The sequence below is a fragment of the Pseudomonas protegens genome, assembly GCF_013407925.2.
Classification (GTDB): domain Bacteria; phylum Pseudomonadota; class Gammaproteobacteria; order Pseudomonadales; family Pseudomonadaceae; genus Aquipseudomonas; species Aquipseudomonas fluorescens_AP.
In genome coordinates this window covers 2,931,799-3,161,835 of the sequence record NZ_CP060201.1, presented here as the reverse complement: position 1 = coordinate 3,161,835, position 230,037 = coordinate 2,931,799, and the positions used below count along the sequence as shown (strand labels likewise).

General features: G+C 63.4%; 197 protein-coding genes, 3 tRNA genes, 4 rRNA genes and 2 pseudogenes (2 of these 206 cut by a window edge). 121 read left to right on the top strand and 85 right to left on the bottom strand.

Annotation, left to right across the window (positions count from 1 at the left end; genetic code table 11):
• On the top strand, positions 1-1,048 hold the final stretch of the coding sequence (gene katE / locus GGI48_RS14535; protein WP_179598897.1) for a catalase HPII. It extends 1,091 nt beyond the left edge of the window; 1,048 of the gene's 2,139 nt are visible here — the last part of the coding sequence; its start codon lies off the left edge, out of view; its stop codon occupies positions 1,046-1,048.
• Between the two features lie 56 nt (positions 1,049-1,104).
• Here the strand turns inward: katE and GGI48_RS14530 are convergent, their stop codons facing one another.
• Genes GGI48_RS14530 through zur form a run of 4 tightly spaced genes read right to left on the bottom strand, consistent with a single transcriptional unit; the run spans position 1,105 to position 3,910 of the window.
• Positions 1,105-1,824, bottom strand: coding sequence for a PA5502 family lipoprotein (locus tag GGI48_RS14530; RefSeq protein WP_016963927.1), 720 nt, complete (start codon positions 1,822-1,824; stop codon positions 1,105-1,107).
• A gap of 37 nt (positions 1,825-1,861) precedes the next feature.
• Positions 1,862-2,650 (bottom strand): zinc ABC transporter permease subunit ZnuB, encoded by a 789-nt coding sequence (gene znuB / locus GGI48_RS14525; protein ID WP_179598895.1) that lies wholly within the window; start codon positions 2,648-2,650, stop codon positions 1,862-1,864.
• A complete protein-coding gene (gene znuC, locus GGI48_RS14520) occupies positions 2,643-3,428 on the bottom strand; it encodes a zinc ABC transporter ATP-binding protein ZnuC (protein ID WP_016963930.1) in 786 nt (261 codons plus the stop codon). The genes znuB and znuC overlap by 8 nt, the downstream gene beginning before the upstream one ends.
• Positions 3,428-3,910, bottom strand: coding sequence for a zinc uptake transcriptional repressor Zur (zur, locus tag GGI48_RS14515; RefSeq protein ID WP_016963931.1), 483 nt, complete (start codon positions 3,908-3,910; stop codon positions 3,428-3,430). The genes znuC and zur overlap by 1 nt, the downstream gene beginning before the upstream one ends.
• A gap of 66 nt (positions 3,911-3,976) precedes the next feature.
• Here zur and GGI48_RS14510 point away from each other — a divergent pair, with 66 nt between their 5' ends.
• Positions 3,977-4,897 carry a zinc ABC transporter substrate-binding protein gene (locus GGI48_RS14510; protein WP_179598893.1) on the top strand — a complete coding sequence of 307 codons (921 nt, stop codon included), beginning with the start codon at positions 3,977-3,979 and terminating at the stop codon, positions 4,895-4,897.
• Positions 4,898-4,982: 85 nt separating this feature from the next.
• On the opposite strand, the gene GGI48_RS14505 is transcribed toward GGI48_RS14510, so the two are convergent.
• Complete coding sequence (locus tag GGI48_RS14505) at positions 4,983-5,933, bottom strand: homoserine kinase (protein ID WP_179598891.1); 951 nt, start codon at positions 5,931-5,933, stop codon at positions 4,983-4,985.
• Between the two features lie 65 nt (positions 5,934-5,998).
• Complete coding sequence (locus GGI48_RS14500; RefSeq protein ID WP_047306771.1) at positions 5,999-6,286, bottom strand: DUF2782 domain-containing protein; 288 nt, start codon at positions 6,284-6,286, stop codon at positions 5,999-6,001.
• Positions 6,287-6,360: 74 nt separating this feature from the next.
• Between GGI48_RS14500 and polA the strand changes: the two genes are divergently transcribed.
• Positions 6,361-9,153 (top strand): DNA polymerase I, encoded by a 2,793-nt coding sequence (polA, locus tag GGI48_RS14495; RefSeq protein WP_179598889.1) that lies wholly within the window; start codon positions 6,361-6,363, stop codon positions 9,151-9,153.
• A 415-nt stretch (positions 9,154-9,568) separates the two neighbouring features.
• On the opposite strand, the gene yihA is transcribed toward polA, so the two are convergent.
• Complete coding sequence (gene yihA, locus GGI48_RS14490) at positions 9,569-10,210, bottom strand: ribosome biogenesis GTP-binding protein YihA/YsxC (protein ID WP_060836883.1); 642 nt, start codon at positions 10,208-10,210, stop codon at positions 9,569-9,571.
• A gap of 193 nt (positions 10,211-10,403) precedes the next feature.
• On the opposite strand from yihA, the gene GGI48_RS14485 reads away from it, so the two are divergent.
• The 7 genes from GGI48_RS14485 (at position 10,404) to GGI48_RS14455 (ending at position 17,842) form a co-directional block, all read left to right on the top strand.
• Positions 10,404-10,694 (top strand): c-type cytochrome, encoded by a 291-nt coding sequence (locus GGI48_RS14485; protein ID WP_016963939.1) that lies wholly within the window; start codon positions 10,404-10,406, stop codon positions 10,692-10,694.
• Between the two features lie 45 nt (positions 10,695-10,739).
• On the top strand, positions 10,740-11,345 hold the full coding sequence (locus tag GGI48_RS14480; RefSeq protein WP_016963940.1) for a c-type cytochrome: 606 nt from the start codon (positions 10,740-10,742) through the stop codon (positions 11,343-11,345).
• Positions 11,346-11,540: 195 nt separating this feature from the next.
• Positions 11,541-12,170 (top strand): thiol:disulfide interchange protein DsbA/DsbL, encoded by a 630-nt coding sequence (locus GGI48_RS14475; protein WP_016963942.1) that lies wholly within the window; start codon positions 11,541-11,543, stop codon positions 12,168-12,170.
• A gap of 11 nt (positions 12,171-12,181) precedes the next feature.
• Complete coding sequence (locus GGI48_RS14470) at positions 12,182-13,060, top strand: endonuclease/exonuclease/phosphatase family protein (protein WP_179598887.1); 879 nt, start codon at positions 12,182-12,184, stop codon at positions 13,058-13,060.
• Positions 13,057-15,264 (top strand): GGDEF domain-containing protein, encoded by a 2,208-nt coding sequence (locus GGI48_RS14465; RefSeq protein ID WP_179598885.1) that lies wholly within the window; start codon positions 13,057-13,059, stop codon positions 15,262-15,264. The genes GGI48_RS14470 and GGI48_RS14465 overlap by 4 nt, the downstream gene beginning before the upstream one ends.
• A gap of 103 nt (positions 15,265-15,367) precedes the next feature.
• Positions 15,368-16,147, top strand: coding sequence for an N-acetylmuramoyl-L-alanine amidase (locus GGI48_RS14460; RefSeq protein WP_016963947.1), 780 nt, complete (start codon positions 15,368-15,370; stop codon positions 16,145-16,147).
• Between the two features lie 75 nt (positions 16,148-16,222).
• Positions 16,223-17,842, top strand: a complete 1,620-nt coding sequence (locus tag GGI48_RS14455) for an EAL domain-containing protein (RefSeq protein WP_179598883.1) — start codon at positions 16,223-16,225, stop codon at positions 17,840-17,842.
• Between the two features lie 4 nt (positions 17,843-17,846).
• Here the strand turns inward: GGI48_RS14455 and GGI48_RS14450 are convergent, their stop codons facing one another.
• The gene (locus GGI48_RS14450; RefSeq protein ID WP_179598881.1) at positions 17,847-19,631 is read right to left on the bottom strand and encodes an ATP-binding protein; all 1,785 of its coding nucleotides are present in this window, start codon (positions 19,629-19,631) and stop codon (positions 17,847-17,849) included.
• A 10-nt stretch (positions 19,632-19,641) separates the two neighbouring features.
• Positions 19,642-20,988 carry a sigma-54-dependent response regulator transcription factor AlgB gene (gene algB / locus GGI48_RS14445; RefSeq protein WP_016963951.1) on the bottom strand — a complete coding sequence of 449 codons (1,347 nt, stop codon included), beginning with the start codon at positions 20,986-20,988 and terminating at the stop codon, positions 19,642-19,644.
• A 441-nt stretch (positions 20,989-21,429) separates the two neighbouring features.
• On the opposite strand from algB, the gene GGI48_RS14440 reads away from it, so the two are divergent.
• From GGI48_RS14440 to GGI48_RS14420, 5 genes are all read left to right on the top strand, one after another.
• Entirely contained in the window at positions 21,430-21,714 is a 285-nt protein-coding gene (locus tag GGI48_RS14440) for a hypothetical protein (RefSeq protein ID WP_016963952.1), read from the top strand.
• Positions 21,715-21,795: 81 nt separating this feature from the next.
• A complete protein-coding gene (locus GGI48_RS14435) occupies positions 21,796-21,960 on the top strand; it encodes a DUF1328 domain-containing protein (RefSeq protein ID WP_002555679.1) in 165 nt (54 codons plus the stop codon).
• Positions 21,961-21,962: 2 nt separating this feature from the next.
• On the top strand, positions 21,963-22,430 hold the full coding sequence (locus GGI48_RS14430) for an inhibitor of vertebrate lysozyme family protein (protein WP_179598880.1): 468 nt from the start codon (positions 21,963-21,965) through the stop codon (positions 22,428-22,430).
• 744 nt (positions 22,431-23,174) lie between these two features.
• Positions 23,175-24,506, top strand: a complete 1,332-nt coding sequence (gltP, locus tag GGI48_RS14425; protein ID WP_179598877.1) for a glutamate/aspartate:proton symporter GltP — start codon at positions 23,175-23,177, stop codon at positions 24,504-24,506.
• A gap of 176 nt (positions 24,507-24,682) precedes the next feature.
• On the top strand, positions 24,683-25,912 hold the full coding sequence (locus GGI48_RS14420) for a nucleoside recognition domain-containing protein (protein WP_016963731.1): 1,230 nt from the start codon (positions 24,683-24,685) through the stop codon (positions 25,910-25,912).
• Positions 25,913-25,984: 72 nt separating this feature from the next.
• Here the strand turns inward: GGI48_RS14420 and GGI48_RS14415 are convergent, their stop codons facing one another.
• From GGI48_RS14415 to GGI48_RS14375, 9 genes are all read right to left on the bottom strand, one after another.
• Entirely contained in the window at positions 25,985-26,614 is a 630-nt protein-coding gene (locus tag GGI48_RS14415) for an ABC-type transport auxiliary lipoprotein family protein (protein WP_179598875.1), read from the bottom strand.
• Complete coding sequence (locus GGI48_RS14410) at positions 26,611-27,549, bottom strand: MlaD family protein (RefSeq protein ID WP_179598873.1); 939 nt, start codon at positions 27,547-27,549, stop codon at positions 26,611-26,613. Before GGI48_RS14410 ends, GGI48_RS14415 begins: the two co-directional genes overlap by 4 nt.
• A 1-nt stretch (position 27,550) precedes the next feature.
• Entirely contained in the window at positions 27,551-28,354 is an 804-nt protein-coding gene (locus GGI48_RS14405) for an ABC transporter ATP-binding protein (protein ID WP_016963728.1), read from the bottom strand.
• On the bottom strand, positions 28,351-29,499 hold the full coding sequence (locus GGI48_RS14400) for an ABC transporter permease (protein ID WP_179598871.1): 1,149 nt from the start codon (positions 29,497-29,499) through the stop codon (positions 28,351-28,353). Before GGI48_RS14400 ends, GGI48_RS14405 begins: the two co-directional genes overlap by 4 nt.
• Before the next feature lie 54 nt (positions 29,500-29,553).
• The gene (locus GGI48_RS14395) at positions 29,554-30,597 is read right to left on the bottom strand and encodes a DUF5924 family protein (RefSeq protein ID WP_179598869.1); all 1,044 of its coding nucleotides are present in this window, start codon (positions 30,595-30,597) and stop codon (positions 29,554-29,556) included.
• A gap of 149 nt (positions 30,598-30,746) precedes the next feature.
• Positions 30,747-32,141: a M16 family metallopeptidase gene (locus GGI48_RS14390; RefSeq protein ID WP_103740812.1), complete on the bottom strand. Its 1,395-nt coding sequence runs from the start codon at positions 32,139-32,141 to the stop codon at positions 30,747-30,749.
• A 56-nt stretch (positions 32,142-32,197) separates the two neighbouring features.
• The gene (locus GGI48_RS14385) at positions 32,198-33,856 is read right to left on the bottom strand and encodes a Na/Pi cotransporter family protein (RefSeq protein ID WP_016963724.1); all 1,659 of its coding nucleotides are present in this window, start codon (positions 33,854-33,856) and stop codon (positions 32,198-32,200) included.
• Positions 33,857-34,072: 216 nt separating this feature from the next.
• Positions 34,073-34,840, bottom strand: coding sequence for a TerC family protein (locus GGI48_RS14380; RefSeq protein WP_016963723.1), 768 nt, complete (start codon positions 34,838-34,840; stop codon positions 34,073-34,075).
• A gap of 67 nt (positions 34,841-34,907) precedes the next feature.
• Positions 34,908-36,215, bottom strand: a complete 1,308-nt coding sequence (locus GGI48_RS14375; RefSeq protein WP_123723794.1) for a CitMHS family transporter — start codon at positions 36,213-36,215, stop codon at positions 34,908-34,910.
• Positions 36,216-36,534: 319 nt separating this feature from the next.
• Here GGI48_RS14375 and GGI48_RS14370 point away from each other — a divergent pair, with 319 nt between their 5' ends.
• Positions 36,535-36,936, top strand: a complete 402-nt coding sequence (locus GGI48_RS14370; RefSeq protein WP_179598866.1) for a GFA family protein — start codon at positions 36,535-36,537, stop codon at positions 36,934-36,936.
• Between the two features lie 104 nt (positions 36,937-37,040).
• On the opposite strand, the gene GGI48_RS14365 is transcribed toward GGI48_RS14370, so the two are convergent.
• From GGI48_RS14365 to GGI48_RS14315, 11 genes are all read right to left on the bottom strand, one after another.
• Entirely contained in the window at positions 37,041-39,002 is a 1,962-nt protein-coding gene (locus GGI48_RS14365; protein ID WP_179598864.1) for a DUF4105 domain-containing protein, read from the bottom strand.
• Positions 38,999-39,319, bottom strand: a complete 321-nt coding sequence (locus GGI48_RS14360) for a DUF2388 domain-containing protein (protein ID WP_016963715.1) — start codon at positions 39,317-39,319, stop codon at positions 38,999-39,001. The genes GGI48_RS14365 and GGI48_RS14360 overlap by 4 nt, the downstream gene beginning before the upstream one ends.
• Positions 39,320-39,346: 27 nt before the next feature.
• Entirely contained in the window at positions 39,347-39,640 is a 294-nt protein-coding gene (locus tag GGI48_RS14355) for a DUF2388 domain-containing protein (RefSeq protein ID WP_260620673.1), read from the bottom strand.
• A gap of 115 nt (positions 39,641-39,755) precedes the next feature.
• Positions 39,756-40,073 (bottom strand): DUF2388 domain-containing protein, encoded by a 318-nt coding sequence (locus GGI48_RS14350; protein ID WP_016963713.1) that lies wholly within the window; start codon positions 40,071-40,073, stop codon positions 39,756-39,758.
• Between the two features lie 167 nt (positions 40,074-40,240).
• The gene (locus tag GGI48_RS14345) at positions 40,241-40,450 is read right to left on the bottom strand and encodes a DUF1127 domain-containing protein (protein ID WP_179598862.1); all 210 of its coding nucleotides are present in this window, start codon (positions 40,448-40,450) and stop codon (positions 40,241-40,243) included.
• A gap of 280 nt (positions 40,451-40,730) precedes the next feature.
• Complete coding sequence (locus GGI48_RS14340) at positions 40,731-40,946, bottom strand: DUF1127 domain-containing protein (protein ID WP_003220409.1); 216 nt, start codon at positions 40,944-40,946, stop codon at positions 40,731-40,733.
• Positions 40,947-41,265: 319 nt separating this feature from the next.
• Complete coding sequence (locus GGI48_RS14335; protein WP_179598860.1) at positions 41,266-42,759, bottom strand: acetyl-CoA hydrolase/transferase family protein; 1,494 nt, start codon at positions 42,757-42,759, stop codon at positions 41,266-41,268.
• A 179-nt stretch (positions 42,760-42,938) separates the two neighbouring features.
• Complete coding sequence (locus GGI48_RS14330; RefSeq protein WP_092318332.1) at positions 42,939-44,375, bottom strand: NAD(P)(+) transhydrogenase (Re/Si-specific) subunit beta; 1,437 nt, start codon at positions 44,373-44,375, stop codon at positions 42,939-42,941.
• Entirely contained in the window at positions 44,375-44,698 is a 324-nt protein-coding gene (locus GGI48_RS14325) for an NAD(P) transhydrogenase subunit alpha (protein WP_005783507.1), read from the bottom strand. The genes GGI48_RS14330 and GGI48_RS14325 overlap by 1 nt, the downstream gene beginning before the upstream one ends.
• 15 nt (positions 44,699-44,713) lie before the next feature.
• On the bottom strand, positions 44,714-45,835 hold the full coding sequence (locus GGI48_RS14320) for a Re/Si-specific NAD(P)(+) transhydrogenase subunit alpha (RefSeq protein ID WP_016963709.1): 1,122 nt from the start codon (positions 45,833-45,835) through the stop codon (positions 44,714-44,716).
• A gap of 451 nt (positions 45,836-46,286) precedes the next feature.
• Positions 46,287-47,186: a LysR substrate-binding domain-containing protein gene (locus tag GGI48_RS14315; RefSeq protein ID WP_016963708.1), complete on the bottom strand. Its 900-nt coding sequence runs from the start codon at positions 47,184-47,186 to the stop codon at positions 46,287-46,289.
• A 158-nt stretch (positions 47,187-47,344) separates the two neighbouring features.
• Between GGI48_RS14315 and GGI48_RS14310 the strand changes: the two genes are divergently transcribed.
• From GGI48_RS14310 to GGI48_RS31520, 10 genes and pseudogenes are all read left to right on the top strand, one after another.
• On the top strand, positions 47,345-48,526 hold the full coding sequence (locus GGI48_RS14310) for an acyl-CoA dehydrogenase (protein ID WP_016963707.1): 1,182 nt from the start codon (positions 47,345-47,347) through the stop codon (positions 48,524-48,526).
• 13 nt (positions 48,527-48,539) lie between these two features.
• Complete coding sequence (locus GGI48_RS14305; protein ID WP_179598858.1) at positions 48,540-49,760, top strand: CaiB/BaiF CoA transferase family protein; 1,221 nt, start codon at positions 48,540-48,542, stop codon at positions 49,758-49,760.
• A 644-nt stretch (positions 49,761-50,404) separates the two neighbouring features.
• Positions 50,405-51,943: ribosomal RNA gene (locus tag GGI48_RS14300) — 16S ribosomal RNA — on the top strand.
• Positions 51,944-52,066: 123 nt separating this feature from the next.
• Positions 52,067-52,143, top strand: a tRNA-Ile gene (locus GGI48_RS14295).
• 10 nt (positions 52,144-52,153) lie between these two features.
• A tRNA-Ala gene (locus GGI48_RS14290) sits at positions 52,154-52,229 on the top strand.
• 230 nt (positions 52,230-52,459) lie between these two features.
• Positions 52,460-55,351, top strand: a 23S ribosomal RNA gene (locus GGI48_RS14285).
• Positions 55,352-55,506: 155 nt separating this feature from the next.
• A 5S ribosomal RNA gene (gene rrf, locus GGI48_RS14280) occupies positions 55,507-55,622 on the top strand.
• Positions 55,623-55,734: 112 nt separating this feature from the next.
• Positions 55,735-55,850, top strand: a 5S ribosomal RNA gene (gene rrf, locus GGI48_RS14275).
• The 16S, 23S and 5S rRNA genes sit together here with 2 tRNA genes alongside, the layout of an rRNA operon.
• Before the next feature lie 257 nt (positions 55,851-56,107).
• Positions 56,108-57,190, top strand: a pseudogene (locus tag GGI48_RS31525) (cache domain-containing protein); the annotation flags it as partial.
• A 117-nt stretch (positions 57,191-57,307) separates the two neighbouring features.
• The gene (locus GGI48_RS31520) at positions 57,308-58,093 is read left to right on the top strand and encodes a methyl-accepting chemotaxis protein (protein WP_372841324.1); all 786 of its coding nucleotides are present in this window, start codon (positions 57,308-57,310) and stop codon (positions 58,091-58,093) included.
• Positions 58,094-58,162: 69 nt separating this feature from the next.
• Here GGI48_RS31520 and GGI48_RS14265 read toward each other — a convergent pair whose 3' ends face one another.
• A complete protein-coding gene (locus GGI48_RS14265) occupies positions 58,163-58,927 on the bottom strand; it encodes a thioesterase II family protein (RefSeq protein WP_103742385.1) in 765 nt (254 codons plus the stop codon).
• Between the two features lie 301 nt (positions 58,928-59,228).
• Between GGI48_RS14265 and lapG the strand changes: the two genes are divergently transcribed.
• Both lapG and lapD read left to right on the top strand, forming a co-directional pair.
• Positions 59,229-59,921 (top strand): cysteine protease LapG, encoded by a 693-nt coding sequence (gene lapG / locus GGI48_RS14260; protein ID WP_016962586.1) that lies wholly within the window; start codon positions 59,229-59,231, stop codon positions 59,919-59,921.
• Positions 59,922-59,935: 14 nt separating this feature from the next.
• On the top strand, positions 59,936-61,882 hold the full coding sequence (gene lapD, locus GGI48_RS14255) for a cyclic di-GMP receptor LapD (protein ID WP_179598856.1): 1,947 nt from the start codon (positions 59,936-59,938) through the stop codon (positions 61,880-61,882).
• A gap of 59 nt (positions 61,883-61,941) precedes the next feature.
• Here the strand turns inward: lapD and GGI48_RS14250 are convergent, their stop codons facing one another.
• Entirely contained in the window at positions 61,942-62,280 is a 339-nt protein-coding gene (locus GGI48_RS14250) for a hypothetical protein (RefSeq protein ID WP_016962584.1), read from the bottom strand.
• A 161-nt stretch (positions 62,281-62,441) separates the two neighbouring features.
• Positions 62,442-78,398 carry a LapA family giant adhesin gene (locus GGI48_RS14245; protein WP_179598854.1) on the bottom strand — a complete coding sequence of 5,319 codons (15,957 nt, stop codon included), beginning with the start codon at positions 78,396-78,398 and terminating at the stop codon, positions 62,442-62,444.
• A 363-nt stretch (positions 78,399-78,761) separates the two neighbouring features.
• Between GGI48_RS14245 and GGI48_RS14240 the strand changes: the two genes are divergently transcribed.
• The 13 genes and pseudogenes from GGI48_RS14240 to GGI48_RS14180 all read left to right on the top strand — a co-directional run.
• The gene (locus GGI48_RS14240) at positions 78,762-80,114 is read left to right on the top strand and encodes a TolC family outer membrane protein (protein ID WP_016967921.1); all 1,353 of its coding nucleotides are present in this window, start codon (positions 78,762-78,764) and stop codon (positions 80,112-80,114) included.
• A 37-nt stretch (positions 80,115-80,151) separates the two neighbouring features.
• Positions 80,152-82,308, top strand: a complete 2,157-nt coding sequence (locus tag GGI48_RS14235; RefSeq protein ID WP_016967920.1) for a type I secretion system permease/ATPase — start codon at positions 80,152-80,154, stop codon at positions 82,306-82,308.
• Positions 82,298-83,665, top strand: coding sequence for an HlyD family type I secretion periplasmic adaptor subunit (locus GGI48_RS14230; RefSeq protein ID WP_103740968.1), 1,368 nt, complete (start codon positions 82,298-82,300; stop codon positions 83,663-83,665). Before GGI48_RS14235 ends, GGI48_RS14230 begins: the two co-directional genes overlap by 11 nt.
• Positions 83,666-83,991: 326 nt before the next feature.
• Positions 83,992-84,879 (top strand): TauD/TfdA dioxygenase family protein, encoded by an 888-nt coding sequence (locus tag GGI48_RS14225; protein ID WP_179598852.1) that lies wholly within the window; start codon positions 83,992-83,994, stop codon positions 84,877-84,879.
• A 26-nt stretch (positions 84,880-84,905) separates the two neighbouring features.
• On the top strand, positions 84,906-85,943 hold the full coding sequence (locus tag GGI48_RS14220; RefSeq protein ID WP_181956976.1) for an ABC transporter substrate-binding protein: 1,038 nt from the start codon (positions 84,906-84,908) through the stop codon (positions 85,941-85,943).
• Positions 85,944-85,948: 5 nt separating this feature from the next.
• The gene (locus GGI48_RS14215; RefSeq protein WP_179598850.1) at positions 85,949-86,809 is read left to right on the top strand and encodes an ABC transporter ATP-binding protein; all 861 of its coding nucleotides are present in this window, start codon (positions 85,949-85,951) and stop codon (positions 86,807-86,809) included.
• Positions 86,810-86,842: 33 nt separating this feature from the next.
• The gene (locus tag GGI48_RS14210) at positions 86,843-87,709 is read left to right on the top strand and encodes an ABC transporter permease (protein ID WP_179598848.1); all 867 of its coding nucleotides are present in this window, start codon (positions 86,843-86,845) and stop codon (positions 87,707-87,709) included.
• A 224-nt stretch (positions 87,710-87,933) separates the two neighbouring features.
• Entirely contained in the window at positions 87,934-88,860 is a 927-nt protein-coding gene (locus tag GGI48_RS14205; RefSeq protein ID WP_103740972.1) for a LysR family transcriptional regulator, read from the top strand.
• 175 nt (positions 88,861-89,035) lie between these two features.
• A complete protein-coding gene (locus GGI48_RS14200; protein ID WP_179598846.1) occupies positions 89,036-90,580 on the top strand; it encodes an MFS transporter in 1,545 nt (514 codons plus the stop codon).
• 14 nt (positions 90,581-90,594) lie between these two features.
• On the top strand, positions 90,595-91,665 hold the full coding sequence (locus GGI48_RS14195) for an HlyD family secretion protein (RefSeq protein WP_047300772.1): 1,071 nt from the start codon (positions 90,595-90,597) through the stop codon (positions 91,663-91,665).
• On the top strand, positions 91,662-93,272 hold the full coding sequence (locus GGI48_RS14190; protein WP_260620660.1) for an efflux transporter outer membrane subunit: 1,611 nt from the start codon (positions 91,662-91,664) through the stop codon (positions 93,270-93,272). Before GGI48_RS14195 ends, GGI48_RS14190 begins: the two co-directional genes overlap by 4 nt.
• A gap of 70 nt (positions 93,273-93,342) precedes the next feature.
• Complete coding sequence (locus GGI48_RS14185; RefSeq protein WP_179598844.1) at positions 93,343-93,675, top strand: sigma-70 family RNA polymerase sigma factor; 333 nt, start codon at positions 93,343-93,345, stop codon at positions 93,673-93,675.
• Between the two features lie 9 nt (positions 93,676-93,684).
• Positions 93,685-94,884 (top strand): annotated as a pseudogene (locus tag GGI48_RS14180) (TonB-dependent receptor domain-containing protein); the annotation flags it as partial.
• 18 nt (positions 94,885-94,902) lie between these two features.
• Here GGI48_RS14180 and GGI48_RS14175 read toward each other — a convergent pair.
• From GGI48_RS14175 to GGI48_RS14165, 3 genes are all read right to left on the bottom strand, one after another.
• Complete coding sequence (locus tag GGI48_RS14175) at positions 94,903-95,592, bottom strand: NYN domain-containing protein (RefSeq protein ID WP_179598842.1); 690 nt, start codon at positions 95,590-95,592, stop codon at positions 94,903-94,905.
• Between the two features lie 262 nt (positions 95,593-95,854).
• On the bottom strand, positions 95,855-96,610 hold the full coding sequence (locus GGI48_RS14170; protein WP_179598840.1) for a DUF3142 domain-containing protein: 756 nt from the start codon (positions 96,608-96,610) through the stop codon (positions 95,855-95,857).
• Positions 96,580-98,772 carry an outer membrane assembly lipoprotein YfiO gene (locus GGI48_RS14165; protein WP_179598838.1) on the bottom strand — a complete coding sequence of 731 codons (2,193 nt, stop codon included), beginning with the start codon at positions 98,770-98,772 and terminating at the stop codon, positions 96,580-96,582. Before GGI48_RS14165 ends, GGI48_RS14170 begins: the two co-directional genes overlap by 31 nt.
• Before the next feature lie 330 nt (positions 98,773-99,102).
• Here GGI48_RS14165 and GGI48_RS14160 point away from each other — a divergent pair, with 330 nt between their 5' ends.
• From GGI48_RS14160 to pgaD, 16 genes are all read left to right on the top strand, one after another.
• Positions 99,103-100,713, top strand: coding sequence for a glycosyltransferase family 39 protein (locus tag GGI48_RS14160; protein WP_179598836.1), 1,611 nt, complete (start codon positions 99,103-99,105; stop codon positions 100,711-100,713).
• A 108-nt stretch (positions 100,714-100,821) separates the two neighbouring features.
• Complete coding sequence (locus GGI48_RS14155) at positions 100,822-101,283, top strand: aminoacyl-tRNA deacylase (RefSeq protein WP_016967891.1); 462 nt, start codon at positions 100,822-100,824, stop codon at positions 101,281-101,283.
• 14 nt (positions 101,284-101,297) lie between these two features.
• A complete protein-coding gene (locus GGI48_RS14150) occupies positions 101,298-101,543 on the top strand; it encodes a DUF2789 domain-containing protein (RefSeq protein WP_016967889.1) in 246 nt (81 codons plus the stop codon).
• A gap of 64 nt (positions 101,544-101,607) precedes the next feature.
• A complete protein-coding gene (locus GGI48_RS14145) occupies positions 101,608-101,853 on the top strand; it encodes a type II toxin-antitoxin system prevent-host-death family antitoxin (protein ID WP_103740990.1) in 246 nt (81 codons plus the stop codon).
• Positions 101,843-102,124, top strand: a complete 282-nt coding sequence (locus tag GGI48_RS14140; protein WP_103740982.1) for a type II toxin-antitoxin system RelE family toxin — start codon at positions 101,843-101,845, stop codon at positions 102,122-102,124. Before GGI48_RS14145 ends, GGI48_RS14140 begins: the two co-directional genes overlap by 11 nt.
• A gap of 142 nt (positions 102,125-102,266) precedes the next feature.
• A complete protein-coding gene (locus tag GGI48_RS14135; protein WP_016967883.1) occupies positions 102,267-102,695 on the top strand; it encodes a MarR family winged helix-turn-helix transcriptional regulator in 429 nt (142 codons plus the stop codon).
• Positions 102,692-104,779, top strand: coding sequence for an FUSC family protein (locus GGI48_RS14130; protein WP_179598834.1), 2,088 nt, complete (start codon positions 102,692-102,694; stop codon positions 104,777-104,779). Before GGI48_RS14135 ends, GGI48_RS14130 begins: the two co-directional genes overlap by 4 nt.
• Entirely contained in the window at positions 104,776-104,985 is a 210-nt protein-coding gene (locus GGI48_RS14125) for a DUF1656 domain-containing protein (protein ID WP_011058538.1), read from the top strand. The genes GGI48_RS14130 and GGI48_RS14125 overlap by 4 nt, the downstream gene beginning before the upstream one ends.
• Positions 104,982-105,872 (top strand): HlyD family secretion protein, encoded by an 891-nt coding sequence (locus GGI48_RS14120; RefSeq protein WP_179598832.1) that lies wholly within the window; start codon positions 104,982-104,984, stop codon positions 105,870-105,872. Before GGI48_RS14125 ends, GGI48_RS14120 begins: the two co-directional genes overlap by 4 nt.
• Positions 105,869-107,317: an efflux transporter outer membrane subunit gene (locus GGI48_RS14115; RefSeq protein ID WP_179598830.1), complete on the top strand. Its 1,449-nt coding sequence runs from the start codon at positions 105,869-105,871 to the stop codon at positions 107,315-107,317. Before GGI48_RS14120 ends, GGI48_RS14115 begins: the two co-directional genes overlap by 4 nt.
• Positions 107,318-107,410: 93 nt before the next feature.
• Positions 107,411-108,046, top strand: coding sequence for a hypothetical protein (locus GGI48_RS14110; protein ID WP_016966109.1), 636 nt, complete (start codon positions 107,411-107,413; stop codon positions 108,044-108,046).
• 197 nt (positions 108,047-108,243) lie between these two features.
• Complete coding sequence (locus tag GGI48_RS14105) at positions 108,244-109,746, top strand: YdgA family protein (RefSeq protein WP_016966108.1); 1,503 nt, start codon at positions 108,244-108,246, stop codon at positions 109,744-109,746.
• Between the two features lie 305 nt (positions 109,747-110,051).
• Entirely contained in the window at positions 110,052-112,538 is a 2,487-nt protein-coding gene (gene pgaA, locus GGI48_RS14100) for a poly-beta-1,6 N-acetyl-D-glucosamine export porin PgaA (protein ID WP_179598828.1), read from the top strand.
• 14 nt (positions 112,539-112,552) lie between these two features.
• A complete protein-coding gene (gene pgaB, locus GGI48_RS14095) occupies positions 112,553-114,550 on the top strand; it encodes a poly-beta-1,6-N-acetyl-D-glucosamine N-deacetylase PgaB (protein ID WP_179598826.1) in 1,998 nt (665 codons plus the stop codon).
• A 3-nt stretch (positions 114,551-114,553) separates the two neighbouring features.
• A complete protein-coding gene (gene pgaC, locus GGI48_RS14090) occupies positions 114,554-115,903 on the top strand; it encodes a poly-beta-1,6-N-acetyl-D-glucosamine synthase (protein WP_047300800.1) in 1,350 nt (449 codons plus the stop codon).
• Positions 115,903-116,409 carry a poly-beta-1,6-N-acetyl-D-glucosamine biosynthesis protein PgaD gene (gene pgaD / locus GGI48_RS14085; RefSeq protein ID WP_179598824.1) on the top strand — a complete coding sequence of 169 codons (507 nt, stop codon included), beginning with the start codon at positions 115,903-115,905 and terminating at the stop codon, positions 116,407-116,409. The genes pgaC and pgaD overlap by 1 nt, the downstream gene beginning before the upstream one ends.
• Positions 116,410-116,496: 87 nt before the next feature.
• Here pgaD and GGI48_RS14080 read toward each other — a convergent pair whose 3' ends face one another.
• Together GGI48_RS14080 and GGI48_RS14075 are read right to left on the bottom strand one after the other, a co-directional pair.
• The gene (locus GGI48_RS14080; protein WP_179598822.1) at positions 116,497-117,090 is read right to left on the bottom strand and encodes a DUF4291 domain-containing protein; all 594 of its coding nucleotides are present in this window, start codon (positions 117,088-117,090) and stop codon (positions 116,497-116,499) included.
• A gap of 48 nt (positions 117,091-117,138) precedes the next feature.
• Positions 117,139-117,408 (bottom strand): hypothetical protein, encoded by a 270-nt coding sequence (locus GGI48_RS14075; protein WP_179598820.1) that lies wholly within the window; start codon positions 117,406-117,408, stop codon positions 117,139-117,141.
• 418 nt (positions 117,409-117,826) lie between these two features.
• On the opposite strand from GGI48_RS14075, the gene GGI48_RS14070 reads away from it, so the two are divergent.
• From GGI48_RS14070 to GGI48_RS14040, 7 genes are all read left to right on the top strand, one after another.
• Positions 117,827-118,105: a BrnT family toxin gene (locus tag GGI48_RS14070; RefSeq protein ID WP_016966294.1), complete on the top strand. Its 279-nt coding sequence runs from the start codon at positions 117,827-117,829 to the stop codon at positions 118,103-118,105.
• Positions 118,083-118,346, top strand: coding sequence for a BrnA antitoxin family protein (locus GGI48_RS14065; RefSeq protein WP_179598818.1), 264 nt, complete (start codon positions 118,083-118,085; stop codon positions 118,344-118,346). Before GGI48_RS14070 ends, GGI48_RS14065 begins: the two co-directional genes overlap by 23 nt.
• Positions 118,347-118,567: 221 nt before the next feature.
• Positions 118,568-119,128 carry a YbhB/YbcL family Raf kinase inhibitor-like protein gene (locus GGI48_RS14060; protein ID WP_016966296.1) on the top strand — a complete coding sequence of 187 codons (561 nt, stop codon included), beginning with the start codon at positions 118,568-118,570 and terminating at the stop codon, positions 119,126-119,128.
• 87 nt (positions 119,129-119,215) lie between these two features.
• Positions 119,216-120,892: a VWA domain-containing protein gene (locus GGI48_RS14055; protein ID WP_179598816.1), complete on the top strand. Its 1,677-nt coding sequence runs from the start codon at positions 119,216-119,218 to the stop codon at positions 120,890-120,892.
• A 37-nt stretch (positions 120,893-120,929) separates the two neighbouring features.
• On the top strand, positions 120,930-121,511 hold the full coding sequence (locus GGI48_RS14050; RefSeq protein ID WP_179598814.1) for an RNA polymerase sigma factor: 582 nt from the start codon (positions 120,930-120,932) through the stop codon (positions 121,509-121,511).
• Positions 121,508-122,191 (top strand): hypothetical protein, encoded by a 684-nt coding sequence (locus GGI48_RS14045; RefSeq protein ID WP_179598812.1) that lies wholly within the window; start codon positions 121,508-121,510, stop codon positions 122,189-122,191. The genes GGI48_RS14050 and GGI48_RS14045 overlap by 4 nt, the downstream gene beginning before the upstream one ends.
• 72 nt (positions 122,192-122,263) lie before the next feature.
• Positions 122,264-122,452 carry a hypothetical protein gene (locus tag GGI48_RS14040; RefSeq protein ID WP_179598810.1) on the top strand — a complete coding sequence of 63 codons (189 nt, stop codon included), beginning with the start codon at positions 122,264-122,266 and terminating at the stop codon, positions 122,450-122,452.
• 18 nt (positions 122,453-122,470) lie between these two features.
• Here GGI48_RS14040 and GGI48_RS14035 read toward each other — a convergent pair whose 3' ends face one another.
• The 3 genes from GGI48_RS14035 to GGI48_RS14025 form a co-directional block, all read right to left on the bottom strand.
• Positions 122,471-122,935 carry a hypothetical protein gene (locus GGI48_RS14035; protein ID WP_179598808.1) on the bottom strand — a complete coding sequence of 155 codons (465 nt, stop codon included), beginning with the start codon at positions 122,933-122,935 and terminating at the stop codon, positions 122,471-122,473.
• The gene (locus GGI48_RS14030; protein ID WP_179598806.1) at positions 122,919-123,770 is read right to left on the bottom strand and encodes a hypothetical protein; all 852 of its coding nucleotides are present in this window, start codon (positions 123,768-123,770) and stop codon (positions 122,919-122,921) included. Before GGI48_RS14030 ends, GGI48_RS14035 begins: the two co-directional genes overlap by 17 nt.
• Before the next feature lie 167 nt (positions 123,771-123,937).
• A tRNA-Arg gene (locus GGI48_RS14025) sits at positions 123,938-124,014 on the bottom strand.
• A 188-nt stretch (positions 124,015-124,202) separates the two neighbouring features.
• Here GGI48_RS14025 and GGI48_RS14020 point away from each other — a divergent pair.
• The 9 genes from GGI48_RS14020 (at position 124,203) to GGI48_RS13980 (ending at position 131,895) form a co-directional block, all read left to right on the top strand.
• Positions 124,203-124,745 (top strand): RNA polymerase sigma factor, encoded by a 543-nt coding sequence (locus tag GGI48_RS14020; RefSeq protein WP_080962978.1) that lies wholly within the window; start codon positions 124,203-124,205, stop codon positions 124,743-124,745.
• Positions 124,746-124,864: 119 nt separating this feature from the next.
• Entirely contained in the window at positions 124,865-125,092 is a 228-nt protein-coding gene (locus GGI48_RS14015; RefSeq protein WP_011058560.1) for a RebB family R body protein, read from the top strand.
• Positions 125,093-125,116: 24 nt separating this feature from the next.
• The gene (locus tag GGI48_RS14010; protein WP_179598804.1) at positions 125,117-125,767 is read left to right on the top strand and encodes a hypothetical protein; all 651 of its coding nucleotides are present in this window, start codon (positions 125,117-125,119) and stop codon (positions 125,765-125,767) included.
• A gap of 170 nt (positions 125,768-125,937) precedes the next feature.
• Complete coding sequence (locus GGI48_RS14005) at positions 125,938-126,465, top strand: hypothetical protein (protein WP_260620657.1); 528 nt, start codon at positions 125,938-125,940, stop codon at positions 126,463-126,465.
• A 113-nt stretch (positions 126,466-126,578) separates the two neighbouring features.
• Positions 126,579-126,893, top strand: coding sequence for a RebB family R body protein (locus GGI48_RS14000; RefSeq protein ID WP_025128569.1), 315 nt, complete (start codon positions 126,579-126,581; stop codon positions 126,891-126,893).
• 55 nt (positions 126,894-126,948) lie between these two features.
• Entirely contained in the window at positions 126,949-127,263 is a 315-nt protein-coding gene (locus GGI48_RS13995; RefSeq protein ID WP_047300842.1) for a RebB family R body protein, read from the top strand.
• A 377-nt stretch (positions 127,264-127,640) separates the two neighbouring features.
• Positions 127,641-129,083 (top strand): NADP-dependent succinate-semialdehyde dehydrogenase, encoded by a 1,443-nt coding sequence (gene gabD, locus GGI48_RS13990; RefSeq protein WP_011058565.1) that lies wholly within the window; start codon positions 127,641-127,643, stop codon positions 129,081-129,083.
• Positions 129,084-129,260: 177 nt separating this feature from the next.
• Positions 129,261-130,538 carry a 4-aminobutyrate--2-oxoglutarate transaminase gene (gene gabT, locus GGI48_RS13985; protein ID WP_016965981.1) on the top strand — a complete coding sequence of 426 codons (1,278 nt, stop codon included), beginning with the start codon at positions 129,261-129,263 and terminating at the stop codon, positions 130,536-130,538.
• Between the two features lie 142 nt (positions 130,539-130,680).
• On the top strand, positions 130,681-131,895 hold the full coding sequence (locus GGI48_RS13980; RefSeq protein ID WP_047300846.1) for a response regulator: 1,215 nt from the start codon (positions 130,681-130,683) through the stop codon (positions 131,893-131,895).
• Between the two features lie 89 nt (positions 131,896-131,984).
• Here the strand turns inward: GGI48_RS13980 and GGI48_RS13975 are convergent, their stop codons facing one another.
• Complete coding sequence (locus GGI48_RS13975) at positions 131,985-132,977, bottom strand: sensor domain-containing diguanylate cyclase (protein WP_179598800.1); 993 nt, start codon at positions 132,975-132,977, stop codon at positions 131,985-131,987.
• A gap of 187 nt (positions 132,978-133,164) precedes the next feature.
• Positions 133,165-134,349, bottom strand: a complete 1,185-nt coding sequence (desA, locus tag GGI48_RS13970; RefSeq protein ID WP_016965984.1) for a delta-9 fatty acid desaturase DesA — start codon at positions 134,347-134,349, stop codon at positions 133,165-133,167.
• 146 nt (positions 134,350-134,495) lie between these two features.
• Here desA and dibA point away from each other — a divergent pair, with 146 nt between their 5' ends.
• The 6 genes from dibA to GGI48_RS13940 all read left to right on the top strand — a co-directional run bounded on the left by dibA (position 134,496) and on the right by GGI48_RS13940 (position 140,903).
• Positions 134,496-136,415: a phosphodiesterase DibA gene (gene dibA / locus GGI48_RS13965; RefSeq protein WP_047300849.1), complete on the top strand. Its 1,920-nt coding sequence runs from the start codon at positions 134,496-134,498 to the stop codon at positions 136,413-136,415.
• 274 nt (positions 136,416-136,689) lie between these two features.
• Positions 136,690-136,872: a sulfur starvation response protein OscA gene (gene oscA / locus GGI48_RS13960; protein ID WP_016965985.1), complete on the top strand. Its 183-nt coding sequence runs from the start codon at positions 136,690-136,692 to the stop codon at positions 136,870-136,872.
• Between the two features lie 171 nt (positions 136,873-137,043).
• Entirely contained in the window at positions 137,044-138,054 is a 1,011-nt protein-coding gene (locus GGI48_RS13955) for a sulfate ABC transporter substrate-binding protein (protein WP_016965987.1), read from the top strand.
• Between the two features lie 154 nt (positions 138,055-138,208).
• Positions 138,209-139,027 carry a sulfate ABC transporter permease subunit CysT gene (gene cysT / locus GGI48_RS13950; RefSeq protein ID WP_179598798.1) on the top strand — a complete coding sequence of 273 codons (819 nt, stop codon included), beginning with the start codon at positions 138,209-138,211 and terminating at the stop codon, positions 139,025-139,027.
• Between the two features lie 13 nt (positions 139,028-139,040).
• Positions 139,041-139,910: a sulfate ABC transporter permease subunit CysW gene (cysW, locus tag GGI48_RS13945; RefSeq protein ID WP_179598795.1), complete on the top strand. Its 870-nt coding sequence runs from the start codon at positions 139,041-139,043 to the stop codon at positions 139,908-139,910.
• Positions 139,911-139,913: 3 nt separating this feature from the next.
• On the top strand, positions 139,914-140,903 hold the full coding sequence (locus GGI48_RS13940; RefSeq protein ID WP_016968485.1) for a sulfate/molybdate ABC transporter ATP-binding protein: 990 nt from the start codon (positions 139,914-139,916) through the stop codon (positions 140,901-140,903).
• 141 nt (positions 140,904-141,044) lie between these two features.
• On the opposite strand, the gene GGI48_RS13935 is transcribed toward GGI48_RS13940, so the two are convergent.
• Positions 141,045-141,569: a DUF962 domain-containing protein gene (locus tag GGI48_RS13935; protein WP_103740187.1), complete on the bottom strand. Its 525-nt coding sequence runs from the start codon at positions 141,567-141,569 to the stop codon at positions 141,045-141,047.
• 102 nt (positions 141,570-141,671) lie between these two features.
• Between GGI48_RS13935 and GGI48_RS13930 the strand changes: the two genes are divergently transcribed.
• Positions 141,672-142,358, top strand: a complete 687-nt coding sequence (locus GGI48_RS13930; protein ID WP_179598793.1) for a Crp/Fnr family transcriptional regulator — start codon at positions 141,672-141,674, stop codon at positions 142,356-142,358.
• Positions 142,359-142,413: 55 nt separating this feature from the next.
• On the opposite strand, the gene uraH is transcribed toward GGI48_RS13930, so the two are convergent.
• Together uraH and GGI48_RS13920 are read right to left on the bottom strand one after the other, a co-directional pair.
• Positions 142,414-142,824, bottom strand: a complete 411-nt coding sequence (gene uraH / locus GGI48_RS13925; RefSeq protein ID WP_016964923.1) for a hydroxyisourate hydrolase — start codon at positions 142,822-142,824, stop codon at positions 142,414-142,416.
• A gap of 47 nt (positions 142,825-142,871) precedes the next feature.
• Positions 142,872-143,363 carry a GlcG/HbpS family heme-binding protein gene (locus GGI48_RS13920; protein WP_047300863.1) on the bottom strand — a complete coding sequence of 164 codons (492 nt, stop codon included), beginning with the start codon at positions 143,361-143,363 and terminating at the stop codon, positions 142,872-142,874.
• Positions 143,364-143,498: 135 nt separating this feature from the next.
• Here GGI48_RS13920 and GGI48_RS13915 point away from each other — a divergent pair, with 135 nt between their 5' ends.
• Together GGI48_RS13915 and GGI48_RS13910 are read left to right on the top strand one after the other, a co-directional pair.
• A complete protein-coding gene (locus GGI48_RS13915; protein WP_041115126.1) occupies positions 143,499-144,179 on the top strand; it encodes a heavy metal response regulator transcription factor in 681 nt (226 codons plus the stop codon).
• A complete protein-coding gene (locus GGI48_RS13910) occupies positions 144,166-145,554 on the top strand; it encodes a heavy metal sensor histidine kinase (RefSeq protein ID WP_179598791.1) in 1,389 nt (462 codons plus the stop codon). Before GGI48_RS13915 ends, GGI48_RS13910 begins: the two co-directional genes overlap by 14 nt.
• Before the next feature lie 11 nt (positions 145,555-145,565).
• On the opposite strand, the gene GGI48_RS13905 is transcribed toward GGI48_RS13910, so the two are convergent.
• The 3 genes from GGI48_RS13905 to GGI48_RS13895 all read right to left on the bottom strand — a co-directional run bounded on the left by GGI48_RS13905 (position 145,566) and on the right by GGI48_RS13895 (position 148,176).
• Positions 145,566-146,786 (bottom strand): type II toxin-antitoxin system HipA family toxin, encoded by a 1,221-nt coding sequence (locus GGI48_RS13905; RefSeq protein WP_179598789.1) that lies wholly within the window; start codon positions 146,784-146,786, stop codon positions 145,566-145,568.
• Positions 146,779-147,027 (bottom strand): helix-turn-helix domain-containing protein, encoded by a 249-nt coding sequence (locus GGI48_RS13900; RefSeq protein WP_179598787.1) that lies wholly within the window; start codon positions 147,025-147,027, stop codon positions 146,779-146,781. Before GGI48_RS13900 ends, GGI48_RS13905 begins: the two co-directional genes overlap by 8 nt.
• A 144-nt stretch (positions 147,028-147,171) precedes the next feature.
• Positions 147,172-148,176, bottom strand: coding sequence for an AraC family transcriptional regulator (locus tag GGI48_RS13895; protein ID WP_047300869.1), 1,005 nt, complete (start codon positions 148,174-148,176; stop codon positions 147,172-147,174).
• A gap of 99 nt (positions 148,177-148,275) precedes the next feature.
• Between GGI48_RS13895 and GGI48_RS13890 the strand changes: the two genes are divergently transcribed.
• Entirely contained in the window at positions 148,276-149,349 is a 1,074-nt protein-coding gene (locus GGI48_RS13890) for a fatty acid desaturase (RefSeq protein WP_179598785.1), read from the top strand.
• Between the two features lie 113 nt (positions 149,350-149,462).
• Positions 149,463-149,909, top strand: coding sequence for a pesticin immunity protein (locus GGI48_RS13885; RefSeq protein ID WP_085057498.1), 447 nt, complete (start codon positions 149,463-149,465; stop codon positions 149,907-149,909).
• Positions 149,910-150,090: 181 nt separating this feature from the next.
• Here GGI48_RS13885 and GGI48_RS13880 read toward each other — a convergent pair whose 3' ends face one another.
• The 3 genes from GGI48_RS13880 to GGI48_RS13870 are packed head-to-tail and all read right to left on the bottom strand — an operon-like array spanning position 150,091 to position 154,123.
• Complete coding sequence (locus GGI48_RS13880; protein WP_179598783.1) at positions 150,091-151,701, bottom strand: arylsulfatase; 1,611 nt, start codon at positions 151,699-151,701, stop codon at positions 150,091-150,093.
• A 14-nt stretch (positions 151,702-151,715) separates the two neighbouring features.
• Positions 151,716-152,531 (bottom strand): ABC transporter ATP-binding protein, encoded by an 816-nt coding sequence (locus GGI48_RS13875; RefSeq protein ID WP_179598781.1) that lies wholly within the window; start codon positions 152,529-152,531, stop codon positions 151,716-151,718.
• Positions 152,528-154,123: an ABC transporter permease gene (locus GGI48_RS13870; protein WP_179598779.1), complete on the bottom strand. Its 1,596-nt coding sequence runs from the start codon at positions 154,121-154,123 to the stop codon at positions 152,528-152,530. Before GGI48_RS13870 ends, GGI48_RS13875 begins: the two co-directional genes overlap by 4 nt.
• 368 nt (positions 154,124-154,491) lie before the next feature.
• Between GGI48_RS13870 and GGI48_RS13865 the strand changes: the two genes are divergently transcribed.
• Entirely contained in the window at positions 154,492-155,514 is a 1,023-nt protein-coding gene (locus GGI48_RS13865; RefSeq protein WP_103740177.1) for an ABC transporter substrate-binding protein, read from the top strand.
• Positions 155,515-155,665: 151 nt separating this feature from the next.
• On the opposite strand, the gene GGI48_RS13860 is transcribed toward GGI48_RS13865, so the two are convergent.
• Positions 155,666-156,586 (bottom strand): LysR family transcriptional regulator, encoded by a 921-nt coding sequence (locus GGI48_RS13860; RefSeq protein ID WP_179598777.1) that lies wholly within the window; start codon positions 156,584-156,586, stop codon positions 155,666-155,668.
• Positions 156,587-156,769: 183 nt separating this feature from the next.
• Between GGI48_RS13860 and GGI48_RS13855 the strand changes: the two genes are divergently transcribed.
• Positions 156,770-157,675 (top strand): TauD/TfdA dioxygenase family protein, encoded by a 906-nt coding sequence (locus tag GGI48_RS13855; protein WP_110595285.1) that lies wholly within the window; start codon positions 156,770-156,772, stop codon positions 157,673-157,675.
• 237 nt (positions 157,676-157,912) lie between these two features.
• On the opposite strand, the gene GGI48_RS13850 is transcribed toward GGI48_RS13855, so the two are convergent.
• Positions 157,913-159,529 carry an alkaline phosphatase family protein gene (locus tag GGI48_RS13850; protein ID WP_179598775.1) on the bottom strand — a complete coding sequence of 539 codons (1,617 nt, stop codon included), beginning with the start codon at positions 159,527-159,529 and terminating at the stop codon, positions 157,913-157,915.
• Positions 159,530-159,858: 329 nt separating this feature from the next.
• Here GGI48_RS13850 and GGI48_RS13845 point away from each other — a divergent pair, with 329 nt between their 5' ends.
• Both GGI48_RS13845 and GGI48_RS13840 read left to right on the top strand, forming a co-directional pair.
• Positions 159,859-160,902, top strand: a complete 1,044-nt coding sequence (locus GGI48_RS13845) for an AAA family ATPase (protein ID WP_016964869.1) — start codon at positions 159,859-159,861, stop codon at positions 160,900-160,902.
• A 5-nt stretch (positions 160,903-160,907) separates the two neighbouring features.
• A complete protein-coding gene (locus GGI48_RS13840) occupies positions 160,908-161,411 on the top strand; it encodes a hypothetical protein (RefSeq protein WP_016964870.1) in 504 nt (167 codons plus the stop codon).
• A gap of 123 nt (positions 161,412-161,534) precedes the next feature.
• Here GGI48_RS13840 and GGI48_RS13835 read toward each other — a convergent pair whose 3' ends face one another.
• On the bottom strand, positions 161,535-162,479 hold the full coding sequence (locus GGI48_RS13835; protein WP_179598773.1) for a LysR family transcriptional regulator: 945 nt from the start codon (positions 162,477-162,479) through the stop codon (positions 161,535-161,537).
• Between the two features lie 154 nt (positions 162,480-162,633).
• Here GGI48_RS13835 and GGI48_RS13830 point away from each other — a divergent pair, with 154 nt between their 5' ends.
• Both GGI48_RS13830 and GGI48_RS13825 read left to right on the top strand, forming a co-directional pair.
• On the top strand, positions 162,634-165,006 hold the full coding sequence (locus GGI48_RS13830) for a TonB-dependent receptor (protein WP_179598771.1): 2,373 nt from the start codon (positions 162,634-162,636) through the stop codon (positions 165,004-165,006).
• 66 nt (positions 165,007-165,072) lie between these two features.
• Entirely contained in the window at positions 165,073-166,422 is a 1,350-nt protein-coding gene (locus GGI48_RS13825; protein WP_179598769.1) for an aryl-sulfate sulfotransferase, read from the top strand.
• A 103-nt stretch (positions 166,423-166,525) separates the two neighbouring features.
• Here the strand turns inward: GGI48_RS13825 and GGI48_RS13820 are convergent, their stop codons facing one another.
• From GGI48_RS13820 to GGI48_RS13800, 5 genes are all read right to left on the bottom strand, one after another.
• A complete protein-coding gene (locus tag GGI48_RS13820) occupies positions 166,526-166,867 on the bottom strand; it encodes a hypothetical protein (RefSeq protein ID WP_179598767.1) in 342 nt (113 codons plus the stop codon).
• The gene (locus GGI48_RS13815) at positions 166,864-167,292 is read right to left on the bottom strand and encodes an SMI1/KNR4 family protein (protein WP_179598765.1); all 429 of its coding nucleotides are present in this window, start codon (positions 167,290-167,292) and stop codon (positions 166,864-166,866) included. Before GGI48_RS13815 ends, GGI48_RS13820 begins: the two co-directional genes overlap by 4 nt.
• 104 nt (positions 167,293-167,396) lie before the next feature.
• Entirely contained in the window at positions 167,397-168,062 is a 666-nt protein-coding gene (locus GGI48_RS13810; RefSeq protein WP_179598763.1) for a hypothetical protein, read from the bottom strand.
• 75 nt (positions 168,063-168,137) lie between these two features.
• Positions 168,138-168,353, bottom strand: a complete 216-nt coding sequence (locus GGI48_RS13805; protein ID WP_016963103.1) for a helix-turn-helix domain-containing protein — start codon at positions 168,351-168,353, stop codon at positions 168,138-168,140.
• A 9-nt stretch (positions 168,354-168,362) separates the two neighbouring features.
• Complete coding sequence (locus GGI48_RS13800; RefSeq protein ID WP_016963102.1) at positions 168,363-168,941, bottom strand: hypothetical protein; 579 nt, start codon at positions 168,939-168,941, stop codon at positions 168,363-168,365.
• Positions 168,942-169,246: 305 nt separating this feature from the next.
• Here GGI48_RS13800 and GGI48_RS13795 point away from each other — a divergent pair, with 305 nt between their 5' ends.
• Together GGI48_RS13795 and GGI48_RS13790 are read left to right on the top strand one after the other, a co-directional pair.
• Positions 169,247-169,498 carry a helix-turn-helix transcriptional regulator gene (locus GGI48_RS13795; RefSeq protein ID WP_016963101.1) on the top strand — a complete coding sequence of 84 codons (252 nt, stop codon included), beginning with the start codon at positions 169,247-169,249 and terminating at the stop codon, positions 169,496-169,498.
• Positions 169,498-170,694, top strand: coding sequence for a type II toxin-antitoxin system HipA family toxin (locus GGI48_RS13790; RefSeq protein WP_179598762.1), 1,197 nt, complete (start codon positions 169,498-169,500; stop codon positions 170,692-170,694). Before GGI48_RS13795 ends, GGI48_RS13790 begins: the two co-directional genes overlap by 1 nt.
• A 179-nt stretch (positions 170,695-170,873) precedes the next feature.
• Here GGI48_RS13790 and GGI48_RS13785 read toward each other — a convergent pair whose 3' ends face one another.
• Positions 170,874-171,350: a DUF6392 family protein gene (locus tag GGI48_RS13785; RefSeq protein WP_179598760.1), complete on the bottom strand. Its 477-nt coding sequence runs from the start codon at positions 171,348-171,350 to the stop codon at positions 170,874-170,876.
• Positions 171,351-171,589: 239 nt separating this feature from the next.
• Here GGI48_RS13785 and GGI48_RS13780 point away from each other — a divergent pair, with 239 nt between their 5' ends.
• Positions 171,590-171,850: a hypothetical protein gene (locus GGI48_RS13780; RefSeq protein ID WP_060836990.1), complete on the top strand. Its 261-nt coding sequence runs from the start codon at positions 171,590-171,592 to the stop codon at positions 171,848-171,850.
• Between the two features lie 62 nt (positions 171,851-171,912).
• Here GGI48_RS13780 and GGI48_RS13775 read toward each other — a convergent pair whose 3' ends face one another.
• Together GGI48_RS13775 and GGI48_RS13770 are read right to left on the bottom strand one after the other, a co-directional pair.
• Positions 171,913-173,118, bottom strand: a complete 1,206-nt coding sequence (locus GGI48_RS13775) for a CynX/NimT family MFS transporter (protein ID WP_179598758.1) — start codon at positions 173,116-173,118, stop codon at positions 171,913-171,915.
• Positions 173,105-173,566: a nucleoside deaminase gene (locus tag GGI48_RS13770; protein WP_179598755.1), complete on the bottom strand. Its 462-nt coding sequence runs from the start codon at positions 173,564-173,566 to the stop codon at positions 173,105-173,107. The genes GGI48_RS13775 and GGI48_RS13770 overlap by 14 nt, the downstream gene beginning before the upstream one ends.
• Before the next feature lie 155 nt (positions 173,567-173,721).
• On the opposite strand from GGI48_RS13770, the gene GGI48_RS13765 reads away from it, so the two are divergent.
• The 12 genes from GGI48_RS13765 (at position 173,722) to GGI48_RS13710 (ending at position 184,038) form a co-directional block, all read left to right on the top strand.
• A complete protein-coding gene (locus tag GGI48_RS13765; RefSeq protein WP_179598753.1) occupies positions 173,722-174,594 on the top strand; it encodes a LysR substrate-binding domain-containing protein in 873 nt (290 codons plus the stop codon).
• 178 nt (positions 174,595-174,772) lie between these two features.
• On the top strand, positions 174,773-175,096 hold the full coding sequence (locus GGI48_RS13760) for a hypothetical protein (protein ID WP_179598751.1): 324 nt from the start codon (positions 174,773-174,775) through the stop codon (positions 175,094-175,096).
• A gap of 418 nt (positions 175,097-175,514) precedes the next feature.
• On the top strand, positions 175,515-176,330 hold the full coding sequence (locus tag GGI48_RS13755; RefSeq protein WP_179598749.1) for an energy transducer TonB: 816 nt from the start codon (positions 175,515-175,517) through the stop codon (positions 176,328-176,330).
• Positions 176,331-176,385: 55 nt separating this feature from the next.
• Positions 176,386-177,084 carry a MotA/TolQ/ExbB proton channel family protein gene (locus tag GGI48_RS13750; RefSeq protein ID WP_179598747.1) on the top strand — a complete coding sequence of 233 codons (699 nt, stop codon included), beginning with the start codon at positions 176,386-176,388 and terminating at the stop codon, positions 177,082-177,084.
• A gap of 1 nt (position 177,085) precedes the next feature.
• Entirely contained in the window at positions 177,086-177,487 is a 402-nt protein-coding gene (locus GGI48_RS13745) for an ExbD/TolR family protein (protein ID WP_016963808.1), read from the top strand.
• A gap of 358 nt (positions 177,488-177,845) precedes the next feature.
• Entirely contained in the window at positions 177,846-178,427 is a 582-nt protein-coding gene (locus tag GGI48_RS13740; RefSeq protein ID WP_047300912.1) for an alpha/beta hydrolase, read from the top strand.
• Between the two features lie 58 nt (positions 178,428-178,485).
• Entirely contained in the window at positions 178,486-179,406 is a 921-nt protein-coding gene (locus GGI48_RS13735) for a sigma 54-interacting transcriptional regulator (RefSeq protein WP_179598745.1), read from the top strand.
• 317 nt (positions 179,407-179,723) lie between these two features.
• Entirely contained in the window at positions 179,724-180,506 is a 783-nt protein-coding gene (locus GGI48_RS13730; RefSeq protein WP_016962818.1) for a MetQ/NlpA family ABC transporter substrate-binding protein, read from the top strand.
• A gap of 566 nt (positions 180,507-181,072) precedes the next feature.
• Positions 181,073-181,738 (top strand): amino acid ABC transporter permease, encoded by a 666-nt coding sequence (locus GGI48_RS13725; protein WP_016962816.1) that lies wholly within the window; start codon positions 181,073-181,075, stop codon positions 181,736-181,738.
• Positions 181,719-182,378: an amino acid ABC transporter permease gene (locus tag GGI48_RS13720; RefSeq protein WP_179598743.1), complete on the top strand. Its 660-nt coding sequence runs from the start codon at positions 181,719-181,721 to the stop codon at positions 182,376-182,378. The genes GGI48_RS13725 and GGI48_RS13720 overlap by 20 nt, the downstream gene beginning before the upstream one ends.
• Entirely contained in the window at positions 182,375-183,157 is a 783-nt protein-coding gene (locus GGI48_RS13715; protein WP_179598741.1) for an amino acid ABC transporter ATP-binding protein, read from the top strand. The genes GGI48_RS13720 and GGI48_RS13715 overlap by 4 nt, the downstream gene beginning before the upstream one ends.
• A complete protein-coding gene (locus GGI48_RS13710) occupies positions 183,154-184,038 on the top strand; it encodes a transporter substrate-binding domain-containing protein (RefSeq protein ID WP_179598739.1) in 885 nt (294 codons plus the stop codon). The genes GGI48_RS13715 and GGI48_RS13710 overlap by 4 nt, the downstream gene beginning before the upstream one ends.
• A 164-nt stretch (positions 184,039-184,202) precedes the next feature.
• Here GGI48_RS13710 and GGI48_RS13705 read toward each other — a convergent pair whose 3' ends face one another.
• Complete coding sequence (locus GGI48_RS13705) at positions 184,203-185,399, bottom strand: AAA family ATPase (RefSeq protein WP_016967329.1); 1,197 nt, start codon at positions 185,397-185,399, stop codon at positions 184,203-184,205.
• Positions 185,400-185,658: 259 nt separating this feature from the next.
• Between GGI48_RS13705 and GGI48_RS13700 the strand changes: the two genes are divergently transcribed.
• Genes GGI48_RS13700 through GGI48_RS13690 form a run of 3 tightly spaced genes read left to right on the top strand, consistent with a single transcriptional unit; the run spans position 185,659 to position 190,903 of the window.
• Complete coding sequence (locus tag GGI48_RS13700; RefSeq protein ID WP_179598737.1) at positions 185,659-186,753, top strand: efflux RND transporter periplasmic adaptor subunit; 1,095 nt, start codon at positions 185,659-185,661, stop codon at positions 186,751-186,753.
• The gene (locus tag GGI48_RS13695) at positions 186,750-187,820 is read left to right on the top strand and encodes an efflux RND transporter periplasmic adaptor subunit (protein ID WP_016967328.1); all 1,071 of its coding nucleotides are present in this window, start codon (positions 186,750-186,752) and stop codon (positions 187,818-187,820) included. Before GGI48_RS13700 ends, GGI48_RS13695 begins: the two co-directional genes overlap by 4 nt.
• Entirely contained in the window at positions 187,817-190,903 is a 3,087-nt protein-coding gene (locus GGI48_RS13690) for an efflux RND transporter permease subunit (RefSeq protein WP_179598735.1), read from the top strand. Before GGI48_RS13695 ends, GGI48_RS13690 begins: the two co-directional genes overlap by 4 nt.
• Positions 190,904-191,002: 99 nt before the next feature.
• On the opposite strand, the gene GGI48_RS13685 is transcribed toward GGI48_RS13690, so the two are convergent.
• From GGI48_RS13685 to GGI48_RS13635, 11 genes are all read right to left on the bottom strand, one after another.
• Positions 191,003-191,629, bottom strand: a complete 627-nt coding sequence (locus GGI48_RS13685) for a class I SAM-dependent methyltransferase (RefSeq protein WP_179598733.1) — start codon at positions 191,627-191,629, stop codon at positions 191,003-191,005.
• A gap of 164 nt (positions 191,630-191,793) precedes the next feature.
• The gene (locus GGI48_RS13680) at positions 191,794-192,438 is read right to left on the bottom strand and encodes a methionine ABC transporter permease (RefSeq protein ID WP_011058620.1); all 645 of its coding nucleotides are present in this window, start codon (positions 192,436-192,438) and stop codon (positions 191,794-191,796) included.
• Positions 192,428-193,552: a methionine ABC transporter ATP-binding protein gene (locus tag GGI48_RS13675; RefSeq protein WP_179598731.1), complete on the bottom strand. Its 1,125-nt coding sequence runs from the start codon at positions 193,550-193,552 to the stop codon at positions 192,428-192,430. Before GGI48_RS13675 ends, GGI48_RS13680 begins: the two co-directional genes overlap by 11 nt.
• A gap of 1 nt (position 193,553) precedes the next feature.
• Positions 193,554-194,363 (bottom strand): MetQ/NlpA family ABC transporter substrate-binding protein, encoded by an 810-nt coding sequence (locus tag GGI48_RS13670; RefSeq protein ID WP_179598729.1) that lies wholly within the window; start codon positions 194,361-194,363, stop codon positions 193,554-193,556.
• A 210-nt stretch (positions 194,364-194,573) separates the two neighbouring features.
• Positions 194,574-195,941, bottom strand: a complete 1,368-nt coding sequence (locus tag GGI48_RS13665) for an LLM class flavin-dependent oxidoreductase (RefSeq protein ID WP_179598727.1) — start codon at positions 195,939-195,941, stop codon at positions 194,574-194,576.
• Positions 195,941-197,140 (bottom strand): SfnB family sulfur acquisition oxidoreductase, encoded by a 1,200-nt coding sequence (locus GGI48_RS13660; RefSeq protein ID WP_179598725.1) that lies wholly within the window; start codon positions 197,138-197,140, stop codon positions 195,941-195,943. Before GGI48_RS13660 ends, GGI48_RS13665 begins: the two co-directional genes overlap by 1 nt.
• Before the next feature lie 39 nt (positions 197,141-197,179).
• Positions 197,180-198,421 (bottom strand): SfnB family sulfur acquisition oxidoreductase, encoded by a 1,242-nt coding sequence (locus GGI48_RS13655; RefSeq protein ID WP_113194311.1) that lies wholly within the window; start codon positions 198,419-198,421, stop codon positions 197,180-197,182.
• Between the two features lie 375 nt (positions 198,422-198,796).
• Positions 198,797-199,549, bottom strand: a complete 753-nt coding sequence (tcyN, locus tag GGI48_RS13650) for an L-cystine ABC transporter ATP-binding protein TcyN (RefSeq protein ID WP_103741603.1) — start codon at positions 199,547-199,549, stop codon at positions 198,797-198,799.
• Positions 199,550-199,553: 4 nt separating this feature from the next.
• Entirely contained in the window at positions 199,554-200,219 is a 666-nt protein-coding gene (tcyL, locus tag GGI48_RS13645; protein WP_016962755.1) for a cystine ABC transporter permease, read from the bottom strand.
• Positions 200,219-201,016, bottom strand: coding sequence for a cystine ABC transporter substrate-binding protein (tcyJ, locus tag GGI48_RS13640; protein ID WP_179598723.1), 798 nt, complete (start codon positions 201,014-201,016; stop codon positions 200,219-200,221). The genes tcyL and tcyJ overlap by 1 nt, the downstream gene beginning before the upstream one ends.
• A gap of 304 nt (positions 201,017-201,320) precedes the next feature.
• Entirely contained in the window at positions 201,321-202,316 is a 996-nt protein-coding gene (locus tag GGI48_RS13635) for a D-cysteine desulfhydrase (RefSeq protein ID WP_016962757.1), read from the bottom strand.
• 189 nt (positions 202,317-202,505) lie between these two features.
• Here GGI48_RS13635 and epsC point away from each other — a divergent pair, with 189 nt between their 5' ends.
• Both epsC and betT read left to right on the top strand, forming a co-directional pair.
• Complete coding sequence (gene epsC / locus GGI48_RS13630; protein WP_016962758.1) at positions 202,506-203,432, top strand: serine O-acetyltransferase EpsC; 927 nt, start codon at positions 202,506-202,508, stop codon at positions 203,430-203,432.
• Between the two features lie 481 nt (positions 203,433-203,913).
• Entirely contained in the window at positions 203,914-205,875 is a 1,962-nt protein-coding gene (gene betT, locus GGI48_RS13625; RefSeq protein ID WP_161799155.1) for a choline transporter BetT, read from the top strand.
• Positions 205,876-205,884: 9 nt separating this feature from the next.
• Here betT and GGI48_RS13620 read toward each other — a convergent pair whose 3' ends face one another.
• Positions 205,885-206,142, bottom strand: a complete 258-nt coding sequence (locus GGI48_RS13620; protein ID WP_016962760.1) for a hypothetical protein — start codon at positions 206,140-206,142, stop codon at positions 205,885-205,887.
• A 263-nt stretch (positions 206,143-206,405) separates the two neighbouring features.
• Here GGI48_RS13620 and GGI48_RS13615 point away from each other — a divergent pair, with 263 nt between their 5' ends.
• Together GGI48_RS13615 and GGI48_RS13610 are read left to right on the top strand one after the other, a co-directional pair.
• A complete protein-coding gene (locus GGI48_RS13615; RefSeq protein ID WP_016962761.1) occupies positions 206,406-206,588 on the top strand; it encodes a type II toxin-antitoxin system HicA family toxin in 183 nt (60 codons plus the stop codon).
• Between the two features lie 29 nt (positions 206,589-206,617).
• On the top strand, positions 206,618-207,019 hold the full coding sequence (locus GGI48_RS13610) for a type II toxin-antitoxin system HicB family antitoxin (protein ID WP_042940457.1): 402 nt from the start codon (positions 206,618-206,620) through the stop codon (positions 207,017-207,019).
• A 2-nt stretch (positions 207,020-207,021) separates the two neighbouring features.
• Here the strand turns inward: GGI48_RS13610 and GGI48_RS13605 are convergent, their stop codons facing one another.
• Entirely contained in the window at positions 207,022-208,068 is a 1,047-nt protein-coding gene (locus tag GGI48_RS13605) for a LacI family DNA-binding transcriptional regulator (protein ID WP_179598721.1), read from the bottom strand.
• A 205-nt stretch (positions 208,069-208,273) separates the two neighbouring features.
• On the opposite strand from GGI48_RS13605, the gene GGI48_RS13600 reads away from it, so the two are divergent.
• From GGI48_RS13600 to mgrA, 3 genes are all read left to right on the top strand, one after another.
• Positions 208,274-210,532 (top strand): TonB-dependent receptor, encoded by a 2,259-nt coding sequence (locus tag GGI48_RS13600; protein ID WP_179598719.1) that lies wholly within the window; start codon positions 208,274-208,276, stop codon positions 210,530-210,532.
• Positions 210,533-210,674: 142 nt separating this feature from the next.
• Positions 210,675-212,003: an LLM class flavin-dependent oxidoreductase gene (locus tag GGI48_RS13595; RefSeq protein ID WP_179598717.1), complete on the top strand. Its 1,329-nt coding sequence runs from the start codon at positions 210,675-210,677 to the stop codon at positions 212,001-212,003.
• A 73-nt stretch (positions 212,004-212,076) separates the two neighbouring features.
• Positions 212,077-213,114, top strand: a complete 1,038-nt coding sequence (gene mgrA, locus GGI48_RS13590) for an L-glyceraldehyde 3-phosphate reductase (RefSeq protein ID WP_179598715.1) — start codon at positions 212,077-212,079, stop codon at positions 213,112-213,114.
• 101 nt (positions 213,115-213,215) lie between these two features.
• On the opposite strand, the gene GGI48_RS13585 is transcribed toward mgrA, so the two are convergent.
• Entirely contained in the window at positions 213,216-214,415 is a 1,200-nt protein-coding gene (locus GGI48_RS13585) for an HlyD family secretion protein (RefSeq protein WP_179598713.1), read from the bottom strand.
• A 163-nt stretch (positions 214,416-214,578) separates the two neighbouring features.
• Here GGI48_RS13585 and GGI48_RS13580 point away from each other — a divergent pair, with 163 nt between their 5' ends.
• The 4 genes from GGI48_RS13580 to lpdA all read left to right on the top strand — a co-directional run bounded on the left by GGI48_RS13580 (position 214,579) and on the right by lpdA (position 218,342).
• The gene (locus GGI48_RS13580; protein ID WP_181956975.1) at positions 214,579-216,087 is read left to right on the top strand and encodes a DHA2 family efflux MFS transporter permease subunit; all 1,509 of its coding nucleotides are present in this window, start codon (positions 214,579-214,581) and stop codon (positions 216,085-216,087) included.
• 103 nt (positions 216,088-216,190) lie between these two features.
• On the top strand, positions 216,191-216,517 hold the full coding sequence (locus tag GGI48_RS13575) for a hypothetical protein (protein WP_179598709.1): 327 nt from the start codon (positions 216,191-216,193) through the stop codon (positions 216,515-216,517).
• Between the two features lie 149 nt (positions 216,518-216,666).
• On the top strand, positions 216,667-216,891 hold the full coding sequence (locus tag GGI48_RS13570) for a hypothetical protein (protein ID WP_179598707.1): 225 nt from the start codon (positions 216,667-216,669) through the stop codon (positions 216,889-216,891).
• Positions 216,888-218,342: a dihydrolipoyl dehydrogenase gene (lpdA, locus tag GGI48_RS13565; RefSeq protein ID WP_179598705.1), complete on the top strand. Its 1,455-nt coding sequence runs from the start codon at positions 216,888-216,890 to the stop codon at positions 218,340-218,342. The genes GGI48_RS13570 and lpdA overlap by 4 nt, the downstream gene beginning before the upstream one ends.
• Positions 218,343-218,399: 57 nt before the next feature.
• Here the strand turns inward: lpdA and tauD are convergent, their stop codons facing one another.
• From tauD to GGI48_RS13530, 7 genes are all read right to left on the bottom strand, one after another.
• Positions 218,400-219,239: a taurine dioxygenase gene (gene tauD, locus GGI48_RS13560; RefSeq protein WP_047300970.1), complete on the bottom strand. Its 840-nt coding sequence runs from the start codon at positions 219,237-219,239 to the stop codon at positions 218,400-218,402.
• A 138-nt stretch (positions 219,240-219,377) separates the two neighbouring features.
• Positions 219,378-220,217, bottom strand: coding sequence for a taurine ABC transporter permease TauC (gene tauC, locus GGI48_RS13555; RefSeq protein WP_047300972.1), 840 nt, complete (start codon positions 220,215-220,217; stop codon positions 219,378-219,380).
• Positions 220,214-221,008, bottom strand: coding sequence for a taurine ABC transporter ATP-binding subunit (gene tauB / locus GGI48_RS13550; RefSeq protein WP_102862652.1), 795 nt, complete (start codon positions 221,006-221,008; stop codon positions 220,214-220,216). Before tauB ends, tauC begins: the two co-directional genes overlap by 4 nt.
• A 27-nt stretch (positions 221,009-221,035) precedes the next feature.
• A complete protein-coding gene (gene tauA / locus GGI48_RS13545; protein WP_016966996.1) occupies positions 221,036-222,013 on the bottom strand; it encodes a taurine ABC transporter substrate-binding protein in 978 nt (325 codons plus the stop codon).
• Between the two features lie 175 nt (positions 222,014-222,188).
• Positions 222,189-223,772: a glutamate--cysteine ligase gene (gene gshA, locus GGI48_RS13540; RefSeq protein WP_047300977.1), complete on the bottom strand. Its 1,584-nt coding sequence runs from the start codon at positions 223,770-223,772 to the stop codon at positions 222,189-222,191.
• Between the two features lie 215 nt (positions 223,773-223,987).
• Positions 223,988-224,371 (bottom strand): PaaI family thioesterase, encoded by a 384-nt coding sequence (locus GGI48_RS13535; protein ID WP_016966994.1) that lies wholly within the window; start codon positions 224,369-224,371, stop codon positions 223,988-223,990.
• On the bottom strand, positions 224,371-226,695 hold the full coding sequence (locus tag GGI48_RS13530; protein ID WP_179598703.1) for a Tex family protein: 2,325 nt from the start codon (positions 226,693-226,695) through the stop codon (positions 224,371-224,373). Before GGI48_RS13530 ends, GGI48_RS13535 begins: the two co-directional genes overlap by 1 nt.
• 359 nt (positions 226,696-227,054) lie before the next feature.
• Between GGI48_RS13530 and ompR the strand changes: the two genes are divergently transcribed.
• Both ompR and GGI48_RS13520 read left to right on the top strand, forming a co-directional pair.
• Entirely contained in the window at positions 227,055-227,795 is a 741-nt protein-coding gene (gene ompR / locus GGI48_RS13525) for a two-component system response regulator OmpR (RefSeq protein WP_016966992.1), read from the top strand.
• Positions 227,796-227,900: 105 nt separating this feature from the next.
• Entirely contained in the window at positions 227,901-229,214 is a 1,314-nt protein-coding gene (locus GGI48_RS13520; RefSeq protein ID WP_016966991.1) for an ATP-binding protein, read from the top strand.
• Between the two features lie 86 nt (positions 229,215-229,300).
• Here GGI48_RS13520 and rimK read toward each other — a convergent pair whose 3' ends face one another.
• Positions 229,301-230,037, bottom strand: partial view of a 30S ribosomal protein S6--L-glutamate ligase gene (rimK, locus tag GGI48_RS13515; RefSeq protein WP_007931744.1) — the 3' portion only. It continues 169 nt past the right edge of the window; the window shows 737 of its 906 coding nt (coding positions 170-906); its start codon lies beyond the right edge, outside the window; the stop codon is at positions 229,301-229,303.

The following is a 230,037-nucleotide window of genomic DNA, read 5'->3' as shown; positions in this document are numbered from 1 at the left end:
TTTCTCCAATGACCCGCTGCTGCAAGGGCGGCTGTTTTCCTACACCGATACCCAGATCAGTCGCCTGGGTGGGCCGAACTTTCATGAGCTGCCGATCAATCGGCCGCTGACGCCTTTGCACAACGGGCAGCGCGACGCCATGCACCGCAGCACCATCGACAGGGGGCGGGCTGCCTACGAGCCGAACTCCATCGATGGTGGCTGGCCGAAAGAAACCCCGCCGGCGGCCCAGGATGGTGGTTTCGAGAGTTATAACGAGCGCATCGATGCCCACAAGATCCGCCAGCGCAGCGAGTCGTTCGGCGACCACTTCTCCCAGGCGCGGCTGTTCTTCAACAGCATGAGCAAGCACGAGCAGGAACACATCATCGCGGCCTACAGCTTCGAGCTGGGCAAGGTCGAGCGGCAGTGGATCCGTGAGCGGCAAGTGAACGAGATCCTCGCCAACATCGATCTGCACCTGGCCGCGCGCGTGGCCGAGAACCTGGGCTTGGCCGCGCCGAAGAAGGCCACTGTGGCAGAGCGCAAGACGTCGCTCACACGTTCGCCGGCCCTGAGCCAGGCGAACCTGCTGCCGGGGCATATCAAAACGCGGAAAGTGGCGATTCTTGCGGCCAACGGCGTTGATGGTGCAGCGATTGAGGCGTTGCAGAAGGCTCTCAAGGCCGAAGGGGCACACGCCAAGCTGCTGGGGCCGACCTCGGCGCCGGTGACCACTGCGGATGGCCAGCGCCTGGCGGTGGATGCCTCCATGGAGGGCTTGCCCTCAGTGGCCTTCGACGCGGTGTTCGTGCCGGGTGGTGCGCAGTCGATCAAGGCCCTGAGCGGCAATGGCGTGGCTTTGCATTACCTGTTGGAGGCCTACAAGCATCTCAAGGCGATTGCCTTGCACGGCGAAGCCCGGGAGCTGTTGGCGGTGCTCGGGCTGGAAGCGGACGAGGGCTTGATCGTTGGAGGGGATGCCAAGGCATTCAAGGCGTTCTTTGCCGCCATTGGCCAGCATCGGGTCTGGGATCGAGAGGAAAAGGCCAAGGCAATCCCGGCCTGAACACACTTTCGCCGACAAGCTCGCTCCGTGTAGGAGCCGGCTTGCCGGCGAAGGCTTTACTGCGCCTTGCGCGGGCTCAAGACCATCTGCGCCGGTACATGGCGCACGATCTGCCGGCTGATTTTCTGCTCGAAGTCCGGGTCGAGCTTCTTCACCCGCTTGCCGAGCAGGGTCGACAACCAAGGGTAATCCTCGGTGCGCGGCACCTGGATGCTCACGTCGCACTGGTAATTCACCACATCGGCGGCCAGCGCATCGAGTTGCTTACGCAGCTTGCGGATATCGGTGACGTTCAAGGCGATGGTGGTGCTCTGGGCCGCAGGGTCGATCAGCCGGGCCGCTGGACGCGCCTCGGCGGCCTTCAAGGCGGCTTCGGCCTGCTCCAGTTCGGCCTTGCGCGCGTGGGCAATGGCGTTGTTGACCCCACCGGTCAGCGCCGGCGCCTTGGGCATCAGCGCCCGGGCGCGACTCAGGGCGGTGGCGGCGGCATTCACGTCGCCCTTTTGCAGGACGATCTGACTGCGTTGCAGGTAGGCCTCGGCAATCTGCCGCTGGTATTGCACCAGCTGCGGGTCGTCAGGGGTTTGTGCCTGCAGGGCGCTCAGTTGATCTTCCGCTGTCGCCAGCTCGTTGCTGGCAATGTTTTGTTCCAGCTGCGCGATGGCCGTGGCCCGCGCATCGGGGACCTCGGTGGTCGCCGGTGGCGTGCTTTGGCAGGCCCCCAACAGCAGGGAGAATGCGACAAGGAGCAGATAACGGGAGGCGAACGGCTTCATTCCTGCGACTCTCTAATTGCGCAAAAAGCGAGCAAGTCTACACCCCTCGACGGGGCAGAACAAAACTCAGCAGAAACAGTGCGGCGGCCACCACCACGATCGACGGTCCGGCCGGGGTGTCCTTGAACCAGGACAGCGCCAGGCCGCCACAGACCGCGAGCATGCCCAGCAGGCTTGCGCCCAGGGCCATCTGCTCCGGCGAGCGGGCGTGACGCTGTGCCGCAGCGGCCGGGATGATCAGCAGCGAGGTAATCAGCAACACCCCGACAATTTTCATCGCCACCGCAATGACCACGGCGATCAGCAGCATCAGCGCCAGGCGCAGCGACGGCACGGGCAGGCCTTCGACCTTGGCCAATTCCTCGTGCACGGTGATCGCCAGCAAGGGCCGCCACAGAGCCACCAGCAACAACAGCACCGCTGCGCTGCCGCCGAGAATCCACGCCAGGTCACCCGGGCTGATCGCCAGCAGGTCACCGAACAGGTAGGCCATCAGGTCGATCCGCACTTCATGCATGAAGCTTAGTACCACCAGGCCCAGGGACAGGGTGCTGGGAGCAAGAATCCCCAGCAGCGTGTCGGATGCCAGGGGCTGGCGTTGTTGCAGGGTCACCAGTAGAACCGCCAGCAACAGGCAGCCCACGGTGACCGCCACCGCCGGGCTGACATCCAGCAGGAAACCCAGGGCCACCCCCAGGAGCGCGGCATGGGACAGGGTGTCGCCAAAGTAGGCCATGCGCCGCCAGACCACGAACGAACCCAAGGGGCCGGCGACCACCGCCAGGGCCAGACCTGCGAGCAGGGCGTAGAGCAGAAAATCAGCCATGCTTGCAGTTTTCTCCGTGGACATGGACGTGGCCCGCGGCGGGCTGGGTGACCACCGAGCCATGCAGGTCATGGGCGTGATCGTGGTGATGGTGGTAGATCGCCAGGCTTGGCGCGTTCTTGCCGAACAGCTCGACGAAGGCTGGGTCGCCACTGACCTGCTCGGGGTGCCCGGAGCAGCAGACGTGACGGTTGAGGCAGACCACCTGGTCGGTGGTGCTCATCACCAGGTGCAAGTCATGGGAGACCATCAACACGCCGCAGCCGTGACGATCCCGCAGGCGGGTGATCAGGCTGTAGAGCTCGGCCTGGCCGGCCACGTCGACGCCTTGCACCGGTTCGTCGAGCACCAGCAGCTCAGGCTCGCGCAGCAGGGCCCGGGCCAGCAGCACGCGCTGCATCTCGCCGCCGGAAATGCTTTGCACCGGGCTGTCGATCACCTGTTCGGCGCCGACTTCCTTGAGGGCTGCCAGCGCTCGGCTGCGATCGACCCCGGGCACCAGGCGCAGAAAGCGCAGCACCGACAGCGGCAGGGTCGGGTCGACATGGAGCTTTTGCGGCATGTAGCCGACCCGTAGCCTGGGCTTGCGCCAGACGCTGCCGCTGTCGGGCTTGAGCAAACCGAGTACGGCGCGTACCAGGGTGGTCTTGCCGGCGCCGTTGGGGCCGATCAGGGTGACGATCTGCCCGGGCTCGACGCTGAGCTGGATATTGTCCAGCACGCTCTGCCCGGCAAAGGTCACCCCGACCTGCTCGAGGCGGATCAACGCTGTGCTCATCAAGCCCCCTGGCAGCCCGAGCAGAGCCCGACCACTTCGACAGTCTGGCCCTCGACCACGAAACCGACGTCGCGGGCGCTGGTGACGATGGCGTCGCTGATGGACTTCTGCTCCAGCTCGATGGCCGCGTGGCACTCGCGGCAGATCAGGAACTGGCCCTGATGCGCATGCTCCGGGTGGTTGCAGCCAACAAAGGCGTTGAGCGATGCGATGCGGTGCACCAGGCCGTTTTCCAGGAGGAAATCCAGCGCCCGGTACACCGTTGGCGGCGCGGCGCGGCGGCCGTCCTGCTCGCTGAGCACGGCCAGGATGTCGTAGGCGCCCAGGGGCTTGTGGCTTTGCCACACCAACTCCAGCACCCGCCGGCGCAGGGCGGTCAGGCGCAGGCCTTGCCGTGCGCACAGAGCGTCGGCCTCAGACAGTGCGCTGTGCACGCAGTGAGAGTGGTCGTGTGGACGGCTGGCAAGGGGTGTTTTAGGCATGAGCGGCGACGAGGTTTGTGAGAGACGTTATTATGTTACCCGTTCTCGCCTCTTCGAGTGTCCATCGTGTCCCGACTTTTTCGCCTTTTTGTCGCTTTTACCTTCAGCCTGTTCGCGATCGGCTCGGCCCAGGCCGAAGTCCGGGTACTCACCAGCATCAAACCTTTGCAACTGATTGCCGCCGCGGTGCAGGACGGCGTGGCGGTGCCGGAGGTATTGCTTCCGCCGGGGGCGTCGCCGCACAACTATGCGCTGCGTCCTTCGGACGTGCGCAAGGTGCAGAGCGTCGACCTGCTGTACTGGATCGGTCCGGACATGGAAGGTTTCCTGCCGCGGGTGCTCAAGGGCCGCAGCCTGCCGTCGGTGGCGGTGCAGGACCTGCCGGGCATGAAACTACGTCATTTCGCCGAAGATAGTCACTCTAATGGCGAAGATGCCGATGAACATGACCATGATCATCGCCCCGGCACCCTGGATGCGCACCTGTGGCTGTCGCCGGTCAACGCTCGGGTGATCGCCGCCCGCATGACCGCCGACCTGAGCGCCGCCGACCCGGGCAATGCCGCTCGCTACCAGAGCAACCTGAAAGCCTTCAATGAGCGTCTGGACGCCCTGGACGCCCGCTTGAAAACCCGTCTGGCGGGCATCGCCGGCAAGCCTTACTTCGTCTTCCACGAAGCCTTCGACTACTTCGAAGACGCCTATGGCCTCAAGCACACCGGAGTCTTCAGCGTTGCGGCGGAAGTCCAGCCGGGGGCCCAGCATGTCGCCGCCATGCGCGCACGCTTGCAGCAGGTGGGCAAGACTTGCGTGTTCAGCGAGCCGCCCTTGCGTCCGCGGTTGGCGGAAACCCTGGTCGCCGGCCTACCGGTGAAGCTGGCGGAGCTGGATGCGTTGGGTGGGTACACACCGGCTACTGCCCAAGGTTATGAGCAGGTGCTGGAGAAGTTGGGCAATGATCTGGCGGGCTGTCTGGAGCAGCTTTAAGCAGGGATTGTTGCGGGGTGTCTTTCGCGGGCCAGCCCGCTCCTACAGGTGCGCTCTGTAGGAGCGGGCTGGCCCGCGAAGCGTTTTACAGGGCGAACGGCAGCGCGATGCTGATCTGCTGCCGCTGTGCCAGGCGCTGCTGGAATTCCATCGGATCGTGAATCAGCACGTCCTGCCCGGCGAAGCTCTCGGCGGCAATCAGCCGTGACAGCCAGAAGCGCACGCAGGCCACTCGCAGCATGGTCGGCCAGAGCTCGGCCTCGGCGGCAGTGAAGGGCCGCAGGGTGGCGTAGGCGCCGAGCAGGGCCCGGGCCCGCTGGCCGTCGATCACGCCTTCGGCGTCGGAGCACCAGTCGTTCAGGGCAATGGCCACGTCGTAGAGCATCGGTCCCGAACAGGCGTTGTAGAAGTCGATCAGGCCGGTCAGGTGGGTGCCTTCGAACATGGCGTTGTCGCGAAACAGATCGGCGTGGATGTTGGCCCTGGGCAGGGCCAGGATCCGCGCCTTCTGTGCGACGATTTCATCCAGCGCCCGCTGCAGCAGGTCTTGAGCGGCAGCATCCAGGTGCGACAGCAGTTGCGCGCCCTCTTCCTGCATCCAGTCCAGGCCACGATCGGTCTTGCGCTTGATCATGTTGTCCTTGGTGGCCACGTGCAGGTGCCCGAGCAACTCACCGACCTGGGCGCAATGCTGGGCGTTGGCTTGCTTGATGTGCTTGCCCGCCAGGCGCGGTTGCAGCAGCGCCGGCTTGCCCGCCAGCTCGCGCAGGGCGACGCCGTCGCGGGTGCGCAGGGCATACGGCACCGGCAGGTTGGCCTGGTGCAGCACGTCCAGCAGTTCGATGAAGAACGGCATTTCCTGGACCGGGCCGCGTTCCACCAGGGTCAGGACGAACTCGCCCTGTTCCAGGCTGATGAAGAAGTTGGTGTTTTCGCTACCAGCGGCGATCCCCTGGAAGTCAAGCAGGCGGCCGAGCCCATACGGGGCGAGAAAGGTTTCCAGCTCGGGCCGAGCCAGGGGGGTGAACACAGACATGGTTAAAAACTGCCAGTACGGGCGCCGCTATTGAGCCAGCGCCATTGAGTTGAAGTCGGAGTGGCTTACCACTCAAAGATTTTCCACGCAGGGATCAGCATATCGGGCTGATCCGAACGGATGAAGTTACCGTCGGAGCCATCAGCGCGCACCAGGAAGTAGGGCTTGCCGCCCTTGGGCGTGACCTTGATGGCATACAGAAAGCCATTTTGCCGGTATTCCTGGATGGTCTTGTCGCCTTCCGTGCGAATGGTGACTTGCGGGTCCGCTGACGGCGCATCTTCTGCGGCGATCACGGCCATTGGAGCGATTGCAATCAAGCCGGCCAGCAGCAAGCGATTTAGTGTGCGCATGATAACCTTGTCCCTTTGTCGTCAACGGTCCCGCTATTCTAGCGCCGGACCCGCCGAAAAGGTTGATCCCGCTCATGAGCCAAGCCCCCCTCGTCCTGGTGGACGGTTCTTCTTATCTGTACCGCGCGTTTCATGCGTTGCCACCTTTGACCACTTCCAAAGGCCTGCCCACGGGCGCGGTCAAGGGCGTGCTGAACATGCTCAAGAGTCTGCGCAAGCAGTACCCGGACAGCCCGTTCGCGGTGGTCTTCGACGCCAAGGGCGGGACCTTCCGCGATGACATGTATGCCGAGTACAAGGCCAACCGTCCGAGCATGCCCGACGATATGCGGGTGCAGATCGAGCCCTTGCACGCCAGTGTGATCGCCCTGGGTTTCCCGTTGCTGTGTGTGGAAGGGGTCGAGGCCGACGACGTGATCGGCACCCTGGCCCGCAGCAGCGCGGCGGCGGATCGTCCGGTGGTGATCTCTACCGGCGACAAGGACATGGCCCAGTTGGTGGATGGGCACATTACCCTGGTCAACACCATGTCCGGTAGCAGCATGGATGTGGAGGGCGTGAAGGAGAAATTCGGTGTCGCTCCCGAGCAGATCATCGATTACCTGGCGTTGATGGGCGACTCTTCCGACAACATCCCTGGGGTGCCTGGCATTGGTCCGAAGACCGCTTCCGGGCTGCTGGTGGGGGTCAATGGCGGGCTCAAGGAACTGTATGAGCAGCTCGATATCGTGCCGACCCTGCCGATTCGCGGGGCCAAGACCCTGCCGGCCAAGCTCGAAGAACACAAGGAAATGGCCTTCCTCTCCTATCAGCTGGCAACCATCAAGGTGGACGTGCCGCTGGATATCGGGCTCGACGACCTGCACCTGGGCGAGCCGGATCGCGAGAAGCTGATGGAGCTCTACAGCCTGCTGGAATTCAAGAGCTGGCTCGATGAGTTGCAGCGCGACGCCAAACGCGTCGAGCTCAGTGGTGCCGAGACGGCGCCGGCCGCTGCGCCGCAACCGCCAGCCGCCGAACAGGCACCGCTTGAGCTGCAGTACGAAACCATCCTCGATCAGGAGCGTTTTGCCGTCTGGCTGGAGAAGCTGAAGAACGCCAAGCTGATTGCCTTCGATACCGAGACCACCGGCATCGATGCTCAGCAGGCGCAGCTGGTGGGGCTGTCGTTTGCGGTCAAGGCCGGGGAAGCGGCTTACATCCCGTTGACCCATTCCTACCTGGGCGCGCCGGAGCAGTTGGACCGCGATACCGTGCTGCTGGCCCTGAAGCCGTTGCTGGAAGATCCCAAGCTGCTCAAGGTCGGTCAGCACGCCAAGTTCGACATGAACATCCTGGCCAATTGCGCGATTGGCGGTGACCAGGCCAATGGCATCACCGTGCGCGGCATCGCATTCGACACCATGCTCGAATCCTATGTGCTCAACTCCACCGCCACCCGCCATGACATGGACAGCCTGGCGCAGAAGTACCTGGACCACACCACCGTGAGCTTCCAGGACATCGCCGGCAAGGGTGCCAAGCAGCTGACCTTCGACCAGATTCCGCTGGAACAGGCCGGTCCCTACGCCGCGGAAGATGCCGATATCACCCTGCGCCTGCATCAGGCGCTCTTCGAAAAACTGACTGCCATCCCGAGTCTGGCCAGCGTGCTCACCGATATCGAGATGCCGCTGGTGCCGGTCCTGGCACGCATCGAGCGCCAGGGCGCGCTGGTGGATGACAAGCTTCTAGGCGTGCAGAGCATCGAGCTGGGGGACAAGATGGTGGCCCTGGAGCGCGAAGCCTTCGAGATCGCCGGTGAGGAGTTCAACCTGGGGTCGCCCAAGCAACTGGGGTCCATTCTCTACGACAAGCTTGGCCTGCCGGTGCTGAAAAAGACTGCCAAGGGCCAGCCTTCCACGGCTGAAGAGGTGTTGGCCAAGCTCGCCGAAGACGACTATCCGCTGCCGCGGGTGCTGATGCAGTACCGCTCCATGAGCAAGCTGAAAAGCACCTACACCGATCGTCTGCCGGAGCAGATCAATCCGCGTACCGGGCGCATCCACACCTCCTATCATCAGGCGGTGGCCTCTACCGGCCGGTTGTCCTCCAGCGATCCGAACCTGCAGAACATTCCCGTGCGTACCGCCGAGGGCCGGCGCATTCGCCAGGCCTTTATCGCACCGCCCGGCTACAAGCTGCTGGCGGCGGACTATTCGCAGATCGAGCTGCGGATCATGGCGCACCTGTCCCGGGACGAAGGCCTGCTCAATGCCTTCCGCAACAACCTGGATGTGCACACCGCCACCGCGGCCGAAGTGTTCAAGGTGGAGCTCAAGGATGTGACGTCCGATCAGCGTCGCAGCGCCAAGGCCATCAACTTCGGGCTGATCTACGGCATGGGCGCGCAGAAGCTGGGCAAGGACATTGGTGTCGATACCAAACAGGCCAAGGCCTATATCGATACCTATTTCGCCCGCTATCCGGGGGTTCGCGAATACATGGATCGGACCCGCGCCCAGGCGGCGGACCAGGGCTATGTCGAGACTATCTTCGGGCGTCGGCTGTACTTGCCGGAGATCAACTCCAACAAGCCGCAGGAGCGTGCCGGTGCCGAGCGCACGGCGATCAACGCGCCGATGCAGGGCACGGCAGCGGACATCATCAAGAAAGCCATGGTGGCGGTGGACAACTGGCTGGAGTCTTCGCAGCTGGATGCTCGGGTCATTCTTCAGGTGCACGACGAACTGGTGCTGGAAGTGCGGGAAGACCTGGTGGACCAGGTGCGTGACGAGATTCGTGGCTACATGAGCGGTGCCGCGACCCTGGATGTGCCGTTATTGGTGGAAGTCGGGGTAGGAAATAACTGGGATGAGGCCCATTAAGGGCACTTTTCAGTGGTTTTTGCCGCGGCATAGTGTCGCGGTAAAAACTGGCGAATGGCTATTAGCGCGGAAAATTTCATCGATTATTGCCAATAGTTTTTGCAACCCGCTGGAACTAATACAGTGAAAGCCCACTCAGAGTTACTGAATGGCTGGTGAAGCCCTTCGATGCTCCTATGTTGTGTTAAGTGTTGGCAGATATCTGGACCCCGCCCTAGCGGTCTAGAACTTGAACCCCGAACTTCCCCCTCCCCATACGAAGTCCGGGGTTTTTTTTGCCTGAAAATTGCCTGGGAAATGACCATGCTGCGTTAAAAGCGCAGCGCGAAATGCTCATTTACAGCCAGTAAACTCCGCTTCCGCACCGCGCTTTTGCCTTGCCTGATCATCCCCCAGGCAATTTTCCCTACGTCTCTCAGGCCTCGGTTTCGGCGCCTTTGTCGGCCAGTTCCATCCAGCCGGCCAATACGGTGTAGGCCTCTTCCAGGCCCATGCGCTTGGGGGCCGAGAACAGTTGGATGGTGACCGCTTCGCCCCAGCCCTTGCGGATTTGCGACTGGACCTTGAGCAAGGTGTTCTTGGCCGCGCCATAGGTCAGCTTGTCGGCCTTGGTCAGCAGGATGTGCATCGGCATGCCGCTGGCCACGGCCCAGTCCAGCATCAGCAGGTCGAAATCGGTCATGGGATGCCGGATGTCCATCATCAGGATCAGGCCTTTTAGGCTCTCGCGGCTGCCCAGATAGGCTTCCAGGTGGCGCTGCCAGTGCTGCTTCAGGGGGATCGGCACCTTGGCGTAGCCGTAGCCCGGCAGGTCGACCAGACGGCGATCGTCGTCTAGCTTGAAGAAGTTCAACAACTGCGTGCGCCCCGGGGTTTTCGAGGTGCGTGCCAGGCTGGCATGGGTCAGGGTGTTCAGGGCGCTGGATTTACCGGCGTTGGAGCGCCCGGCGAAGGCCACTTCAAAGCCGTCATCGTCTGGGCATTGGTCGACTTTGGCGGCGCTGAGCATGAACGTAGCCTGTTGGCACAGACCGAGGATGGGGTTCTTGAGTTGCATGGGATTTCCGAGATAAGTGCGATGCCGAGAGTGGACGCGGCGAGCGGTGTCGTTTCCGTTTCAGTAGCGCCAGTATATAATGCCGCAGATTTTGTGTGCGCTTTGTCCCAGCGTAGGATGAAGTACACGAGAGCGATAAACCTTGACTGCGCACCAGAACGCAGCACGCTCTCAACCCTGAAAAGGTCGTTTTATGACGAAATGGCTGCTAGCTGCCGGTGTCTTGATGCCGCTTTACAGCGCTCAGGCTACACAGGATCCGGAAGCTGTGTACAACCGTGTTTGTGGGGCTTGTCATTCCGGCCAACTACCCACGGCGCCCCGCAAGGGCGACCAGGAAGCTTGGGCGCCGAGGTTGGCGCAAGGTATGGAGACGCTGGTGCAACACGTGACCCAGGGTTTCAAGGCGATGCCGCCGCGTGGTTTGTGCATGGACTGCAGTGCCGAGGATTACCGAGCCATCATCCACTGGATGAGCGAGTGATCCCGGTCCATAACTCTTAACCCTTAGCCGTAGTTGGATTAGCTGATGAACAAATTACTCGTGAGTCTGCTGTTGACCTTGGGCATCACAGGTGTAGCCCATGCCGCAGGCGACGCTGCTGCCGGTCAGGCGAAAGCCGCAGTCTGTGGTGCATGCCACGGCCCTGATGGGAACAGCATGGCGCCAAACTTTCCCAAGCTGGCCGGTCAGGGGGAAAAGTACCTGGACAAGCAGTTGCACGATATCAAGTCTGGCAAGCGGCAAGTGCTGGAAATGACCGGTCTGCTGACCAACCTGAGCGATCAGGACCTGGCGGACATCGCCGCTTACTTCGCCAGCCAGAAAGGCAGCGTCGGTGCCGCCGATCCCAAGGTCGTGGCCCGCGGCGAAGAACTGTTCCGCGGCGGCAAGCTCGATCAGGGCATGCCAGCGTGCACCGGCTGCCACTCGCCTAATGGCGCAGGTAACGCAGCGGCCGGCTTCCCTCATCTGGGTGGCCAGCACGCGCAGTATGTCGCCAAGCAGTTGACCGACTTCCGCGAAGGCAACCGTACCAACGACGGCGACACCATGGTCATGCGCAGCATCGCCGCCAAGTTGAGCAACAAAGACATCGAAGCGGTGTCCAGCTATATTCAGGGCCTGCACTAAGCCGGCTCGATCAAGTTGCCGAGGCTGTTGAACCGCGGCAACGTTAATGATCGATTAATCTGACGGTGCAAGCATAAAGGGTGGCTCAGGCCGCCCTTTTTTATGGCGTCTGCCGCTACACTAGCGAACTCAAGCCCGCCATGATCTGTCTGAATTCAGGTCGCGCGAGGCGCCAAAATTGTCCAGGAGTAAAGCATGCGTAATCTGATTCTCAGCGCCGCTCTCGTCACCGCCAGCCTGTTTGGCGTGACCGCTCAAGCTGCCGAGCCGCTTGAAGCCGGTAAAACCTACGTCGAGCTGAGCAGCGCCGTTCCGGTTGCCGTGCCTGGCAAGATCGAGGTCGTAGAGCTGTTCTGGTATGGCTGCCCACACTGCTACGCCTTCGAGCCGACCATCAATCCCTGGGTTGAAAAACTCCCTGCCGACGTCAACTTCGTGCGCATCCCCGCCATGTTTGGCGGTATCTGGAACGTTCATGGCCAGCTGTTCATCACCCTGGAAGCCATGGGCGTCGAACACAAGGTTCACAAAGCCGTATTCGAAGCCATCCACAACGGCAAGAAACTCGCCACTCCAGAGGAAATGGCCGAGTTCCTGGCAGCCGAAGGCGTCGACAAGGACAAGTTCCTGAGCACCTACAACTCCTTCGCCGTCAAAGGCAAGGTCGAGGACGCCAAGAAGAAGGCCCAGGCCTATCAGATCACCGGCGTACCGACCATGGTGGTCAACGGCAAGTACCGTTTCGACCTGGGCACCGCTGGTGGTCCTGAAGGCGCGCTGAGCGTGGCCGACCAGCTGATCGCCAAAGAGCGCGCAGCCAAGTAAGCGCCGCCGCCATGCCGCGCTGGGGCTCGGAACGCATCGTTGGCCTGCATGATCCGCAGGTCAACGAACACCATTTGGCGTCGAGCGGCCTGCCAGCGGACAGTCGCCTGCGCTTGCTCAGTTTCAATATCCAGGTCGGTATCAGCACCGAGCGCTATCGCCATTACCTGACGCGTGGCTGGCAGCACCTGCTGCCTCACCACGGGCGTGCCGAAAACCTGCAGAAGATCGGCAACCTGCTGGGGGACTTCGACCTGGTAGCCCTGCAGGAAGCCGATGGCGGCAGCCTGCGTTCGGGCTACGTCAATCAAGTGGAGCACCTGGCTCAGCTGGGCGCCTTCCCCTACTGGTATCAACAGCTCAATCGCAACCTTGGACGCCTGGCACAGCACAGCAATGGCGTGCTCAGCCGCTTGCGTCCCTGGGCCATTGAAGACCACCCGCTGCCCGGCCCCAAGGGGCGCGGTGCGATCCTCCTGCGTTTTGGGGAAGGCCCCGAAGCGCTGGTGGTGGTGATGATGCACCTGGCACTGGGTGCCCGGGTCCGAACCCGGCAACTGGCGTATATCCGCGAGTTGATCGGCGGCTACAAACATCAGGTGCTGATGGGGGACATGAACACCCACGCCAGCGATCTGTTGGAGCACTCCCCTCTACGCGACCTCAGCCTGTTGGCGCCGCAATTGCAGGCGACCTTCCCCAGCTGGCGTCCGCAACGTTGCCTGGACCATATCCTGCTCAGCCCCAGCCTGACCCTGGAGCGAGTCGAAGTCCTGGCCCAACCCATATCCGATCACCTGCCGGTCGCGGTAGAGATTCGTCTGCCGGGTTCGCTCACGGCCGATGCATTGCCCGCGTTGAGTCCTGCCCCTCGCGGAACCGATGAATGAGCGACGACGCCCAGCGCTGGAAAGAGAAGTACCTCAAAAGTATCGAACAGCAGGAAAAGCTCGAGCGCCGTTGGGCCGCTCGCCTGGACTTGCTGCGTCGCGGCCTGGTGCGCAGCACCCTGGCGGCGGAAGGCACCGACCGTGCGGTCGACCAGTGCATGAAGGAAATGCGCGAGGTGGTGCGCACCGACGACATGGACGCCGCGCTGGCAGCGCTGCTGCCGCGCCTGGAAAAGGCCGTGCTGGATTCCGAGCAACGGCGTGAAACCCGGGTCGAGCAGATGAGCAGCGCCTTGACGGCGCTGGTGACCCAATTGCAGTCCCTGCCCCTGCCCCGGGAAGTCCGTCGCCCATTGAAGGTCTTCGCCAAGCAGCTGGATGGGCGGGTCACTCAGGCGCGGGAGATTCCCTTGTTACTAGGGGAACTGAGCAGCCTCCAGGGCAAGGCCCTGAGCCAGCTGGAAACCCCGGCCGAGCCAGATCGTCCGAGCCTGCTGCAGCGTCTGTTCGGGGGACGAGACACCGGTGAAGCTCCCCAGGCCGAAGCGGCCCCGCCCGCGGCGCCTGTTCCCGCTGCCAGCGTGCAATCCCCGCCTTTGGCCGAGGCAGCCGCAGAACCGGTGGCAGCGGCTCGCGAGCATTACCAGACCCCGAGCACGGACGTGCCGGAAGTCGCCGCCCCTCCTTCGGCACCCTTGGCAGCGGCCCCGGCCGAGCCCGAGGCGAGCGTGCTGGCGGAGCCTGCGTCCGCCGCGCCGGCCAAGATCGAGGCCGAGGCGGTTGTCGCCTCGGCCCCTCCTTCAGTGGTGGCGTTCGTGCCCCCTGTCCTGGCGCAGGAACAACCGCAGGAGCCCGCGTCCCAGGTCGAGAAGCAAGCGCCCGTTGCAGTCGAGCTGGCGGTCCAGGTTCAGGCGCCGGCATCCGTTGAAGCCGCTCCGGTCGCCCTCGCCGCGTCGCCGGCAGAGGCGCCTATCGAACCTCAGAGCGAGCCGGCTGCGCCCAACCCCGATGAGCTGCTGCCCCAGCCTGCGGTTTCCCCGGCCGTGCTGCTCGACAGCCTGCCCCTGCCGCCGGTCATGGCCGAGGCCCTGGCCGCCATCGATCCGGAGCAATCCGAGCACGATGTGCTCTACGCCCTGCCGGACTCCCCCGAGCCTTCCTATAGCTCGGTGGCCAAGCATATCGAGCACACCCTGCTGGGGCTGCTCGATGACCTGAGCCTGCCGGAGCGCCATCGGCCCCAGGCCGAAGCCATGCGCGATCGTCTGCAGCATGGGTTGAACTGGTATGAATTGCTGCCGATCCTCGATGATCTGGCGGTATTGATGCTGGCGATCACCGATTCGGGTCAGCATGAGTTCGAGGCCTACCTCAAGCAGCTCAATGAGCGTCTGGAAGCCTTCCAGAGCAATCTGCAGGCGGCCAGCGACGGCCATGCCGACAGCAGCTCGGCGGCGCGGGCCATGGACACGCAGATTCGCCAACAGGTCGATGGCCTGCAAAGCAGCGTGCAGGAAGCGGCGGATCTGGATGACCTCAAGCAGGTGCTGGAAAGTCATCTGGAAGGCCTGCTGGGCACCATGGACCAGCACCAGAAGCAGCGCGACGAGCGCGAGAAGGAAGTGGCCGCCCGCCTGCAAAGCCTGGCAGAACGTGTCTCGAGCATGGAGCAGGAAGCCCAGGGCTACCGTGAACACCTGGAAGAACAGCGGCAGAAGGCGCTGATCGACCCGTTGACCGGCTTGCCCAACCGCGCCGCCTGGAGCGAGCGCCTGGAGCATGAGATCGGCCAATGGCAGCAACATGGCAACAGCCTGCTGCTGGCCATGCTCGATCTCGATCACTTCAAGCGGATCAACGACAACTACGGCCATCTGGCCGGGGACAAGGTGTTGAAGATCATTGCCAACGTGCTGCGCAAGCGCCTGCGGGGCAGCGATTTCATCGCCCGTTTCGGTGGCGAGGAGTTCGTCCTGCTGTTGCCCAACACTCCCTGGCCGGTCGGCACGCGAATAGTGGAAGCGCTGCGGGCCGCCGTTGAGGCTTGCCCGTTTCATTTCAAGGGGGAGCCGGTGACCATCACCGTGTCCGTCGGCCTGAGTGCGTTCAAGCCCGGTGATCGCAGCGAACTGGTGATCAAACGGGCCGATCAGGCGCTGTATCGGGCCAAGGACGCTGGTCGCAACCGGGTGGAGGCAGGCTGAGGCGCAGGCCGATTCCTGTCTCAAACCACGGTTTTTGCCCATGGCGGCGCAGGCAGTACGTTACACTGTTGCATTCTTTGTCTGCAGCGTATTGCCCTCTGCCATGAAACGCCTTGCTCTTGCCTTCTTGCTCCTGGTCCTGGCCGGCTGTGCCAGCGGTCCGCGTATCGACACCAGCCACCCCTCGGTGAATTACGATCAGCGCGCCCAGTTCATCATCGTTCACTACACCTCGGCGTCCCTGGAGCGTTCCCTGGCGCTGCTGACGCGGGGCCAGGTCAGCAGCCACTACCTGATCGGCGACGACAAGTCGGCCACCATCTACAAGCTGGTGGACGAGCAGTACCGTGCCTGGCACGCCGGTGAAAGCCAGTGGCAGGGGCGTACCTGGCTCAACTCCAGCTCGATCGGCATCGAGATCGTCAACCCGGGCTTTCGCGACGGACCCAATGGACGGCTCTGGTATCCCTACAGCGAAGCGCAGATCGAGAATCTGATCGTGCTGCTCAAAGACATCAGCAAGCGCAACAACATCTCCCCGCGCCACATCATCGGCCACAGCGACATCGCGCCATCGCGCAAGCTCGATCCGGGTCCGCTGTTTCCCTGGAAGCGCCTGGCCGACGCCGGCCTGGGGCTATGGCCCAATGCCCAGGCGGTGGCCCGTCAGCAGGCGTACTTCGCGGTGAACCTGCCGAGCATCAGTTGGTTCCAGCAGCAACTGGCGCAATTGGGCTACGCCACCCCGCAGACCGGCGAGCTGGATCAAGCCACCCGGCACGTGCTGGCGGCCTTCCAGATGCACTATCGTCCGGGTCGTTTCGACGGCATCCCGGATGCCGAAAGTGCAGCGATGCTGCAGGTCCTCAATCAGACAAAATAATGACGCCGCCGGACGGTCCGGGCCGAATACCCAATCAGTTGCTATAACTCATTGGTATCCCTCGGATCCTCCACGATGCCTGTTCCTCGTGAGCCCACCCGTACCTGGTTCTATCGCCCCTGGTTGCTGGCGACGCTGACGGCTGTGCTGAGCGCGGCGCTGTTGCTGCTCGGCAGTGCCGGGGTGGCCATGCATGAGGTCCAGCAACGGGAGAGCGAGCAGATGAATGCCCAGGGCAAGCGCTTTCTGGAGCGCCTGGAGCAACTGTTCGGGCAACTGCGTGAAGGTCTGGACGTGCTCGAAGCCCAGCCGCTGCGCGAGTGCAGCGCCGAGCTGATCAGCGCCCTGCAGCAGGTCAGCTTCAGCTACCGCTTCATCTATGAAGCGGCCTACATGGATGCCACCCAGACGTGCTCCAACTCGCCGCGGCAGAACCTCGTGCCCTCGCCCAGGGCCCCGGATATCCGCGGGCCGACCTACAGCTACTGGCTCAACACCTCTGCCCAGCCCAATGAAAACCTGGCCGCGCTGATGCTGGGCCGAGGCAATTTTCGCGTGGCCACCTCCCGCGGGCACCTGACCGATGTGGTGGACCTGCCGGCCGGTGGCAGCCTGATGGTGGTGGTCGAGCATGGCGCCCGGGCCATTCCGGTATTGGGTCCGGCCCGTGCCTGGCCGCCGGTGGAGCCTTGGCGCGCCGCTCGCGACGGGCCGCTGCAGGTCACTCCGGACCTGCTGATCTATCGCATGCCGACCCAGAATCCCGAGTACCAGCTGGTGCTGATCACGCCCCGGGCCAGCATGCAGGCGGAGATGCTCGACGGCTGGTGGTGGCTGTTGCCGATCAGCCTGGTGCTGGCGCTGTGTATCGGTGGCCTGGTGTATCAGCTGGCGCGCCAGCGCCAATCCCTGGGGGCGGAGCTGCAAGGCGCTCTGCGCCGTGGCGAGTTGCAGGTGCTGTACCAGCCGATCTTCGACCTCAGCAGCCGGGAGTGTGTCGGGGCCGAAGCCTTGCTGCGCTGGCGCCGTCCGGATGGCACCCTGACCAGCCCCGACCTGTTCATTCCGCTGGCGGAAAACACCGGGCAGATCCGCCAGATCACCGACTTCGTCCTGCAGCGCCTGCTGGAACAACTGGGGCACGTATTGCGGGCCAACCCGCAGCTGTACATCTCGGTCAACCTGGCGGCCTGCGATGTCATGGTGCCGCGCATCGGCCAGGTCATGGCGCGGCTCCTGGCCTTGCACAAGGTGGCCGCGCGGCAGATCGCCTTCGAGGTCACCGAGCGTGGCCTGATCGATGTGGTGGTGGCGCGGGACAACCTGCAGGCGCTGCGGGACGTGGGGCATCAAGTGCTGATCGATGATTTCGGCACCGGCTACTGCAGCCTGGCCTACCTGCAAAGCCTGCCGGTGGATTGCCTGAAGATCGACAAGGCGTTTATCGACGCCCTGGGTCATGACGCTGCCAGCAGTGGCGTGGCGCCCCACATCATCCGCATGGCCCATGCCCTGAAGCTCAAGGTGATCGCCGAGGGCATCGAGTTCGAAGACCAGGCATCGCTGCTCAACAGCGAAGGCGTGAGCTACGGCCAGGGCTGGCTGTTCGCCCATGCCTTGAGCGCGTTGCAGTTCATCGAGCTGATTACCCGGGGGCGGCGCCTGGTGCCCCGGCGCCTGGATGACGAAGCCTGACGCCCTACAGGGGCAAGGCCAGGTAGAACTGGGTGCCTTGTCCCGGCCTTGAGTAGACCCCCATGCGGCCGCCGTGGAGCTGGACGATTTCCTTGCACAGCGCCAGCCCGAGCCCGGCGCCGCCTTTCTTGCGCCCGACCTGGACGAAGGGCTCGAAGATCCGGCCCTGCTGACCGTAGGCAATGCCCTCGCCGTTGTCCTCGACGCTGATGATCACCCGCTCGCCGTGCCGCCGGGCCTGCAGGCGGATCTGGCCGCCGCTGGCGGTATGGCGCAAGGCATTGTCGATCAGGTTGTCCAGCACCCGTTCCAGCTGTGGCCGGTCGGCGTGCAGGCGCGGCAGCGGCGCCTGCAGGTCCAGCAGCAGGCTGATGGCCTGGCGCTGTGCCTGTTCGCGGAAGCGTTCCAGAGTCTGCTCCAGCAGTTCTTCAAGGGGACAGGGAGCAAGGGTGAGCTTCTGCAGGCCGTTCTGATAGCGCGAGAAGTTCAGCAGGTCATTGATCAATTGCATCAGGCGCTGCATTTCTTCGTTGACCGTATTGAGCAGGTCGGTTTCCCGGGACTCTTCGGCGAAGTGCAGGCGCTCCTGGAGCAGGCCGAACGCCATGTGCATGCCGGTCACCGGAGTGCGCAGCTCATGAGAGGCGCGCAGCACGAATTCACTGCGCACCCGCTCGAAGGCGCGTTGTTCGGTGACGTCGTGGAGCACCATCACCGCCCCGAGAATATGGCCCTGGGTGTGACTCACCGGGGTCAGGCTGTAGGTCAGCAGGCGGGATTCGCCGTCGACCTCCACATCCAGGTCGTCCGGGGCCCGCTCCAGGGTGCCGCCGCGCAGGACCAGCTGCAGTTGCTCATCCAGCTCCGGGCGTTGCAGGGCGCTGCCCAGGCCCTGGCCGAGGCGCTCCTGATCCCAGCCCAACTGGCGCTGGGCCACTGGATTGAGGTGCTCCAGGCGGCCTTGGCGGTCGATCATCAACAAGCCGTCGTCGATGCTGTCGAGCACCGCCTGCAGGCGCTGCTGACCGGCCAGCAGTTCATCGACATTGGTTGCCTGATGCTGGCGCAAGGCCTCGGCCATGATGCCGAAACGCCGGGTCAGCAGGTTCATCTCCGCCGCCGCCGAGATGGGCAGGGTGACGTCGAAGTTGCCTTGGCCGATCTTGTCCGCGGCCTTGGCCAGGGCCTCGATCGGCCCGCCAAAGCGCTGGGCGATGGCGTGAGCGGTGACGAAGCCGATGATCAGCACCGCCAGGGCCACCAGACCCAGCAGGCCGGCCACCAGCAGGGCGCGCTCACGGGCCTGGCGCTCCACCTGGCTGATGTTGTCCAGGGCGCTCTTGTGTTCGTTGATCAGGCCGCTGCGCAACGCATTGAAGCGCTCGGTCAGCGCATGGTTGTCGCTGATCCCGGGGGAACCGCTGATGCGCTCGAAGGCCTGGAAGAAACTCAGGTAGTCATCGCGGGCCTGCTGAAAGTGGCTGGGGCCCGGGTTCTGCTGTTCCTGGGCAATGCCCTGGTCGAGCAATGCCAGGTAGTGTTCCCTGGAGGCTTCCAGGGCCGCGCGATCGGGCTCCTTGCTGAGCATGATGATCAGCTGGTCGCCCAGGGTCTGGCGCAGCTTGAGCCCCAGGTCCAGGGTGATGAAGTTGTTGCGGATCAGCGACTCCTGGGTGCTGGCCATCTGCATCACGCTGACCAGCCCGAGCACCAGCCCCAGCAGGGCGACGGTGATCAGGGCCGAGATGCTCAGAAACAGCCGGGTTCGCAGTTTCATCGCTAACTTCATGGGGGAGCGCTCACAGGTTGTACTGTTTGCGTTTGCGGTACAGGGTCGAGGCGTCGATGCCCAGGGTCTTGGCCGCTTGGTCCAGGGTGTCGCTGGTGGCCAGGACCGCGCCGATATGGGCCTTTTCCAGCTCGTCCAGGCTCAGCGCGGCACCGATCCGCGGGGCATTGTTGGTGGGTTGCTCGGCCATGCCCAGGTGGATGATCTCCACCCGTTCCTGGGGACAGATGATGCTTGCCCGTTCCACCACGTTGCGCAGCTCGCGGATGTTGCCCGGCCAGCGATAGTTGAGCAGGGCTTCCCGGGCTTCGTCGCAAAAGCCTCGGGCCGGTCGCGAATACTCTTTGACGAAGCGTGCGAGGAAGCGATCGGCCAGGGTCAGGATGTCTTCGCTGCGTTCGCGCAGGGGTGGCAGGTGCAAGGTGATCACGTTCAGGCGGTACAGCAGGTCTTCGCGAAAGCGCCCGTCGCGCACCATGTCCTCGAGGTTGAGGTTGGTGGCGGCAAGAATCCGCACATCGGCCCGGCGAGTCACCGGGTCGCCGACGCGTTCGTATTCCTTGTCCTGGATGAAGCGCAGCAGCTTGGGTTGCAGGGTCAGGGGGAAGTCGCCGATCTCATCGAGGAACAGGGTGCCGCCGTCGGCCTGATTGACCCGGCCCAGGGTGCTTTCGCTGGCTCCGGTGAAGGCCCCGCGGCTGTGGCCGAACAGCTCGCTTTCCATCAGCTCGGCGGTCAGGGACGGGCAGTTGATGGTCACGCAGGACTTCTTCGCCCGCTTGCTCCAGCCGTGGATGGCCCGCGCCAGTTCGCCCTTGCCGGTGCCCGACTCACCGAGAATCAGAATGTTGGCGTCGGTGCCGGCCACCTGGCGCGCGGTTTCCAGCACCACTTTCATCGCCGGGCTGTGGGAGTCCAGGCCGTCCTTGGGCTTGCGCACCTCACCTTCCAGGGCTTCCAGGCGCGCCGAGAGCTGGCGCACTTCCAGTTGCTTGGCGGTGGCCAGGCGCAGTTGATCGGGGCTGCAGGGCTTGACCAGGTAATCGGCGGCACCGGCCTGGATGGCGTCCACCGCGGTATCCACGGCGGAGTGGGCGGTGACGATCACCACCCGCATCCAGGGCGCCTGGGTGCGCATCTGGGCCAGCACGTCCAGGCCGTTGTCTTCGCCCAGGCGCAGGTCGAGGAAGCACAGGTCGAACACCTGGCGTTGCAGCAGCGCATCCGCCTGGGCTGCGCTGTTGGCGGTGGCCACGGTGTAGCCTTCGTCTTCCAGGCAGTAACGGAAGGTGCGAAGGATGGCGGATTCGTCATCCACCAGCAGGATGCGGCCTTGATTCTCCGGCGCTGACTCCATTTCCCAGGCTCCTTTAATGAATGGTCTTATTTAGTCCCAGATAAATCGGGCAAGTTGCAAGGTTGATTCTGATCGATTCCACGGCATGCAGGTTAGATATCTCCGGCCGAAATCGCTAACCGACTGAAACTCAATGGGTTTTACAGATGCTTGGCATGCACCGGGTCTGTATCAGGCTGTCCGCCGCTCGGCAAAGTTCCCCCTCAGATCAAAAAGCCCTCCAGGCGGTCCGCGTTGATCGTGCATTTCGCACGGTCGGCCAGGGTGCATCGTGCAGGATGCGTGTGAGGCGGCTCTTTTGATCGTGTTTAAGTTGTTGATTTTATTGATATTTATTCCTTTGGAAAAGCTGGCATGCAGACTGCAATAACCCTCTTATCAGCGAAGCACGAGCCATGGCTTCCATAACAACATCGCCACCAGTGTGGGAGGAGTTTCAGGATGAATCGCCAACGTCTTGCCCAATTGCGTATTGCGCCACTGCACCTTCAGCAAGGTCTGTTCGCCAGTCTGGCGTTGCTGGTCACTCTAATCGCCGGGCAACAGTACCAGCGCTGGCAGGACAGTCAGGCGCCTGCCCCGCGGGTGCCGGTCCATCACTTCACCCAGACCCATTTCAGCTCGGTGAGCAGCAAGCTCAACGACGCCACGCCCGTGCAACTGATGGCCGTCGATCAGGCGCAGCCGGCGCTTGAGGCGCCACGTCAGCAACGCTGGGTGTTCTAGGCACCAAGGGCCGGCCCGCATTAGGCGGCGTCCGGCGGCTCCACCGGCACTATCACTAATAGAAGAGTAAGGAGAATCATCATGCTGAGCTGGGCAATCACATTCCTGATCATTGCCATTGTCGCTGCGGTACTGGGCTTCGGTGGTATCGCGGGCACCGCCACGGGTATCGCCAAGATTCTCTTTGTGGTGTTCCTGGTGATGTTCGTCGTTTCGTTCTTCTTTGGCCGTCGTGGCCGAGGCTGAACATGAGTCCCTCGTTGAAGACCCTGGCCGCCGTGCTGTTGCTGGGCGTCAGCGCCCTGGCGTCGGCGGACAATGATGGCCAGGCCCGCGCCAACCAGCTGCTGGGTTCCGATCCGCAGTTTCGTGAAACCTGGCAGAAGGTCGTGCATCAGGAGGAGCGACTGCCCGAATGGGTGATGAACCTGTCGGGTGATGCTCCACAACAGATGAACGCCGTGACCGAGGGGGGCGATCAGTACCTGGTCGGACCGCTGTGCGAAACCGCGCAGAGCTGTCAGAACCAGCGGCTGATCGTTGCCTTCAGCTTCGACAAGAAGCATGCCTATGCCTTGTGGGTCGAAGTACCGGCCGGCCTGCCCGCGGACAAGTCGCCGACGCGGCATGCCAGTTACCGTTTCCTCGGTAAGCCGGACGAAGGCATGCAGGCTTTGCTGCAAGAGCAATTGCGCAAGGATCCGAACTGGTACTGAGTCCGGTATTGCCGATATTGCATAACAGATAGGCGAAAGGGCCGCCCAGGCGCTTTCGACTTTGCACCGCCCGAGGAAGGCGCGTGCATGACCAAGGGGCCGGGATGTTCTGATGCTTGCATGATCGGAGTGACCTAGGGGTACAGGGAGTACCTCCGCAAGGGCCGGGTCAGGAAAGAGCGGCGGCGCAAGCTCTCAAGTCGTCATCGACTTGAAGGGCTTGCGGCGTGCTTGAATGGGCAAAGACCTGTTCTAGAGCTGTTGCTGCATCTACACCGAAGCGAATCCTGAAAAAAATCTTCCTTTGACCCCGATCAAACGTTTCCGGGTGTTTCTCTGCGACCGTATATCGAGAAACTTTGCGGAATAATCCCAGGGTTTCCTGGCGACCGAATCAGAACATTCCCATGTTTTTTACGATCTTTTCCTGACCTCTCAGACATGCCTGCACGCCGCCTGAAATGGCTGTTTCACGGCATTTATGCCTGCCGAAATGTCGTATTCGAACCGGTTGGGACGCTCGTTTTATTTGGAAAAACTCATGCCGATTCGGCATAGGGTAGGCGTTTACGGCATTAGACGTTCCCCCCTTGCATCGGAATAGTTGCGCCTTTTTTCGCCCGCACAGAGCTGTAAATGCTCGCTCGGGATGACCTTATACGGGGGCCGATGCACAAACTTTTCCGCCATTGAGCGTTCCAGTTCGCGCATCAGCCCGAGTCCAACTGAAGTAAGGGTAATGATATGAAGAAGGCAAAATTAAGCCTCGCCTGGCAGATCCTCATTGGTCTGGTCCTGGGGATTGCGATTGGCGCGCTGCTCAATCATTTCAGTGCTGAAAAAGCCTGGTGGGTCAGCAACGTCCTGCAACCTGCGGGCGATATCTTTATCCGCTTGATCAAGATGATCGTGATCCCGATCGTCATCTCCTCGCTGATCGTCGGCATTGCCGGTGTCGGCGACGCCAAGAAACTTGGCCGCATCGGTCTGAAGACCATCATCTACTTCGAAATCGTCACCACCATCGCCATCGTCGTCGGCCTGCTGCTGGCCAACCTGTTCCATCCGGGCGCGGGCATCGACATGAGCACCCTGGGTACCGTGGACATTTCCAAGTACCAGGCCACCGCCGCCGAAGTGCAGCATGAACACGCGTTCATCGAGACCATTCTCAACCTGATTCCATCGAACATCTTCGCGGCCATGGCCCGTGGCGAGATGCTGCCGATCATTTTCTTCTCGGTGCTGTTCGGCCTGGGCCTGTCGAGCCTGCAGTCCGATCTGCGCGAGCCGCTGGTGAAGATGTTCCAGGGCGTCTCCGAGAGCATGTTCAAAGTCACCCACATGATCATGAACTACGCGCCGATTGGTGTGTTTGCCTTGATCTCGGTGACCGTCGCCAACTTCGGTTTTGCCTCTTTGCTGCCGTTGGCCAAGCTGGTGATCCTGGTCTACGTGGCCATCGCTTTCTTCGCTTTCGTGATCCTCGGCCTGATCGCTCGCCTGTTCGGCTTCTCGGTGCTCAAGCTGATGCGCATCTTCAAGGATGAGCTGGTGCTCGCCTACTCCACCGCCAGCTCGGAAACCGTGCTGCCGCGGGTGATCGAGAAGATGGAAGCCTACGGCGCGCCGAAAGCCATCTGCAGCTTCGTGGTGCCAACCGGCTACTCCTTCAACCTCGACGGTTCGACCCTGTACCAGTCCATCGCGGCGATCTTCATCGCCCAGCTGTACGGCATCGACCTGTCCATCAGCCAGCAACTGCTGCTGGTGCTGACCCTGATGGTCACCTCCAAAGGCATCGCCGGGGTTCCGGGCGTGTCCTTCGTGGTGCTGCTGGCGACCCTGGGCAGCGTGGGCATTCCGCTGGAAGGCCTGGCCTTCATCGCCGGTGTCGACCGGGTGATGGACATGGCGCGTACCGCCCTGAACGTGATCGGCAACGCCCTGGCGGTACTGGTCATCGCGCGTTGGGAAGGCATGTACGACGACGCCAAGGGCCAGCGCTACTGGAACTCCCTGCCGCACTGGCGCAGCAAAGAGCCGCTGCCAGTCGGCGAAACCACCAAGGGCTAAGCGCCTGCTGCGTAGGAGCTGGCTTGCCAGCGAAGAGGCCCCAAGCCCTGCACATGCCTGACGCTCGCCTTCGCCGGCAAGCCGGCTCCTACAGATGACAGGCCCCGGTTGATCCGGGGTTTGTCGTTTCTGCCCGCCCCGCTATCATTCGCCGCATCTTTCGAGGGGTATGACCGATGCTCAATGGCCTGTGGCTTGGCTTCTTTATCGTCGCGACCGTGTCCGCCCTGGCGCAGTGGCTGGTGGGCGGCAACGCCGGAATCTTCGCCGCCATGGTGGAAAGCATCTTCGCCATGGCCAAGCTGTCGGTCGAGGTGATGGTGCTGCTGTTCGGCACCCTGACCCTGTGGCTGGGCTTTCTGCGGATCGCCGAGAAGGCCGGCATCGTCGAATGGTTGGCCAAGGTCCTGGGCCCGCTGTTCAAGCGCCTGATGCCGGAGGTGCCGCCCGGTCACCCGGCCCTGGGCCTGATCACCCTGAATTTTGCCGCCAACGGCCTGGGCCTGGACAACGCCGCCACGCCGATCGGCCTCAAGGCCATGCGCGCGCTGCAGGAACTCAATCCCAGCGCCACCACCGCCAGCAATGCGCAGATCCTGTTCCTGGTGCTCAATGCCTCGTCCCTGACCCTGCTGCCGGTGACCATCTTCATGTACCGCGCCCAGCAAGGCGCGGCCGACCCGACCCTGGTGTTCCTGCCGATTCTCCTGGCCACCAGTGCCTCGACCCTGGTGGGCCTGCTGTCGGTGGCGGTGATGCAGCGCCTGCGCTTGTGGGACCCGGTGGTGCTGGCCTACCTGATCCCCGGGGCCCTGGCCCTGGGCGCCTTCATGGCCTTGCTGGCGACCCTGTCGGCCAGCGCCCTGGCGTCGCTGTCGTCGATCCTCGGCAACCTCACGCTGTTTGGCCTGATCATGCTGTTTTTGGTGATCGGCGCGCTGCGCAAGGTCAAGGTCTACGAGGCCTTTGTCGAAGGCGCCAAGGAAGGCTTCGAGGTTGCCAAGAACCTCTTGCCGTACCTGGTGGCCATGCTTTGCGCCATCGGCGTGCTGCGCGCTTCCGGGGCGCTGGACTTCGGTCTTGACGGTATTCGCCACCTGGTGGCCTGGGCCGGTTGGGACACGCGCTTCGTCGATGCCCTGCCCACCGCCATGGTCAAGCCGTTCTCCGGCAGTGCGGCGCGAGCGATGCTGATCGAAACCATGAAGACCCAGGGCGTGGACAGCTTCCCGGCGCTGGTGGCGGCAACCATCCAGGGCAGCACCGAAACCACCTTCTATGTGCTGGCGGTGTATTTCGGCGCGGTGGGCATCCAGCGGGTGCGGCACGCCGTGGGCTGTGCCTTGCTGGCGGAGTTCGCCGGCGTGGTGGCGGCGATTGCGGTTTGCTACTGGTTCTTTGGCTGAGTTGACCGAGCCTTGGCCGGCAAGCCGGCTCCTACACCATCCGTAGGAGCCGGCTTGCCGGCGAATGGGCGCTCAATGCTTGAGCGCCCGATTGCCCTGCCCCACCGCCCAATCCACCACCTGCCGGGTCAGCGCATCGCTGGCCTGGCCAAATCCCGTCACCACCGCCGGCACTCCGGTTTCAGCCAGCGGCTGGCGCACTTCAAAGCGTCGACTGGCGAGGATCTTCTGGTCATTGCCACGAATCAGCCGCGCATCCAGGCGGATCACCACCTGAGCGTTGTTGCCCTGGTATTCGGTCTGGAAGGCTTGCAGGTCGCCGCCCAGGGCCAGGTCGGTCTGCAGGTTGCTGTCGTCGGTGCTCAACAGCTGCACCCGGCCATCGCGCTGGAAACCATCCAGCAGGCGGTTGCGCAGCAGGATCGGCGCCGGGTCGCTCCAGCGCGAAGCCTTGTAGCTGCTGATCAGGTTGCCCTGGGGCAGCACCGCGATCCGCGCGCTGTTCAGCGCGTCGCTGGCCTGGGGCTTGAGCAGCTGCAAGGACCACGGCAGGGACTGGCTCGGGGCCGTGGCGCCAGCCTGGTTCACCGGCAGCCGATAGACGTCCAGTGGCTCGCCCTTGGGCAGGATCGAGCAGGCGCCGGTCAGGGCCAGGGCGGCACTCAAGGCCAGGGGGGCAAACAGGCGACAGGCACGCTTCATGGCGTGAACTCCTTGTTTTTCTCGTTACCCAGCAGATAACCGCCGGGGTTGGCTTCCAGGCGGCGGGTGATGGCCCGCAGCGAGCTCAGGGTTTCACGCAGTTCGCGCACCGCCGGGGCCAGGCCATTGAGGCCCTGCATGCCGTTGTTCAGCGAGTCTTGGTTGTCGCTCAGCAGCTTGTTCAGGGTGGCGCTGCTGTGCTCCAGGTTGCGCATGGCCTGTGCCGCGCTGCCGACCATCTGCTGCCCCTGGTCGCTGAGCAGGCCGTTGGCGTTGCGCATCAGCGCGGTGGTCTGTTCCAGCATGGCGCTGGTCTGCTTGCTGATGGTGCCCAGTTGCTGCATCAGCTGGCGCAGGTCATCACGTTGCCCGGCGATGCTGGCCGAGGTTTTCTGCAGGTTGTCCAGGGTGTTGCTGACCCGTTCCACGTTGTCCGGGGAGAACATGCGGTTGGCGTTGTGCAGCAGCAGGTTGACCCCGGTCATCAGGTCGTTGCTGTTGTTCAGCAGGCGGGCGATGGGCGACGGCGAGGCGATGATGGTCGGCAGGTGGCCATCCTTGCCCTTGAGCGGCGGGCTTTGCGGCGTGCCGCCGCTGAGCTGGATGATCGAGGTGCCGGTGATGCCGGTCAGAGCCAGCTTGGCCTGGGTGTCTTCCTTGATCGGCGTTTCACTGCCCAGGCGGATCTGCGCCAGCACCCGGCGCGGGTCCTTGGGATCCAGGCGCAGGTTGACCACATCGCCGACCTTGATCCCGCTGTATTGCACGGCACTGCCCTTGGACAGGCCGCTGACCGCCTCGATGAAGACGATCTGGTAGTCCTGGAAGGCGCTGTCGACACTGGACTTGGCCAGCCACAGGCCGAACAACAAGGCGCCGGCCACCACGATCACGGTGAACAGGCCGATCAGTACATGATGGGCTCGGGTTTCCATGTCATCCCTCGTTGGTCTGTGTAGCGGCCTGGTAGGCCGCGCGGCCGCGTGGGCCATGGAAGTACTGGTGAATCCATTCGTCCGGGGTGTCGGCGACCACATCGATGGCGTCCGCCACCAGCACCTTTTTCTGCGCCAGCACCGCCACCCGGTCGGTGATGGTGTAGAGGGTGTCCAGGTCGTGGGTGACCAGGAACACGCTCAGGCCCAGGGCATCGCGCAGGGTCAGGATCAACTGGTCGAAGGCGGCGGCGCCCACCGGGTCGAGGCCGGCGGTGGGTTCGTCGAGAAACAGGATGTCCGGGTCCAGGGCCAGGGCGCGGGCCAGGGCCGCACGCTTGATCATGCCGCCGGACAGCGAGGCCGGGTATTTGTCCGCCGCCGACAGTGGCAACCCGGCCAGGGCCAGTTTCACCGCCGCCAGGTGTTCGGCGTCGGCGCGAGACAGCCCGGCATGTTCGATCAGTGGCAGGGCGACGTTCTCGGTGACCGTCAGCGAGGTGAACAGCGCGCCCTTCTGGAACAGCACGCCGAAGCGCCGCTCGATCAGCGAGCGCTGTTGTTCCGGCAGGCTCGGCAGGTCCTGGCCGAAGACCCGCACCGAGCCTTCGCTGGGCTGGCGCAGGCCGACGATGCTGCGCAGCAGCACCGACTTGCCGCTGCCGGAGCCGCCGACCACGCCGAGGATCTCGCCCTGGTACACGTCCAGATCAAGGTTCTCGTGCACGCTCTGTTTGCCGAAGCGGTTGCACAGGCCGCGCACTTCGATCACCGCCTTGGCAGGCGCGCGTGGCGGGCGGCTCACCAGCCCATCTCCATGAAGAACAGCGCGGCCACGGCGTCGATGACGATCACCACGAAGATCGACTGCACCACGCTGGAGGTGGTGTGGGCGCCCACCGACTCGGCGCTGCCGCTGACCTTGAAGCCTTCCAGGCAGCCGATGGCGGCGATCAGGAAGGCAAAGATCGGCGCTTTGACCAGTCCCAGCAGGAAGTGCTTAACGCCGATGTCCGAATGCAGCAGCGACAGGAACATCGCCGGCGAGATATCCAGGGACAGGGCACAGACCACGGCGCCGCCAATGATCCCCGAGAGCATCGCCAGGAAGGTCAGCATCGGCAGCGCCACCAGCAACGCCAGGACCCGGGGCAACACCAGCAGCTCCATCGGATCCAGGCCCAGGGTACGGATCGCATCGATCTCTTCGTTGGCCTTCATCGAGCCGATCTGCGCGGTGAAGGCACTGGCGGTGCGCCCGGCCATGAGGATTGCGGTCAGCAGCACGCCGAATTCCCGCAGGAAGGAAAACGCCACCAGGTCCACGGTGAAGATGCTGGCGCCGAAGTTGGCCAGCACCGTGGCCCCGAGAAAGGCCACCACCGCCCCCACCAGGAAGGTCAGCAAGGCGACTATGGGGGCGGCGTCGAGGCCGGTCTGTTCGATATGCGCCACCACCGGGGTGATGCGCCAGCGCTTGGGGCGCAGCAGGCCGCGGGCCAGGGTTTCGAGGATCAGGCCGATAAAGCCCAGGACCTTCAGGGTGTCCTGCCAGACGGTGTAGACCGCGCTGCCAATGCGCGAAAGCAGTTGCACGCTGACCGAGATTTCCGGTTCCTTGACTGGCACACAGAAGTCGTTGAGCGAGCTGTAGACCGTGTGCAGCAGTGCGCGATCGGCGCTGGACAGGGTGCAGCCCGGGTGTTCAGCGGACTGGCCCAGGCGTTCGGCGCCCAGCAGTTCCACCAGCAGCGAGGCACCGGCGGTGTCCAGGGCTCCCAGGCCATTGAGGTCGATGTGGGTACTGCTGTCGTAGTGGCCGTCGAGGCTCTGGCAGAGGCGCTTGAGGTCGCTGTAGTGGGCCAGCGTCCAGTCGCCGCCGATGCGCAGTTGCGCCGGAGAGTGGGCGTTGTCCAGTTGAGCGGTGCCGGGCGTCATGCGGGTATTCATAAGCTCCGAGCTTGTGGGGCGATTGCGCAGTGCTACGTAATAGCACGATCCCCGTTACTTTGCCTCGCCGCTCTTGGCCGTATCTTGATCTGGATCGGTGATCTCGAAGCGCAGCACGCCAATCACCTGCCCGTCCTCGGTGATGACCCGGACCTGCCAGTTGCCCGCCGGGTTGGCCGGGAAGTTCTGCTTGTGGGACCAGGCGCGGTAGCCCTCCTTGCGCCCGCCGTGGATGTCCAGGGCGATGCGGTCCACTTCGCTGCCGTTGAACTGCCAGACGTGATAGATGCGTTCGTCCAGGCCCCGGGGCGCGTTGATCGCGGTGTAGGCGTACAAGCCGTCGCTGCGCACCTGGCGGCTGCTGACCTGTTCCAGGCTGTCCCCCGGCGTGCGGTCCTGAAGCTGGGTGCTGATGGCGTCCTCGGTCAGCCACAGGGTGGCCGGCGGCACCCAGGAGCGCAGCAGCCAGCCGGTGCCGCCGATGGCCAGGGTGATGCCCAGCACCGCCAGGGCACTGCGCAGGCTGCGGATCGGCAGGATCGACGCCAGGCTCGGGAAGGACAGGAGCATGGCGATGCCCAGGGCCAGCTTGAAACTCTGGGCCGTGGTCAGGTGCAGGATCAGCGGCAGCGCGGTGAGCAAGGCGGCGAACAGGGTCAGGGTGTGCAGGGCGAGGAACAGCCAGCGCCGCGGGGCCAGCCATTTGTAGTACAGCGGGTCGGTGATGGAAATCAGCGCCGCCGCTCCCAGCAAGCCGGTGAACACCAGCTGGCCGCTGTTCCAGCTGGTGGTGATGAAGAAGAACGGCAGGACGAAGAACAGGCTTTCCTGGTGGATCATCTGCGTGGCGTAACGCAGCAGCGGCTGCGGGATCTCGCGCTTGAAGACCTTGGTGAACAGCTGGGTCAGGCTGTTTTCCAGCATCAGCCAGACCCAGCTCACCAGCAGGATCACGGCGATCCACGAGGCCAGGCTCTGCTGTCGGTCCACCAGGATGAAACTGCCGACTCCGGAGATGAAACCGCCGAGCGCAATGACCCCCGGGTAGCGCTTGATCAGTTCCAGAACGCGCTGAATATAGAGGGTCAGGTTAGGCATCGGGCGGGGTCACAGTCTGGGCAGGAAAAAACCGCGACAGGATACCGTTGGCCGCTGCCCGTGGCGAGGGAGCTGGCTTGGGCTGGAGCGTGCAACACAGCCGGCCGCGCCGTCGGCCGCAAGCTGCGCGGCCAATGCCTGGGTTGCTGCTACGGCGCAGGTGCGGGACGCCGGCGGTGCCACAGGTAGGCGCCGAGGCTGGCGCAGACGATCAGGCCCAGCAGGCCCGCGCCCAGCCACAGCAGTTGTTCGTCGCCCAGCAGCGGCTTTTCGATGCGCAGGTAGCCCGGCTGTTGCAGCAGTTGCCTCAGGGCCTGATTGGCCTGTTCCAGGCTGACGGCGCGCAGGCGCTTGGCCGGGTCGCTGAAACGGCCGTTGTCGAAATCTCCCAGGGCGCTCCAGTAGTAGTCCGCCAGGGCGCTGTTGCCTTGCACCGCCCAGGCCTGGCGGTCGATGGCGGCCTGTTTCAGGCGCTCGAAGGTGGCCGGGTCGAGGCCGTCCTTGAGCAGGCTCGCCTTGAGCTGTTCGACCACCTGCCGGGCCTGGGGCAGCGCATCACGCTCCAGGTCGGCGTTGAGGCTGAGAAACCCAACCCCACCGAAGACCTCCCGATCGCTCCAGGGGCCGTAGGACAGTTCGTGCTCCAGGCGTAGCTGGCGGTACAGCGCCCAGTCCAGGTAGTCCTTGAGCAGGTCGAATGTCTCGTCGTGTTGCTGCTCCAGCAGGGGCTCGGGAAACAGCCAGTGCAACTGTGCGCTCTGCCCTACCCAGCCATGGATCAGGTTGCGCTCGGCGGCGGCCGTGCCCTGGATCTGCGGCAAGTCGGGGTGCTCGCTGGGCTCCACCGGAACCAGGGCGCCGTAGGTGCGCTCCAGATAGGCCGGCAACAGGCGATCCAGTTCGCCAACCACGATCAGGGTCATGTTGTTGGGCGCGTACCAGTCCTTACGTACCTGCTCCAGCTGAGCCAGGGTCAGGTGCCCGACCTCGGCGCGCTCGGCGCATTTGAGCCCCAGTTCCACCGCCAGCTGGTTGCTGGCCTTGTGACCCAGGTCCTGGCGGTCGAGCCAGCGTTGCAGGTGCGAGTAATGGCCGCCGTCTTCACGCTCCACCACCTGCTTGGCGGCGGCCACGGCTTGGTCGTCAAGGCGGGTGCGGGTCAGCAGCGACAGCAGCAGGTCGAGGACCTTGCGCTGGTTTCTCGCCGGGGCCTCGATGACGAAAGTGGTATCGGCGTTGCTGGTGTAGGCATTCCACTCGCCGCCCAGGGCTTGCATGCGCTCTTCCAGGCCGCCTTCGCCGCTGGCGTCGATGCCACTGAACAGCAGGTGTTCCAACAGGTGCGGCAGCTCCTTGTCGGCACAGGGGAAATCGTCCAGGCCGACCCCCACCACCAGGCGGATCGCTACGTGGCCGCGTTCGCTACCGGGCTTGAGCAGCAGCTGCAGGCCGTTGGGCAGGGTATAGCCTTCGACCTGGAAACGATCCAGGGCCCACCCTTGTGCGCTGCCCAGCAACAGGCAGGCGAATAACAGACAACGCATAACAAGCTTCCTTACGGCGTGCGTAAGTTTTAGAGACTTCAGATAACTCTGGACGTTCAGGGTGAATGGGTGATGTCAGTCATGTCCTCGACTTCCAGCGCCCCGGTGTCCGAGGTTTCCAGGACCACGTAGGCGCTGCTGCAGAACAGTGAGTTGAGACGCTTCATGTCGGCGATCAGCTCCAGGTGCAGGGAGCTGGTCTCGATGCTCTGCACGATCTTGCGCTGCAGGCGGCTGACGTGGGCGTGGGCCAGGCGTCGTTCCTGGGCGCGGAAGCGGCGTTTCTCCCGCAGCAGTTGCCGGGCGCTTTCCGGGTCGGCGCTGAGAAACACCGAGAGTCCCAGGCGCAGGTTGGCGATCAGTTGCGCGTGCAGCCCGGTCAGCTCTTCCAGGCCCACTTCGGAGAAGGAGCGGCGTTGCGAGGTCTTTTGCTGCTGGACCTTGCGCAGCATGCGCTCGATCAGGTCGCTGGCCAGCTTGAGGTTGATCGCCAGTTCGATGATTTCCGCCCAGCGCCGGCTGTCCTGCTCGCTGAGGTCTTCCCGGGGCATTTGCGCCAGGTACAGCTTGATGGCGCTGTACAGCGCTTCGACGTCGTCGCTCAGGGCACGCAGCTCCTGGGTGATGGCGGTCTGTTTGCCCCGCAGCACATCGCGCATGGCTTCCAGCATGTTGTCGATCAGATCGCCGATGCGCAGGGTTTCCCGGGCGGCGTTGGCCAGGGCCAGGCTCGGGGTGGCCAGGGCGGCCGGGTCCAGGTGCCGTGGGCGTGCGCGGCCGTTGTCCTGGGGCCGCTCCGGCAGCAGCCAGCTGCAGAGCCGGGCCATGGGGCCGACACTGGGCAGCAGCAACAGGCAGCGCGCGGTGTTGTACAGCAGGTGGAAACCGATCACCACTTCCTGGGGGCTGAAGTCCAGGCTGTCCATCCAGTGGGCCAGGGGGTCGAGCACCGGAATGATCAGCAGCAGGCCGATCAGCTTGTACAGCAGGCTGCCCAGGGCCACCTGGCGACCGGCGGCGTTTTGCATGCTGGTGCCGAGGAAGGCCAGCACCCCGCTGCCGATGTTGGCGCCGATCACCAGGCCGATGGCCACCGGCAGGCTGATGACGCCGGCCCCGGCCAGGGTGGCGGTGAGCAGCACCGCCGCCAGGCTGGAGTAGGACACCATGGCAAATACCGCGCCCATCAGGGCATCCAGAAGGATGTCGCCGGTCAGCGAGGCGAACAGCACCTTCACCCCTTGGGCGTGGGTGATCGGCGCGGCGGCTTCGACGATCAGTTGCAGGGCCAGGATGATCAGCCCCAGGCCGATGCCGACCCGACCCAGCTGGCCGGCGCGGGTCTGCTTGCGCGAGAGGAAGAAGATCACCCCGAGGAAGATCAGCAGCGGCGACAGCCAGGACAGGTCGAAGGTCAGCACCCGGGCCATCAGCGCGGTGCCGACATCGGCGCCGAGCATGGTCGCCAGCGCCGGAGTCAGGGCCATCAGGCCCTGTCCGACAAAGGAGGTCACCAGCATCGCCGTGGCGTTGCTGCTCTGGACCATGGCCGTCACCAGGATGCCGGCAACGAAGGCCAGCGGTCGCCGGGCCATGTTCTGGCCGATCACATGGCGCAGGTTGGAGCCGTAGACCCGCAGGATGCCGGTACGGACGATGTGCGTGCCCCAGATCAGCAAGGCCACGGCGGAAAGCAGATTGAGCAGGGTCAGCATGAGACGGCCCCCCTGGGGTGAAGAGCCCCAAGCGGGGCCAGTGGACGTTGTCGCGCGCGGTTCTAGGTTATGTATCTAAGCTGTAGTTGGCTAACGCACGGGGCGCCAGCATCGCATAGCTCAACCGGCGTTTGAAACAAAACCGTCATGAAAACAACCGGCTGCAGACGTGAAAAAGGGGCTCGAAAGCCCCTTTTTCCTTACGCAGATTCGCGGTTACTGACCGGGAACGTCCTTGCGCAGTTTCACCGGATCCTGCTGTTTTTTCTTCTTCGCGATGGCGGTGCGCATCTTGATGTTGATGGCTTCCACCGCCAGGGAGAAGGCCATGGCGAAGTAGACGTAGCCTTTTGGCACGTGTACGTCGAAGGCTTCGGCGATCAGCACCGTACCCACCACCAGCAGGAACGACAGCGCGAGCATCTTCAGCGACGGGTGCTTGTCGATGAATTCGCTGATGGTCCCGGCCGCCAGCATCATCACCAGCACGGCGACGATGATGGCCGCCACCATCACCGGCACGTGGGAAACCATGCCCACCGCGGTGATCACCGAATCCAGGGAGAAGACGATGTCGATGATCGCGATCTGGATGATGGTGTAGAGGAACTTGCCGCCAGCGCCCTTGGGCTCGTCCAGGGTTTCGTCCTCGCCTTCCAGGGCGTGGTACATCTCCTGGGAGCTTTTCCACAGCAGGAACAGGCCGCCGAAGAACAGGATCAGGTCACGCCCGGAAATGCCCTGGCCAAAGACCACGAACAGGTCGGCCGTGAGGCGCATGACCCAGGTGATCGACAGCAGCAACAGAATCCGCGTGACCATGGCCAGCGCCAGACCGAAGATCCGGGTGCGTGCCTGCATGTGCTTGGGCATGCGGCTGACCAGGATCGAGATCATGATGATGTTGTCGATGCCCAGGACGATCTCCAGGGCAGTCAGGGTAAAGAAGGCAACCCAGATTTCCGGGTTGGTCAGCCATTCCATGTGTAGTCCTTTGCGCGAGTGTTATGGCCCGGGCCGTGGAGCCGGCCCGGGCGGGGAATCATTGCCTTTACAACGTGCTGAACAGCGGAAAGATCCCCATCAGCAAAGCGGCGAACATTATGCACAGGCAGACCAGCACTGCCCACTTGAGGGTGAAGCGCTGATGGTCGCCGAACTCGATGCCGGCCAGGGCCACCAACAGATAGGTCGAGGGTACCAGCGGGCTGAGCAGGTGCACCGGTTGGCCGACGATCGACGCCCGGGCCATTTCCACCGCGGTGATGCCGTAGTGGCTGGCGGCTTCGGCCAGCACCGGCAGCACGCCGTAGTAGAAGGCATCGTTGGACATGAAGAAGGTGAACGGCATGCTCACCAGCGCGGTGATCACCGCAAGGTACGGCCCCAGGGCGTCCGGAATGACCGCCAGCAGGCTCTTGGACATGGCATCGACCATGCCGGTGCCCGACAGGATGCCGGTGAAGATACCCGCGGCGAAGATCAGCCCGACCACCGCCAGCACGCTGCCGGCGTGGGCCGCGACCCGGTCCTTCTGCTGCTGCAGGCAGGGGTAGTTGACGATCATGGCAATACTGAAGGCCACCATGAACAGCACCGGCAGCGGCAGCAGTCCGGCGATCAGCGCGCACATCAGGGCGAAGGTCAGGGCTCCGTTGAACCAGATCAGCTTCGGTCGACGGGCGTCGGGGTATTGCGAGACACTGATTTCGCTGTGATCGATCTCGTCGCCCGCCAGGTGCAGTTCACCCAGGCGTGCACGCTCACGTTTGCCGTACAGGTAGGCGATCGCCAGGATCGCCACCACGCCAGCGAGCATCGCTGGGATCATCGGCACGAAGATGTCCGAGGGGTCCACGTGCAGGGCGCTGGCGGCCCGGGCGGTGGGGCCGCCCCAGGGGGTCATGTTCATCACCCCGCCGGCGAGAATGATCAGTCCGGCCATGATCCGCGGGCTCATGCCGATGCGGCTGTACAGCGGCAGCATGGCGGCCACGCAGATCATGTAGGTGGTGGCGCCGTCACCGTCCAGGGACACCACCAGGGCCAGCACCGCGGTGCCCACCGAAACCTTCAGCGGGTCGCCCTTGACCAGCTTGAGGATCTTGCGCACCGCCGGGTCGAACAGCCCGGAGTCGATCATCAGGGCGAAATACAGAATGGCGAACATCAGCATCACGCCGGTGGGCGCCAGCTTGGTGATGCCTTCGAGCATCATCGGGCCGATCTTCGGCGCGAAACCGCCGAACAGGGCGAACAGGATGGGTACGATGATCAGCGCGATCAGCGCCGACAGGCGCTTGGTCATGATCAGGAACATGAAGGTGATGACCATGGCAAAGCCAAGGAAAGTCAGCATGGGAATACTCCAGGCGTAGCGCGGCTAGGGAATGGCGAACCGGGTGGGATCAGCGCAGAACGGCAAGCACGAGGCGTACGGGAGGAGTCGAAGCGAACAGGCGGGTACGAGCGGACATCAGAATCACCATTGTTGTTGTTAATAGGGCCGGGAGCGCGAGAAACGCCCGCTGTGGCCAACCGGTCTGTTGCCGGTAGTGGAGGCGATCCTAATCGGGGAAGCTTTCAGCCAGCTTTCGCCATTGAAAGGAACCGGCGGATGTTGCCGCAGGCGACCAGCGGCATAAAGTGACGGGCATGGGCCCACAGGAGGCATGCACATGAGTGAGTTGCACTGCGGAGGCTGCCACTGCGGGCGGCTGCGCTACCAGTTCAGCGGGCCGCTGCGAGATATCGCCCACTGCCATTGTTCGATCTGCCGCCGGGTCAGTGGCGGCCTGGTGACCACCTGGATCACCCTGCCCGCCTCGGCCTTCAAGTGGCTGCAAGGGGTTCCCGCCTGCTACGACTCTGCTGCAAGTTGTGCGCGCTATTTCTGCGACAACTGTGGTGCTCACCTGGCGCTGGTCACCCACCTGAGCCCGGACAGCATCGATGTCACCATCGCCACCCTGGACCACCCGGAGCTGGCCCCGGCGGACCGGCACATCTGGACCGACAGCCGCCTGCCCTGGCTGCATCTGGACGAGCACCTGCCGCAAGAACCGCAGGAAACCCTGTAGCCGCTGCCGCAGGCTGCGCACGAGCGCGCAGCGGTCGCGAGGCTCCCAAGGCCGCCCAGCAAGGCCCTTCGGTCCTTTTCTCAGCCTCGCGGGCTCGGCAGCGGCTACGGCAGCTCCAGCCCGCCCGCCGCCTTGTGCAACGTCCTCAAATGCTCGCCCACCAGCTTCAAGTTGGCCTCGTTGGCGGCAATCTCAGCGGCCCGCTCCGGCTCCAGCAGGGCTCGCACTTCCTTGTCCAGTTCACCGGTCAGGGATTGCAGCTGCTTTTGCCGCTCGCTGCTTTCGGACTCCAGGCGCTGCCATTCACCGGGTTGCGGCAAGCCGTAGCCGCTGCTGCCCAGCAGTTCCGCCGGGCGACTGAGGAAGCCGCTGTTGGCGAGAATTTCCTGCAAGGTCTTGTTGGCCTTTTCCATGCCGCCGTTCTTCAGCTCGCGCGCGCCCAGGTAACGCTGCTTGACCTCGTCCTGGGCCAGCAGCAGTTGCCGGCGATAGCTGGCCTGCTCCAGTAGCAGCAAGGCGGCGCTGGTGCGCAGATCGGCTCGGTCGAACCACTGGCGGCGCTCGCCTGCGCTCAGCGAGAGCCAGTCTTCGACGCTGGCCTGCTTGATCGGCAAGTGCTTTTTGATCACCTCGAACATGGCCTGGTAGCGGTCGCGGAAGGAGTCGAAGCGATAGCCCAGGCGCAGTGCCTCGCGTGGGTCGTCGAGCACGCTGGTATCCGCCAGTCCCCTGCCCTTGAGCACTTCCAGCAGGCCGTTGGGCATGATGCTGTCGAGGCCGATCAGTTGCTTGTTGTTGCTGCCGCTGCGCAGCAGCTTGAGGCTTTCCACCGCGCAGTTGTTGGACAGGAAGTAATAGTTGCCGTCGTAGCTCCAGTGCATCTCGGCGGCGTGCTCCACCACTTCCTCGATCTCGCTGCGCGACAGTTTCAAGGGCACCGAGGCCAGGCTGCGCAGTTCGGTCTTGGTGTATTCGTCGATCACTTGGGACAGCGGCAGGACAAACAGCCGCGACGGGTACTTGCCCACCAGGCCGTCCCAGCTGGACAGCTGCACGTCGCCGACAAAGGCGCGGTAGGACAGCACCAGGTGCTGGTCCAGGTCCAGGCGGCAATCCGGCCCGCGGGGACGGCCCGGGGCGCAGATCACCAGGCGCAGCATGCTGTGGCCCCAGCGGCTGACCCAGTTCTGGTTGGCTTCGGCCAGCAGGTAATCCACCGCGTAGACCCGTTCCGGATCCACCTTGCCCAGCGGCGTCTTGGCGAAGTCGTTGCCGGCATTGAGGAAGGCGAAGGACTGGGCGCAGTGGTCCTTGGCGGCCGGGGCCCAGCCGAAATGCGCCTGGTAATAGCGGTACAGCGCCGGGCGGCGACAGGCGTAGCTCGGGTCGAGGAGGAAGTACTCCATGTTCACCGCGACGAATTCCTTCGGGTTGGTGATCTCGTAGAGGTCCGGGCTGCGGGCGATCTGGCGGTTGTGCTGCTCCCGTTCTCCGCGGCGCCCGACATATTGCGGCCAGCCGGCCAGGTCCAGCAGGCGCGGGTCATCGCTGAGGGTGAAGCGTCGGTCGTTCTGGCCGCGGCACTCATCCGGCAGGCCGATCAGCCCGGTGGTGCTGTTACTGCGGGTGCAGCGTTGGATCAGGCTGCGTTCGGCGCTGGGCCACAGGCGCGCGCGGTCATAGATGTGGGTCAGTTCGTGGAGCACCGTGGCGAGCATTTCCCGGCGTACGGTGCCGTGGGGACGGCTGGTCTTCTGGGTGGCGGCGGAACCGTCGGTCAGGCTCGGCAGCAGGGCGCGATTGAGGTCCAGCTCCGACACCAGGGATGCCTCGCCGTAGGCGTTGTCGGGCATCTGGTCGGTCCAGCCGACATCGATGGTGCGATCCAGTTGCTGGATGAAGCGCGGCGGCAGTGCCTGCATCGCTTCATCCAGCAGCGCCTGGCTGGCGTGTTGTTGCGCCGGGCTCAAGCCATCGGTCTTGAGGCGCAATTGCAGGTCGGCCTGGGCGGTGCCGCAGAGCAGCGCCAGGGTCCCGGCCAGCAGCCAGGCGAGGAATGGTTTCACAGAGCGAGGATGGCTTCGGCGAGAACCTGATCGCTGGCGTCACGGGCTTCCGGCAGCTGGGTACGCAGGGCCGTGAACGCGGCTTCCAGTTGCGCGCCACGGATATCACCGTTGCTGGCGACGAAGCTGGCGGCATCGTCGTGGGCTTCGCGCACGACTTTGGAGTCACGGATCGAGGTGGTGGTGTCCGAGGTGAAATCGATCGTGCGGCCGGAGGCACGGACGATGATGTTACTGGTGGCCACCAGGGTGTGTGCCTGGGCCACGTCGGCCAACAACAGCAGGCCAAGGGTGGCGGCAATCAGCGGGCTACGCATGGAACGACTCCGGAATAACAGGGGTGACTATTGGACGAGAATTGCCTGCGCCAGTTCAAGGTCGCTGGCATGAAGTTTTGCCCGGTGCTGCCGCAGATAGTTCAGGGCGGACTCCAGGCGCGCGCCACGCAGTTGGCCGTCGGTTGCCACGAAGGCGGCGGCGTCATCCTGGGCGGCGAGCAGCAGTTTATGGTCGAAGGGCGCCGAGGTCACCTGGCTTGTGGCGTAAACGGTGACGACCGAGCTTTGGGTGGTCAGGTCGAATGCCTGTACCGAGCCGGCCCAACAGACGGCGATGAATACTGGAGCAAAAAGCGAAATTCGGAACAAACCCTTGAGTCTCGACAGCTGAAAATCAGCGCCAAGGCTAGCGCAATGGTCCGGACAGGGCCAGCGCAGAGGGTTTCAGGTGCGTGGGCGCACCTGAAATCTTCGTTCAGATCGCCAGGATTGCCTGGGCCAGCTGCGCGTCAGTGGCCTGCAGTTGCGGAGCCTGTTGACGAATGTGGTCGAAGGCGCTTTCCAGTTTCACCCCACGAATGGCGCCGTCGGTGGCGACGAAGCTGGCGGCGTCATCCCGAGCGGCGCGTACGATCTTGTTGTCGCGCAGCGAGGAGGTGGCGTCGGAGGTAGCGTCGGTGGTGGCCTTGAGCGCGCCGACGATGGCATCGGTGGTCACGATCAGGCTGGTGGCGTTGGCATTGGCGGCCAGGGCCAGCAGTGCGGCAGCGCCGAGCAGGCGAAGACGGGACATAGGGAACTCCTGTGAATGGACAGACAAAGGAAGGGCGCTGAGTGAGACGCCGGGCAGCCACTGCGAGGTGCTGTGTCTGATTGTTCTGACGCAGCCAGGGCGAAAATCGCTACGTCGTTGCAGATATTAGGCTGAGCGGTTGCATTCGCACAGGGTTGTATCAGGCCCTAGCGCCAAAAGGGCCTGTGCAGTTCTGCTGCCCGTTCGCCATGGCTGATGCCGCTGTCCGAGAGCTGTCGTTCATCCATTTGGGCCAGCAACTGACGGGTGCGGGCGCGCTCCATCATGTTGGCGAGGGCCTTGATCCAGCGCTTGAGGGCCGTGCGGCGTGAGGTTGACTGAAGGTCAGTGCCGGGTTTGCCAGAGCATGAGTCCATGGTGCTTTCCTCCTTGAGCCGCCGAGCGATGGGCGTGCTGCAGCCTCATGGTGCGACGGTTGGAGGCAGCCATACAGATACACCAGGGCAAAATTGTACTGGTTGATTGTTGTGTTTTATAAAACTGTACCTGTCGCAATCAACTGAGCTGTATTTGCGTTGCGAAGGTTTTTTCCAGGCCATAACGACAAGACCCGTCGCGGTTTCCCGCGACGGGTCTTGTGTGTGCAATTCGGGGTGCTGGCGGTGGACCCGGTGGGTCAGAGCCAGCGACGCTGAGTTAGCGCCAGAACGGCTTGCTCAGCTCTTCGTAGCGTTGTGCTTCGCTGATCCCGGCATCGGCCAGCAGACGCGAATCCAGGCGAGCCAGTTGGTGGCGGCTGGAGATGCGGCGCTGCCACAGCATCAGGTTGGCGATAACGCGCAGAGGCAGGGAAGCCTGGGTTTTTGCAGCTTTGTCTTCGAAGAACAGTTCGGAACTGAGTGTACGTTCCATGGTTGACATCCTTCCGCTTGTGGCGGGATCAGGTAGTGGTTTAACTGATGCCAATGATCCTCTTCCCGCGCAAGACTCTGTAGATACAGTTCACCTGTATTGTGAGGGACCAGTTAACTGTTTATAGGGGCTGTACTGTTCGGAAATGGCGCAACTGTACCTGTCAGCACCTTTATGGTGCATTGCGGCGCTTTTCAGTGGGAGGTAAGCGGTTTTAGGCGGGGAAAATACCGGTACAGAAGTACAGTTTTTGACGCTTATTGGCGAGCGGTCGGCAAGCTGACGAAACTGTGTTTGCGTCAGCTGCCAACTGTATCAATCACTCGGCGAGCATTTTCCCGGTTTCTTCCAGGTTGATGTGCCAGCTCAGGGCATCACGCAGGATGTGCGGTGTGTGACCACCCAGGGCGCAGGCCTTGGTGAAGTAGTCGTTCAGCGCATCGCGGTAGGACGGGTGCACGCAGTTGTCGATGATCACCCGCGCCCGCTCCCGCGGTGCCAGGCCACGCAGGTCGGCCAGGCCGATCTCGGTGACCAGGATGTCGACGTCATGCTCGGTGTGGTCCACGTGGCTGACCATCGGCACTACGCTGGAAATCGCTCCGCCCTTGGCAATCGACTTGGTGACGAAGATCGCCAGGTGCGCGTTGCGGGCGAAGTCGCCGGAGCCGCCGATGCCGTTCATCATCCGCGTGCCGCAGACGTGGGTGGAGTTGACGTTGCCGTAGATGTCGAACTCCAGCGCGGTATTGATGCCGATGATGCCCAGGCGGCGCACCACTTCCGGGTGGTTGGAGATCTCCTGCGGGCGCAGCACCAGCTTGTCCTTGTAGCGCTCCAGGTTGCCGAACACATCGGCGTTGCGCCGGCTCGACAGAGTGATGGAGCTGCCCGAGGCGAAGCTCAGCTTGCCAGCATCAATCAGGTCGAAGGTCGAGTCCTGCAGCACTTCGGAGTACATGGTCAGGTTCTCGAAGGGCGACTCGATCAGGCCGCACATCACCGCGTTGGCAATGTTGCCGATACCGGCCTGCAGCGGGCCGAGCTTGTTGCTCATGCGTCCGGCATCCACTTCCTGCTTGAGGAAGTCGATCAGGTGGTTGGCAATGCCCTGGGTTTCGCTGTCCGGGGTGGAGACGGTGGATGGCGAATCGGACTGGTTGGTGATGACGATGGCGACGATCTTTTCCGCCGGGATCGGAATCGCCGTGCTGCCGATGCGATCGTCGACTTTCACCAGGGGAATTGGCGTGCGGGTCGGGCGATAGGTCGGGATATAGATGTCGTGCAGGCCTTCCAGGTTCGGGTTGTGCGCCAGGTTGATCTCGACGATCACCTTTTTGGCGAAGATCGCGAAGCTGGCGGAGTTGCCCACCGAGGTGGTCGGCACGATATGGCCCTGTTCGGTGATGGCGACCGCCTCGATCACTGCGATGTCCGGCAGCTTGAGCTGCTGGTTGCGCAGTTGCTCGACGGTTTCCGACAAGTGCTGGTCGATGAACATCACTTCGCCGGCGTTGATCGCCTTGCGCAGGGTGCTGTCCACCTGGAACGGCATGCGCCGGGCCAGCACCCCGGCCTCGGTGAGTTGCTTGTCCAGGTCGTTGCCCAGGCTGGCGCCGGTCATCAGGCTGATTTTCAGCGGGGTTACCTTGGCCCGTTCGGCCAGGGCATGGGGCACGGCCTTGGCTTCACCGGCGCGGGTGAAGCCGCTCATGCCGACGGTCATGCCGTCCTCAATCAGAGCGGCAGCGTCGGCGGCGCTCATCACCTTATCCAACAACGAAGGCAAGCGGATACGATCACGGTACATGGATTGTTATCTCGGGCAACGGAAGCAAGAAGCGCAGTCTAGTGATTTCAAAAAAAAACACCGCGCGACAAAGGTCGAATGAAAGGCCCTGATTTAGAGCCTTCTGTCGGCTTTATGGGGTCAATAAAAAACCCCAGCCTACTAAAGGCTGAGGTTTTGGGTATTGCGCTACAGCAGCTTTACTCGACGGCTTTGACCATGTCTTCGATGACCTTCTTCGCGTCGCCGAACACCATCATGGTCTTGTCCAGGTAAAACAGTTCGTTGTCCAGACCGGCATAGCCGCTGGCCATGGAGCGCTTGTTGACGATGATGGTCTTGGCCTTGAAGGCTTCGAGGATCGGCATGCCAGCGATGGGCGACTTGGGATCGTTCTTCGCCGCCGGGTTGACCACGTCGTTGGCGCCCAGCACCAGCACCACGTCGGCCTGACCGAACTCGGAGTTGATGTCTTCCATCTCGAACACCTGGTCGTAAGGTACTTCGGCCTCGGCCAGCAGCACGTTCATGTGGCCAGGCATGCGCCCTGCCACCGGGTGGATCGCGTACTTCACGGTCACGCCGCGGTGCACCAGCTTCTCGGTCAGCTCTTTCAGCGCGTGCTGGGCCCGGGCCACGGCCAGGCCGTAACCGGGAACGATGATCACGGTGTCGGCGTTGGTCAGCAGGAAGGTTGCATCGTCCGCCGAGCCGGATTTCACCGGGCGGGCTTCTTGAGCCCCGGCTGGGCCGCCAGCGTCGGCACTGTTGCCGAAACCGCCGAGCAGCACGTTGAAGAACGAACGGTTCATCGCCTTGCACATGATGTACGAGAGGATGGCGCCGCTGGAGCCCACCAGGGAGCCGGCAATGATCAGCATCGAGTTGTTCAGGGAGAAACCGATCCCCGCTGCTGCCCAGCCCGAGTAGCTGTTGAGCATCGACACCACCACCGGCATGTCGGCGCCGCCGATGGGGATGATGATCAGCACGCCCATGACGAAGGCCAGGGCCAGCATCAGGGCAAAGGCGCCGAGGTTGCCGGTGGCCATGAAGGTCACGCCCAGGCCAAGGGTGGCCAAGCCCAGCACCAGGTTGAGCTTGTGCTGGCCGGCGAACTGTACCGGTGCGCCTTGGAACAGGCGGAACTTGTACTTGCCCGACAGCTTGCCGAAGGCGATTACCGAACCGGAGAAGGTGATGGCACCGATGGCGGCGCCGAGGAACAGCTCCAGGCGGTTGCCGGCAGGGATCGCGTCGCCCAGGTGCTTGACGATGCCCAGGGACTGCGGCTCGACCACGGCGGCAATGGCAATGAACACCGCGGCCAGGCCGATCATGCTGTGCATGAAGGCCACCAGCTCCGGCATCTTGGTCATCTCGACGCGCTTGGCCATGATCGAACCGGCGGTGCCGCCGATCAGCAGGCCGACGATGACGTAGCCGATACCGGCGGTCGCCAGCTCCGCGCCGAGCTTATAGATGAGGCCGATGGTGGTCAGTACCGCCAGGGCCATGCCCAGCATGCCGAACAGGTTGCCGCGTCGGGACGTGGTCGGGTGCGAAAGCCCCTTGAGCGCCTGGATAAAGCACACCGAGGCGATCAGATAGAGGGTTGTTACCAGGTTCATGCTCATTATTTCTGCACCTCTTCTTTCACGGCTTTGGGCGCTTTCTTCTTGAACATTTCCAGCATGCGACGGGTCACCAGGAAGCCACCGAACACGTTGACCGCGGCCAGGGCCACGGCCAGGGTGCCCATGGTCTTGCCCAGCGGGGTCACGGTCAGGGCGGCTGCCAGCATGGCGCCGACGATGACGATCGCGGAAATGGCGTTGGTCACCGCCATCAACGGCGTGTGCAATGCGGGTGTAACGTTCCAGACCACGTGGTAACCGACATAGATCGCCAGCACGAAGATGATCAGGTTGTAGATACCGGGGGAGATAAGCTCTTCCATCGTCTGAATCCCTGCTTAGGCGTTTTTGCGGATGACTTGGCCGTCGCGGCACATCAGGCACGCAGCGACGATGTCGTCTTCTAGGTTGACTTCGAACTGCCCTTCTTTGGTGAAGACAAGCTTCAGGAAGTCCAGCAGGTTGCGGGCGTACAGCGCCGAGGCGTCGGCGGCGACGGCGCCGGCCAGGTTGGTCGGACCGACGATGGTCACGCCGTTTTCCACCACCACCTGGTCCGCTACGGTCAGCGGGCAGTTGCCGCCCTGGGCGGCTGCCAGGTCGATGACCACCGAACCGGGCTTCATCTGCGCCACCGTCTCGGCGCTGAGCAAGGTTGGCGCCTTGCGGCCCGGAATCAGTGCGGTGGTGATGACGATATCCGCCTGCTTGGCGCGCTCGTGCACCGCCAGTGCCTGGCGCTGCATCCAGCTGGCCGGCATGGGACGGGCGTAACCGCCGACACCGACCGCGCATTCGCGCTCTTCATCGGTTTCGTAAGGCACGTCGACGAACTTGGCGCCCAAGGATTCGATCTGCTCTTTCACCGCCGGACGCACGTCCGAAGCCTCGATCACCGCACCCAGGCGCTTGGCCGTGGCGATGGCCTGCAGCCCTGCCACACCGGCGCCGAGAATCAGTACGCGGGCCGCTTTGACGGTGCCGGCGGCGGTCATCAGCATCGGCATGAAGCGCGGGTAGTAGTGGGCCGCCAGCAGCACGGCCTTGTACCCGGCAATGTTGGCCTGGGACGACAGCACATCCAGGCTCTGGGCCCGGGAGGTGCGTGGCGCCGCTTCCAGGGCGAAGGCGGTAATGCCGCGCTCGGCCAGCTTGGCGATGGTTTCATTGCTGAACGGATTGAGCATGCCCACCAGAACGGTGCCGCTCTTGATCAGCGTCAGCTCGCTATCGCTGGGTGCCACGACCTTGAGAATCAGTTCGGCGCCAAAGGCATCGTTGGCGCTGCCAATGGTGGCTCCTGCCGCTTCATAGGCACTGTCGACCACGCTGGCGTTAATGCCGGCGCCGCTTTGCACAGTGACTTTATGACCCTGGCCGATCAGCTTCTTGATGGTTTCCGGGGTTGCAGCAACCCGTGTTTCACCCGTCTGGGTTTCGAGAGGAACACCAATGTGCACGTCAAATCTCCTGCTTGATCTTATTGCTTTCGATCTTTCTTAGAAGGCCAGCGCACTGCGGAGGGTGCGACTGGGGCGGCCGATCAGCACGATCCCGCTGAAATCGCAGCGGGGCGCGGCATTCTGCAGGCGAACTTTGAGGCCTTCAAGGGATTCTGACTAGTGACGGAAAATTAACTACAAGTCACCCCGTGACCGAATGTCGCAACGGGCAGGGGTAAACCCTTGTAAGCCGTGCCTTCCAAGGCTTTTCGGGTCTAAATAAGATTTTTCTCATGCGCTGTGTGAATAGTCTTACATTACTGTCAAATAAACCCTACAGGCCGCGTGGTTAGGCGCTTGTAGGACGATTGTCCGAGGTGTCGGTACAGTCTGTCGAAATGCGACAAATACTTATATCTGTAGGGCTTTTACTTTCCTGACTACGGGGTCAGCTAATCGCTGAAAGCCTTTACCTTTCTAGGTTGTAGCTGTGTGCCTGATTCACCAGCCAGTCGCGAAAGGCCCGTAAAGAGGCAGATTCCACCTTGCGTTCGGGAATCATCAGGTAATACGCCTTGATGCTGGTCAGGGCCTGGGGGTTGGCAATGACCAGGCGTTTTTCCGCCAGCTCGCGCTGGATCAGGAAGGCTGGAATCAGTGCGATGCCCATGTCGTGCATGGCTGCCTGGGCGAGCATGGAGAATAGCTCGTAGCGCGGGCCTGTCATGTCGCGGGGGACGTTCAACTGCTGTGAGTTGAACCATTGGCGCCAGGCATAGGGTCGAGTGGTCTGCTGCAGCAGGGGCAGTTCGGCAATGGACTCGGCACTCAGTTGCTGTTGGTTGCCCAGCATGGCCGGGCTGCACACCGGTACCGGGTGCTCACCCATCAGGCGGTGGGATTGGGTGCCTGACCAGTCGGCATCACCAAAGTAGATGGCCGCGTCAAAAGGCGTGTCGGCAAACAGAAAGGGGCGCGTGCGGTTGGTCAGGTTGACGGTGACTTCGGGGTGTTGCTGCTGGAAATCCTTGAGGCGCGGCAGCAGCCACTGGGTGCCGAAGGTCGGTACCACCGCCAGCTCGATGACATTGGCGCCCTGCTGGCCCATCACGGAGAGCGTGTCGCGTTCCACCGCATCCAGTTGCGTTGCAACCCGACGGCTGTAGGAAAGTCCGGCTTCGGTGAGTTTGACGCCCCGCCGCGAGCGTCGGAATAGTTCCACGCCGAGAAACTCTTCCAGGCTGGCGATCTGCCGGCAGACGGCGCCCTGGGTCAGGGAAAGCTCCTGCGCCGCCTTGGTGAAGCTTTCGTGACGGGCGGCGGCCTCGAAGCTGATCAGGGCGGCGGTGCTGGGGATCTTCCTGCGCATGTACGGCTATCTCACTAATGGAGGCTGTAAAGGGTGCTTATGGCCATCTCGGAGTGAGAAATTAGCACAACAACATGCGAAATCCTCGTTTGCCCGCGAGCTCCCGTCGGGCCTAGGATCGGCCCACGATAGTTGACCTACTTCACGAGGATTCACTCATGGGCGGCAAAGCAAGCTTCAACTGGATCGATCCCCTTCTGCTGGACCAGCAACTCACCGAAGAAGAGCGCATGGTCCGCGACAGCGCCGAGCAGTTCGCCCAGGACAAGCTGGCGCCACGGGTTTTGGAAGCTTTCCGCCATGAGCAGACCGACCCGGCGATCTTCCGCGAAATGGGTGAAGTCGGCTTGTTGGGGGCGACCATTCCCGAGCAGTACGGCGGCAGTGGCCTGAACTATGTGTGTTACGGCCTGATCGCACGGGAAGTGGAACGTGTCGATTCCGGCTATCGCTCGATGATGAGCGTGCAGTCGTCCCTGGTGATGGTGCCAATCAACGAGTTCGGGACCGAGGCACAAAAACAGAAGTACCTGCCGAAGCTGGCGTCCGGCGAGTGGATTGGCTGCTTTGGCCTGACCGAGCCGAACCATGGTTCTGACCCGGGCGCGATGATTTCCCGTGCGCGCAAAGTGGATGGGGGCTACAGCCTGACCGGTAGCAAGATGTGGATCACCAACAGTCCGATCGCGGATGTGTTTGTGGTCTGGGCCAAGGATGACGCCGGCGATATCCGCGGTTTCGTTCTGGAGAAAGGCTGGAAAGGCCTGAGCGCCCCGGCCATTCATGGCAAGGTGGGTCTGCGTGCGTCGATCACCGGCGAGATCGTCATGGATAACGTGTTCGTGCCGGAAGAGAACATCTTCCCGGATGTGCGTGGGCTGAAAGGTCCATTCACTTGCTTGAACTCGGCCCGTTACGGCATCTCCTGGGGGGCATTGGGTGCTGCGGAGTTCTGCTGGCACACGGCGCGTCAATACACCCTTGATCGTCAGCAGTTTGGTCGCCCTCTGGCCGCCACTCAGTTGATCCAGAAGAAGCTGGCGGACATGCAGACCGAAATCACCCTCGCCCTCCAAGGGTGCCTGCGTCTGGGGCGGATGAAGGATGAAGGGACGGCGGCTGTGGAAATCACTTCGATCATGAAGCGCAACTCTTGCGGCAAGTCCCTGGATATCGCCCGTATGGCTCGTGACATGTTGGGTGGCAATGGCATCTCCGATGAGTTCGGTATTGCCCGGCACCTGGTGAACCTGGAAGTGGTCAACACTTATGAGGGTACTCATGACGTTCATGCGCTGATTCTGGGGCGCGCGCAAACCGGCATCCAGGCGTTCTATTAATAGGAGAGCGGCCATGGGCGCGTTATCGCATCTGCGGGTACTGGATTTATCGCGGGTATTGGCCGGGCCCTGGTCCGGGCAGATCCTGGCGGACCTGGGGGCCGAAGTCGTCAAGGTCGAACGTCCGGGCAATGGTGACGATACGCGTGCCTGGGGACCGCCCTTCCTGAAGGACGCCTATGGCGAGAACACCACGGAGGCTGCTTATTACCTGTCGGCCAACCGTAACAAGCAGTCGGTGACCATAGATTTCACCCGCCCTGAGGGGCAGCAGTTGGTGCGTGAGCTGGCGGCCAAGTCGGATATCGTCATCGAGAACTTCAAGGTGGGTGGGCTGGCGGCTTATGGGTTGGACTATGAGTCGCTCAGGGCGATCAACCCGCGCTTGATCTATTGCTCGATCACCGGGTTTGGGCAGACGGGTCCGTATGCCAAGCGTGCCGGTTATGACTTCATGATCCAGGGGTTGGGCGGGCTGATGAGCCTGACCGGTCGGCCTGAGGGTGATGACGGAGCCGGGCCGGTGAAGGTGGGGGTGGCCTTGACCGACATTCTGACGGGGCTTTATTCGACGGTGGCGATTCTGGCTGCCTTGGCTCATCGGGATCAGGGTGGCGCCGGGCAGCACATTGATATGGCGCTATTGGATGTGCAGGTTGCGTGTCTGGCCAATCAGGCGATGAACTACCTGACGACGGGGGTTGCTCCGAAGCGTTTGGGGAATGCTCATCCGAACATAGTTCCTTATCAGGATTTTCCGACAGCGGATGGTGACTTCATCCTCACCGTGGGTAATGACGGGCAGTTCCGCAAATTTGCCGAGGTGGCAGGTCAGCCGCAGTGGGCGGACGATCCTCGTTTTGCCACTAATAAGCTGCGGGTGGCCAATCGGGCTGTATTGATTCCGTTGATTCGCCAGGCGACGGTGTTCAAGACCACTGCCGAGTGGGTGAGTCAGTTGGAGCAGGCTGGTGTCCCCTGTGGCCCGATCAATGATCTGGCTCAGGTGTTTGCTGATCCGCAAGTGGTGTCTCGAGGCCTGGCTGTGGAATTGCCTCATGCCTTGGCGGGGATGGTGCCTCAGGTGGCGAGCCCGATTCGCCTATCCGAGACGCCTGTTGAGTATCGCAATGCCCCTCCTCTATTGGGTGAGCATACGGCGCAGGTTCTGCAGCAGGTCCTGGGAATGAGCGGCGAGGCCGTAGAGGCGTTGAAGCAGTCGGGGGTGTTGTAGGCCTTCTCTTCTATATAGAGGGGTGCGCGGAGCTATCTATGCGTAGCCAGCCGGAGCGCTACTTTTGGGTTCGTTTGAACTTATTCATAGAAAATTCAAATTAAAGGTTGACGGCAGATTCTACAGGCCTATAATTCGCCCCACTTCCGGCGCAGTCGAAACGGAAAACTCCTTGAGATTCAACGAGTTACCAAGTTTTCGGCAGCGGTTACGCTTCAGTTCATCGAAGCCAGAAGCAGTTGATAAGGCAGTGTGTGGTCGCCTTGTTAACGATTCGATCGTCTCGGTCGAAAGCGGTTGAAAAGAGGTGTTGACAGCAGCGTGTAACGCTGTAGAATTCGCCTCCCGCTAACGAGAGATCGGAAGCGCAAGTGGTTGAAGTTGTTGAGAAAATCTTCGAAAACTTCTTAAAAAATCGCTTGACAGTAAATGAGGCTGCTGTAGAATGCGCGCCTCGGTTGAGACGAAAGATCTTAACCAACCGCTCTTTAACAACTGAATCAAGCAATTCGTGTGGGTGCTTGTGGAGTCAGACTGATAGTCAAAAAGATTATCAGCATCGCAAGTTACTCCGCGAGAAATCAAAGATGTAACCAACGATTGCTGAGCCAAGTTTAGGGTTTTCTCAAAACCCAAAGATGTTTGAACTGAAGAGTTTGATCATGGCTCAGATTGAACGCTGGCGGCAGGCCTAACACATGCAAGTCGAGCGGCAGCACGGGTACTTGTACCTGGTGGCGAGCGGCGGACGGGTGAGTAATGCCTAGGAATCTGCCTGGTAGTGGGGGATAACGTCCGGAAACGGGCGCTAATACCGCATACGTCCTACGGGAGAAAGTGGGGGATCTTCGGACCTCACGCTATCAGATGAGCCTAGGTCGGATTAGCTAGTTGGTGAGGTAATGGCTCACCAAGGCGACGATCCGTAACTGGTCTGAGAGGATGATCAGTCACACTGGAACTGAGACACGGTCCAGACTCCTACGGGAGGCAGCAGTGGGGAATATTGGACAATGGGCGAAAGCCTGATCCAGCCATGCCGCGTGTGTGAAGAAGGTCTTCGGATTGTAAAGCACTTTAAGTTGGGAGGAAGGGCAGTTACCTAATACGTGATTGTTTTGACGTTACCGACAGAATAAGCACCGGCTAACTCTGTGCCAGCAGCCGCGGTAATACAGAGGGTGCAAGCGTTAATCGGAATTACTGGGCGTAAAGCGCGCGTAGGTGGTTTGTTAAGTTGGATGTGAAAGCCCCGGGCTCAACCTGGGAACTGCATCCAAAACTGGCAAGCTAGAGTATGGTAGAGGGTGGTGGAATTTCCTGTGTAGCGGTGAAATGCGTAGATATAGGAAGGAACACCAGTGGCGAAGGCGACCACCTGGACTGATACTGACACTGAGGTGCGAAAGCGTGGGGAGCAAACAGGATTAGATACCCTGGTAGTCCACGCCGTAAACGATGTCAACTAGCCGTTGGGAGCCTTGAGCTCTTAGTGGCGCAGCTAACGCATTAAGTTGACCGCCTGGGGAGTACGGCCGCAAGGTTAAAACTCAAATGAATTGACGGGGGCCCGCACAAGCGGTGGAGCATGTGGTTTAATTCGAAGCAACGCGAAGAACCTTACCAGGCCTTGACATCCAATGAACTTTCCAGAGATGGATTGGTGCCTTCGGGAACATTGAGACAGGTGCTGCATGGCTGTCGTCAGCTCGTGTCGTGAGATGTTGGGTTAAGTCCCGTAACGAGCGCAACCCTTGTCCTTAGTTACCAGCACGTTATGGTGGGCACTCTAAGGAGACTGCCGGTGACAAACCGGAGGAAGGTGGGGATGACGTCAAGTCATCATGGCCCTTACGGCCTGGGCTACACACGTGCTACAATGGTCGGTACAAAGGGTTGCCAAGCCGCGAGGTGGAGCTAATCCCATAAAACCGATCGTAGTCCGGATCGCAGTCTGCAACTCGACTGCGTGAAGTCGGAATCGCTAGTAATCGCGAATCAGAATGTCGCGGTGAATACGTTCCCGGGCCTTGTACACACCGCCCGTCACACCATGGGAGTGGGTTGCACCAGAAGTAGCTAGTCTAACCTTCGGGGGGACGGTTACCACGGTGTGATTCATGACTGGGGTGAAGTCGTAACAAGGTAGCCGTAGGGGAACCTGCGGCTGGATCACCTCCTTAATCGACGACATCAGCTGCTTCATAAGCTCCCACACGAATTGCTTGATTCATTGAAGAAGACGATAGAAGCAGCTTTAAGCTCCAAGCTGATAGCTCCAAGCTAACAGTTACAAGCTCGAAATTGGGTCTGTAGCTCAGTTGGTTAGAGCGCACCCCTGATAAGGGTGAGGTCGGCAGTTCGAATCTGCCCAGACCCACCAATTTTGTTATGGGGCCATAGCTCAGCTGGGAGAGCGCCTGCCTTGCACGCAGGAGGTCAGCGGTTCGATCCCGCTTGGCTCCACCATAAACTGCTTCTGAAAGCTTAGAAATGAGCATTCACATTGAATGTTGATTTCTAGTCTTTTGATTAGATCGTTCTTTAAAAATTTGGGTATGTGATAGAAAGATAGACTGAACGTTACTTTCACTGGTAACGGATCAGGCTAAGGTAAAATTTGTGAGTACTCTTAAGAGTTTTGCGAATTTTCGGCGAATGTCGTCTTCATAGTATAACCAGATTGCTTGGGGTTATATGGTCAAGTGAAGAAGCGCATACGGTGGATGCCTTGGCAGTCAGAGGCGATGAAAGACGTGGTAGCCTGCGATAAGCTTCGGGGAGTCGGCAAACAGACTTTGATCCGGAGATCTCTGAATGGGGGAACCCAGCCATCATAAGATGGTTATCTTGTACTGAATACATAGGTGCAAGAGGCGAACCAGGGGAACTGAAACATCTAAGTACCCTGAGGAAAAGAAATCAACCGAGATTCCCTTAGTAGTGGCGAGCGAACGGGGACTAGCCCTTAAGTGGCTTTGAGATTAGCGGAACGCTCTGGAAAGTGCGGCCATAGTGGGTGATAGCCCTGTACGCGAAAATCTCTTAGTCATGAAATCGAGTAGGACGGGGCACGAGAAACCTTGTCTGAATATGGGGGGACCATCCTCCAAGGCTAAATACTACTGACTGACCGATAGTGAACTAGTACCGTGAGGGAAAGGCGAAAAGAACCCCGGAGAGGGGAGTGAAATAGATCCTGAAACCGTATGCGTACAAGCAGTGGGAGCAGACTTTGTTCTGTGACTGCGTACCTTTTGTATAATGGGTCAGCGACTTATTTTCAGTGGCGAGCTTAACCGAATAGGGGAGGCGTAGCGAAAGCGAGTCTTAATAGGGCGTCTAGTCGCTGGGAATAGACCCGAAACCGGGCGATCTATCCATGGGCAGGTTGAAGGTTAGGTAACACTGACTGGAGGACCGAACCGACTACCGTTGAAAAGTTAGCGGATGACCTGTGGATCGGAGTGAAAGGCTAATCAAGCTCGGAGATAGCTGGTTCTCCTCGAAAGCTATTTAGGTAGCGCCTCATGTATCACTGTAGGGGGTAGAGCACTGTTTCGGCTAGGGGGTCATCCCGACTTACCAAACCGATGCAAACTCCGAATACCTACAAGTGCCGAGCATGGGAGACACACGGCGGGTGCTAACGTCCGTCGTGAAAAGGGAAACAACCCAGACCGTCAGCTAAGGTCCCAAAGTTATGGTTAAGTGGGAAACGATGTGGGAAGGCTTAGACAGCTAGGAGGTTGGCTTAGAAGCAGCCACCCTTTAAAGAAAGCGTAATAGCTCACTAGTCGAGTCGGCCTGCGCGGAAGATGTAACGGGGCTCAAACCATACACCGAAGCTACGGGTATCACGTAAGTGATGCGGTAGAGGAGCGTTCTGTAAGCCTGTGAAGGTGAGTTGAGAAGCTTGCTGGAGGTATCAGAAGTGCGAATGCTGACATGAGTAACGACAATGGGTGTGAAAAACACCCACGCCGAAAGACCAAGGTTTCCTGCGCAACGTTAATCGACGCAGGGTTAGTCGGTCCCTAAGGCGAGGCTGAAAAGCGTAGTCGATGGAAAACAGGTTAATATTCCTGTACTTCTAGTTATTGCGATGGAGGGACGGAGAAGGCTAGGCCAGCTTGGCGTTGGTTGTCCAAGTTTAAGGTGGTAGGCTGGAATCTTAGGTAAATCCGGGGTTCTAAGGCCGAGAGCTGATGACGAGTTACCTTTTAGGTGACGAAGTGGTTGATGCCATGCTTCCAAGAAAAGCTTCTAAGCTTCAGATAACTAGGAACCGTACCCCAAACCGACACAGGTGGTTGGGTAGAGAATACCAAGGCGCTTGAGAGAACTCGGGTGAAGGAACTAGGCAAAATGGCACCGTAACTTCGGGAGAAGGTGCGCCGGTGAGGGTGAAGGACTTGCTCCGTAAGCTCATGCCGGTCGAAGATACCAGGCCGCTGCGACTGTTTATTAAAAACACAGCACTCTGCAAACACGAAAGTGGACGTATAGGGTGTGACGCCTGCCCGGTGCCGGAAGGTTAATTGATGGGGTTAGCTAACGCGAAGCTCTTGATCGAAGCCCCGGTAAACGGCGGCCGTAACTATAACGGTCCTAAGGTAGCGAAATTCCTTGTCGGGTAAGTTCCGACCTGCACGAATGGCGTAACGATGGCGGCGCTGTCTCCACCCGAGACTCAGTGAAATTGAAATCGCTGTGAAGATGCAGTGTATCCGCGGCTAGACGGAAAGACCCCGTGAACCTTTACTATAGCTTTGCACTGGACTTTGAATTTGCTTGTGTAGGATAGGTGGGAGGCTTTGAAGCGTGAACGCCAGTTTGCGTGGAGCCATCCTTGAAATACCACCCTGGCAACTTTGAGGTTCTAACTCAGGTCCGTTATCCGGATCGAGGACAGTGTATGGTGGGTAGTTTGACTGGGGCGGTCTCCTCCTAAAGAGTAACGGAGGAGTACGAAGGTGCGCTCAGACCGGTCGGAAATCGGTCGTAGAGTATAAAGGCAAAAGCGCGCTTGACTGCGAGACAGACACGTCGAGCAGGTACGAAAGTAGGTCTTAGTGATCCGGTGGTTCTGTATGGAAGGGCCATCGCTCAACGGATAAAAGGTACTCCGGGGATAACAGGCTGATACCGCCCAAGAGTTCATATCGACGGCGGTGTTTGGCACCTCGATGTCGGCTCATCACATCCTGGGGCTGAAGCCGGTCCCAAGGGTATGGCTGTTCGCCATTTAAAGTGGTACGCGAGCTGGGTTTAGAACGTCGTGAGACAGTTCGGTCCCTATCTGCCGTGGACGTTTGAGATTTGAGAGGGGCTGCTCCTAGTACGAGAGGACCGGAGTGGACGAACCTCTGGTGTTCCGGTTGTCACGCCAGTGGCATTGCCGGGTAGCTATGTTCGGAAAAGATAACCGCTGAAAGCATCTAAGCGGGAAACTTGCCTCAAGATGAGATCTCACTGGAACCTTGAGTTCCCTAAAGGGCCGTCGAAGACTACGACGTTGATAGGTTGGGTGTGTAAGCGCTGTGAGGCGTTGAGCTAACCAATACTAATTGCCCGTGAGGCTTGACCATATAACACCCAAGCAATTTGCGAACTCGAAAGAGACCAGATTGCGGTGTGTGAAGACGAAACGAACCGAAAGTTTGCATGGCTCACAAAACACCAAAATCTATTACATACCCATTCGCTGGCACGTTGCACATGCAACGGACTGGCTACCGAATTTCTTGACGACCATAGAGCGTTGGAACCACCTGATCCCATCCCGAACTCAGAAGTGAAACGATGCATCGCCGATGGTAGTGTGGGGTTTCCCCATGTGAGAGTAGGTCATCGTCAAGATTAAATTCCGAAACCCCAATTGCGAAAGCAGTTGGGGTTTTGTCTATTTGTAGAAGTGACTGATTTTGCTGATACGTTCGATGTTGAGTCCAACGGATCGGCCACAGAATTTCTTGACGACCATAGAGCGTTGGAACCACCTGATCCCATCCCGAACTCAGAAGTGAAACGATGCATCGCCGATGGTAGTGTGGGGTTTCCCCATGTGAGAGTAGGTCATCGTCAAGATCAAATTCCGAAACCCCAATTGCGAAAGCAATTGGGGTTTTGTTTTTGCGCTCGATAAAGTGCTGATCAACCGTCCGCTATGCCCGAGCACCGTCGCTGCTCTATCTATGGCCCAAGCTATCAATCGTTTTGCTCGCTGACGCACCGCTGAAAAGGGTTGGCGAAGGCTCTGGAACACCGTTCGGCGGGATTCGGCAAATTTAGGCGAGTAATTCAGATAAATCTCTAAGGGTTCGGGTGTTCTTGCCGAAAGCCTGATGAGACATGCGTGCACCAAAGTAGAGCGACTCGTCGCCTGCACTGTTACATGGAATGTTGCTTTACGGACGCATCCCCATTTTCGGCATAAGAAGTCCCATGAAATGAATCTCAAGTTCAGCCATAAAATCCTTTTGGCCGCCTCCGGCGTAGTGGTTCTGGCTTTTGCGTTGTTCACTTTGTACAACGACTACCTGCAACGAAACACTATCCGACAGAACCTCGAATCATCCATTCAGCAGGCCGGTGAGCTCACCTCCAGCAGCGTGCAGAACTGGATGAGCGGGCGGATCCTGGTGCTCGAGAACCTGGCACAGAACGTTGCTCACCAGGGCCATAACGCAGACTTCCCGGGCCTGGTGGACCAGCCGGCCTTTACCTCGAACTTCCAGTTCACCTACGTTGGCCAGGCCAACGGCACCTTCACCCAGCGTCCCGACGCGAAAATGCCCGATGGCTACGATCCGCGCCAACGGCCCTGGTACAAACAGGCCGTCACCGCCGACAAGACCATGCTGACTCCGCCCTACATGGCGGCTGTTGGTGGCCTGGTGGTGACCATCGCCATGCCGGTGAAAAAGCAGGGTGAACTGCTGGGCGTAGTCGGTGGCGACCTGAGCCTGGAAACCCTGGTGAAGATCATCAACTCGGTGGACTTCGGTGGCCTGGGCCACGCCTTTCTGGTCAGCGCCGATGGTCAGGTGATCGTCAGCCCGGACAAGGACCAGGTGATGAAGAACCTCAAGGACATCTACCCCGGTGCCAACGTGCGTATCGCCAGTGGCAACCAGGAAGTGGTCCTGAACAAACAGGAACGCATCCTGTCCTTCACCCCGGTGACCGGTCTGCCGAATGCCGAATGGTACATCGGTCTGTCCATCGACAAGGCCAAGGCCTACGCGCCGCTGAGCCAGTTCCGCACATCCGCTTTGATCGCCATGTTTATCGCCGTGGCGGTGATTGCGGTGCTGCTGACCCTGTTGATCCAGGTACTGATGCGCCCGCTGATCACCATGGGCCGGGCGATGCAGGACATTGCCCAGGGCGAGGGTGACCTGACCCGTCGCCTGGTGGTGGAAAGCAAGGACGAATTCGGTGAGCTGGGCAGCTCTTTCAACCAGTTCGTCGAGCGGATTCACGCCTCGATTTCCGAAGTGTCCTCCGCCACTCGTCAGGTTCATGACCTGTCGCAACGGGTGATGGCTTCGTCCAACGCGTCGATCATCGGTTCCGACGAGCAGAGTGCCCGCACCAACAGCGTGGCAGCGGCGATCAACGAACTGGGGGCCGCCACCCAGGAAATCGCCCGCAACGCCGCTGATGCCTCGCAGCACGCCAGCGGCGCCAGCGAGCAGGCCGACGACGGTCGCCAAGTCGTGGAGCAGACCATCCAGGCCATGACCGAGCTGTCGCAGAAGATCAGCCTGTCCTGCACCCAGATCGAAACCCTCAACGCCAGCACCGACAACATCGGGCACATTCTCGATGTGATCAAGGGCATCTCCCAGCAGACCAACCTGCTGGCCCTTAACGCTGCCATCGAAGCGGCTCGTGCCGGTGAAGCCGGTCGTGGCTTCGCCGTGGTCGCCGATGAGGTGCGCAACCTGGCCCACAGGACCCAGGAGTCGGCGGAAGAGATTCACAAGATGATCACTTCCCTGCAGATCGGTTCGCGCGAAGCGGTATCGACCATGAACGCCAGCCAGCTTTCCAGTGAAGAGAGCGTCGAGGTGGCCAACCAGGCCGGTGCACGGCTGATCAGCGTGACCCAGCGGATCGGCGAGATCGACGGCATGAACCAGTCGGTGGCGGCAGCCACCGAGGAGCAGACGGCGGTGGTGGAGACCCTCAACGTCGACATCAACCAGATCAACCTGCTCAACCAGCAGGGCGTCGCCAACCTCAATGAAACCCTGAAGGACTGCGATGCGCTGTCGCAACAGGCCAGCCGCCTGAAGCAACTGGTGGACAGCTTCAAGATCTGAGTTCTCCCGGGGCCTTCCCTCAAGCCCGCTTCTGCATCACTGCAGGGCGGGCTTTTTCATGGGCGCGGTTCAGATCCGGTGTTCACCCAGCAGGCCCAGGTGAGTATTGATCACCTGCAGCAGGCGCTGGCGTTGGGACTTGATGAAGAAGTGGTTGCCGGCCACTTCGATCAGTTCGAATTCACGCCCGGTGAACTCACGCCAGTTGAGCATATGCTTGGCCGTCGCCAGCGGGTCTTCGCTGCCGTAGAAGGCCGTCAGCGGGATATCGAGGCTGCCGCTGGAGGTGTCGTACCAGGTTTCGAAGAGCTTCAGGCCATTGCGCAGCAAGCGCTCGTAGGACTGCAGGTCGCTCTGCCCCCGGGGCATCTCCAGCGGGCTGGCACCCAGGGTCAGGATGGCCTCGCGAAACGCCTCGATGGGCAGTGAGTGCAACAAGGGGCGGCGCGGCAGGCTGTCGGGGCTGCGGCAGCCGGAGACGAACAGGTGGCGCGTCTGCCGGGGGAAGCGCTCTTGAGCGTACTTGCAGGTTTCGTATGCCAGCAACGCGCCCAGGCCGTGGCCGAACAGCGCATGGGGTTCGCCGAGCCAGGGATCGAGGGCCGCGAAGGTGTTTTGCAGCAGGCTCGGCCAGTTGTCGTAGGGCGCCTCGTCACGACGCGGCCCGTGCCCGGGCAGGTTGATCACCACCAGCTCGATATGATCGGCCAGGCTGTTGGACCAAACCCGCAACTGCTCCGCAGCCGCCCCGGCCTGTGGAAAGCAGATCAGGCGGATTCGCGTAGCTTGCCCTGAGTTGATCACCAGCGTCCATTGTCGGGTGTCGGTGTACACAGCTTTTCCTTAAGCAAGGTGGCCCGCGGGCGGCTTCTTGGTGCAGACAAGAGGCTGTTCGACGGGGGACGTCCCAGTCCGTGAATGGCGTCTAACATAGTGGCTGACGCTGCTGAATGCACGTGGCGACAGGGGAAATTCGTCGGCTGCCGCTCAAGGTAAAAACGCGGCTTGACGCTATTGTGTGAATGACCCGTGCAGGGCCTTCCCCGGTGGCCAGTGATTGTAAGGTGCCATTGTCTTTTGCCGGAACAGCCTTCACCATCAGCCGATTTACGACAGCTCCCATGGACTCATCGCATTGGCGGCACGTTTAGCTCTCTCTCGGACCCTGCGCTGGTTCTGCTCGGCACTGCTGCTGGCCGGGGCGCTTTTGGGCAGTTTGCACGCCGACTGGGATTTTTCCCTGATCAGTCGCCGTGCCACGGCGCTCTACGGTCCCCTGGGCGAGGGCCAGCAACGTATCGATGCCTGGCAGCACCTGCTGGCGACGCAGAAGCAGATTCCCGAGCGCGAGCAGCTGAAAGTGGTCAACCTGTTCTTCAACAAGAACATGCGCTACGTGGAAGATATCGATCTGTGGGGCCAGGTGGACTACTGGGAAACCCCGATCCAAGCCCTGTGGAAGGGCGCCGGCGATTGTGAGGACTACGCGATTGCCAAGTACTTCAGCCTCCGCCACCTCGGGGTGTCCAGTGACAAACTGCGCATCACCTACGTCAAGGCATTGCGCCAGAATCGCGCGCACATGGTCCTGACCTACTATTCCACTGCGGATGCCATGCCGCTGGTGCTCGACAGCCTGGAGGACACGATCCGCCCGGCCAGCGAGCGGACCGACCTGTTGCCGGTGTACTCCTTCAATGCCGAAGGCTTGTGGCTGCCGGGTGCCAAGGGCAACAAGCGGGTCGGCGACACCAAGCGCCTGTCCCGTTGGCAGGACGTGTTGAAAAAAATGCAGGCCGAAGGTTTTCCGGTCGAGACGACTAACTAGGAGCACGAGCTCAGATGTCTTTGTTCAAACAGCTGTTGATCGCAATCTGTGTGTTCCTGGTGGTCGCCTTCAGCGGCAGCTTCATGGTCAGCCTGGAAAGTTCGCGCACCCAGTATGTCAATCAACTGCGCTCCCATGCCCAGGATGCGGCCACGGCCCTGGCCTTGTCGCTGACGCCGAACATCGATGACCCGGCGATGGTCGAGCTGATGGTCAGCTCGATCTTCGACAGCGGCTACTACGCCAGCATCCGGGTAGTGGACCTGGCCACCGACAAGACCATCGTCGAGCGCAGTGGCATTCCCGAGGTCGGCAATGTGCCCCAGTGGTTCGTCAAGCTGATCGGCCTGGAGCCGGCCGGCGGCGACGCCATCGTCAGCCGTGGCTGGGAGCAGGCGGCGCGGGTCGAAGTGCTCAGCCACCCGATGTTCGCTGTGGCCAAGCTCTGGCAGAGCGCCCTGGGCAGCCTGGGCTGGCTGCTGATCTGCGGCGCGGTGAGCGCGGTGCTCGGCGCCCTGTTGCTGCGGCGTCAGCTCAGACCCCTGGACTACATGGTCCAGCAGTCCCACGCCATTGCCCGGCGCGAATTTCTCAGCCTGCCGCAGTTGCCGCGTACCCCGGAACTGCGACGGGTGGTGCAGGCCATGAACCAGATGGTGGAGAAGCTCAAGGCCCTGTTCCAGGAGCAGGCCGAACGCAGTGAAAAACTGCGCATCGAGTCGTATCAGGACAGCCTGACCGGGTTGGCCAACCGACGTTATTTCGAGATGCAGCTGCATGCCCGCGTCAGCAACCCGGAGCAGGCGAGTTCCGGTTACCTGCTGCTGTTGCGGGTCAAGGACCTGGCTGGCCTGAACCAGCGCCTGGGGGGCCAGCGCACCGACCAATTGCTTAAGGCGGTGGGGGAGCAACTGCTGCGCGAATGCAACAAGTACCCCGAGACCCACAACCTGGTGACCCGGGTTCGCGGTGGCGAGTTCGCCGTCCTGGCGCCGGGGCTGGTGCGTGATGAAGCCATCCAGCTGGCCCAGAACCTGGAAAGCGCGCTGGGCAACCTGTATGCCACGGGTGCTACCGATGTTGCCGGCGTGGCTTCCATCGGCCTGGCGGCCTTTGCCCACGGTGACTCGCCCCAGGCGGTGCTCAGCCTCGGCGATCAGGCCCTGGCCCAGGCCGAAGGCCAGGGCGACACCCACTGGGCCTGCCTGGATCAGGGCGTCGGTGCCCAGGTCGGTGACGATCACCATGCCTGGCATACATGGTTGGACCGGGCGCTGTCGGAGCAACGCTTCCAGCTGTACTTCCAGCCGGTGGTAGCGGTCGAAGACACCACGCGGGTGCTGCATTACAAGGTGCTTTCACGGCTGCTGGACGAGCAGGGCCAGGCCATTCCCGCCGGCCGCTTCCTGCCGTGGCTGGAGCGCTTTGGCTGGACCTCGCGCCTGGACGTGCTGATGCTCGAGCAGGTCCTCAAGCAGATGAGCGGACATGAAGACAGCCTGGCCCTGAACCTCTCGGCGGCGACCCTGGAGAATCCCCAGGCCCTGAACCGGGTCATGGATATCCTGCGCCAGTACTCCGACCTCGGGCCGCGCCTGACCCTGGAGATCGGCGAGGAACAGCTGCCCGAGCAGGTCCAGCTGGAACAGTTGACCCGGCGCCTGCGGGAACTGGGCTTCTCCCTCAGCCTGCAACGCTTTGGCGGGCGCTTCAGCATGATCGGCAACCTGGCCCGCCTGGGCCTGGCCTATCTGAAGATCGACGGCAGCTACATCCGCAACATCGACCAGGAAAGCGACAAGCGCCTGTTTATCGAGGCTATCCAGCGCGCGGCCCACAGCATCGACCTGCCGTTGATTGCCGAGCGAGTCGAGACTGAGGGCGAGCTGCGAGTGATTCGCGAGATGGGCTTGTACGGCGTGCAAGGGCAACTGTTCGGCGAACCGGCGCCCTGGAGTTGAAAGCGCTGTCGCCGGCAAGCCGTCTCCTGGCGTAGGAGCCGGCTTGCCGGCGAAGAGTCTCAGATCAATCCGGTTTCATCATCGTTGATCAACCGGCTCAAGCCCCCCAGTGCCACCCGGGCCTGGGTACGATCCATCAGCTTGGCCTGGGCCGCCGCCGGCAGGTCGGTGACGCGAATCACGCCCTTGCTGGTCAGCACCTGAATCAGGTCGTCCAGAACCCGGATCATCTCCAGGTCGCTCTGCTTGAGTTGCTTGAGGCTGACCTCCACCGCTTCATTGGCGAACCAGGTCTGGATCTCGAGATGATCGGCAGGCAGCGTCTCGGTCGCCTCGGCGTAAGCGGCGGCTTCCACGCGAATCAGCTGACCTTGCGCATCGCGTTGCACGTAGAACATGGCAAATCCCTCAGGCTTTTTATTCGGCGTCCGGCGCTCAGTGACCTGGGCCAACGCCACATCCAGCGCGTGAGTATGCGGTGCTCCGCGACAATCGTCACGGCGCAGGTTGTCGGCCAATAGCCGGCAACCACCCGCAAGGGGTGGCTGCCGGTCACTCATCAGCTGTTGTTGTGATCGATCTTGATGGTCGGGTCGCTACCGGCGATCAACGAGTGGATGTTGGCATTGGACCAGTTGTTGCCTTCCAGCTTGATCGTCACGTCGGCGTTGGCCAGGCCGCCGGCGGCGTTGAGCTTGCCTTCGGAGCTGACCTGCAGGGTCGAGACCCCGTCCACGGTGGTGATCTTGAGGAAGTTGTCGATGGTGCTGGCGCTCTCGCCCTGCAGCAGATCCCGCAGGTCGATACGGTCACCTTCGCTGGCCTTGAAGTCCTTGATCACATCGTTGCCGGTATCGCCCGCCTTCCAGACGAAGGTATCGGCACCCGAACCGCCAATCAGGATGTCGTTGCCCTGGCCACCGATCAGGGTGTCGTTGCCGGTGCCACCCAGCAGGATGTCATTGCCCCGGCCACCGTCCAGCAAATCGTTGCCGCCCTGGCCGAAGAGAATGTCATTGCCGTCGCCGCCCAGCAGGGTGTCGTTGCCGTCATGGCTGCCGGACACATCGAACTCGGTGTAGTGCTCGGTGATGTACTGGTGCACGTTGCTGGTGCTGACCTGACTGACATCGACCCCGCTCTGCTTGGCCACGTAGGCCTGCATGGCCTGGTAGCCCTCGCCGGCGATGCCGTTGAAGCTCACCAGGTCGCCGAACAGGATGTCGTTGCCATTGCCGCCGCTGACGGTGTCCGCGCCGGGCATGGTGGCTTCGGTGTGGCCGATGATCGAGTTGGCCAGGTCGTTGGGGTCGATGTTGGTCTGCGGCTTGCCGTCGCTGTCGTAAGGCTTCAGGTCGTTGAGGCTGACATCGCTGTTCAGGCCGATGGCTTCCACCTGGGACAGTTTGCTCAGCAGTACGAAGCCGTCATTGGAGTTGCTGGTGGTGGCCGAGTTGGTGCTGTTGCCGCTACCCGCCAGGCTCGACAGCTCATAGGTGCCATCACCCTGGGCGTGCAGCGTGCCCAGGGTCTTGCTGCTCCAAGAGTTCCAGCCACTGTTGTAGGTCTGCAGGATCGTCGTGCCGTCGCTGTTGACGCTGAGGTAGTGGGTGTTGTCGATGTACTTGCCAAAAGTGTCCCCCAGCTTGTAGTTGCTGGTGGTCACCACATCGTCGAGGCGCACGTTGCTGTACAGCGTCGGGTTGGTCTGCTCGCCGCTCTGGTAGTAGGTCGGCTTACCATCGGTGATGAAGTACGTCAGGTTGGTGGCGTTGCTATTGCCGGTGGCCTGGCTGCTCTGGAAGAAGTTGGCCGTGGCCTTGAACACGTCTTCATAGTTGGTGCCGCCGCCGGAGACCATCGAATCCAGCACCGCCTTGAGCTGAGCCAGGGCGTTCGGATCGTTGAGGTTCACCGATACCGACTTGTTGACCTGGGTATCGAAGTCGGCCAGGAAGATGTTCACGGTGCCCGAGCCGGCGCTGCCGATGCTGTTCTTCAGGGTATTGAACACCGAGGTCAGGGAGTTCTTGGCCGCGGTGATCGAGGCGCTGCTCATACTGCCCGAGCTGTCCACCATGAAGGCGATGTTGTAGTTGGTGCCCGGGACCACGGTCAGGCCGCCGATGTCCGCGACCACGATGTCGTTGCCGTCGGTGCCGGTGACGGTATCGTCGCCGGAGGTGGCAACCACCGCATTGTAGGTGGCCGGGTAGACCTTGACCGGGATCTGCGCCGAGGTGCTGGCCGAACCGCCCAGGGACTCGGTGGAGGTCGAGGTCACGTTGAGGTTGAACGAACCGTTGTAGTAAGGCGGCGGGGTGACCGTCAGGTTGCCCAGGTTCCAGCCGGTGACGTTGGCTTCGCCGGAGGTCGCAGTGGCGGTGAAGGTATGCCCGGCACCGTCGCTGAGCACGGAGCCTGCGGGAATGCCGCTGATCTTCACGCTCAGGGTTTCCGAACCGTCGGTATCGGTCAGCCCGGTGCTGATCTTCGACAGATGCACGCTGCCGCCTTCGCCGCCTTCGTTGAGCTTGTAGCCGTCGTAGTAACCCTCGCCGTTGGTGCCGTGCAGGTCGGACACCGAAACCCCGGCGTTGGTCAGGTCGGTGACCCCGGTGTACAGCGGCACGCCGGCGTTGCTCAGGTCTACCGGGGCCCCGCCGTTGACCGACAGGTTGACGTCGTAGTTGCCCGGGCCGCTCTGGTTGTGGTGGTAGATATCGATGGTGTAGTAGCCACTGGTGGTCGGGGTGAAGGTCCCGTTGAGGTTACCGCCCGCGCCCCAGGTGGTGCTGGCCACGTTCTTGCCGCCGATGGTCACCAGCAGGCTGTCGTCGCCGGTGCCGGAGAAGGTGTAGGCCTTGCCGGCTTCCAGGTAGATCAGGCCGGAGGTCTTCGACGCGGTGCCCGGGGTGATGTTGCCGTCGGACTGGACGTTGGTGGCCAGGCTGCTGCTGTTTGGCGTGCCGGCGGCGTCGATCACCGATTTCAGGGTGCTGGCGGACGCGCCGCTGCCGTCGGTGCCCAGGCCGCTGAGGCCGGTCCAGACTTCCTTGAGCAGGCCCACCGAGTTCACGTTGTTGCCGGCCACGCTCAGGGTCGGGGCATCGGCCACTGGGGTGATGTCGACGGTGACCGTACCGGTGCTGCCCAGGGCCTGGCCATCGGTTGGCTGGAACTTGATCTGGGCGTAATCGGCCTGCTGGTTGCCCACGCCGCTGCCGCCGTAGCCGTTGGTGCCGGATTCGTTGGCGTCCGGGGTGAAGCGCAGCTTGCCGGCATCGATATCGGCCTTGCTGATGGTCTGGTTGTTGGCCACGTCCTTCCAGGTCGAACCGTCCAGGTATTGCAGTTTGCCGTCACTGGGCAGCTGGGTGATCTTCACCCCGAGGCTGGACGCCGGGCTGTCGACGTCGCTGACGCCGAAGTTCGACCAGGTCAGGGCCAGCGGGGTGTCTTCGCTGCCGGTCACGGCGCCGCCGGTGGCGGTTGGGGCGTCGTTGACCGCCACCACATTGACCGTGGTGGTGGCGACGTTGGAGTAGTTGCCGCCGTCGGTCACGGTCACGGTGATGGTTCGTGGCGTGGTGCTCGGGTCTTCACTGTTGTTGGTGAAGGTGATGTTCTTGATCTGCTGCATGTAGTCGGCCAGCGTCGCGTTGCCCGACAGAGTCAGCGTGATCGAACCGTCCTTGCTGTTGGCATTGATGTTGATGCCGTTGACGCTGTTGCCCAGGTTCAGCGAGTCCCCCGGCTGACGGTTGGTCAGCACGATGGTGGCGCCGGTGAGCATGGTGCTGTCCGGATCGGTGATGCTCAGGTCGGTGTCGGCGATCGACACGCCAGGGCCCGCGGTGCCTTCGGTGAAGGTGACCTTGTAGTCGGCCCCGGTGGCGCCGCTGGAGTTGTTGGCGTCCAGGTCGATGACCGGCGGAGCATCGTTGTCGATGATCGAGGTGGTGACGCTGTTGTTGCTGCCCACCACCAGGTTCTCGAAGTTGCCACCGGTGGCCGAGTCGATCTTGACCACGAAGTTTTCCGTGCCTTCGGTGATCTTGTCGTCAATGGTGGCGACGTTGAAGGTGGCGCTGCTGGCACCGGCCGGGATCTTCACGGTGTACACGCCGCTGAAGTCCGAGCCGTCGGTGGCGGTGCCGCTGTAGCTGATCTTCAGGGTGACTTCGGTCTGTGCCGGGTGGGTCAGGCTCACGGTGTAGCTGGCGGTCTGGCCTTCAGTGACCGAGGTGCTGCCGGTGATGCCCACCGAAGTGGTATCCACGGTGTCGGTCACGTTGGTCACCGCTGGCGTGGTGTCCGGCACCAGCTTCTCGAAGTTGCCTCCGGTGGCGCTGGTAATCGAGGCATTGACCTTGCCGGCGTCGATATAGACGTCGTCAGCCGGCGCCGCAACGGTGACGGTACCGGTGGTCTTGCCGGCGGCGATGTTGATCACCGCGCCGTTGCTCAGAGTGACGGTCACCGGAGTACCGGCGGCGTTGGTCAGGGTCGCGGTGTAGATGATGGAACCGCCTTCAGCCACGGTGCCGGTGGCGCTGAGGCTGACGCTGGTGGTGTCGATGGTGTCGGTCACGGTGGTGCTGACCGGGGTCTTGTCGGCAACCAGGTTCTCGTAGTTGCCGCCGCTGACGTTGGTGATGGAGTTGGTCAGTGGGGTGTGGCCAACCAGCACGTCGTTAGGCGCGCTGATGCTCACCGAACCAGTGGTTTCACCGACCGGGATGGTGATTTTTTCGCCATTGGCCAGGGTCACGACTAACGGCGAGCCGGTCACCGGAGCGGTAACTGTCGCGGTGTAAGTGACGTTGCCACCTTCGGCCGCGGAAGGCGTGGCCTTCAGCGATACGGTGGAGTTGTCGATGGTGTCGGTGACGTCAGTCACGGCCGGCGTGGTGCTTGGCACCAGTTTTTCGAAGTTGCCGCCTTCGGCCTTGGTGATGGTGGCTTCGACTTTACCGGCGTCTTTGTACACATCATCGCTTGGCGCGGCCACGGTGGCGGTGCCACTGGTTGCCCCGGCGGCAATGGTGATTACGGCACCGTTGGACAGGGTCACAGTGACCGGAGTACCGGCGGCGTTGCTCAGGGTCGCGGTGTAGACGATGGAACCGCCTTCCGCTACCGAAGGTGTAGCCGACAGGGACAGATTGGTGGTGTCGACGGTATCGGTCACGGTGGTGCTGACCGGGGTTTTATCCGCCACCAGGTTCTCGTAGTTGCCGCCGCTGACATTGGAGATGGAGTTGGTCAGTGGGGTGTGGCCGACCAGCACGTCGTTAGGCGCGCTGATGCTGACCGAACCAGTGGTTTCACCGACCGGGATGGTGATTTTTTCGCCATTGGCAAGGGTAACCACCACTGGCGAACCGGTGACTGGAGCAGTGACGGTGGCGGTGTAAGTGACGTTGCCACCTTCAGCTGCGGAAGGCGTGGCCTTCAGCGACACGGTGGAGTTGTCGATGGTATCGGTCACATCGGTGACGGCCGGCGTGGTGCTTGGTACCAGTTTCTCGAAGTTGCCGCCTTCAGCCTTGGTGATGGTCGCTTCGACTTTGCCGGCGTCTTTATAGACGTCATCAGCCGGCGCCGCGACGGTAGCGGTACCGGAAGTGGCGCCTGCGGCAATGGTGATTACCGCACCGTTGCTCAGAGTGACGGTCACCGGAGTACCGGCGGCGTTGCTCAGGGTCGCGGTGTAGACGATGGAACCGCCCTCGGCCACCGACGGTGTAGCGCTGAGGCTGAGGTTGGTGGTGTCCACGGTATCGGTCACGGTAGTGCTGACCGGGGTCTTGTCGGCGACCAGGTTCTCGTAGTTACCGCCGCTGACATTGGTGATGGAGTTGGTCAATGGGGTGTGGCCAACCAGCACGTCGTTAGGTGCGCTGATGCTGACCGAACCAGTGGTTTCGCCGACCGGGATGGTGATCTTCTCGCCATTGGCGAGGGTCACGACTACCGGCGAGCCGGTAACCGGAGCAGTGACGGTGGCGGTGTAAGTGACGTTGCCACCTTCGGCAGCCGAAGGCGTGGCCTTCAGCGACACGGTGGAGTTGTCGATGGTATCGGTCACATCGGTGACGGCCGGCGTGGTGCTTGGTACCAGCTTCTCGAAGTTGCCGCCTTCAGCCTTGGTGATGGTCGCTTCGACCTTGCCGGCGTCCTTGTAGACGTCATCGGCTGGTGCCGCGACGGTAGCGGTGCCGGAAGTGGCGCCAGCGGCAATGGTGATCACGGCGCCATTGCTCAGGGTCACGGTGACCGGAGTACCTGCGGCGTTGCTCAGGGTCGCGGTGTAAACAATCGAACCGCCTTCCGCTACCGAAGGTGTAGCCGACAGGGACAGATTGGTGGTGTCGACGGTATCGGTCACGGTGGTGCTGACCGGAGTCTTGTCGGCGACCAGGTTCTCGTAGTTACCGCCGCTGACGTTGGTGATGGAGTTGGTCAGTGGGGTGTGGCCAACCAGCACGTCATTAGGCGCGCTGATGCTGACCGAACCAGTGGTTTCGCCGACCGGGATGGTGATCTTCTCGCCATTGGCGAGGGTCACGACTACCGGCGAGCCGGTAACCGGAGCAGTGACGGTGGCGGTGTAAGTGACGTTGCCACCTTCGGCCGCGGAAGGCGTGGCCTTCAGCGATACGGTGGAGTTGTCGATGGTATCGGTCACATCGGTGACGGCTGGCGTGGTGCTTGGTACCAGCTTCTCGAAGTTGCCGCCTTCGGCCTTGGTGATGGTGGCTTCGACTTTACCGGCGTCTTTGTACACGTCATCGCCTGGCGCGGCGACAGTCACTGTGCCGGTGGTTTTGCCAGCGGCGATGTTGATCACGGCACCGTTGGACAGGGTCACAGTGACCGGAGTACCGGCGGCGTTGCTCAGGGTCGCTGTGTAGACGATGGAACCGCCCTCGGCCACCGATGGTGTAGCGCTGAGGCTGAGGTTGGTGGTGTCGACGGTATCGGTCACGGTGGTGCTGACCGGGGTTTTATCCGCCACCAGGTTCTCGTAGTTACCGCCGCTGACGTTGGTGATGGAGTTGGTCAGCGGAGTATGGCCAACCAGTACATCGTTAGGCGCAGTGATGCTCACCGAGCCGGTAGTTTCACCCACTGGGATGGTGATCTTCTCGCCATTGGCGAGGGTCACCACAACAGGCGAACCGGTGACCGGAGCGGTGACAGTCGCGGTGTAGGTGACGTTGCCGCCTTCGGCCGTCGAAGGCGTGGCCTTCAGCGATACGGTGGAGTTGTCGATGGTATCGGTCACATCGGTGACGGCCGGCGTGGTGCTTGGTACCAGCTTCTCGAAGTTGCCGCCTTCAGCCTTGGTGATGGTCGCTTCGACTTTGCCGGCGTCTTTATAGACGTCATCAGCCGGAGCCGCGACGGTAGCGGTACCGGAAGTGGCGCCTGCGGCAATGGTAATTACCGCACCGTTGCTCAGGGTCACGGTGACCGGAGTACCGGCGGCATTGCTCAGGGTCGCTGTGTAGACGATGGAACCGCCCTCGGCCACCGACGGTGTAGCGCTGAGGCTGAGGTTGGTGGTGTCCACGGTATCGGTCACGGTAGTGCTGACCGGCGATTTGTCGGCAATCAGGTTCTCGTAGTTCCCGCCGCTGACCGTGCTGATGGCATTGGTCAGCGGAGTGTGGCCAACCAGCACATCGTTCGGCGCGCTGATGCTCACCGAACCGCTGCTCTCGCCGACCGGGATGGTGATTTTTTCACCATTGGCCAGAGTCACCACCACCGGCGAGCCGGTAACTGGCGCGCTGACAGTGGCGGTATAAGTGACGGTGCCGCCTTCGGCTGCCGTCGGCGTGGCCTTGAGCGTAATGGTGGAGTTGTCGATGGTGTCGGTGACGTCGGTGACCACGGGCTTGGTATCAGGCACCAGCTTCTCGAAGTTGCCACCGTCGGCCTTGGTGATGGAAACCTCGACCTTGCCAGCGTCCTTGTACACGTCATCGGCAGGTGCAGCCACAGTCACGGTGCCACTGGTTGCCCCGGCGGCGATGGTGATCACTGCGCCGTTGCTCAGGGTCACGTTGACCGGCGTGCCGGCCGCATTGGTCAGGGTCGCGGTGTAGACGATCGAACCACCCTCGGCCACCGACGGCGTGGCACTGAGGCTGAGATTGGTGGTGTCCACGGTGTCGGTCACGGTGGTGCTGACCGGGGTCTTGTCGGCCACCAGATTCTCGTAGTTCCCGCCACTGACATCGCTAATGGCATTGGTCAGCGGAGTGTGGCCGACCAGCGCATCGTTCGGCGCGCTGATGCTCACCGAGCCGGTGGTTTCACCCACTGGGATGGTGATCTTCTCGCCATTGGCGAGGGTCACCACAACAGGCGAACCGGTGACCGGAGCGGTGACAGTCGCGGTGTAGGTGACGTTGCCGCCTTCGGCCGTCGAAGGCGTGGCCTTCAGCGACACGGTGGAGTTGTCGATGGTATCGGTCACATCGGTGACGGCCGGCGTGGTGCTTGGCACCAGTTTTTCGAAGTTGCCGCCTTCGGCCTTGGTGATGGTGGCTTCGACTTTACCGGCGTCCTTGTAGACGTCATCGGCTGGCGCGGCGACCGTTACGGTGCCGGTGGTTTTGCCTGCTTCGATGGTGATTACGGCACCATTGGACAGCGTTACAGTCACCGGCGTACCGGCGGCGTTGGTCAGGGTCGCGGTATAGGTGATCTGGCCACCTTCGGCGACAGTGCCAGTAGCGCTGAGGGACAGATTGGTGGTGTCGACGGTATCGGTCACGGTGGTGCTGACCGGGGTTTTATCCGCCACCAGGTTTTCGTAGTTGCCGCCGCTGACGTTGGTGATGGAGTTGGTCAGCGGAGTGTGGCCGACCAGCACATCGTTCGGCGCAGTGATGCTCACCGAGCCAGTAGTCTCACCGACCGGGATGGTGATTTTTTCGCCATTGGCCAGTGTCACGACTACTGGAGAACCGGTGACTGGCGCAGTGACAGTCGCGGTGTAGGTGACGTTGCCACCTTCAGCCGCGGAAGGCGTGGCCTTCAGCGACACGGTGGAGTTGTCGATGGTGTCGGTCACATCGGTGACGGCCGGCGTGGTGCTTGGCACCAGCTTTTCAAAGTTGCCGCCTTCAGCCTTGGTGATGGTTGCTTCAACCTTGCCCGCGTCTTTGTACACATCGTCGGCCGGTGCTGCCACGGTGGTGGTGCCACTAGTTGCCCCGGCGGCGATGGTGATTACCGCGCCATTGCTCAGGGTCACGGTGACCGGAGTACCGGCGGCATTGCTCAGGGTTGCGGTGTAAACAATCGAACCGCCTTCCGCTACCGAAGGTGTAGCCGACAGGGACAGATTGGTGGTGTCGACGGTATCGGTCACGGTAGTGCTGACCGGAGTCTTGTCGGCGACCAGGTTTTCGTAGTTGCCACCGCTGACGTTGGTGATGGAGTTGGTCAGCGGAGTATGGCCAACCAGCACATCGTTCGGCGCAGTGATGCTCACCGAGCCGGTAGTCTCACCGACCGGGATGGTGATTTTTTCGCCATTGGCCAGGGTCACGACTACTGGAGAACCGGTGACCGGAGCGGTGACAGTCGCGGTGTAGGTGACATTGCCGCCTTCGGCCGTCGAAGGCGTGGCCTTCAGCGACACGGTGGAATTGTCGATGGTATCGGTCACGTCGGTGACGGCCGGTGTGGTGCTTGGCACCAGTTTTTCGAAGTTGCCGCCTTCAGCCTTGGTGATGGTGGCTTCGACTTTGCCGGCGTCCTTGTAGACGTCATCGGCTGGTGCCGCGACCGTCACGGTGCCAGTGGTTTTGCCTGCTTCGATGGTGATTACGGCACCATTGGACAGCGTTACAGTCACCGGCGTACCGGCGGCGTTGGTCAGGGTCGCGGTATAGGTGATCTGGCCACCTTCGGCGACAGTGCCGGTGGCGCTGAGGGACAGATTGGTGGTGTCGACGGTATCGGTCACGGTGGTGCTGACCGGAGTTTTATCCGCCACCAGGTTTTCGTAGTTGCCGCCGCTGACGTTGGTGATGGAGTTGGTCAGCGGAGTGTGGCCAACCAGCACATCGTTCGGCGCAGTGATGCTCACCGAGCCGGTAGTTTCACCGACCGGAATGGTGATCTTCTCGCCATTGGCGAGGGTCACCACAACAGGCGAACCGGTGACTGGCGCGGTGACGGTTGCGGTGTAAGTGACGTTGCCACCTTCGGCAGCCGAAGGCGTGGCCTTCAGCGACACGGTGGAGTTGTCGATGGTGTCGGTGACGTCAGTCACGGCCGGAGTCGGATTGGTCTCCAGGTGTTCGAAGTTGCCACCCTCGGCCTTGGTGATGGTGGCTTCGACTTTGCCGGCGTCTTTATAGACGTCATCAGCCGGAGCCGCGACGGTAGCAGTGCCCGAAGTGGCACCAGCAGCGATGGTGATCACTGCGCCATTGCTCAATGTCACGGTGACCGGAGTACCAGCAGCATTGCTCAGGGTCGCGGTGTAAGTGATCTGGCCGCCTTCGGCCACCGAGTCAGTAGCGCTCAGGCTCAGCGTGGTGGTGTCCGGAGTGTCGGTAACCGAGGTTTCAGCCGGCTTGTCGTTGATCTCCAGCTTCTCGTAGTTGCCACCGTCCGCTTTGGTGATGGTGGTGCTCAAGGAGCTGCCGCCAGCCAGAGCATCATTGGGTGCAGTGAAGTTCACCGAACCATGGCTTTCGCCAACCGGGATAGTGATGGTCTGTCCATTGGACAAGGTCACTACCACTGGCGAACCGGTTACTGGCGCGGACACCGAAGCGGTGTACACCACGATTCCGCCTTCCGCCACGCTCGGCGTGGCTGTCAACGAAACGGTGCTGGTATCGATAGTGTCGGTGACGTCAGTCACAGCTGGAGCTGGATTGGTGACCAGGTTTTCGAAGTTGCCGCCGTCCGCTTTGGTGATGGTGGCTTCGACTTTACCTGCGTCCTTGTAAACGTCGTCGGCTGGTGCCGCGACGGTGGCGGTGCCCGAGGTTGCGCCTGCGGCGATAGTGATTACGGCACCGTTGCTCAGAGTCACAGTAACCGGGGTACCGGCAGCGTTGGTCAGCGTTGCGGTGTAAACGATGGACCCGCCTTCTGCCACGGAATCTGTCGCCGAAAGGCTCAGAGTGGTGGTGTCTGGGGTGTCGGTAACCGAGGTTTCTGCTGGCTTGTCATTGATCTCCAGCTTCTCGTAGTTACCGCCATCAGCCTTGGTGATGGTGGTGCTCAGAGAGCTGCCGCCGGCCAGGGCGTCGTTTGGCGCGGTGAAGTTCACCGAACCATGGCTTTCGCCAACCGGGATGGTGATGGTTTGACCGTTGGAGAGAGTCACTACAACCGGCGAACCGGTCACTGGTGCCGAAACCGAAGCGGTGTACACCACGATGCCGCCTTCGGCGACGCTCGGAGTCGCCGTCAGGGAGACAGTGCTGGTGTCGATGGTGTCAGTGACGTCCGTCACTGCTGGAGCAGGGTTGGTGACCAGGTTCTCGAAGTTGCCACCGTCCGCTTTGGTGATGGTGACTTCAACCTTGCCAGCGTCCTTGTAAACGTCGTCGGCTGGTGCCGCGACGGTGGCGGTGCCGGAGGTGGCGCCCGCTGCGATGGTGATTACGGCACCGTTACTCAAGGTCACGGTGACCGGAGTACCGGCCGCGTTGGTCAGGGTCGCGGTGTAAACGATGGACCCACCCTCTGCTACCGAGTCAGTAGCACTCAGGCTCAGCGTGGTGGTGTCTGGTGTATCAGTCACCGAGGTTTCGGCCGGCTTGTCGTTAATCTCCAGCTTCTCGTAGTTACCGCCATCAGCCTTGGTGATGGTGGTGCTCAGAGAGCTGCCGCCGGCCAGGGCGTCGTTTGGCGCGGTGAAGTTCACCGAACCGTGGCTTTCGCCAACCGGGATAGTGATGGTCTGGCCATTGGACAAGGTCACCACAACCGGCGAACCGGTCACTGGCGCGGACACCGAAGCGGTGTACACCACGATTCCGCCTTCGGCGACGCTTGGCGTAGCGGTCAGGCTGATAGTCGAAGTATCGATAGTGTCAGTGACATCAGTCACGGCTGGAGCTGGGTTGGTAACCAGGTTCTCGAAGTTGCCGCCTTCAGCTTTGGTGATGGTGGCTTCGACTTTACCTGCGTCCTTGTAAACGTCGTCGGCTGGTGCCGCGACGGTGGCGGTGCCCGAGGTTGCGCCTGCGGCGATAGTGATTACGGCACCGTTGCTCAGAGTCACAGTAACCGGGGTACCGGCAGCGTTGGTCAGCGTTGCGGTGTAAACAATCGAGCCGCCTTCTGCCACGGAGTCTGTCGCCGAAAGGCTCAGAGTGGTGGTGTCTGGTGTATCAGTCACCGAGGTTTCGGCCGGCTTGTCATTGATCTCCAGCTTCTCGTAGTTACCGCCATCAGCCTTGGTGATGGTGGTGCTCAAGGAGCTGCCGCCAGCCAGGGCATCGTTGGGTGCGGTGAAGTTCACGCTGCCGGAGGACTCGCCAACCGGAATAGTAATGGTCTGGCCGTTAGACAGAGTCACTACGACCGGGGAACCGGTCACTGGTGCCGAAACCGAAGCGGTGTACACCACGATGCCGCCTTCGGCGACGCTCGGAGTCGCCGTCAGGCTGACAGTCGAAGTATCGATAGTGTCAGTGACATCCGTCACGGCTGGAGTTGGGTTGGTCTCCAGGTGTTCGAAGTTGCCGCCTTCAGCCTTGGTGATGGTCGCTTCAACTTTGCCAGCGTCCTTGTATACGTCGTCGGCAGGCGCAGCAACAGTGACGGAGCCTGTGGTCTTACCGGCCTCAATGGTGATGACTGCACCGTTGGACAGGGTCACGGTCACTGGAGTACCGGCAGCATTGGTCAGTGTCGCGGTATAGACAATGGAGCCGCCTTCAGCCACGGAGTCGGTGGCCGAGAGGCTCAGAGTGGTTGTATCCGGAGTATCGGTAACGCTGGTTTCAGCGGGCTTATCGCTGATCTCCAGCTTCTCGTAGTTGCCGCCGTCCGCTTTGGTGATGGTGGTGCTCAATGAGCTGCCGCCAGCCAGAGCATCGTTGGGCGCGGTGAAGTTCACAGTGCCGGAGGATTCACCGACTGGGATGGTGATGGTCTGGCCGTTGGACAGAGTTACTACGACCGGGGAGCCGGTGACTGGTGCAGACACCGAAGCGGTGTACACCACGATGCCGCCTTCGGCGACGCTCGGAGTCGCCGTCAGGGAGACAGTGCTGGTGTCGATGGTGTCAGTGACATCAGTCACAGCAGGAGCTGGATTGGTAACCAGGTTCTCGAAGTTACCGCCGTCCGCTTTGGTGATAGTGACTTCAACCTTGCCGGCGTCCTTATAAACGTCATCGGCAGGCGCGGCCACGGTGGCGGTACCGGTGGTGGCACCAGCAGCGATAGTGATTACGGCACCGTTGCTCAGAGTCACAGTAACCGGGGTACCGGCAGCATTGGTCAGCGTCGCGGTATAGACAATGGAGCCGCCTTCAGCCACGGAGTCTGTCGCCGAAAGGCTCAGAGTGGTGGTGTCTGGGGTGTCGGTCACCGAGGTTTCGGCTGGCTTGTCATTGATCTCCAGCTTCTCGTAGTTACCACCGTCAGCCTTGGTGATGGTGGTGCTCAAGGAGCTGCCGCCGGCCAGAGCATCGTTTGGCGCGGTGAAGTTCACCGAACCATGGCTTTCGTCAACCGGGATGGTGATGGTTTGACCATTGGAAAGGGTCACCACCACTGGCGAACCGGTTACTGGTGCAGACACCGAAGCGGTGTAGACCACGATGCCGCCTTCGGCGACGCTTGGCGTAGCGGTCAGGCTGACAGTCGACGTATCGATAGTGTCAGTGACATCGGTGACGGCTGGTGCTGGGTTGGTAACCAGGTTTTCGAAGTTGCCACCGTCTGCCTTGGTGATAGTGACTTCGACCTTACCGGCATCCTTGTAAACATCATCCGCAGGAGCGGCAATGGTTGCAGTCCCCGAAGTAGCGCCAGCGGCGATGGTGATGACGGCACCGTTGGAGAGTGTGACCGTGACCGGAGTGCCAGCGGCGTTGGTCAGTGTTGCGGTGTAAACGATCGAGCCACCTTCGGCCACCGAGTCAGTAGCGCTCAGGCTCAGAGTGGTGGTATCCGGAGTATCGGTAACCGAGGTTTCAGCAGGTTTGTCGCTGATCTCCAGCTTCTCGTAGTTACCGCCGTCAGCCTTGGTGATGGTGGTGCTCAGAGAGCTGCCGCCAGCCAGAGCATCATTTGGGGCGGTGAAGTTCACGGTGCCGGAGGACTCGCCAACCGGAATTGTGATGGTCTGGCCGTTGGACAGGGTCACTACCACTGGAGAGCCGGTGACTGGTGCAGACACCGAAGCGGTGTAAACGACAATGCCGCCTTCGGCCACGCTCGGCGTGGCGGTCAACGAAACGGTGCTGGTATCGATAGTGTCGGTGACGTCGGTGACCGCTGGAGCTGGATTGGTAACCAGGTTTTCGAAGTTGCCGCCATCGGCTTTGGTGATAGTGACTTCAACCTTGCCGGCGTCCTTGTACACATCGTCGGCCGGGGCCGCGACGGTGGCGGTGCCGGAAGTGGCGCCCGCTGCGATGGTGATTACCGCACCGTTGGAGAGGGTCACGGTCACTGGTGTGCCGGCAGCATTGGTCAGCGTCGCGGTGTAAACAATCGAGCCGCCCTCAGCGACGGTATCGGTGGCCGTTACGCTAAGGGTGGTGGTGTCCGGCGTATCGGTAACCGAGGTTTCGGCTGGCTTGTCGTTGATCTCCAGCTTCTCGAAGTTACCGCCGTCAGCCTTGGTGATGGTGGTGCTCAAGGAACTGCCGCCAGCCAGTGCGTCGTTGGGCGCGGTGAAGTTCACAGTGCCGGAGGATTCACCGACTGGAATGGTGATGGTTTGACCGTTGGACAAGGTCACCACAACTGGCGAACCGGTCACTGGCGCGGACACCGAAGCGGTGTAGACCACGATGCCGCCTTCGGCCACGCTCGGCGTGGCGGTCAACGAAACGGTGCTGGTATCGATAGTGTCGGTGACGTCGGTGACCGCTGGAGCTGGGTTGGTAACCAGGTTCTCGAAGTTGCCACCCTCTGTCTTGGTGATGGTGACTTCAACCTTGCCCGCATCCTTGTAGACGTCATCCGCCGGGGCCGCGACGGTGGCGGTGCCGGAGGTGGCGCCTGCGGCGATGGTGATCACCGCGCCATTGGACAGCGTCACAGTCAGCGGTGTACCGGCCGGATTGGTCAGGGTCGCGGTATAGACGATGGAGCCGCCCTCGGCCACGGTGCTGGTGGCCGACAGGCTGAGGCCGGTGTCGTCGATCGTGTCGGTGACGGTGGTGACCGCTTTGTCGGTGCTCGGCTGCAGGTTCTCGAAGTTGCCGCCTTCGGCTTTGGTTATGCCGACTTCGATGGTGCTGCCGTTCTTGTAGACGTCGTTGGCCGGGGCCGCTACGTCGACCGAGCCGCTGGATTTGCCTGCTTCAATGGTGATCACCGCGCCGTTGGACAGGGTGATGGTCACAGGCGTCTGCGCCGGATTGGTCAGGTTGGCGGTGTAGGTGATCTGCCCGCCTTCGGAGACGCTGGCATCGGCGGTCAAGGTGACGGTGGTGGTGTCGATGGTATCGGTGATCTGAGTCACCGCCGGAGTGGGGTCTACCGTGACCAGCAGGCCGCTGCCGCCGGTGGTGCCGGTGACGCTGACACTGATCTGGCCGGGGTCGATGTAGACGTTGTCCTGGGGCGCCAGAGGGACTTGCACGCTGCCAGTGGTCTGGCCTGCGCTGATCACGATGACCGCGCCATTGGACAGGGTGACGGTCAGGTCGGTCAGTGGTGCCTGGGTCAGGGTGGCGGTGTACACCAGCACACCGCCGGCTTCGGTGATGGTCGGCGTGGCGCCCAGGGTCAGGGTGGCCGGACGCAGCGAATCACTGCCGCTGCCGTTGGTGGTGGCCAGACCGTTGTTGGTCAGTCCACCAAGGTTGTTGTCCACGGCCGAAGTGGCTTGACCCAGGCCGGCCGTCGGGAAGCCGATGGTCGGGTCTACCCGGCCAGCGGTTTCTTGCAACTGGACGAAGCTGTGGCCACCCCCCGCGGCGCCCCCGGTGCCCGCAGCAGTCGGACCCGCGGCCGTGGCTTCCAGATCGGTGGTCGGGTCGGCACCGGCGGCGATCGCCTGCTGCAGCTCTGCCACCGAGGGGGCGGCTTGCGCGCTGGCCTGGGCCAGGTCGGTGGTGGAATCCGGCGCGGCACCGCTCCACTGGGTGTCACGGCCAAGATCGAGTGTGCGCCCGTCGGTCAATTCCAGGGTGACGGCGCCAGCGGGACCGGTATCGACCTGGTCACCCACGAACAGGCGGTCGCCTTCGATGAGTACGCGCCGGATTCCTTCCGGGGAAACTACGAAAACCTGACCGACAATGCTTTTGACGATGGCAACAACACTGCTCATTGGGGACTCTCCGATGTACCGCTTAGTCGACTTCCATGTACCGGCTTGGGCGCGGGCCGCAACTCAGTCAGGAGGTACATTGCTGTGTAATTGAATACGGGTATTTGACAGTATAGACGTCAATATTTTGGCTAGTTTTTTTCGAGATTAACTTTATGCCAAACTATTGACCTTATGGGTGCCATCCTAAACAATCGCTGAATTAATGTCACATTGATATTCATGCAGTAACCTGACTTGAAGTATGTGAACCAGTTCTTAGTTTGAACTTTCCGACGGACGGTCTTTAATGGTTGAAATCATTCGATGTGGCGCCACGTTTTGACGTGTTTCTGGACATGCTGTCCGAGGGAAATTTCTATCATGCGTTTTCACCTGTTAAAGGCCCTGCCGTTCGCCTTGGCCGCGAGTTTCGTGCAGGCACAAACACTCCCCGAAGCCATGCAGAAAGCACTGGATGTGCACCCGGAAATTCAAGCCGGGGTCAACAGCCGTCTAGCCGCTGACTATCAGCTCAAAGCCGCCAAAGGTGGCTATCTGCCACGTGTCGACATGCTCGCCGGCTATGGCCGTGAGGGCACCGATAACCCTAGTACCCGTGCGGGTACTGGCAGCAATCACTGGGAGACACTGAATCGCGGAGAGTCAAGTTTACGTCTCCAGCAGATGGTTTTTGACGGTTTTGCCACGTCCAGTGAAGTTGGGCGTCAACAAGCCACCGTCAATTCCCGGGCCTATTCCCTGCTCGGCACCTCCGAGCGCACGGCGTTGACCGTCGCCCAGGTGTACCTGGACGTGCTGACCCGCCGTCAATTCGTACAGTTGGCAGAAGACAATCTGCGCAATCACGAACGCATCTACGACCAGATCAAGCTGCGCACCCAGCGTGGCGTGGGCAGCGGCGCCGACCTCGATCAGGCCGAAGCGCGCATGGCCCAGGCCCGCAACAACCTGATCACCGAGCAGACCAACCTGGCCGACGCCCAGACCAACTACCTGAGTGCGGTAGGGCAGATGCCGGATCAGCTGGAGCGTCCTGCCAGCTTTATGGCGCTGATGCCGGCCAACCTCGATGAGGCCCGCCGCCAGATGCTGGAAAACAGCCCGATCCTGCGCTCCGCCGAATCCGACATCGTGGCTGCCGAGAAGCAGTACGACGCCGCCAAGTCGGCGTTCTACCCACGTTTCGACGCGGAGCTGGGCCGTACCGCAGACAACGACCTGGACGGCCAGAACGGCCACAACAATGAATGGCAGGCCATGCTGCGCATGCGCTTCAACCTGTTCGCCGGTGGCAGCAACAAGGCCGACCTGGAGTCCAAGGCCTACCAGTCGAACCAGGCCCTGGATATCCGCAACAACGCCTTGCGGGTCTTGAACGAGGAGCTGGGCCTGGCCTGGAACGCCTTGAACAACGCCAATGCCCAGGTGCCGATTGCCCAGGAATATGTTGACCGCAGCACGGCAGTGCGCACCGCCTACCAGAAACAGTTCAGCCTGGGCGAACGTACCCTGCTGGACTTGCTCGACAGCGAAAACGAGTTGTTCACCGCATCCCGGCGTCTGGCCGAGATCAAGAACATTCAGTTATTTACTCAGTACCGAATCAAGGCGACCATGGGCGAGTTGCTCAAGAGCCAGGGAGTGGTCGCACCTATGGCTTCCGTCGTGCAGAACGATGCGAAGCCCAAGGTCCAGCTGCCTGGGATGAATTGAGCTACTTTCATCCAACAGCCAGCCAAGAGTGTCCAGCGTGGAATCAGAAGCCAGTCGAGCGCAATTTAGTCATGATCCACGCGGTATGCATGACGACCCCTTGCTGGATGGATTGCTGACCCTCTGCTTCCTGCATCAGAAGCCCGCCAGTGCGGCCATGCTGACCACCGGTCTGCCATTGCCGTCACAGCGCCTGAGCGCCGAGTTGCTGCCCCGCGCAGCGGCTCGGGCCGGGCTGCAGGGGCGCGTGTTGCGCCGCAAGCTCGAGCAGATTCCGACCATCGCCATGCCCGCCCTGCTGTTGCTCAAGAACGGTCGCAGCGCCGTGCTCCTGGGCTGGCAAGGTGAAGATCAGGCGCGCCTGCTGCTCAGCGAAAGCGATGGCGGCGAGGTGTGCGTCGATCGCCAACTGGTGGCCGACGACTACAGCGGGCAGGTGTTCTTCGCCCAGCCCCAGCACAAGTTCGACGTCAATCACGGTTCGCTGATTCCCCGGGCCCGCTCCTGGTTTCGCGACACCCTCAAGCGCTCGCGCTGGCTGTATGCCGACGCCATCGCCGCCAGCCTGTTGATCAACATCATCGCCATGGCCGCGCCGCTGTTCGTGATGAACGTCTACGACCGGGTGGTGCCCAACCAGGCCACCTCGACCCTGTGGGTGCTGTCCATCGGCATCATGGGCGCCTACATCTTCGACCTGATCCTCAAGAGCCTGCGCAGCCTCTGTTTGGACCTGGCGGGTAAAAAGACCGACCTGATCATTTCCGCCACGCTGTTCGAACGCATCGTCGGCATGGCCATGAAGTACCGCCCGGCCCGGGTCGGCAGCTTCGCTCAGAACATCCATGAGTTTCAGAGCCTGCGCGACTTCCTCGCGTCCCTGACCCTCACCAGCCTCATCGACCTGCCCTTCACCCTGCTGATCTTCCTGGTGATCGCCATCCTTGGCGGCCACCTGGTGTGGATCCCGGTGCTGGCCTTCCCCCTCGCCCTAGGCATCGGCTACGCCTTGCAGAAGCCCCTGGTGGCGACCATGGAGAAAACCATGGCCCTGGGCGCCGAGCGCCAGTCGAGCCTGATCGAAACCCTGGCCGGGCTGGACGCCGTGAAGGTCAACAACGCCGAGAGCGAGCGTCAGTACCAGTGGGAACAGACCATCGGCACCCTCAGCCGTCTGGAGCTGCGGGTGAAGATGCTCTCCAGCCTGGCGATGAACATCACCTTGCTGATCCAGCAACTGGCCGGGGTGACCATGATCGTCTTCGGCGTCTACCAGATCATCGACGGCAACCTCAGCATGGGCGGTCTGATCGCCTGCTACATGCTCAGCGGCCGGGCCCTGAGCCCGCTGGCCTCGCTGTCCGGTTTGCTGACCCGTTACCAGCAGGCGCGCGTCACCATGACCTCGGTGGACCAGATGATGGAGCTGCCCCAGGAGCGCAATTTCGACGAGCGTCCCCTGAGCCGCAACGTGCTGCAGGGCGCCATCGAATGCCGGCTGCTGAATTTCACTTACCCGGGGCAGCAGAACCCGGCACTGAAGAACATCAACCTGACGATCAAGCCGGGCGAGAAGGTCGGCATCATCGGCCGCAGCGGCTCCGGCAAAAGCTCCCTGGCCAAGCTGCTGGTGGGGCTCTACCAGCCGGACTCCGGGGCCTTGCTGGTGGACGGTGTGGACATCCGCCAGATCGACGTCAGCGAATTGCGCCACAACATCGGCTACGTGCCCCAGGACATCCAGCTGCTGGCCGGCACCCTGCGCGACAACCTGACCTCCGGTGCCCGCTACGTCGACGACGAACTGGTGCTGCAGGCCTCCGAACTGGCAGGGGTGCATGAATTCGCCCGGCTGCATCCGCAAGGCTATGAGTTGCAGGTAGGCGAACGTGGGCAAAACCTCTCCGGCGGTCAGCGACAGAACGTCGCCCTGGCCCGTGCCCTGTTGCTCAATCCACAGATCCTGCTGCTCGACGAGCCCACCAGCGCCATGGACAACACCGGTGAAGAGCGCCTGAAGCAGCGCCTGGAATCGGTGGTGCAGAACAAGACCGTGGTCCTGGTGACGCACCGGGCGTCGCTGCTGTCCCTGGTGGACCGGCTGTTGGTGGTGGACCGAGGGCAGATCCTGGCCGACGGCCCGAAAGCGGTAGTGATGGAAGCGTTGAAGAAGGGGCAGATCAGTGTTGCTTAAGTCGGGATTCAAGGACTCGATCCGCCGCTATTTCAAAGGCAGCGATTCCCTCAAGGGGCAGCCACTGCCCGAAGTCAACAAGGCCCTGATCGAGGATGCGCCGCGGGTCATTCGCCTGACCATCTGGGGCATCATCGCCTTCTTCCTGTTCCTGGTGCTGTGGGCCAACTTCGCGGTGATCGACGAAGTGACCAAGGGCGAGGGCAAGGCCATTCCGTCGTCCAAGGTGCAGAAGATCCAGAACCTGGAAGGCGGGATCGTCTCCGAGTTGTACGTCAAGGAAGGCCAGGTGGTGGAAGCCGGTGCGCCGCTGATTCGCCTGGACGACACGCGCTTTCAGTCCAACGTCGGCGAGACCGAGACCGTGCGCCTGTCCATGCTGCTGCGGGTCGAGCGCCTGAGCGCCGAAGTGGATGAGCGCGAACTGAACTTCCCCGCCGACGCGGTCAAGGACGCGCCCGGCCAGGCGGCCAGCGAAAAATCCCTGTACCAGAGCCGTCGCCAGCAACTGCATGACGAGATCGGCGGCCTTCAGGAACAGCTGATCCAGAAGCAGCAGGAACTGCGCGAATTCACCTCCAAGCAGGCCCAATACCGCCAGCAACTGGGCCTGCAGCGCCAGGAAATCGCCATGTCCGAGCCCCTGGTGGCCCAGGGCGCGGTGTCGCCGGTGGAAGTGCTGCGGCTCAAGCGCGCCGAAGTGGAAACCCGCGGCCAGCTGGACGCCACCACCCTGGCCATTCCCCGTGCCGAATCGGCGATCAAGGAAGTGCAGCGCAAGATCGATGAAACCCGCGGCAAGTTCCGCAGCGAAGCCCTGACCCAGCTCAACGAGGCGCGCACCGAACTGAACAAGGCCAGCGCCACCGGCAAGGCCCTGGAAGACCGGGTCAGCCGGACCCTGGTCACCTCGCCGGTGCGCGGTATCGTCAAGCAGCTGATGGTCAACACCATTGGCGGGGTGATCCAGCCGGGCAGCGACATGGTGGAAATCGTGCCGCTGAACGACACCCTGCTGGTGGAAGCCAAGATCCGTCCCCAGGACATCGCCTTCCTGCACCCGGGGCAGGAAGCGGTGGTCAAGTTCAGCGCCTATGACTACACCATCTATGGCGGCCTCAAGGCCCGCCTGGAGCAGATCGGCGCCGACACCATCACCGACGAAGACAAGAAAACCACCTACTACATGATCAAGCTGCGCACCGACCGCAGCCACCTGGGCACCGATGAAAAACCGCTGCTGATCATCCCCGGGATGGTGGCCTCGGTGGACATCATCACCGGCAAGAAGAGCATCCTCAGCTACCTGCTCAAGCCGATCATCCGCGCCCGCGCCGAAGCCCTGCACGAACGCTGATCCGCGTAAAAGGCGACCTTGCCAGCCTTGTAGGCGCTGGCTTGCCAGCGAAGGGGCCCGTGAGAGCGCCTTCGCCGGCAAGCCGGCTCCTGCAGTTCGTCTCATCGAGCCGTCGACAGCGCGGCGTCCCCAGGTATCGCGCCGCTCGAATCAACATATCGTTATTCGCTAACGGTATTTAAATTCGCTTTCTTATATCTATAAAGTCGACTCCCTGCGTACCTGCCGACCAATCGGCGCGCCGCACGAAATGAACCCACACGGGATCTCCGTGAGTTTCTGATCGACGCGCGCGCCCTGGGCGCGCCTGCGCGGGAGTTTCAGTCATGTCTGCATCAGCCAGTGCCGCCGCCGTTGCCGCACAAGCCTTCGAAATCCGTCCTTTCAACGGCGCCGTCGGCGCCGAGATCATCGGCCTGGACCTGTCCCGGCCGCTCAACGACCAGGACTTCGCCCGCATCCACCGCGCCCACCTGGATCATCACGTGGTGGTGTTCCGCGACCAGCGCATCAGCCCCGAACAACAGATCGCCTTCAGCCGCCGTTTCGGCGAGCTGCAGATCCATGTGCTCAAGCAGTTCCTGCTGGCCGGGCACCCGGAAATCCTCATCGTTTCCAACATCATCGAGAACGGCCAGTCCATCGGCCTGGGGGATGCCGGCAAGTTCTGGCACTCGGATCTGTCCTACAAGGAACTGCCGAGCCTGGGCTCGATGCTGCACGCCCAGGAACTGCCGGCCGAAGGCGGCGACACCCTGTTCGCCGACATGCACAAAGCCTGGGACAAGCTGCCCGAGGCGCTGCGCAAGGCGGTCGAGGGCCGCAGTGCCGCGCATTCCTACACGGCGCGCTACAGCGAAACCAAGTTCGAGGGCAACTGGCGCCCGACCCTGACCCCGGAGCAACTGGCCCAGGTCGCCGAAGTGGTGCACCCGATTGTCCGCACCCACCCGGAAAACGGCCGCAAGGCACTGTTCGTCAGTGAAGGCTTCACCACCCGCATCATCGGCCTGCCGGAGGACGAAAGCGCCCAGGTGCTGGCCGAGCTGTACGCCCACAGCGTGCTGCCGGACAACGTCTACCGCCACCAATGGCAGCCCCATGACCTGGTGTTCTGGGACAACCGCTCGCTGATCCACCTGGCCGCCGGTTGCCCGAGCCATCTGCGCCGCAAGCTGTATCGCACCACCATCCAGGGCGACGCCCCTTACTGATCGGCCGGCTCGGCAGGAGAATCACCATGTCCTTATCCATTCCCTTCATTCCCCGCCTCGGCAAGCTGGCCACGGCCATCGGCCTGGGTTTCAGTCTGCTGGCCGGTAGCCTGGTGGCGCCTGCGGCGGCCCATGCCGAAGGCGAAATTCGCATCGCTGAACAGTTCGGCATCGTCTACCTGTTGCTCAACGTGGTGCGCGATCAGCACCTGATCGAAAAACACGGCAAACAAGAGGGCATCGATATCAAGGTCGACTGGACCCAGCTGTCCGGCGGCGCGGCGGTCAACGACGCCTTGCTGTCAGGCTCCATCGACATTGCCGGGGCCGGCGTCGGCCCGCTGCTGACCATCTGGGATCGCACCCACGGCCGGCAGAACGTCAAGGCCGTGGCCTCCCTCGGTAACTTTCCCTACTACCTGGTGAGCAACAATCCCCAGGTCAAGACCATCGCCGACTTCACCGAGAAGGACCGCATCGCGGTGCCGGCGGTGGGCGTCTCGGTGCAGTCGCGCTTCCTGCAGTACGCTGCGGCCAAGCAATGGGGCGACCAGGAATTCAATCGCCTGGACAAATACACCATCGCCGTGCCGCACCCGGATGCCACCGCCGCGCTGATTGCCGGCGGCACCGAGCTGACCGGGCACTTCTCCAACCCGCCGTTCCAGGACCAGGCCCTGGAGAACCCCAACGTGCATGTGGTGCTCAATACCTACGACCTGCTGGGCCCGAACTCGCCGACGGTGCTGTTTGCCACCGAAAAATTCCGCAACGACAACCCCAAGACCTACACGGCCTTCGTCGAAGCCCTGGCTGAAGCTGCCGAGTTCGCCCAGAACGACAAGGGCGCGGCCGCCGATACCTACATCCGCGTGACCAAGGCCAAGATCGACCGCGCCGCGCTGCTGAAGATCATCGACAACCCGCAGTTCGAATTCAGCGTGACGCCGAAAAACACCTACCCGCTGGCGGAGTTCCTGTACCGGGTTGGCGCCATCAAGAACAAGCCGGAATCGTGGAAGGACTACTTCTTCCAGGACGCCAAACCGCTGCAAGGGAGCTGATGGCCATGAACGCCCCCTTGCCAGGCCACACGGCCAGCAACCCCACCGCCACCGCCGAAGCGCTGTTGGCGGTGGATCAAGTCAGCCTGGAATACCGCACCCCGCAGCGCGTGGTGCGGGCCACCCACCAGGTCAGTTTCGCAATCGATCCGGCCGATCGTTTTGTCCTGCTGGGGCCTTCGGGCTGCGGCAAGTCGACCCTGCTCAAGGCGGTGGCCGGGTTTATCCAGCCTTGCGAGGGCGAAATTCGCCTGCAAGGCCAGCGCGTCAGCCAGCCCGGGCCGGACCGCATCGTGGTGTTTCAGGAGTTCGATCAACTGCCGCCCTGGAAAACCGTGAAGCAGAACGTGATGTTTCCGCTGCTGGCGTCGAAAACCCTCGGCCGTCGCGAAGCCGAGGAGCGCGCCCTGCATTACCTGGAAAAAGTTGGACTGGCAGCCTTTGCCGATGCCTACCCGCACACGCTGTCCGGCGGCATGAAGGCCCGGGTGGCAATCGCCCGGGCCCTGGCCATGCAGCCGAAGATCCTGCTGATGGACGAACCCTTCGCCGCCCTCGACGCCCTGACCCGGCGCAAGATGCAGGAGGAGTTGCTGCTGCTCTGGGAGGAGGTGCGCTTCACCTTGCTGTTCGTCACCCACTCCATCGAGGAGGCGCTGGTGGTGGGTAACCGCATCCTTTTGCTGTCGCCGCATCCGGGGCGGGTGCGGGCGGAGGTCCACAGCCACCAGTACGACTTGCACAGCCTGGGTGGCGTGGCCTTCCAGCAGACCGCGCGCCGCATTCACCGCTTGCTGTTCGATGAAGGCCAGGGGCCAGAAACCGACAGCGCAGTGGATTTCGCCGATATCCGCATCGCCTATTGAGCCGTCAGGCCACCGTTGAACGAGGAACGCCCGATGAGCCAGTCATCCCCCGTGCGCGAAGAATACGAAGTTGTCCTGCAACCCCTGCTGCAAGTCCCGCTGGAACGAGAGCTGCCCCTGGGCCAGCGCCTCTGGCAACAGGGCTGGCTGCGCAAGGGCCTGATCCTGATCCTTTTGGCGCTGCTGTGGGAAGCCGTGGCCCGCTACCAGAACAACGACCTGCTGCTGCCCAGTTTTCTGCAGACCGCCAGCGCTCTTTACCAGGGCCTGATCAGCGGCGAATTGCTGGGCAAGGTGGGCATTTCCCTGGTGGTGCTGCTCAAGGGCTACCTGATCGGCATTGTCCTGGCCTTTGCCCTGACCACCCTGGCGGTGTCGACCCAGTTCGGCCGCGACCTGCTGAGCACCCTGACCTCGATGTTCAACCCGCTGCCGGCCATTGCCCTGCTGCCCCTGGCGCTGCTGTGGTTCGGCCTGGGGCAGAACAGCCTGATCTTCGTGCTGGTGCATTCGGTGCTCTGGGCCCTGGCCCTGAACACTTACGCCGGGTTTCTCGGGGTTTCCGAAACCCTGCGCATGGCCGGGCGCAACTACGGCCTCAAGGGCCTGCGCCTGGTGCTGTTCATCCTGATCCCGGCGGCGCTGCCGTCGATCCTGGCCGGACTGAAGATCGGCTGGGCCTTCGCCTGGCGCACCCTGATCGCCGCCGAACTGTTGTTCGGCGCCACCAGCGGCAAGGGCGGCCTGGGCTGGTACATCTTCCAGAACCGCAACGAGCTGTACACCGACAAGGTGTTTGCCGGGCTGGCGGTGGTGATCCTCATCGGCCTGCTGGTGGAGAACCTGATCTTCGACACCCTGGAGCGGATCACGGTGAAACGCTGGGGCATGCAACGCTGAGCTGCCTCGTCCGCCAGCCCCCCCCCACCCCCGACCGTAGGAGCTGGCTTGCCAGCGAAAGCGTCCTCAAGCGCAATGCAAGGTTCGAGGGCCCCTTCGCCGGCAAGCCGGCTCCTGCGCGGCTAGTGGGTTCACGGGTCAGGATTGATCTCCCTCATTTTCCTCGGCGCCAAGCCTGCTAGCATTGCGTCCGGATCATCCCTGATCAGTCATGAGTGCTCAGCATGCAACTCCCTGATATGAACCTTCTGGTGGCCCTCGATGCCCTGCTGGATGAGGGCAGCGTGGTCGGCGCCGCGCGGCGCATGAACCTCAGCCCGGCGGCCATGAGCCGGACCCTGACGCGAATCCGCGACGCCCTCGGCGACCCGGTGCTGGTGCGCGCCGGGCGTGGCCTGGTGCCCACCCCCAAGGCGCTGGAACTGCGCAGCCAGGTGCGTGATCTGGTGGAGCAGGCGGCGCTGCTGTTCCGTTCGGCGGATCAGGTCGACCTGTTGTCGTTGCGCCGGCGCTTCAATGTGCGCGCCAACGATTTTTTTGTCGGGGTCTACGGCGGACGGCTGATCGACACCCTGGAGCGCCAGGCGCCGTTGTGCGAACTGCGTTTCGTGCCCGAAGGCGACGGCGACGACGAGGCCCTGCGGGAAGGGCGGATCGACCTGCGGATCAGCAACACCCGGCCCCTGACCCCGGAAGTGAAGGTGCAGAACCTGTTCACTACCGCTTTTGTCGGCCTGGTACGGGAAGACCATCCGTTGTTCGACGAAGAGATCACCGCCGAGCGCTTTGCCGCGTTCCCCCATATCAGCATGTCGCGCCGCGGCATTGCCCGCGGACCGATCGACGCGGCCCTGGCGGAGCAGGGCCTGGAGCGGCGGGTGTCGCTGATTGCTCCGAGCTTTCATGCGGCAATGTTCATGCTGCCGGATTCGGACCTGATCCTGCCGGTGCCCCAGGAAACCCTGCTCAGCGTCTCGCGCCTGGGCTTGCGGCTGCGCTCGTTCGTGCTGCCGATTGCCCTGCCGACCCTGGTCCTGACCCAGGCCTGGCACCCGCGCTACGACAAGGACCCGGCGCACAAATGGTTCCGCGAAACCCTGCGCAGTTCCTGCCAGGCCACCTGGCAAGAAGCCCAGCCGACCTCTTCGTAGGAGCCGGCTTGCCGGCGAAAGCGGTCTTGAGGGCCCCTTCGCTGGCAAGCCAGCTCCTACGTCAACAGGGTGAATTGTTGCGTCTGGTGCACTTATAAGCTGTCGATAAGTCAGTTTTCGTCAGCACTGGCTGTTCATAAACTGCTCTGGTTTTCTTGTCTGGAGCAGTATTTCCATGAGTTCCCTCGCTGTCGCTGCGCCTGCTTCGGTTGAAGCCGCCAGCAGGCCGGCAGCCATTGCACCGCCGATCTTCGGGCCGCGAATCATCATCGGTCTGGTCGGTGTGTTGTTGGCGGTGCTGGTTTCCGGTCTCAACGAGATGGTGACCAAGATCGCCCTGGCGGATATCCGCGGTGCGTTGTCCATCGGTTTCGACGAAGGCACCTGGCTGGTGGCGTGCTACACCGCTACCTCGGTGGCGGCCATGGCCTTTGCGCCCTGGTGCTCGGTGACCTTTTCCCTGCGGCGTTTCACCCTCTGTGCGATTGCGCTGTTCACCCTGCTGGGGGTGTTGTGCCCCTTCGCCCCCAACTACCAGAGCCTGTTGCTGCTGCGCACTTTGCAGGGCCTGGCCGGCGGGGCGCTGCCGCCGATGCTGATGACCGTGGCCCTGCGTTTCCTGCCGGCCAACGTCAAGCTCTACGGCCTGGCCGGCTACGCCCTGACCGCCACCTTCGGCCCCAGCCTGGGCACACCCCTGGCAGCCCTGTGGACCGAATACGTGGGCTGGCAGTGGGCCTTCTGGCAGGTGGTGGCGCCCTGTGTGCTGGCCATGGCTGCGGTGGCTTACGGCCTGCCTCAGGACCCGCTGCGCCTGGAGCGTTGCCAGCAGTTCAACTGGCGCGGTTTGCTGCTGGGCTTTCCGGCGATCTGCATGCTGGTGATCGGCATTCTTCAGGGCAACCGGCTGAACTGGTTCGAGTCGCCGCTCATTGGCCTGCTGCTGGTCGGCGGGTTGGTGTTGCTGGTGCTGTTTCTGATCAACGAATGGTCGCAGCCGATTCCCTTCTTCAAGTTGCAGATGCTCGGCATCCGCAACCTGTCCTTCGCCCTGCTGACCCTGGCCGGGGTGCTGGTGGTGTTGACCGCAGTGATCATCATCCCGTCGGCGTACCTGGCTCAGGTCCAGGGCTATCGCCCCTTGCAAACCGCTCCGGTGATGCTGGTGATGGCCTTGCCGCAACTGATTGCCCTGCCCCTGGTGGCGGCCCTGTGCAACCTGCGCTGGGTCGATTGCCGCTGGGTGCTGGGGATCGGCCTGGGCCTGCTGGTGCTGTCCTGCCTGGGCGGCACACACCTGACCTCGGCCTGGATCCGTGACGATTTCTATGGGCTGCAATTGCTGCAGATCTTCGGCCAGCCGATGGCGGTGCTGCCGTTGCTGATGCTTTCCACCGGCAGCATCACCCCGCTGGAAGGGCCTTTTGCCTCGGCCTGGTTCAACACCGTGAAGGGCCTGGCGGCGGTGATCGCCACCGGGGTGCTGGATGTGCTGACCACCCACCGCCTGCATTTCCACTCGACGATGCTGGTGGACAACCTGGGCAACTCGCCCCTGGTGGATGACCGGGTGGCCGGGCTGGCCCAGCGCCTGCACCAGCAGGCCATGGTGCTGACCAGCGCCGATCTGTATTTCTGCATGGCAGGGGTGGCTGCCGCGCTGATCCTGCTGGTTTTCTGGCTGCCGACGCGGATCTATCCACCGCGGGCGCCGACCTGAACGAGAAGGTTTTTATGACGATCCAGAGCAAAGATAAAATCGCCGTCGCCGTGGCGACGGTGGCCGCCCTTGGTGTGCTGGTGTACCTGCTGGTGCCCGGGCTGTTTGGCCGCGCTGGCGCGCAGAGCACCAACGATGCCTTCATCGCCGCCGACTACACCCTGGTGGCGCCACGGGTGGCCGGGTTCATCAAGGAAGTGCTGGTGGAGGACAACCAGCAAGTCAAGGCCGGGCAACTGCTGGCGCTGATCGACGACCGCGACCTGCGGGCCGCGGCCCAGGCGGCGGATGCCGAAACCCTGGTGGCCAAGGCCCAGCTGCAGAACGCCCGGGCGACCCTGGACCGGCAGAGCTCGGTGATTGCCCAGGCCCAGGCGGCCTTGAGCGCGGCCCAGGCCGAGCGGGCTTTTGCCGAGCATGAGCTGAACCGCTACAACCACCTGGCCGGGGTCGGCGCCGGTACGGTGCAGAACGCCCAGCAAGCCAGGACCCGCATCGACCAGGCCAGTGCCCGCGTGGCCACCGCCACCGCGGCCCTGGCGGCGGAACGCAAGCAGGTGGAAATCCTCACCGCCCAGCGCGACGCCGCCGAAGGCAGCCTGAAGCGGGCCCAGGCGGCCCTGGAAATGGCCAGCTACGAGCTGTCCTACACCCGCATCGTGGCGCCGGTGGACGGCATGGTCGGCGAGCGCGCGGTACGGGTCGGCGCCTATGTCACCCCGGGCAGCAAGCTCCTCGCCGTGGTGCCCTTGCAGCAGGCCTATGTACTGGCCAACTTCCAGGAAACCCAGCTCACCGCCATGCATGCCGGGCAAACCGTCGAGGTGCGGGTCGACAGCCTGGGTGGCGAAACCCTGCAGGGCCGCGTCGAGAGTCTGGCCCCGGCCACCGGCGTGACCTTCGCCGCGGTGAAACCGGACAACGCCACCGGCAACTTCACCAAGGTGGTGCAACGCATTCCGGTGAAGATTGTCCTGGAGCCCGACCAGCCGATGGCCGAGCGCCTGCGGGTCGGCATGTCGGTGGAAGCCAGCGTCGACACCCACAGCTCGGCCACCAGCGCCCGCGAGGTGACCCAGCGATGAGCAGCGTACCCCGCAAGCACACAGGCGCCTGGTGGCGAGGGCGCTTGCTCCCGCTGGGTAGCGCAGCGACCCCGGAACCGCGCGCCGCGGTGGCCCAGGCCGCCGATCAGGGCTGCCTGGCGAGTGCTACGCACTCGAACGCAAGCAAGCTCCCTGGCCACGGGCTCCGCACTCTGCTGGCGCTGAGCCTGCTGTCCCTGGCCGCGTGCAACGTCGGTCCGGATTTTCAGCGGCCGCGGGCGACCCAGGTCCAGGCCTGGTCGCTGCCTGCGCCAGGCGCCGCCAGCCGGGCAGTGGACAGCCCCATGCAGGAGCGCTGGTGGGAGGTGTTCAACGACCCGCAACTGTCGGCCCTGAGTCGTCGGGCGCTGAGCGACAACCTCGACCTGCAACTGGCCACCAGCCGCTTGCAGCAGAGCCGGGCGGCGCGCCAGGTGATCAGCGCCGAGCGCTACCCGAGCACCTCGGCCAATGGCGGCTACGCACGCAAACGCAACAGCGCCGAAGGCCTGAACGACCCTTCGGGGAACAGCGGCAAGTCGGCCTTCAGTCTCTGGGAAGCGGGCTTCTCCGCGGCCTGGGAGCTGGATCTGTGGGGCCGGGTCCGGCGCGAAACCGAGGCCGCCGACGCGACCCTGGAAGTGGCGGAAAACGATCGACGCGGGGTGCTGCTGTCGGTGCTGGCGCAAACCGCCCAGGACTACATCCAGCTGCGCGGCGTACAGAACATCCTGGCAGTCACCGAGCAGAACCTGGAGGTGGCCCGACACAGCCTGAAGCTCTCGCAATTGCGCCTGGCCGACGGCGTGGCCACCGACCTCGACGTGGCCGAAGCCGCTGCCCAGGTCGCCACCATCGAGGCGCAACGGCCTGCGCTGCAACAGCGTCAGGCGCAGTTGATCAATGCCCTGAGCCTGCTGCTGGGGGAGCCGCCCCAGGCCCTGCACCAGCAACTGGCCAGTGCCGCCCCCGTGCCGCAAGCGCCGTCCCGGGTGGCTATCGGCCTGCCTTCGCAGCTGGCCGAGCGGCGCCCGGACATCCGTCAGGCCGAGGCCCGGCTGCACGCGGCCACGGCCAGCATCGGCGTGGCCAAGGGCGATTTCTATCCGCGCATTACCCTGTCCGGCAACGTTGGCTCCCAGGCCCTGCAACTGGCGGATTTCGGCAGCTGGGGCTCGCGCCAGTTCGGCATCGGCCCGCAGTTCAGCCTGCCGCTGTTCGACGGCGGACGCCTGCGGGGCATGCTCCAGCTGCGCGAGGCCCAGCAGCAGGAAGCGGCCCTGGCTTACCAGCAGACCGTGCTGCGGGCCTGGCATGAAATCGACGATCAACTGACCCGCTACAACGCCAGTCAGTTGCGGCGCGACAGCCTGGCCGAGGCGGTGCGGCAGAACCAGATCGCCCTGCGTACCGCGCAGCAGCAGTACGTCGAGGGCGTGGTGGATTTCGTCAACGTCCTGACCGTGCAGGGCGCCTTGCTGGCCACCCAGGAGCAGTGGGTGGAAAGCTCCGCCGGGGTGTCGTTGGCCATGGTCGGGCTGTACAAGGCCCTGGGCGGCGGCTGGGAGTCGGTGTACCCGTTGCAGGCCGCCAGCCCGTCGCCCTGAAAAGCGTTTTGCCTGGATTGAGAAAAAATCGTAATGACAATTGCTCTCAATCATGTGCGCAGTTTCATTCATGCCAGCCACCACTGACGGCAACGCCCAGCTCCATCGTCTGTATCGGGATCACCACGGCTGGTTGCGCAAGCGCCTGGACAGCATCGCCCACCTGCCGGAGCCGCAGACCCCTTCCCTGGAAAGCCGCGCGCTGATCCTGGAAACCCTGATGCAGATCGACACCATGCTCGATCGCATGCCGGACAAGGTGCGCCAGGCCTTTGTCATGTCGCAGTTCGAAGGCTTGGGTAATGCGCAGATCGCCGAGCGCCTGGAGGTGTCGGTCAGTTCGGTGCAGAAGTACATGACCCGCGCGATCCAGGCCTGCTACCAGATGCTCTACGCAGAATGAAAGCCCCTGGGGCAGTTCCTCTATCGCCTGACCGAGTTGGCCAGCGACAGCCAGGACGCCGTCGATTACGTCCAGCGTCAGCGCCAGTTCATCGCCCCGAGCCTGACCTGGCGGCCCGATGACGACACCCAGTTGACGCTGTTCGCCCAGTTCTAGAAGGACAACGACGTGCCCGAGGCCCAGGGCCTGCCCAGCGTCGGCACGGTGTTCGCCAACCCCAATGGCAAGATCGACCGCGACCTGTTTTTCGGCGAGCCTGGGGTCAATGCCTACGATCGTGACCAGTTTGTCCTCGGCTACGAGTTCTCCCATCGCCTGAACGATGTCTGGACCCTGAAGCAGAACGCCCGTTATGCCGACGTCGATGACCGCTACCGCGCGCCGCTGCACGGCTACAAGTTCGTCAGCAACCCCAAGACCGGACTCAACGACCAGCGCTACATGACCCGCTACGGCGTCGACTGGAAGCAGCACAACAAGGTCTATGGCGTGGATAACATCGCCCAGGCCCAGTTCGACACCGGGCCGTTCAGCCATACCCTGCTGGTGGGTCTGGACTACTACCACTTCAATTCCAAGTTCGACGGCAAGTACGACTTCAACCCGCCGATCCTCGACATGTTCACTCCCACTTACGGTCAGTCGCTGAATTTCGCCAACCCTTACCAGTGGGACAACACCATCACTCAGACCGGCCTGTATGTGCAGGACCAGATCAAGTACGAAAAATGGGTGCTGGTGCTGGGCGGTCGCAACGATTGGGCGGAAACCGATAACAAGACGCCGCTCAACGGGGGGCATACCAACGCCAAGAGCCAGTCCTTCACCGGGCGCGGCGGGTTGGTGTACCTGTTCGACAACGGGCTGGCGCCCTTTGTCAGCTACTCGGAGTCGTTCCTGCCGTTGAGTGGCACCAGCATCGGGGGCAGCGCTTTCGAGCCGTCCACGGGCAAACAGTACGAAGTGGGGGGGAAGTTCCAGCCACCGGGCCAGGAGAGCTTCGTCCAGGTGTCGGCCTAACAGCTGGACCAGGAGAATATCCTGACCTCCGACCTGGAAAAATCGCCGCTGCAATGGAAGGGCGTGAAGCTGGCGTTGAAGGTGAAGAACCTCACCGACAAGACCTACGTCGCCAAGTGCACCAGCATCTGGGACTGCTACTACGGTGAGGGGCGGACCATGGTGTCGAGTTTGACCTATGACTGGTAAGCCCGCTGCCGTCGGGGCTCACCAATAGTCCGGTTTGATCGCGGGCGCCTTGCGGGTCGCGACTCGCTCGGGGAACTGGTGTTTTTGCAGTTCCTCGGCGGTGACGACCCGGCGCATCCAGTGGGCCTGCGCTTTCAGGGAGCCGGGTTGCGGACGCGGGTACTGTGGCCGGTGAGGCAGGATCACGCCAAGGGTCACGTCCGGGAAGTCCTCGCGAATGGCCCGCAGCGCCGGTGTCATGTCGGTATCCCCCGAGACCAGCACCAGTTGTTCGATGCGCTCGCCTGGAGGATGCAGCAGCTGTCTGGCCGCGAGGCGATACATGCTGATCGCCAGGTGCACATCGGTTTCCTTTTCCTCGAGTTTCCAGATGTCCACCGTGTCTTGGCGCGAAGCTCCCACGGTTTTATCGATGAAGCGCGGGGCTTTGGCCGGTTCAAGCTGGTGGCGACCCAGGTGCACATTGACCTGGCGCGCTTTCAAGGCCCGCAAGTAGGTGTCTTGTGCTTCCTTGGAGGCCCGGCCGCGGGTGGCCAGCCGGGGTTTGACCGAAGAGGTGAAGTAGTCGACCGAGACCAGTCGGCTGGCGGGGTTCTCGATCTGCACGATATGGGTCAGCAACCCGGGCAGGTCGAGCCACTTGAATGGGGTGTCCGCCAGCAACCCGTAGAACAGGTTGTAGCCGTCGACAAAAAAGGCCGTGCGCACTATTCCATTCCCTGGAAACGAAAAAACCGGCCTGGGCCGGTTTTTTCACCCCAACGGCCAGCGAACTTAATCTCTGCGTACGGGGTTGAGTTGTGAGGTCGAGCCTAGTGCCTGTACTCGTGGGGGTCAATCCTTGTCCGACGAGTGAGGAATGGCAAATGGCTGTCTGGTACATCAACTCCGCAGGGACCGTTTTGCCCCAGCAGGCTTCGAGGATCAAGGGCATCCATGGGTATTACTGTGAGCACTTATTGCGCCGGATTCAGGACTCAGGCTGAGGATTCTGCAAAAACACCACATAGCCCCTGAACCAGGGGCTGTCGCGCAGGGCCTGGGGTTCCTGCCAGTCACCGCCCTGGATCAGGCCGACCTTGTAGGGCAGGCCCATGCGGTCCAGGCGCGGCAGGTAGGCTGCGTAGTTGGGAATGCTATGGCGGCCCTGGTAGGTCTGCACCACCACTTCGTCCACCACGCCCTTAAGCTGGCCGATGGCTTGCGGGTCGGCGTTGCTGCCCCAGTCCATCAGGCCGGTGATGCTCAGGCGGTACTGCGCGGGCAGGCGCTGGCGCAGGTCGCGGAGGAAATGGCCATAGCGCTCCAGGTCGTGGGTGCTGCTGTCGAAATCGATCTGGATGCCCACTACCTGGGTGCCCGTGGCCTGCCAACGCTGGACCTGGCCCAGCAACTGGTCATACAGCGGTGCGGGCCAGGCCAGGGTGTGGGCGCGGTACACCACCCACACCTGTTCCTGGGGTAGGCGCGACACCGGCAGGCCCTGGGCGATGAGCTGGACGCCGCTGGCTGGGTGGCGTCGCGAACGGCTGATCTGGCCCTGGAGGAGGTACAGGGTCCTGGCCTGGCCCAGCACCGGCTGGGTCTTGACCCCGCTCCACAGCCAGAAGGCGTCGTAGTCGGCGGCGTCCACTGCCGCGCTGGCCGGCGTTGCCCAGCACAGCCACAGCAGCAGGCCATAGCCCAGGCGCTTGCCTACCAGTAGTAACGCAGCGACTGAGCCCACTGGGTATCCCCCAACTTGGTCTTCAACTGGCGGAACCAGGCCTTGCGCACGGCGGGCTCGACACCGGCACCGCCACAGTTGTTATGGCCCGAGGAGGCGTAGCAGTTGATGGCTCGGTACAGCGCGTAGGCGCGATCGTCACGGCTGGCCTTGGGGTTGTTGATCACCACCTGATAGCCGTCGAGCCGCGAGAACGGCTTGCCCGGGAACGTGTCCTGGGTGCCGCCCAGGTTCTGGGCCGGTGGCGGGGTGTCCAGGGGCATGCGGTCGAAGCCGCTGAAACGCATGAACTCGCCGAGGCAGAGCAGCCCGGTCGGCGCTTTCGGGTCACGCTCAAGGAGCGCGGCAGTCTCCACCAGGCTCGGGCAACGGTAGTCCGGCTGTTCCCCTTCAGGTTGGGCGCCATTCCAGCGGAAGTCGCGCAGTGGCGGCGTAAATAGGTAGATATAGCCCAGGCTGGCGCCAAGGCTATCGTCGGGGAGGCTGGGCGGCAGTTGCTCGTAGTCTTGGCCGAAGGCCGCGTACTGGCCGCGAGTCAGGTCCTTGTACAGCAGGATAAAGCGTGCGGCGTTGCGCTCCGCTGGCGAGTCGGCCTGTTGGGCCTGCTGGCGCAGCAGTTTGGGCGAGGCCACCTGGCGCAGGAGAATGTTGCGCACCTGGGCGGTCTTGATCGGCGAGTCGGCGGCGAACACCTTGGCCAGTTGCCCGCTGCGCTCGTAGGTGAAGGCCAGGGCCAGTTCCAGCTGTTCGCGTTGCAGCGGTTGCTGGGCCAGGGGCAGCAGTTGCAGCCACAGCGCCTCGGCGCCTTTCCAGTCCTGTTGGGCCAGCAGGGCCAGGCCGCGCAGGGTCTGCTGACTGAAGCTCAGGTAGTCCAGTTGCGTCGGCAGTTGGCTGGGCAGTTGCTTGAGTGCCGCCGCCGGTTGCTGTTCGACATACAGGCTGAAAGCGGCCTGGAGGTAGTCGAACAGCGCCGGCTGGCTGGCGAACAGGGCCTTCTGCTGTTGCAGGGCGTCCCGGGTCAGAGGTGCCGAAGGAGCGCCGCGCATGCGCATCAGGTCCTTGACCGCCAGCAGCAGCGGAGCCTTGAAGTGGTCTTCGGGCAGGCTCAGCAGTTTGTAGTCGACTTCTTCCACCAGGTCGTCCAGAGGCATGTTGCGCGGGGTGCCGGGCGCCTGGGTCAGTTGCTGGGCGTAGTCATCGGCCAGGGCCTGGGTGTCGCCCGCCAGCCAGTGCACACGGCGGATCAGGCCTCTGGCGGATACGGCGTAACGGCCCTGTGGATAAGTCTTCAGGTAGGCCTCGAAACCGGCGCCGGCCTGTTGCAGGACGGCTTTGTCCACATGCTCCAGATTGACCATGCTCCATTCATCGAAGGCGTTCTGCTGGGCCAGGTTGAGCAGGGTGCGCGGGCTCATGTAGGCCGCGGTTTCGGCCAGCCAGGGCTGGGGATTGTCCTTGAGCGCGGCAAAACCGTTGCCGGCTTCGTTGAAGCGGCCGCTGTAGAAGTCGGCGGCGGCCTGCAGGTAGCCGGCGAACGCCTTGGCCGCTGGCGAGTTCAGGTTGCCCGGCAGCAGCTTGCTCATTTCGCTGGCGTTCCAGTCGCAGCTGGCCAGCAGTTGCACCCGGGCCTCGGCCAGGGCCTGGCGTTCTTCCGGGCTCAGTGGCGCCTGGTCGAGCTGCTCGACAAACGCCAGGGCACTGGCGTCCGAGTTGCTGCGGCAGCGGCTGCCTTCTCCGGAGAGAAAGCCGTCGCCGGCGGTTTCCTGATTGGCGCGACGCAGGCCCACGGCCTGCAGCAGGCTGTCGAGCTGCGCGGTGGCGGGCGAGGGGCCGGGCTTGGGTGGGTTGCCAGTGTCGGGGTCGAGCTCGGGCGGCGCCGGGTGCAGGCGATAGTGCATGAAGGGCACGGGACCGTAGCCCAGGCCTACTTCACCCTGAATCAGGGGCCGGGGCGTCAGGGGCAGGCTGCCCTGGTCGGCCAGCAGCAGCCGCAGGTTGACCCGGCTGTCGTTGCCCGGGCTGAGAAAGGGCAGGTTGCTGCAATTGTCCAACTGGTTGGCGTAGAGCTTCCAGGTCGGTGAGCAGATGTCGTCCGAGCTGGCCTGGGCCTGGCCGGAGCATAGGGCGGTGAGGGTCAAGGCCGAGAGCAGAAGCTTGCGCATGAATTGTCCTTAATTCAGAAAAGCCATGAGGGCCGGTTCCGAGTGTGGCGAAAATCATACAGAAGGCGCCGACCGGCACCTACGACCGGATAGAAAATCTGCCGTGTTGTGACGCGACTTTGCTGTGTTCCGGTCTATGTTCATCCATTGCCGGTGATGGCCGGGCCTGATCCTGGGTCATGCGGGTCAGTGGGCAATTGGCAGGGGCCGCACATGACATTCGATGAGCGGCTTTTTACCCCTGTGTCTGTGCTTTGCGGTTTTTTCGGCAAAGGACGATGCTGTCGGGGTTTGAGCGACCAGATCATGCGAATTTATGGGGAGCAAGGAATGGATTTTCGCAGAGCGCCAGAGTTGATCGGGCGTTTGCAAGAGCAGGCCGTCGTGCCTCCGCAGCAGGGCGTGCAGCGCCTGATGCGCCGGGTGCTTGAGTACTGGTTGCTGCCGGTGTTGCTGCTGGCGGCGGCCGTGCGCTTTTACGACCTGACCGCGGCGGCCATCTGGGGCGACGAAGGCTCCAGCCTGGTGCTCAGTCAGTATTCGCTGGGCGATATCTGGTTTCATGCGGCCCGCGATGTGCACCCCCCGCTGTATTTCATGCTGTTGCGCGGCTGGATCGAACTGTTTGGCGACGGGATCTTTTCCATTCGCACCTTCAGCGCGCTGCCGGGGATCGTCACCGTAGGGCTGGGGGTCTGGCTGGTGGCGCTCCTGGCGACCCGCCGCGCGGCGATTCTCGCCGGTGTGCTGTTGGCCCTGCTGCCCACGGCCGTGCGCTACAGCCAGGAAGTGCGCATGTATGCGTTGCTCGGCCTGTTGCTGCTGGGGGCGACCCTGGCCCTGGTGTACTGGCTGCGCCAGCCCTCGCGCCTGGGCTATCTGGTGAGCTACGCGCTGCTGATGACCCTGGCCTTCTACACCCATTACTTCACGGCCTTCTGCGTGCTGGCGCACTGGCTGTACCTGGCCGTGTCGGGCGTGCGCGCCGAGGGTGGCGGGCGCCTGATAGGCCGGCCGGCCTGGTGGCTGACGAATGCGGCGATCGTGCTGCTGTACCTGCCCTGGGTCCCGGAGTTGCTCGACCTGCTCCGGCACATGGACGAGTTGAAGGCCAATGGCGATGTCGGCTGGGAGCCTCCGGTGACCTGGTCGTCGCTGCCGGCGATGGTCTGGCAGTTGTTGATCCAGGACGAGGGCGACAACCTGCCCGGGGTGCTGTTCGTGGGCATGCCGCTGCTGTTGCTGGCGGTCTGCGGGGGGCTGGCCTGGCGCGACGGTGCGCCTGCCCGGTTTGGCGGGCTGCTGGCGAGTTTCACCCTGGTGCCGTTGTTGCTGGTGTTTGCGGTGTCGTTCGCCTCGCCGGTGTTTATCGAGCGTTACCTGACCGCCTATGCCCTGGGATTGCCGATGATCATCGCGGTGCTCGTCGATCGCTGGCTCAAATCGGCCCGGCTGGTGGCGCTGGGGTTGCTGCTGGGGTTTGTCGGGCTGGAGGCGGTGGGGCTGAAAAACAACGTCGATGTCGACGCCAACGATCAGATCAGCGTGATGGTCGACTACGTCAACCGGCACTACGTCGCCGGCGACCGCATTGTGATCAGCGACATGCTCTGGTACCTGAGCTACCTCTACTACAACCGCACCGATGCCCAGCCGATGCTCTATACGCCGCCGCTGCCGGGCGGTGCCTCCAGCAGGCCGAACGCCTACGGCTTCGGCACCCTGATCGACCACCCGGAGCAGGTCTACCTGGATCAGTTGAGCGCCTTGCCAGTGGGCAACGGGCGCTACTGGCTGGTGGGTTCGGACGATCAGTCCGAGGAGTTCGCGCCGTTGCCACAGGGCTGGCACAAGGTCGGTCAGTTCGCCGCGGGCGGTACTCGGGCCCGTCTGTTTGTCCTCTGTGGTTCGGCGACAGGCGTGTCCTGCGCCGGGCAATGAGCGTGCAGAGTGCCGTTCGGAAGTTCGGGGCCTTGAGTCTTGCAGCTCGACCTAGACTTGCTTCAGGAGTCACAGTCCTGTCCCCTTCGCGGGGCGCTGAGGTGCATCATGCGTATGGCAAGAACCGTACAACGCAGCCTGGAACAAGCCGCCTGCGAGTTTGATCTGGTGAGCCATCCCCATTCCGCCAGCAGCCTGGAAACGGCGCGGGTGGCGGGGGTGCCGGCGGAGCGGGTGGCCAAGTCGGTGGTCCTTGACGATCACCACGGCCACTACCTGATGGCGGTGTTGCCGGCCAGCCGTCACCTGGACCTCAGCAAGGTGCGCGGCAGCGGTGAATGGCAGATCACCCGGGAAAGCACCCTGGCCCACCTGTTCAATGATTGCGAGCGCGGCGCGGTGCCGGCCCTGGGCGAGTCCTATGGGCTGGACGTGGTGATCGACCCGCTGCTGACCCGGCAGAAAGACATCTACCTGGAAGCCGGCAACCACCACAATCTGGTGCACATGAGCGTGGCCCAGTACCTGAAGCTGGTGCCCCACGCCGAGGTTTGCGAAGTCTCGCACTGATCAGGAGCCTGACCATGGAAGCACCGACCCACAATCTGCCGGCGCTGTTCAAGCAGTTGGGGCTGGCCGATGACCCGGAGAGTATTGATCGTTTCATCGCCACCCATTCGCCGCTGAAACCGGAGTTGCACCTGGCGGATGCGTTCTTCTGGAGCCAGAGCCAGGCGGATTTCCTGCGCACGGAAGTGCTCGATGATGCGGACTGGGCCGAGGTGGTGGATCAGTTGGATGTGTTGTTGAGGAAGGGGCGCGGGGGCTGATGAGCTGTGGTTGTTGATGTGGACGATTTAGACCAGAATCACGACCTGAATTGAGGTCATGATTATGCAGAGTATTCTGGCTGACAAAGCCGTCAGCGTATCTGAGTTGAAGAAAAACCCTTCTGCCGTCTTGAGCGCTGCCCAGGGCGGGCCAGTGGCGGTGCTGAATCACAACCGTGTCATGGGCTACATGGTTCCGGCCGAGGTTTTCGAAGCGTTGATGGAACGCCTGGATGATCTGGAGTTGGCCGAAATCGTTCGCGCGCGCAGCCATGAAACGCCCGTTCCGGTCAGTCTGGATGACTTATAGCCTTGAGTTCCTGCCTTCGGCACACAAGGAATGGAGCAAGTTGGGGCATACGCTTCGAGAGCAATTCAAGAAAAAGCTCGCCGAACGGCTTGAGGTGCCGCGAATCCCCGCTGATGCCCTGCACGGGCTTCCCGATTGCTACAAAATCAAACTCAAGGCTTCGGGCTACCGATTGGTTTATCAAGTGATCGAAGAGCGCGTCGTGGTTTGCGTGGTTGCGGTAGGCAAGCGCGAGCGTGGAACCGTGTACGAGCAGGCCAGGAAACGCTGAGGTTCGCCGGCAAGCCGTGCATCTCCATCATCAGGCAATTGTTACAAAACTTGACTGGATTTATTCGTCGATGCCATATTGATAGTTAGCAAACTAACAGTGTGCGAACAGTCTTGTGCCCAACTCCCTTGAATCACTCCACATGAACATCAGCAGCGGCATGGTGGTCGCGTCGCGGCATTGGCGGCGGATCTGCCAGACCACCCTGGTCAATTTCGGCATTTCCGAAGCCTGCGCGGTGCCTCTGCTGATGATCGGGCGCCTGGGCGAGGGCGTGCGCCAGGTCACGGTGGCCCAGGCCGCGGGGATGGAAAGCCCGTCGCTGGTACGCCTGCTGGATCAACTGTGCAGCGCCGGCTACGTGTGCCGCAGTGAAGACCCCCACGATCGTCGGGCCAAGTGCCTGAGCCTGACCGACAGCGGCCGTGAGCTGGTGCAGGCGGTGGAAAGCGAGTTGGTGCGCCTGCGCCATGAAGTCCTGGAAGGCATCAGCAGCAGCGACCTGGAAGCGGCGCTGCGGGTGATCCGCGCCTTCGAGTCCGCCAGCCATGTGCCGGTGCTGCCATCTTGAAAGGCTTCTTTACCGGCATGCCCCCGGCGCGGGACTGGTTCTACGGCGTGCGCACCTTCGCCGCGTCGATGATCGCCCTGTACATCGCCATGCTGATGCAGATGCCCCGGCCCTATTGGGCCATGGCCACGGTGTACATCGTCTCCAGCCCCTTTGTCGGCCCCACCAGTTCCAAGGCGCTGTACCGGGCGATCGGCACCTTCCTCGGCGCGGCGGCGGCGGTGCTGCTGGTGCCGATGTTCGTGCAGAGCCCCTATGTGCTGGTGCTGATCATCGCCCTGTGGACCGGGATCCTGCTGTTTTTGTCCATGCACCTGCGCACCGCCAACAACTACGCGCTGATGCTGGCCGGCTACACCCTGCCGCTGATTGCCCTGCCAGTGGTGGACAACCCCCTGGCGGTGTGGGACGTGGCCGAGGCGCGCACCGAGGAAATCTTCCTCGGCATCATTTGCGCGGCGGTCATCGGCAGCCTGTTCTGGCCCCGGCGGCTGGCCCCGGTGTTCGTCGATTCCGCCGGCAAGTGGTTCGCCGATGCCGCGCTCTACAGCCAGCGCTTCCTGGCCCGCAACGTCCAGCCCGAAGAAGTCAGCGCCTTGCGCACATCGATGGTGGCCACCTTCAACAGCCTGGAGTTGATGATCGGCCAGTTGCCCCACGAAGGCGCCCGGCCACAGACGGTGCGCAACACCAAGGAGTTGCGCGGGCGGATGATCCACCTGCTGCCAGTGGTGGATGCCCTGGATGACGCCCTGTATGCCCTGGAGCGGCGCACCCCCGAATTGGTGGCGCAATTTGCCCCCTTGCTGACCAAGGCCGAGGCCTGGTTGCAAGGCACCGCCCGGGACGCCTCGGTGGAGCACTGGCAAGCCCTGCGCAGCGAGCTTGAAGCCCTGCAGCCCAGCGCCGAAGCCCTGGATGACCGGCGCCAGTTGCTGTTCTCCAATGCCCTGTATCGCCTCGGCGAGTGGATCGATCTCTGGCAGGACTGCCGCAGCCTGCAGCACGCCATCCAGTGCGAAAGCCAGGACACCTGGCGCGCGGTCTACCGGCATTGGCGCCTGGGCCGGCTGACGCCGTTTCTCGACCGCGGGCTGATGCTGTATTCGGCGGGCTCGACGGTGCTGGCGATCATCGTCGCCTCGGTGCTGTGGATCCTGTTGGGCTGGACCGACGGCGGCAGCGCGGTGATCCTCGCGGCGGTGGCCTGCAGCTTCTTCGCCTCGATGGACGACCCGGCGCCGCAGATCTATCGGTTCTTCTTCTGGACCGCGATGTCGGTACTGTTCGCCAGCCTCTACCTGTTTTTGATCCTGCCCAACCTGCACGACTTTCCGATGCTGGTGCTGGCCTTCGCCGTACCTTTTATCTGCGTCGGCACCCTGACGGTGCAGCCGCGGTTCTACCTGGGCATGCTCCTGACCATCGTCAACACCTCGTCTTTCATCAGCATCCAGGGTGCCTACGACGCGGACTTCCTGAGCTTTGCCAACTCCAACCTGGCCGGGCCCATGGGCCTGCTGTTCGCCTTTGTCTGGACCCTGATCGCCCGGCCGTTCGGCTCGGAGCTGGCGGCCAAGCGCCTGACCCGCTTCAGCTGGCGCGACATTGTCAGCCTTTCCGAGCCGGCGACCCTGGCCGAGCACCGGCACATGGCCGCGCAGATGCTCGACCGGCTGATGCAGCACCTGCCGCGCCTGGCCATCACCGGCCAGGACACCGGCGCCGCCCTGCGCGAGTTGCGCGTGGCGCTCAACGTGCTGGACCTGCTGGCCTACGCGCCGCGGGTGCAGGGCGTGGCCCAGAGCCTGCTGCGCCAGGTGGTGGCCGAGGTTGGCGACTACTTCAAGGCTTGTCTCAAGGCCGGTGAACGCCTGCCGGCGCCCGGCGCCCTGTTGATGACCCTCGATCGCACCCGCCGCGCCTTGGGCAGCCAGGGCCTGCAAGGCGACGACGAAACCCGCCTGCACCTGTTGCACGCCCTCAGCGGCCTGCGCCTGGCGCTGTTGCCGGGGGTGGAATTCGTCGCCACCGGCGAGCTTGAACAACCCCTTCCCCATGGCATCGATGGAGCGCCTTTATGATCGGTGATCTGGATATCAGCGGGGTGTTCCTGCCCACGCTGCTGGTGCTGATGGGCATCACTTATGGCTTGTACCTGCTGGTGCACGGGGTGCTGACGCGCTTGCACTTTTATCGTCTGGTCTGGCACCGGGCGCTGTTCAACGTCGGTCTTTACGCGCTGCTGCTGGGCGCGGTGGACTCTCTCAGTCGATACCTGATGACATGAAAAAACCCTTATTGACCATTGGCCGTGTGGTCCTGACGTTACTGGTGGTGACCTTCGCGGTCGTGGTGGTCTGGCGCATGGTGATGTACTACATGTTCGCGCCCTGGACCCGGGACGGGCATATCCGTGCCGACATCGTGCAGATCGCCCCGGATGTGTCCGGGCTGATCCAGCAGGTGCCGGTGCGCGACAACCAGCTGGTCAAGCGCGGCCAGGTGCTGTTCAGCATCGACCAGGACCGCTTCAAGCTGGCCCTGCGCCAGGCCAAGGCGGCCCTGGCCGACCGTCAGGAAACCCTGGCCCAGGCCCAGCGCGAGGCCAAGCGCAACCGTGGCCTGGGCAATCTGGTGCCGCGCGAGCAACTGGAAGAAAGCCAGTCCCGCGAAGCCCGCGCCCAGTCGGCGCTGGCCGAGGCCCAGGTGGCGGTGGACAGCGCCCAGCTCAACCTCGACCGCTCGGTGGTGCGCAGTCCGGTGGATGGCTACGTCAACGACCGTGCGCCACGTACCCAGGAATTCGTCACCGCCGGCCGGCCGGTGCTGTCGGTGGTGGACAGCAATTCCTTCCATATCGATGGTTACTTCGAGGAAACCAAGCTCGATGGCATCCATGTCGGCCAGGCCGTGGATATCCGCGTGATCGGCGACCGCGCGCGGCTGCGCGGGCATGTGGAAAGCATCGTCGCCGGGATCGAGGACCGTGATCGCAGCAGCGGCTCCAACCTGCTGCCCAACGTCAACCCGGCCTTCAGCTGGGTGCGCCTGGCCCAGCGGATTCCGGTGCGCATTGCCTTCGATGACGTGCCGGCGGACTTTCGCATGATCGCCGGGCGCACCGCCACGGTGTCGATCCTCGACGATCAGGCCAAGCGGGAGCCCGGGCAATGAAGCACGGCGCACGTTTGGCCCTGGCCGGGCTCGGCCTGCTGCTCTCGGCCTGCCAGATGGTCGGGCCGGACTACCGGCTGCCCAAGGACGCGGCGCTGCAACGCCAGGACTTGCAGGGCGAGTTGAGCGCCAAGGGCGCCAATGTGGTGTCGGCGCCGGTGCCCGCCGACTGGTGGCGGCTGTACCAGGACCCGCGCCTGGACCAGCTGGTGCAACAGGCCCTGGCCTCCAACACCGACCTGCGAGTGGCGGCAGCCAACCTGGCCCGTGCCCGGGCCCAGGTGGATGAAGCCCAGGCCGCTGGCGGCTGGAGCGGTGGGGTCAAGGCCGGGGTCGAGCGTTTGCAGGAATCCGGCGAGGCCTTCCTGCTGCCGGAAAAAGTGCCGGTGGCCAACGTCGGCAACCTGTCCATCAGCACCTCCTACCAGTTCGACCTGTTCGGCACCCTGCAACGCGGCATCGAAGCGGCCCAGGCCAATGCCGACGCGACCCAGGCCGCGGCCGATATCGCGCGCATCACCCTGGTGGCGGATGTGGTGCGGGCCTACACCCAGGTCTGCGGGGCCAACGAAGAGCGGGAAATCGCCGAGCACTCCCTGCGCCTGCAAGCCCAGAGCACCGAACTGACCCAGCGCCTGCGCGATGCCGGGCGCGGCGACGAAACCCAGGTCACCCGCTCCCAGACCCAGTTCAAATCCCTGCGCGCCGAGCTGCCGCGCTATGAAGCCGCGCGCCAGTCGGGGCTGTTTCGCCTGTCGATGCTGCTGGCCAAACCGCTGGATCAACTGCCCGCTGGCACCGGCACCTGCGCCGAGTTACCGCACATCGCCCAACTGTTGCCGGTGGGCGATGGCGCGGCGCTGCTCAAGCGTCGTCCCGATGTACGGCAGGCCGAGCGCCAACTGGCCGCCGCCACCGCGCGCATCGGCGTGGCCACCGGGGCCCTGTACCCGGACATCAGCATTGGCGCGACGGTCGGCACCGTGGGCATCCTCGACAACCTCGGCAAGCCCTCCACCAACCGCTGGGGCTTTGGTCCGCTGATCAGCTGGAGCGTGCCGGCCAACGGCGCCCGCGAGCGCATTCATGAGGCCGAGGCCGCGAGCCAGGGCGCCCTGGCGCATTTCGATGGGGTGGTGCTCAACGCCATCCGCGAAACCCAGACCGGTCTGGCCCAGTACAGCGCGCAGCTGCAACGCCGCGAGGCACTGGCGGATGCCGAGCAGTCGGCGCAACAGGCGGCGGATCAGACCCACCGCTTCTTCCAGGCCGGCCGCGCGTCCTTCCTCGCCGATCTGCAAGCCACCCGTACCTACACCGACATGCGCGCGCAACTGGCGGCGGCCAACACCCAGGTGGCGATGAGCCAGATCGATCTGTTCCTGGCCCTGGGCGGTGGCTGGGAAAGCGGACGAACGCAAGGCCCGGAACACGCGCAACCCTGAGGCCGTTGCTATGCTTTGATCAGTTGGAAAAGTGCCATGTGCCATGTGCTTTCCAACCGGTCAAAGCATGTGATGGTCATGGGGATTCCAATAATGAAAAACCCTTATGCTCCGGGCTTCTGGTGTGCGCTCTGCGCCCTGGTGCTGCTCTCTGCCACCTACTTCTACGGCATCATGCTGGCCCACCAGATCGACAAGGCCCTGGTGTTCCTCGACAGCGCCAGCGCGCTGATCGCCGTGATGGCCATCGGCGTGGTGGCCTGGGCCTCCTTCCAGGGCCAGAAAATCAAGAAAAGACAGCTCGAACAGAGCAAGACCCTGGTGGTGATCTGGGACACCAAGGTGGCCCTGCGCCGGGTCGAAACCGTATTCGACCGCTACTTCTGGGGCAGTTACTGGCAACCGGGGCGGACCTTCGCCGAAGTCATGGGCGAGCTGACCGGCACCCCGCTGGAAAAGAGCCTGGAGGCCCTGAAGAAACAGTGCATGTTGCTCGACAAGCAAGCCGACGACGGCCACCACTGGTTGAGCAATGCCCGGGAGCTGTCGGACGTCGCCACCGCCATGGCCCGCGAGCGCTACCAACTGGACTTCTGCGACCCCCGGGGCGAGTCCCGGGGCAACAGTGCGGTGATCGATCGCGACTTCGAAGTGCTGGTCTACACCTGGAGCGCCCGCCTCAAGAGCTTCGATCATCAACTCGATGCCTTGGAACTCGAATACTCCTGAGCCTCAAGCCTCAAGCCGCACGCTGCCTCCAGTGTGCGGCTTGGCGCTTGAGGCTTGCCGCTGTTTCTCTTTTGTTGGGCTCGCGCGGGCCGCCAGTGGTAATCTGCGCCGGTTTTACGCGGAGTCGAGCCGCGACCCTTCATGGGTTCAGGGAAGACCAGCACACCTTCAAACAACGGATATTGATCGGGTCAGACATGAATAAATCAGCAGGCGTACTGTTAGGAATCGTCGTCGCAGTAGGTGCCATCAGTGCCGGCGGCGCCTGGTACACCGGCACCAAGCTGGAAGGGGTCCTGCAGCAGCAGGTGATCGAAAGCAACAAGGAACTGCAAGCGGCGCTGATCGGCTATGACGCCACCGCCACTCTGGAGCTGGTGTCCCTGGAGCGTGGCGTGTTCAGCAGCAATGCCCGCTACCGCCTCAAGGGCCAGGGTGAAGTGTTCCGCGGCGATCTGGAGCTGCTGATTGCCGATCACATCGAGCACGGTCCGCTGCCTTTCTCGCGCCTGATCCGCCTCAAGTGGCTGCCAGTCATGGCTGCCAGCCATTACGAACTGGAAAAGAGCCCGCAGACCGACAAATGGTTTGCCGCCACCAAGGGCGCGGCCCCCTTCAAGGGCGTGGTCAACGTTGGCTACGACCTGTCCGCCGAAGGCACCCTGGATTTCGCACCGGTGGAGCTGGCCCTGGATGAGCAGAGCAGTCTCAAGTTCTCCGGCCTGAACTCCACTTTCAGCGTCAGCGACAACCGCCAGAAGGCCAAGGTTGATGGCTACATGGACAGCCTGAGCCTTTCGCTCAACTCGCCGGACAAAGCCCCGGGCAAGCTGGAAATCAACGGCCTGACCCTGGCCAGCAACCTGCAAAAGAGCAGCTTTGGCTACTACCTGGGGCAGAACACCCTGGAACTGACCGGCACCAAGGCCACCTTTGGTGACAAGCAGTCGGTGCTGACCCTGAAGAACTTCGAACAGAAGACCTTCAGCGAAGAAACCGGCAGCACCGTGGCCGGGCGTGCGGACTACCGGGTCGGCGAGATCACCTTCGACGGCAAGGCCGTGGGTTCGGCGGAAATGCTCTGGAGCATGAAGAACCTCGACAGCCAGGGCATGCTCGATCTGCTCCAGATCTACCAGACCGTACTGCAGCCGTATCAGCAGGCGGCCACCGCGGCCACTGCCGAGGGCGAGCCGGCGCCGGAGCTGCAAATGAGCGAAGCTCAAGAGGTCAAGGTGCGTGCCGCGGTGAACAAGGTCCTGGAGGCCAAGCCGCAGATCGCCCTGGAAAGCCTGGCATTCAAGACCGCCGGTGGCGAAAGCCGCTTCAGCCTGAGCCTGGACCTGGCCAAGCCGCAGAGCCTGGAACTGCCGCCGGCCGAGCTGGGCAAGCAACTGATCAGCCAGCTGGACGCCAAGCTGTCGCTGTCCAAGCCGATGCTGGCGGATGTCGCCGCCTTGCAGGCCCAGGCCGAAGGCCAGACCGATGCCAAGCAGATTGCCGAGCAGAGCGCCGCCACCGCGGAAATGCTCAGCGCCATGGCCCTGGCCACTCAACTGGCCAAGCTGGAAGGTAATAACGTGGTGTCGGCGTTGCACTACGCCAACAACGAAGTGAATTTCAACGGCCAGAAGATGAGCGTTGAACAGTTCGTGGGCTTTGTCATGAGCAAAATGGGCGGCGCTGGCGCCCTGCAATAAGTCCATCAAGGGGCGCTTTGCCCGCCCCTGACCCCTTCAACGCCCGGTGCTGTGTGACACAGCCCGGGCGTTGTGCTGTCTGCCGCCCATGGCTGCGCCGGACCAACGCCGACTGCGTCTGACGCGGTGTCTGCGCAGCTCTTGAAAACCGATTCTGAATAAAGATGGCGTTTCAAATTCTCGACTACCCTTCGTGGAAGAATGTCCCGGAAAGCTTTGCCGGGTCATGTGTTGCCGCTACCTGACGTCCGCAAGGGCGAGGGGTCGGGCAGAGCTCCGGCTTGCTATGTAAGGATGCTGACGAAATGCCACGTACTGCTCATCCCGCCCGCCATTGTGGTCTGCGCCCGCTTTTGGGGCTGGCGCTGTGCAGCCAACTGCTCTGGTCCGGGGGGGCCTGGGCCGATGCCGCCTATGATCAGTTGATCATCCAGGCCCGGGCCGGCAGTTATGCCCCGGCACTCAACCACCTGCGGCAGGTGCCGGACAGTGCCTTGAACAATGGGCTGGTCAGTGATCATTTGCAGATCGCCAGCTGGGCCGGGCTCGACGCCGAGGTGGTGCAGGTCTATGAAACCCAGGGGCGCAACCGCGCGCTGGCGCTGCAGGCGCTGACGGCCACGGCCCGGGCCTATCGCAACCTCAAGCAGTTTGATAACGCCACCCGGCTCTATCGCCAGGCCCTGGAGCGCGAGCCGCAGAATGCCGACTTGCAACTGGGCCTGGCCCTGACCCAGGCCGATGCCGGCCAACCGGCGGAGGCGGTGGCCCGGGCCCGGGCTCTGGTGGCGGCCAAGCCCGATGATTCCTCGCGGCGTCTGGCGCTGGGCTACGCACTGACCCGGGCCAATCAGCCCTACGATGCCCTGGCCGAGTACGACCAGGCCTTTGTGCGCGCCGGCGACAAGCCCGAGGTCCAGCGTGAATACATCTACGCCCTGCAACGGGCGCGCCTGCCGGAGCCGGCCCTGCGCCTGGCCCAACAGCATCCGGGGCTGATCGATCCGCTCATTCAGCGGCGGATCCAGGCCGACCTGGCGGCCGAACGGGTGCGCCTGTCGGAGTTGGCCAGCCGTGGTGAAAAGGAGCGGTTCGTGGTGGCCGACCGCGCCCTGGCCGACTACGACGCGCTGTTTGCCGCCTGGGGCAAGGACCCCCAGGCCCAAGACGAGCTGAACCGTTGGCGCATCGACCGGCTGGGGGCGCTCAAGTCCCGGGCGCGCACCGCGGAGGTGATCAGCGAATATGAGCAGCTCAGCGCGGCCGGTGTGGCCATTCCCCCGTATGCCCTGCGCTGGGTGGCGGCTTCCTACCTCGACCAGCGCCAGCCGGAAATGGCCGCTGACCTGTACCGACGCGTCCTGTCGGCCCCGGATGGCGATGCCGCGTACCGTCTGGAAGACACCACCGCCCTGTATTACGCGCTGCTGGAAAGCGAACAGCCGGAGCAAGCGCTGAAACTCGCCAATGACCTGGCCGACAGCACGCCACGGCGGATTCAACTCACCGGCCAAACCGTGGGCGACCCCAACGACGACTGGGTCGATGCGCAACTGCTGGCGGCCCAAGCCGGTGTGGCCGGCGCTTCAGGGGCGGACCTGCCGGGCACCGAGCAACGGCTGGAGGCCCTGGCCGAGCAGGCTCCGGGCAATATCAGCGTGCGCCTGGCCCAGGCCGACCTGTATCGGGTGCGCGACTGGCCGCGGCGGTCGGAAAACCTGCTCAAGGAAACCGAAAGCGTGGCCCCCCGGGATGTCAGCCTGGAAGTGTCCCAGGCACACACCGCCCTGGATCTGCAGGAATGGCGGCAACTGGATGCCCTGACCGACGATGTGCTCGAGCGCTTTCCGGAAAGCCGCCAGGTGCAGCGCCTGGCCCGTGAGCGCGAAGTGCATGACATGGCCGAGTTGCGCGTCTCGACCTACGGCGGCAAGAGCTACGGCGGCGGTAGCAGCGGTGCCGGCGCAGTGGCCGGGAGCCGGGATTTCGGCATCGAAAGCCGGCTTTATACGCCGCCGATTGCTGAGGACTGGCGCCTGTTCGGCGGGGTCGGCTACGCCATGGGCGACTTCCCCGAAGGCATCGGCCACCACCGCTGGCAGGTCCTGGGGGTGGAGCGGCGCACCCGCGACATGACCCTGGAAGCCGAAGTTTCCAACCATTCCTACGGCTACGGCGACAAGACCGGTGCCCGGGTGTCCCTGGCCCGCGACATCGACGATCACTGGCAATACGGCGGCAGCCTCGATTACCTCTCGGCCAACACCCCGCTGCGGGCGCTGAACAGTGACATCAGCGCCAATGGCGGCAGCGCCTTCCTGCGCTGGCGGGCCAATGAAAGCCGGGAATGGAAACTGTCCCTCAGCCCGTCGCATTTCAGCGACGGCAACAACCGTTTCGAGGCGCTGCTCACCGGTCGTGAAGGGGTCTACCGCTCACCCAAGGTGCAGGTCGACCTCGGCCTGGAAGTGGGCGCCAGCCACAACACCCTGCAAGACACGCCCTACTTCAACCCCGAGGCGGATCTCAGCGTGCTGCCCACGGTTACCGTCAACCACGTGCTCTATCACCGTTATCAAACCTCCTGGAGCCAGCAGTTCCAGGCCGGTGCCGGGACTTACAGCGAGCGCGGCTATTCCACCGGCGCGGTGGGGTTGCTCAGCTACGGCCAGCGCTACAGCTGGAATGACGTGTTCGATATCGCCGGGGTCTTGAGCGTGATCAACCGACCCTACGACGGCAATCGGGAAACCGATCTGCGTCTGGCGGTCGACCTTACCTATCGTTTCTAGAGACGAGCGTGATGATGCGCCTGATCAACCGTTGCATCCTCCTGCTGGGCGTCCTGGTGCTCAGCGCCTGCTCCCAGCCCGCGGCGGAATTTGTCGCCCCGGGGCAGCGACCGCTGCCTCATAGCGAGGCGCCGTGGCCGAAAAACCACGTGCTGGGCATTGCCTACCACGACATCGAGGATCGCGACCCGGACCAGCGGGTGGTGGCGGTACGCACCGAGCGGATGATCGAGCAACTGGCCTGGCTGCGGGAGAACGGCTACCGGCCGGTGACCGTGGACCAGATCCTGGCGGCGCGCAAAGGCGGGCCGGAGCTGCCGGCCAAGGCCATCCTGCTGACCTTCGACGACGGTTATTCGAGCTTCTACACCCGCGTGCTCCCGGTGCTGCGCAGCTATCGCTGGCCCGCGGTACTGGCGCCGGTGGGCGTGTGGATCGATACCCCGGCCAATCAGCCGGTGGATTTCGCCGGCGAGCTGCGGCCCCGTTCGCAGTTCCTGACCTGGGCCCAGGTGCGCGAGATCTCGCGCTCCGGGCTGGTGGAAATTGCCGCCCATACCGACCACAGCCACCTGGGCATTCTCGCCAACCCCCAGGGCAACCTGCAGCCGGCGGCGGCCACCCGACGCTATGACGCCGCCGCCGGTCGCTATGAAAGCGAGGCGGATTTCCAGGCGCGGATGCGCCAGGACGTGACCAACATCTCGGACAAGATCCTGGCCGTGGCCGGTTATCGCCCGCGGATCTGGGTCTGGCCCTATGGCACCGCCGACGGCTCGACCCTGCAAGTGGTCGACAGCCAGGGCTTCAAGATGGCCCTGACCCTGGACGACGGCCTGGACACCCTCGACAACCTGATGAGCAGCCCGCGCTTCCTGGTGGTTTCCGACCCGGACGGCATGCACTTCTCCAACAGCATCGTCGGCACCGAGGCCAGCGCCCCGATGCGCGTGGCGCACGTGGACCTGGACAATGTCTACGACCCGGACCCCAAGCAGCAGGAGATCAACCTCGGCAAGCTGGTGCAGCGCATGGCCGACCTGGGGGTCAATACCGTGTTCCTCCAGGCGTTCGCCGACCCCAAGGGCGACGGCCTGGTGCAGTCGCTGTACTTCCCCAACCGGCATCTGCCGATGCGCGCCGACCTGTTCGATCGGGTCGCCTGGCAATTGCGGACCCGGGCCCACGTCAAGGTCTACGCCTGGATGCCGGTGCTCAGCTTTGCCCTGGATGCCCGCCTGCCCCGCGTCACGCGCTGGGACCCGGCCACCGGCCAGAGCGCAATCGATCCGAAACAGTATCAGCGCCTTTCGCCCTTCGACCCGCAGGTACGGCGCCTGATCGGTGATCTGTACGAGGACGTGGCGCGCATGACCTCGGTGGACGGCATTCTGTTCCACGACGACGCCGTGCTTTCGGACTTCGAAGACGCCAGCCCCGAGGCCTTGCGCGCCTATGCCGCCCAGGGGCTGCCGGATTCCATTGCCGGCCTGCGCAACGATCCGGCGACCCTGCAGCGCTGGACTCGTTTCAAGAGCCGCTACCTGATCGACTTCACCCATGAGCTGAGCGCCAAGGTCCGGGCGATCCGCGGGCCCCAGGTGCAGACCGCGCGCAATCTGTTTGCCGAACCGATCATCAACCCGCAGAGCGAAGCCTGGTTCGCCCAGAACCTCGACGACTTCCTGGTCAACTACGACTGGACCGCGCCCATGGCCATGCCGTTGATGGAAGGGCAGAGCCTGAAGCATTCCGGGCCCTGGCTGGAGGCCCTGGTGGATCAGGTGCGGGCCCGTCCCGGCGCCCTGCAGCGCACGGTATTCGAGCTCCAGGCCCGGGACTGGAAGCACAAGCCCGCCCAAGACCTGTCCGCACAGCAACTGGCCGACTGGATGGGCCGGCTCAAGCGCCAAGGGGCGACCCACTTCGGTTATTACCCGGACAATTTCCTTGAGAACTCACCGGACCTGAAAACCCTGCGGCCCGCGCTCTCCAACAAATGGAGCCCCTGAATCATGATGGATCGTATGCTCGCCCTGGTGGTGCTGGCGCTGGTGCTCGGGGTGCCCCTGGGGCTGATCTTCCTGGTGACCGGCGAATTCCTCATGGACTTCGTCTTCTATTACCCGCTGTTCATGTCGGCGCTGTGGATCGCCGGCGGCCTGTATTTCTGGCTGCACTGGGAGCGCCACTGGCCCTGGTCCGATGACACGTTGCCGCCGCCCTTGGCCGGTGAGCCGCTGATCAGCATCCTCATCCCCTGCTACAACGAAGGGGACAACGTCGCCGACACCCTGCACGCGGCGCTGGCTCAGCAGTATCCGAACATCGAAGTGATCGCCATCAACGATGGTTCCAAGGACAACACTGCCCAGGTGCTCGACGCGATCGCGGCCCAGGACCCGCGCCTGCGGGTGCTGCACCTGGCGCAGAACCAGGGCAAGGCCGTGGCCCTGCGCATGGGCGCGGTGGCGGCGCGCAGCGAGTACCTGGTGTGCATCGATGGCGACGCGTTGCTGGCGCCCAACACCGCGGCCTACCTGGTGGCGCCGATGCTGGACAACCCGCGCCTGGGCGCGGTCACCGGCAACCCGCGGATCCGCACCCGCTCGACCCTGGTGGGCCGGGTCCAGGTCGGCGAATTCTCCTCGATCATCGGCCTGATCAAGCGCACCCAGCGGGTGTTCGGCAAAGTCTTCACCGTCTCCGGAGTGATCGTCGCCTTTCGCCGCACGGCCTTGCACCGGGTGGGCTACTGGAGCCCGGACATGATCACCGAAGACATCGACATCAGCTGGAAGCTGCAACTGGACCACTGGTACGTGTTCTACGAGCCCCGGGCATTGTGCTGGATCCTCATGCCGGAAACCGTGCGCGGTTTGTGGAAGCAACGGCTGCGCTGGGCCCAGGGCGGCGCCGAGGTGCTGTTCAAGAACATCCGTGGCATCTGGGAATGGCGCCACCGCTACCTGTGGACCCTGCTGTTCGACTACTGCCTGTCCACCGGCTGGGCCTTCACGTTCCTGCTGTCGGTGATCTTCTGGGGGCTGGGCAAGTTCATCGTCATGCCCGAGGCCATCGCGGTGCACTCCATTGTGCCGCCGGCCTTTACCGGCCTGGTGCTGGCGATGGTGTGCCTGGCCCAGTTCGCGGTCAGCATCCTGATCGACCGGCGTTACGAGAAAGACCTGTGGAAGACCATGTTCTGGGTGGTCTGGTACCCGTTGGTGTTCTGGTTCATCAGCCTGCTCACCACCCTGGTGAGTTTCCCCAAGGTGCTGTTTGGCGAGCATCAGAAACGGGCGCGTTGGGTGAGTCCGGACCGTGGAATCAAGCCCATCGATGACGAAAAGGAGGCGCGCTGATGAAGATCATTCGAACCCGCCAGCGACCGTTCATGGTGGTCGTCGACATTGTCCTCACCGTACTGGCCTGGGTCGGCCTGCTGTACCTGCTGATCCGCGGGCTCATACCCCTGCTGGACAGCCATGAGGGGCCGCGTTTTGAATCCGGCCTGCTCGGCGCCCTGACCACCTTGCAGTTCTACGCCTGGGTGGCAGTGCTCAATGCCCTGCTGCTGATTTCCTGGGCCCGTTATCGCCAGCGTCGCAACCGCAACTACCCGCCACGGCTGCCGGCGCCGGTGGTGGACGACAAGCGCTTGAGTGACAGCTTCAAGCTCAGCGACGAAACCTTCGCCCAGATGCGCCAGCCCGGGATCATGACCGTGCACAACGATGAAGAGGGCGGCATCACTCATGTCACCACGCAGTTCTACCGTATCCGCCCCGAGGATCAGCAGCACCCACCGTTGGTGGTGGAACCGCCGCCGCGGGTGATTCATCTGCATTCGGAGGAGAGGGAGAAGTAGCCAGAACCTTGTTCTGAATTCGATCTGGCAAACGTTGTGAAGGTGCGGCACGGGAGCCCGGCGCATAACCCAATGGTTGCTGGAGGGTTAGAGTCGCTCGACTGTGATGGGGTACTCCCGCTCCTGAGGAAGCCGGCTGTAAGCCTTCTCCAGGTCCCCATCCTCAATCAGTCGATGAATCTCGTGGGCCAGGGGCGTGACATCGGTGATGCGCTTGATCCACTGGTTCACGTACAACTGCACGGCCTCCTTGCTCAGGCCGATCTGGATCGCGCGGTGTTCCTGGGGCCGCAGGTACAGGTCGCGCTCCGGGTCCCACTGGACCCGCACCGGTGACTGGTCTTTCAACTTCAACCACTCTTCCTTGCTCATGGACTCGTCGGCATGGCTCAGGCAGCCGTTGGCCAGGGCCCATTCGAAGCCTTCGCGGCTGATGTCGATGGCCAGGATGCGGGTCTGTCCGGCGTCTTTGTAGCCCCAGCCGGCGCGGTACATCATCCACAGGAAAGACGGCTTTATCCAGGTCATGCGCTCCATCTTGAAGGGTGGGGAGACGAAGGTGCCGTGGGCCAGGGCGGCGTCGGCGATGCTGTCGGAGTAGGCCTGGTAGACGCGGATGGTGTCGGCGTCGTAGAGCGCGCGGATCTGGCGCTGGGGGAGTTCTGTTGCGGGTTTATGCATGGCATTTCCTTATGAAAAGCGGGCGGCCGGGAAGCCGCCCTGGGGTGTTTAGAGTTCGGCCTGCGGTTGCAAACATCGTGATGTCACATCCAGCAGATCACAGCCATCGCGCAGCAGGATGCTGCACACCAGGGTCAGTTCCTGCACAACCACCGGCTCGCTGCGCAGGGTCTCGGCGGCGAAGTGCTCCAGCAGTTGGGTCGCGGCGCGGATGCGAAAGGCTGCGGCGTCGTGCAGCACATCGATGGGCGCCTGGGTGTCGATCAGCAGGGAAGGAATCAGGCAGTCGTGGCCGGTTATCGGCATGTAGCGGTTCATTGGCACACCTCGTTTGATTGGTAGAAAGCTACCGTTCAATCATCGCCAAACGAATGGGTGGCAGCTGTACGCAGGTTGGCGAGCCGGAAACGAGAAACCGGCAGACCCGAAGGTCTCCCGCGCACAGCTGCCATGAAGCAGCGTTGCGGGTGCAAAAGAGCCTGCAAACAAGCAAACAGCTTTCGCATTCGTTATTCCGGTCGCCAAACCAGGTCGCCATCTGGGCGACGGCCGGACTATAAGCCGCGGGCTTGCGGCGGTGCAAGGCAAGTGTGGTGGCGTCTTTTCCGAGAACGTTGTAGGGCTTTTTCCGTACACATCCATCCCGCTTGCGACTGTATTTCCAGGTATTTACCCAGGGCGCTTTTGGCGAACGCTCGGCTAGTCTGTATGTACATTTGTAAATACGGAAATGCTCATGTACTTTGAATGGGACGAGGCCAAGAACCACGCCAACCTGCTCAAGCACGGCATCGATTTCAACGATGCCGTGCTGATGTTCCAGCGTCCGGTGCTGTCCTTGCGCGATGAGCGTCTGGACTACGGCGAAGAACGCTGGGTCAGCCTCGGTTGGATCAGGACCCTGGTGGGCGTGGTGGTCCATACCGAGCGGCGGGGTCAAGCGGTGCGCATTATCTCGGCGCGAAAAGCCACTAAACGGGAGGCTAAATACTATGTCCAACGGATTGAAAACTGACGGATCGAAAACGGATTGGGAGCGCCTGGCGAAAACCGATGACCAGGGCATCGATACTTCTGATATCCCCGAGCTGGATGACGATTTCTTTCGCCGCGCCGAGGTGCACCTGCCGGGCAAGAAGGCCGTGACCATTCGCCTGGACGCCGATGTGCTGGAGTGGTTCAAGGGCCAGGGCGCGGGTTACCAGACGCGGATCAACCAATTGCTGCGCCAGTACATGCAGGCCCACCGGGACTGAGGCCTGCGCATCATTTCAGGAGGCGGACGGGTGGCCCGCCGCTCTTTCCGGCCGGCCGTGGGGGGAGTCGCCATTGCGATGATTGTCTGAAATATTCATTTACAACTGCCCCTGTCCTCAAGCTCAATCTGCCCCGCGCCGTGCACGAAGCGGCGCGTCCTGTCGTGCAGGCTATAGTCTTCTGGCTCACCCCGATCTCATCCGCAAAAAGGTGCTTTCGTATGTCTCGCTTTGCCTCCCGCAATACTTGGCTGGCCGCTGGTGCCGTGCTGCTGTGCCTGCAGTTTCCCGTGCAGGCCCAGGAGCGTTTTACCCTGAACATTCCCGGGGTCTCGGATGACCGGCTGTTCACCACCGGCAATGCCAGCGATGCCAAGGGCTGTGGCGGGCACAACAATTCTCCGGCCTTGAGCTGGACCGCCGGGCCCGAGGGCACCTTGAGCTACGCCATCGTCATGCACGATCCGGACGGCGCCAAGGGCCAGGGCGTGGATCACTGGGTGCATTACGGGATCAAGCCGACCACCCGCCAGTTGCCGGCCGGCGCCGGCACCAAGCCGACCCTGGAAGGGCTGGCCGGGCTCAACAGCCGCAACGGCACGTTGTACATGGGGCCGTGCCCGCCGGTGGGCGATAGCGCCCATCACTACATCATCCAGATCTTTGCCCTGGACCTGGCGCCCGACGTGCTGCCCGCCGGGCTGACCCGCGCCCAGTTGCTGGAGAAGATCAACGGCCACGTGTTGCGCAACAGCAGCGTGGTGCGCCGCTATTCCCGCTAAGTAAAAATTTTCGCGGGCTTAACCCGAATCGCCCAGGGGCTTCGTCTGAAGGGGGGAATGGATCATTTCTTCCCGAGGTCAGCCCCCATGTCCCTTCCTCTGCATTTTCTTCGTCCGGCCGCCCAGGGTTTCGCCGCCGGCCTGCTGCTGGCGGTGGCCGGCTGCGGTGTGTCGTCCAAGCCTGAATCCGCCGCCGGGGCTTCGACTCAAGGCGCGTTGCAAGCCGCGCCCGAAGTACGGTACGAGGTGCAGCGTGCCAATGTCGCCATGGCCAAGCGCGTTGCCTATCCCGTGGGGTTGTCGGCGCCGAGGCCGGCACCCATCGCCGCCCGTGATTCGATCAGCGCCGACGTCGACACCGGCGCCTATGCCAATGTCCGCCGTCTGCTCAACCAGGGCAGCCTGCCGCCGCAAGGCGCGGTGCGCCTGGAAGAGCTGGTCAACTACTTCCCCTACGATTACGCCCTGCCCACGGACGGCTCGCCCTTCGGCGTGACCACCGAGCTGGCGCCCTCGCCGTGGAATCCCCATACCCGCTTGTTGCGCATCGGCATCAAGGCTTCGGACCGCGCGGTAGCAGAGTTGGCCCCGGCCAACCTGGTGTTCCTGGTGGACGTCTCCGGCTCCATGGACCGCCGCGAAGGCCTGCCCCTGGTGAAAAGCACCCTCAAGCTGCTGGTGGATCAACTGCGGGATCAGGATCGGGTGTCGCTGGTGGTCTACGCCGGTGAATCGCGAGTGGTGCTGGAGCCCACATCCGGACGCGAAAAGGCGAAGATTCGCACGGCCATCGACCAGCTCACCGCCGGCGGTTCCACGGCCGGCGCCTCGGGTATCCAGCTGGCCTATCAGATGGCCCAGCAGGGTTTTATCCACAAGGGCATCAACCGCATCCTGCTGGCCACCGACGGCGACTTCAACGTCGGCATCAGCGACTTCGACAGCCTCAAGGCCATGGCCGCCGAGAAGCGCAAGAGCGGTGTCTCCCTGACCACCCTGGGTTTTGGTGTGGATAACTACAACGAGCACCTGATGGAGCAACTGGCCGATGCCGGTGACGGCAACTACGCCTACATCGACAACCTGCGCGAAGCGCGCAAGGTGCTGGTGGACCAGCTCAGCTCGACCCTGGCGGTGGTGGCCAAGGACGTGAAGCTGCAAGTGGAGTTCAACCCGGCCCAGGTCAGCGAATACCGCCTGCTGGGTTATGAGAACCGCGCACTCAAGCGTGAAGACTTCAGCAACGACAAGGTCGACGCGGGGGAAATCGGTGCCGGGCATACGGTGACGGCCTTGTATGAAATCGTCCCGGCGGGCGAGAAGGGCTGGTTGGAGCCGCTGCGTTATACCCAGGCCAAGGCGCCGCAACAGACTGGCAAGCAGGGCGAGCTGGCGATGCTGCGGGTGCGCTACAAGGCGCCGGAGGGTGGCAGCAGTCGCCTGATCGAACGGCCGATCAGCGCGCAGCAGCCGGCTAAACTGGCCGAGGCCAGCCCGGACCTGCGCTTCGCCGCCGCGGTGGCGGCGTTTTCCCAGCAACTCAAGGACGGCCGCTACACCGGCAACTTCAGCCTGAGCGACACCGCCAAGCTGGCCCGCGGCGCCAAGGGCGAGGATCCTTACGGGCTGCGGGGCGAGTTCGTACAACTGGTGGAACTGGCGCAAAGCCTGCAAACTCAGGCGCCGAAAGCCCAGGTCGGGAATGCGCCCCAGACCGAGGCTCAGCCCGTGGACATGAGCCAGTTGCAGAGCCGCCTTGAATAGCCCCCTCACGAGCAGTGAACAGGAGTTCATCCGCCCCATGTCTGCTCCCCAAGTGTCCACCGATGCCAGCAGCGATGAAGCGCTGCTGGCGCGTTATCGCGCTGGAGATCCAGCGGCTTTCGAGGTGCTGTACCAGCGCCATCGCCAGGGTTTGTATGGTTTTGTGCTGGGCTTGTGCGGCAAGGCCGAGCTGGCGGAAGAGGTCTATCAGGACACCTGGCTCAGCCTGATCCGCAGCGCCAGCCAGCCCCAGGGCCGGGCCAGCTTTCGCACCTGGCTGTATCAGATTGCTCGCAACCGGCTGATCGACCACTGGCGCAAGCACGGCCAGCGCAACCCGTTGCACGATAGCTACGACGAACAACTGCACGGCGAAACCGACCAGGCTCCCGGTCCCGAACAGCAACTGTGCCTGTGCCGCGACCAGCAGCGTATCGAAGCCGCCTTGCAAGATTTGCCCGAAGACCAGCGCGAAGTGTTCCTGCTGCGGGCCCACGGCGACCTGGAACTGCCAGAAATCGCCAGCCTGACCCAGGCGCCGCTGGAAACGGTGAAAAGCCGTTTCCGTTATGCGCTGAAAAAATTGCGTCGGCTCCTGGCCGAGGAGGTACTCACATGACTGACGCCCGACAGACCCCGTCCCCTGAAGAGCAGATGCTGGCGCACATCCGCCAACACAGCGCCCAGCAACCACCGGCCCATCTGGATGCCCTGATCCTGGCCACTGCGCGCCGCGAAGCCCCTGCGCCGAAGCCGAACCTCTGGCAGCGCTGGATGCGCGCCTGCCAGCGGCCGCGCTATCAACTGGCCTTTGCCAGCCTGTTTGGCGTGGCTCTGGTCATCGGCTTGCTGCGGCCTTCCCCGGAGCACTATCCACAAGAGCAGGCCTTTGTCCCCGCGCCCGCTCCAGCCCCAGCTGCGCCCATGGCACGCCAGGCGGCGCCACATTCTGCGGAACTGGCCGGGGCCTTGAGTGCTGCCGAGCCCGCGGCCCCTTCGCCCATTGCTCCGGCGGCCCCTGTCGGCAGTTTTGCCGCGGTGCCGGAGATGCAAGCGTCCGCCGATGCCGCGCCACCGGCGATAGCCAAGCCCAGGGCCGAGTCGAGCAAGCTGGCCAAGCGCATGTCGGCCCCGGTCGAGCTGCGGACGATCAAACGGCTGGATGAGCAACTTCAGGCGGTCTTGCGCCTGTGGGAAGGCGGCCAGAGCCGCGAGGCGGCCGAGCTGCTGCTACAGCTGCATGAACAGTATCCAAAGGAGGATCTGGACGCGCGCCTGCAAGCCTTGCGTCGTCAATAAAGCGCGGGGGTTGGCTGTCGTCGGGGAAAGCGCGCACTATCTGCGCAGTTTCCAGAAAGTGAGAGGCCGGTCATGGCACCCCGCATCGACCGTATAGCGGCAATGTTGAACTGCCCGATCAAGGGCGAGGATATCCGTCAGGCCATCAAGGAAAGTCGCAAGGACTTTGGCCAGGAAGAGGCTGAAGAGTGCGCCGACCCCGAGGCGCAGGACGAAGCCGAGCCAGCGCAGCCGGACGCCGAAGCCGCCGAGGATGAATAACTCAGGCGGCCGCCGGGTTCAGCTGTAGGGCAAGGCCGGCAGGTCGATGAACTCGGTGCAGGCTCCGTCCGCGGTCATGCGCCGGGCCCGTTCCGGCAGCAGCCGGGCGTGATTTTCCACCTGCCAGCGATACCAGCTCAAACGCTGGACGATGCGCCGCCGGCAAGGCTCCGGCAATTGCGCAAGCAGATCGATGCTCTCGGGCGCCCAGTGGGTCCGGGTCGAGTAGTAACAGAACAGGTTTTCCCGCAGGCCGAAGCAATCCTCGATGGTTTCCACAACGCTGTAGACATAGAGCTCGAAGGCGCTGCTCAGTTGCTCTGCGCCATCGGCGTGGTCCCGCAGGTAAGCGAAGATCCCCGGCCAGTTGATGCAGTACAGGTGCTCGTCCCAATCGCCGTCCCGGGTCAGGTACTGGCCCTGGCCACGAAAGAACTGGGGCATTTCCTGACGCTCCAGGGCCACTTCAAAGTTGCTTTTCATCGTTTATTCCTTCGACGTCGGCGATGCTCACGGACAGCGCCACGCATTCGATCACGCAGTCGAAGCCGATTTCCAGACGCAGGTGATAACCGGGGTTGAGGCGGGTGAGTTGGGTACGCATGCGCCCGTCGAAGCGCGTACCGCTGACCGCCAGTTCGCTGATGCCCTGCACCTTGAGCAGCAGGCGGCAGTGGGTCGGGGCCTGGCTCGCCGGCCAGGTGCAAGGCACCGACAGCCGTCCCAGATTGCCGGCCAGCTGCAGGCTCAGTTGCTCGCCTTGAAACACCGGGCCCGGGGTATTGAAGTCGTAGGGCGTGGCCGCTTCATTGAAGACCGCTCTCCAGGCTTGGCTGTTGTCGATGTTGAACAGCCAGTCGCGGGTGCCCCGATCCCGCTCCGGGATCGCCCGGCACTCTGCCAGTGAGGGTAACTGCGCGCGGGTCAGATCTTCGTGCCATAGCTCCCGGGCCGCGATCAGCAGGCGCTGGAAGAAGTCCCGGCTGTCGTCGATCACCGCTGGCCAGCCGCTGGGCCATTGATCGTATTCGTCGTCCTCCTCGACCGGCTCCCAGACACTGTCGAAAGCGTAGTCCGGGTCGTCCAGGGCCGCTTGCAGGACCTGCACCAGCCGTTGCCGATGACGGAAATTCTGCTGGGGGTAATCGCGCCTCAGAGCGTAGTGGCGGATCAGGTATTCGCGGTCTTCGGGGTGGTTGGGGTTGAAGCGGCTCAGTTCCGCATCCCGCTCAGGGGGCATGTCATAGCCGGTGAAACAGCTGATCCAATCACGGAGTTCTGGCTCGAAGGGCTGGTTGCACAACGGATGGCACAGCATGGGGACCTCCTGTCCGGGGGCATGGAATGTAGCAAGTTGCGCCTTGTCGGGACAGCCACCCGGCGTCGTTCGGGTTCCGGTTGTCGATGATGGCTGCCGCCGGAAACCTTGAAGCCCGCAAACAAAAAAGCCCCAGGCCATCAGACCTGGGGCTTTTTCGCTAAAGATGGCGCACTCGGCGGGATTCGAACCCACGACCCCTGCCTTCGGAGGGCAGTACTCTATCCAGCTGAGCTACGAGTGCAGTGCGGGCGACATCATACCTATGTCGACTCGGGGCGTCCACGCCGGTTTTCATTGGCGTGCGGTTGCACGTCTCCACCCGAGGCAACCCGGGCCGTAGCGGCAGTTTTTCCCGCTGCATCGGCCGTTCGGCCCAGCGCAACCTGCAGCCATATCCGTGCGGTCACGGGGCACAGGGAGGTGCGGGAGATGAACTGTTCGATGCAAGAGGGCCTGCCGACAGCGCTGGCGGATCATCTGTTCGAGGCCAGCTGGAAGGCGGTGCTGCCCGGGTTGCAGCGTCGCGCCCGGCAGTTGGCGAGGGGTAACGCCGATGGCGCTCAGGAGTGGCTGGCGGCCACGGCGATCAAGGCGCTGCTGTTCTTTCGTCGTTCGCCGCAGCGCATTCGCGATCCCCAGGGCTTTCTGTTTCTGGTGCTGGATCATGTGTTTGTCGACAGCTGTCGGCGGCGGGCGCGGGAGCAGCGTCTGTTCGTGGATTTCGCCGATTTCGAGGACGATCCGCTGCAGCAGCTGGAGGCGCCGCAGATGTCGGTGCTGGAGCAGGTGGAGCTGCTGGAAACCCTGGCCCTGCTCAGTCGGCGGGTGGCGCAATTGCCGCTTAAAAAACGCCGCTTGTTTGAACTAAAGTTTGTCGACGACCTGCCCTACCCGAACATTGCCGCCGAGCTGGGGATGAACCAGCCCCTGGCGCGCAAGCACGTGCAGTTGTTGCGCGAGGCCCTGCGTTGAGGGCGTGGCAGGATTCACAGCGGGTGCGCCGCAACGTTCTTGTTCAGTGAGCCTGTTTTCGACGCTGTAGCCGGTGCCACCGCCTCCTGCGGTGGGCCATTCCATCTAAGGAGAGATGTATGCCCGATCCAATGGTCAATTCGCAGATCACCGATGCCGTGACCCAGACCAACGTCAAGGTGGTGGCCGAGGCTCCAGCCCAGGCCATCGCCTCGTTGTATCAGGTGGCCAGCCACTCGGCCGGCTTGTCGTTGCAGAATGCGGTCAACAGCCAGCAGGCGCTGAATCAGATCTCCAACGCGGTGGTGTCCAAGGCCGTGGCGTTGATCATGGCGATCGGCGAGTAGGGCTGACAGCCCGGGAGAATCGTCATGGCATGGTTCAAGAAGAAAACCCCACCCGCGGCTGCGGCCGATGACACCGCGAGCGCGGCGGCCGGCCCCGGTCCGGAGACGGAAGCGGCCAAGCCTCGCGAGGCCGGGTCGACCGGCACCAATGGAGCGGCCGACCCTGCGCCTTCAGCGCCGCCCGCCGCCGTGCAACCTTCGGTGATGGAGACGATGAACGCGCAGTTGCTCAAGCAGGCCGGCACCCCCAGCACCGACAGCACCGATGCGCTCAACAGCCAGATCGTCCAGGCGGTGCAGTTCACCAATGCCCAGACCTTCAGCTATGCCCCGGCGCAGATCGCCGCGGCGCCGGACATGATGATCAGCCAGGCCGCCGGCCTGGTGGCGCAGTCGGCGGCGGGGTATTTCGACGGGGTCAGCAAGCTGGCCCTGGCGGCGCAGTCGGTGCTGCTCAAGCAGATGACCGAGAACATCGTCAAAGAGAACGTGAAAGGCGCCGCCGAGGATGCCCTGGGCGCCCTGGTCACGGATCTGCTGGTGGGTGCCGCCGCGGCCGTTGCGGCGGCGGCCGGTGCCATGGAAGCCGATGCGGCGGGCATGGCCATCGACAAGATCGACGCCAGCATCGCCAAGTACAGCGACGTTCTGGCCAATCGATCCTCGTCTTCCTGAACCTGACCCTCGGGCGCGCGAGGCGCCCGGGGCCGTCGTGCAAGAGGCGCCGGCGTTCGTCGGCCGCTCTGTCCACCCCAGGCGTTGAAGTTCGACGGACCCGGCGCCCAGCCCTTCGACGCCATTGATCAATAAAGGAGCAAGCAATGGCGAATGAAGAGCAAACCCCGATGGCGACGATACTTCTCTTTGCCGAGAAGTATCTGAATCGCCCATTGACCCAGCATGAGCGCCAGTTACTGCAGGCGTTTGCCCAGGACAAGCCGCTGGACATGTCCAAGTCCGCGCAACAGAGCGTTGATCTGGCGCGGCGGCGGGCCACCGAGTTGATAGAGGCCGATCAACAGCACGCTCGCAAGATCATCGAGCAGTTGTCGGGGGCCAGTGCTGGCAAGGCTGATTCCCAGGCGCACGAGCTGGTGCTGCGTCAGCTGCTGGCGGCGGCCGAGGGCCAGGCCGCTGCCGCTACTGCCGCGCCGACGGGCGCAGCGGAACCGGCCGCGACGCCGAGTGCGGACAACGCCGCGGCCGCGACAGCCACTTCCGCCCCAGCCCCTGCCGACGATCCCGCCCTCAAGGCGATGATCAGCGCCCTGGTGCAGCAGGAGGTAAAAGCCGCCGTCGAGGCGCGCATGGCCGAGCTGTCGCAGAAAGTCGAGGACACCCTCAAGCAGGTGCTCGCCGCTGCCGGGCAATGAACCCCTCCTGAAATAAGCCTGCGGTTCCAGGCCTCGCGGTTCACAGCAAAACGGCTGCCACGTTCACTCAAAGACACGGAATGCTCCGTGTGCCTAACAAAGGAAGTTGAGCCATGCCACTTGTAAACGAACAAATCACCGATGCCGTCACCCAGACCAACGTCAAAGTCGTCGCCGAAGCGCCGGCCATGGCGATGGGCACCATCTACCAATCCATGGCCCAGGCCACCGCGATCCTGTTCCAGAACTCGGTGTCGGCGCAGCAGCAGCAAAACACCCTGGCCCAGGCCGCGACCAACCAGGGCGTGATGCAGATCTACAGCGTCGACACCACCGCCGGCGCCGCGGCCACCGAGAAGGTTGCCCAGGGCGGCGTATCCGACAACCTCACCAGCCTGCTGACGGTGCTCAAGTCCTTCCAGGGCTGAGTGGTTGAGCGTCTGGTTTCCCGTTGAACTTTCCTGCTGAAAAAATGGAGTTTTTATGAGCACAGTCAGTCCGCAAATCACCGATGCCGTGACCCAGACCAACGTCAAGGTGGTGGCCGAAGCACCGGCCATGGCGATGGGCACCGTCTACCAGTCCATGGGCCAGTCCGTGGCCATCCTGTTCCAGAACTCGGTGTCGGCGCAGCAACAGCAAAACACCCTGGCCCAGGCCGCGACCAACCAGGGCGTGATGCAGATCTACAGCGTCGACACCACCGCCGGTGCGTCGGCCACCGAGAAAGTCGCCCAGGGTGGTGTGGCCGACAACCTCACCAGCCTGCTGACGGTGCTCAAGTCGTTCAGCGGCTGACCCTTCTCCAGGCATCATGCCAACACCCCCGCGGTCTGCAGGCCCCGGGGGCGTTGTCTTTTGCCCGGCGGCATGGGAGGTTGGGGCGGATTTTTTACCGCTAGGCGCCTTTACGTTCTTTTTTTCGAACAGCCTATTGTCCTTTACCCCTGTTGACCCTAGGATTCGTTTGAGATTTCAAACGCTCTTGCCTGGGTGCCCAAGCGCACGTCTATCCTTGTGTGCGACATTTTCGTGCTTTTACCCAGTGAACGATTTTCCTGACGGCAGCTTTGTCCCGGCTTTCGGACGCGCCAGCGCGGTCCGTGTCTGACAGGGCGCCTTTTTTACAATCACAATTCGCCCCGCGTATGCGCGGTGCTGTTAAGGAAGCCGACATGCAGCTCAAAGACGCCCAGTTGTTCCGCCAGCAAGCCTTCATCGATGGAGCTTGGGTCGACGCGGACAACGGCCAGACGATCAAGGTCAACAACCCCGCGACCGGTGAAATCCTCGGCACCGTACCCAAGATGGGCGCCGCCGAAACCCGCCGCGCCATCGAAGCCGCCGACAAGGCCCTGCCGGCCTGGCGTGCCCTGACCGCCAAGGAGCGCGCCACCAAGCTGCGCCGCTGGTATGAACTGCTGATCGAAAACCAGGACGACCTGGGCCGCCTGATGACCCTGGAGCAGGGCAAGCCGCTGGCCGAAGCCAAGGGCGAAATCGCCTACGCCGCCTCCTTCATCGAATGGTTCGCCGAAGAAGCCAAGCGCATCTACGGTGACGTGATCCCCGGCCACCAGCCGGACAAGCGCCTGATCGTGATCAAGCAGCCGATCGGCGTGACCGCGGCCATCACCCCGTGGAACTTCCCGGCGGCGATGATCACCCGTAAAGCCGGCCCGGCCCTGGCCGCCGGTTGCACCATGGTCATCAAGCCGGCGTCGCAAACCCCGTTCTCGGCCCTGGCCCTGGTGGAACTGGCGCACCGTGCCGGCATCCCGAAAGGCGTGCTGAGCGTGGTCACCGGCAGCGCCGGCGACATCGGCGGCGAGCTGACCAGCAACCCGATCGTGCGCAAGCTGTCGTTCACCGGCTCCACCGAAATCGGTCGCCAGCTGATGGCCGAATGCGCCAAGGACATCAAGAAAGTCTCCCTGGAACTGGGCGGCAACGCGCCGTTCATCGTGTTCGACGACGCCGACCTGGATAAGGCCGTCGAAGGCGCGATCATTTCCAAGTACCGCAACAACGGCCAGACCTGCGTCTGCGCCAACCGCCTGTACATTCAGGATTCGGTGTACGACGCCTTCGCCGAGAAATTGAAGGCGGCGGTAGCCAAGCTGAAGATCGGCAACGGTCTGGAAGAAGGCACCACCACTGGCCCGCTGATCGACGAAAAGGCCGTGGCCAAGGTCCAGGAGCACATCGCCGACGCCCTGAAAAAAGGCGCGACCCTGCTGGCCGGCGGCAAGTCCATGGAAGGCAACTTCTTCGAGCCGACCATCCTGGTCAACGTGCCCAAAGACGCGGCCGTGGCCAAGGAAGAAACCTTTGGCCCGCTGGCGCCGTTGTTCCGCTTCAAAGACGAAGCCGAAGTCATCGCCATGTCCAACGACACCGAGTTCGGCCTGGCCTCGTACTTCTATGCCCGTGACCTGGGCCGTGTGTTCCGTGTGGCCGAGGCCCTGGAATACGGCATGGTCGGGGTCAACACCGGCCTGATCTCCAACGAAGTGGCGCCGTTCGGCGGCATCAAGGCCTCGGGCCTGGGCCGTGAAGGTTCCAAGTACGGGATCGAGGATTACCTGGAAATCAAATACCTCTGCCTGGGTATCTGATCCGGTTTCAAGCGCCGGGGGCACGAGAGCGCTGTCCCCCTGCGCCGCTTTAAAAAACGCACTTTTCAAGGTGGCCCGGGAAGGCTCCGACAGTCGATCAACGCATGCTGTCGCAGCCGCTTCCCCGCCCCGCAACCCTTGAATCACACCGCTGTCGCAGCGGTGAATGAGGACACTATGAGCAAGACCAACGCATCCTTGATGAAACGCCGTGAAGCCGCTGTACCGCGCGGTGTGGGCCAGATTCACCCGATCTTCGCCGACAGCGCGAAGAACGCCACCGTCACCGACGTTGAAGGCCGCGAGTTCATCGACTTCGCCGGCGGTATCGCGGTACTGAACACCGGTCACGTGCACCCGAAAATCATCGCCGCAGTGACCGAGCAGCTGAACAAGCTGACCCACACTTGCTTCCAGGTTCTGGCCTACGAGCCTTACGTGGAACTGTGCGAGAAGATCAACGCCAAGGTTCCGGGCGACTTCGCCAAGAAAACCCTGCTGGTGACCACCGGTTCCGAAGCCGTGGAAAACGCCGTGAAGATCGCCCGTGCCGCCACTGGCCGCGCCGGCGTGATCGCCTTCACCGGCGCCTACCACGGGCGCACCATGATGACCCTGGGCCTGACCGGCAAAGTCGTGCCTTACTCGGCCGGCATGGGCCTGATGCCAGGCGGCATCTTCCGCGCGCTGTACCCCAACGAACTGCATGGCGTGAGCATCGACGACTCCATCGCCAGCATCGAGCGCATCTTCAAGAACGACGCCGAGCCTCGTGATATCGCTGCCATCATCATCGAGCCAGTGCAGGGCGAAGGCGGCTTCTACGTCGCGCCCAAAGAGTTCATGAAGCGCCTGCGCGCCCTGTGCGACCAGCACGGCATCCTGCTGATCGCCGACGAAGTGCAGACCGGCGCTGGCCGTACCGGCACCTTCTTCGCCATGGAACAGATGGGCGTTGCCGCCGACCTGACCACCTTCGCCAAATCCATCGCTGGCGGCTTCCCGCTGGCCGGTGTCTGCGGCAAGGCCGAATACATGGACGCCATCGCTCCAGGCGGCCTGGGCGGCACCTATGCCGGTAGCCCGATCGCCTGTGCCGCCGCTCTGGCGGTGATGGAAGTGTTCGAGGAAGAGCACCTGCTGGATCGCTGCAAGGCAGTGGGCGAGCGTCTGGTGACCGGCCTCAAGGCCATCCAGGCCAAGTACCCGGTGATCGGCGAAGTGCGTGCCCTGGGCGCGATGATCGCGGTGGAACTGTTCGAAAACGGCGACAGCCACAAGCCGAACGCCGCTGCCGTGGCCCAGGTCGTGGCCAAGGCTCGCGACAAGGGGCTGATCCTGCTGTCCTGCGGCACTTACGGCAACGTCCTGCGGGTGCTGGTGCCGCTGACCTCGCCAGACGAGCAGCTGGATAAAGGCCTGGCCATCATGGAAGAGTGCTTCGCTGAGCTCTGAGTGATTGCTGCTGTGACCTGATCGACAAAAAAACCCGCTTCGGCGGGTTTTTTTCATCCCCGGGCGGTCCATGGGGGATTTGCGCTGTATGGAAGCCTGCGCATTGACTAAGGTGCAAGGGATTGCCTAGGGAGCGTGCTGCATGACCGCTGTTGATCTACCCGCTGTACCTCGTGTGCTGATTGCCGAGGCCGACCCCTGGTCCCGCGATTTGCTCAAGCAAGTGCTGCTCAGTGTGCGCTGTGATGCCCGTGTGGACCTGTGTGCCGACGGTCAGGAAGCCCTGCAGCTGTTGAGCGAAAAACCTTATGACCTGATCATTGCCGACTGGGAACTGCCCGGGGTGGATGGTCTTGCCCTGCTGCGTTCCGTGCGTCAGCGCAAGCGCAACCCGCTGCAGCCGTTCATTCTGCTCAGTGCTCGCAACGACAGCGCCAGCGTGCGCGAGGCCCTGCCCCTGGCGCCCACCGCCTACCTGACCAAACCCTTGAACATGGAAGGCCTGACCCAGCGCCTGCAGGGCTTGCTGTTGGACGCCGGCCAGGAAGTCTCTTGCGAGGCACCGGTCCTCGCCCCGGGCATGAGCCTGTGGACCTTTCTCGAACGCCGTCGCGAGGTCGCCGATGGCGCGCCATTGCTGACCGATGTGCAACTGGCGGTCAAGCGCAGCCTCAACCCCGACGGTCTGGACCTCAAGCAACTGGAGGACGAGATCCGCACCGATCCCCAGGTCACCGCGGTGCTGATTTCGGCCGCCAACAGCGCCGCGCAGCACCACGGCGACGGCGTGCAGACCCTGTCCCAGGCCCTGCACCGGCTGGGTACCGGGCAGAGCATGAACCTGATTCTCGGGCTGACCCTCAAGCGCAGCGCGCGCCTGAGCGATCCGGCCCTGGCCGACTATGCCGAGCGTTACTGGGAGCTGTCCCTGCATACCGCGGAATACGGCCGCACCCTGGCGCGCCTGCTGGATTTGGACCAGGAGCGTTGCTACTGCGCCGGGTTATTGCATCGCCTGGGGGATCTGGCGCTGCTGCGCTGTCTGCAGGAGTGGAAACAGGCCGGGGGCGAACTCGACGATCAGGAAGAGATCGGCGATGCCCTGGAGCGTTTTGGCGCGGCCTACGGTTCGGCCCTGCGCACCCGCTGGCGCATGCCCCTGGAACTGCGGGAGCTGATTGCCTCGAGCTACCAGTTGGGCGGCGGGGTGTACTCCCGCGAGGCGCTGGTGATGCACCTGGCGGCGCAGCTGGCGCGGTTGACCGAGCATGAGGGGATCGAAGAACTGGCGCGCAGCAAGACCGCGCGCCTGCTGAAAATCGGCCTGCCGGAGCTGACCCGTCTGCGCAAAGGCTGAGCTTCGGCAGGCGCCGGCGCTTGAGTCTTGTGCAGCCTTGGCAGCGCCTTCGCTGGCAAGCCAGCTCCCACGGACGGGCGCGCGCCTGGTTATCCGCTGACGATGCGGTTCTTGCCCTGACGCTTGGCTTGGTACATCGCCGCGTCGGCACGGGCGAACAGGCTGTCGAGGCTTTCATCTTCGCGGCGCCGGCTGCTCAGGCCCTGGCTGATGGTGACGTTGAAGGTCTGGCCCTGGCAGCAGAAGGTCTGCCGCTGAATCTCTCGCTGCAGGCGTTCGGCGACCTGATGGGCCATGTCCGCGGCGCAGCCGGGAAACACCGCGGCGAATTCTTCGCCACCGATACGTCCGAACAGATCGCCGCGGCGCAAGGCGGCACGCCCGCTTTCGGCAATGCGTTGCAGCACGATGTCGCCTTGGGGGTGACCGTAGGTGTCGTTGATCACCTTGAAGTCATCGATATCCAGCAACAGAAACACCAGGGGCAAGCCGTGCCGGCGCGCCTGTTCGAACTCGCGATGGGCGCATTCGAAGAAGTGCCGGCGGTTGCTGCTCTGGGTCAGCGCGTCGGTGGTGGCCAGGCGTTGCAACTCCGCTTCCAGCTGCTTCTTTTCGGTGATGTCTTCGGCGATGCCCACCACGATCAGCCGTTGCCCGGGCTCGGGGTTGCGGTTGATGAAGCATTTGTCGCTGAGCCAGCGCACCTGGCCATTGGCGTCGATGATGCGGTACTCGCGGTCTTCCACCGCGCCCTTTTCCAGCACCTGGGCCAGGCTGCGCTCGGCGTATTCCAGATCGTCGGGGTAGATGCTGTCGCGCCATTGCTTGCTGTCCGCCAGTAGCAGTCCGGCAGGGCGCCCGAATATACGTTCATAGGCCGGGCTGACGTACAGCACCTGGCGGCTGTCCCAGTCATAGGCCCAGAGCACCGCGTTGACGCTGACCAGCAGGGAGCTGAACAGCTGCTCGCGCTCGGTCAGGCGCGCGACCTCGCCCTGGGCGTGCATCAGGGCCAGCAGGGTTTGCGCGGCTTCGGGCCACTGCACAAGCGAAGATGGAGTGTGTGAATTCTTATTGACCATCGGCACAGATCTCAAAAGGTCTGCCGCGCGCTATGAAGCAGCGGCTACGACCAAGCCCGCCTGGGTGGCGAAGTGTTGCTTGAGATAGGGGATCGGACGCTAAGTTCCCAGCCGTTTCGGCGATAGCTGGCGCGCCCGCCGGACGGTCGCAGGCGCCCCTCGCCCGCCGCGGGCGAGGGGCTCTGGCTCAGGCTGCGGAGGGCCGCAGAGAGTAGGTTTTCAACTGGTGGGCAAAGTCCCGCAGGGACTGGATGCCGCTGGCTTCGGCCTCGTGCACCCAGTCCTTGATCGCCGCCAGCATGTCGTGGCCGTTGGCGCTGGTCTTGACCCAGATCTGCTGCAGGGCCAGGCGCTTTTCGTAGATCACCTTCAAGGCCTGGCTGTGTTCCAGCATGGTCTGGATACGCAGGTGGTGGCGGTCTTCCAGCAGGCTGGTTTCCCGGGACAGCAGGCGCTTGGCGCGGTGGAACTGGTGGCGTACCGAGTGATCGACCTTGGCCAGTTCCTGTTTCACCAGCGGGCCGATCACCAGCTTGCGGTACTGGGCCATGATCTGGAACCGGTTGTTGAGGATGGCCATGGCGGTGTCCATGTCCAGGTGGCCCTTGCCTTCGACCCGGTGGGCGATCGGCGCCACGCGCTGGACCTTGGCCAGGCGCAGGAAGCTGAAGACCTTGATCCAGGCCCAGCCCATGTCGAACTCCCACTTCTTCACCGAGAGCTTGGCCGAGTTGGGGTAGGTGTGATGGTTGTTGTGCAGTTCCTCACCGCCGACGATGATGCCCCACGGCACCAGGTTGGTGGCGGCGTCGCGGCATTCGAAGTTGCGGTAGCCCACGGCATGGCCCAGGCCGTTGATCACGCCGGCGGCCCAGAATGGAATCCACATCATCTGCACCGCCCAGATGGTGATGCCGATGGTGCCGAACAGCAGCAGGTCGATGACCGCCATCAGCGCGATGCCGCCCAGCTTGTAGCGGCTGTAGAGGTTGCGCTCGATCCAGTCTTCCGGGCAGTTCTTGCCGTAGATGCGCAGGGTTTCCGGGTTTTTCGCTTCTTCGCGATACAGCTCGGCGCCCTTGCGCAGCACGGTGGACAGGCCCTTGATCACCGGGCTGTGGGGGTCGTCGACGGTTTCGCATTTGGCGTGGTGCTTGCGGTGGATGGCGGTCCACTCGCGGGTGTTCTGCGCCGTGGTCAGCCACAGCCAGAAGCGGAAGAAGTGTTTCAGGCCGGCGTTGAGTTCCAGGGAACGGTGGGCGGAATAGCGATGCAGATAAACGGTGACCGCGACGATGGTCACGTGGGTCATCAACAGAGTGACTGCCACCAGTTGCCAGGCGGACAAGCCAAGTAAACCTTCGTACCACATAGGCGATAAGGCCCTCGATAAAGAAAAAAACAGCTCAGGCATTATCACTAAGCCCGCTGAGAAAACCAGTCGCCCTTTCAGATAAGAGTGGCGGCATGTTTCTTCCTCTATAATCCCGAACTTTTCGTGTGGAAATAGACGGACTTATGTCGGTTTCTTATCGCAATGGCTTGCGTGCCGCGCTGCTCTATCTGCTGCTGTCCCTGATCTGGTTGCAGTTCAGTGGTTATTTACTGAGCAGTTTCTTCGATGAATTTGCCGATCAGGCCTACTGGCACAAGGTCAGTGGCTACGCCTGGGCACTGGTCAGCGCGGTGCTGATCTTCTTTGCCCGGGCCCGTCTGTTGCGAGTCATGGGCGCCGACCGCTGGTTGCGTCATCAGCAGAAGGATCGCGAGCGCCTGCGCCAGGCGGCGGCCGTGTTCGACTGCACCCGCGAAGGGGTGCTGGTCAGCGACACCCAGGGCCAGATCGTCCACGTCAATCGTGCCTTCATCGAGATCACCGGCTACCAGAGCGAAGAAGTCCTCGGGCGTCAGCCGAGCCTGTTCAAGTCCGGCCATCACTCGGCGGATTTCTACAAGGCGATGTTCGACTCGCTGCAGAAAACCGGAGAGTGGAGCGGCGAAATCTGGAATCGGCGCAAGAGCGGCGAGATCTACCCGCAGTGGCAGAGCATTCGCGCGATCCGTGATGAACAGGGTGAACTCACCCACTATGTCGCGGTGTTCTCCGACATCAGCGCGATCAAGGATTCCGAGCACGAACTGGCCCACCTGGCCCACCACGATCCGCTGACCGACCTGCCCAACCGCCTGCTGTTCACCGATCGTGCCGAACAGGCCCTGGCCTCGGCGCAGATCCACAAGCGCGGCTGCGCCATGCTGATGATCGACCTCGATCACTTCAAGATGATCAACGACAGCCTCGGTCACAACGTCGGCGACCAGTTGCTCAAGGCCGTGGGCGAGCGCCTGGGGGGCATGTTCGGCCCGGGCATGACCCTGGCACGGCTGGGAGGCGACGAGTTCGCAGTGCTGGCCGAGAGCTGCCCGCAACTGGTGCAGGCCGCCGCCCTGGCGCAGCGCATCATCGACGGCCTCAAGGAGCCCTTCCAGCTGGGTGAACAGCAGGTGGTGATCAACGCCAGCATCGGCATCAGCCTGTTCCCCAGCGATGCCCTGAGCGCCAGCCAGTTGCTGCGCAACGCCGATGCCGCGCTGTTCAAGGCCAAGAGTGCCGGGCGCAACGGTTATGCCTTGTACACCGAAGAACTCACCGCCCATGCCCAGCAACGGGTCGAAATCGCCTTTGAGCTGCGCCGGGCCCTGGAGCAGCAGGAGCTGCGGGTCTACTACCAGCCGGTGCACGATCTGAAGAACAGTCGCCTGATCGGCGTCGAGGCCCTGGTGCGCTGGGAGCATCCCCAGCGTGGCCTGGTGTCCCCGGCGGAGTTCATCCCCATTGCCGAACGCACCGGGATGATTGCCGAGATCGACGCCTGGGTCATGCAGCAGGCCTGCCGGCAGATGTGCCAGTGGCAGGCCGATGGTGTGGCGCTGTCGTTTATCGCGGTGAACGTCTCGACCCGGCTGTTCGCCCGCAGCGAGCTGTACCAGCAGGTGGCCCAGGTGCTGCACGACACCGGCCTGGACCCGGCCTACCTGGAACTGGAAGTCACCGAAAGCGCGGTGATGGACGACCCGGAAGTGGCCCTGGAACAGATGCACCGCCTGCGCGAGCTGGGCATCCGCCTGGCCATCGACGACTTCGGCACCGGCTATTCGTCCCTGCTGCGGCTCAAGCGTCTGCCGGTGCAGAAACTCAAGATCGACCAGGGCTTTGTCGCCGGCCTGCCGTTCGATGAAGACGATGCGGCGATCTCCCGGGTGATCATCGCCCTGGCCCAGAGCATGGGCATGCAGGTGCACGCCGAAGGCATCGAACAGGTGGAGCAGGCGCGCTTCCTGCTCGAACACGGCTGCGACCTGGGCCAGGGCTACTGGTTCGGCAGGCCGATGCCGGCTGAGCAGCTCGACTGGAGCAATGCCCCCGCCATCCGCTGATACCCCTGTAGCCGCTGCTGAGCCTGCGAAGCTGCGAACGACCGCAACGCGGGCGCAGTTGTTGTAGACCGCTGAAGGCCTGAAGGCCTTGTCGCAGCCTCGCAGGCTCGGCAGCGGCTACAGAGGGCTAAGCTGCTGCCAGGTCGAATATTTTTTCTGGTTATATAAACATTCTTAAACAGTATTTTTAAGAATATCCGCGCCTATCTACTATTGCTCCCACGCCGCAAGCAGTGCCGCCACTGCCAGGCACATCTCACTCAGGAGCAGCACCATGAGCGCATCTCTACGTAGCGTTGACGGCCAGGACGAAGCAACCATCTTGCGGGAAATTCAAAGCGCCCTGCGCGACCTGCGCTTTGGCGCGGTGGAAATCACCGTGCACAACGCCCAGGTCGTGCAGATCGAACGCAAGGAAAAATTCCGCCTGCAACAGCCCGGCCACAAGCCCGGCTAACGCCGCCCCGCCCAATACCGCAGCACCCTCTCGCCCGCGAGAGGCCCGACTGGACAACCGGAGGGCGTCATCCATGACCCCCAGTCTGAACCCCAGCATTCACCCACGAATGCGGGCCTGATTCGCCATAAGAAAAATGCCAGCACATTAAAAAATTTCGGGAGCTCCATCATGTCGTCGATTCGCCGTTATGCCCTGGCCGCCCTCGCCAGCGCCGTTTTTGCCGGTTCCGCCGTTGCCAAGGATTACGAGCTGCTCAACGTGTCCTACGACCCGACCCGCGAGCTGTACCAGGACTACAACGCCGAGTTCACAAGCTTCTGGAAGCAGTCGCACCCCGGCGACAACGTGAAAATCCAGCAATCCCATGGCGGCTCCGGCAAACAGGGCCGGGCGGTGATCGACGGCCTGCGCGCCGACGTGGTGACCCTGGCCTTGGCCGGCGACATCGACGAAATCGCCAAGCTCGGCAAGACCCTGCCGGCGGACTGGCAGAAGCGCCTGCCCGACGCCAGCACCCCCTACACCTCGACCATCGTGTTCCTGGTGCGCAAGGGCAATCCCAAAGGCATCAAGGACTGGGGCGACCTGATCAAGAAAGACGTCTCGGTGATCACCCCCAACCCGAAAACCTCCGGCGGCGCGCGCTGGAACTTCCTTGCCGCCTGGGCCTATGGCCTGAAAACCGGCGGCAGCGAAGCCAAGGCTCAGGAGTATGTGAAGGAGCTGTTCAAGCACGTGCCAGTGCTGGACACCGGCGCTCGCGGCTCGACCATCACCTTCGTCAACAACGGTCAGGGCGATGTGCTGCTGGCCTGGGAAAACGAAGCCTTCCTGGCCCTCAAGGAAGACGGCGGCGCCGACAAGTTCGACATCGTCGTGCCTTCGCTGTCGATCCTTGCCGAGCCGCCGGTGGCGGTGGTGGACAAGAACGCCGAGAAGAAAGGCAACAGCGAGATCGCCGAGGCCTACCTCAAGCACCTGTACAGCCCGGCCGGCCAGGAAATCGCCGCGAAGAACTTCTACCGTCCGCGGGACAAGGACGTCGCCGCCAAATACGCCCAGCAGTTCCCCAAACTGGAGCTGGTGACTATCGACAAGGACTTCGGCGGCTGGAAGACTGCCCAACCGAAATTCTTCAATGACGGTGGTGTGTTCGACCAGATCTACACGGCCCAGTAAACCCGACCCTCCGTAGGCGCTGGCTTGCCAGCGCAGGCGCCCTGAAGGGCAACGCGCGACTTGCGGGCCTTTCGCCGGCAAGTCGGCTCCTACGAGGCACAGCCCGCATGCAGTTGCGGGCTTTGCGTATCCGTACCGTTAACCAAGGACTTTTATGTCGCGTCGTATCTCCCCCGTCATACCCGGCTTCGGGCTGACGCTGGGCTACACCTTGGTGTACCTCAGCCTGATTGTGCTCATTCCCCTGGCGGCGATGTTCGTGCATGCCGCGCAACTCACCTGGGAACAGTTCTGGGCGATCATTTCGGCGCCACGGGTGCTCGCTGCACTCCAGCTGAGTTTCGGCACCGCGTTGTACGCGGCCATCATCAACGGCATCATCGGCACCCTGCTGGCCTGGGTCCTGGTGCGCTACAGCTTCCCCGGGCGCAAGATCATCGACGCCATGATCGACCTGCCCTTCGCCCTGCCCACCGCGGTGGCGGGTATCGCCCTGACCGCGCTCTATGCGCCCACCGGCCTGGTGGGGCAGTTCGCCACTGACCTGGGCTTCAAGATCGCCTACACGCCCCTGGGCATCACCCTGGCGCTGACCTTCGTCACCCTGCCATTCGTGGTGCGCACGGTGCAGCCGGTGCTGGCGGACATTCCCCGCGAAGTGGAAGAGGCCGCCGCCTGCCTCGGCGCCAAGCCCTGGCAGGTGTTCCGCCATATCCTGGTGCCGGCCCTGTTGCCGGCCTGGCTCACCGGTTTTGCCCTGGCCTTTGCCCGGGGCGTCGGCGAGTACGGTTCGGTGATCTTCATCGCCGGCAACATGCCGATGAAGACCGAGATCCTGCCCCTGCTGATCATGGTCAAGCTCGACCAGTACGATTACACCGGCGCCACCTCCATTGGCGTGCTGATGCTGGTGGTTTCCTTTGTCCTGCTGCTGCTGATCAACCTGCTGCAGCGGCGCATCGAACGTCCATAAGGAGGCGCGATCCATGTCTCAATCGTCTATCGCCGCCTCGTCGGCCAACGCCGCCCGCCGTGGCAGTGCCACCTCGCGGCGGGTGCTGATTGGCCTGGGCTGGCTGATCTTTGCCCTGTTCCTTTTGTTGCCGTTGTTCATCGTGGTGTCCCAGGGCCTGAAGCTGGGCATCGGTGCGTTCTTTGAAGCGATCTTCGAGCCCGATGCCCTGTCGGCGCTGAAGCTTACGGTGATCGCGGTGCTGATCTCGGTGCCGCTGAACCTGGTGTTCGGGGTCAGCGCCGCCTGGTGCGTGAGCAAGTACTCGTTCCGCGGCAAGAGCATCCTGGTGACCCTGATCGACCTGCCGTTCTCGGTGTCGCCGGTGATCGCCGGCCTGGTCTACGTGCTGATGTTCGGCGCCCAGGGCCTGTTCGGCCCGTGGCTTTCGGAGCACGACATCCAGATCGTCTTCGCCCTGCCGGGCATCGTCCTGGCCACCATCTTCGTCACCGTGCCCTTCGTCGCCCGGGAACTGATCCCGCTGATGCAGGAGCAGGGCACCCAGGAAGAGGAGGCCGCCAGGTTGCTGGGGGCCAACGGCTGGCAGATGTTCTGGCACGTCACCGTGCCCAACATCAAATGGGGCCTGATCTATGGCGTGGTGCTGTGTACCGCCCGGGCCATGGGCGAATTCGGCGCGGTGTCGGTGGTCTCCGGGCATATTCGCGGGGTCACCAACACCCTGCCGCTGCACGTGGAAATCCTCTACAACGAGTACAACCACGTGGCCGCGTTTGCCGTCGCCAGCCTGTTGCTGATCCTTGCGCTGTTCATCCTGCTGCTCAAGCAGTGGAGCGAATCCCGAATCAACCGCCTGCGCGCCAGCGCCGCGGAGGAATAACTCATGTCGATCGAAGTCCGTAACGTCAGCAAGAACTTCAACGCCTTCAAGGCCCTGAACAGCATCAACCTGGATATCCACAGCGGCGAGCTGGTGGCGTTGCTCGGCCCGTCCGGCTGCGGCAAGACCACCCTGCTGCGGATCATCGCCGGCCTGGAAACCCCGGACGACGGCAGCATCGTGTTCCACGGCGAGGACGTGTCCGGCCACGACGTGCGTGATCGCAACGTCGGTTTCGTGTTCCAGCACTACGCCTTGTTCCGCCACATGAGCGTGTTCGACAACGTCGCCTTCGGCCTGCGCATGAAGCCCAAGCACCAGCGCCCCAGCGAGAGCAAGATCGCCGAGAAGGTCCATGAGCTGCTGAACATGGTGCAGCTGGACTGGCTCGCCGACCGCTACCCGGAGCAACTGTCCGGCGGCCAGCGCCAGCGTATCGCCCTGGCCCGTGCCCTGGCGGTGGAGCCCAAGGTGCTGCTGCTGGACGAACCCTTCGGCGCCCTCGACGCCAAGGTGCGCAAGGAACTGCGGCGCTGGCTGGCGCGGCTGCACGAAGACATCAACCTGACTTCGGTATTCGTCACCCACGACCAGGAAGAAGCCATGGAAGTGGCCGACCGCATCGTGGTGATGAACAAGGGCGTGATCGAACAGATCGGCTCCCCGGGGGACGTCTACGAGAACCCGGCCAGCGACTTCGTCTACCACTTCCTCGGCGACTCCAACCGCCTGCACCTGGGCGAGGATCACCACGTGCTGTTCCGCCCGCACGAGGTGTCGCTGTCGCGTTCGGAACTGGAAGACCACCACGCCGCCGAAGTGCGCGACATCCGCCCGCTGGGCGCCACCACCCGGGTCACCCTCAAGGTGGAAGGGCAGAGCGAGCTGATCGAAGCCGAAGTAGTGAAGGACCACGACAGCCTGATCGGCCTGGCCCGTGGCGAGACGCTGTTCTTCAAGCCCAAGGTCTGGCAGAAACATACCAGCCTCTGACCCCGCCGACATCACGCCCGCTGTAGGAGCTGGCTTGCCAGCGAAAGCGTCCTTCAGGCTTGCACCTGGCTCGAAGGCCCCTTTGCCGGCAAGCCGGCTCCTGCGGGGGCCGGCCCAATATTCCCGAAGCGTTCCCGGGCTTCAGACCATGGCCTTCTTGTGCCGCAGGGCCACCGGGCCCGAGCGCTGCTCGATGGCCTGTTTCAAGTCATGGCGCAGCCCCAGCAGGAACGCCAGTTCGGCCACCACGAACAGCGGCCCGACGATCAAACCCGACAGATCATCGACAAAGGCCGGTTTGCGGCCCTCGTAGTAATGGCCGATGAACTGGATCACCCAACCGATCACGAACAGGCCCAGGCCGCTGCTCAACCACAGCCCGGTGCTCTGCGCTGCCAGCGCCTGCCCGGCCCAGACCGACAGGCCCATCAGCACACTCATCAACACGCCCAGGCGCAACTCCAGGCGCAGGTAGAACACGCACGAGGCCAGGGCCAGCAGCACGGCCGGCGACACCAGGATCCCCGCCAGTGGCCAGGCGGGACGGGACAAGAGCACGGCCACCGCCACCACAATCATTGGAATGCCGATAAAGTGGCTGGCGATATTGCGCGGGTCGCGGTGGTAGGCGGCGTATTGACTGAGATGATCAACGAGGCTTTTCATTGTTGTTCCTCCGTAAGGGTGGCCCGATCATGCCCGGCCACCGATCACGGCACTGTCAGCTAGGCGACAATCCTTGCGATGCCCTGAGGGAAAGACCTGTTCATGGACCAGCACCCGTGGCGTGAATGCCTGATGACCGGCCAGTGGTTCAGCCACCTGCCGGATTCCTTACAGAATAGTCTGCTCGACAACGCCCGCCTGCGTCGGCTGACGGCGGGGCAGTGCCTGTTCCGCCGCGGCGATCCGCCCTGCGGTTTGTACGCGGTGCTGGAGGGCACGGTGCGGGTGGGCGCGGTCAGCGAACAGGGCAAGGAGGCGTTGCTCAGCCTGATGCAGGCGCCGCACTGGTTCGGCGAGATCTGCCTGTTCGACGGCCAGCCGCGCACCCACGATGCCTACGCCGAAGGCGCCTGCACCCTGCTCCAGGTGCCGCAGGCGAACCTGCTGCACCTGCTGGAGCAACAGCCGCAATACTGGCGCCAGTTCGCGCTGCTGATGAGCCACAAACTGCGCCTGGCCTTTATCAATCTGGAGCAACTGAGCCTGATGCCGGCCCCGGCGCGGGTGGCCAACCGCCTGCTGGCGATGGCCACCGGCTACGGCGAAGTCAGCCAAAGTCGCAGCCTGCTGCAACTGCCCCAGGAGCAACTGGCGCTGATGCTCTCGCTGTCGCGCCAGACCACCAACCAGATCCTCAAGGACCTGCAGCACCAGGGCATCCTGCGCCTGAGCTACGGCGAGATCGAAATCCTCGACACCGAGCGCCTGCGCGCCCTCGCCGGCCTGTAGGCGCTGGCTTGCCAGCGAAGGAGCCCGCCAGACCGCCCTCGCCAGCAGCCAGCTCCTACGAACCGCGATAGGTCGAGAAGCCATACGGGCTGAGCAACAACGGAATGTGGTAGTGCTGCTCGGTCTGCTTGACCTCGAAGATCACCGGAATCTCCGGAAAGAAGGTGTCGCGTTTGGCCTGCTTGAAGTATTCGCCGGTCTTGAACACCACCCGGTATTCACCCGCCGTCAGTGCCTGGCCCGCGGGAAACAGCTCGCTGATCCGCCCCTGCTCGTTGGTCACGCCGCTGGACAGGGCTTTCCAGTCCTGGCCCACATGCTGCTCCAGGGTCACCTTGACCCCTGGCGACGGCAGGCCGTTCTCCAGGTTCAGCACATGCACGCTCAAGGGATTGCCCGCCGCCAGGGCCAGGCTCGACAGACCGCAGAGGCCGATAGCGGCCAGGCCATTACGCAAAAAGTTCATGCAAGACTCCTCATCACATTGATCAAACAATCCACACGCCGACCGCGTTACAGCGCGGCCCGCAAACCGATTTTCTGCGCCGCCTTGAGCGCACATTCCTCGTCCTGCGCCGCCCCACCGGCCCCGGCGATGCCCATGGCGCCCACCAGTTCGTTACCGGCGAACAGCGGAATCCCGCCCCCCAGCAACAACAGCTCCGGCAAGGTATTGAGATTGGCCGCCTCGGGGTTGTTGCGCGCCCGCTCGGCGAACAGCCGGCTCGGGGTCTTGCTGGACAGCGCGGTATAGGCCTTGCGCTGGCTGGCGACGGTGTTGTGCGGGCCAACGCCATCAGCGCGCAGGGTCACCAAGAGGTTGCCGCCACGGTCCAGTACCGACACCACGGCCGTGCACTGGGCCAGGCTGGCGTCCGCCAATTGACGGGCGGTGGCCAGGTCCAGCTCGGCGTGGCGAGGCAGTTCCGGGGCCGCCAGGGCGCTGCCGGCAAGGCCCAGGCCGAGGCCCAGACCAAGGCTTACAACAAGGGTTTTGCACATCATGGGAAGGCTCCGCAAAGACAGGCCGCCACCTTACCCAGCGGTGCTCGTCAGAACCTCGTCAGTTGGATTACAAGTTTGTAATGGGCAAGCGCGCGCCGTGCGCCTAGCCTGTGCCGATCATTTCCGAGGTGCACCATGCGTTTGCTGGTAGTTGAAGACGAAGCCAAGACCGCGAATTTTCTGGCCAAGGGCCTGGGAGAATCCGGATTCGCCGTGGACGTGGCCCTGAACGGCCTGGACGGGCGCTATTTCATCGAGCAGCAGGAATACGACCTGATCATCCTCGACGTGATGCTCCCCGGCCTCAACGGCTGGCAGTTGCTGCAGTTGATCCGCCAGCGCGGCGCCACCCCGGTGCTGTTCCTCACCGCCAAGGACGCCATCGAAGACCGGGTCCGTGGCCTGGAACTGGGCGCCGACGACTACCTGCTCAAGCCCTTTGCCTTCGCCGAACTGCTGGCCCGGGTCCGCACCCTGCTGCGCCGCGGGCCGCTGCGCGAGGCCGAATCCTTCAGCATCGCCGACCTGGAGATCGACGTGCTGCGTCGCCGCGTCAGCCGTGGCGGCCAGCGTATCGCCCTGACCAACAAGGAGTTCGCCCTGCTGCACCTGTTGGCCAGCCGCCAGGGCGAGGTGCTGTCGCGGACCCTGATTGCTTCCCAGGTGTGGAACCTGAATTTCGACAGTGACACCAACATGGTGGAAGTGGCGGTGCGCCGGCTGCGGGCCAAGGTCGACGATCCCTACATGCCCAAGCTGATCCACACCGTGCGTGGCGTCGGCTACCAGCTGGAAGCCCCGGATGAAGCGCTCTAGTTCCATCGCCTGGCGGCTGGCCCTGGCCTTTGCCGCGGTCTGCGCCCTGGTGCTCAGCGTGATCGGGGTGTTCCTCTACCGCTCCCTGGCCGAGGAAATCGCCTACCGCGACGACCTCGCCCTGCTCGGGCGCCTGGAACAGGTGCGCGCCCTGCTGCAGGACAGCGACAGCCTGGACGCCCTGCAAGCCCGGCCCCGGCTGTACCAGAACATGCTGGGCAACCAGGAAAGCCTGCTGCTGGTGCTGCGGGCCGATGGCTCGACGGTGATCGGCATCAACCCCCGGCAACAGCGCTTGCCCGAGTTGCTGCCGATTGCCCGGGAGCAGCGCCCGCAACGCCGCGACATCCTCCTCTGGCCGGGCAGCGACCAGGTTCCGCTGGCGCTGCTGGCGGGGCAGGCCAGCGGCCCCAAGGGCGAGGCGCTGACGGTGATTGCCGGGAAGGTGCTCAGCGAGCGCGAGCAGATGCTCGCCAGCTACCGCCTGCGCCTGTACCTGGCGGTAGGCCTGGGGGCCTTGCTGGCCTTCGCCCTGGGCCTGCTGCTGTTGCGCCGGGGCTTGCAGCCGCTGCGCCAGCTCAGCGAGTCGGTGCGCGAGATCGATCTGCGCAGCCTCGACCGACGTCTGCACACCAGCGGCATCCCGGCCGAATTCCACGAGCCGGTGCAAGCCTTGAACGCCATGCTGGCGCGTCTGGAGGAGAGCTTTCAGCGCTTGTCGCAGTTCTCCGCCGACCTGGCCCATGAAATCCGCACGCCGTTGCACAACCTGTTGGGCAGCAACGGCCTGGCCCTGAACCAGCCCCGCAGCGCCGCGGAGTACCAGGAAGTGCTGGCCTCCAATATGGAGGAGTTCGAGCGCCTGGGGCGCATGGCCGAGAACCTGCTGTTCCTGGCCCGGGCCGAGCAGGCCGATGCGGCGCTGGACCGCCAGCTGCTGTCACTCTCGGGCGTCGGCGCGCAGTTGTGCGACTACTTCGAGGCCCTGGCCGATGACCGGCAGATCCGCCTGGAGAACGGTTTTTACGGCGAGCTGCTGGCCGACCAGCAACTGCTGCAACGGGCCCTGGGCAACCTCCTGGCCAACGCCGTGCGCCACGCCGACGCGGGTTCGCTGATCCGCCTGCGACGCCGCGACGAAGCCGGCTGGTGCTGGCTGCAGGTGCACAACCAGGGCCCGGCGATTGCCCCCGAGCATCTGCCCCGGCTGTTCGACCGCTTCTACCGGGTCGACCCGTCCCGCGCCGAACCGGGGGATTCCGGCGGCCTGGGCCTGGCCATCGTGCGCTCGATCATGCTGCTGCATGGCGGTCAGGTGCGGGTCGTGAGCGAGGGGCAGGCCACGGTGTTCGAGCTGGGTTTTGCGGTTCTTTAACGGTGCCCGGATCAACGGGTCAGGCTGCGCGCCACACCGGTTTTCCAGGCCTCGCTCATGGCCTCGGCCATGCCCTTGAAGGCGGGATGGGCAGCGCTATAGACCTGCATCTCGCCCATTGCCTGTGCCATGCCGTGCTCGACCTGTTGCAACAGTTCATGGCTGCGGCCTTCGCTGAGGTTGCAGGCCGTGCGGGCGAAGCGCAGCAGCGCCTGGCGTTTGGGCCAGGCCTTGGAGCCTCCCAGTAATAGCGCCAGGCTGTCCGCCTTGATGTAGACCGACGTGGTGACCAGATCAAAGGCCGGAGCCAGGCTTACCGGGGCGGCCACATCCGTGTCGGGGTAGAGCACGCCGAAGTTCTTCAGATGGGCATCGCCATTTCTCAGTCCGGCCGACAACGCCACGATCTTGAAGAACGACTCCAGGGCCCGGTTCAGCAGGTGTGGGGAGACAAAGGCCTTGATCTGTTTCGCCGCGCCTTCGTAGGAGCCGTCGTACTTGGCTTTGGCCGGCCAGGCGTTGAGCACGCAGAAATCCTCGAAACCCAGGTAGCCCTGGTCGCTCAGGTCGAAACGCTTGACTACCAGGAACTGGCCATTCTGGCTGAGTTCGATCTCCGGCACTGGCAGGCCGGCATGCAGCGCCGCGCGCATGCAGAAGAATTCGTTGGCGGCCAGGTGGGGGTATTGATCGGCGCGAAAAGCCTTCACCAAATGCGTGGCGCCGCGATGGGTCAGGCGTTCGACGCTGTCAGCGCTGTCGCGGATCAGGACCTTGGGCTGCACCCCGGAAACCCCTGAATACTGGCCATAGGTCGCCAACAGATCCTCGAACAGTCCCTCGGCACCGTCATGCACCAACAGGTCTTTCAGGCTGGTTTCCGGCAAGGGCGCCTGGGGGCGTTGGGTTGTGCTGATGGCCACCCGACCCAGTTGGTGCGGCCCCACGATCGACAGCAGGGCGAAGTCATCGAAACCGCGCACCGTCTTGCTGAAACGGCGCAGCAGTTCATCGCGCAGCGAACCCTCCGGCAGGTGCATATCGAACACCGGTGGCAGGCCTTGGTCCCAGCCATAACTCGCCAGGCGTGGCGGCATGGTCAGCGAGACCGCGTCGTGGGGCGAGGTGTTGTCGCTGTAGGTGAACACCGAGTCCGCCGGCGCCTGGCCACGGCCGAGAGTGCCCACCGCCGTGCCGGCCACACGGATGTGCAGCCGCTGTTCCTCAGTCATGGAAATGTGCCTGTTTCAGGCTGTCCAGGGTCGGGCGTTGCCGGTGGCGGGGCACGGCGCTGAGCTCGTAGCCAAAACCATTGAGAATGGCTTCGACCTTGCGCAGGCCGATTTCGGTAATGGTGTTGTTTTCAATCCCCGAGATGGTGGCGCGGCTCATGCCGTATTGCTCTGCCAACGCTTGCTGCGAGAGCTTGCGCTCTTTGCGCAGGGTCCGGATCAGTTGTCCAAGGCTTTCCATGGGTGTTGTTCCGCATTGTATACAGTGCATTTTTACTGAAATTTATTAAATGCATCCTATTTGATGCAATTTGCAGTGTAGATCGGCTGAGTCTCTCTCGCGGGATTTTTGATTGGTGGAGGGTGCGGCTGGCCGGTGCGGGGCTTAGCGCAAACCGTCGCGAAACTGCCCCGGGGTCATTCCGGTCCAGCGCTTGAACGCCCGGCTGAAGCTGCTGGCGTCAGCAAAGCCCAGCAGGTAGCTGATTTCGCTCAGGGAGCACTCCTGGTCCCGCAGGTGCAGCAGGGCGAGGTTTTCCCGGCATTCGTTGAGCAGGGTGTCGAAACGCGTGCCTTCATCCGCCAGGTGCCGTTGCAGGCTGCGCAGGCTCAGGTGCAGGGCCTGGGCCACCCGTTCGGCGGAGGGTTCGCCCTCCGGCAATTGGGCTTCGATCACGCCGCGCACCTTGCGCTCCCAGGTCAGCGGCCGCAGTTGCAGCAGGGTGCGCTTGAGCACCGCTTCGTTGTGCTCGGCCAGTTCCGGGTTGGCGTCGTCCAGGTGGCTGTCGAAATCGTGCAGGCCGAATTCCAGGCAGTCGTCGGCGGCGGCAAAGTGCACCGGGCAACGGAACACCTTGTGCCACTGGCTCGGGTCCGCCGGCGCCGGGCGGCGCAAATGCACGGCCAGCGGCGCGTAGTCGCGGCCCAGGCGGTTGCGGCAGGTGCGCACGTAGATCGCGGCAAAGGCGTCGATGGCCTCGATGGCCGGCTGCGGCGCGCCGTCGGGCACCTTGAGGAAGAACCGGTAGCGGTCCGGCTCGCGGGTCAGGGCCAGTTCCAGGGCATCGCTGACCACCTGGTGATAACGCACGATGCGCTCGAACACTTCCCGCAGGCTGCCGCTGGCCACCAGGGCGTAGCCCAGGGCATGGAAGGTGGTGGGGCTGACAAAGCGCGACACCCGCAGGCCAATGGCCGGGTCGCCGCTGGCCTGCACGGCGAGATGCCACAGGCGGGTGGTGGCCGACAGCGGATAGCGGGCGTTGGGGTCATCCATCAATTGCGGGTCGAGCCCGGCTGCGCGGCACAGTGCGTCGCTGTCGAGGTCGAGGGCGTCCAGTTGCTTGCGCAAGGCGCGGGTCCAGCTGGCAAGGGAAGTGGCTTCGGTCATGCGATTGGCGCGTCCGGTCAACAGGTTGGCGTTTACGGCTAGGGCCCGGAGCCGGGGCTCGGGGCAGGATGCACACATCACTGACCAGAGGATGGAATCATGCAGGGTATTTCTGCAAGCCCCGAGCGGATGAACGCACAACAGCGAGCGGCGCACATTCGCCAGGTGGTCCTGGCCCGGGGCGATGAACTGCGCCGGCGCTTTCCCTTGCTGCGGCACCAGGACGCCCTGGGCGCGGGGATTCTGCTATTTGCCTTGTCCGGGATGCTGGGGTCAGCGGTGCTCTATGTCGCTGGCTACCTGACCTGGTGGGCGTGCCTGCTGCTCAACGCGTTTTTCGCTTCCCTGACCCACGAGCTGGAACACGACCTGATCCACAGCATGTACTTTCGCAAGCAGCGCCTGCCCCACAACCTGATGCTGGCGCTGGTCTGGCTGGCGCGGCCGAGCACCATCAACCCCTGGGTGCGGCGTCATCTGCACCTGAATCACCACAAGGTGTCCGGCAGCGAGAGCGATATCGAAGAACGCGCCATCACCAACGGCGAACCCTGGGGCGTCGCCCGCCTGCTGATGGTCGGCGACAACATGATGGCGGCCTTCATCCGCCTGCTGCGGGCGCCGGGGGCCAAGCACAAGCTGCGCATCCTCGGCCGCACCCTGGCGGTGTATGCGCCGCTGGCGTTGCTGCACTGGGGCGCCTGGTACCTGTTCCTCGGCTTTCATGCCGCCAATAGCGTCGCCGCGTTGCTCGGCAGCCCGATCCAGTGGTCGCAGGACACCCTGGCGCTGATGCACGGCATCGATATCGCCGTGGTGGTGATCATCGGCCCCAACGTGCTGCGCACCTTCTGCCTGCACTTTGTCAGTTCCAACATGCACTACTACGGCGATATCGAACCGGGCAACGTGATCCAGCAGACCCAGGTGCTCAACCCCTGGTGGATGTGGCCGCTGCAGGCCTTCTGCTGCAATTTCGGCAGCACCCACGGCATCCATCATTTCGTGGTCAAGGAGCCCTTTTACATCCGCCAGCTGACGGCGCCGGTGGCGCATAAAGTGATGGCCGAGATGGGCGTGCGCTTCAACGATTTCGGCACCTTTGCCCGGGCCAACCGCTTTTATCCCGTGGAGCAGGTGACCACGCAACCGGCGCATAACGCCCGGGCTTGAGGGGGCGGACTGTCTTTCTGGTTAAATATCCAGGGACCGATAACGTTAAGCCAAGGTCACGCGGCGCCGGGAAACGCCCGGAATCCGCGAAGGGGCAACGACAGGGAGACAGTATGAACAGTGCGCTAAGGCGATTGATCGCCGTTGCCTTGATGAGTGTGGGCAGCGTGTCGCTGGCCGACTCGGTGGCGCAGGGCCGCAACGAGGCGCTGGCGCTGAGTATCTTGAAGCATCTGGAAGTGAACAGTTTTCGCAATTCCTTAAGGCCGAAGCACTACCCGGACGGCACCACGCTGGGCCAGACGCCCTATCGGATCTACGAGAAGGATGCAGGCGCCGAGGGCGGCTACAGCGCGATGGACGAAGAACAAAGCTGGGTCTACAGCGTCAGCGTGATGGCGCGGGGGAAGCAGGGCATCACCATCTGTTTTGTCGACCAGAACCTGCACGGCAGCTACCTGGCCGCTTCGCTGTTGCTGGTCGAGAAAAACCGGGCGGGGCACTACGTTGTGATCAAGGAACTGCCGACCACCCCGGCCTGCAGCATCACCCGAGGCTGAGGCCAGCGCCTGGCGCAGCCCGGTGTATTCACCGACAACCCAAACGCACCGCGTAGGAGCCGGCTTGCCGGCGAAAGGGCCTTGGAGACTTGTGTTGTTCTGGAGGACGCTTTCGCTGGCGAGCCAGCTCCTACACAGGCCCGCTCTTGCACGGTCCGGTTCATAGCCAGCTCCTACTAGCTCAATCCGGCTGGAACGGCGATTCGCTGAGAATCACCCCGGTTTCATCCACATAACGCTGCCATTCCTCCAGCAGGGTGCGCAGTTTTTCCGGCTGGCTCTGGGCCAGGTCGTGAATCTCGCCCGGGTCCTGGCCCAGGTCGTACAGCTGCCAGGTCGCCGGGCCCACCGGCCCGGGAATGTACACCGCCTTCCACTGGCCCTGGCGAATCGCCCGGCGGCCGAACAGCTCCCAGCCGGTCACCGTGTGTTCGTCATGCACCTGGGCGGTTTCGCCGGAGAGAAAGCCCAGCCAGGACTTGCCCCGCAGCGGCGCCACATCGCGCCCGCGCCAGCGCTTGCCGGGGTGGCGCACGCCAGCCAGGTCGAGCAGGGTCGGGGTGATGTCCATCACCGTGCCGAAGCCGTGGCTGATCTGCCCCTTGAGCGGCAGTTGCGGGTAGTGCAGCAGCGCCGGCACGCGAATCCCGCCCTGGGTGGTGAAGGCCTTGAACAGCCGCGATGGCGCGGTGGCCGCCTGGGCCCAGGCCGGGCCGTACCAGACGTAGGAGTTGGCCCGGCCGATGTTCTCCAGGCGGTTGTCGTAGTGCTGGTTGAGGTAGGTCAAAAGCTCCGGCCCGAACTTGGGAAAGGCTTCCAGCAGCGCGCCTTCGGCGCCGTTGTCGGACATGAACAGGATCAGGGTGTTGTCCAGCTGGCCCTGCTGGCGCAGGTAATCCACCACCCGGCCGATGTTCCAGTCCATGCGCTCGACCATCGCCGCATACACCTCCATGGCCCGCGCCGAAACCTGGCGCTGCTCGTCGCTGAGGGCTTCCCACTCGGCGTTGAGGTTGATCAGCGGATGGGGCTCGACCTCGGCCTCGATCAGGCCCAGGGCCTTGAGTTTTTCCAGGCGTTCCAGGCGCAGCACCTCGGGGCCGGCGTCATAGCGGCCACGGTACTTGGCGACGATCTCTTCGGGGGCCTGCAGCGGCCAGTGGGGCGCCGAGAACGGCAGGTAGGCGAAGAACGGCCGGCTCTGGTCGCGTTCCTTGAGGTACTGCAAGAGTTTGTCGCCGAAGGCATCGGAGGAATAGAAGTCCGCCGGCAGTTCATCGATGAATTGGTCGTCCTCGATGTACAGCGCCGGAGTGGATTTCAGCAGCCCGGGGGTGTGCTCATCGTAGGTCGGCTCGAAGCCATAGTGATTGGCCGCCCCCGGCAGCAGCGAAAACGAACGCTCAAAGCCCCGGGCGTGGGGCGCGCGCTCGGCGGTCAGCCCCAGGTGCCATTTGCCGCTCATCAGGGTCTGGTAGCCGGCTTCGCGCAGCAGTTCCGGCAGGGCCACCACACGGTCATTGAGATAACCCTCGTAGCCCGGCTTGCCGATCAGTTCGGGGGTCAGGGCCTCGGCCATGGTGCCGATCCCGGCGATGTGATGGTCGGTGCCGGTGAGCAGCATGGAACGGGTCGGCGAGCAGGTCGGGGCGGTGTGGAAGTCGGTCAGGCGCAGGCCATTGAAAGCCAGGGCATCGAGGTTCGGCGTGGCGATCTCGCCGCCGAAGGCACCGAGGTCGGAGAAACCCAGGTCGTCGGCCAGGATCACCAGAAAGTTGGGACGTTGCGGCATCGCGGCACTCCTGTTCAGCAAGCAATGAAGGTCAAGGGCAGGTCGCGGATCTGCACCGGCTGCGGCGCCTGGTAGTGATCATCGCTGGTCAGTTCGTGGAGCAGTTCTTCACGCAGTTGGTGGAAGTCGAAACCGCTGCGCTGGCGCGGGTGGGGCAGGGCCACCTGGACCACGCGCTTGATCCGGCCCGGGCGCGGCTCCATCACCACCACCCGGTCGGCGAGGAAGATCGCTTCCTCGACATCGTGGGTCACCAGCACCGTGGTGATCTTGGCCCGCTCGCGGATCGCCAGCAGCTCGTCCTGCATCTGCTGGCGGGTCAGGGCGTCGAGGGCGCCGAAGGGTTCGTCCAGCAGCAGGATGCGCGGGCTGGCCACCAGCCCACGGGCAATGGCCACCCGTTGCGCCATGCCGCCGGAGAGCTGGTGGGGATAGGCCCGGGTAAAGTCCTTGAGCCCTACCAGTTCGATGAAATCCTCGATCCGCCGCTGGCGCTCAGCGGCGCTCAGGGGCTCGTTGACCAGGCCCAGGCCAATGTTCTCGGCCACCGTCAGCCAGGGGAACAGACGGTGTTCCTGGAACACGATGCCGCGTTCGCTGCCGATGCCGCTGACGGCCTGGCCGTCGACCCGGATCTCGCCACGAAACTCGGTGTCCAGGCCGATCAGCAGGCGCAGCAGGGTGGACTTGCCGCAGCCGCTGGAACCGACGATGGCGACAAATTCGCCGTCGGCGATGTCCAGGTTGAATTCGCGGATTGCCTCCACCTCGCCACCGGCGACGGCGAAGCTCTTGCCCACGTGATTGAAGCTGACCAGGGGTGCGTTCATGCGTGTCTCCAGCGGGTGGCGCGGGTTTCGAGTTGTTGGCCCAGCAGGTTGAGCAGGGCTCCGGTCAGGCCCACCAGGAGCATGCCGGCCATGATCTGGTCCATGCGCAGCAGTTGCTGGGCGCTGATCATCTGGCTGCCGATGCCGCCGTTGGACGGCATGAAGTATTCCGCGCCGATGGTGCCCATCCAGGCGTAGATCAGGCTGATGCGCAGGCCGGCGAAGATGCCCGGCGCCGCCCCGGGCAGCACCAGTCGGCGCAGGCGTTGCCAGAGGTTCAGGCGCAGCACCTGGGCGGCCTCCGCCAGTTGCGGCGACAGCTGGGCGACGCTGCGCTGGGTGGCGATGAACAATGGAAAGAACGCGGCCAGAGCGACGAACACCCACTTGGCCAGTTCCCCCAGGCCGAACCAGGCGGTGAGCAGCGGCACCCAGGCGAACAGGGCGATCTGGCGGATCGCGGCCAGGGTCGGGCCCAGCAGCCGTTCACTGAGCCGCGACAGCCCCAGCAGCAGGCCCAGGGCCAGGCCCAGTCCGCCACCCAGGGCCAGGCCGCCGAGGGCGCGGCCCAGGCTCAGGCCCATGCCCTCCAGCAAGCTGCCGTCCAGAAGACCGTCGACGGTGGTTGCAAGTACTGCCAGCGGGCTTACCAGGATGTTGGCGTCCACCCATTGCTCTGCGCTCGCCACTTGCCACAGGGCCAGCAAGGCCAGGGGCAGCAGCCAGGGTTGCAGGCGCTGCCAGCCCTGATAACGCGGGCCACGACGCAGGGCGGCGGTGGCCGGGTGCGGCCAGTGCACCAGGGTGCGGTCCAGCCAGCCGATGCCACGGTCCATGCACACCCCAAGCACGCCGATCACCAGGATGCAGACGAAGACGATATCCAGCATGAACAGTTGCCGCGCCCAGACCATCAGGTAGCCGATGCCCTCGCTGGAGGCCAGCAGCTCCACTGCCAGCAACGAAGTCCAGCCGGTGGCCAGGGCCAGGCGCACCCCGGCCATGAACGCCGGCAGCGCGGCGGGCAGCACCAGGCGCCGGATCAGCAAGGCCGGGGGCAGGCGCAGCACCGCGGCGGCTTCCCGCAGCCTGGGCTGGGCGTCGCGCACGCCCACCAGGGTGTGCAGGGTCACCGGCACCACCACGGCCTTGACCAGCACCACCAGCTTGAGCACTTCGCCGATGCCGAAAAACACCATGAACAAGGGAATCCAGGCCAGGGTCGGAACCTGCGCCAGGGCGCCGAAGGTGGGGTACACCAGACGCTCCAGACGCGGGCTGAAACCCAGGGCGCCGCCCAGCAGGGCACCGGCGGCGATGCCGGCCAGCAAGCCCCAACACAGCCGTTGCAGGCTGATCGCCAGATGGCTCCACAGCTCGCCATGGGCCAGCTCCAGGGCGCTGCTCCAGACCAGGGCCGGGGCCGGCAGGATCTGCTCGCTCATCCACAGGTTGCGGCTGGCCAGCCACCACAGGACGAACAGGCTCAGGGGCAGCAGCCAGGGCAGCAGGCGCTGATGGATTGCGGGCCAGCCCGGGCGGCCGTTGGACGGTGCCGCCAGGGGCAGGCTGAGCAGGGAAACACGGGCCATGGATGACCTCCGTCGTCGGGTACTGCATGGCGTGGGTCGATGCCGCAGGCGCTGGCTGGTCAGCGAATCAGGGCTGGCGGGCCTCTTCACCGGCAAGCCGGCGCCTACGTGATATGCATTTACGGTCTATTAAGATTCTTATCGATTCTATTAAGAGATAAGAGAAGCCATTTAAGGCTTCTGGCCGACACGCATCCAATGCATTTGAAGAATATTTTTCATGCATTTGATGCATATCCTCCGGGGCGCCCGTGGCAGCTGGTTTATTCAATACGGTTATTAAAATGTGAATTTATAGTATTTAAAGGTTGATCGATTCCGTGCCTACCTTCTGCTCCTCACAGCCTTAGTCAGCAGGAGCCGCACCCATGAACCTTCCCTTCAAACGCGTGATCAGTCTGTTCGCCGCGCCGGCCCTGGCGGGACTGCTGGGGTGCTTGCCGCTGCTGGCCCAGGCCGCCGAGCTCAAGCAAATCCGCATCGCCGTGCCCGACCTCAGCGCCGGCACCCAGCACAGCGGCGGCGGGGTGGTGGACGTGCTGCGCCAGCAACAGATCTTCGAAAAGGCCTTTGCCGACCAGGGCATCCAGATTCAGTGGAATTTCTTCAAGGGCGCAGGCCCGGTGATCAACGAAGCCTTCGCCAACGGCCAGGTGGACCTGGCCTATCTTGGCGATCTGGCGGCCATCATCGGCAAGTCCAATGGCCTGGACACCCGCCTGCTCAGCGCCTCGGCCCGTGGGGTCAAGCACTACCTGGGCGTGGTGCCGGGTTCGGGGATCAAGACCCTGGAAGACCTCAAGGGCAAGCGCGTGGCGGTGTTCCGTGGCACCGCCACCCAGCTCTCGTTCGACGCGGCCCTGGCCAGTCGGGGCCTGAGCGAGAAGGATCTGAAGGTAGTCAACCTCGACTTCAACGCGGCGGTGGCGGCCCTGGCGGCCAAGCAGATCGATGCGTCCTGGGGCAGCACCGGGCTTTCCGCCCTGCGCAGCAAGGGGCTGGCCGAGCTGCCCCTGAGCACCAAGGACCTGGGCGGTGCCGGCAGCGTGCAGAGCGTGCTGGTGGGCGCCGGCAAATTTGTCGACGAGCATCCCGAGGCCGTGGAGAAACTGCTCAAGGCCCAGCAGCAGGCCGTAGAGTGGCTGACCCAGGACAGCAACAAGGACGCCTATATCCAGCTGGTGTCGGGCTTGGCCAGCTACCCGCCGGTGATCCTGCAGGAAGACCTCAAGGACCAGCGCCTGAGCGAGATCTTCCCCTCGACCCTGGACCCGGTGTTCCTCGGCAAATTGCAGGATTCGGTGGACCTGGCGGCCAAGGAGCGGTTGATCCGCAAGCCGTTCAAGGTGGATGCCTGGGTGGCGCCGCAACTCGCCGCCGCAGGCCTGTAACCCCCTTCCTGAACCCCTGTAGCCGCTGCCGCAGGCTGCGTTCGGCAACGTAGGGGCCGCCGGGGCCGGCAACGCGGTCTATCTGGAGGAACCGGGTGCCGTCTTGCGCCGACTGCGTCGTCGTTCGCAGCCTGCGGCAGCGGCTACAGGGTTAGACGGCGATGCTGTGGCTTTGCTGGTCGACCGCCACCAGCACTTCGATCAACTTGCGCGCCGCCGGCGACAGGCGGAAACCGCTGCGGCTGACGATGCCGCAGCGGGCATTCAGGCTGTCGATGTTCTGCGGCAGGTTGCGCCAGTGCAGCAGCACCAGCGAACCCTGTTCGATGTCTTCGGCAAAGGCCTCGGCGGTGCCCACGCCAATCGCATTGGACTGGCGGACGATCTTCACCAGCGCCGGAAAGTGCTCGGTTTCGATGGTGGGTGAAAAGTCGATGCGTCCGCTGAGGTTGGCCAAAAGCTTGCGAATCCCCGGGGGGATCAGGGTGGTGGCCAGGGGGTAGTCGAACATGTCGTTGGTGGACAGGCTTTCCTTGGCCAGCAGCGGGTGCCCGGGGCGGCAGAAGAACACCCCGCGCTTGGGCGTCAGGGGCTGGGTCTGGTAGTTCGGGTCGGCCTCGAAGTGGCGGATGTCGGCGATAAAGAATTCGATCTCTTCGCGGTTCAGGCTGCGGCTGAGTTTTTCCCAGTTATCCACGGCAAAGCAGGTGCGCACCTTGGGGTGGGCACTGGTGAATTGCGCCACTGCATCGGGCACCAGTTTCACCGCCGGGGCCGGGCCGCAACCGAAGCGCACCTCGCCGGCGTCGAGCTTGGTCATCTGGGTCACTTCACTGCTGAGCAAGGCCGCGCCCTGCACCAGGCTCAAGGCGTGTTGCAGCACCACCTGGCCTTCCGGGGTGGGGCGCAGGTCCTTGTTGCCGCGGTCCACCAGCACGCAGCCGAACTCCTGTTCCAGGCCCTGGATACTGCGGCTGAACGCCGGCTGGGTGATGCCCATGGCGTCGGCGGCGCGGACAAAACTGCGGTGTTCATTGAGGGCGATGAAGTAACGCAATTGGCGAAGATCCATATGCTTTCCCGGCATCCGAAAAATAGCTCGAAGGCATTTGCGACGAGTGAGGCATGAGGTTTTAAATGCAAGCTCTTATTCCGTCAACGAAGCATGTAGTTATCTATTAGACCTAAATTGAATATAGATAGAGCGTTGTTTCGCGGCGGTTCCAACCGTAAGCAGTCGATGAGGGTGTACCTGATGAGCAATGCCGCCTTAGCCGTTAAACCCGCTGTTGATGCCCTTGATATCCACCCGGTGGCCGGTCGCATCGGCGCCGAGATCCGTGGCGTGCAACTGTCCGGCGACCTCGACGCCGCCACCGTAGACGCCATCCAGCAAGCGCTGGTGCAGTACAAGGTGATCTTCTTCCGTGGCCAGACCCACCTCGACGACCAGAGCCAGGAAGCCTTCTCCCACCTGCTGGGCGAGCCGGTGGCCCACCCCACCGTGCCGGTGCGCGACGGCACCCGCTACCTGCTGGAACTGGACGGTGCCGAAGGCCAGCGCGCCAACTCCTGGCACACCGACGTGACCTTCGTCGACGCCTACCCGAAAGCCTCGATCCTGCGCTCGGTGGTGGCCCCGGCTTCCGGTGGCGACACGGTGTGGGCCAACACCGCCACGGCCTACAACGAACTGTCGGCGGAACTGCGCGAGCTGGCGGACAAACTCTGGGCGGTGCACAGCAACGAATACGACTACGCCGGGGCCAAGCCCGATGTCTCGGCGGAGAAGCTGGAGCGTTACCGCAAAGTCTTCACCTCCACGGTGTTCGAGACCGAGCACCCGATTGTTCGCGTGCACCCCGAAAGCGGCGAAAAGAGCTTGGTGCTGGGGCATTTCGTCAAGCGCATCAAGGGCTATTCCCAGGCCGATTCGGCGCACCTGTTCAACCTGCTGCAAAGCCACGTCACCCGCCTGGAAAACACCGTGCGCTGGCGCTGGAGCGCGGGTGACGTGGCGATCTGGGACAACCGCTCGACCCAGCACTACGCCGTGGACGACTACGGCACCCAGGACCGCATCGTGCGCCGCGTGACCCTCAAGGGCGATGTCCCGGTGGGCGTCCACGGCCAGCGCAGCCAGACCATCAAAGGCCTCTGACCCGCCCCACGGGCATCTACCCGATGAACCTGCCCACTGTAGGAGCTGGCTTGCCAGCGAAAGCGCCCCAGAGAGCGCTGCAAGGCTTGAGGGCCTCTTCGCCGGCAAGCCGGCTCCTACAAGAATTTATGCGATGAACCTGCCCGCTGCAGGAGCTGGCTTGCCAGCGAAGGCGTCCCTGAGAGCGATGCAAGACTCAAGGGCCTCTTCACCGGCAAGGGGAGGTGCAGGCGCGGGTTACCACACGCCGATCTGTACCAGCTTTTCGCTCTCCGGTTCGCCGTAGCGAAAACGCTGGCCGCGCAGGTCGATCTCTTCATGGCTGATGGTGGTGCGGCGTTTCAGGCCGCGTAGCCATTGCAGCAGATACCCCAGGTGTTCTTCACGCACCGCGGCATAGGCCGGGTCCGCCCCCAGGTCATGCAACTCCTGCGGGTCGTGGTGCAGGTCGAACAGCTGCGGGCGCAAGCCGTCATAGGCCAGGTATTTCCAGCGTTCGCTGCGCACCATGGTCATGCGGCAGCGGTCGATGGGCTGGCCCAGGCGCTCCCGGGCCGGAGCCTGGAAGGCGTAGTCGTATTCGCTGATGGCGTAGCGGCGCCAGTCCACTGTCGCGCCGTGCAGCAGCGGGATCAGCGAGCGGCCTTCCAGGCGATGTTCGGCTCCCGGCAGGCCCAGGGCCTCAAGAAAGGTCGGCAGGGCGTCGATGGTTTCCACCAGGCGTTCATCCACCGTGCCACGGCGGCTGTCCGCCGCCGCGCGCGGGTCGCGGACAATCAGCGGCACGCCCACCGCCGGCTCCAGCAGGAACTCCTTTTCCCCCAGGTAGTGGTCGCCAAGGAAGTCGCCGTGATCGCTGGTGAAGACGATCAAGGTATCGTCCCAGCGGCCGTTGCTCTGGAGGAAATCGAACAGCCGGCCCAGTTGATCGTCCACCTGCTTGATCATCCCCATGTAGGTTGGCACCACGTTCAGGCGCACCTCATCCCGGGAAAAATTCAGGCTCTCTTCATGCTGGCGAAAGGCGGCGTAGACCGGGTGATCGCTGAGCTGCCCGGGTGCCGCGCGCACCGCCGGGATCACCTGCTCCGGGCCATACAGGGCGTGGTACGGAGCCGGCGCGATATAGGGCCAGTGCGGCTTGATGTAGGACAGGTGCAGGCACCAGGGCTGTTCGCCCTGTTCGCTGATGAAGTCGATGGCGCGGTCGGTGGTGTAGACGGTTTCCGAATGTTCCTCGGCGACCCGGGCCGGCAGGTGCGCGTGGCGCATCTTCCAGCCGCTGAGGATCTGCCCCTGCGCGCCGGCCCCGGCGTTGGCCCAGTCGTGCCAGGGGTTGAGGCCGTCGTAGCCGAGGTTGCGCAGGTAGTGGGTGTAGGGCGCGGCCTCGCGCTTGTCGTCGAAGATCGGGTCGTCGGGGTAGATGCCGTCGTGGCGCAAGTAGGGCTCGAAGCCGACTTCGTTGAGCACCTCGGCCTGGGCACTCTCGGGGTCGATGGCCAGACGCTGCAGGGCGTCGAGGTTGGGCGTGGCGTGGGTCTTGCCCACCAGCGCGGTGCGGATGCCGTGGGGCCGCAGGTAGTCGCCCAGGGTCCATTCTTCCAGGGGCAGGGGCACGGCGTTCCAGGCCACTTGGTGGCTGCTGACATAGCGCCCGGTGTAGGCCGACATGCGCGACGGGCCGCAGATGGTGCCCTGGGTGTAGGCGCGGCTGAAGCGCACCCCGGCGGCGGCCAGGCGGTCGATGTTCGGGGTGTGCAGGTGCGGGTGGCCGTAGCACGAGAGGTAATCCCGGCGCAGTTGGTCGCATATGATGTAGAGCACGTTGCGCACGGGTTGGAGGGTGTTGGACATGGGGTTCACCGAAGGGAAGACAGGCGAGGTTTTTCGCCTTCGGCGGGGGCTTCCGGCAAGCGCATTTGCCGAATAGTTTCGATGCAGGGCGTGCATAACCGCAGGCGTTGGCGTCTCAGGGTTACGAAAGTACTTCAGTGTGAGGTGCGGGCTTGTTATCCGTTGAGCGTCTGTTGGCAGAGCAAGCTATTATCCGACGTCATGTTTTTGTGTGATTTCAGCGTCATTCAAACCTTGATAACAAGATTTACCAAGTAAGACTCCTGACAGTGTTAACGTCTGCCGGCGGCTAATTTTCACATCGCCATCGCTCTTATCTCGAGGAAAGCATGCTCAAACGACTCCACATCAAAAACTTCACAGTCTTTGAAGAGGCCGATCTGCAGTTCAGTAAACAGCTGAATGTGATCGTGGGGGAGAATGGCGCGGGAAAGACGCATCTGTTGAAGCTGGCATACGCCGGGCTCGCGACCAGTTCCGAGGAGAGCAACCGGCCGAATGCGGCATCCATGGAACCGACAAAATCTGTTTTGCAGTTGCGAATGGCCGACAAGCTGGTGGGGGTTTTCCGTCCTGAGTCACTCGGAAGACTGGCCCGGCGCAAGCGGGGCCGCGAGCGATGTGATGTGAAGTTTTTCTTCGATAAGAGTGAATACGACCTGGCTTTCAGTTTCGCCACTAACAGCAAGACCGAAGTCAGTGTCGAACATCTGCCCAAATGTTGGCTCAAGGCAACACCTACGTATTTACCGACGCGTGAGTTGTTGAGCATCTACCCAAACTTTCTTGCGGTTTATGAGAACCACTACCTGGAGTTTGAGGAAACCTGGCGTGACACCTGCAGGTTACTTGGCGGGTTATTGCGTAAGGGACCGACCGAAGATCGTATTCGCGAGTTGCTCAGCCCTCTGGAAACCGCGATGCAGGGCAGTATTGAGCTGGATAAGAATGGGCGTTTTTATCTACGTAATGTCAGCGGCAGAATGGAAATTCCACTGGTGGCGGAGGGTTTGCGAAAGTTGGGCATGCTGGCGCGTCTGATCAGTACGGGGGCCTTGCTGCATCAGGGGTATCTGTTCTGGGATGAACCGGAAGCGAACCTGAACCCTCGCTTGATCAAGCAAGTGGCCAAAACCATCGTTGATTTGAGCGCGAGTGGCATCCAGATATTCATCGCCACCCACAGCCTGTTTTTACTTCGTGAGCTGGACATTCTGTTAACTGAAAAGCCTCAGGATGCAGCGTTTTTTGGTCTTCACAGCAGTGAAGGCGGGATTACCGTGCAACAAGGTGGGAGTTTGGAAGATATCGGCGATATCACCGCTCTTGAAGAAAGCCTGCAACAGTCCGACCGTTATCTGGCATTGGAGTGAAGGGCATGTCGGTTTTGCAGATTGAGAGGCTGACCTTTACGTTTCCGGCCCATTGGCAAGCCAGCAAGTTCGATGACTGGGGTTTCTATCGCAATCATTTCGTTAGGCAGCGCAATGATATTCAAGCTGTAGATATCCTGGCGCTGTCCCCGGATCAAATAGCCTTTTTCATCGAGGTCAAAGATTATCGTCACCCTCGGGCGCTCAAGCCATCGGCCTTACCCGAAGCGATTGCCAACAAGGTGTTTTGCACTTTGGCAGCTTTGCTGCCGGCCCGTCTGAATGGCAATACCTTGGAGCATGAGCGGGCGCTGAGCCAAGCCGTTCTCAATTGTCACAGGTTGCATGTGGTCGTTCACATCGAACAGCCTGCCGCACACCAGCCCAAGGTCGAACTTGCGGACATCAAGCAAAAGCTTAAACAACTACTGCGAGCTATAGACGCTCACCCAAAGATAGTCAGCATGCAAAGGCCTCAAGCAATGGCGTGGCTTGTTACGGCCCGTTAATCAAAGCTTTCGCGAGTATTTCATCACGCCGTCATTTCTTCTCACGCTGCCTTCAGCTGGTGTTTATCAGCATACGCCTGCAATTTCCCTGCTCTTCACATTCGAAGACAGTCCTGAAACCCATCAGACGGCGAGCTTGTCCAGGCTGCACACGTCCTCGTCCTGTTCGTCTATGGCCTTGATCTCTTCGATCATCGCCGCCGCCAGGGGCGACAGGCGGTAGCCGGCGCGGCTGACGATGCCGTAGCGGGTGTAGAGCTCTTCCAGGTCGTCGGCCAGGCCGTCGATCTTCAGGCACACCAGTTTGCCCTTGGCGTTGTGCAAGGCGTCGCTGTAGGAACCGATGATGCCGATGGCGTCCGAGCGCAGCACCACCCCCAGCAGGCTGTAGCTGTTTTCGCATTCCACATTGGGGGTGAAGTCCGGTTTGCCGCTCAGGTCGACGATGACCTTGCGCAGGTTCGGCGGGCGGATGGTCACCGCCAGCGGGTAGCTCATCAGTTCGCTGGCGCTGACGCTGTCGCGCTGGGCCAGGGGGTGCCCGGCGCGGCAGCAGAAATGCCATTTGCGCGGACGCAGGCGCTGGGTCAGGTAATCCGGGTCGGCCTCGAAGTGCCGGGTGTCGGCGACGAAGAATTCGAACTCTTCGCTGAGCAGGCGCTTGCTCAGGCTTTGCCAGTCATCCACCTGGAACTGCACCCGGGCCTTGGGATAACGCCCGATGAAGCTGCCGATGGCCCGCGGGATCAACCCCGAGGCCGGCGCCGGGCCGCAGCCGAAACGCAACTCCCCCGCCTCCAGGCCATTGAACTGGCTGATCTCGTTGGCCATCTGCTGGGCGCCGCTGACCAGCCGCCGCGCGTGCTCCAGCAGCAACTGGCCCTGCTTGGTTGGCGCCAGGTCCTTGCGCCCGCGATCCACCAGCTGGCAGCCGACGCTGTGTTCCAGGGCCTGGATGCTGCGGCTGAAGGCCGATTGCGAAAGGTTCACCGCCGCCGCGGCCGCGACAAAGCTGCGCTGCTCGGCGAGGGCGATGAAGTGGCGGAGCTGGCGCAGGTCGATATGCATTTTTCACATAAAAAATATCGGGGAAATGCATTGGCTATGCATTAGGTCGACTCCTTATAAAGGCAATCTCTTATGCAGTAAATCTTTTTAAAAACATAAATAAATAACTTTAAGGAATATACGAGGCTGTATATTTTCTGACCAGGAGCCGCCCATGAGCCCGTTGTCCCTCGCTTCACCCCTCTCGCCCCGGCGGCTCAAGCGCCTGCCCCTGGCGCTGTTGCTGGCCGGCAGCGCGAGCTGGACGCCGACCTGGGCCGAAGACGCTCCGGCGCCAGACACCACGCCGGCCAAGAGCAGCGCCAGCAAGGCCAAGGCCGATGGTGGCCAGTTGCAGACGGTGACCGTCACCGCCCGCCGCCGCGAGGAAAGCTCGCAGAACGTGCCCACGCCCATGAGCGTGGTGGGCGGGCAAGCCCTGGAGAGCCAGCGGGTCTATCGCATTCAGGATCTGCAGCAACTGGTGCCCAGCGTCAACGTCGCCTACATGCATGCGCGCCAGTCCAGCGTGTCGATCCGTGGCCTGGGCAACAACCCGGCCAGCGACGGCCTGGAAGGCAGCGTCGGGCTGTACCTCGACAACGTCTACCTGGGACGGCCGGGGATGGCGGTGTTCGACCTGATGGACATCGAACAGCTGGAAGTGCTGCGCGGTCCCCAGGGCACCCTGTTCGGCAAGAACACCACCGCCGGGGTGATCAACATCAGCACCCGGGCGCCGAGCTTCACCCCGGAGCGCAGCATCGAAACCTCCCTCGGCGAGGACGGCTACTTCCAGACCAAGGGCACCATTTCCGGGCCGCTGACAGATGAGCTGGCCGGGCGTTTTTCCGCCTACCGCACCCGCAGCGACGGCGATATCAAGAATGAATTCGACGGCCATGACCTCAATGGCGGTTCCCGCCAGGGCTTTCGCGGGCAGTTGCTGTACAAGCCCAACGAGCGCTTCAACCTGCGCTGGATCGGCGACTACAACGAAGAGGACTCCAGCGCCGGCACCCGGGTGCTGTACAGCACCGGGCCGACCATCAACGGCAACAACGTCTACGAGTCCCGCGCGGCGGCGGCCGGTGCGACCCTGGTCAACGGCTCGCAGCGCAAGGTCAACCTGGACAACGACCAGCACGTGACGGTGTTCCAGGGCGGCACTTCGCTTGAGGCCAACTGGACCCTGCCCAGCGACTTCACCCTGACCTCGGTCAGCGCCTACCGCTGGTGGAATTTCACCCCGCGCAACGACGACGGCCTCAACGTGCCGGCCAGCTACAACGCCGGGGTGTCGGTGGAGGACAAGCAGTGGTCCCAGGAATTCCGTCTGGCCTCGCCCACCGGCGGCTTCTTCGACTACGTGCTGGGCGCCTACTACTTCGGCTCCGACCTGGACAACAAATCCTTCGCCTATTACGGGCCCCAGGCGGACATCTGGAACGGCACCCCGGCCGGCGCCCTGAGCAACGTCACCAGCCTCGGCAACGGGCATATCCAGACCAACAGCTTCGCCCTGTTCGCCCAGGGCACCTGGCACCTGACCGAGCGCCTGGATTTCACCGCCGGGCTGCGCGGCACCTACGAGGAAAAAAGCGCCTGGGTCAGCCGCAACGCGCCGCTGGGTGGCGCGGCGGTGGCCGGTGCCGCCGCCAATGCCCGTCGCGGTCGTGCCGGGGCCTATGATTCCGGCGACCTCAACCAGTACAGCACCAGCCCTTCGGGCCTGCTCAACCTCAGCTATCGCTTCACCGATGACCTGCTGGGCTACGCCACCCTGTCCCACGGCGAGAAGTCCGGCGGGGTCAACCTGGCGGTGGGCTCGGCGCCGACCGCCGGGGCCGACTCGCTGCTGATCGGCACCGAGCGCGCCAACAACGCCGAGCTGGGGTTCAAGAGCACCCTGTGGGACCGTCGCCTGCAACTCAACGCCAACCTGTTCTGGACCCAGGTCAACGGCTACCAGACCAACGCCTACGACAATGCCAACCGCGTGCAGTACCTGACCAACGCCGGTTCGGTGCGCTCACGCGGGGTGGAAGTGGAAAGCACCCTGGTGCCGATTCGCGGCCTGACCCTGAACCTCAACGGTTCCTATAACGACGTGCGCTACCTGTCCTACAAGGACGCGCCGTGCCCGCCGGAAGTCAGCCTGCGCCCCGGTGCTCCAGCCTCCTGCGATCTCAGTGGCCACCAGGTGGTGGGCGCCTCGAAATGGATCGGCAACGCCAACGGCGAATACAAGTGGAACCTGGACAATGGCCTGGAAGAGTACGTCACCGCCAGCTACGCCTTCCGTTCCAAGGCGGTGGGCACCGTGGAGGATTCCGACTACGGGCAGATCCCCAGCTACGCCGTGGTCAACCTGTCCACTGGCCTGCGCGGCAACTACGAACAGGGCCAGTGGGACGTTTCGCTGTGGCTGAAGAACGCCTTCGACAAGACCTACTACACCACCCTCTGGACCGCCGGCAACGGCGGTTACGAAGGCTTGCTGGGCACCCCGCGAACCCTCGGCGTGACCGGTCGCTACGACTTCTGATGCTCGGCTTTTCGCACCTTGCGCCGGGTTCGCCGGCGCCTTTCGACTTGAACAGGAGTGCTTGTCATGTTGCGCCTCACCACCGCGTTGCCCCTGCTGCTGTCCACCGCCCTGCTGGCCTCGGCGGTGCAGGCCGCGCCCAGCGTCTACCCCACCGGCGTGACCCGCTACGACCCGGCCAGGGCCTATAACCAGTACGTGATCTTCAGCGGCGCCGATAAGCAGACGCACCTGATCGACATGAACGGCAACGAGGTGAAGCACTGGCCCCAGGCCGGTTTTCCCTCGGCCATCATCGACCCGCAACTGGTGAACGGCGAGCGTGGCCGGGTGCTGTTGCAGCTCAAGGACAAGGAGCCCGGGCCCTTGGGTTCGGCGGGCAACGGCCTGGGCAACCAGAGCGTCGGCGAGCTGGACTGGAACGGCAACCTCGTCTGGCAGTGGGGCGACCAGGCCCCGGGCGGCGCCGCCCAGCAGCATCATGACCAGCGCCGCCTGAGCAACGGCAACACCCTGGTGCTGGCCAACAAGGTGCACCAGGTGGCGGGGTTCAAGGTGCCCCAGGTGATCGACGATGCGATCTATGAAGTCAGCCCCGAGGGCCAGGTCAAATGGCAGTGGCTGGCCTCCGAACACCTCAAGGAGTTCGGCTTCACCCCGGCGCAACTGAAGCTGGTGTACGGCACCGACAACCCGGATTACCTGCACATCAACAACCTCAGCGTGGTCGGCCCCAACCCGTGGTTCGACGCCGGGGATAAACGCTTCGCCCCGGACAACCTGCTGATCGACTCGCGCAACGCCAACTTCATCGCCATCCTCGACAAGCACAGCGGCAAGGTGGTCTGGCGCCTGGGGCCGAACCTGTTGCCGATCAACCCCAAGACCGCCGCCAAGGTGCCACGCCCGGTGGACCAGTTCGTCGGCCAGCATGACGCCCACATCATTCCCGCCGGCTTGCCGGGGGCCGGGCACCTGCTGGTGTTCGACAACCAGGGCACGGCCGGTTACCCCTCGGTGCCGCTGGGGCTGATCGCCGGCTCCCGGGTGCTGGAGATCGACCCGATCAAGAACCAGATCGTCTGGCAGTACAGCGCCGCCAGTTCCCGGCAGCCGGGCTGGGCCTTCTACAGCTCGTTCATCAGCAGTGCGCGGCGTTTGCCCAACGGCAATACGCTGATCGACGAGGGCATGAACGGGCGCTTCTTCCAGGTCACCGCCGGCGGTGAAATCGTCTGGGAATACGTCAGCCCCTATCTGGGCAAGGCGCCGGGCAGCGAGGCCATCAGCAACTGGGTGTACCGCGCCTTGCCGGTGAGCTACGACTGGGTGCCCCAGGGCACGCCGCGCTCGGAAACCGCGGTGAGCGTGCCGGAGTCCGGGCTGAAACAGGCCAGTGCCAGCGCGGGGATCTGAGCGTAAGGCCGTGCCATGGCGCCTGCCAGGTCGGGCTGGCGCCCTGACGGGAGCAAGCGCCCTCGCCACACAATGAGGTGCGGGAGCAGACCTGGGCAGTGCCTCAGAAGTAGAAAAACAGGCCGGTGTCGCGTTCCAGGGCCAGTCGATTCAGGGCGATCAGCCTGTGGATAAGTTCATCCCCGGGCGTCGCGGCCTGCATCAGGATCGACAGGGCCGTGGCCAGGGCGGCCTGGCCCTGGATCGAGGCGTCTTCGTAGTCGTCGATCAGACTGCCCAGGGCGCGGTTCAAGCTGGGCAGCAGGTCGCTGCGCGACAGCAGCGCCCACTGCTCCGGGGACAGGGCCAGTTCCTCCAGGTCGCCCGGCAGGCACTGGTCCAGATCCAGGCGCTGCATGGCGGCCTTGCTGGTGGGCACGACTATCCATTTGCGCGCTGTGTTCATGGCTGCCACAGCTCGACAAAGGCCTTGAAGTCGGCCGCCACCGGGTAGCGCCTGGCGCTCTCGGGGTCAAAGATTTCCACCGCCACGCCCGGGCTGTTGAAGTCCAGGCAGATCAGCAGGCCGCCGGCATCCCGGGCAATCGGCAGGCAGCCTGCGGCGAGCCCCGGCACGCGGCCAGGGCTGGCGTACCAGAGCAGGGTCCAGGGCTGGTTGCTCAGGCCGAACTCGAAGAACTCGCTGATGCAGGTGTAGCCGTTGCCATAGGGGAAGGTGCCGATCCCCGGGGTGGCGGCCGCGGCGTATTGCACCAGCTCCAGGTACAGCGCCGGAAACTCGACGCCGAGGCGTTGCTGCACCTGGGCGATCAGCTGTTCGTCCACCGCCGATCCGGGTTCGATTTCCCAGGCAGTCCAATCCAGGGGCATGTTCGACCTGCGCCTTGTCGTTGAGGGGGCTGCGCCCGCGCGAGGGGGATCGGGCGGGCGGCGAGGGGCGATTGTAAGCGTGTCGCCTGGTGCGCGGTAGGCGCTTAGTTGCAGCTGTGGCCTTCGGGCAGGGTGACCGTGTATTTGCGCTGCACGCGGTTGCGGAAGTCCAGGTTGTCCAGGCTTTCCTGCACCAGGAAATCCTCGACCTTGGCGTCCTGGCAATCCTCGTTGTAGGACGAGGCCCGCAGCAGGAATACCGTGCGCCGGCTCTGTTCGTCCTGGGCCTTGATATTGAAGGTCGACAGGGTGGTGTAGCCGGTGCGCTCCGAGGAACCGATGGCACGGTAGGACATCGTTGGGGTGCTGGTGCACACGGTCTGTTGGTTCTTGCCGGGCATGCACGTGGTTTTAGTGCTGCTGGGCACCTGGCCGTAGTCGGTGGCGGTGTAGCGGTAGCTGGTCTTTTTACTGCCCACGTCCAGGGCAATGTTCATGCGAAACGGCGGGTGGTTTCTCGGCAGCGACGACTCGGTATACACCTGGGTAAAACCCATGCCGTGCAGGGCGGCGACCATGTCGCGCAGGTAGTAGCTGGCCTTGAGGCCCTGGGCGTCCTTGGCGCTGTTGACGGTCACCAGCACTGGCGCCTTGGGGTCGAAGTAATAGTCTTGGGCCGGGGTGGCGTCGATGGCCACTTCGAGTTTGTTGGCGCAGCCGGTCAAAAGACAGGCGAGCAAAAGCAGCGGGCAGAGCAGGTAGCGAGTCATGAATAAGCCAATGTGCAACGTGAGGAATGGATAAGGCTTTAACGATCGAGACTCGGTTCGAACAAACGCGGGGGGTTACGCAGGCTCGCTGGCCTGATACTCCAGCAGGTCGCCGGGTTGGCAGTCGAGTGCAGCGCAGAGTTTGTCCAGGGTCTCGATTTTCATCCCCTTGACCTTGCCATTTTTCAGCAACGACAGATTCGCCTCGGTAATGCCCAGGATGGCGGCCAACTCTTTGGAGCGAATCTTGTTTTTAGCCATGACAACGTCAAGCCGAACGATAATGGTCATCTCATTGTTCTATATGTAGTGACTGTGCTCATCACTGAGGACTTTGGCGTCGCGCATGATAATGGAAAACGAGCAGAGCAAGATTCCTTTGACCACCTCATAGGCCGCGTAGGACGAGAAGCCCGCGGAGATCTGCAGAATGCGCTGGCCGGGCGGCAGGTCGAGGGACAGGGCCAGGCCTTGCAGGGTTTCCATCATCGGGAAGGTGGCCGGGGCGACGATCCACAGCATGCCCACGCGCCAGAGGATGCGGATGTTGCGATCGCTCCAGGTTTCGCCGCGCGACAGGCGCAGGAAGAACACCCCGGTCAGGTACAGGGCGAAGCTCGACAGCAGCAGCGGCAGGAAGTCGAGGATCACCAGCAGGGCGAAGCTTGCGGAGGAGAGTTTGAAATCGGCTTCCAGCAGGCGGGGCGAGTGGTCGGCGAAGACGCTGAGCAGGGCGCCCAGGACCTGGTCCTTGTTGTAGATCCACATTCCGGCATTGCCACCGACCTCGACTACACCCATGACCCAGGCCAGGATCGCGGCCAGCAGGCCGACCCGTCGTAAGCGGTATTGGGCCGAGCCGTTGATTTGGGAGTGCATGCGTTATTCCTTGCAAAACTTGGGGGGTGGCGAATTATTGATAAATAATTATCGAATTACAATAATTTATTTCTCTAGGATTGTTCTCGTCTAGTCGCCTGGAATGATGTTGTGGCGAGGGAGCTTGCTCCCGCTCGGGCGCGTAGCGGCCGCAAGACCTGTGCCTGCGACAGTCAGGGAGTACATACCCACTATCGAAGCCTTTCACCCGCCGCCACGGAGTGTGAGCCCCCACAGCGTCCCTTTGATTTTTCGCCATGTTAGGTATACGTTACATTCAATCAATTTTGTTGCGTATATAGAACATGGACTACCTTCTTATCACCGCGCGCCTTGGCGAGCAGGTTCGCCAGCGTCGTCTGCATCGTGGCCTGACCCAAGCCAGCCTGGCCGCCTTGGCCGGCGTGACCCGGCAGAAGGTCATCGCCATCGAGCGGGGCGACTTGTCGGTGGGCATGGCGGCCTATGCGCGGGTGCTGGGAGCCCTGGACTGTGAATTCACCCTGGTGCCTGCCGCGATGCCCACATTGGACGAGATCCAGGGAGTGTTCGACTGATGGCCACGGTGCTGCAGGTAGCCACCCCGGCCGGTGAGAGCGGGAAAATCCACCGTGGCGCTGGCGATTATCTGTTTCGCTATCACGATGATGCCCGGGCACCGGCGGCAATCAGTCTGCTGATGCCCGTGCGGTTGGATGACTACCGTTATCGGGAGTTGCACCCGATCTTCCAGATGAACCTGCCCGAAGGTTATGTGCTGGAGCAACTGCGCAACCGCCTGGCCAAGGTGGTGAAGGTCGACCCGATGTTGCTGCTGGCGCTGTCCGGCAGCAGCGCGCCGATCGGGCGGGTCGCGGTGAGCTCGCCCGAAGTCGATGGGCTGTTGCAGCGACAGCAGTTTCCCGGGGAAAAACTTGAAGAAATCCTCGCTTGGGATGGCGCCGAGGACATTTTTGCCGACCTGGTGGACCGCTACATCCTGCGTGCCGGGATATCCGGCGTGCAGCCCAAGGTCATGGTGCCGGAGCGGCATGACGCCGCGTCGCAGCGTTTTACCTCGAACACCTCAGAGTTGATCATCAAGAGCGGCCGGGACGAGTTTCCGGGATTGGCGATCAACGAGTTCCTGTGCATGTCGGTGGCCAGGGAGGCGGGGATGGCGGTGCCCGAGTTTTACCTCTCCGATAACGCCAAACTGTTCGTCATGCGCCGCTTCGACCGGGACGAGCAACTCGGTTGCCTGGGGTTTGAAGACATGGCGGCGTTGATGGGGCTGGGTGCGGAGCAGAAATACAGCAAGAGCTATTCGGCCATTGCCAAGGCCGTTCGCCTGTTCTGCCCGCCTGAGCAGGTGCCGGGTTCACTGGCGCAGTTGTTTGCCATGGTCAGCCTGAGCTGCATCGTGGGGAATGGCGATGCCCACCTGAAGAACTTCGGGCTGTTGTATTCCGATCCTGGCCAGCGCGATGCACGGCTAGCGCCGGCCTACGACATCGTCAACACCACGGCCTACATCCCGCAGGACGTGCTGGCCCTGGATCTGCTGGGCAACAAGTCCCTGTTTGCTTCGCGGCAGGGGTTGCTGGAGTTTGCCAAGGTCTGTGATGTGGCTCGTCCGCAAGAGGTTATTCGCGGGCAGTTGGACGCACTGGAGCGGGTGTTGAGCCGATCGGCCGAATGGGGCGAACGGGCACCGCATGTCGTCGCGGCGATCCGGCAATGTGCCGAGCCCTTTATGAAAACCTTTGGCTAATGGCTTTGTAGCCGGGCCGTGCGTTGCGGCGGCCTACCGGTAGCCACGTTCCCTGTAGCCGCTGCCGAGCCTGCGAGGCTGCGAAAAGGACCGCAGGGCCTTGCTTGGCGATCTCGCGCCGGTCCTCTGATGCCTGGCGGATCGCCGCGAATCCTAAAGAGCCACTCTGTGCAGTCGAATCAGTCGCGCTGCGGCTCCAGCAAGTCAAACGACAGGACCTTGATCTGCATGTCGGCGTTATAGACGAATCCAACCCGCGCACTGGGATGCAGGTGCTCCGGCAGGCGGTAGCTCTCCCAGGCGTTGAGCATGCATTGCCCATCGGCTGATGGCCTGCGTTCCCCCGAGCGCAGGGGCGTGCCCAGCAGCTCGCGAATATCGGCGTGGGTCATGCTGCGTGAGAACGGGGCGGGCAGTTCGCCGCTGTAGAACGAGCGCCCCTGTTCCAGGGGCATGAGTTCGATCAGTAACTTTTCCAGGGCCAGGCTGTCTTCCCAGAAGTCCAGCATCAGGCCGGGCTCGACGACCACGGTCAGCCAATCGAATTCATCGTAGATCTTGCCCGTCGGGCGCTCGATGCGCTCTCCCTGGGCGATCAGTTCTGCATAGCTGAGCCCGAGGCTCTTTACCCAGCGGCTGAGGGTGTCGGCGTCCATTGCGGTTCCTGTGTTCTGGGTATCGAGAGGGGATTCTACTTGGGGTCGATGGAAGGGAATGGCAATACTTCGGCGATTGTTCCGCCAGGACCTCCTGCCTATAGTCCGGCCTGTCACCGACGCATCGGTGACCGATCTTAGCCGGTCGAAAACAAATAATGGACGCATCAACTGCCCATCAGACGTTGGGGCAGTTCCTGATTTTCATGATGGTCTCGTTCGGCTAAGGAGTGTTATCCATGTCTGAGTTCACCCCGCTACAAAGCAATCTCACCCCCACCCCGGTGCTCTACCTCAACCCTGCCGCCCCTCCGGCCGATCTCTATGGCTGCGCTGTGCAGCGGATCAAGGCCACTCGCGATCTGATGCACAGTCTCAACTGCCTGAGCATCAAGGGTGTTGCCGATCAGGACCTGAGCCATGTGGCCAATGCCGCCCATCTGCTGCTGCAGGACGGCTGCGATGTGCTGGATGCATTGCAGTGGCGGATCGAGGGCTGATCCGTACCTTGACGCTTGTCCGCCTGCGAGCCCTCGCAGGCGGCATCGATTGACGGTCGCGCTCAGGTCGCTGGCGCGACAGTGCCGACAGTGGCCCGGGCCCGATAGCTGGCCGGGCTGAAGATTCGCGTCAACAGCAGCATCGCCAGGACACCCACGATCAACACCCACCAGGCGCTGACAAAGCTGCCGGTGACTTGCCGCAGCCAGCCGCTGAGCCACGGCGAGACGGCGTTGATCAGAAAACCCACGCCCTGGACAAAAGCCGCCAGTTGCCCGGCTTCCCGGGGATCACGACGGTGATCCAGGGTCAGGATCAGGCTCAGGGCAAAGCACGCGCCGAGGCCGAAGCCGATCAGCGCCACCCACAGGTGCGGGCTCTGCAAAGGCCACAGCACCAGTCCGAGAAAACCTGCGGCCTGGGCCGCGAGGCTGATGCCCAGCAGTGGGCGGCGGTCGCTGCTGCGCTGGGCCAGGGTGGGCATCAGCAGGGCGGCGCTGACTTGGAAAATCGTCATGAAGGCCAGCAGCGAGCCGCTCTGGGTAGCACTCCAGCCCAGCTGCAGGTAGTAGGCCGGCAGCCACGCCACCATGCTCATGTAGCCGCAGTTCACCAGGCCGAAATACAGCGCCAGCAGCCAGGCGCGGCGGTTGTTCCAGAGCCCGGCCCGGGGCGCCGGGGGGCCGTTGCGGCGTCCGGCGCCCAGGGGCAGGCACAGCCACAGCAGCAGGGCGGCCATGGCCGGCAGCACCCAGATGCCCAGCCCCACTTGCCAGTTGGCGAAGTGGCTGGCCAGCTGCGGGCTGAGCAGGGCGGCGATGCCTCCACCGCCCATCAGCGACGCCGAGTAGACGCCCATGGCCAGGGCCACGCGCTGTTGAAACTGGCGCTTGATCAGCGCCGGCACCAGGGCCTGGATCAGGGCCACTCCGGCGCCGCCGAGCAGGGCGGTGGCGAGCAAGGCCGCGGCCTGGCCGAAGAACAGCCGCACCAGGCAGGCCAGCAGCACCAGCAGCAAACCCAGGGACACACCCCGGCGCTCGCCCAGGCGGGCTTCGATCCGTACCCCCAGCAGAGCCACCAGGCCCATGCAGATCACCGGCAGGCTGGTGAGCCAGGCGCTGCTCTGGAAGCTCATGCCGGTGGCGCCGCGGATCTCGTTGAGCAGCGGGCTGACCGAGCTGAGGATCGGCCGCAGGTTCAGGCCCAGGCACACCAGCAGCGCCCAGCCGGCGAAGGTGTTGAAGGCCGATTCAGTTCGCGGCATGACGCGCCTGCCAGTCCTGGTACAGGGCGGTCATGGCCGCCTGGGGCAGGTGCAGCAGCGGCAGGCGCTGGGCTTCCAGGGGCTTGCTCAGCTGTTGGTAGATGGCTGCTGTAGACAGGCCGAACGGCTCTGCTTGTTCATTGCTGGCGGCGAACACCGCGCGGGACACGCCGCACAGGTACATGGCGGCCAGGCACATGGGGCACGGCTGGCCGCTGGCGTAGATCACGCAGTCGTCCAGGCGCGGGCCCAGTTGCCGGCTGGCGCTGCGGATCGCCAGCATCTCGGCGTGGGCGGTGGGGTCCTGGCTGAGGTGGATTTCATTCACCGCCTCGGCCAGCACCCGGCCGTTGCGCACCAGCAGCGCGCCGAACGGGCGGCCGCCCTGTTCGACATTGCGCCGGGCCAGTTCAACGGCCCGGTGCAGGTAGTGTTGATCGTCGTTCATCAAGGTTTCCGAGCAAGAGGGGGGATCGGCACGTTCTGAAGTTGCCTCGCAACGGCGGGTCCCGATTGCAGAGGGGAAAGTATGCTGAGCGGCCCTGGTATTCTGAAATTAAATATAACCATGCCAATCAGTGGCGTTGAGGATGGTAGGTCAAGATGCTCGATCCCGTGTTGCTCCGCAGTTTTGTCGCCGTAGCCGACAGCCAGAACTTCACCCGCGCCGCCGAGCGCCTGCACTTGACCCAGTCCACGGTGAGTCAGCAGGTTCGACGTCTGGAAGAGAGCCTGGGCTGCCAGTTGCTTGACCGCGACCAGCGCCGGGTGGTGGCCACGGTGGAGGGCGAGCGCCTGCTGGCTTATGCCCGGCGCATTCTGGCGCTGCATGAAGAGGCCTGCGATGTGCTGGTCAACCAGCGCGGCGAGGAGGTGCTGCGCCTGGGCGTGCCGGAAGATTTTGCCGCCGAGCGCCTGATGCCGATGCTCTCGCGCTTTGGCCGCGACTATCCGGCGGTGCGCCTGGAAGTCACCAGTGGTCTGGGGCCGGAGTTGCTGCGTCAGTTCCGTCGTGGCGAGTTCGACTTGCTGCTGGTCAAGCAGATGGGCCACAGCGACGACTGCGTGGAATCCTGGCCCGAGCCTTTGTGCTGGGTCGACAGTCTGCGCCAGCCGGCCTTGGGTCGTGATCCACTGCCGCTGGTGGCGTTCCCGGTGGGCGGTTTGTATCGCCAGGAAATGCTCCACCACCTGGAAGTCGGCGGCTGGCCGTGGCGCATCGCCTATTCCAGCGCCAGCCTGGCCAGTGTCTGTTCGGCAGTGGCGGCGGGATTGGGCATCAGCCTGTTGCCGGTGCGGGTGCTGGGCAAGGGGCATCGGATGCTCGATGCCGCCAGCGGTTTGCCGGATATCCAGGGCGTGCGCCTGGCGTTGTACGCCGGCAGTGGCCTGAGTCGGGCCGGCAAGGCGTTACAGGAGCAGTTGCGCGCAGTGGCCAGCGTCAAGCCGCAAGTTGAAAACACCGGGAAGTTATAAGTGCTGTTGTTTCGGTCATAACTTATAGAGGGTCGATTGCAGGCTATAGCTATTTAATTAGTTGTTGCGCAAGTTTGTTTTGGACAGAGTTATAAACGCCGACCATGCTGGATTTGTGAGTTCCAGGAGGAACTTGCTTCATTGGACGAAACATTCAACCGCATAAGGAAACCCGCATATGTCGAGCATCAATGGCACCTATGTAAACTCCAACGCTGACGCCCGTCTGGTCGTGACCGACGGCAACGACTCCAACGGTTCGTTCAGCGGTGAGTTGACCCAGGCCGGGGTCAAGTACAGCGTCGCCGGGCATTACCACTTCCAGAACAGCACCGGGCAGCCGACCATCATCAATGTATCCGGCGACAACGATGGCTACGGCTACCAGGCCTGGGCGCTGTTTTCACCCGATCACAACTATTCCCGGTTGCGTGCCTCCGGTGCCCGCAGCAACTTCAGCGGCGATGTGGTCGGCCTGAGCGGTGAGTTCGTCAAGCAATAACCCGCTCGATAATAAACAGCCGCTGAATACGCGCTGCCTTATATAAGGTGGCGTGCCGGTTCAGCGGCTTTGTCGTGTCCGCTTGTAAAGTTAATTAAGTATATGGGCGCTGAAGTTGGTTTCGAGTGCAATGGGGTTCTATTGTTTTTCTGCACTAACAGGCCTGTTTCGATGCTTTGCGGGAATATTTTCAATGCCTGCAAGGCATGGCGTTTTTATCTCTTGGCTACAGCCCTTGAATCACGGGGCCTGAGCTGTTCCGGGTGAATTCAATATTCCGTTTCGGTCTATCTATAACTTGAAAGATTACTTTAAGAGATAAGCGCGGGGCGCTGATCATTGGCCCCGCGGCACCGTTGCGTGGGGGGTGTTCAAACGCCGGTGCCGGGTTTTTCAAAAGATCGTAGGGAGTGAATCCATGGGCAATGTCCAGACCGCCGCCAGTGCACACGAGGTGCTGTGGCGCCAGGCACCGAGCGGCGAGTTGGTCGACCTCGGCCGGCCTCACCGCTCGCCGCTGGGCCAATTGCGTCTGCAACGCACGCCCAAGGGAATTTTGCGCCGCCGGGAGGCATTCATCCTTGGCGCGGCGGCGCTGCTGCTGCATGCGGCGGTGATCTACTGGCTGAGCCAGAAACCGACTCCGGTGCTGCCGATCGTGCCGCCGGAGATTCCGCCCATGACCATCGAATTCTCGCACCCGGCGCCGCCTGCAGTGGAGCCGCCTCCGCCTGTGCCGGTACAGCCGGTGGTGGAGCCACCACCGCCGGTGGAGGACGAGCTGGCGGTCAAGCCGCCACCGCCCAAGCCGGTGCCTAAACCCAAGCCCAAACCGGTACCCAAACCTGAGCCGAAGCCTGCGCCCAAGCCGGTACAGCAGACGCCGGCACCGCCGCAGCCGGCCGCTCCGGTAGCCGCTCCGGCACCGCCCGCGCCACCGGCTCCGGCCCCCGTGACCCCGGCTTCGGCCAGCGCCGCGTACCTGAAGAACCCGGCGCCGGAATACCCGTCACTGGCCCAGCGTCGCGGTTGGGAAGGCACGGTGCTGCTGCGGGTGCACGTACTGGCCAGCGGCAAGCCGGGGGAGATCCAGATCCAGAAGAGCAGCGGTCGCCAGCAGCTCGACGATGCGGCCCTGGCCGCGGTCAAGCGCTGGAGTTTCGTCCCGGCCAAGCAGGGCGACGTGGCCCAGGACGGCTGGGTCAGCGTACCCATCGACTTCAAGATTCATTGAGCCGCAAGGCCGATCAACCAACACGCGCTAAACGCTTACACAGAGGGAACACATCATGACGTTACTGGCATCTCCACTGGAATCCATCGAAAGCGCGGTGATCTGGCTGTTGGTGGTTTTCTCCGTCGCCACCTGGGGCCTGGCCCTGGTCAAGGGCGTGCAGTTCGCCCGCCTCAAGTCCCAGGATCGCAAGTTCCACAATCAGTTCTGGGCGGCGTCCAGCCTCGACTCCGCCGCCCCGTTGAGTGAAACCCAGCCCGGCTATGCGGCGATCCAGGTTGGCGAGGCGCCCCATGCGGCGGACCTGAGCCAGGCAATCAACCACCAGGACCGTCTCGAACGTGCCCTGCGCCAGCAGATCGTGCGCGAGCGCCGCTCCCTGGAAACCGGCCTGGCAGTGGTTGCCAGTATCGGCAGCACCTCGCCCTTCATCGGCCTGTTCGGCACCGTGTGGGGGATCATGGAAGCATTGAAAGGCATCAGCGCGGCGGGCTCGGCGAGCCTGGAAACCGTGGCCGGGCCCATCGGCGCGGCCTTGGTCGCCACCGGCGTGGGGATCGCCGTCGCGGTGCCGGCGGTGCTGGTTTACAACTACTTCCTGCGGCGCCTGAAGCTCACCGCAGCGGATCTGGACGACTTCGCCCACGACTTCTACAGCCTGGCGCAGAAGAACTCGTTCCGCGTGCTGATCCACCCGAGCCTGCACAAGGCTGCGGCCCAGGGCAGCCAACAGAAAGTCAAGGAGGCGTCCTGATATGGCCTTCTCCACCCAAGACAGCGATGAAGTGCTGAGCGAGATCAACGTCACGCCATTGGTGGACGTGATGCTGGTGCTGCTGGTGGTGTTCATCGTCACCGCGCCGCTGCTGACCAACGCCATCCCGATCAACCTGCCCAAGACCGAGGCCGTGGCCCCGGTGGAGCAGAAGGACCCGCTGGTGGTGAGCATCGACGGCGCCGGCAAACTCTTTATCAACAAGGACCAGATCCAGCCGGACCTGCTGGAAACCAACTTGCAAGCGGCCAAGGCCAAGGACCCGCAAGTGCGGGTCCAGCTGCAGGCCGACGATGGCGTCAACTACGGCGAAGTGGCCCGGGCCATGGCGTCCATCGAGCGTGCGGGCATCACCAAGCTGTCGGTGATTACCGCGCGCTGACACCGAGCAACAAAGCCACGACTTTTCAGGCCGTCTCCTTGGCAGGGTGCGGCCTTTTTTTTGCCTGGCGAAAAAGCCCCCGCAAAGCCCCCCACCGCAATCGCCCTCCCGTTATCCCCTTCGCCGGCAAGAACACCCCCGCAATCGTGCCAACTGTAGGAGCTGGCTTGCCAGCGAAGGCGTCCTCAAGGTTGCGCAAGAGCTGATGGCCTCTTCGCCGGCAAGCCGGCTCCTACGGAGGGCAGGGGATGTTTTTATATTCATTTAAGGTATTAATAAATAGCTTCTTATTCCTTAACGAATATAAATCCCCTCCCTATACTCGTCCGGGAACAGACACGCAGCAGGAGAGTTCCCCATGCGCAACGCATCCATTCGCTACTTGATTGTGCCGGGCTGGCAAGGATCGCCAGAAGATCATTGGCAAACCCATTGGCAGAACAGCCTGCCCAACAGTGCGCGGGTGGAGCAGGCCGATTGGCTGACGCCGCGTCGCGAAGACTGGGTGGCGGCCCTGGCCGAAGCCATCGCCGCCGACGACACGCCGGTGATCCTGATTGCCCACAGCCTGGGTTGCATCACCGTGGCCCACTGGGCGGCTCGCGCGCCCGTAGCCGCGCTGCGCCAGGTGCGCGGGGCGCTGTTGGTGGCGCCGGCGGATGTCGAGCGTCCGGCCTGTGCCCCGGCGTTGCGCAATTTCGCGCCCATTCCTCGGGACCTGCTGCCGTTCCCCAGCCAGGTGGTCAGCTCGGACAACGACAGCGCGGTCAGCGCGCCGCGTGCCCTGGAGCTGGCCCGCGACTGGGGCGCCGAAGCCGGGATCCTGGCCGGTGCCGGGCATATCAACGTCAAGTCCGGCCACCAGCGCTGGGAGCAGGGCTTTGCCTATCTCTACCGTCTGCAGAACCGCGTGGAGCAACACGCGCGGCGTCGTGCCTGATCATCCTTTTCCTGTTTAAGCGCCCCCGTCCCCAGGCGGCCTGGGGCGGGAGTCTGCCATGAGTCCTCATACCCCTTTCGGCCAGCCGTTGCTGACCTTTCCCGATGCAGAAAAAAGCCCCCTGAGCATCCGCGCCAAGGCGTTGGTATTCGTCGACCCGCGTTCGCGGCAACTGCGCGAAGAGCTGGAGCAACTGGCACCGCGTGCGGTGTCGGTGCTGATCCGTGGTGAAACCGGCACCGGCAAGGAACTGCTGGCCCGACACATCCATCGCGCCAGCGACCGCAGTGGCCTGTTTGTCTCGGTCAACTGCGGCGCCATCAGCCCCACCTACGCCGACGCCGAACTGTTCGGCTACGCCGCCGGCAGTTTCAGCGGCTCGGCCAGCAGCCGCGCCGGCTGGTTCGGTTCGGCCAATGGCGGGACCCTGTACCTGGACGAGATCGGCGACCTGCCGCTGCCGATCCAGACCAAGCTGCTGGCGGCCCTGGAGAACCACGAAGTGACCCGGGTCGGCGCCCAGCAGCCAAGTCCGGTGGACGTGCGCCTGGTGGCGGCCACCAGCATCGACCTGGCCCAGGCGGTGGCGGCGGGCAAGTTCCATGAGCGCCTGTATCGCTACCTCAGCGAAGGCCAGCTGGAGTTGCCGGCGCTGCGCGAGCGGGTCGGGGACATCGAGTCCCTGGCCGAGTACTTCCTGGGGATCTACAGCCAGCGCCTGGACCTGCCGGTGCCGCTGATCAGCGAAGCCGCGCAACAGGCCCTGGAGCGCCACAGCTGGCCGGGCAATACCCGCGAGCTGGAGAACGTCATTCACTTTGCCCTGCTGGTGAGCAGTGGCGAGGAGATTCTTCCCGAGCACCTCAACCTGCCGCCGACCCCTTCGCCGCTGGAGCAGATCGAGCAGCTGCTGCGACACATCAGCGAATCCGGCACCCCCGCAGAGCGCCAGGCCCTCAAGCGCCTGCTGGCGGTGTAGCCGCTGCCGCAGGCTGCGACCGGCTGCGCAGCAGACGCCAAACCGTTCCCCTCGATCCTGCTGGAGAGCTCCGATGGCCCCGGCGCCGACTGCGTCGTCGTTCGCAGCCTGCGGCAGCGGCTACAGGGGGCGGTGGGGCGCGTTGGCGGGCTGTCTGGCTGTATGAACAAAATGGAATATGAACGTGAATAAAAGATATTGTTCGGGAATAAAAAATCTCGGTATTGTCCGCTTCACGCCAGCAGTGGCACTTCACTGGCACCGCAATCAGCCTCCTATTTGAAGCCGTCGTCGATCCCGACACCTAAGGACATCGCATGAAAAAAGTTCTGTTGTTCACCGCACTGGCGGCAGCCCTGAGCGCCGGTATTGCCCAGGCCGGCGAGAAGCTGGTGGTTGCCGCGACCCCGGTGCCACACGCCGAGATCCTTGAGCTGATCAAGCCCACCCTGGCCAAGGAAGGCGTGGACCTGGAAATCAAGGTGTTCACCGACTACGTGCAACCCAACGTGCAGGTCGATCAGAAGCGTCTGGACGCCAACTACTTCCAGACCCTGCCGTACCTGAAGAACTTCAACGAGGGCAAGGGCACTCACCTGGAAACCGTGATCGGTGTGCACGTCGAACCCTTCGGCGGCTACTCGAAGAAGGTCAAGTCCCTGGCCGAGCTCAAAGACGGCGCGACCATCGCCATCCCCAACGAAGGCAGCAACAGCGGCCGGGCCCTGATCCTGCTGCAGAAGGCCGGCCTGATCGAGCTCAAGGACCCGAAAAACGCCGTGTCCACGCCCAAGGACATCGCCAAGAACCCGCACAACTTCAAGTTCAAGGAACTGGAGTCGGCCATGCTGCCGCGGGTCCTGGATCAGGTTGACCTGGACATGATCAACACCAACTACGCCCTGGAAGCGGGCCTGAACCCGGCCAAGGATGCGCTGGTGATCGAAGGCGCCGATTCGCCTTACGTGAACTACCTGGTGGCGCGTCCGGACAACAAGGACAGCGCGGCGATCCAGAAGCTGGCCAAGGCCCTGACCAGCCCCGAGGTGAAAGCCTTTATCGAGAAGAAATACAACGGCGCGGTATTGCCAGCGTTCTGATGAACTAGGCTACTGACGCGATAAACCCCTTCAGGTTTGAACGCCGACGGCTATGACAGCGTCGGCGTTTTTTATTGCCCCCGCAAAAGCCCTAGGAGCCGGCCGGGCGGCGAAGAGGCCCTTGAGCCTTGCATCGCCCTTGCGGGCGCCTTCGCTGGCAAGCCAGCTGCTACACAAGCCAGCTCCTGCGCAAGTCAGCCCTTGAAGCGGAGCGCTTTAGGCGCTGGGTTGGGTGGCGCGGCGCAGGGCTGCCAGCCATTTCATCAGTTCATGGGGGTCCAGCGGTTGCGGGGTCTTTGCATCGGCCATGGCGGTCGTCCTTGAGAAGTGCAGCGTCCGGTGGGGCTGTACGAGCGCGAAAGAACCCGGCAGGCCCGGCAGAAAAGGTAGTAGCTCGGCGCCAGCCCGGCAAATCCGCGGGTTAGGTTTTTGGGTGATATCAATATGCCTTAACGGTATTTAAATTCTGCTTTTTATAGCTATAAAGTCGCGGCAGCCGGGCGGTTACCCACTGCCCCACGGACTGCGCCACCGCCGCTGTACCCCAGCGGCGTTCAGGATGATTCATGACCCTCGATTACGCTTTTATCCTCAGCACCCTGCCGGCCTTTCTCAAAGCCGTGGGGGTGACCCTGCAGGTCGGCCTGATCGCCATTGGCACCTCGCTGCTGGTGGCCCTGATCAACGCCACTGTCCTGGTGTTTCGCACCCCTTACCTGCACCGGCTGATCGGCCTGTACGTGGAACTGGCGCGCAACACACCGCTGCTGATCCAGCTGTTCTTCGTCTACTTCGCCTTGCCGGCCCTGGGGATCAAGGTCTCCGGCTTCACTGCGGCGATCATCACCATGACCTTCCTGGGCGGCGCCTACCTCACCGAAGTGCTGCGCGCCGGCGTGGATGCAGTGCCCCAGGCGCAGCTGGAATCGGGGCGCTCCATCGGCCTGTCGCAGTGGCAGTTGCTGCGCTACGTGATCCTGCCCCAGGCCGGGATCCTCAGCCTGCCGTCGCTGTTCGCCAATTTCATTTTCCTGCTCAAGGAAACCACTGTGGTCTCGGCGGTGGCGGTGCCGGAAATTCTCTACACCACCAAGAGCTACATCGCCCTGTACTACAAGACCTACGAAATGCTCGCGGTGCTGACGCTGATCTGCGTGCTGTTGTTCCTGCCGTTGTCACTGTTGCTCAGCCGTCTGGAAAGGAGGCTGCAACATGGCCAGTTCGGGTCTTGAGCTGTTGCTGGTGTCCTTGCCGCAACTGGCCCGGGGCGCTGCGCAGACCTTGTCGATTTCCCTGCTGAGCATTGCCTTCAGCACCCTGGGCGGGGTGCTCTACGGCGTGCTGCGCAGCTTGCAGCGCAAGGTGCTGGACGTGCCGCTGCGGATCTACCTGGAGCTGTTCCGGGCGATTCCGGTGCTGGTCTGGCTGTACCTGCTGTTCTTCGGCTTTCCGATCTTCTTCGGCCTCAGCATTCCCAGCTTCACCTGCGCGGTGCTGGTGCTGTCGCTGTGGGGCGCCAGCGAGGTCGGCGAGGTGGTGCGCGGGGCCCTGCAATCCCTGCCCCGGGGCCAGCGGGAAGCAGGCCTGTCCATCGGTCTTTCCGCTGCCCAGTTGTACGACTACGTGCTGCTGCCCCAGGCGCTGAAACGCATGACGCCGCCGACCATCAACGTCTACACGCGAATCATCAAGACCAGTTCCCTGGCGGTGCTGATCGGCGTGGTGGACGTGATCAAGGTCGGCCAGCAGATCATCGAGCGCACCTATGAATCGGTGCTGATCTACGGCGTGCTGTTCCTGTTTTTCTTCTTTATCTGCTACCCGTTGTCGGCCGCCTCCCGCGTGCTGGAACGGCGCTGGACGCAAGCATGAGCGCATTGATCGAGTTCCAGGGTTTCAACAAATTCTTTGGCCCGCAGCAGGTGCTCAAGGAGGTCGACCTCAGCGTGGCGGCAGGGGAGGTGATCGTCATCCTCGGCCCCAGCGGCTGTGGCAAGAGCACTCTGCTGCGCTGCCTCAACGGCCTGGAAAGCGCCCACAGCGGCCACCTGCGTTTCGCCGGGCGCGAGCTGCTCAGCCCCGACACCGATTGGCGCCAGGTGCGCCAGCAGATCGGCATGGTGTTCCAGAGCTATCACCTGTTTCCCCACATGAACGTGCTGGACAACCTCCTCCTCGGGCCGCTCAAGGTGCAAAAGCGCGAGCCCCGGGAAGCCCGGGCCCAGGCCGAGGCGCTGCTGGAACGGGTGGGCCTGTTGGACAAGCGCGAGGCCTTTCCGCGGCAGCTGTCCGGCGGCCAGCAGCAACGCATCGCCATCGTCCGTTCGTTGTGCATGAACCCCCAGGTGATGCTGTTCGACGAGGTCACCGCGGCCCTTGATCCGGAGATGGTCAAGGAAGTGCTGCAGGTGATCCAGGGCCTGGCCCGGGACGGTATGACCCTGTTGATCGTCACCCATGAAATGGCCTTCGCCCGGGCCGTGGCCGACCGCATCGTGTTCATGGATGGCGGGCGCATCGTGGAACACAACACCCCCGAGGTTTTCTTCACGAACCCGCAGAGCGCACGCGCGCAGCAGTTCCTGGAGAAGTTCTCCTTCGTTGCAGCACTGCCCAAGAAAGCCCCCAAAAAGGAACTGGAGCTCTTATGAAAACTGCCAAGTCTTCGTTGTTGTTACTGCCGCTGTTCGGTCTGGCCCTGCTGGCCGGCTGCGATAAAGCGGCCGAGGCGCCCAAGCCCGCGGCCACCGCTGCCAGCGCCGCGCCGGCGCCCGGCTATCTGGACAAGATCAAGGCCCGGGACAAGCTGATCGTCGGCGTGTTCACCGACAAGCCGCCGTTCGGTTTCGTCGATGAAACCGGGCGCTACGTGGGCTTCGATACCGACATCGGCCGCCAGTTCGCCAAGGACCTGCTGGGGGACGAGAACAAGGTGGAGTTCGTCGCCGTGGAACCGGCCAGCCGCATTCCCTTCCTGCAAAGCGACAAGGTCGACCTGATCCTGGCCAACATGACCGTGACCCCGGAGCGCAAGCAGGCGGTGGAATTCACCAACCCCAACCTCAAGGTGGCGGTGCAGGCCCTGGTGCCCGAAGGCAGCCCGGTGAAGAGCCTGGATGACCTGGCAAGCCGCACCACCATCGTTACCACCGGCACCACCGCGGACATCTGGCTGACCCAGAACCACCCGGACTGGAAGCTGCTCAAGTTCGAGAAGAACACTGAGTCCCTGCAAGCCCTGGCCAATGGCCGTGGCGACGCCTATGCCCAGGACAACCTGATCCTGTTCAGCTGGTCCAAGCAGAACCCGGGCTACCGTGTATTGCCGCAGACCCTGGGCGAACAGGCGCCGATTGCCCCGGCGGTGAAGAAGGGCAATATCGAACTGCGGGATTGGGTGAATGCCGAACTGGCCAAGCTCGGCGAAGAAAAATACCTGCTCAAGCTGTATGACCAGTACGTGCGCAAGGAACTGAGCGACGACACCCCGCCTGAGAGCGTGATCGTCGAAGGCGGCAAGTGGCAGGGCTGAGGCGTACTGTCAGCTGCTGAAAGCGGATCCTGAATCCACTGTGTAGCCGCTGCCGAAGGCTGCGAACGGCTCCGAAGGAGACGCCGCTCTTGAGGGCCTCGGAAGGTCCTGCGGACCTTGTCGCAGCCTTCGGCAGCGGCTACAGGGTGTGGGGGACGCGATTTTCAGTCAGGCCAGTGCCACGCCGGTTCGTCCAGCAGGCGCTGGCCGACGATGCCGGTCTGGCCCAGCTGTTTTTCCAGCACGATGCAGTTGCATTCGGGGGCTTCCTGCAAGGCCGCGATCAGGCGCCGGGCGTGGGACACCACCCACACCTGGCACTGCTCTGAAGCCCTGATGATCAGGCGCGCCAGGGCCGGCAACAGGTCCGGGTGCAGGCTGGTTTCCGGTTCGTTGAGCACCATCAGGCTCGGCGGACGCGGGGTCAGCAAGGCCGCTACCAGCAACAGGTAGCGCAAGGTGCCGTCCGACAGTTCCGCCGCCGACAGCGGTCGCAACAAGCCTTCCTGGTGCAGCTGCACGCTGAACAAGCCCCCCGGAACGGCATCGATCTGCAGCCGCGAATCCGGGAAGGCGTCGCTGATGCTCTCGTGCAATGCCTGCTGATCGCCCACCTCGATAATGGTCTGCAACGCGGCGGCCAGGTCCCGGCCATCGTGGTGCAGCACCGGGGTGCGGGTGCCCAGCTGTGGTCGGCGCGCGGGAGCCTGGCTGTCGGTGCGCAAGTGGTCATAGAAACGCCAGCCACGAATCTGCTCGCGCAGATGCAGGACCTCGGGCGATGAGCTCAGGTTGCCCACCCGGTCGAACAGGCTGTCGCCGCTGCTCGTATGCTGCGCCAGCACCTCCCATTGACGCCCCGCGCGGGCTCGTACCATCGGGCCCTGGCGGTCCACCAGGGCACTGGCCGAGCGATACAGGGGCCCGCCCCAGATGCTCTCACGCTTGATCCACGGGTCGAGAGTGAAGCGCGAGGCAATCGGCAGGCTGTGCCCGGGCAACATGAAATGACCGCTGGAATCCGGCAGCCCCAGGCTGATCGCGTACCCGAAGTCCTCACCGGCAAAGCCCAGCTGCAGGCGTCTGGCGGCCTTGCGCGGCCCGCCCTGGACCGGCACCTCGCCCTGGCTCATGCGTCGGCTGATCTGCTCCGGCCCGGCCCAGAAGGTCGACTCCAACCCGCCTTCCTTGGCCAGGGCATTGACCACCCCGCCCTGAGCGGTTTCCGCCAGCAGGCGCAGGGCGCGGTACAGGTTGGACTTGCCGCTGCCATTGGCGCCGGTGATCAGGTTCAGCCGGCCGAGGGGCATCACCAGGTTGTTGATGGAACGGTAATTGGCCACCGCCAGGGTCTTGAGCATGTCGGGTCTCCTGCTGCGTGGTGCGCAGTGTGCCTGATTTGGAGAGCGGGAGCTTGCTTGCGGCTGCCCTCGAAACCGACGTTGTGCTTGCCAGGATAGAGCGCGTCGAGGGCCGTTGCGGCTGCTGCGCAGCCGAGCGGGAGCAAGCTCCCTCGCCACCGAAGCCCCCACTGATGAGAGCTGCGTGCAAGGGTTGAACCCTGTTCTAAGCTCACAGTCGTAACGTCACTGGCGCGACGAACAAGCACAAGGAGTCTGCATGACCGGTCTCAATTCGAAGTGGATGGTGGGGCTGGGTCTGCTGGCTCTGCTCGGCGGCTGCGGGGCGGAAAAACCGACCGAGAAGGAGCACCCGCGGGTGCGGATCCAGTCGGTGCAGAGCAGTGATTTTGCGCCTTCGGTGACCCTCACCGGCGACATCCAGGCCCGGGTGCAGACCGAGTTGTCGTTCCGCGTGGGCGGCAAGATCATCCAGCGTCTGGTGGATGTCGGCGACCGGGTTTCCGCCCAGCAGGTACTGGCCCGGCTCGATCCCAAGGACTTGCAGACCAATGTCGACTCAGCCGCTGCCTCGGTGTTCGCCGAGCAGGCCCGGGTCAAGCAGGCCAGCGCGGCGTTTGTCCGCCAGCAGAAGCTCTTGCCCAAGGGCTACACCAGTCAGAGCGAATACGACTCGGCCCAGGCCGCCCTGCGCAGCAGCCAGAGCGCCCTGAGCGCGGCCCAGGCGCAACTGGCCAACGCCCGCGAGCAGTTGAGCTACACCGAGCTGGTGGCCGAGGCGCCGGGAGTGATCACCGCGCGCCAGGCCGAGGTCGGTCAGGTGGTGCAGGCCACCATGCCGATCTTCAGCCTGGCCCGGGACGGCGAGCGCGACGCGGTGTTCAACGTCTACGAGTCGCTGCTGATGGAGCCGCCGGGCCAGGAAACCATCCACATCAGTCTGCTGGACAACCCCAAGGTGGCCACCACCGGCAAGGTCCGCGAAGTGACACCGGTGGTCTCGGCCCAGAGCGGCACGGTGCAGGTCAAGGTGCTGCTCGATGCACTGCCGGCGGGCATGGACCTGGGCTCGGTGGTCAGCGCCACCGCCCGGGCCAACGGCAAGGCCAGCGTGGTGCTGCCCTGGTCGGCGTTGACCAAGAACCTCCGCGAGCCGGCGGTGTGGCTGGTGGGCGAGGACGGCAAGACCGTGCTGCATAACGTCAAGGTCGGGCGTTACCTGACCGGCAAGGTGATCATCAGCGAGGGCCTCAAGGGCGGCGAGAAAGTGGTGGTGGCGGGGGGGCAATTGTTGCACCCGGGGATGAGGGTGGAGATTGCCGCCAGCGGCGACGATCAGGGAGCGCAACCATGAAGCGCCTGCTGCCACTGTTGTGCGCCGCCGCCCTGCTACCGGGCTGCTCCAGGGAAGAACCGGCGCCGGAACCGGTGCGTCCGGTGCTGTCGATCCGGGTGGTGGCGCAGTCCGAGGAAAGCCTGGGGCGCTTTGCCGGTAACATCCAGGCCCGTTATGAAACCAACCTGGGCTTCCGGGTGCCGGGGCGCATCGCCAACCGCGCGGTCGATGTCGGCGCCGAAGTCGGCCCCGGGGACTTGCTGGCGACCCTCGACCCCACCGACCAGCAGAACCAGTTGCGGGCCGCCCAGGGCGACCTGGCCAAGGTCGAGGCGCAGTGGATCAACGCCCAGGCCAATGCCCGGCGCCAGCAGGAGCTGTTTGACCGTGGGGTCGGCGCCCAGGCGCAACTGGACATCGCCCAGACCGACCTGAAGACCACCGGCGCCGCCCTGGATCAGGCCAAGGCGGCGCTGCGCCAGGCCCAGGACCAGCTCAACTACAGCCAGTTGCGCAGCGATCACGGCGGCGTGGTCACCGCCTGGAACGCCGAAGCCGGACAGGTGGTGACCGCCGGCCAGCAGGTGGTGACCCTGGCCCGGCCGGAGATCAAGGAAGCGGTGATCGACCTGCCGGCGAGCCTGGTGGACCAACTGCCGGCGGACGTGGAATTCAAGGTCGCCGCACAACTGGACCCGAGCATCAGCACCACCGCCACCGTGCGCGAGATCGAGCCCCAGGCCCAGAGCGCGACCCGCACCCGGCGCGCGCGCCTGACCCTCAAGGACACCCCCGAGGCCTTTCGCCTGGGCACCGCCATCAGCGTGACCCTGAGCTCGGCCATCGCGCCGCGCACCGAGTTGCCGCTCAGTGCCCTGCAAGAGGTGGATGGCCAGACCCGGATCTGGGTCATCGACCCGCAGAGCCAGACCGTCGCCCCGCGTGAGATCAAGGTGCTCAGCCGCGACGCGGATTCGGCGCTGATCGGCCAAGGGGTCAAGCCCGGCGAGCGCGTGGTCAGTGCCGGGGTCAACAGCCTCAAGCCGGGGCAGAAAGTCAAAATCGACGAGGATCGCGCGCAATGACGCCTGCCAGCAAAGGAAGCTTCAACCTGTCCGAATGGGCGATCAAACATCAGTCCTTCGTCTGGTACCTGATGTTCGTCGCGCTGCTGATGGGGGTGTTTTCCTACCTGAACCTGGGGCGCGAGGAAGACCCGTCCTTCACCATCAAGACCATGGTGATCCAGACCCGCTGGCCCGGCGCGACCCAGGAAGAAACCCTGAAGCAGGTCACCGACCGCATCGAGAAAAAACTCGAAGAACTGGATTCGCTGGACTACGTGAAAAGCTACACCCGCCCCGGCGAGTCGACGGTGTTCGTCTACCTGCGCGACACCACCAGTGCCAAGGACATTCCCGAGATCTGGTATCAGGTGCGCAAGAAGATCAACGACATCCGCGGCGACTTTCCCCAGGGTTTGCAGGGCCCGGGTTTCAACGATGAATTCGGCGATGTGTTCGGCTCGGTCTATGCCTTCACCGCCGACGGCCTGAGCATGCGCCAGCTGCGCGACTACGTGGAGCAGGTCCGCGCGCAGATCCGCGAAGTGCCGAACCTGGGCAAGGTGGAGATGGTCGGCGAGCAGGACGAAGTCATCTACCTGAATTTTTCCACGCGCAAGCTGGCGGCCCTGGGCATCGACCAGCGCCAGGTCCTGCAAAGCCTGCAAGCGCAGAACGCGGTGACCCCGGCCGGGGTGATCGAGGCCGGGCCGGAGCGGATCTCGGTGCGCACTTCCGGGCAGTTCGCCTCGGAGAAGGACCTGGCCACGGTCAACCTGCGGCTCAACGACCGCTTCTATCGCTTGGCGGACATCGCCGACATCAGCCGCGGCTACGTCGACCCGTCCACGCCGCTGTTCCGCTTCAATGGCCAGCCGGCCATCGGCCTGGCGATTGCCATGAAGAAGGGCGGCAACATCCAGGACTTCGGCAAGGCCCTGCATGCGCGCATGAACGAGCTGACCGCCGACCTGCCGATCGGCATCGGCGTGCACAAGGTGTCCGATCAGGCCGAGGTGGTGCAGGAGGCGGTGGGCGGTTTCACCAGCGCCCTGTTCGAGGCGGTGATCATCGTCCTGGTGGTGAGTTTCATCAGCCTCGGGGTGCGCGCCGGGCTGGTGGTGGCCTGCTCGATTCCGCTGGTGCTGGCCATGGTCTTCGTGTTCATGGAGTACAGCGGCATCACCATGCAGCGGATCTCCCTGGGGGCCTTGATCATCGCCCTGGGGCTGCTGGTGGACGACGCCATGATCACCGTGGAAATGATGGTCACGCGCCTGGAGAAGGGCGAGAGCAAGGAGCAGGCGGCGACCTTCGCCTACACCTCCACCGCCTTCCCGATGCTCACCGGAACCCTGGTGACCGTGGCCGGCTTCGTGCCCATCGGCCTCAACGCCAGCTCCGCCGGCGAGTACACCTTCACCCTGTTCGCGGTGATCGCCGTGGCCATGCTGGTGTCGTGGATCGTCGCGGTGCTGTTCGCCCCGGTGATCGGCATCCACATCCTCAGTACCAACGTCAAACCCCACTCCGAGGAGCCGGGGCGCATCGGTCGGGCCTTCAATGGCGGCCTGTTGTGGGCCATGCGCAACCGCTGGTGGGCGATCGGCATCACCGTGCTGCTGTTCGCCGCCTCGGTGTTCGGCATGCGCTTCGTGCAGAACCAGTTCTTTCCGTCTTCCGACCGGCCGGAGATCCTGGTGGACCTCAACCTGCCGCAGAACGCCTCGATCAACGAGACGCGCAAGGCAGTGGACCGCCTGGAAGCGACCCTCAAGGACGACCCGGACATCGAGCGCTGGAGCACCTACATCGGCGAAGGCGCGATCCGTTTCTACCTGCCCCTGGACCAGCAACTGCAGAACCCCTACTACGCCCAGCTGGTGATCGTCAGCAAGGGCCTGGAGCAGCGCACCGCCCTGAGCGAGCGCTTGCGCAAGCGCCTGCGCGAAGACTTCGTCGGCATCGGCAGCTATGTGCAGGCCCTGGAAATGGGCCCGCCGGTGGGGCGGCCGATCCAGTACCGGGTCAGCGGCAAGGACATCGACCAGGTGCGCAAGCACGCCATCGACCTGGCCACCGAACTGGACCAGAACACGCACATCGGCGAGATCATCTACGACTGGAACGAGCCCGGCAAAGTGCTGCGCATCGACATCGCCCAGGACAAGGCGCGCCAGCTCGGGCTGTCCTCGGAGGATGTGGCGCGACTGATGAACAGCATCGTCAGCGGCTCCACTGTGACCCAGGTGCATGACGACATCTACCTGATCAACGTGGTCGGCCGCGCCGACGACAATGAACGCGGCTCCCCGGAAACCCTGCAGAACCTGCAGATCGTCACCCCCAGCGGCACCTCGATTCCGCTGCTGGCTTTTGCCACGGTGGGCTACGAACTGGAGCAGCCACTGGTATGGCGCCGCGACCGCAAGCCGACCATCACCATCAAGGCCGCGGTGCGCGACGCGATCCAGCCCACCGACCTGGTCAAGCAACTCAAGCCGACCATCGAGCGCTTCGCCTCCAGCCTGCCGGCCGGCTACTCGGTGGCCACCGGCGGCACCGTGGAGGAAAGCGGCAAGGCCCAGGGCCCGATCGCCAAGGTGGTGCCGCTGATGCTGTTCCTCATGGCGACCTTTCTGATGATCCAGCTGCACAGCGTGCAGAAGCTGTTCCTGGTGGCCAGCGTCGCGCCCCTGGGGCTGATCGGCGTGGTCCTGGCCCTGGTGCCCACCGGCACGCCCATGGGCTTTGTGGCGATCCTCGGGATCCTCGCGCTGATCGGCATCATCATCCGCAACTCGGTGATCCTGGTGACCCAGATCGACGACTACGAGCGCGAGGGCTATCACCCCTGGGACGCGGTGCTGGAAGCCACCCACCACCGGCGCCGGCCGATCCTGCTGACCGCCGCCGCGGCCAGCCTGGGGATGATCCCGATTGCCCGTGAAGTGTTCTGGGGGCCGATGGCCTACGCCATGATTGGCGGCATCATCGTTGCCACCTTGCTGACCTTGCTGTTCCTCCCGGCGCTGTACGTGGCCTGGTACAAGATCAAGGAGCCGAGCCAAGACACCGACCGCGACCGCCCCACGGCCTCGTAGCAGCTGGCTTGCCAGCGAAGGGGCCCTTGAGGCGGGCGCCTGATCTGGGACCGCCTTCGCCGGCAAGCCGGCTCCTACAGGGGAGTGGGGCGGGAGGGCTCAGGCCTTGCGCCAGACGCTGGCCAGCCAGGGTTGCTGTTCCCGGGGCAGGCCGGCGGGGCGGTAGTAATGCTCCAGTTCGATAAAGCCTGCCTCGGTCAGCAGTGCCTGCCAGGCCGCCAGGTCGTGGTAGGCGCCGTAGCGCGGGCCGCTCCAGCCTTCCTGGTTGTCGCCGCGCGGGTTGGAGCTGAACAGCACGCCGCCGTCCTTGAGGCTGGCATGCAACTGCTTGAGCACCCGTGGCAGTTCCTGGCGGGGAATGTGAAACAGCACCGCGTTGGCGAAGATGCCGTCGAAGTGACCCGCCGGTAGATCGAGCTTGAGAAAGTCCTGCTGCCACACCTCGCAGCCGCTGTCGTCCCGGGCCATCTGGGCAAAGCGCTCGCAGCCGTCAAGGCCGATGGCGATATGGCCCAGGCGGGTGAAGGTTTGCAGATCGCGCCCCGGGCCGCAGCCGAAGTCCAGCACGCGGAACGGCGCCGGGCCCTGGATATGCCGCAGCAGCGCGTCGATGTTCTGGCTGACGTCGTGGTCGCGGGTGCCTTCACGAAAGTCTTCGGCCACCTGCTGGTAGTGGCCGAGGGTGGTGGCGGTGATGGTATCGAGATCGTCGGGGGCGAGTTTCATGGCGGGTCGCATGGCGTTAAGGGAATGGCCCGAATATACCCCATGCACCCTGTAGCCGCTGCCGCAGGCTGCGAACGGCTCCGCAGGAGACGCCGCTCTTGAGGGCCTCGCAAGGTCCTGCGGACCTTGGTCGCAGCCTGCGGCAGCGGCTACACGGGATGCCACTAGCGCTTGTTCAGCACCCGCGCCAGACGGTCGCCGCCCAGCTGGATCGCCGCCACCAGGATCACCAGCAGCACGATCACCGTGAGCATGATCTGGCTGTCGAAACGCTGGTAACCGTAGCGGTAGGCAATGTCCCCCAGGCCACCCGCGCCAATCGCCCCGGCCATCGCCGAGGAGTTGATCATGGTCACCAGGGTGATGGTGAAGCCTCCAACGATGCCCGGCAGCGCCTCGGGCAGCAGCACGTGCCAGACGATGTGCCAGCGTCGGCAGCCCATGGCCTGGGCGGCTTCGATCAGGCCGTGGTCGACCTCCCGCAAGCTCACTTCGGCGATCCGCGCAAAGAACGGCGTGGCGGCAATGGTCAGCGGCACCACCGCCGCCCACACGCCGTAGGTGGTGCCGACGATCAGCCGGGTAAAGGGGATCAGCGCCACCATCAGGATCAGGAACGGAATCGAGCGGAACAGGTTCACAAAGGCCCCCAGGGCCCGGTTCAGGTTCGGCGCTTCATAGATCCCGCCCTTGCCGCTGGTGACCAGGATTACCGCCAGGGGAATCCCCGCCAGCAGGGCGATCAGCGAGGACACGCCAACCATCAGCAGGGTGTCGAGAATGCCCTGCAACAAGCGATCAAACCACATAGCCCAGTACCTCCACTTGCTGTGCCCATTGCCCGGCGCGCTGGCGCAGCTCCGCCGCCCCCAGGGACGAGCCCTGGACCGCCAGCAGCAGTTGCCCCAGGGCGTGGCCCTGGATGCGTTCCACGCCGCCTTGCAGCAGGCGCACGCGACCGCCGAGGGCGCTGAACAGCGCCGCCAGATCCGGCTCCTCACGCTGGCTGCCGGTAAAGCGCAGGCTCAGCACCACGGCGGCCTCGGACGATTCGGGATGACTGCGCAGACGGCTTTGCAGCTCTGGCGGCAGGCCGTGCTGCAAGGGCGCCAGCAGGGTCTTGCTGACCTCGTGTTGCGGGTTGCCGAAGACTTCCCAGACCGGCCCCTGTTCGACGATGCGCCCGTGTTCCAGCACCACCACCCGGTCGCAGATCTCGCGGATCACCGCCATCTCGTGGGTGATGAGGATGATGGTCAGGCCCAGGCGCTGGTTGATCTGTTTCAGCAGGCCGAGGATCGACTGGGTGGTTTCCGGGTCCAGGGCCGAAGTGGCCTCGTCGCACAGCAGGATCTCGGGGTCGTGGACCAGGGCCCGGGCGATGCCCACCCGCTGCTTCTGCCCGCCGGACAGCTGCGCCGGGTAGGCCTGGTGCTTGTCCTTGAGGCCCACCAGTTCCAGCAGCTCACGGACCTTGCGCTGGCGCTCGGCCTTGGGCACCCCGGCCACCTTCAGCGGCAACTCGACGTTGTGCCACACGGTCTTGGCCGACATCAGGTTGAAGTGCTGGAAGATCATGCCGATGCGTCGGCGCAGGGCCACCAGGCGGTCTTCGTCGAAGTCGCCGATGTCCACCTGATCGATCAGCACCCGGCCGCTGCTGGGTTGCTCCAGGCGGTTGATGGTGCGGATCAGCGACGACTTGCCGGCGCCGCTGCGGCCGATGATGCCGAACACTTCGCCGCGCTGGATCGACAGGTCGATGCCGTGCAAGGCCTGCACCGGGCCCTGCTGGCCCTGATAGGTCTTGCCCAGGCCGATAAAGCGCACCTGGGCGCGATTCAGTTCGGGGTGCAGCTCGGTCCGTTCGGCGCTGTGGGGCGCGGGCTCGGTTAGCTTGCGCTGGAGAGTCGCGACGCTCATTTCAACCTTCCCAGCCGGCTTGGTAGAGCTTGCCGTGGGCTTTATCCAGGGCGGCGCGAACCTGTGGCGAGTGCTGGTAGATATCGACGAACTTGATCAGCCGCGGGTCGTTCTGGCTCTTGGGCTGGATCACGAACTGGATCACGTATTCCTTGTGGTCCAGGCCGTCGAACAGCAGCGCCGAGCCGGCATCGAAGGTCTTGGCCAGGCGGATGTAGGCCGGGTAACCCTGGACCAGATCGGCGTCGTCATAGGCGCGCACCAGTTGCACGGCTTCGACCTGGAGGATCTTGATCTTCTTCGGGTTGCTGACGATGTCTTCTTCGGTGGCCTTGTAGCCGACGCCCGGCTTGAGGGTGATCAGCCCGGCCTTGGCCAGCAGTTGCAGGCCGCGCCCGCTGTTGATCGGGTCGTTGGCGATGGCCACGCTGGCGCCTTGTGGCAGTTCGTCGAAGCTTTTGTATTTTTTCGAGTACAGGCCGACGTTGTTGATGATCCCGGGGGCGAAGGGCACCAGGTCGAAACCGGCGGCGGCCTTGGCGTTTTCCAGGAACGGAATGTGCTGGAAGTAGTTCACGTCGATATCGCCGGCGGCGAGGCTGACGTTGGGCGCGATCCAGTCGGTGAATTCCACCAGCTCGACTTTCAGGCCCTGTTTGCAGGCCTCTTCCACGGCAGCCTCCAAGGGAATGGCGAAAGCGGCGGTGGTGCCGACCTTGAGCGGCGCCTCGGCGGCGAAGACGGCGCTGCTGAACAGGCCGAGGGCGAGGGCCAGGGCTTTGACCGGGTGGCGCAGGAGCGTGGTTTTCATGATGGTTACTTCCAGTCAATCCGAATGATGAGGTTGAACAATTGCCTTTGGGTGTGGCGAAGACCGTTTTGTGTGGCGAGGGAGCTTGCTCCCGTTGGGCCGCAAAGCGGCCCCAGATCCAGGTGGCGCGGTGTTGCAGGCATACCGCGCCGTCCGGGTTTGGGCTTGCTGTGCAAGCCAGCGGGAGCAAGCTCCCTCGCCACAGGGTGGTTAGCGGCGGTAGGCCGCGCTGGTGTGTCGTTCGGGTAGTTTGCGGTCTTGGTGGAACAGTTTTTCCCGCAGGGTGCCGTCGTCGTAGGCGGTCTTGTAGGAGCCGCGTCGTTGCAGTTCGGGGATCACCAGGTCGATGAAGTCGACATAGCTTTCCGGGGTGACGATGCGGGTCAGGTTGAAGCCGTCCAGGCCGGTCTCGGCGATCCAGGATTCCAGCTCGTCGGCCACTTGCTGCGGCGAGCCGACCACGGTGAAGTAGCGGCCGCCCAGGGCGTGCTGCTCCAGCAGCTTGCGCCGGGTCCAGTCGTTGTTCTGCAGGTGCTTGGTGGCCGACTGGATGGCGTTGCTCTTCACGTACTGGATCGGCTCGTCGATCTGGTACTGGGAAAAGTCGATCCCGGTGGACGCGGAAAAATGCGCCACGCCGGCTTCGGCGCTGGCATGGCTGCGGTACTCGGCATGCTTCTTCCAGGCCAGCTCCTCGGTCTCGCCGACTATCACGTTGAGGCCCATGAACACCTTGATGTCCTCGGGGTTGCGTCCGGCGGCCACGGCGCTGGCGCGGACCTTGTCCACCTGGGCCTTGGTCGCCGCCTTGTTCTGCCCGCTGATGAACACGCACTCGGCGTGGCGCCCGGCGAACAGCAGGCCGCGATCCGAGCTGCCGGCCTGGAACAGCACCGGGGTGCGCTGCGGCGACGGTTCGCACAGGTGGTAGCCGCTGACCTGATAGAACTCGCCCTGGTGCTCGACCTTGTGCACCTTGTCCGGCTGGGCATAGATGCGCTGCTCGCGGTCATTGAGGACCGCGTCGTCTTCCCAACTGCCTTCCCAGAGTTTGTACAGCACCTCCAGGTACTCGTCGGCCTGGTCATAGCGGCGGTCGTGCTCGATCTGCTCCTTCAGGCCCATGGCCTGGGCGGCGCTGTCCAGGTAGCCGGTGACGATGTTCCAGCCGACCCGGCCACGGCTCAGGTGGTCGAGGGTGGAAAGGCGCCGGGCGAACAGGTAGGGCGCCTCGTAGGTGAGGTTGGCGGTGAGGCCGAAACCCAGGTTCCTGGTCACTGCCGCCATGGCCGAAACCAGCAGCAGCGGGTCGTTGACCGGCAGCTGGATCGACTCCTTGAGGGGCACGTCCACCGAGTTCTGGTAGACGTCGTAGACCCCGACGATGTCAGCAATGAACAGCCCGTCGAACAACCCGCGCTCCAGCAATTGAGCCAGCTCGGTCCAGTATTCCAGGGTCTTGTACTGGGTCGAATTGTCCCGTGGGTGGGTCCACAGGCCGTGGTTGATGTGCCCGACGCAGTTCATGTTGAAGGCGTTGAGCAGGATCTTCTTCTTGGCGGTTTCTGGCGCGGCCATCAGATGGTCCCCCGCAGCGGCGGGTTCTGCTGGTTGAGGTAGTAGTTGCCCACCGCGTGGTACTTCCAGCGCACCGGGTCGTGCAGGGTGTGCACCCGGGCGTTGCGCCAGTGGCGGTCCAGGCCATGTTCGGCCAGGGTTGCCTGGCTGCCCGCCAGTTCGAACAGGGTGCTGCCGGCGGCCAGGGAGATCTCCGTGCTCAGGGCGCGGACTTCGGCCACGGCGATGGACGCGGCGGCCACGCTCTCGGCGTTGGTGTCGGCCTGGGCCCGGTCGAGGAATTCCCCGGCGCGCTCCAGCAGGGCCTCGGTGGCGTGCAGGCGGATGCTCAGGTGGCCGAAGCTCTTGAGGGTCAGCGGGTCTTGCGTGGCCTTGTCGTTGCCGGAGTCGATCCAGGGCCGGGTCTTGGTGCGCACGAAGCGCAGGGCGTCTTCGTAGGCGGCGCGGGCGATGCCGGTGTCGATGGCAGCGTGGAGGATCTGCGCCAACGGGCCGACTGGAGTCGGGCGCTCGAAGGCGCTCTGGAACGGCACCACGTCAGCCTCGTCCACCGCGACGTTGTCGAACACGACCGAGCCGCTGCCGGTGGTGCGCTGGCCGAAGCCGCTCCAGTCGTCGATCACGCTCAGGCCCTGGGCGTCGGCGGGGACGAAGGCCAGTTGCTGCACGCCGTGTTCATCCACCACCGAGGTGGGAATGCGCTGGGCGTAGATGGCGCCGGTGGCGTAGAACTTGCGCCCGTCGATGCGGTAGCCCTGGCCGCTGCTGTCGCGGCTCAGGCGGGTGGTGCGGTCGTGGGCGGTCTTGGTGCCCAGCTCGGCCAGGGCATTGCCGAAGCGGCGGCCGGCTAGGACTTCGGCGTACAGCCGTTGTTTCTGCTGATGGCTGCCGTTCACCCGCAGCACTTCCAGGGCGTAGAAATGGTTCTGCGGGATCTGCCCCAGGGAGGCGTCGGCCTCGGCGATCAGGGCGATGACCTTGGCCAGGGTGACGTTGGACACCCCGGCGCCGCCGTATGCCTTGGGCACGCTGATGCCCCACAGGCCGGAGCGGGAAAAGGCTTCCAGCTCGGGGTGCGGCAGGCGCCGTTCACGGTCGCGCAGGGCGCTGTCGCGTTTGAAATCTTCCGCCAGGTCGCTGGCGACAATCAGGGCTTGCTCATCGCTGGTGATGACCGCGACGTGTTGGGAAAGAGACATGTGTTTCTCCAGAGATCTGGTCAAAAGCGTTCTGGGCGGTTAAATCCAGGAGTGCCGGGCCGGCAGCGTGCCGTTCAGGTGGTAGGCGCCGACGGCGTGGTACTTCCAGCGCACCGGGTCGTGCAGGGTGTGCACCCGGGCGTTGCGCCAGTGGCGGTCGAGGTTGAATTCGGCGAGGGTGGCGCGGCTGCCGGCCAGCTCGAAGAGCTTTTCGCTGGCCAGCAGCGAGATCTCGGTGGTCAGCACCTTGGCTTCGGCCACGGCGATGGACGCGCGTGCCGCGGACTCGGCGGTGATCGGCGCCGCGCTGACCTGATCCAGCACCTGGCCGGCCTTGCGCAGCAGAGCCTCGGCGGCGTGCAGTTCGATCTGCAGCTTGCCGATCTCGGCGATCACGTACAGGTCATCGCTGGCGCGCTCGACGTTGGCGTCGATCCACGGGCGGGCCCGTTCGCGGACAAAGGCGATGGCGTCGGCCACGGCTTCCCGGGCGATGCCGGCGTCGATGGCAGCCTGAATCAACTGCGACACCGCGCCCTGGATATTCGGCGATTCGTTGATCCGCCAGTTGTCCAGCACCAGCTCGGATTCGACCCGCACGTTGTTCAGCAGGATGGTGCCGCTGGCGGTGGTGCGCTGGCCGAAGCCGGACCAGTCGTCGACGATGCGCAGCCCCGGGGTGCCACGGCGGACGAAGGCCAGTACCTGGCGGCCTTCCTCGTTGAGTGCCTTGACCGCTACCCAGTGGGCGAACAGGGCGCCGGTGGAGTAGAACTTCTGGCCGTTGATCACATGGCCGTCGGCGTCTTTGGTGATCCGCGCCTTGAGTTCCAGGGTGTTCTTGGTGCCGCGTTCCGGGCCGGCATTGCCGATGCGCCAGCCTTCCAGGACGCTTTGCAGCAGCTGTTTCTTCTGCCGCTCGCTGCCGCAGCCGAGAATCAGGCCGAGGAGGCCGAACTGGTTCTGCGGGATCTGCCCCAGGGCCGGGTCGGCCGCGGAAATGATCGCGAAGACTTCGGCCAGGGTGACGAAGGAAACCTGGGGCCCGCCGTAGGCGCGGGGCACGGAAATACTGCCCAGGCCGCTGCGGGTGAATTGTTCGATCTGCGCCCAGGGCAGCTTGCGCTGACGGTCACGTTGGGCGGCTTGCTGGCGGGCGACGTCCGCCAGCTCATGGGCGGCTTGCAGGGCTTCGGCGTCGTTGCGCAAAACCCGCGCGGGCAGCAAAAGGGGAGCGATATCCAGGTCACTCTGGACCTGGGCTTCGATCAGACTGGACATCAGTGCCACTCCTTGGCTGCACGCAATGCCCTGGCGATCTGCACTGGGGTGATTGTGTTCCGGACCATACCTACCTCACATCTTTTGGATAGGCCGCGTCATGCGGCGAAATCAGAATCAAGAATGTCCGGTGGTCCGGTGCATATACCCTAAGCGTGTATAAAAATTAAATAAACTAACTTTTAGGAATATGAATAGAAGGGTTGAATCCTGGCAGCGGTGCGCTTCTGTAGCCGCTGACGAGCCTGCGAGGCTGCGAACGACCGCAGCGCGGGCGCAGGCTCTCAAGACCGCTGAAGGCCTGGCGGCCTTGTCGCAGCCTCGCAAGCTCGGCAGCGGCTACAGGGGGAGGTTTTGGGCGGGCAGTTTGGCGCCTCAGGTCGAGGTGCCGAGGAACTTGCTGAGAAACTGTCGGGTGCGCTCTTGCTGGGGATTGGCGAACAGCGCCTTGGCTTCGCCCTGTTCGACGATCACCCCCTTGTCGAAGAAGATCACCCGGTTGGCCACGTCCCGGGCGAAGCCCATTTCGTGGGTGACGATGATCATGGTGCGTTTCTCTTGCGCCAGGCTGCGGATGGTGGCCAGGACTTCGCCCACCAGTTCCGGGTCCAGGGCCGAGGTCGGTTCGTCGAACAAAATCACCCGGGGTTCCATGGCCAGGGCCCGGGCAATCGCCACCCGCTGTTGCTGGCCACCGGACAGGCGCCTGGGGTAGCTGTCTTCCTTGCCCGCCAGGCCGACCTTGGCCAGCAGCGCGCGACCCAGGGCGACGGCTTGTTCCCGTGGGGTCTTCTTCACCACCAGCGGGCCTTCGATGACGTTCTCCAGGGCGGTGCGGTGGGGGAACAGGTTGAAGTTCTGGAACACGAAGCCCACTTGCTGGCGCAGCTGGCGGATCCGGCTTTGTTGCTGGTTCAGGGGGATGCTGCTGTCGATGGCGATGTCGCCGATGCGGATGCGTCCGCTGCTCGGTTCTTCAAGAAAGTTCAGGCAGCGCAGGAAGGTGGTCTTGCCCGAGCCGCTGGGGCCGATGATGGCGATCACTTCGCCTTCCTTGACCTGCAGGTCGATGCCATTGAGCACCGTCTGGCCCTTGAACTGCTTGGTCAGTTTTTCCACCACGATCATGGTTTCAGGACTCCTGGTCGTGCCGATTGACCCGCTGTTCCAGGCGGTTCTGCAGGTGCGCGAGCACGCTGGCGAGAATCCAGTAGATCAGCGCGGCGGCAAGATACATGGTGAAGATTTCGAAGGTACGGGCGGTGATCAACTGCGCCTGGCGGAACAGTTCCGGCACCTGGATGGTGGCGGCCAGGGCGGTGTCCTTGACCAGGGAAATGAAGCTGTTGCCCAGTGGCGGCAGGGCGGTGCGCATGGCTTGCGGCAGGATCGCCCGGCGCAGGGTCTGGGCCCGGGTCATGCCGATGCTGGCGGCGGCTTCCCATTGACCGCGTTCGATGGAGCCGATGGCGGCCCTGAGGATTTCACAGGCGTAGGCCGCCATGTTCAGGGAAAAGCCGATCAGCGCGGCGGGCAACGGGTCCAGTTCCAGCCCCAGTTGCGGCAGGCCGTAATAGATCACGAACAGTTGCACCAAGAGCGGCGTGCCGCGAAAGAACGACACGTAGACCCGGGCAATCCAGCTCACCAGGGCCAGGCGCGACAGGCGCATCAAGGCCAGGCCGAAGCCCAGCAGCAGTCCGAAGAACATGCCGCCGAGGCTGAGGATGACCGTGTAATACGCGCCCTTGAGGAGAAATGGCGCTGAATCCAGCGCCAGTTGCAGACCTGCTTCCATTATTGGGTGACGTCAGCGTTGAAGTACTTTTCCGAGAGCTTTTTCAGCGTGCCATCGGCGCGCAGTTCCTCGATCGCCTTGTTCACCGCGGCCAGCAGTTCGGGTTCGCCTTTGCGCAGGGCCACACCGGCTTCCTGGCGGGAGAAGGGTTCGCCGGAAACCACCAGGGTGTCCTTGGTTTTCTTGATCAGCTCGAAGGCCGCCAGACGGTCCACCAGGATGGCGTCGATCCGGCCTACGCGCAGGTCCTGGTACTTGGTCGGATCATCGTCGTAGGTCTTGATGATGGCGGTGGGCACGTTGTCCTTGAGCCATTGCTCGTAGTTGGTGCCCAGGCCCACGCCGACCTTGTGGCCACCCAGGTCGGCGGCGGTCTTGAACTTGCCTTCATCCTTTTTCTGGGTCAGGGCCTGGATCCCGGAGACGGTGTAGGGAGTGGAGAAATCGTACTTTTTCTTGCGCTCCTCGGAGATGGTCACCTGGTTGATCACCGCGTCCAGGCGCTTGGATTCCAGGGCGGCGAGGATGCCGTCCCATTTGGTCGGTTGCAGCTTGACCTTGACCCCGAGCTTGTTCGCCAGGGCTTCGGAGAATTCCACTTCGAAGCCGGCCAGCTTGCCGTTTTCGTCGACGTAACTGAAAGGTGGATACGTGCCTTCCAGGCCGACGTTGATCACGCCCGCGTCCTTGATCTTCTGCAGTTGCTCGCCGGCAACCGCTTGTCCCATCAATCCGGCACCGAGGGCCAGGCCCAGTGTGCCGATCAGCAGATTGCGACGCAGTACGGAAAAATTCATGACAAGCCCCTGTGATTTTCTTATGCACGATGCGGGTGGGAGATGCAGGCCAATCGGTGAGCCGAGCGTGACGCCTTATCCTGCCTTAATGCAGCGTATGCGTCTTTGGGCAAATCAGCCTGCGGCGCGACTATAAAGCGGCGTTTATAGGTTTAAAAATAATATAAATTCACTTTGTTATTCTTTTTTGTTTGGTTGTCCGCGAGCAATCCACTCCCTCGCAGGAGCTGGCTTGTCAGCGAAAGCGCCGGCGAGGACGGTGCAAGGCTCGCGGGCCTCTTCGCCGGCAAGCCGGCGCCTACTCCTAGGAGAAGGCGCCGGGGTAGGCGAACAGGGCCGGGGCGCCGCCGGTGTGCAGGAAGATGATCGGGCCATCGTTGAAACGCTGGCGACCAACCCCGTCCAGCAGGCCGGCCATGGCCTTGCCGGTGTACACCGGGTCGAGCAACAGGCCTTCCTGGCTGGCCAGCAACTTGACCGCGGCCAGGGTGCCGGCATTGGGTTCGCCGTAACGAGGGGCGAAGTATTCGTCCCACAGTTGCACGTTGAACGCCGCCGGCAGGTTCACCCCCAGCAGTTCGGCGGTGCGTTCGGCCAGGCCCTGGACCTTGGGCCGCTGATCCTCGTCGCTGCGCGAGACGGTGACGCCGATCACCGGCAACTGCGGCAGCACTTCGCTCAAGGCCAGGGCCAGGCCGCTGTGGGTGCCGGCGCTGCCGGAGGCCAGGACCACGGCGGCGAATTCCAGGCCGCTGTCTTCGATCTGCTGCGCCAGCTCCAGGCCGGCGCGCACGTAACCCAGGGCGCCGAGGGCATTGGAGCCGCCGATGGGCACCAGGTAGGGTTTCTTGCCGTTGCTGCGCAGGCGCGCGGCCAGGGCCTGCAACTGTTCGTCGGCCTGGTCGAGGTTTTCCACCAACTCGACCTTGGCATCGAACAGCTCCAGCAGCAGGCGGTTGCCGTTGCCCAGGTAGCTGGGGTCTTCGGTGCCGATGGGGTTTTCCAGCAGGGCCACGCAACCCAGCCCCAGCTTGGCGGCCAGGGCCGCGGTCTGGCGCACGTGGTTGGACTGGATCGCGCCGGCGGTGATCAGGGTGTCGGCACCCTGGGCCAGGGCATCGGCGGCCAGGTATTCGAGTTTGCGCAGCTTGTTGCCGCCCATGGCCAGGGGCGTGGTGTCGTCGCGCTTGACGTAGATATCGCGCCCGATCCAGGCCGACAGGCGTTCGAGTTTTTCCAGGGCGGTGGTAGACCCGAGCAGGTCGAGACGGTGAAAGCGGGCAAGCTGTTGTTTGATCATGAGTCCGCACGGAACAGGGAAGGTGCAAGGACTATAGGCAGCGATATTTGCCCGGGCAACCGCCAATCGCTTATGCGAAAAAGTGCTGTGAGGCGAACAATTAGTTCTTAAACCTGGCCCTGGCGGGGCGTAAAGTGATCGCCGTTTGCGCGGCCCGATTGTCCGGCCGCCCGAGTAAGGAGTCTTATCGTGAGCGAGCGTTCCAGCCATTGGCAATTGCAGACCATCGTTGGCCAACTGCGCGATGCCCGTGATCAGTGGCGTACCCGCAACGGTCGGGTCAGCGGCGAGCAGGGCGGGCGTGAGTTGCCGTCGCGAGCGGCCATGGCAGAGATTCTTGAGGCCCTGTGCGGAGCCCTGTTCCCCATGAGGCTGGGGCCGGTGGATCTGCGCGAAGAGAGTGAGGACTTTTACGTCGGCCATACCCTGGACGCAGCGCTCAACTCGTTGCTGGCCCAGGCGCGCCTGGAGCTGCGTTATGTGGCCCGGCAGAACGGCGAGTCGGATGCCGAGGTCAACGCCAAGGCGATCCGCCTGATCCAGGATTTCGCCCTGGCCCTGCCCGGCCTGCGGGTGCTGCTGGACACCGACGTGCTGGCCGCCTACCACGGCGACCCGGCGGCCCGCAGCGTGGATGAAGTGCTGCTGTGCTACCCGGGCATCCTGGCGGTGATTCACCACCGCCTGGCGCACCATCTGTACCGTGCAGGTTTGCCATTGCTGGCGCGGATCAGCTCGGAAATCGCCCACTCGGCCACCGGTATCGACATTCACCCCGGGGCGCAGATCGGCCGCAGCTTCTTCATCGACCACGGTACTGGCGTGGTGATCGGCGAAACCGCGATCATCGGCGAGCGGGTGCGCATTTACCAGGCGGTGACCCTGGGCGCCAAGCGCTTCCCGGCGGACGAAGACGGCCAGTTGCAGAAAGGCCACCCGCGCCACCCGATCGTCGAGGACGACGTGGTGATCTACGCCGGCGCGACCATCCTCGGGCGCATCACCATCGGCAAGGGCTCGACCATTGGCGGCAACGTCTGGCTGACCCGCAGCGTGCCGGCCGGCTGCAACCTGACCCAGGCCAACCTGCAGCACGACGACGGCTCGCAGAAGTAGCACCGTCTCTGTGGCCGCTGCCGAAGGCTGCGAACGAGCCGCAGGCTCGCCGGCGAGAGGCCCCTTCGGTGCCTGGCGCAGCCTGCGGCAGCGGCTACAGAGGCGCCCATGACTCGCTGCGCCGGCTTCTTGTAGCCGCTGCCGAGCCTGCGAGGCTGCGAAAAGGTCCGCAGGACCTTGCTTGACGATCAACCGCCGTACACAGCCTGCGGCGTTTTTTCTGCTGAACGATTGCGTCCGACATACGTCATACCCTTCCCTGAGCTAGCGTACTGAAACGTACCGCTGAGCCCTGCGATTAGTCCTCGAGCGCCTATCCATGTTTAACTTGAACGCTCGTTCAAGTTAAACCGGTGGTTCGCTGCCCGCTCACAACAGGAGGCTTGCCTTTGCTGAGTCCGTACATTTCAGCCGTGTTTCATCCCTTCGAGGTGCACCCTTCATGAGTGCGCCATCCAGCTCCGCGAATAGCCTGATTCGCATGAACCCTCCGGTGTTCTACTTCGCCGCAAGCTTTATCCTGATCTTCGGCGTGGTGGTGATTTCCATGCCGGAACAGGCCGGCGCCTGGCTCCTGGCGGCGCAAAACTGGGCGGCCAATACGGTCGGCTGGTACTACATGCTGGCGATGACCTTGTACCTGGTCTTCGTGGTGGTCACCGCCTTGTCCGGCTACGGCAAGATCAAGCTCGGTGCCGACCACGACGAACCCGAGTTCAGCTACCTGTCCTGGGCCGGCATGCTGTTCGCCGCCGGGATCAGCATCACCCTGTTCTTCTTCTGCGTCTCCGAGCCCCTGACCCACATGCTGCAACCGCCCCAGGGCGAGGCCGGCACCGCCGAGGCGGCGCGTCAGGGCATGCAGTTGCTGTTTCTGCACTGGGGCCTGCACGGCTGGGGGGTGTTCGCCTTCGTCGGCATGGCCCTGGCCTATTTCGCCTACCGGCACAACCTGCCGCTGGCCCTGCGTTCGGCGCTGTACCCGCTGATCGGCAAGCGCATCAACGGCCCCATCGGCTATGCGGTGGACGGCTTCGGCATCATCGCCACGGTGTTCGGCCTGGGCGCCGACATGGGCTTTGGCGTGCTGCACCTGAACTCCGGGCTCGACTACCTGTTCGGCATCGCTCACACCCAGTGGGTTCAGGTCGGCCTGATCACCCTGATGATGGGTGCGGCGATCATTGTCGCGGTGTCGGGAGTCGACAAGGGCGTGCGGGTGATGTCCGACATCAACATGCTGCTGGCGGTGGCGCTGCTGCTGTTCGTGCTGTTCGCCGGCCCCACCCAACACTTGCTCAACACCCTGATCCAGAACCTCGGCGACTACCTGGGCGCCTTGCCGACCAAGAGTTTCGACGTCTATGCCTATAACCCTCCCAGCGACTGGCTGGGCGGCTGGACGGTGTTCTACTGGGCCTGGTGGATTGCCTGGTCGCCGTTCGTGGGGCTGTTCATCGCGCGGATTTCCCGGGGCCGGACCATTCGTGAGTTCGTCTTCGGCGTGCTGCTGATTCCCCTGGGTTTCACCCTGGCGTGGATGTCGATCTTCGGTAACAGCGCCATCGACCAGGTGCTCAACCACGGCATGAGCGCCCTGGGCCTGTCGGCCATCGACAACCCGTCGATGACCCTCTACCTGCTGCTGGAAACCTACCCCTGGAGCCAGACCGTGATCGCGGTCACGGTGTTCATCAGCTTCGTGTTCTTCGTCACCTCGGCGGACTCCGGCACCGTGGTGCTCTCGACCCTGTCGGCCAGGGGCGGCAACGCCGACGAGGACGGGCCGAAATGGCTGCGGGTGTTCTGGGGCGCGATGACCGCGCTGGTCACCAGCGCGTTGTTGTTCGCCGGCAGCATCGACTCGCTGAAGTCGGCGGTGGTGCTGACCTCGCTGCCGTTCTCGCTGATTCTGCTGCTGATGATGTGGGGGCTGCACAAGGCGTTCTACCTGGAGTCGCAGAAGCGCATCGCCCAACTGCACTCCCTGGCCCCGGTAGCGCCTTCGCGGCGCGGCAAGGGCGGCTGGCGCCAGCGTCTGAGTCAGGCGGTGCACTTCCCGTCACGGGATGAGGTGTATCGCTTCCTCGACCAGACGGTGCGTCCGGCCATCGAAGAGGTGACCGCGGTGTTCGTCGAGAAAGGCCTGAACGTGGTGACCCAGCCCGACCCGGCCAACGACAGCGTGAGCCTGGAAATCGGTCACGGCGACGAGCATCCGTTCATCTACCAGGTGCAGATGCGCGGCTACTTCACCCCGTCCTTCGCCCGTGGCGGCATGGGCCCCAAAGAACTGCGCAACCGCCGTTACTACCGGGCCGAGGTGCACCTGGCCGAGGGCAGTCAGGATTACGACCTGATGGGCTACAGCAAGGAGCAGATCATCAACGACATCCTCGACCAGTACGAACGCCACATGCAGTTCCTGCACCTGGTGCGCTGAGCCAGGCGCTCAGGCCCGGGTGAACAGCAGGTAGAGCACCAGGGCCAGCACCGGCACGGCAAACACCAGGCTGCCGACCATCAGCTCCGAACGCAGGGGCTGGTGGGCGGTGACCATCCCCACTGCGCCGTTGATGACCGTCAACGCCAGCCACAACCCGATGAATCCATAGCTCAATGTCTGTCGGGCAAAGCCCAGCCGTTCGCCGATATACAGCATCAGCGCCAGCAGAATCAGGCCGAAGGTGATGATGATGGTGGTGTGCATGGAAAGCGTCTCCTCCAGGAGCGGTCGGACGGCGTTGCGCGGGTCGGCACAGAGTGCTTGCCGGCCTGTGCATGGAGCATAGGCGGCAAACTCGCCGGCTGAGATTGATCCAAGGCTGAAGACCTCTTTGCCCGCAAGCCGGCTCCGCCAAGGGGGGGGCGATGGGCTGTCAGTGTATTGATTAACCAAGTGTGTATAGTGTGTATCGCTGCTCGCCTGGTTGGATAGGGTGCCTGATGGTTCGGTATCCACAGGGCAGGGTTATGCGCAGTCGGGAGATGATCGGCAAGATCGAGGCGGATGGTTGGTACCTGATCGCCGTGAAGGGCAGTCACCATCAGTACAAGCATCCCTGGAAGCCAGGGCGCGTCACCATCAGGCACCCGGATGCGGATCTGCCCCGGGGCACGATCAACAGCATCTTGAAACAGGCGGGCCTGAAATGAGTCCGTTATTGCATGAGGAGTCCAACGACATGAAATTCCCGGTGGTTCTGCACAAGGATGCCGACTCCGAATACGGGGTGATCGTTCCGGATGTGCCGGGCTGTTACTCCGCCGGCCAGACCGTGTCCCAGGCGTTCGAAAACGTGAAGCAGGCGCTGTCTCTGCATTACGAAGGATTGGTGGCCGATGGCGAGCCCCTGCCGCAGGTGCACGAAATCGATGATCACCTGGATAACCCCGACTACGCCGGGGGCGTATGGGGCGTGGTGGAGTTCGACGTGACGCCGTATTTCGGCAAGTCGGTGCGCTTCAATGCCACCCTGCCCGAGCACCTGCTGGAGCGCATCGATCAGACGGTCAAGCGTGACCAGCGCTACAACTCGCGTTCCGGGTTCCTGGCCGCCGCAGCGCTGCGCGAACTGTCGGCCTGAGGCTAGGTGCTTTCGCGTTCGATCACCTGGCATTGCAGCAGGTTCAGGCGCTGTACCTCGGCGTCGGTCGGCAGCACCCCGAGGCTCTCCAGGACCCGGGTCGCGGCCAGTACGCCGATCTCCAGCGCCGGTGGCTGGATGGTGCTCAGGCTCGGTAGCAGCATCTGGGCGAAGGGGTAGTCGCCAAAGCCCAGCACCGCGCACTCCTCGGGGATCTTCAGCCCGGCGCGTTGCCCGGCCAACAGAGCGCCGGCGGCCAGGTTGTCGTTGGCGAAGATGATGGCGTCGGGGCGCGCTGCGGCGCTCATCAGCGCCTCCATGGCCTGCTTGCCCGCTTCGAAGGGGGCAAGCTCGGGATCCGGGGCAAATACCCTGGGCGGCAACCCCAGCTCTTTCAGGGTGGCGAGATAGCCATCGCGGCGCTCCAGGGCGCTGTAGTCGCCGGGGGCGCTGTTCTGCACGAAGGCGATGCGCCGGTAGCCCTTGGCGTGCAGGTAGCGAGCGGCGCTGACCCCCACTTGAACGTGGGAAAATCCGATCTGCATGGGCTGGCGCTGGGGCTGGTAATCCCAGGTTTCGATCAGCGGGATCTCGGCTTCGGCGAGCATCTTTTCCGTGCCCGGGCTGTGGAAGTGGCTGGTCAGCACCAGGGCTGCCGGCGACCAGCCGAGAAAGGCCCGTACCGCGCTCTCTTCCTGTTTCGCGTCGAAGTAGCTGGAGGCCAGCAGCAACTGATAGCCGTGGCGGCTGAGGGTGTCGCTGAAGCCCTGGATGGTCTGGGCGAAGATCGGTCCGGAAATGTTCGGAATGACCATGGCGACGATCCTGCCCCGGGCCGAGGCCAAGCCGCCGGCCACCAGATTGGGCACGTAGCCGAGTTCGGCCACCACCGCGGCGATGCGCTCCCGGCGCTCCGGGGAGACGCTGTCGGGCTGGTTGAAGTAGCGTGACACGGTGATCGCCGAGACTCCGGCCTGGCGCGCCACGGTGTTCAGGGTCACGCGGCCGGCGCCGCGGCGCTTGCGGCCCGGGGGAGTGTCAGCAGTCAAAAGCACCGTCCTTTTGCCAAACGAAAAAGCATATAAAGGTAATTTTTCAGTATTGGACGCTCTATGCAGAGCTTGTTGATACTGGCGATGTTAGCGCTAACAAAGCGTTATGTCTGCTACTCGCTCGAGCGAATGCCCAAGACAGATTTCAGGCGCTGCCGGCACAGATCGGCAGCGGTTCGGGGCATTTTTCAGCAGGTGCAGCATGCAGATATTTCTTGGGGAGCAACACCGACTCGCGCATTCGATCCGTGCCACCACGGCGTCCCGCCCGCATCTGGGCTGGTTGCTGGCGGGGCTGGCGGCCTTGCCATTGCCCGCGGCCCACGCCGCCGATAACGGCGTGGGCGCCCAGGACCAGGAGCCGACCCTGAAGTCGGTGACGGTCACCGCCACGCGCCGCGAGGAGTCGCTGCAGAAGGTGCCGGTGGCGGTGTCCGTAGTGGATGGCGAGCAGTTGGAGCGGGACAACCGCAACGGCGTGGCGAGCATCGTGCAGCAGGTGCCGTCGTTGAATTTCCGCACCGGGGCCTCGAACAAGGACACCTCGCTGTTCATCCGCGGCGTGGGCACCATTTCCACCTCGCCGGGGGTGGAGCCGACGGTAGCGACGGTGATCGACGGCGTGGTCTACGGGCGTCCCGGGCAGGCCACCCTGGACCTGCTGGACCTGGAGCGGATCGAGGTGCTGCGCGGTCCCCAGGGCACCCTGTTCGGCAAGAACGCTTCGGCCGGGGTGCTGAATATCGTGACCAAGGCGCCTTCCGCCGAGACTCACGGCTACATCGATCAGGCCTATTACAGCGGCAACGAAAGCCGTACCCGTTTCGGCATTGGCGGCAGTCTGATTCCCGACACCCTCAAGGGCTCGCTCACCACCTTGTTCGGCAGTTACGACGGCAACGTGGACAACCGCCACAACGGCCAGGAGGTCAACGGCTACAACCGCAAGGGCGTGCGCGGCAAGCTGGAATTCACCCCCAGCGCCGACCTCAAGCTGACCCTGGCGGCGGACTACATGCAGGCCCATGACGACGCGCCCAATGGCGTGGTCAGCAAGGCGCTGACCCCGGCCTTCGCCAATGCCTTGAACCCGGTCCGGGCCAGCAGCGACAACCGTGAGATCAACACCGATACCCGCACCCATGTGGAGGACATCAACAAGGGCCTGTCCGGCCAGCTGGACTGGAACCTTGGCGACTACACCCTGACTTCGATCACCGCTTGGCGTGGCTGGAACAACACCCAGTACCAGGACGGTGACCGGCTTAGCATGGTCACCGCGGCGTTTCCCGGGACCGCCGACAAGGGCGACCTGGACTACCACCAGTACTCGCAAGAGCTGCGTCTGGCCTCGCCCAAGGGTCAGTTCCTGGAGTACGTCGGCGGCCTGTTCTACCTGCACGGCAAGGACCAGGAAACCTACCAGCGCACCCTGACCACGACCACCAGCGTCAACCGCGGGGTTGCCGACTACAGCACCACCAACGACAGCTACGCGGTCTTTGGCGAAAGCACCCTGAATTTCACCGAGGACTTTCGTGGTATCGCCGGTTTGCGCTGGACTCACGATGACCTGAAATACGACCACCGTCGGGTATCGACTTCGGCCACCACGGTCAGCGGGATCCAGCCGGGCACCCAGAGTTCGGGCTCGGTGGATGAGGACGGCTGGTCCGGTCGCCTGGGGCTGCAATACGACCTCAGCGACACCGTCACCAGCTACCTGACCTATTCCCGCGGCTACAAGGGCCCGGCCTACAACGTGTTCTTCAACATGCAGCCGCGGGACACCGATGCGCTCAAGCCCGAGACTTCCAACACCTGGGAGGCGGGGATCAAGGCCAGTGCCTGGAACAATCGCCTGACCACCAACCTGGCGGTGTTCCACAGCGAGTACGACAACTACCAGGCCAACTTTTTCGACACCGTGGCCGGGCAGGTGGTGACCCGCCTGATCAACGCCGGCCGCGTCAGCAGTGAAGGCGTCGAGCTGGACTACGCCTTGCAGGCCACCCAGCAATTGAAGTTCTCCGGGGCCCTGGCCTACACCCGGGCGCGCATCGACGAGTTCGCCTGCCCGGCGGGGGCCGCGGCGTCCTGCAACGTCAATGGCAAGCCGTTGCCCTTCAGCCCGGACTGGAAGAGCTATGTGCGGGCCGACTACAGCATCCCCCTGGATAACGGCCTGGATCTTGAGTTGGGCACCGACTACAGCTGGCAAAGCCAAGTGCAGTACGACATCAGCCAGAACCCCGACACCCGGCAGGGCGCCTACGGCATCTGGAACGCCAGCATCGCCCTGGCCGACTACAACGACGGCTGGCGCGTGGCGTTGCTGGGCAAGAACCTGGCCGACAAGTCCTATTCGCCGTTGCTGGCCAGTGGCGGCAACTACATCTACCGCGCGGTGCCCCGGGATGACGAGCGTTATTTCGGCGTGCAACTGCGCAAGGACTTCTGATGCCCTGCCGTTGTAGGAGCCGGCTTGCCGGCGAATGGGGCGGCGAGTTGGGCGCAGGTCTTGCGGGTGTTTTCGCTGGCAAGCCAGCTCCTATGGTGGGTGTTTGGGTGTCCCTTTTGCAGCATGAAACAAGGAGTGATCCATGTCCCGTTCCACTCGCCAGCTCAAGCTCGGCGCCTTTCTCATGGCCACCGGTCACCACGTTGCCGCCTGGCGGCATCCGCAGGTGCCGGCCCAGGCAGCGCTGGACTTTGCAGTCTATAAAGAACTGGCACAGATCGCCGAAGCCGCGCGCTTCGATGCGCTGTTTGTCGCCGACAGCCTGGCAGCGCCTACCGGTGCCATCGCCAGTCGCATGGCCCGTTCCGATTACTTCGAGCCGTTGACATTGCTTTGCGCCCTGGCGGCCGTGACCGAGCGGATAGGGCTTATTGCCACTAGCACTACGAGCTATAACGTACCGTACCACGTAGCACGTAAATTCGCTTCGCTGGACCATCTTTCAGGGGGCCGGGCGGGGTGGAACCTGGTGACTTCGGACAATGCCGCCGAGGCGCAGAATTTCGGTCGGGATGAACATTTCGGGCATGCCGAACGGTATCGCCGGGCCCGGGAGTTTCATCAGGTGGTGACCGGGCTCTGGGACAGTTGGGAGGACGACGCCTTTGTCCGGAACAAGGCCACTGGCGAGTATTACGACCCGAACAAGCAGCATTTACTGGACCATCGCGGCGAATTCTTCCAGGTCAAAGGGCCCTTGAATGTGCCGCGCCCGCCCCAGGGTTACCCGGTGATCGTGCAGGCCGGCTCCTCGGAAAGTGGCCGCGACCTGGCGGCGCAGACGGCCGAGGTGGTGTTCACCGCGCAGCCTTCCCTGGCCGCTGCTCAGGCGTTTTATGCCGACTTGAAGGGCCGTCTCAAGCAGTACGATCGTAGTACGGAATCGCTGAAAATCATGCCCGGGGTGTTCGTGGTGGTGGGGGACAGCGAAAGCCAGGCCCGGGAGAAATTCGAATCGTTCCAGGCACTGGTGGAGCCCGAAGTGGGGGTGGCCCTGCTCGGGCGGATGCTGGGCAATTTCGATTTGTCCGGTTATCCGCTGGATGGACCCTTGCCGTCGTTGCCTCTGACCCAGAGCGGTCAGCAAAGCCGCCAGCAGTTGCTCACCGAGCTGGCCGGCAAGGACAACCTGACCCTGGCTCAGTTGGGGCGCAAGATTGCCGGCGGGCGCGGGCACTACAGCCTGATCGGTACGCCCGGGCAGATTGCCGATGAACTGCAGGCCTGGTTCGAGGAGGGCGCGGCCGATGGTTTCAATGTGTTGGTGCCGCACCTGCCGGACGGCCTGGGGGATTTTGCGACGGGGGTAATTCCGGAACTGCAGCGGCGCGGGCTGTTCAGAACTGAATACGAGGGCCGGACCCTGCGGGAAAACCTGGGGCTGGCGCGACCGAAGAACCAGTTTGTGTAACCACCGCCGGCTCCGGCGGGGCGCATTGATTGACATTAGTCGTTTTGGAAAGACCTGACTCAGAGAGGATTCGATGACTTACATAGCTGCCGAAAATCGCTACGACTCCATCCCTTATCGCCGTGTCGGCCGCAGTGGCCTGGTGCTGCCGGCGCTGTCCCTGGGGCTTTGGCACAACTTCGGTGACAGCACGCCGATCGATACCCAGCGCGCCCTGTTGCGCACGGCCTTCGACCTGGGGATCAACCACTTCGACCTGGCCAACAACTACGGCCCGCCCTATGGCAGCGCCGAGATCAATTTCGGTCGTCTGCTGCGCGAGGACTTCAAGGCCTATCGCGATGAGCTGATCATCTCCAGCAAGGCCGGCTGGGACATGTGGCCCGGGCCTTACGGCCAGGGCGGCGGTTCGCGCAAGTATGTGCTGGCCAGCCTGGACCAGAGCCTGCAGCGCCTGGGCCTGGATTATGTGGATATCTTCTATTCCCACCGCTTCGACCCGGATACGCCGCTGGAGGAAACCGCCAGCGCCCTGGCCAGCGCAGTGCAGCAGGGCAAGGCGCTGTACATCGGCATTTCCTCCTATTCCGGGGCGAAGACCCGGGAAATCGCCGCGTTGCTCAAGGAGTGGAAAGTGCCGCTGCTGATTCATCAGCCGGCCTACAACATGCTCAATCGCTGGGTGGAGAAGGACCTGCTGGGCACCACCGATGATCTGGGTGTGGGGGTGATCGCCTTTACTCCGCTGGCCCAGGGGCTGCTCACCGATAAATACCTCAATGGCATTCCCGAGGATGCACGGGTCAATCGTCCGGGCGGGGGCTCGCTGCAGGCGTCGCACCTGTCGGAGGCCAATCTTGCCCATGTGCGGGCCCTCAATGAGATTGCCAGGAACCGCGGCCAGAGCCTGGCGCAACTGGCCCTGGCCTGGACCCTGCGAGATCCGCGGGTGACTTCGGCCTTGATCGGTGCCAGCCGTCCGGAGCAGATCGTCGAGAACGTCGGAGCCCTGCAGAACCTGAGCTTCAGTGTGGAGGAACTGGCGCAAATCGATCATTTCGCCAAGGAGGGGCGGATCAACCTGTGGGAGAAACCGTCGCTGGCGCAATAGCCTCCTCAGGCACCGCGCTTGGCGGACAGCCCCCGGCAGAGCGGTTTGCCGGGGGCTTTTTGCTGGGACAGGGCCAGAGCAAGGCGTTTTTCATGGGGCGCTCATTGCGCCGTGGTGGGCGCGTTGCTGCTCACTTTGAGCCCGGTCTGGGTGCTGGCCACGGCGCGTGCCTGTGAGCTGTCCAGATCGACTTTTGCCGTGACCGACAGGCCCGGCCGCAGGCGTTCGAGGCCGGGTTGCTCGGCATTGAAGCGGATACGCACCGGCACCCGCTGCACGATCTTGGTGAAGTTGCCGGTGCCCGGCTCGAAGGGCAGCAGGGCGAAGGTCGAGCCCGAACCCGGTGCCAGGCTTTCCACGGTGCCGACGAGGCTCACCCCCGGCAGGGCATCGATCTTGATCCGCGTCGACTGGCCTGGGTACATGTGCTGGGTCTGGGTTTCCTTGAAATTGGCCAGTACATAGAGCTCGTGCAGCGGCACCAGGGTCAGCAGGCGCGAGCCGGGTTGCACGTAATCACCCACCTGAACCTGCCGGTTGCCCACGGTGCCGTCCATCGGTGCATAGACGGTGGCGTGGCGCAGGTCCTGCTGCGCCAGTTCGAGTCGTGCCTGGGCGGTCGCCACCTTGGCCCTGGCGCTCTGCAGCTGGGCTTGCAGGCGTTGGCGTTGCGCCGCCGTGACCGCCTGGTCGTTCTCGGCCACTTGCAGCATGGCCTGGGCATAGGCCAGCCCCTGTTCTGCCGAGATGGCCTGGGTGCTGTATTTCTCCACTTCGTTGCGCGCCACGGCGCCGGTGGTGACCAGGGTGTCGAAGCGGTTGCGCTCCGCGCCGGCGCGCCTGGACTCGGCCTGGTTGGTGCGGATGGCCGTTCGCGCGGCCAGCACGCGGGCGCTGGCCAGGCGCTGTTCGGCGTCCTGAATGGCCAGCGCGGCTTCGGCCAGGGCGACTTGCGCCTGGGCGTCCGCCAGATCGCCTTCGGCCAGGGTCACCCGGCTGTCGAATTCTTCGCTGTTGATACGCACCAGCGGCTGGCCGGCGCTGACCGTCTGGTGATCCTTGACCAATACCTGCGTCACCAGGCCGTGGACCCGCGGCGCGACGGCAGTGGCGTCGGCGGCGATATAGGCATCGTCCGTGGCTTCCGTCGACGGTGCCAGCAACACCCAGCCCGCTCCGAGCGCCACCAGCGTCAGCGCAACGGCGCCGGCGATCAGTGGGCGCCTGGAGCGTTTGCGCGGCTGATCGGTCTCCTGGGCGGCTTGCAGGATGGCGTTCTGAGTCTGGGTGCTCTGCTCCATGTTGAAGCTCCATGTGGATTGTATTACGCTCATAATATTCATATGTCGGGCGTAATGCCACAGGGAAGCACCTACCGTGACGACAAGCGCAACTGGCCTTCGCGATGCAGGCATCGAGCCTGGGCAACATTCGACAAAGCGCAAATTTCTGGTCTTCACGATCATGGCCTTTGGCATGTTCATGGCGCTGATCGACATCCAGATCGTCGCGGCTTCGCTCAACGATGTGCAGGCCGGCCTCAGTGCCGGTCCCGATGAAGTGAGCTGGGTACAGACGGCCTACCTGATCGCCGAACTGATCATGATTCCCTTCTCGGCATTTCTCGCCCAGGCGCTTTCCACCCGTTGGCTGTTCGCCGCCAGTGCGGCGTTCTTCACCTTGTTCAGCGTGGGCTGCGGCATGGCCTGGAACATCGAGTCGATGATCGTGCTGCGGGCTTTGCAAGGATTTGCCGGCGGCGCCATGGTGCCCACGGTCTTCGCCGTGGGGTTCGTGTTGTTCGAAGGCAAGCAGCGGGCGATGGTCCCGGCGATCCTCGGCATGACCGCGGTATTGGCACCGACCTTGGGCCCCACCGTGGGCGGTCTGGTGACCTTCTATCTGGACTGGCGCTGGATCTTCTTTATCAACGTGCTTCCGGGGCTGCTGATCTGCATCGGCGCGGCGCTACTGATCGATGTCGACCGCCCGGACCTGGCCCTGCTGCGGCGTATCGACTGGCTGCATTTTGTCGCGATGGCGCTGGCCCTGGGGTGCTTCGAATACGTGCTGGAGGAGGGGCCGCGCAAGGACTGGTTCAGCGACACCGGGATCGTCATGGCGGCCTGGGTTTCCCTGGTGTCCTTTGGCTTGTTCATCGAACGCTCGTTGTATTCGCACAATCCGATCGTGTCGCTGGGGCCGTTCCGCGACCGCACCTTTGCCATTGCCTGCCTGCTGAACCTGGTGATCGGCTTTGGTCTGTATTCCTCGACGTATCTGGTGCCGGTGTTCCTCGGGCGGGTGCGCGGATTCGACAGCCTGGAAATCGGCACCACGGTTTTTGTCGTCGGCATCGGGCAGTTGGTCAGTACGATCATCGCGGCTCGCGCTTCGGAGAAAGTCGATCGGCGCCTGATCCTCTCGGTGGGTTTCCTGGGCCTGGCGTTGAGCCTGTGGTTGACCTCCCGGGTCACTGCCAACTGGGGCTTCGATGAGTGGCTGGTGCCACAGGTGGCGCGCGGCCTGTTCCTGATGCTGTGCATCGTGCCGAGCGTGAACATGGCCTTGAGTTCGTTCCAGGGCGCTGAACTGCGCCAGGCCTCCGGGCTGTTCAACCTGATGCGCAACCTGGGCGGAGCCATTGGCATTGCCACGGTCAACACCTGGCTGCAAGACGATGCCCGGACCCAATTGCTGCGCTTGTCCGAGTCGCTGGGGAGCCAGGCTGGCGCCGCCCAGGCACTGATGGAGCAACTGGCGCTGAAGATTGCCGCCGATACACCGGATCCCAGCCACGCTTTGCTCATGGCCCAAGGGATTTTCGGCCGGCTGGTGGGGCGTGAAGCCCTGACCCTGGCGTTTGGCGATGTGTTTCGGTTGATGGCGATGATGTTTGTGCTGGCGCTGTTGCTGGTGCCGTTGTGCAAGGTGGCCCCGGCCGTGACGGGGGCGGTGACGAAGGAAAAGTGATTGCTTCTGCCGGGCCGCTACGGGGCCGAAGCGCCGGATCTGACGGTTGCGCTAGTTGCTTGCGGGGCCTGATCGGCTCGGCAAAAACACAAGGAGGTGAAACATGGATTATCCCGGTCGTTGGTTTCGGGAGACTTGGTATGACCACGATATCTACTTGATGATCATCAAGGAGCCGGGTTCGCCATGTCTTCATTCATACGCTGCGCAGGAGTCGTTCAGCTACGTCGGACGGTTGGCCGGGCATGGCCAGCATCCAAGTTTTTCGCTGCATTTTGCCTGCCCGCCCTACGGCAATGATTACGCCAGCAACGAGGCGGCATTGCGCGCCGGGCGGGCGCATGGGCGCGCGTTGATCGAGCGTTGGTGCAATCGCCCACCCGCGCCAGCGGCACGTCTGCCGCGCTACGCGGCCAGCCCGGCCAACTAGGCCGGCTGGCGAGTATGCCGCGCGCGTGGACGGTGCCGCACTGGGCGCCAGTGGGCGCTGTACGACCGCCAGGAACTGGAGAAAAAGTCGCCGGGCCAGGCCAGGCGGCAACAGGTGCAAGAGGCTGTTTCAAACGCAACAGAGTCAGGGTGCAGCAGCGCCCGCAGAAGCGGACAGATGATGGCTCAAGCACAACCTTCGGTGCCCTCAGGCGCCGCCGCAAGCGCTTCACCAAGGTGCTCTGCAAGGGCATCTGCAACGGGGTTGTGGCCGCGCGGCAAACCCGCGGGCTTGGCCACCCGCACATTCTCAACGACAGCGCGACCCTGGGGGTCGTGGTCGATTTTGTTTATGCACAGGACGACAAGCTATGAATGAACAATACGATGTGATCGTGATCGGCGCGGGTCCCGGCGGCTATGTCGCGGCGATCCGCGCGGCGCAACTGGGACTGAAGACGGTCTGTATCGAGCGCTACCAGGGTAAGGACGGCAAGACCGCCCTGGGCGGCACCTGCCTCAATGTGGGCTGTATTCCCTCCAAGGCGCTGCTGGACAGCTCCCATCACTATGACGAGGCGCGTAACGGTTTTGCCGTGCACGGCATCGGCATCAGCAACCCGCAGATCGACGTGCCGGCCATGCTGGCGCGCAAGGACAACGTGGTGCGCAACTTCAACGGCGGCATCGCCGCGCTGTTCAAGGCCAATGGCGTGGCCCTGCTGGAAGGTCACGGCAAGCTGCTGGCCAACAAGCAAGTGGAGGTGACAGCGGCCGACGGCAGCATCCAGCGCATCAGCGCCACCAGCATCATCCTCGCCCCCGGCTCACGGCCCATCGATATCGCCGCAGCGCCGCTGACCGGGCAGGTGATCGTCGACTCCACCGGCGCCCTGGAATTCACCCGCGTGCCCAAGCGCCTGGGGGTGATCGGCGCCGGCGTCATCGGCCTGGAGCTGGGTTCGGTCTGGGCTCGCCTGGGGGCTGAAGTGACGGTGCTGGAGGCCCTCGACAGCTTCCTGCCAGCGGTGGATGTGCAGATCGCCAGAGAAGCGCAGAAGATCCTCGGCAAACAGGGCCTGGACATCCGCCTGGGGGCCCGGGTGACGGCCTCCGAGGTGCAGGGCGACAGCGTCACGGTCAGCCTCAGCGAAGGCGGCGAGGACAAGCAGCAGACTTTCGACCGGCTGATCGTTGCCGTGGGTCGCCGGCCCCTGACCACCGACCTGCTGGCCGCCGACAGCGGCGTGCAACTGGATGAACGCGGCTTCATCCACGTCGACGGGCAATGCCGCACCAGCGTGCCTGGGGTGTTCGCCATTGGCGACGTGGTACGCGGCCCGATGCTGGCGCACAAGGCGTCGGAAGAAGGGGTGATGGTGGCTGAGAGCCTTGCCGGGCATCAGCATCCGCTGAATTACGAGCTGATCCCGTCAGTGATCTACACCCACCCTGAAATCGCCTGGGTCGGCCAGACCGAACAGGCCCTCAAGGCCCAGGGCATCGAACTGAACATCGGCACCTTCCCGTTCTCCGCCAGCAGCCGGGCCATGGCGGCCAACGACACCGCCGGGCTGGTCAAGGTGATTGCCGATGCCGCCACCGACCGGGTGCTTGGCGTGCATGTGATAGGACCGGGCGCCGCGGAACTGGTCCAGGAAGGCGCGATCGGCATGGAATTCGGCACCAGCGCCGAAGACCTGGGGATGATGGTGTTCTCCCACCCGACCCTGTCCGAAGCCCTGCATGAAGCCGCGTTGGCGGTGAATGGCCAGGCGATCCATATCGGTAATCGCAAGAAGAAGGCCCCCGCCAGCGTCAAATAACCAGCCACCCCGGCCTCGCGTGTTGCGCGTGGCCGGGGCGCTCGGCCCCTTTGGGTTTCAGCGAAAGAACGGCACATCCCCAAGAATGGTCGCGCGCTGCATCACCCGGCGCTGTGGGCGGTAGTCGTCCACGGCATAGTGTTGGGTCACGCGGTTGTCCCAGAAGGCCACGTCGTTTTCCTGCCAGCGCCAGCGGATGGTGAATTCCGGGCGGGTGGCGTGGGCGAACAGCAGTTTGAGGATGGCCTCGCTTTCGCTTTCGGACAGCTCATTGATGCGGGTGGTGAAGCCGTCGTTGACGAACAGCGACTGGCGTCCGCTCACCGGATGGGTGCGGATTACCGGGTGCGACAGTGGCGGATTCTTGCGTCGGGTTTCCTCCCAGCGCGCCAGGTCTTCCGGGGTGTTGCCAAAGCGCTCCAGGGGGAAGGACTTGATGAATTCGTGGGTAGCGGTCAGGCCTTGCAGCAGCTTCTTCATCGGCTCGGACAAGGCTTCGTAGGCGGCGATGCCGCTGGCCCACAGGGTGTCGCCGCCGAACGCCGGCAACAGCTTGGCGCTGAGCACCGCGCCCAGGGCCGGGGTCGGCAGGAAGGTCACGTCGGTGTGCCAGATGGCGTTGTCGCGCACGTCGGTTTCGGCGGTGTCGAGGATCAGGATCTCCGGCTGTTCCGGCACATTGGGGTAGATCGGGTGAATGTGCAGGTCACCGAAGTGGGCGGCGAAGCGCGCTTGCTGCTGTGGGGTGATCGGCTGGTCACGGAAGAACAGCACCTGATGCTTGAGCAGCGCCTGCTCGATGGCGTCACGATGTTCGATGCTCAAGGGCTGGCTGATATCGATGCCGCCGATCTGGGCGCCGAGGGCGGAGCTTAGAGGAGTGATGGTCAGGCTCATGGTCGTTCTCGTATTCGCTGTGTGTAGGAGTCGGGCGGCGCTCCGCTCGCCGGCGCAGGCCGCCGAGAGGATGGTATGAGGCTTGTGGGCCTCTTCGCTGGCAAGCCAGCTCCTACGCAGGAGAGGGGGGATCTGTTGTTAGTGGGATTGGCCGTGCCAGGGCACCAGTTTGCGTTGCAGGGCGCGCAGGCCCATCTCCATGGCGAAGGCGATCAGGGCAATCACCAATATCCCCAGCACCACCACATCGGTGACCAGGAATTGCGCGGCGGACTGCACCATGAAACCCAGGCCGCTGGTGGCGGCGATCAGCTCCGCCGCCACCAGGGTCGACCAGCCCACGCCCAGGCCAATGCGCACGCCGGTGAGGATGTCCGGCAAGGCGCTGGGCAGGATCACGTGGCGAATCAGCTGCGCCCGGGTCGCGCCCAAAGACTGCGCGGCGCGCAGCTTCGCTGGGTCGACGGTGCGCACGCCGGTGGCGGTGGCGATGGCAATCGGGGCGAAAATGGCGAGGTAGATCAGCAGCACCTTGGACAGCTCGCCAATGCCGCACCAGATGACGATCAGCGGTAGATAGGCCAGGGGCGGAATCGGCCGGTAGAACTCGATCAAGGGGTCGAGCACGCCACGGGCGATGCGGTTGGCGCCAATGGCGATGCCCACCGGAATAGCTGTCAGCACGGCAAAGCCCAGGGCCAGGCCGATGCGCTCCAGGCTCGCTGCCAGATGCTGCCAGAGGGTGGAATCCATGTAGCCGCTGGTGGCCAGCAACCAGCCTTTTTGCAGCACGGCGGCCGGTGGCGGCAGGAACAGTGGTTCGATCAGGCCGCTGGCGGTGACGGCCCACCACAGGGCCAGCAGGGTGATCAGAGTCAGCACACTGATCCAGCGGGTGCTCAGGCTGCGACGCACCGGCACTGGCGCTTTCGGATTGGCGTCGCGGGTCGCGGTAGCGGGAATCTCGTAGCTGCTCATGGGCGCTCCTGCTGCTGGGTGGCGCTGCGTTGGGAGAACACCCGGGACAGCACATGTTCGCGGGTTTCGATGAACAACGGGTCGGACTTGATCGCCCGCGCCGATTCGCCGGCGGCGTAGCGCTGGCCGAAGTCCAGGTTCAGGCGCTCGACGATCTGCCCCGGGTTGGGCGCCAGGAGGATCAGGTCGGTGGCCAGGAACACCGCTTCTTCGATGTCGTGGGTAATCAGGAACACCGGCTTGGCGGTGCGCCGCCAGACTTGCAGCAACAGTTCCTGCATCTGTTCGCGAGTGAAGGCATCCAGGGCGCCGAAGGGTTCGTCCATCAGCAGCACGCGTGGGTCGGCGGCCAGGGCGCGGGCCAGGCCCACGCGCTGTTTCTGTCCACCGGAGAGTTGCCAGATGCGGCGCTTGTCGAAGCCGGCCAGGTCCACCAGGGCGAGCATCTCCCGCGCCCGGGCTTCACGCAGGTCGCGGGCGACGCCGGCCAGTTCCAGGCCGAAGGCAACGTTGCCCAGCACGTCCTGCCAGGGCAGCAGGGCGTCGTCCTGGAACACCACGCCACGCTCGGCGCTGGGGCCCTTGACCGGTACACCGTCGAGGCTGATGCGCCCGGCGCTGGGGTCGACGAACCCGGCAATCAGGTTCAGCAGCGAGGTCTTGCCGCTGCCGGAGGGACCCAGGGCGACCAGCAGTTGCTGTGGCCCCAGGGTCAGGGAAATATCCGCCAGCACCGGTTCGGCGGCGCCGGGGTACTGTGCGCTGATGCGCTCCAGTTGTAGCAAGGCCATGACGGCTATCTCCTGTCCGGTCGCGGGTTATTCAGGGATGAACTTGGCGCTGACGTAGGGGGCGTAGTCCGGCAGCACCGCTTCGACCTTGCCTTGCTCCTTGAGGAACAGCGCGGTGTCGGTGATGGCCTTGGTGGTCGGGGCGCCGAGGCTGATCACCTGGTCGGCGGCCAGCGGGTAGACGTTGCCTTGCAGCAGCAGCGGGATATCGCTGGCCTTGGCCCCGGAGAGCTTCACCAGCTTGTCGACGTTGCCCTGGTTGGCCAGCCAGGCTTGTGGGTCCTTGCGGTACTGGGCATAGGCATCCAGGGTCACCTTGGCGAAGGCGCTGACGATCTCCGGGTGCTTCTCGGCAAAATCCTTGCGCACGATCCAGGCGTCGAAGGTCGGCGCGCCGAACTTGGCCAGTTCACCAGAGGTGATCAGCACCTTGCCGTTTTCCTTGGCCACGCCCAGGGCCGGGTCCCAGACGTAGGTGGCGTCGATATCGCCGCGCTTCCAGGCGGCGATGATTGCCGGTGGCGCCAGGTTGAGGATCTGCACTTTCGAGGGGTCGATGTTCCAGTGTTTCAGTGCCGCCAACAGACTGTAGTGGCCGGTGGAAACGAAGGGCACGGCGACTTTTTTACCGATCAGGTCCTGAGGGCTGTTGATCCCGGAACCGTCGCGGGCCACCAGGGCTTCGGCGGCGCCGATCTGGGTGGCGATGAGGAAGGTCTGCACCGGCACCTTGCGGGTGATGGCGGCGGTCAGCGGGCTGGAGCCCAGGTAGCCGATCTGCACATCGCCGGAAGCGATGGCGGCGATGACGTCGGCACCGTTATCGAATTTGCGCCAGTTGATCTTGGCCTGGGTGGCTTTTTCGTAGCTGCCGTCGGCTTGCGCGACCTTGGCCGGGTCGACGGTGGTCTGGTAGGCGACGGTGACGTCGGCCGCCTGGGCAAAGAAACTCGCAGCGGCCAGGGACGCGGCCGCCAGGAGGCGAAGGGGGAAATGCAGTTTCATGTGGGGGGCTCCTCATAGGCGGCCGGTGATCGGCGTGGGAGGAGACTAAATGATCTAAGAATGCAGAAATAAATAACTTATTTGCATTAGCTTATGAGGGGAATAGGCAGCGTGCTGTTCGCCGGCAAGCCGGCTCCTACGGTATGGGTGTAGGAGCCGGCTTGGCGGTGAAGCGTCAGTTGCTGATGGCCAGGATGCTGGCCTGGTAGGCGCCGACGAACACGTCGAAATCACCCACTTCGTTCTGCTCAAGCTCGGTCTGCTGCTCCAGGGATTGGCGCGCCGCGTCTTCGAAGGCGGTTTGTTCTTCCTTGGCCAGGGGCTGGCTGCGGAAGTACTCGGCATGCGCCTGGCTCTGGCGCAGGGAGAACTGGCTGAAGCTCTCCTTGTGCTCGCTCATGGCCGCCAGCACCTGGGCCGACGGGGTCAGGGACGAATCCTTGACCTTGGCCAACTGGGCGTCCAGGGCCTTGCTGTGCACGTCGCTGCCGTGGCTCTGGTCGAGCAGGGCAGCCAATGGCGCGATCTGCTCCAGCAGTTCGGCGGCCCACTCTTTCATTTCCACCGGCTGGCCCCGGCGTTGCAGTTGCAGGCCCGGACGCCGGCCTTCCTTGACCACGGCGAGGAAGTTGGAGGTGGCGTTGCCGCACTCGTTATTCTCGAACAGCGGACTGTCGTTGAGCGCGCAATACAGCAGGAAGGCGTCGAGGAAGCGCGCTTCCTGCAGGTCGATGCCCAGGGGCAGGAACGGGTTGATGTCCAGGCAACGCACTTCGACGTACTGGATGCCCCGGGCCATCAGCGCCTGGATCGGTCGCTCGCCGGTGTAGGTCACGCGTTTGGGGCGGATGTTGGAGTAGTACTCGTTTTCGATCTGCAGGATGTTGGTGTTCAGTTGCACCCACTCGCCATCCTTGTGGGTGCCGACGGCCACGTAGGGCGCGTAGGGCGTGGCCACGGCCTTGCGCAGGCTGTCGGTGTAGCTGTTCAGATCGTTGTAGCAAGGGGTCAGCCCGGCCTGGGCCTTGCTCTGGTAGCCCAGGTCGCTCATGCGCAGGCTGGTGGCGTAGGGCAGGTACAGGGTGTCGGCGTCCAGCTGTTCCAGCTGGTGCGAGCGGCCGCGCAGGAAGCCCGCGTCCAGGGCCGGCGAGGCACCGAACAGGTACATCAGCAGCCAGCTGTAACGGCGGAAATTGCGGATCAGCGCGATATAGGCCGAGGACTGGTAGTCACGGTCGCTGCCGACGAAGCCTTCGGCTTGCTTGAGCAGTGGCCACAGCTGTTCCGGCAGGGAGAAGTTGTAGTGGATCCCGGCAATGCACTGCATGGCCTTGCCGTAGCGCAGGGCCAGGCCCTTGCGGTACACGTACTTGAGCTGACCGATGTTGGAGGTGCCGTAGTAGGCGATCGGGATGTCTTCCTCGGCCGGCAACGGGCACGGCATCGATGGACTCCACAGGTACTCGTTGCCGAGCTTGCTGTAGGCGAAACGATGAATCTTGTCGAGGCTGGCCAGGGTATCGGCCGGGTCCGCGAGGGCCGGGGTGATGAACTCCAGCAGCGACTCGGAATAGTCGGTGGTGATCTGTTCGTTGGTCAGCGCGGAACCCAGTTCTTCCGGGTGCGGGGTCTGTGCCAGGCGGCCTTCGCCGGTGACACGCAGGCATTCACGTTCGATACCGTGCAGGCACTGCTCGAGCAGGGAGAGGTTAGCGCGCTCGCCGAGCAGAGCCAGGCGGCGGTTGAGAAGTTCGCTCAAGTTGGATTCCTTCACGCGTCAGTCGCCCCAATATGGGGGTGGGCAGGACGGTCTACAAGGGTGAAGTTAAAACTGGCGTTTTCGCCTGGTTTTTGAGTCAAGCCGACTCGCTTGAAAACGCCAATCCTTCATCCCTGAATCTGGCTTTAGCGCGGGCAAAAAACTCCGACGCCGCTTTCGCAGCGCCGAAATTAACCCAAATTCATGACGGGGAGCTATAGGACCGCGAAGGTGCCTTGTGCTTTTGCGACCAGTTTGTCGCCCTGGATCACGTCCGCTTCCACCACCAGGGTGCGGCGGCCGGGGTGGATCACCTTGGCCCGGCACAGCACTTCACCCTCGGCCACAGCGCGGATGTAGTTGATCTTGCATTCGATGGTGGCGCTCTGCTGGTCAAAGCCGTGGGTGCTGGAACAGGCCAGCCCCATGGCAATGTCCACCAGGCTGAAGATCGCCCCGCCATGGAGCTTTTGCCCGCGATTGCGCAGTTGTGGGGTCAGCTCCAGGGCGACGTCCGCCTCGCCGGTTTCCAGGCGTTGCAGACGGCAGCCGAGCAATTGGCTGAAGGCGCTTTCGGTCAGGCCGGCGGGGATTTCCATCAGCGCTTCTTCAACTGCTTGGCGTTGGCGAACAGCGAGGCCATGGCGTTGTTGCTCGGTGCCGCCGCGGTAGTTTCCTTGCGCGGTGCGCTGCCCTGGGACGAGCGCGGCGCCGCACCCGGACGGGAGCCGCGAGCGCCGTCGATCTTCTCGCCCGGGGTGTCGCTCATGCGCATCGACAGGCCCACGCGTTTGCGCGGAATGTCGACTTCCATGACCTTCACTTTCACCACGTCACCGGCCTTCACCGCCTCACGCGGGTCCTTGATGAACTTCTCCGACAGCGCCGAGATGTGCACCAGGCCATCCTGGTGCACGCCGATGTCGACGAAGGCACCGAAGTTGGTGACGTTGGTCACCACGCCTTCGAGGATCATCCCCAGTTGCAGGTCCTTGAGGTCTTCCACGCCATCCTGGAACTCGGCGGTCTTGAACTCCGGGCGCGGGTCGCGGCCGGGTTTGTCCAGTTCCTGCAGGATGTCGGTGACGGTGGGCAGACCGAAGGTTTCGTCGGTGAATTTCTTCGGATCCAGGCGCTTGAGGAAGCCGCTGTCGCCGATCAGCGAGCGGATGTCGCGGCCGGTGTCGGCGGCGATGCGCTGCACCAGTGGGTAGGCTTCCGGGTGCACCGCCGAAGCGTCCAGCGGGTTGTCGCCGTTCATCACGCGCAGGAAGCCGGCGGCCTGTTCGAAGGTCTTTTCACCCAGGCGCGCGACCTTTTTCAGCGCGGCGCGGGTCTTGAACGCACCGTGCTCGTCGCGGTGGCTGACGATGTTCTGCGCCAGGGTCGCATTGAGGCCGGAGATCCGCGCCAGCAGGGCCACGGAGGCGGTGTTGACGTCGACGCCGACGGCGTTCACGCAGTCTTCCACCACGGCGTCCAGGCCGCGGGCCAGTTTCAGCTGCGACACGTCGTGCTGGTACTGGCCGACACCGATGGATTTCGGATCGATCTTCACCAGTTCCGCCAGCGGGTCTTGCAGGCGGCGGGCGATGGATACGGCGCCGCGGATCGACACGTCCAGGTCCGGGAATTCCTTGGCCGCCAGTTCCGAGGCCGAGTACACCGATGCACCGGCTTCGGAAACCATGACCTTGGTCATCTTCATGGCCGGGTATTTCTTGATCAGTTCGGCGGCCAGCTTGTCGGTCTCGCGGCTGGCGGTGCCGTTGCCGATGGCGATCAGGTCCACCGAGTGCTTGGCGCACAGCGCGGCCAGGATGCCCAGGGTCTGGTCCCACTTGTTGTGCGGCACGTGCGGGTAGACGGTGGCGTGGTCCAGCAGCTTGCCGGTGGCATCCACCACCGCCACCTTGCAGCCGGTGCGCAGGCCCGGATCCAGGCCCAGGGTGGCGCGCGGGCCGGCCGGAGCGGCCAGCAGCAGGTCGTGCAGGTTGTGGGCGAAGACGTTGATCGCCTCGGTTTCCGCGTTGTCGCGCAGCTCGCCCAGCAGATCGGTTTCCAAGTGGGTGTAGAGCTTGACCTTCCAGGTCCAGCGCACCACTTCACCCAGCCATTTGTCGGCGGGGCGGTTCTGGTTCTGGATACCCACGTGCTGGCCGATCATGCCTTCGCAGGGGTGCATGGTGCCCGGCAGTTCGTCACCGACTTTCAGCGCGGAGCTGAGAATGCCTTCGTTGCGGCCGCGGAAAATCGCCAGGGCGCGGTGCGACGGCATGCTTTTCAGCGGTTCGTCGTGTTCGAAGTAGTCGCGGAACTTGGCGCCTTCTTCTTCCTTGCCCGCCACCACGCGGGCGCTGAGGGTGGCTTCCTGCTTGAGGAAGTTACGCAGCTTGTCCAGCAAACCCGCGTCTTCGGCGAAGCGCTCCATGAGGATGTACTTGGCGCCTTCCAGGGCGGCCTTGACGTCGGCCACGCCTTTGTCGGCGTTGACGAAGCGGGCGGCTTCGGCTTCCGGAGTCAGGCTTGGGTCGTTGAACAGGCCGTCCGCCAGCTCGCCGAGGCCGGCTTCCAGGGCGATCTGGCCCTTGGTGCGGCGCTTCTGCTTATAAGGCAGGTACAGGTCTTCGAGGCGGGTCTTGGTGTCGGCCAGCTTGATCTCGCGAGCCAGCTCCGGGGTCAGCTTGCCCTGCTCTTCGATGCTGGCCAGGATGCTGATCCGCCGTTCGTCGAGTTCTCGCAGGTAGCGCAGGCGCTCTTCCAGATGACGCAGTTGAGTGTCATCGAGGCTGCCGGTGACCTCTTTCCGGTAACGGGCGATGAAGGGCACGGTGGAGCCTTCATCCAATAGAGCGACGGCCGCTTCGACCTGTTGTGGGCGTACACCGAGTTCCTCGGCAATGCGGCTGTTGATGCTGTCCATAAAACCACCTGACAAATGTGTGAAAGCAGGCCCGCGGGCACGAAAATAAGGCCCGGCGAGTCTGGTTGAGCGGCCTGGCACGCGCCGCCACCTGGATCAAAAGGCTGGCTGTTGACCCGTGAAATCGAAAAAATACTGCCGGCCCAGGCAAATAAAAAAACGGCCGCAGGCGTACTGATCAGATATTGCCCAACACAAAAGGCGGCGCATTATACCCAGCGTTAGTCGTTGCGGGGTGATCGCCAGCCTCAGGCCGACAGCGGGTTTGCTGGCGATAGAGGAAAAATCTGCTAACAATGCACACGGTGCGTATAACGGCAGCTACGCCATAATGCGCACCGAGATTAGAGGAGCATCCAATGAGCAGCACTGCACAAACTGCTGAAGGCGAAAAAATTCTTATTGTTGACGACGATCCGGGGCTGAGCAGCCTGCTGGAGCGTTTTTTCGTCAGCAAGGGCTACCGTGCCCGCGCGGTGCCGAACACCGAGCAAATGGACCGTCTGTTGGGTCGCGAAGTGTTCAACCTGGTGGTCCTCGACCTGATGCTGCCCGGCGAAGACGGCCTGACCGCCTGCCGCCGACTGCGCAGTGCCAACAACCAGATTCCGATCATCATGCTCACCGCCAAGGGCGACGAGCTGAGCCGCATCAAGGGCCTGGAGCTGGGCGCCGACGATTACCTGGCCAAGCCGTTCAACCCAGACGAGCTGATGGCCCGGGTCAAGGCCGTGCTGCGTCGCCAGTCGGCTCCGGTGCCGGGCGCGCCGGGCAGCGAAGACGAAAGCGTGACCTTCGGTGACTACGAACTGTCCCTGGCCACTCGCGAACTCAAGCGTGGCGATGAAGTACACATGCTCACCACCGGTGAGTTCGCGGTACTCAAGGCGCTGGTGATGAACGCCCGCCAGCCGCTGACCCGCGACAAACTGATGAACCTGGCCCGTGGCCGCGAGTGGGATGCCCTGGAGCGTTCCATCGACGTGCAGATCTCCCGCCTGCGGCGGATGATCGAGCCTGATCCTTCCAAGCCGCGTTATATCCAGACCGTCTGGGGCGTGGGTTATGTCTTCGTGCCGGATGGCACCGCGACCAAGTGATAGGTGATTTGTAGGAGCGAACGCCCGGGCCGGTAACGACCCGGGCGTTCGCATTCCGCAACTCTGCGAGCGCGAGTCGCTCCTGCAAAGTGTGTAGTGGCTGTTATGAAAACCCCGCTGTGGTTCCCCCAGAGTTTCTTCTCTCGCACCCTGTGGCTGGTGCTGATCGTGGTGCTGTTTTCCAAGGCATTGACCCTGGTTTATCTGTTGATGAACGAGGACGTGCTGGTGGACCGGCAATACAGCCACGGCGTGGCCCTGACCCTGCGCGCCTACTGGGCCGCCGATGAATCCAACCGCGACCAGATCGCCGAGGCCGCCGGCCTGATCAAGGTGGTGGGCAGCGGCGTGCCGGCCGGCGAGCAGCACTGGCCCTACAGCGAGATCTACCAGCGGCAGATGCAGGCCGAGTTGGGCGCCGACACCGAAGTGCGCCTGCGCATGCATGCACCGCCGGCGCTGTGGGTGAGGGCGCCGAGCCTGGGGGATGGCTGGCTCAAGGTGCCGCTGTATCCGCATCCGCTGCGGGGGCAGAAGATCTGGAGCGTGCTGGGCTGGTTCCTGGCCATTGGCCTCTTGTCCACCGCCTCGGCGTGGATCTTCGTCAGTCAGCTCAATCAACCGCTCAAGCGCCTTGTCTACGCCGCTCGGCAACTGGGCCAGGGGCGCAGCGTGCGCCTGCCGATCAGCGATACGCCGAGCGAGATGACCGAGGTCTATCGCGCCTTCAACCAGATGGCCGAGGATGTGGAGCAGGCCGGGCGCGAGCGCGAGCTGATGCTGGCCGGGGTGTCCCATGACCTGCGCACGCCACTGACCCGCTTGCGCCTGTCCCTGGAGTTGATGGGCGCGCACACTGACCTGACCGACGACATGGTGCGGGATATCGAGGACATGGACGCCATTCTCGATCAGTTCCTGGCCTTCATCCGCGACGGCCGCGACGAGTCGGTGGAAGAGGTGGACTTGAGCGATCTGGTGCGCGAGGTGGCCGCGCCCTACAACCAGAACCAGGAGCGGGTGCACCTGCGCCTGGAGCCGATCCAGCCGTTCCCGCTGCGCCGGGTATCGATGAAGCGTCTGCTCAACAACCTGATTGGCAACGCCTTGAATCACGCCGGCACGGATGTCGAAGTGGCGGCCTATGTGTCCGGTGACACCAATGCGCCGTATGTGGTGCTGAGCGTGATGGACCGCGGCGCTGGGATCGACCCTTCGGAGCTGGAAGCAATCTTCAACCCCTTCACCCGTGGCGACCGTGCCCGAGGTGGCAAGGGCACCGGCCTGGGCCTGGCCATCGTCAAGCGGATTGCCGCCATGCACGGCGGTAACGTCGAACTGCGCAACCGCCCGGATGGCGGGCTTGAGGCGCGAGTGCGCCTGCCGCTGGGACTGCTGCTGCCACGGGATGCAGACTAAAAGCAGCGGCAAGCTTCAAGCGGCAAGCTGCAAGTGGGAGTTAGCGCTTCTACTTGCTGCTTGAAGCTGGAAACTTGCCGCTGCGTTTATCCTTTGCCCTTGGTCCGGGTCATGTTCGGCCCGCCATTTTTCTCGATGTGCTCGATGATGATCCCCGCCACGTTCTTGCCGGTGGTGGTCTCGATGCCTTCCAGGCCCGGCGAGGAATTGACTTCCATCACCAGCGGCCCGTGATTGGAGCGCAGGATATCCACCCCCGCCACGCTCAGGCCCATGACCTTGGCCGCCCGCAGCGCGGTCATGCGTTCCTCTGGGGTGATCTTGATCAGGCTGGCGCTGCCGCCGCGATGCAGGTTGGAGCGGAACTCCCCCGGCTTGGCCTGGCGCTTCATCGCCGCGATCACCTTGTCCCCCACCACGAAGCAGCGAATGTCGGCGCCGCCGGCTTCCTTGATGTATTCCTGGACCATGATGTTCTGCTTCAGGCCCATGAAGGCCTCGATCACCGACTCCGCCGCGGTGGCGGTTTCACACAGCACCACGCCGATGCCCTGGGTGCCTTCCAGTACCTTGATCACCAGGGGCGCGCCGTTGACCATTTCGATCAGGTCGGGAATGTCGTCCGGCGAGTGGGCAAAACCCGTCACTGGCAGGCCGATGCCACGCCGCGACAGCAGTTGCAGCGAGCGCAGCTTGTCCCGGGAGCGGGCGATGGCCACCGACTCGTTGAGCGGGAAGACTCCCATCATTTCGAACTGGCGCAGCACCGCGCAGCCATAGAAGGTCACCGAGGCACCGATCCGCGGGATCACTGCATCGAAGC

Coding starts and splice junctions, on each gene's coding strand:
- polA (WP_179598889.1), top strand. CDS start 6,361: ATGAGCCAAGCCCCCCTCGTCCTGGTGGACGGTTCTTCTTATCTGTAC.
- tauD (WP_047300970.1), bottom strand. CDS start 219,239: ATGAGCCTGACCATCACTCCTCTAAGCTCCGCCCTCGGCGCCCAGATC.
- GGI48_RS14185 (WP_179598844.1), top strand. CDS start 93,343: ATGCCAGCCACCACTGACGGCAACGCCCAGCTCCATCGTCTGTATCGG.
- GGI48_RS13730 (WP_016962818.1), top strand. CDS start 179,724: ATGAAAAAAGTTCTGTTGTTCACCGCACTGGCGGCAGCCCTGAGCGCC.
- gltP (WP_179598877.1), top strand. CDS start 23,175: ATGAAGAAGGCAAAATTAAGCCTCGCCTGGCAGATCCTCATTGGTCTG.
- GGI48_RS14065 (WP_179598818.1), top strand. CDS start 118,083: ATGTCCAACGGATTGAAAACTGACGGATCGAAAACGGATTGGGAGCGC.
- GGI48_RS14385 (WP_016963724.1), bottom strand. CDS start 33,856: ATGCTGACCCTGCTCAATCTGCTTTCCGCCGTGGCCTTGCTGATCTGG.
- cysT (WP_179598798.1), top strand. CDS start 138,209: ATGTCGCGTCGTATCTCCCCCGTCATACCCGGCTTCGGGCTGACGCTG.
- GGI48_RS14430 (WP_179598880.1), top strand. CDS start 21,963: ATGAGTCCCTCGTTGAAGACCCTGGCCGCCGTGCTGTTGCTGGGCGTC.
- GGI48_RS14080 (WP_179598822.1), bottom strand. CDS start 117,090: ATGCATAAACCCGCAACAGAACTCCCCCAGCGCCAGATCCGCGCGCTC.
- GGI48_RS14245 (WP_179598854.1), bottom strand. CDS start 78,398: ATGAGCAGTGTTGTTGCCATCGTCAAAAGCATTGTCGGTCAGGTTTTC.
- GGI48_RS14420 (WP_016963731.1), top strand. CDS start 24,683: ATGCTCAATGGCCTGTGGCTTGGCTTCTTTATCGTCGCGACCGTGTCC.
- GGI48_RS13905 (WP_179598789.1), bottom strand. CDS start 146,786: ATGACTGAGGAACAGCGGCTGCACATCCGTGTGGCCGGCACGGCGGTG.
- GGI48_RS14350 (WP_016963713.1), bottom strand. CDS start 40,073: ATGTCCCGTCTTCGCCTGCTCGGCGCTGCCGCACTGCTGGCCCTGGCC.
- GGI48_RS13725 (WP_016962816.1), top strand. CDS start 181,073: ATGACCCTCGATTACGCTTTTATCCTCAGCACCCTGCCGGCCTTTCTC.
- GGI48_RS14410 (WP_179598873.1), bottom strand. CDS start 27,549: ATGGAAACCCGAGCCCATCATGTACTGATCGGCCTGTTCACCGTGATC.
- GGI48_RS14200 (WP_179598846.1), top strand. CDS start 89,036: ATGAGTTCCCTCGCTGTCGCTGCGCCTGCTTCGGTTGAAGCCGCCAGC.
- GGI48_RS14195 (WP_047300772.1), top strand. CDS start 90,595: ATGACGATCCAGAGCAAAGATAAAATCGCCGTCGCCGTGGCGACGGTG.
- pgaB (WP_179598826.1), top strand. CDS start 112,553: ATGCGCCTGATCAACCGTTGCATCCTCCTGCTGGGCGTCCTGGTGCTC.
- GGI48_RS14140 (WP_103740982.1), top strand. CDS start 101,843: ATGACTTATAGCCTTGAGTTCCTGCCTTCGGCACACAAGGAATGGAGC.
- GGI48_RS13595 (WP_179598717.1), top strand. CDS start 210,675: ATGTCCCGTTCCACTCGCCAGCTCAAGCTCGGCGCCTTTCTCATGGCC.
- GGI48_RS14345 (WP_179598862.1), bottom strand. CDS start 40,450: ATGGACTCATGCTCTGGCAAACCCGGCACTGACCTTCAGTCAACCTCA.
- GGI48_RS13775 (WP_179598758.1), bottom strand. CDS start 173,118: ATGCCGCGAACTGAATCGGCCTTCAACACCTTCGCCGGCTGGGCGCTG.
- GGI48_RS13575 (WP_179598709.1), top strand. CDS start 216,191: ATGGATTATCCCGGTCGTTGGTTTCGGGAGACTTGGTATGACCACGAT.
- GGI48_RS14210 (WP_179598848.1), top strand. CDS start 86,843: ATGAGCCAGTCATCCCCCGTGCGCGAAGAATACGAAGTTGTCCTGCAA.
- GGI48_RS13825 (WP_179598769.1), top strand. CDS start 165,073: ATGTTGCGCCTCACCACCGCGTTGCCCCTGCTGCTGTCCACCGCCCTG.
- tcyJ (WP_179598723.1), bottom strand. CDS start 201,016: ATGAATTTTTCCGTACTGCGTCGCAATCTGCTGATCGGCACACTGGGC.
- tauA (WP_016966996.1), bottom strand. CDS start 222,013: ATGAAACTGCATTTCCCCCTTCGCCTCCTGGCGGCCGCGTCCCTGGCC.
- GGI48_RS13855 (WP_110595285.1), top strand. CDS start 156,770: ATGAGCAATGCCGCCTTAGCCGTTAAACCCGCTGTTGATGCCCTTGAT.
- GGI48_RS13995 (WP_047300842.1), top strand. CDS start 126,949: ATGAGCACAGTCAGTCCGCAAATCACCGATGCCGTGACCCAGACCAAC.
- GGI48_RS14070 (WP_016966294.1), top strand. CDS start 117,827: ATGTACTTTGAATGGGACGAGGCCAAGAACCACGCCAACCTGCTCAAG.
- GGI48_RS13585 (WP_179598713.1), bottom strand. CDS start 214,415: ATGGAGCAGAGCACCCAGACTCAGAACGCCATCCTGCAAGCCGCCCAG.
- GGI48_RS13695 (WP_016967328.1), top strand. CDS start 186,750: ATGAAGCGCCTGCTGCCACTGTTGTGCGCCGCCGCCCTGCTACCGGGC.
- GGI48_RS13765 (WP_179598753.1), top strand. CDS start 173,722: ATGCTCGATCCCGTGTTGCTCCGCAGTTTTGTCGCCGTAGCCGACAGC.
- GGI48_RS14015 (WP_011058560.1), top strand. CDS start 124,865: ATGCCCGATCCAATGGTCAATTCGCAGATCACCGATGCCGTGACCCAG.
- GGI48_RS14110 (WP_016966109.1), top strand. CDS start 107,411: ATGAAAAACCCTTATGCTCCGGGCTTCTGGTGTGCGCTCTGCGCCCTG.
- GGI48_RS14250 (WP_016962584.1), bottom strand. CDS start 62,280: ATGTTCTACGTGCAACGCGATGCGCAAGGTCAGCTGATTCGCGTGGAA.
- GGI48_RS13955 (WP_016965987.1), top strand. CDS start 137,044: ATGTCGTCGATTCGCCGTTATGCCCTGGCCGCCCTCGCCAGCGCCGTT.
- GGI48_RS14225 (WP_179598852.1), top strand. CDS start 83,992: ATGTCTGCATCAGCCAGTGCCGCCGCCGTTGCCGCACAAGCCTTCGAA.
- tcyL (WP_016962755.1), bottom strand. CDS start 200,219: ATGGAAGCAGGTCTGCAACTGGCGCTGGATTCAGCGCCATTTCTCCTC.
- GGI48_RS14370 (WP_179598866.1), top strand. CDS start 36,535: ATGAGTGAGTTGCACTGCGGAGGCTGCCACTGCGGGCGGCTGCGCTAC.
- GGI48_RS14155 (WP_016967891.1), top strand. CDS start 100,822: ATGCGTATGGCAAGAACCGTACAACGCAGCCTGGAACAAGCCGCCTGC.
- GGI48_RS13620 (WP_016962760.1), bottom strand. CDS start 206,142: ATGCACACCACCATCATCATCACCTTCGGCCTGATTCTGCTGGCGCTG.
- GGI48_RS13800 (WP_016963102.1), bottom strand. CDS start 168,941: ATGCACTCCCAAATCAACGGCTCGGCCCAATACCGCTTACGACGGGTC.
- tcyN (WP_103741603.1), bottom strand. CDS start 199,549: ATGATCGTGGTGGAAAAACTGACCAAGCAGTTCAAGGGCCAGACGGTG.
- GGI48_RS13655 (WP_113194311.1), bottom strand. CDS start 198,421: ATGTCCAGTCTGATCGAAGCCCAGGTCCAGAGTGACCTGGATATCGCT.
- GGI48_RS14040 (WP_179598810.1), top strand. CDS start 122,264: ATGGCACCCCGCATCGACCGTATAGCGGCAATGTTGAACTGCCCGATC.
- GGI48_RS14485 (WP_016963939.1), top strand. CDS start 10,404: ATGACGAAATGGCTGCTAGCTGCCGGTGTCTTGATGCCGCTTTACAGC.
- pgaC (WP_047300800.1), top strand. CDS start 114,554: ATGATGGATCGTATGCTCGCCCTGGTGGTGCTGGCGCTGGTGCTCGGG.
- GGI48_RS14020 (WP_080962978.1), top strand. CDS start 124,203: ATGAACTGTTCGATGCAAGAGGGCCTGCCGACAGCGCTGGCGGATCAT.
- GGI48_RS14150 (WP_016967889.1), top strand. CDS start 101,298: ATGGAAGCACCGACCCACAATCTGCCGGCGCTGTTCAAGCAGTTGGGG.
- GGI48_RS13635 (WP_016962757.1), bottom strand. CDS start 202,316: ATGATCAAACAACAGCTTGCCCGCTTTCACCGTCTCGACCTGCTCGGG.
- GGI48_RS13860 (WP_179598777.1), bottom strand. CDS start 156,586: ATGGATCTTCGCCAATTGCGTTACTTCATCGCCCTCAATGAACACCGC.
- GGI48_RS14215 (WP_179598850.1), top strand. CDS start 85,949: ATGAACGCCCCCTTGCCAGGCCACACGGCCAGCAACCCCACCGCCACC.
- GGI48_RS14475 (WP_016963942.1), top strand. CDS start 11,541: ATGCGTAATCTGATTCTCAGCGCCGCTCTCGTCACCGCCAGCCTGTTT.
- GGI48_RS13580 (WP_181956975.1), top strand. CDS start 214,579: ATGGCCTTTGGCATGTTCATGGCGCTGATCGACATCCAGATCGTCGCG.
- GGI48_RS13880 (WP_179598783.1), bottom strand. CDS start 151,701: ATGCCGCAACGTCCCAACTTTCTGGTGATCCTGGCCGACGACCTGGGT.
- GGI48_RS13740 (WP_047300912.1), top strand. CDS start 177,846: ATGCGCAACGCATCCATTCGCTACTTGATTGTGCCGGGCTGGCAAGGA.
- GGI48_RS13710 (WP_179598739.1), top strand. CDS start 183,154: ATGAAAACTGCCAAGTCTTCGTTGTTGTTACTGCCGCTGTTCGGTCTG.
- GGI48_RS13760 (WP_179598751.1), top strand. CDS start 174,773: ATGTCGAGCATCAATGGCACCTATGTAAACTCCAACGCTGACGCCCGT.
- GGI48_RS13980 (WP_047300846.1), top strand. CDS start 130,681: ATGACCGCTGTTGATCTACCCGCTGTACCTCGTGTGCTGATTGCCGAG.
- GGI48_RS14125 (WP_011058538.1), top strand. CDS start 104,776: ATGATCGGTGATCTGGATATCAGCGGGGTGTTCCTGCCCACGCTGCTG.
- GGI48_RS13535 (WP_016966994.1), bottom strand. CDS start 224,371: ATGGAAATCCCCGCCGGCCTGACCGAAAGCGCCTTCAGCCAATTGCTC.
- GGI48_RS14335 (WP_179598860.1), bottom strand. CDS start 42,759: ATGTACCGTGATCGTATCCGCTTGCCTTCGTTGTTGGATAAGGTGATG.
- GGI48_RS14360 (WP_016963715.1), bottom strand. CDS start 39,319: ATGCGTAGCCCGCTGATTGCCGCCACCCTTGGCCTGCTGTTGTTGGCC.
- pgaD (WP_179598824.1), top strand. CDS start 115,903: ATGAAGATCATTCGAACCCGCCAGCGACCGTTCATGGTGGTCGTCGAC.
- GGI48_RS14500 (WP_047306771.1), bottom strand. CDS start 6,286: ATGCGCACACTAAATCGCTTGCTGCTGGCCGGCTTGATTGCAATCGCT.
- GGI48_RS13845 (WP_016964869.1), top strand. CDS start 159,859: ATGCTCAAACGACTCCACATCAAAAACTTCACAGTCTTTGAAGAGGCC.
- ompR (WP_016966992.1), top strand. CDS start 227,055: ATGAGCAGCACTGCACAAACTGCTGAAGGCGAAAAAATTCTTATTGTT.
- GGI48_RS13610 (WP_042940457.1), top strand. CDS start 206,618: ATGAAATTCCCGGTGGTTCTGCACAAGGATGCCGACTCCGAATACGGG.
- GGI48_RS14115 (WP_179598830.1), top strand. CDS start 105,869: ATGAAGCACGGCGCACGTTTGGCCCTGGCCGGGCTCGGCCTGCTGCTC.
- GGI48_RS14505 (WP_179598891.1), bottom strand. CDS start 5,933: ATGTCTGTGTTCACCCCCCTGGCTCGGCCCGAGCTGGAAACCTTTCTC.
- GGI48_RS13830 (WP_179598771.1), top strand. CDS start 162,634: ATGAGCCCGTTGTCCCTCGCTTCACCCCTCTCGCCCCGGCGGCTCAAG.
- GGI48_RS13700 (WP_179598737.1), top strand. CDS start 185,659: ATGACCGGTCTCAATTCGAAGTGGATGGTGGGGCTGGGTCTGCTGGCT.
- GGI48_RS14450 (WP_179598881.1), bottom strand. CDS start 19,631: ATGAAGTTAGCGATGAAACTGCGAACCCGGCTGTTTCTGAGCATCTCG.
- GGI48_RS14010 (WP_179598804.1), top strand. CDS start 125,117: ATGGCATGGTTCAAGAAGAAAACCCCACCCGCGGCTGCGGCCGATGAC.
- GGI48_RS14205 (WP_103740972.1), top strand. CDS start 87,934: ATGCAACTCCCTGATATGAACCTTCTGGTGGCCCTCGATGCCCTGCTG.
- GGI48_RS14030 (WP_179598806.1), bottom strand. CDS start 123,770: ATGCTGTGCCATCCGTTGTGCAACCAGCCCTTCGAGCCAGAACTCCGT.
- GGI48_RS14005 (WP_260620657.1), top strand. CDS start 125,938: ATGGCGACGATACTTCTCTTTGCCGAGAAGTATCTGAATCGCCCATTG.
- GGI48_RS13520 (WP_016966991.1), top strand. CDS start 227,901: ATGAAAACCCCGCTGTGGTTCCCCCAGAGTTTCTTCTCTCGCACCCTG.
- GGI48_RS13770 (WP_179598755.1), bottom strand. CDS start 173,566: ATGAACGACGATCAACACTACCTGCACCGGGCCGTTGAACTGGCCCGG.
- GGI48_RS14470 (WP_179598887.1), top strand. CDS start 12,182: ATGCCGCGCTGGGGCTCGGAACGCATCGTTGGCCTGCATGATCCGCAG.
- GGI48_RS13920 (WP_047300863.1), bottom strand. CDS start 143,363: ATGATGTGCAAAACCCTTGTTGTAAGCCTTGGTCTGGGCCTCGGCCTG.
- GGI48_RS13900 (WP_179598787.1), bottom strand. CDS start 147,027: ATGGAAAGCCTTGGACAACTGATCCGGACCCTGCGCAAAGAGCGCAAG.
- GGI48_RS13850 (WP_179598775.1), bottom strand. CDS start 159,529: ATGTCCAACACCCTCCAACCCGTGCGCAACGTGCTCTACATCATATGC.
- GGI48_RS13890 (WP_179598785.1), top strand. CDS start 148,276: ATGCAGGGTATTTCTGCAAGCCCCGAGCGGATGAACGCACAACAGCGA.
- GGI48_RS13835 (WP_179598773.1), bottom strand. CDS start 162,479: ATGCATATCGACCTGCGCCAGCTCCGCCACTTCATCGCCCTCGCCGAG.
- GGI48_RS13870 (WP_179598779.1), bottom strand. CDS start 154,123: ATGGCCCGTGTTTCCCTGCTCAGCCTGCCCCTGGCGGCACCGTCCAAC.
- gabT (WP_016965981.1), top strand. CDS start 129,261: ATGAGCAAGACCAACGCATCCTTGATGAAACGCCGTGAAGCCGCTGTA.
- GGI48_RS13930 (WP_179598793.1), top strand. CDS start 141,672: ATGGACCAGCACCCGTGGCGTGAATGCCTGATGACCGGCCAGTGGTTC.
- GGI48_RS14480 (WP_016963940.1), top strand. CDS start 10,740: ATGAACAAATTACTCGTGAGTCTGCTGTTGACCTTGGGCATCACAGGT.
- GGI48_RS13865 (WP_103740177.1), top strand. CDS start 154,492: ATGAACCTTCCCTTCAAACGCGTGATCAGTCTGTTCGCCGCGCCGGCC.
- zur (WP_016963931.1), bottom strand. CDS start 3,910: ATGCCTAAAACACCCCTTGCCAGCCGTCCACACGACCACTCTCACTGC.
- GGI48_RS13780 (WP_060836990.1), top strand. CDS start 171,590: ATGTCTGAGTTCACCCCGCTACAAAGCAATCTCACCCCCACCCCGGTG.
- desA (WP_016965984.1), bottom strand. CDS start 134,349: ATGTGGTACGAAGGTTTACTTGGCTTGTCCGCCTGGCAACTGGTGGCA.
- GGI48_RS13615 (WP_016962761.1), top strand. CDS start 206,406: ATGCGCAGTCGGGAGATGATCGGCAAGATCGAGGCGGATGGTTGGTAC.
- GGI48_RS14135 (WP_016967883.1), top strand. CDS start 102,267: ATGAACATCAGCAGCGGCATGGTGGTCGCGTCGCGGCATTGGCGGCGG.
- GGI48_RS14035 (WP_179598808.1), bottom strand. CDS start 122,935: ATGAAAAGCAACTTTGAAGTGGCCCTGGAGCGTCAGGAAATGCCCCAG.
- GGI48_RS13530 (WP_179598703.1), bottom strand. CDS start 226,695: ATGGACAGCATCAACAGCCGCATTGCCGAGGAACTCGGTGTACGCCCA.
- GGI48_RS14050 (WP_179598814.1), top strand. CDS start 120,930: ATGTCTGCTCCCCAAGTGTCCACCGATGCCAGCAGCGATGAAGCGCTG.
- GGI48_RS13665 (WP_179598727.1), bottom strand. CDS start 195,941: ATGGCCGCGCCAGAAACCGCCAAGAAGAAGATCCTGCTCAACGCCTTC.
- GGI48_RS13720 (WP_179598743.1), top strand. CDS start 181,719: ATGGCCAGTTCGGGTCTTGAGCTGTTGCTGGTGTCCTTGCCGCAACTG.
- GGI48_RS14440 (WP_016963952.1), top strand. CDS start 21,430: ATGAATCGCCAACGTCTTGCCCAATTGCGTATTGCGCCACTGCACCTT.
- GGI48_RS14145 (WP_103740990.1), top strand. CDS start 101,608: ATGCAGAGTATTCTGGCTGACAAAGCCGTCAGCGTATCTGAGTTGAAG.
- GGI48_RS13715 (WP_179598741.1), top strand. CDS start 182,375: ATGAGCGCATTGATCGAGTTCCAGGGTTTCAACAAATTCTTTGGCCCG.
- algB (WP_016963951.1), bottom strand. CDS start 20,988: ATGGAGTCAGCGCCGGAGAATCAAGGCCGCATCCTGCTGGTGGATGAC.
- GGI48_RS14330 (WP_092318332.1), bottom strand. CDS start 44,375: ATGAGCATGAACCTGGTAACAACCCTCTATCTGATCGCCTCGGTGTGC.
- lpdA (WP_179598705.1), top strand. CDS start 216,888: ATGAATGAACAATACGATGTGATCGTGATCGGCGCGGGTCCCGGCGGC.
- GGI48_RS14400 (WP_179598871.1), bottom strand. CDS start 29,499: ATGAATACCCGCATGACGCCCGGCACCGCTCAACTGGACAACGCCCAC.
- GGI48_RS14390 (WP_103740812.1), bottom strand. CDS start 32,141: ATGCGTTGTCTGTTATTCGCCTGCCTGTTGCTGGGCAGCGCACAAGGG.
- oscA (WP_016965985.1), top strand. CDS start 136,690: ATGAGCGCATCTCTACGTAGCGTTGACGGCCAGGACGAAGCAACCATC.
- GGI48_RS14120 (WP_179598832.1), top strand. CDS start 104,982: ATGAAAAAACCCTTATTGACCATTGGCCGTGTGGTCCTGACGTTACTG.
- GGI48_RS14455 (WP_179598883.1), top strand. CDS start 16,223: ATGCCTGTTCCTCGTGAGCCCACCCGTACCTGGTTCTATCGCCCCTGG.
- GGI48_RS13705 (WP_016967329.1), bottom strand. CDS start 185,399: ATGCTCAAGACCCTGGCGGTGGCCAATTACCGTTCCATCAACAACCTG.
- cysW (WP_179598795.1), top strand. CDS start 139,041: ATGTCTCAATCGTCTATCGCCGCCTCGTCGGCCAACGCCGCCCGCCGT.
- GGI48_RS13685 (WP_179598733.1), bottom strand. CDS start 191,629: ATGAAACTCGCCCCCGACGATCTCGATACCATCACCGCCACCACCCTC.
- GGI48_RS14305 (WP_179598858.1), top strand. CDS start 48,540: ATGGGCGCGTTATCGCATCTGCGGGTACTGGATTTATCGCGGGTATTG.
- GGI48_RS14395 (WP_179598869.1), bottom strand. CDS start 30,597: ATGCCTAACCTGACCCTCTATATTCAGCGCGTTCTGGAACTGATCAAG.
- GGI48_RS13670 (WP_179598729.1), bottom strand. CDS start 194,363: ATGAAAACCACGCTCCTGCGCCACCCGGTCAAAGCCCTGGCCCTCGCC.
- uraH (WP_016964923.1), bottom strand. CDS start 142,824: ATGAACTTTTTGCGTAATGGCCTGGCCGCTATCGGCCTCTGCGGTCTG.
- GGI48_RS14415 (WP_179598875.1), bottom strand. CDS start 26,614: ATGAAGCGTGCCTGTCGCCTGTTTGCCCCCCTGGCCTTGAGTGCCGCC.
- GGI48_RS31520 (WP_372841324.1), top strand. CDS start 57,308: ATGGCTTCGTCCAACGCGTCGATCATCGGTTCCGACGAGCAGAGTGCC.
- lapD (WP_179598856.1), top strand. CDS start 59,936: ATGTCTTTGTTCAAACAGCTGTTGATCGCAATCTGTGTGTTCCTGGTG.
- GGI48_RS13735 (WP_179598745.1), top strand. CDS start 178,486: ATGAGTCCTCATACCCCTTTCGGCCAGCCGTTGCTGACCTTTCCCGAT.
- mgrA (WP_179598715.1), top strand. CDS start 212,077: ATGACTTACATAGCTGCCGAAAATCGCTACGACTCCATCCCTTATCGC.
- GGI48_RS14325 (WP_005783507.1), bottom strand. CDS start 44,698: ATGGAAGAGCTTATCTCCCCCGGTATCTACAACCTGATCATCTTCGTG.
- GGI48_RS14240 (WP_016967921.1), top strand. CDS start 78,762: ATGCGTTTTCACCTGTTAAAGGCCCTGCCGTTCGCCTTGGCCGCGAGT.
- GGI48_RS13690 (WP_179598735.1), top strand. CDS start 187,817: ATGACGCCTGCCAGCAAAGGAAGCTTCAACCTGTCCGAATGGGCGATC.
- GGI48_RS14190 (WP_260620660.1), top strand. CDS start 91,662: ATGAGCAGCGTACCCCGCAAGCACACAGGCGCCTGGTGGCGAGGGCGC.
- GGI48_RS13790 (WP_179598762.1), top strand. CDS start 169,498: ATGGCCACGGTGCTGCAGGTAGCCACCCCGGCCGGTGAGAGCGGGAAA.
- GGI48_RS13600 (WP_179598719.1), top strand. CDS start 208,274: ATGCAGATATTTCTTGGGGAGCAACACCGACTCGCGCATTCGATCCGT.
- betT (WP_161799155.1), top strand. CDS start 203,914: ATGAACCCTCCGGTGTTCTACTTCGCCGCAAGCTTTATCCTGATCTTC.
- GGI48_RS14530 (WP_016963927.1), bottom strand. CDS start 1,824: ATGAAGCCGTTCGCCTCCCGTTATCTGCTCCTTGTCGCATTCTCCCTG.
- znuB (WP_179598895.1), bottom strand. CDS start 2,650: ATGGCTGATTTTCTGCTCTACGCCCTGCTCGCAGGTCTGGCCCTGGCG.
- GGI48_RS13910 (WP_179598791.1), top strand. CDS start 144,166: ATGAAGCGCTCTAGTTCCATCGCCTGGCGGCTGGCCCTGGCCTTTGCC.
- GGI48_RS14060 (WP_016966296.1), top strand. CDS start 118,568: ATGTCTCGCTTTGCCTCCCGCAATACTTGGCTGGCCGCTGGTGCCGTG.
- GGI48_RS14075 (WP_179598820.1), bottom strand. CDS start 117,408: ATGAACCGCTACATGCCGATAACCGGCCACGACTGCCTGATTCCTTCC.
- yihA (WP_060836883.1), bottom strand. CDS start 10,210: ATGCAACTCAAGAACCCCATCCTCGGTCTGTGCCAACAGGCTACGTTC.
- dibA (WP_047300849.1), top strand. CDS start 134,496: ATGTCGGTTTCTTATCGCAATGGCTTGCGTGCCGCGCTGCTCTATCTG.
- GGI48_RS14165 (WP_179598838.1), bottom strand. CDS start 98,772: ATGCGCAAGCTTCTGCTCTCGGCCTTGACCCTCACCGCCCTATGCTCC.
- GGI48_RS14380 (WP_016963723.1), bottom strand. CDS start 34,840: ATGGAATGGCTGACCAACCCGGAAATCTGGGTTGCCTTCTTTACCCTG.
- GGI48_RS13935 (WP_103740187.1), bottom strand. CDS start 141,569: ATGAAAAGCCTCGTTGATCATCTCAGTCAATACGCCGCCTACCACCGC.
- GGI48_RS13975 (WP_179598800.1), bottom strand. CDS start 132,977: ATGGTCAATAAGAATTCACACACTCCATCTTCGCTTGTGCAGTGGCCC.
- GGI48_RS13820 (WP_179598767.1), bottom strand. CDS start 166,867: ATGAACACAGCGCGCAAATGGATAGTCGTGCCCACCAGCAAGGCCGCC.
- GGI48_RS13755 (WP_179598749.1), top strand. CDS start 175,515: ATGGGCAATGTCCAGACCGCCGCCAGTGCACACGAGGTGCTGTGGCGC.
- GGI48_RS13875 (WP_179598781.1), bottom strand. CDS start 152,531: ATGAACGCACCCCTGGTCAGCTTCAATCACGTGGGCAAGAGCTTCGCC.
- tauB (WP_102862652.1), bottom strand. CDS start 221,008: ATGGCCTTGCTACAACTGGAGCGCATCAGCGCACAGTACCCCGGCGCC.
- GGI48_RS13680 (WP_011058620.1), bottom strand. CDS start 192,438: ATGTGGTTTGATCGCTTGTTGCAGGGCATTCTCGACACCCTGCTGATG.
- GGI48_RS13895 (WP_047300869.1), bottom strand. CDS start 148,176: ATGACCGAAGCCACTTCCCTTGCCAGCTGGACCCGCGCCTTGCGCAAG.
- GGI48_RS14055 (WP_179598816.1), top strand. CDS start 119,216: ATGTCCCTTCCTCTGCATTTTCTTCGTCCGGCCGCCCAGGGTTTCGCC.
- gabD (WP_011058565.1), top strand. CDS start 127,641: ATGCAGCTCAAAGACGCCCAGTTGTTCCGCCAGCAAGCCTTCATCGAT.
- GGI48_RS14310 (WP_016963707.1), top strand. CDS start 47,345: ATGGGCGGCAAAGCAAGCTTCAACTGGATCGATCCCCTTCTGCTGGAC.
- GGI48_RS13915 (WP_041115126.1), top strand. CDS start 143,499: ATGCGTTTGCTGGTAGTTGAAGACGAAGCCAAGACCGCGAATTTTCTG.
- GGI48_RS13810 (WP_179598763.1), bottom strand. CDS start 168,062: ATGACTCGCTACCTGCTCTGCCCGCTGCTTTTGCTCGCCTGTCTTTTG.
- GGI48_RS14375 (WP_123723794.1), bottom strand. CDS start 36,215: ATGCTGACTTTCCTTGGCTTTGCCATGGTCATCACCTTCATGTTCCTG.
- GGI48_RS14105 (WP_016966108.1), top strand. CDS start 108,244: ATGAATAAATCAGCAGGCGTACTGTTAGGAATCGTCGTCGCAGTAGGT.
- GGI48_RS14000 (WP_025128569.1), top strand. CDS start 126,579: ATGCCACTTGTAAACGAACAAATCACCGATGCCGTCACCCAGACCAAC.
- GGI48_RS14315 (WP_016963708.1), bottom strand. CDS start 47,186: ATGCGCAGGAAGATCCCCAGCACCGCCGCCCTGATCAGCTTCGAGGCC.
- GGI48_RS13660 (WP_179598725.1), bottom strand. CDS start 197,140: ATGTCTCTTTCCCAACACGTCGCGGTCATCACCAGCGATGAGCAAGCC.
- GGI48_RS14220 (WP_181956976.1), top strand. CDS start 84,906: ATGTCCTTATCCATTCCCTTCATTCCCCGCCTCGGCAAGCTGGCCACG.
- GGI48_RS13795 (WP_016963101.1), top strand. CDS start 169,247: ATGGACTACCTTCTTATCACCGCGCGCCTTGGCGAGCAGGTTCGCCAG.
- znuC (WP_016963930.1), bottom strand. CDS start 3,428: ATGAGCACAGCGTTGATCCGCCTCGAGCAGGTCGGGGTGACCTTTGCC.
- pgaA (WP_179598828.1), top strand. CDS start 110,052: ATGCCACGTACTGCTCATCCCGCCCGCCATTGTGGTCTGCGCCCGCTT.
- GGI48_RS14465 (WP_179598885.1), top strand. CDS start 13,057: ATGAGCGACGACGCCCAGCGCTGGAAAGAGAAGTACCTCAAAAGTATC.
- GGI48_RS13815 (WP_179598765.1), bottom strand. CDS start 167,292: ATGCCCCTGGATTGGACTGCCTGGGAAATCGAACCCGGATCGGCGGTG.
- GGI48_RS13940 (WP_016968485.1), top strand. CDS start 139,914: ATGTCGATCGAAGTCCGTAACGTCAGCAAGAACTTCAACGCCTTCAAG.
- GGI48_RS13805 (WP_016963103.1), bottom strand. CDS start 168,353: ATGACCATTATCGTTCGGCTTGACGTTGTCATGGCTAAAAACAAGATT.
- GGI48_RS13675 (WP_179598731.1), bottom strand. CDS start 193,552: ATGAGCGTCGCGACTCTCCAGCGCAAGCTAACCGAGCCCGCGCCCCAC.
- GGI48_RS14160 (WP_179598836.1), top strand. CDS start 99,103: ATGGATTTTCGCAGAGCGCCAGAGTTGATCGGGCGTTTGCAAGAGCAG.
- GGI48_RS13745 (WP_016963808.1), top strand. CDS start 177,086: ATGGCCTTCTCCACCCAAGACAGCGATGAAGTGCTGAGCGAGATCAAC.
- GGI48_RS14435 (WP_002555679.1), top strand. CDS start 21,796: ATGCTGAGCTGGGCAATCACATTCCTGATCATTGCCATTGTCGCTGCG.
- GGI48_RS13785 (WP_179598760.1), bottom strand. CDS start 171,350: ATGGACGCCGACACCCTCAGCCGCTGGGTAAAGAGCCTCGGGCTCAGC.
- GGI48_RS13750 (WP_179598747.1), top strand. CDS start 176,386: ATGACGTTACTGGCATCTCCACTGGAATCCATCGAAAGCGCGGTGATC.
- GGI48_RS13840 (WP_016964870.1), top strand. CDS start 160,908: ATGTCGGTTTTGCAGATTGAGAGGCTGACCTTTACGTTTCCGGCCCAT.
- GGI48_RS13885 (WP_085057498.1), top strand. CDS start 149,463: ATGAACAGTGCGCTAAGGCGATTGATCGCCGTTGCCTTGATGAGTGTG.
- GGI48_RS14045 (WP_179598812.1), top strand. CDS start 121,508: ATGACTGACGCCCGACAGACCCCGTCCCCTGAAGAGCAGATGCTGGCG.
- tauC (WP_047300972.1), bottom strand. CDS start 220,217: ATGAGCAGCTACGAGATTCCCGCTACCGCGACCCGCGACGCCAATCCG.
- GGI48_RS14460 (WP_016963947.1), top strand. CDS start 15,368: ATGAAACGCCTTGCTCTTGCCTTCTTGCTCCTGGTCCTGGCCGGCTGT.
- GGI48_RS14340 (WP_003220409.1), bottom strand. CDS start 40,946: ATGGAACGTACACTCAGTTCCGAACTGTTCTTCGAAGACAAAGCTGCA.